This window comes from Bradyrhizobium sp. HKCCYLS3077, assembly GCF_051167555.1.
Lineage (GTDB): Bacteria > Pseudomonadota > Alphaproteobacteria > Rhizobiales > Xanthobacteraceae > Bradyrhizobium.
In genome coordinates this window covers 282419-513104 of the sequence record NZ_JBNPTH010000007.1, presented here as the reverse complement: position 1 = coordinate 513104, position 230686 = coordinate 282419, and the positions used below count along the sequence as shown (strand labels likewise).

Annotated in this window: 197 protein-coding genes and 1 tRNA gene (2 of these 198 cut by a window edge); 108 read left to right on the top strand and 90 right to left on the bottom strand. The window is 62.9% G+C overall.

From position 1 onward, the window contains the following. Window positions 1–186: the 3' end of an N-acyl-D-amino-acid deacylase family protein gene (locus ACQR0Z_RS28285; RefSeq protein ID WP_434920795.1), read on the top strand. Its footprint begins 1278 nt before the window's first position; only the last 186 of its 1464 coding nucleotides appear in the window; its start codon lies beyond the left edge, outside the window; the stop codon is at window positions 184–186. A gap of 7 nt (window positions 187–193) precedes the next feature. Here ACQR0Z_RS28285 and ACQR0Z_RS28280 read toward each other — a convergent pair whose 3' ends face one another. From ACQR0Z_RS28280 to ACQR0Z_RS28270, 3 genes are read right to left on the bottom strand one after another with little or no spacing between them, the layout of a single operon-like run. Continuing rightward, window positions 194–937: a CoA-transferase gene (locus ACQR0Z_RS28280; RefSeq protein ID WP_434920794.1), complete on the bottom strand. Its 744-nt coding sequence runs from the start codon at window positions 935–937 to the stop codon at window positions 194–196. 2 nt (window positions 938–939) lie between these two features. Beyond that, window positions 940–1758 carry a CoA transferase subunit A gene (locus ACQR0Z_RS28275; protein WP_434920793.1) on the bottom strand — a complete coding sequence of 273 codons (819 nt, stop codon included), beginning with the start codon at window positions 1756–1758 and terminating at the stop codon, window positions 940–942. A gap of 58 nt (window positions 1759–1816) precedes the next feature. Then, a complete protein-coding gene (locus tag ACQR0Z_RS28270) occupies window positions 1817–2947 on the bottom strand; it encodes a LacI family DNA-binding transcriptional regulator (protein ID WP_434920792.1) in 1131 nt (376 codons plus the stop codon). A 53-nt stretch (window positions 2948–3000) separates the two neighbouring features. Between ACQR0Z_RS28270 and ACQR0Z_RS28265 the strand changes: the two genes are divergently transcribed. Together ACQR0Z_RS28265 and ACQR0Z_RS28260 are read left to right on the top strand one after the other, a co-directional pair. Continuing rightward, window positions 3001–4302 carry a M24 family metallopeptidase gene (locus tag ACQR0Z_RS28265; protein WP_434920791.1) on the top strand — a complete coding sequence of 434 codons (1302 nt, stop codon included), beginning with the start codon at window positions 3001–3003 and terminating at the stop codon, window positions 4300–4302. 136 nt (window positions 4303–4438) lie between these two features. Continuing rightward, on the top strand, window positions 4439–5404 hold the full coding sequence (locus ACQR0Z_RS28260) for an NAD(P)-dependent oxidoreductase (protein WP_434920790.1): 966 nt from the start codon (window positions 4439–4441) through the stop codon (window positions 5402–5404). Window positions 5405–5584: 180 nt separating this feature from the next. On the opposite strand, the gene ACQR0Z_RS28255 is transcribed toward ACQR0Z_RS28260, so the two are convergent. The 3 genes from ACQR0Z_RS28255 to ACQR0Z_RS28245 form a co-directional block, all read right to left on the bottom strand. Then, window positions 5585–6898, bottom strand: coding sequence for a tetratricopeptide repeat protein (locus tag ACQR0Z_RS28255; RefSeq protein ID WP_434920789.1), 1314 nt, complete (start codon window positions 6896–6898; stop codon window positions 5585–5587). Between the two features lies 1 nt (window position 6899). Beyond that, a complete protein-coding gene (locus tag ACQR0Z_RS28250) occupies window positions 6900–7910 on the bottom strand; it encodes an aldo/keto reductase (protein WP_434920788.1) in 1011 nt (336 codons plus the stop codon). A 188-nt stretch (window positions 7911–8098) separates the two neighbouring features. Beyond that, entirely contained in the window at window positions 8099–8521 is a 423-nt protein-coding gene (locus ACQR0Z_RS28245; protein ID WP_434879443.1) for a PaaI family thioesterase, read from the bottom strand. 82 nt (window positions 8522–8603) lie between these two features. Here ACQR0Z_RS28245 and ACQR0Z_RS28240 point away from each other — a divergent pair, with 82 nt between their 5' ends. Further along, a complete protein-coding gene (locus ACQR0Z_RS28240) occupies window positions 8604–9233 on the top strand; it encodes an NUDIX hydrolase (RefSeq protein ID WP_434879442.1) in 630 nt (209 codons plus the stop codon). Between the two features lie 25 nt (window positions 9234–9258). After that, on the top strand, window positions 9259–10428 hold the full coding sequence (locus ACQR0Z_RS28235) for a hypothetical protein (RefSeq protein WP_434920832.1): 1170 nt from the start codon (window positions 9259–9261) through the stop codon (window positions 10426–10428). Between the two features lie 252 nt (window positions 10429–10680). Here the strand turns inward: ACQR0Z_RS28235 and ACQR0Z_RS28230 are convergent, their stop codons facing one another. After that, entirely contained in the window at window positions 10681–10944 is a 264-nt protein-coding gene (locus ACQR0Z_RS28230) for a hypothetical protein (RefSeq protein WP_434920831.1), read from the bottom strand. 217 nt (window positions 10945–11161) lie between these two features. On the opposite strand from ACQR0Z_RS28230, the gene ACQR0Z_RS28225 reads away from it, so the two are divergent. The 5 genes from ACQR0Z_RS28225 (at window position 11162) to ACQR0Z_RS28205 (ending at window position 16240) form a co-directional block, all read left to right on the top strand. Continuing rightward, window positions 11162–11641 carry a hypothetical protein gene (locus ACQR0Z_RS28225; protein WP_434920787.1) on the top strand — a complete coding sequence of 160 codons (480 nt, stop codon included), beginning with the start codon at window positions 11162–11164 and terminating at the stop codon, window positions 11639–11641. Window positions 11642–11841: 200 nt separating this feature from the next. Continuing rightward, complete coding sequence (locus tag ACQR0Z_RS28220) at window positions 11842–12804, top strand: TAXI family TRAP transporter solute-binding subunit (RefSeq protein ID WP_434859749.1); 963 nt, start codon at window positions 11842–11844, stop codon at window positions 12802–12804. A 154-nt stretch (window positions 12805–12958) separates the two neighbouring features. Next, complete coding sequence (locus ACQR0Z_RS28215) at window positions 12959–15052, top strand: TRAP transporter permease (protein ID WP_434920830.1); 2094 nt, start codon at window positions 12959–12961, stop codon at window positions 15050–15052. Further along, complete coding sequence (locus tag ACQR0Z_RS28210; RefSeq protein ID WP_434920786.1) at window positions 15049–15420, top strand: DUF1850 domain-containing protein; 372 nt, start codon at window positions 15049–15051, stop codon at window positions 15418–15420. The genes ACQR0Z_RS28215 and ACQR0Z_RS28210 overlap by 4 nt, the downstream gene beginning before the upstream one ends. 19 nt (window positions 15421–15439) lie before the next feature. Continuing rightward, on the top strand, window positions 15440–16240 hold the full coding sequence (locus ACQR0Z_RS28205) for an SDR family NAD(P)-dependent oxidoreductase (RefSeq protein WP_434920785.1): 801 nt from the start codon (window positions 15440–15442) through the stop codon (window positions 16238–16240). 118 nt (window positions 16241–16358) lie between these two features. Here ACQR0Z_RS28205 and ACQR0Z_RS28200 read toward each other — a convergent pair whose 3' ends face one another. Beyond that, on the bottom strand, window positions 16359–17129 hold the full coding sequence (locus ACQR0Z_RS28200; protein WP_434920784.1) for a hypothetical protein: 771 nt from the start codon (window positions 17127–17129) through the stop codon (window positions 16359–16361). A gap of 286 nt (window positions 17130–17415) precedes the next feature. Here ACQR0Z_RS28200 and ACQR0Z_RS28195 point away from each other — a divergent pair, with 286 nt between their 5' ends. From ACQR0Z_RS28195 to ACQR0Z_RS28175, 5 genes are all read left to right on the top strand, one after another. Continuing rightward, window positions 17416–18183: a tetratricopeptide repeat protein gene (locus ACQR0Z_RS28195; RefSeq protein WP_434920783.1), complete on the top strand. Its 768-nt coding sequence runs from the start codon at window positions 17416–17418 to the stop codon at window positions 18181–18183. Window positions 18184–18286: 103 nt separating this feature from the next. Next, window positions 18287–19669, top strand: coding sequence for a tetratricopeptide repeat protein (locus ACQR0Z_RS28190; protein WP_434879436.1), 1383 nt, complete (start codon window positions 18287–18289; stop codon window positions 19667–19669). 122 nt (window positions 19670–19791) lie between these two features. Beyond that, on the top strand, window positions 19792–21696 hold the full coding sequence (locus ACQR0Z_RS28185) for a propionyl-CoA synthetase (protein WP_434920782.1): 1905 nt from the start codon (window positions 19792–19794) through the stop codon (window positions 21694–21696). Between the two features lie 275 nt (window positions 21697–21971). Then, a complete protein-coding gene (locus tag ACQR0Z_RS28180; RefSeq protein WP_434859756.1) occupies window positions 21972–22244 on the top strand; it encodes a hypothetical protein in 273 nt (90 codons plus the stop codon). A 183-nt stretch (window positions 22245–22427) separates the two neighbouring features. Continuing rightward, window positions 22428–23162, top strand: a complete 735-nt coding sequence (locus ACQR0Z_RS28175) for an OmpW/AlkL family protein (RefSeq protein ID WP_434859757.1) — start codon at window positions 22428–22430, stop codon at window positions 23160–23162. A gap of 283 nt (window positions 23163–23445) precedes the next feature. On the opposite strand, the gene ACQR0Z_RS28170 is transcribed toward ACQR0Z_RS28175, so the two are convergent. Further along, window positions 23446–24144: a DUF1013 domain-containing protein gene (locus ACQR0Z_RS28170; protein ID WP_434859758.1), complete on the bottom strand. Its 699-nt coding sequence runs from the start codon at window positions 24142–24144 to the stop codon at window positions 23446–23448. Window positions 24145–24428: 284 nt separating this feature from the next. On the opposite strand from ACQR0Z_RS28170, the gene ispH reads away from it, so the two are divergent. From ispH to rnhA, 3 genes are all read left to right on the top strand, one after another. Further along, the gene (gene ispH, locus ACQR0Z_RS28165; RefSeq protein WP_035641886.1) at window positions 24429–25397 is read left to right on the top strand and encodes a 4-hydroxy-3-methylbut-2-enyl diphosphate reductase; all 969 of its coding nucleotides are present in this window, start codon (window positions 24429–24431) and stop codon (window positions 25395–25397) included. Between the two features lie 146 nt (window positions 25398–25543). After that, on the top strand, window positions 25544–26515 hold the full coding sequence (locus ACQR0Z_RS28160) for a homoserine kinase (protein WP_434920781.1): 972 nt from the start codon (window positions 25544–25546) through the stop codon (window positions 26513–26515). Continuing rightward, complete coding sequence (gene rnhA / locus ACQR0Z_RS28155; RefSeq protein WP_434859760.1) at window positions 26512–26976, top strand: ribonuclease HI; 465 nt, start codon at window positions 26512–26514, stop codon at window positions 26974–26976. The genes ACQR0Z_RS28160 and rnhA overlap by 4 nt, the downstream gene beginning before the upstream one ends. Before the next feature lie 187 nt (window positions 26977–27163). Here rnhA and ACQR0Z_RS28150 read toward each other — a convergent pair whose 3' ends face one another. From ACQR0Z_RS28150 to ACQR0Z_RS28130, 5 genes are all read right to left on the bottom strand, one after another. Then, complete coding sequence (locus ACQR0Z_RS28150; protein ID WP_434920780.1) at window positions 27164–27649, bottom strand: peroxiredoxin; 486 nt, start codon at window positions 27647–27649, stop codon at window positions 27164–27166. A 142-nt stretch (window positions 27650–27791) separates the two neighbouring features. After that, window positions 27792–29483, bottom strand: a complete 1692-nt coding sequence (locus tag ACQR0Z_RS28145; RefSeq protein WP_434859762.1) for a long-chain fatty acid--CoA ligase — start codon at window positions 29481–29483, stop codon at window positions 27792–27794. A 198-nt stretch (window positions 29484–29681) separates the two neighbouring features. Continuing rightward, window positions 29682–31109: a D-alanyl-D-alanine carboxypeptidase family protein gene (locus ACQR0Z_RS28140; protein ID WP_434920779.1), complete on the bottom strand. Its 1428-nt coding sequence runs from the start codon at window positions 31107–31109 to the stop codon at window positions 29682–29684. Window positions 31110–31283: 174 nt separating this feature from the next. Continuing rightward, window positions 31284–33074, bottom strand: coding sequence for a glucan ABC transporter ATP-binding protein/ permease (locus tag ACQR0Z_RS28135; RefSeq protein ID WP_434920778.1), 1791 nt, complete (start codon window positions 33072–33074; stop codon window positions 31284–31286). Between the two features lie 88 nt (window positions 33075–33162). Further along, window positions 33163–34215, bottom strand: coding sequence for an ABC transporter substrate-binding protein (locus ACQR0Z_RS28130; RefSeq protein ID WP_434879432.1), 1053 nt, complete (start codon window positions 34213–34215; stop codon window positions 33163–33165). A 278-nt stretch (window positions 34216–34493) separates the two neighbouring features. On the opposite strand from ACQR0Z_RS28130, the gene ACQR0Z_RS28125 reads away from it, so the two are divergent. From ACQR0Z_RS28125 to ACQR0Z_RS28105, 5 genes are all read left to right on the top strand, one after another. Beyond that, a complete protein-coding gene (locus ACQR0Z_RS28125) occupies window positions 34494–34892 on the top strand; it encodes a hypothetical protein (protein WP_434859766.1) in 399 nt (132 codons plus the stop codon). A gap of 106 nt (window positions 34893–34998) precedes the next feature. After that, complete coding sequence (gene hisE, locus ACQR0Z_RS28120) at window positions 34999–35400, top strand: phosphoribosyl-ATP diphosphatase (RefSeq protein WP_434859767.1); 402 nt, start codon at window positions 34999–35001, stop codon at window positions 35398–35400. A gap of 73 nt (window positions 35401–35473) precedes the next feature. Then, window positions 35474–36055, top strand: coding sequence for a YqaA family protein (locus tag ACQR0Z_RS28115; protein WP_434859768.1), 582 nt, complete (start codon window positions 35474–35476; stop codon window positions 36053–36055). Continuing rightward, complete coding sequence (locus ACQR0Z_RS28110) at window positions 36055–36672, top strand: hypothetical protein (RefSeq protein ID WP_434859769.1); 618 nt, start codon at window positions 36055–36057, stop codon at window positions 36670–36672. The genes ACQR0Z_RS28115 and ACQR0Z_RS28110 overlap by 1 nt, the downstream gene beginning before the upstream one ends. Before the next feature lie 144 nt (window positions 36673–36816). Continuing rightward, the gene (locus tag ACQR0Z_RS28105; RefSeq protein WP_434859770.1) at window positions 36817–37785 is read left to right on the top strand and encodes an NAD(P)H-dependent flavin oxidoreductase; all 969 of its coding nucleotides are present in this window, start codon (window positions 36817–36819) and stop codon (window positions 37783–37785) included. Between the two features lie 301 nt (window positions 37786–38086). On the opposite strand, the gene ACQR0Z_RS28100 is transcribed toward ACQR0Z_RS28105, so the two are convergent. The 4 genes from ACQR0Z_RS28100 to ACQR0Z_RS28085 all read right to left on the bottom strand — a co-directional run bounded on the left by ACQR0Z_RS28100 (window position 38087) and on the right by ACQR0Z_RS28085 (window position 43822). Continuing rightward, the gene (locus tag ACQR0Z_RS28100) at window positions 38087–39658 is read right to left on the bottom strand and encodes an ABC transporter substrate-binding protein (RefSeq protein ID WP_434859771.1); all 1572 of its coding nucleotides are present in this window, start codon (window positions 39656–39658) and stop codon (window positions 38087–38089) included. Between the two features lie 213 nt (window positions 39659–39871). Continuing rightward, a complete protein-coding gene (locus ACQR0Z_RS28095; RefSeq protein WP_434879430.1) occupies window positions 39872–41395 on the bottom strand; it encodes an ABC transporter substrate-binding protein in 1524 nt (507 codons plus the stop codon). Between the two features lie 133 nt (window positions 41396–41528). After that, window positions 41529–43145, bottom strand: a complete 1617-nt coding sequence (locus ACQR0Z_RS28090) for an ABC transporter substrate-binding protein (protein WP_434859773.1) — start codon at window positions 43143–43145, stop codon at window positions 41529–41531. Window positions 43146–43186: 41 nt separating this feature from the next. Then, window positions 43187–43822, bottom strand: coding sequence for a hypothetical protein (locus tag ACQR0Z_RS28085; RefSeq protein WP_434859774.1), 636 nt, complete (start codon window positions 43820–43822; stop codon window positions 43187–43189). 523 nt (window positions 43823–44345) lie between these two features. Between ACQR0Z_RS28085 and minC the strand changes: the two genes are divergently transcribed. From minC to ACQR0Z_RS28065, 4 genes are read left to right on the top strand one after another with little or no spacing between them, the layout of a single operon-like run. Then, window positions 44346–45035: a septum site-determining protein MinC gene (gene minC / locus ACQR0Z_RS28080; RefSeq protein WP_434920777.1), complete on the top strand. Its 690-nt coding sequence runs from the start codon at window positions 44346–44348 to the stop codon at window positions 45033–45035. Between the two features lie 20 nt (window positions 45036–45055). Next, entirely contained in the window at window positions 45056–45871 is an 816-nt protein-coding gene (gene minD / locus ACQR0Z_RS28075; RefSeq protein WP_315722251.1) for a septum site-determining protein MinD, read from the top strand. After that, window positions 45868–46143 carry a cell division topological specificity factor MinE gene (minE, locus tag ACQR0Z_RS28070; protein WP_009029981.1) on the top strand — a complete coding sequence of 92 codons (276 nt, stop codon included), beginning with the start codon at window positions 45868–45870 and terminating at the stop codon, window positions 46141–46143. Before minD ends, minE begins: the two co-directional genes overlap by 4 nt. A 21-nt stretch (window positions 46144–46164) precedes the next feature. After that, window positions 46165–46938 carry a thioesterase family protein gene (locus tag ACQR0Z_RS28065; protein WP_434859776.1) on the top strand — a complete coding sequence of 258 codons (774 nt, stop codon included), beginning with the start codon at window positions 46165–46167 and terminating at the stop codon, window positions 46936–46938. Window positions 46939–47225: 287 nt separating this feature from the next. Here ACQR0Z_RS28065 and ACQR0Z_RS28060 read toward each other — a convergent pair whose 3' ends face one another. Further along, a complete protein-coding gene (locus tag ACQR0Z_RS28060; RefSeq protein ID WP_434879427.1) occupies window positions 47226–48917 on the bottom strand; it encodes a methyl-accepting chemotaxis protein in 1692 nt (563 codons plus the stop codon). A 213-nt stretch (window positions 48918–49130) separates the two neighbouring features. Here ACQR0Z_RS28060 and ACQR0Z_RS28055 point away from each other — a divergent pair, with 213 nt between their 5' ends. Further along, a complete protein-coding gene (locus ACQR0Z_RS28055; RefSeq protein WP_434879426.1) occupies window positions 49131–49541 on the top strand; it encodes a DUF1801 domain-containing protein in 411 nt (136 codons plus the stop codon). A 122-nt stretch (window positions 49542–49663) separates the two neighbouring features. Here the strand turns inward: ACQR0Z_RS28055 and ACQR0Z_RS28050 are convergent, their stop codons facing one another. After that, entirely contained in the window at window positions 49664–50065 is a 402-nt protein-coding gene (locus tag ACQR0Z_RS28050; protein WP_434879425.1) for a hypothetical protein, read from the bottom strand. 241 nt (window positions 50066–50306) lie between these two features. On the opposite strand from ACQR0Z_RS28050, the gene ACQR0Z_RS28045 reads away from it, so the two are divergent. Further along, window positions 50307–51437 carry a hypothetical protein gene (locus ACQR0Z_RS28045; protein WP_434879424.1) on the top strand — a complete coding sequence of 377 codons (1131 nt, stop codon included), beginning with the start codon at window positions 50307–50309 and terminating at the stop codon, window positions 51435–51437. A gap of 1193 nt (window positions 51438–52630) precedes the next feature. Here ACQR0Z_RS28045 and ACQR0Z_RS28040 read toward each other — a convergent pair. Beyond that, window positions 52631–54193: an AMP-binding protein gene (locus ACQR0Z_RS28040; RefSeq protein ID WP_434920776.1), complete on the bottom strand. Its 1563-nt coding sequence runs from the start codon at window positions 54191–54193 to the stop codon at window positions 52631–52633. A 154-nt stretch (window positions 54194–54347) separates the two neighbouring features. On the opposite strand from ACQR0Z_RS28040, the gene ACQR0Z_RS28035 reads away from it, so the two are divergent. The 4 genes from ACQR0Z_RS28035 (at window position 54348) to ACQR0Z_RS28020 (ending at window position 57146) form a co-directional block, all read left to right on the top strand. Next, complete coding sequence (locus tag ACQR0Z_RS28035; protein WP_434920775.1) at window positions 54348–54947, top strand: hypothetical protein; 600 nt, start codon at window positions 54348–54350, stop codon at window positions 54945–54947. 56 nt (window positions 54948–55003) lie between these two features. Next, window positions 55004–55972 carry an NAD(P)H-dependent flavin oxidoreductase gene (locus ACQR0Z_RS28030; RefSeq protein WP_434920774.1) on the top strand — a complete coding sequence of 323 codons (969 nt, stop codon included), beginning with the start codon at window positions 55004–55006 and terminating at the stop codon, window positions 55970–55972. 96 nt (window positions 55973–56068) lie between these two features. Next, the gene (locus tag ACQR0Z_RS28025) at window positions 56069–56335 is read left to right on the top strand and encodes a hypothetical protein (RefSeq protein ID WP_434920773.1); all 267 of its coding nucleotides are present in this window, start codon (window positions 56069–56071) and stop codon (window positions 56333–56335) included. Between the two features lie 184 nt (window positions 56336–56519). Continuing rightward, a complete protein-coding gene (locus ACQR0Z_RS28020) occupies window positions 56520–57146 on the top strand; it encodes a hypothetical protein (protein WP_434859892.1) in 627 nt (208 codons plus the stop codon). Window positions 57147–57240: 94 nt separating this feature from the next. Here the strand turns inward: ACQR0Z_RS28020 and ACQR0Z_RS28015 are convergent, their stop codons facing one another. Together ACQR0Z_RS28015 and ACQR0Z_RS28010 are read right to left on the bottom strand one after the other, a co-directional pair. After that, window positions 57241–57720 carry a hypothetical protein gene (locus ACQR0Z_RS28015; protein ID WP_434859786.1) on the bottom strand — a complete coding sequence of 160 codons (480 nt, stop codon included), beginning with the start codon at window positions 57718–57720 and terminating at the stop codon, window positions 57241–57243. A 116-nt stretch (window positions 57721–57836) separates the two neighbouring features. Then, the gene (locus ACQR0Z_RS28010; protein ID WP_434920772.1) at window positions 57837–58769 is read right to left on the bottom strand and encodes an SDR family NAD(P)-dependent oxidoreductase; all 933 of its coding nucleotides are present in this window, start codon (window positions 58767–58769) and stop codon (window positions 57837–57839) included. Between the two features lie 87 nt (window positions 58770–58856). Here ACQR0Z_RS28010 and ACQR0Z_RS28005 point away from each other — a divergent pair, with 87 nt between their 5' ends. Then, on the top strand, window positions 58857–59513 hold the full coding sequence (locus tag ACQR0Z_RS28005) for a TetR/AcrR family transcriptional regulator (RefSeq protein ID WP_434894332.1): 657 nt from the start codon (window positions 58857–58859) through the stop codon (window positions 59511–59513). Between the two features lie 15 nt (window positions 59514–59528). Here the strand turns inward: ACQR0Z_RS28005 and ACQR0Z_RS28000 are convergent, their stop codons facing one another. Continuing rightward, on the bottom strand, window positions 59529–60380 hold the full coding sequence (locus tag ACQR0Z_RS28000; RefSeq protein ID WP_434920771.1) for an SDR family oxidoreductase: 852 nt from the start codon (window positions 60378–60380) through the stop codon (window positions 59529–59531). 180 nt (window positions 60381–60560) lie between these two features. Here ACQR0Z_RS28000 and ACQR0Z_RS27995 point away from each other — a divergent pair, with 180 nt between their 5' ends. The 10 genes from ACQR0Z_RS27995 (at window position 60561) to ACQR0Z_RS27950 (ending at window position 72207) form a co-directional block, all read left to right on the top strand. Further along, the gene (locus ACQR0Z_RS27995) at window positions 60561–62597 is read left to right on the top strand and encodes an NAD(+) synthase (protein ID WP_434920770.1); all 2037 of its coding nucleotides are present in this window, start codon (window positions 60561–60563) and stop codon (window positions 62595–62597) included. A gap of 409 nt (window positions 62598–63006) precedes the next feature. Then, window positions 63007–63696, top strand: a complete 690-nt coding sequence (locus ACQR0Z_RS27990; protein WP_434920769.1) for a substrate-binding domain-containing protein — start codon at window positions 63007–63009, stop codon at window positions 63694–63696. 16 nt (window positions 63697–63712) lie between these two features. Then, window positions 63713–65140, top strand: coding sequence for a DUF6880 family protein (locus tag ACQR0Z_RS27985; protein ID WP_434920768.1), 1428 nt, complete (start codon window positions 63713–63715; stop codon window positions 65138–65140). A 148-nt stretch (window positions 65141–65288) separates the two neighbouring features. Then, on the top strand, window positions 65289–66515 hold the full coding sequence (locus tag ACQR0Z_RS27980) for an MFS transporter (protein ID WP_434920767.1): 1227 nt from the start codon (window positions 65289–65291) through the stop codon (window positions 66513–66515). 163 nt (window positions 66516–66678) lie between these two features. Further along, complete coding sequence (locus tag ACQR0Z_RS27975; RefSeq protein WP_434920766.1) at window positions 66679–66921, top strand: hypothetical protein; 243 nt, start codon at window positions 66679–66681, stop codon at window positions 66919–66921. Between the two features lie 1070 nt (window positions 66922–67991). Then, the gene (locus ACQR0Z_RS27970) at window positions 67992–68534 is read left to right on the top strand and encodes an FkbM family methyltransferase (RefSeq protein ID WP_434920765.1); all 543 of its coding nucleotides are present in this window, start codon (window positions 67992–67994) and stop codon (window positions 68532–68534) included. 400 nt (window positions 68535–68934) lie between these two features. Continuing rightward, entirely contained in the window at window positions 68935–69234 is a 300-nt protein-coding gene (locus tag ACQR0Z_RS27965) for a hypothetical protein (protein ID WP_434920764.1), read from the top strand. Between the two features lie 9 nt (window positions 69235–69243). Continuing rightward, window positions 69244–70155 carry an acyltransferase family protein gene (locus tag ACQR0Z_RS27960; RefSeq protein ID WP_434920763.1) on the top strand — a complete coding sequence of 304 codons (912 nt, stop codon included), beginning with the start codon at window positions 69244–69246 and terminating at the stop codon, window positions 70153–70155. Between the two features lie 118 nt (window positions 70156–70273). After that, window positions 70274–71392 carry an acyltransferase family protein gene (locus ACQR0Z_RS27955; RefSeq protein ID WP_434920762.1) on the top strand — a complete coding sequence of 373 codons (1119 nt, stop codon included), beginning with the start codon at window positions 70274–70276 and terminating at the stop codon, window positions 71390–71392. Between the two features lie 392 nt (window positions 71393–71784). After that, a complete protein-coding gene (locus ACQR0Z_RS27950; RefSeq protein WP_434879712.1) occupies window positions 71785–72207 on the top strand; it encodes a BA14K family protein in 423 nt (140 codons plus the stop codon). 43 nt (window positions 72208–72250) lie between these two features. Here the strand turns inward: ACQR0Z_RS27950 and ACQR0Z_RS27945 are convergent, their stop codons facing one another. Both ACQR0Z_RS27945 and ACQR0Z_RS27940 read right to left on the bottom strand, forming a co-directional pair. Next, on the bottom strand, window positions 72251–72535 hold the full coding sequence (locus ACQR0Z_RS27945; RefSeq protein WP_434920761.1) for a hypothetical protein: 285 nt from the start codon (window positions 72533–72535) through the stop codon (window positions 72251–72253). A gap of 183 nt (window positions 72536–72718) precedes the next feature. Then, window positions 72719–73795, bottom strand: a complete 1077-nt coding sequence (locus tag ACQR0Z_RS27940; protein ID WP_434879700.1) for a glycosyltransferase 61 family protein — start codon at window positions 73793–73795, stop codon at window positions 72719–72721. A 308-nt stretch (window positions 73796–74103) separates the two neighbouring features. Here ACQR0Z_RS27940 and ACQR0Z_RS27935 point away from each other — a divergent pair, with 308 nt between their 5' ends. The 3 genes from ACQR0Z_RS27935 (at window position 74104) to ACQR0Z_RS27925 (ending at window position 79088) form a co-directional block, all read left to right on the top strand. Then, window positions 74104–74343 (top strand): hypothetical protein, encoded by a 240-nt coding sequence (locus ACQR0Z_RS27935; protein ID WP_434879699.1) that lies wholly within the window; start codon window positions 74104–74106, stop codon window positions 74341–74343. A gap of 139 nt (window positions 74344–74482) precedes the next feature. Continuing rightward, entirely contained in the window at window positions 74483–75937 is a 1455-nt protein-coding gene (locus tag ACQR0Z_RS27930) for a hypothetical protein (RefSeq protein ID WP_434920760.1), read from the top strand. A gap of 55 nt (window positions 75938–75992) precedes the next feature. Next, complete coding sequence (locus tag ACQR0Z_RS27925; RefSeq protein WP_434920759.1) at window positions 75993–79088, top strand: hypothetical protein; 3096 nt, start codon at window positions 75993–75995, stop codon at window positions 79086–79088. A gap of 42 nt (window positions 79089–79130) precedes the next feature. Here ACQR0Z_RS27925 and ACQR0Z_RS27920 read toward each other — a convergent pair whose 3' ends face one another. Next, window positions 79131–79661, bottom strand: a complete 531-nt coding sequence (locus tag ACQR0Z_RS27920) for a class I SAM-dependent methyltransferase (protein WP_434879696.1) — start codon at window positions 79659–79661, stop codon at window positions 79131–79133. A 463-nt stretch (window positions 79662–80124) separates the two neighbouring features. Here ACQR0Z_RS27920 and ACQR0Z_RS27915 point away from each other — a divergent pair, with 463 nt between their 5' ends. Together ACQR0Z_RS27915 and ACQR0Z_RS27910 are read left to right on the top strand one after the other, a co-directional pair. After that, window positions 80125–81501, top strand: a complete 1377-nt coding sequence (locus tag ACQR0Z_RS27915; RefSeq protein WP_434879695.1) for an oligosaccharide flippase family protein — start codon at window positions 80125–80127, stop codon at window positions 81499–81501. A gap of 29 nt (window positions 81502–81530) precedes the next feature. After that, on the top strand, window positions 81531–82553 hold the full coding sequence (locus ACQR0Z_RS27910; RefSeq protein WP_434920758.1) for a glycosyltransferase family 4 protein: 1023 nt from the start codon (window positions 81531–81533) through the stop codon (window positions 82551–82553). Between the two features lie 25 nt (window positions 82554–82578). Here the strand turns inward: ACQR0Z_RS27910 and ACQR0Z_RS27905 are convergent, their stop codons facing one another. Next, window positions 82579–83295, bottom strand: a complete 717-nt coding sequence (locus ACQR0Z_RS27905; RefSeq protein WP_434879693.1) for a glycosyltransferase — start codon at window positions 83293–83295, stop codon at window positions 82579–82581. 481 nt (window positions 83296–83776) lie between these two features. Between ACQR0Z_RS27905 and ACQR0Z_RS27900 the strand changes: the two genes are divergently transcribed. Beyond that, on the top strand, window positions 83777–84880 hold the full coding sequence (locus ACQR0Z_RS27900; RefSeq protein ID WP_434920757.1) for a glycosyltransferase 61 family protein: 1104 nt from the start codon (window positions 83777–83779) through the stop codon (window positions 84878–84880). 133 nt (window positions 84881–85013) lie between these two features. Continuing rightward, window positions 85014–85952 carry a hypothetical protein gene (locus ACQR0Z_RS27895; protein WP_434920756.1) on the top strand — a complete coding sequence of 313 codons (939 nt, stop codon included), beginning with the start codon at window positions 85014–85016 and terminating at the stop codon, window positions 85950–85952. On the opposite strand, the gene ACQR0Z_RS27890 is transcribed toward ACQR0Z_RS27895, so the two are convergent. From ACQR0Z_RS27890 to ACQR0Z_RS27855, 8 genes are all read right to left on the bottom strand, one after another. Next, window positions 85942–86868 carry a beta-1,6-N-acetylglucosaminyltransferase gene (locus tag ACQR0Z_RS27890; protein WP_434920755.1) on the bottom strand — a complete coding sequence of 309 codons (927 nt, stop codon included), beginning with the start codon at window positions 86866–86868 and terminating at the stop codon, window positions 85942–85944. The two genes, ACQR0Z_RS27895 and ACQR0Z_RS27890, sit on opposite strands and share 11 nt — an antisense overlap. 30 nt (window positions 86869–86898) lie before the next feature. Beyond that, window positions 86899–87888 (bottom strand): glycosyltransferase 61 family protein, encoded by a 990-nt coding sequence (locus tag ACQR0Z_RS27885; RefSeq protein ID WP_434920754.1) that lies wholly within the window; start codon window positions 87886–87888, stop codon window positions 86899–86901. A 155-nt stretch (window positions 87889–88043) separates the two neighbouring features. Continuing rightward, window positions 88044–89252 carry a glycosyltransferase gene (locus ACQR0Z_RS27880; RefSeq protein WP_434920753.1) on the bottom strand — a complete coding sequence of 403 codons (1209 nt, stop codon included), beginning with the start codon at window positions 89250–89252 and terminating at the stop codon, window positions 88044–88046. A 108-nt stretch (window positions 89253–89360) separates the two neighbouring features. Next, window positions 89361–90587 (bottom strand): glycosyltransferase, encoded by a 1227-nt coding sequence (locus tag ACQR0Z_RS27875; protein WP_434920752.1) that lies wholly within the window; start codon window positions 90585–90587, stop codon window positions 89361–89363. Between the two features lies 1 nt (window position 90588). Continuing rightward, a complete protein-coding gene (locus tag ACQR0Z_RS27870; protein ID WP_434879687.1) occupies window positions 90589–91575 on the bottom strand; it encodes a glycosyltransferase in 987 nt (328 codons plus the stop codon). Further along, complete coding sequence (locus ACQR0Z_RS27865; RefSeq protein ID WP_434879686.1) at window positions 91568–92089, bottom strand: serine O-acetyltransferase; 522 nt, start codon at window positions 92087–92089, stop codon at window positions 91568–91570. The genes ACQR0Z_RS27870 and ACQR0Z_RS27865 overlap by 8 nt, the downstream gene beginning before the upstream one ends. Before the next feature lie 20 nt (window positions 92090–92109). After that, the gene (locus tag ACQR0Z_RS27860; RefSeq protein ID WP_434879710.1) at window positions 92110–93060 is read right to left on the bottom strand and encodes a glycosyltransferase family 2 protein; all 951 of its coding nucleotides are present in this window, start codon (window positions 93058–93060) and stop codon (window positions 92110–92112) included. Window positions 93061–93116: 56 nt separating this feature from the next. Continuing rightward, a complete protein-coding gene (locus ACQR0Z_RS27855) occupies window positions 93117–93677 on the bottom strand; it encodes a serine acetyltransferase (RefSeq protein WP_434879685.1) in 561 nt (186 codons plus the stop codon). Between the two features lie 211 nt (window positions 93678–93888). On the opposite strand from ACQR0Z_RS27855, the gene ACQR0Z_RS27850 reads away from it, so the two are divergent. The 3 genes from ACQR0Z_RS27850 (at window position 93889) to ACQR0Z_RS27840 (ending at window position 98861) form a co-directional block, all read left to right on the top strand. Continuing rightward, a complete protein-coding gene (locus ACQR0Z_RS27850) occupies window positions 93889–95082 on the top strand; it encodes a glycosyltransferase family 2 protein (RefSeq protein WP_434920751.1) in 1194 nt (397 codons plus the stop codon). A 136-nt stretch (window positions 95083–95218) separates the two neighbouring features. Continuing rightward, window positions 95219–96451, top strand: a complete 1233-nt coding sequence (locus tag ACQR0Z_RS27845; protein ID WP_434879683.1) for a WecB/TagA/CpsF family glycosyltransferase — start codon at window positions 95219–95221, stop codon at window positions 96449–96451. 31 nt (window positions 96452–96482) lie between these two features. Next, window positions 96483–98861, top strand: a complete 2379-nt coding sequence (locus ACQR0Z_RS27840; protein ID WP_434879682.1) for a tetratricopeptide repeat protein — start codon at window positions 96483–96485, stop codon at window positions 98859–98861. Between the two features lie 7 nt (window positions 98862–98868). Here ACQR0Z_RS27840 and ACQR0Z_RS27835 read toward each other — a convergent pair whose 3' ends face one another. The 3 genes from ACQR0Z_RS27835 to ACQR0Z_RS27825 form a co-directional block, all read right to left on the bottom strand. Then, complete coding sequence (locus ACQR0Z_RS27835; protein ID WP_434920750.1) at window positions 98869–100023, bottom strand: hypothetical protein; 1155 nt, start codon at window positions 100021–100023, stop codon at window positions 98869–98871. Between the two features lie 107 nt (window positions 100024–100130). After that, on the bottom strand, window positions 100131–100742 hold the full coding sequence (locus tag ACQR0Z_RS27830) for a polysaccharide biosynthesis/export family protein (RefSeq protein ID WP_434879680.1): 612 nt from the start codon (window positions 100740–100742) through the stop codon (window positions 100131–100133). Window positions 100743–100888: 146 nt separating this feature from the next. Continuing rightward, a complete protein-coding gene (locus ACQR0Z_RS27825) occupies window positions 100889–101734 on the bottom strand; it encodes an ExeA family protein (RefSeq protein ID WP_434879679.1) in 846 nt (281 codons plus the stop codon). A gap of 195 nt (window positions 101735–101929) precedes the next feature. On the opposite strand from ACQR0Z_RS27825, the gene ACQR0Z_RS27820 reads away from it, so the two are divergent. Both ACQR0Z_RS27820 and ACQR0Z_RS27815 read left to right on the top strand, forming a co-directional pair. Beyond that, window positions 101930–103240, top strand: a complete 1311-nt coding sequence (locus tag ACQR0Z_RS27820; protein WP_434879678.1) for a sugar transporter — start codon at window positions 101930–101932, stop codon at window positions 103238–103240. A gap of 13 nt (window positions 103241–103253) precedes the next feature. Continuing rightward, window positions 103254–104078 carry a CpsD/CapB family tyrosine-protein kinase gene (locus tag ACQR0Z_RS27815; protein ID WP_434879677.1) on the top strand — a complete coding sequence of 275 codons (825 nt, stop codon included), beginning with the start codon at window positions 103254–103256 and terminating at the stop codon, window positions 104076–104078. 12 nt (window positions 104079–104090) lie between these two features. Here ACQR0Z_RS27815 and ACQR0Z_RS27810 read toward each other — a convergent pair whose 3' ends face one another. Together ACQR0Z_RS27810 and epsI are read right to left on the bottom strand one after the other, a co-directional pair. Next, window positions 104091–104786, bottom strand: a complete 696-nt coding sequence (locus tag ACQR0Z_RS27810; protein ID WP_434920749.1) for a S1 family peptidase — start codon at window positions 104784–104786, stop codon at window positions 104091–104093. An 8-nt stretch (window positions 104787–104794) separates the two neighbouring features. After that, entirely contained in the window at window positions 104795–105487 is a 693-nt protein-coding gene (gene epsI, locus ACQR0Z_RS27805) for an exosortase-associated protein EpsI, V-type (protein WP_434879675.1), read from the bottom strand. Window positions 105488–105721: 234 nt separating this feature from the next. Between epsI and ACQR0Z_RS27800 the strand changes: the two genes are divergently transcribed. The 3 genes from ACQR0Z_RS27800 (at window position 105722) to xrt (ending at window position 107876) form a co-directional block, all read left to right on the top strand. Then, the gene (locus tag ACQR0Z_RS27800; RefSeq protein WP_434920748.1) at window positions 105722–106600 is read left to right on the top strand and encodes a hypothetical protein; all 879 of its coding nucleotides are present in this window, start codon (window positions 105722–105724) and stop codon (window positions 106598–106600) included. A gap of 61 nt (window positions 106601–106661) precedes the next feature. Then, complete coding sequence (locus ACQR0Z_RS27795; protein WP_434879673.1) at window positions 106662–106886, top strand: XrtV sorting system accessory protein; 225 nt, start codon at window positions 106662–106664, stop codon at window positions 106884–106886. A 105-nt stretch (window positions 106887–106991) separates the two neighbouring features. Next, window positions 106992–107876 (top strand): exosortase, encoded by an 885-nt coding sequence (gene xrt, locus ACQR0Z_RS27790; RefSeq protein WP_434920747.1) that lies wholly within the window; start codon window positions 106992–106994, stop codon window positions 107874–107876. A 42-nt stretch (window positions 107877–107918) separates the two neighbouring features. Here the strand turns inward: xrt and ACQR0Z_RS27785 are convergent, their stop codons facing one another. After that, entirely contained in the window at window positions 107919–109160 is a 1242-nt protein-coding gene (locus tag ACQR0Z_RS27785) for a glycosyltransferase family 4 protein (protein ID WP_434879671.1), read from the bottom strand. Between the two features lie 108 nt (window positions 109161–109268). Continuing rightward, complete coding sequence (locus ACQR0Z_RS27780; RefSeq protein ID WP_434920746.1) at window positions 109269–111107, bottom strand: hypothetical protein; 1839 nt, start codon at window positions 111105–111107, stop codon at window positions 109269–109271. Between the two features lie 506 nt (window positions 111108–111613). Between ACQR0Z_RS27780 and ACQR0Z_RS27775 the strand changes: the two genes are divergently transcribed. After that, on the top strand, window positions 111614–112333 hold the full coding sequence (locus tag ACQR0Z_RS27775) for an Npun_F0296 family exosortase-dependent surface protein (RefSeq protein WP_434879669.1): 720 nt from the start codon (window positions 111614–111616) through the stop codon (window positions 112331–112333). A 528-nt stretch (window positions 112334–112861) separates the two neighbouring features. Here the strand turns inward: ACQR0Z_RS27775 and ACQR0Z_RS27770 are convergent. The 4 genes from ACQR0Z_RS27770 to ACQR0Z_RS27755 all read right to left on the bottom strand — a co-directional run bounded on the left by ACQR0Z_RS27770 (window position 112862) and on the right by ACQR0Z_RS27755 (window position 117604). Next, complete coding sequence (locus ACQR0Z_RS27770; RefSeq protein ID WP_434879668.1) at window positions 112862–114148, bottom strand: O-antigen ligase family protein; 1287 nt, start codon at window positions 114146–114148, stop codon at window positions 112862–112864. A 144-nt stretch (window positions 114149–114292) separates the two neighbouring features. Then, a complete protein-coding gene (locus ACQR0Z_RS27765; protein WP_434920745.1) occupies window positions 114293–115366 on the bottom strand; it encodes an acyltransferase family protein in 1074 nt (357 codons plus the stop codon). 36 nt (window positions 115367–115402) lie between these two features. Continuing rightward, window positions 115403–116290, bottom strand: coding sequence for a family 16 glycosylhydrolase (locus tag ACQR0Z_RS27760; RefSeq protein ID WP_434920744.1), 888 nt, complete (start codon window positions 116288–116290; stop codon window positions 115403–115405). A 249-nt stretch (window positions 116291–116539) separates the two neighbouring features. Beyond that, window positions 116540–117604: an acyltransferase family protein gene (locus ACQR0Z_RS27755; RefSeq protein ID WP_434920743.1), complete on the bottom strand. Its 1065-nt coding sequence runs from the start codon at window positions 117602–117604 to the stop codon at window positions 116540–116542. 663 nt (window positions 117605–118267) lie between these two features. Here ACQR0Z_RS27755 and ACQR0Z_RS27750 point away from each other — a divergent pair. Both ACQR0Z_RS27750 and ACQR0Z_RS27745 read left to right on the top strand, forming a co-directional pair. Continuing rightward, on the top strand, window positions 118268–118759 hold the full coding sequence (locus tag ACQR0Z_RS27750; protein WP_434879664.1) for an acyltransferase: 492 nt from the start codon (window positions 118268–118270) through the stop codon (window positions 118757–118759). Between the two features lie 47 nt (window positions 118760–118806). After that, on the top strand, window positions 118807–119850 hold the full coding sequence (locus ACQR0Z_RS27745) for a Gfo/Idh/MocA family protein (RefSeq protein ID WP_434879709.1): 1044 nt from the start codon (window positions 118807–118809) through the stop codon (window positions 119848–119850). Between the two features lie 252 nt (window positions 119851–120102). Here the strand turns inward: ACQR0Z_RS27745 and ACQR0Z_RS27740 are convergent, their stop codons facing one another. Genes ACQR0Z_RS27740 through ACQR0Z_RS27730 form a run of 3 tightly spaced genes read right to left on the bottom strand, consistent with a single transcriptional unit; the run spans window position 120103 to window position 123400 of the window. Beyond that, a complete protein-coding gene (locus ACQR0Z_RS27740; RefSeq protein WP_434920742.1) occupies window positions 120103–121248 on the bottom strand; it encodes a DegT/DnrJ/EryC1/StrS family aminotransferase in 1146 nt (381 codons plus the stop codon). A 31-nt stretch (window positions 121249–121279) separates the two neighbouring features. Next, window positions 121280–122245 (bottom strand): NAD-dependent epimerase/dehydratase family protein, encoded by a 966-nt coding sequence (locus tag ACQR0Z_RS27735; protein ID WP_434879708.1) that lies wholly within the window; start codon window positions 122243–122245, stop codon window positions 121280–121282. A gap of 54 nt (window positions 122246–122299) precedes the next feature. Beyond that, entirely contained in the window at window positions 122300–123400 is a 1101-nt protein-coding gene (locus tag ACQR0Z_RS27730; protein ID WP_434879662.1) for a DegT/DnrJ/EryC1/StrS family aminotransferase, read from the bottom strand. 307 nt (window positions 123401–123707) lie between these two features. Between ACQR0Z_RS27730 and ACQR0Z_RS27725 the strand changes: the two genes are divergently transcribed. After that, window positions 123708–125348, top strand: coding sequence for a glycosyltransferase (locus ACQR0Z_RS27725; protein ID WP_434879661.1), 1641 nt, complete (start codon window positions 123708–123710; stop codon window positions 125346–125348). 146 nt (window positions 125349–125494) lie between these two features. On the opposite strand, the gene ACQR0Z_RS27720 is transcribed toward ACQR0Z_RS27725, so the two are convergent. The 5 genes from ACQR0Z_RS27720 to ACQR0Z_RS27700 form a co-directional block, all read right to left on the bottom strand. Continuing rightward, on the bottom strand, window positions 125495–127039 hold the full coding sequence (locus ACQR0Z_RS27720; protein WP_434879660.1) for a lipopolysaccharide biosynthesis protein: 1545 nt from the start codon (window positions 127037–127039) through the stop codon (window positions 125495–125497). Further along, on the bottom strand, window positions 127036–128004 hold the full coding sequence (locus tag ACQR0Z_RS27715) for a glycosyltransferase family 2 protein (protein WP_434879707.1): 969 nt from the start codon (window positions 128002–128004) through the stop codon (window positions 127036–127038). The genes ACQR0Z_RS27720 and ACQR0Z_RS27715 overlap by 4 nt, the downstream gene beginning before the upstream one ends. Before the next feature lie 2 nt (window positions 128005–128006). After that, the gene (locus tag ACQR0Z_RS27710; protein ID WP_434879659.1) at window positions 128007–128783 is read right to left on the bottom strand and encodes a polysaccharide deacetylase family protein; all 777 of its coding nucleotides are present in this window, start codon (window positions 128781–128783) and stop codon (window positions 128007–128009) included. A gap of 192 nt (window positions 128784–128975) precedes the next feature. Then, on the bottom strand, window positions 128976–130025 hold the full coding sequence (locus tag ACQR0Z_RS27705) for a class I SAM-dependent methyltransferase (RefSeq protein ID WP_434920741.1): 1050 nt from the start codon (window positions 130023–130025) through the stop codon (window positions 128976–128978). A 242-nt stretch (window positions 130026–130267) separates the two neighbouring features. Further along, the gene (locus ACQR0Z_RS27700; RefSeq protein WP_434920740.1) at window positions 130268–131047 is read right to left on the bottom strand and encodes a metallophosphoesterase family protein; all 780 of its coding nucleotides are present in this window, start codon (window positions 131045–131047) and stop codon (window positions 130268–130270) included. A gap of 304 nt (window positions 131048–131351) precedes the next feature. Here ACQR0Z_RS27700 and ACQR0Z_RS27695 point away from each other — a divergent pair, with 304 nt between their 5' ends. The 6 genes from ACQR0Z_RS27695 to ACQR0Z_RS27670 all read left to right on the top strand — a co-directional run bounded on the left by ACQR0Z_RS27695 (window position 131352) and on the right by ACQR0Z_RS27670 (window position 137899). Next, entirely contained in the window at window positions 131352–131981 is a 630-nt protein-coding gene (locus ACQR0Z_RS27695; RefSeq protein WP_434879656.1) for a hypothetical protein, read from the top strand. A gap of 38 nt (window positions 131982–132019) precedes the next feature. Then, entirely contained in the window at window positions 132020–134287 is a 2268-nt protein-coding gene (locus ACQR0Z_RS27690) for a polysaccharide biosynthesis tyrosine autokinase (RefSeq protein ID WP_434879655.1), read from the top strand. Window positions 134288–134294: 7 nt separating this feature from the next. After that, entirely contained in the window at window positions 134295–135014 is a 720-nt protein-coding gene (locus ACQR0Z_RS27685; protein WP_434879654.1) for a hypothetical protein, read from the top strand. Between the two features lie 871 nt (window positions 135015–135885). Beyond that, window positions 135886–136488: a sugar transferase gene (locus ACQR0Z_RS27680; protein WP_434879653.1), complete on the top strand. Its 603-nt coding sequence runs from the start codon at window positions 135886–135888 to the stop codon at window positions 136486–136488. Between the two features lie 230 nt (window positions 136489–136718). Beyond that, entirely contained in the window at window positions 136719–136931 is a 213-nt protein-coding gene (locus tag ACQR0Z_RS27675; RefSeq protein WP_434879652.1) for a hypothetical protein, read from the top strand. Window positions 136932–137257: 326 nt separating this feature from the next. After that, a complete protein-coding gene (locus ACQR0Z_RS27670) occupies window positions 137258–137899 on the top strand; it encodes a transglutaminase-like cysteine peptidase (RefSeq protein WP_434879651.1) in 642 nt (213 codons plus the stop codon). Window positions 137900–138058: 159 nt separating this feature from the next. Here ACQR0Z_RS27670 and ACQR0Z_RS27665 read toward each other — a convergent pair whose 3' ends face one another. Both ACQR0Z_RS27665 and ACQR0Z_RS27660 read right to left on the bottom strand, forming a co-directional pair. Then, window positions 138059–139402, bottom strand: coding sequence for an O-antigen ligase family protein (locus ACQR0Z_RS27665; RefSeq protein ID WP_434920739.1), 1344 nt, complete (start codon window positions 139400–139402; stop codon window positions 138059–138061). Between the two features lie 74 nt (window positions 139403–139476). Then, window positions 139477–140799 carry a polysaccharide biosynthesis/export family protein gene (locus ACQR0Z_RS27660; RefSeq protein WP_434879649.1) on the bottom strand — a complete coding sequence of 441 codons (1323 nt, stop codon included), beginning with the start codon at window positions 140797–140799 and terminating at the stop codon, window positions 139477–139479. 447 nt (window positions 140800–141246) lie between these two features. On the opposite strand from ACQR0Z_RS27660, the gene ACQR0Z_RS27655 reads away from it, so the two are divergent. Continuing rightward, complete coding sequence (locus ACQR0Z_RS27655; RefSeq protein WP_434879648.1) at window positions 141247–141567, top strand: hypothetical protein; 321 nt, start codon at window positions 141247–141249, stop codon at window positions 141565–141567. Window positions 141568–141794: 227 nt separating this feature from the next. Here ACQR0Z_RS27655 and ACQR0Z_RS27650 read toward each other — a convergent pair whose 3' ends face one another. The 3 genes from ACQR0Z_RS27650 to ACQR0Z_RS27640 form a co-directional block, all read right to left on the bottom strand. Continuing rightward, window positions 141795–144017 carry an AAA family ATPase gene (locus ACQR0Z_RS27650; RefSeq protein WP_434920738.1) on the bottom strand — a complete coding sequence of 741 codons (2223 nt, stop codon included), beginning with the start codon at window positions 144015–144017 and terminating at the stop codon, window positions 141795–141797. 416 nt (window positions 144018–144433) lie between these two features. Next, a complete protein-coding gene (locus ACQR0Z_RS27645) occupies window positions 144434–145564 on the bottom strand; it encodes a glycosyltransferase family 4 protein (RefSeq protein ID WP_434920737.1) in 1131 nt (376 codons plus the stop codon). A gap of 478 nt (window positions 145565–146042) precedes the next feature. Beyond that, window positions 146043–147506: an oligosaccharide flippase family protein gene (locus ACQR0Z_RS27640; protein ID WP_434920736.1), complete on the bottom strand. Its 1464-nt coding sequence runs from the start codon at window positions 147504–147506 to the stop codon at window positions 146043–146045. 599 nt (window positions 147507–148105) lie between these two features. Here ACQR0Z_RS27640 and ACQR0Z_RS27635 point away from each other — a divergent pair. The 4 genes from ACQR0Z_RS27635 to ACQR0Z_RS27620 all read left to right on the top strand — a co-directional run bounded on the left by ACQR0Z_RS27635 (window position 148106) and on the right by ACQR0Z_RS27620 (window position 153538). Beyond that, a complete protein-coding gene (locus tag ACQR0Z_RS27635) occupies window positions 148106–149191 on the top strand; it encodes a glycosyl transferase family 1 (RefSeq protein ID WP_434920735.1) in 1086 nt (361 codons plus the stop codon). Between the two features lie 2 nt (window positions 149192–149193). Then, the gene (locus tag ACQR0Z_RS27630; RefSeq protein ID WP_434879643.1) at window positions 149194–150204 is read left to right on the top strand and encodes a glycosyltransferase family 2 protein; all 1011 of its coding nucleotides are present in this window, start codon (window positions 149194–149196) and stop codon (window positions 150202–150204) included. 27 nt (window positions 150205–150231) lie between these two features. Continuing rightward, a complete protein-coding gene (locus ACQR0Z_RS27625) occupies window positions 150232–152463 on the top strand; it encodes a glycosyltransferase (protein WP_434879642.1) in 2232 nt (743 codons plus the stop codon). 112 nt (window positions 152464–152575) lie between these two features. Continuing rightward, window positions 152576–153538, top strand: coding sequence for a glycosyltransferase family 2 protein (locus ACQR0Z_RS27620; RefSeq protein ID WP_434920734.1), 963 nt, complete (start codon window positions 152576–152578; stop codon window positions 153536–153538). 910 nt (window positions 153539–154448) lie between these two features. Here the strand turns inward: ACQR0Z_RS27620 and ACQR0Z_RS27615 are convergent. The 4 genes from ACQR0Z_RS27615 to ACQR0Z_RS27600 form a co-directional block, all read right to left on the bottom strand. Further along, entirely contained in the window at window positions 154449–154721 is a 273-nt protein-coding gene (locus ACQR0Z_RS27615) for a hypothetical protein (RefSeq protein ID WP_434879640.1), read from the bottom strand. Between the two features lie 388 nt (window positions 154722–155109). After that, complete coding sequence (locus ACQR0Z_RS27610; RefSeq protein WP_434879639.1) at window positions 155110–155760, bottom strand: hypothetical protein; 651 nt, start codon at window positions 155758–155760, stop codon at window positions 155110–155112. Window positions 155761–155899: 139 nt separating this feature from the next. Then, window positions 155900–157096: a hypothetical protein gene (locus ACQR0Z_RS27605; RefSeq protein WP_434920733.1), complete on the bottom strand. Its 1197-nt coding sequence runs from the start codon at window positions 157094–157096 to the stop codon at window positions 155900–155902. 1739 nt (window positions 157097–158835) lie between these two features. Then, window positions 158836–160302 carry an undecaprenyl-phosphate glucose phosphotransferase gene (locus tag ACQR0Z_RS27600; RefSeq protein ID WP_434920732.1) on the bottom strand — a complete coding sequence of 489 codons (1467 nt, stop codon included), beginning with the start codon at window positions 160300–160302 and terminating at the stop codon, window positions 158836–158838. A 711-nt stretch (window positions 160303–161013) separates the two neighbouring features. Between ACQR0Z_RS27600 and rfbC the strand changes: the two genes are divergently transcribed. Genes rfbC through rfbA form a run of 4 tightly spaced genes read left to right on the top strand, consistent with a single transcriptional unit; the run spans window position 161014 to window position 164437 of the window. Then, entirely contained in the window at window positions 161014–161589 is a 576-nt protein-coding gene (gene rfbC, locus ACQR0Z_RS27595) for a dTDP-4-dehydrorhamnose 3,5-epimerase (protein ID WP_434879636.1), read from the top strand. After that, window positions 161586–162632: a dTDP-glucose 4,6-dehydratase gene (gene rfbB / locus ACQR0Z_RS27590; RefSeq protein ID WP_434879635.1), complete on the top strand. Its 1047-nt coding sequence runs from the start codon at window positions 161586–161588 to the stop codon at window positions 162630–162632. Before rfbC ends, rfbB begins: the two co-directional genes overlap by 4 nt. Window positions 162633–162635: 3 nt before the next feature. Beyond that, window positions 162636–163538 carry a dTDP-4-dehydrorhamnose reductase gene (gene rfbD / locus ACQR0Z_RS27585; protein WP_434920731.1) on the top strand — a complete coding sequence of 301 codons (903 nt, stop codon included), beginning with the start codon at window positions 162636–162638 and terminating at the stop codon, window positions 163536–163538. A gap of 8 nt (window positions 163539–163546) precedes the next feature. After that, window positions 163547–164437 carry a glucose-1-phosphate thymidylyltransferase RfbA gene (rfbA, locus tag ACQR0Z_RS27580; protein WP_434920730.1) on the top strand — a complete coding sequence of 297 codons (891 nt, stop codon included), beginning with the start codon at window positions 163547–163549 and terminating at the stop codon, window positions 164435–164437. Between the two features lie 78 nt (window positions 164438–164515). On the opposite strand, the gene ACQR0Z_RS27575 is transcribed toward rfbA, so the two are convergent. Then, window positions 164516–165130 (bottom strand): hypothetical protein, encoded by a 615-nt coding sequence (locus ACQR0Z_RS27575; protein ID WP_434920729.1) that lies wholly within the window; start codon window positions 165128–165130, stop codon window positions 164516–164518. A gap of 1185 nt (window positions 165131–166315) precedes the next feature. Here ACQR0Z_RS27575 and ACQR0Z_RS27570 point away from each other — a divergent pair. The 3 genes from ACQR0Z_RS27570 (at window position 166316) to ACQR0Z_RS27560 (ending at window position 168035) form a co-directional block, all read left to right on the top strand. Further along, a complete protein-coding gene (locus ACQR0Z_RS27570; RefSeq protein ID WP_434920728.1) occupies window positions 166316–166588 on the top strand; it encodes a hypothetical protein in 273 nt (90 codons plus the stop codon). Window positions 166589–166787: 199 nt separating this feature from the next. Then, a complete protein-coding gene (locus tag ACQR0Z_RS27565) occupies window positions 166788–167126 on the top strand; it encodes a hypothetical protein (RefSeq protein WP_434861148.1) in 339 nt (112 codons plus the stop codon). A 231-nt stretch (window positions 167127–167357) separates the two neighbouring features. Then, a complete protein-coding gene (locus tag ACQR0Z_RS27560; RefSeq protein WP_006610486.1) occupies window positions 167358–168035 on the top strand; it encodes a ParA family protein in 678 nt (225 codons plus the stop codon). Window positions 168036–168086: 51 nt separating this feature from the next. Here ACQR0Z_RS27560 and ACQR0Z_RS27555 read toward each other — a convergent pair whose 3' ends face one another. The 4 genes from ACQR0Z_RS27555 to trxB form a co-directional block, all read right to left on the bottom strand. Continuing rightward, on the bottom strand, window positions 168087–168221 hold the full coding sequence (locus ACQR0Z_RS27555; protein WP_434861147.1) for a hypothetical protein: 135 nt from the start codon (window positions 168219–168221) through the stop codon (window positions 168087–168089). Between the two features lie 103 nt (window positions 168222–168324). Beyond that, entirely contained in the window at window positions 168325–169230 is a 906-nt protein-coding gene (gene dapA / locus ACQR0Z_RS27550; protein WP_434920727.1) for a 4-hydroxy-tetrahydrodipicolinate synthase, read from the bottom strand. Between the two features lie 434 nt (window positions 169231–169664). Further along, window positions 169665–170588 carry a LysR family transcriptional regulator gene (locus tag ACQR0Z_RS27545; RefSeq protein ID WP_008962929.1) on the bottom strand — a complete coding sequence of 308 codons (924 nt, stop codon included), beginning with the start codon at window positions 170586–170588 and terminating at the stop codon, window positions 169665–169667. 7 nt (window positions 170589–170595) lie between these two features. Further along, on the bottom strand, window positions 170596–171561 hold the full coding sequence (gene trxB / locus ACQR0Z_RS27540; RefSeq protein ID WP_434861145.1) for a thioredoxin-disulfide reductase: 966 nt from the start codon (window positions 171559–171561) through the stop codon (window positions 170596–170598). Window positions 171562–171842: 281 nt separating this feature from the next. Here trxB and ACQR0Z_RS27535 point away from each other — a divergent pair, with 281 nt between their 5' ends. After that, entirely contained in the window at window positions 171843–172322 is a 480-nt protein-coding gene (locus tag ACQR0Z_RS27535) for an Lrp/AsnC family transcriptional regulator (protein ID WP_434861144.1), read from the top strand. Window positions 172323–172440: 118 nt separating this feature from the next. On the opposite strand, the gene ACQR0Z_RS27530 is transcribed toward ACQR0Z_RS27535, so the two are convergent. The 5 genes from ACQR0Z_RS27530 to ACQR0Z_RS27510 form a co-directional block, all read right to left on the bottom strand. Next, window positions 172441–172845 carry a DoxX family protein gene (locus ACQR0Z_RS27530; RefSeq protein WP_434920726.1) on the bottom strand — a complete coding sequence of 135 codons (405 nt, stop codon included), beginning with the start codon at window positions 172843–172845 and terminating at the stop codon, window positions 172441–172443. A 252-nt stretch (window positions 172846–173097) separates the two neighbouring features. Next, entirely contained in the window at window positions 173098–173574 is a 477-nt protein-coding gene (gene greA / locus ACQR0Z_RS27525) for a transcription elongation factor GreA (protein ID WP_434861142.1), read from the bottom strand. Window positions 173575–173785: 211 nt separating this feature from the next. Continuing rightward, window positions 173786–177250 (bottom strand): carbamoyl-phosphate synthase large subunit, encoded by a 3465-nt coding sequence (gene carB / locus ACQR0Z_RS27520; protein WP_434920725.1) that lies wholly within the window; start codon window positions 177248–177250, stop codon window positions 173786–173788. 248 nt (window positions 177251–177498) lie between these two features. Continuing rightward, window positions 177499–177575: transfer RNA gene (locus tag ACQR0Z_RS27515), tRNA-OTHER, on the bottom strand. A gap of 109 nt (window positions 177576–177684) precedes the next feature. After that, a complete protein-coding gene (locus ACQR0Z_RS27510; RefSeq protein WP_434920724.1) occupies window positions 177685–178380 on the bottom strand; it encodes a class I SAM-dependent methyltransferase in 696 nt (231 codons plus the stop codon). 110 nt (window positions 178381–178490) lie between these two features. Between ACQR0Z_RS27510 and ACQR0Z_RS27505 the strand changes: the two genes are divergently transcribed. Next, entirely contained in the window at window positions 178491–179018 is a 528-nt protein-coding gene (locus ACQR0Z_RS27505; RefSeq protein WP_434920723.1) for a Dps family protein, read from the top strand. Window positions 179019–179196: 178 nt separating this feature from the next. Here the strand turns inward: ACQR0Z_RS27505 and ACQR0Z_RS27500 are convergent, their stop codons facing one another. Together ACQR0Z_RS27500 and ACQR0Z_RS27495 are read right to left on the bottom strand one after the other, a co-directional pair. Next, window positions 179197–179649 (bottom strand): DUF6691 family protein, encoded by a 453-nt coding sequence (locus ACQR0Z_RS27500; protein WP_434920722.1) that lies wholly within the window; start codon window positions 179647–179649, stop codon window positions 179197–179199. Window positions 179650–179656: 7 nt separating this feature from the next. Next, window positions 179657–180079 (bottom strand): YeeE/YedE family protein, encoded by a 423-nt coding sequence (locus ACQR0Z_RS27495; protein ID WP_434861137.1) that lies wholly within the window; start codon window positions 180077–180079, stop codon window positions 179657–179659. A gap of 88 nt (window positions 180080–180167) precedes the next feature. Between ACQR0Z_RS27495 and ACQR0Z_RS27490 the strand changes: the two genes are divergently transcribed. From ACQR0Z_RS27490 to ACQR0Z_RS27480, 3 genes are all read left to right on the top strand, one after another. After that, entirely contained in the window at window positions 180168–180509 is a 342-nt protein-coding gene (locus ACQR0Z_RS27490; protein ID WP_434920721.1) for an ArsR/SmtB family transcription factor, read from the top strand. Window positions 180510–180651: 142 nt separating this feature from the next. After that, window positions 180652–181821: an ROK family transcriptional regulator gene (locus tag ACQR0Z_RS27485; RefSeq protein ID WP_434920720.1), complete on the top strand. Its 1170-nt coding sequence runs from the start codon at window positions 180652–180654 to the stop codon at window positions 181819–181821. 35 nt (window positions 181822–181856) lie between these two features. Beyond that, the gene (locus tag ACQR0Z_RS27480) at window positions 181857–183431 is read left to right on the top strand and encodes an ABC transporter substrate-binding protein (RefSeq protein ID WP_434920719.1); all 1575 of its coding nucleotides are present in this window, start codon (window positions 181857–181859) and stop codon (window positions 183429–183431) included. 11 nt (window positions 183432–183442) lie between these two features. On the opposite strand, the gene ACQR0Z_RS27475 is transcribed toward ACQR0Z_RS27480, so the two are convergent. Both ACQR0Z_RS27475 and carA read right to left on the bottom strand, forming a co-directional pair. Next, window positions 183443–183934: a PaaI family thioesterase gene (locus ACQR0Z_RS27475; protein ID WP_434920718.1), complete on the bottom strand. Its 492-nt coding sequence runs from the start codon at window positions 183932–183934 to the stop codon at window positions 183443–183445. A gap of 146 nt (window positions 183935–184080) precedes the next feature. Continuing rightward, on the bottom strand, window positions 184081–185277 hold the full coding sequence (carA, locus tag ACQR0Z_RS27470) for a glutamine-hydrolyzing carbamoyl-phosphate synthase small subunit (RefSeq protein WP_434861132.1): 1197 nt from the start codon (window positions 185275–185277) through the stop codon (window positions 184081–184083). 192 nt (window positions 185278–185469) lie between these two features. Here carA and ACQR0Z_RS27465 point away from each other — a divergent pair, with 192 nt between their 5' ends. The 4 genes from ACQR0Z_RS27465 to ACQR0Z_RS27450 all read left to right on the top strand — a co-directional run bounded on the left by ACQR0Z_RS27465 (window position 185470) and on the right by ACQR0Z_RS27450 (window position 189379). Then, window positions 185470–185925, top strand: coding sequence for a GatB/YqeY domain-containing protein (locus tag ACQR0Z_RS27465; protein ID WP_434875163.1), 456 nt, complete (start codon window positions 185470–185472; stop codon window positions 185923–185925). A 284-nt stretch (window positions 185926–186209) separates the two neighbouring features. Next, a complete protein-coding gene (locus ACQR0Z_RS27460; RefSeq protein WP_434920717.1) occupies window positions 186210–187817 on the top strand; it encodes an acyl-CoA synthetase in 1608 nt (535 codons plus the stop codon). Window positions 187818–188164: 347 nt separating this feature from the next. After that, window positions 188165–188941, top strand: a complete 777-nt coding sequence (locus ACQR0Z_RS27455; RefSeq protein ID WP_434861129.1) for a DUF2189 domain-containing protein — start codon at window positions 188165–188167, stop codon at window positions 188939–188941. Window positions 188942–188956: 15 nt separating this feature from the next. Continuing rightward, window positions 188957–189379: a hypothetical protein gene (locus ACQR0Z_RS27450; protein WP_434875596.1), complete on the top strand. Its 423-nt coding sequence runs from the start codon at window positions 188957–188959 to the stop codon at window positions 189377–189379. Window positions 189380–189386: 7 nt separating this feature from the next. On the opposite strand, the gene ACQR0Z_RS27445 is transcribed toward ACQR0Z_RS27450, so the two are convergent. Beyond that, the gene (locus tag ACQR0Z_RS27445; protein WP_434920716.1) at window positions 189387–189923 is read right to left on the bottom strand and encodes an SRPBCC family protein; all 537 of its coding nucleotides are present in this window, start codon (window positions 189921–189923) and stop codon (window positions 189387–189389) included. Continuing rightward, entirely contained in the window at window positions 189916–190230 is a 315-nt protein-coding gene (locus tag ACQR0Z_RS27440; protein WP_434920715.1) for an ArsR/SmtB family transcription factor, read from the bottom strand. Before ACQR0Z_RS27440 ends, ACQR0Z_RS27445 begins: the two co-directional genes overlap by 8 nt. Before the next feature lie 129 nt (window positions 190231–190359). Here ACQR0Z_RS27440 and ACQR0Z_RS27435 point away from each other — a divergent pair, with 129 nt between their 5' ends. Further along, window positions 190360–190980, top strand: coding sequence for a LysE family translocator (locus tag ACQR0Z_RS27435; protein WP_434920714.1), 621 nt, complete (start codon window positions 190360–190362; stop codon window positions 190978–190980). Window positions 190981–191007: 27 nt separating this feature from the next. Here the strand turns inward: ACQR0Z_RS27435 and ACQR0Z_RS27430 are convergent, their stop codons facing one another. From ACQR0Z_RS27430 to ACQR0Z_RS27420, 3 genes are all read right to left on the bottom strand, one after another. Beyond that, on the bottom strand, window positions 191008–191592 hold the full coding sequence (locus tag ACQR0Z_RS27430; RefSeq protein WP_434920713.1) for a Uma2 family endonuclease: 585 nt from the start codon (window positions 191590–191592) through the stop codon (window positions 191008–191010). A 95-nt stretch (window positions 191593–191687) separates the two neighbouring features. Then, window positions 191688–192524: a PhzF family phenazine biosynthesis protein gene (locus ACQR0Z_RS27425; protein ID WP_434920712.1), complete on the bottom strand. Its 837-nt coding sequence runs from the start codon at window positions 192522–192524 to the stop codon at window positions 191688–191690. Window positions 192525–192549: 25 nt separating this feature from the next. Next, window positions 192550–192693, bottom strand: coding sequence for a hypothetical protein (locus ACQR0Z_RS27420; protein ID WP_434861122.1), 144 nt, complete (start codon window positions 192691–192693; stop codon window positions 192550–192552). A gap of 86 nt (window positions 192694–192779) precedes the next feature. On the opposite strand from ACQR0Z_RS27420, the gene ACQR0Z_RS27415 reads away from it, so the two are divergent. Beyond that, window positions 192780–194189 carry a PLP-dependent aminotransferase family protein gene (locus tag ACQR0Z_RS27415; RefSeq protein ID WP_434920711.1) on the top strand — a complete coding sequence of 470 codons (1410 nt, stop codon included), beginning with the start codon at window positions 192780–192782 and terminating at the stop codon, window positions 194187–194189. 196 nt (window positions 194190–194385) lie between these two features. Here the strand turns inward: ACQR0Z_RS27415 and ACQR0Z_RS27410 are convergent, their stop codons facing one another. Next, window positions 194386–195174, bottom strand: a complete 789-nt coding sequence (locus tag ACQR0Z_RS27410) for an N-formylglutamate amidohydrolase (RefSeq protein WP_434920710.1) — start codon at window positions 195172–195174, stop codon at window positions 194386–194388. A 187-nt stretch (window positions 195175–195361) separates the two neighbouring features. Here ACQR0Z_RS27410 and ACQR0Z_RS27405 point away from each other — a divergent pair, with 187 nt between their 5' ends. The 4 genes from ACQR0Z_RS27405 to rpoD all read left to right on the top strand — a co-directional run bounded on the left by ACQR0Z_RS27405 (window position 195362) and on the right by rpoD (window position 201428). Continuing rightward, entirely contained in the window at window positions 195362–196186 is an 825-nt protein-coding gene (locus ACQR0Z_RS27405; protein WP_434920709.1) for a transglutaminase-like domain-containing protein, read from the top strand. A gap of 36 nt (window positions 196187–196222) precedes the next feature. Further along, window positions 196223–196633 (top strand): gamma-glutamylcyclotransferase family protein, encoded by a 411-nt coding sequence (locus tag ACQR0Z_RS27400; RefSeq protein WP_434920708.1) that lies wholly within the window; start codon window positions 196223–196225, stop codon window positions 196631–196633. 267 nt (window positions 196634–196900) lie between these two features. Next, window positions 196901–198907, top strand: coding sequence for a DNA primase (dnaG, locus tag ACQR0Z_RS27395; protein ID WP_434920707.1), 2007 nt, complete (start codon window positions 196901–196903; stop codon window positions 198905–198907). A gap of 409 nt (window positions 198908–199316) precedes the next feature. Continuing rightward, window positions 199317–201428: an RNA polymerase sigma factor RpoD gene (rpoD, locus tag ACQR0Z_RS27390; protein WP_434861116.1), complete on the top strand. Its 2112-nt coding sequence runs from the start codon at window positions 199317–199319 to the stop codon at window positions 201426–201428. A 115-nt stretch (window positions 201429–201543) separates the two neighbouring features. On the opposite strand, the gene ACQR0Z_RS27385 is transcribed toward rpoD, so the two are convergent. Next, window positions 201544–202773, bottom strand: a complete 1230-nt coding sequence (locus ACQR0Z_RS27385) for a reverse transcriptase domain-containing protein (RefSeq protein ID WP_434920706.1) — start codon at window positions 202771–202773, stop codon at window positions 201544–201546. 773 nt (window positions 202774–203546) lie between these two features. Here ACQR0Z_RS27385 and ACQR0Z_RS27380 point away from each other — a divergent pair. Then, window positions 203547–204470 carry a DUF817 domain-containing protein gene (locus tag ACQR0Z_RS27380; protein ID WP_434920705.1) on the top strand — a complete coding sequence of 308 codons (924 nt, stop codon included), beginning with the start codon at window positions 203547–203549 and terminating at the stop codon, window positions 204468–204470. 148 nt (window positions 204471–204618) lie between these two features. On the opposite strand, the gene ACQR0Z_RS27375 is transcribed toward ACQR0Z_RS27380, so the two are convergent. Then, a complete protein-coding gene (locus ACQR0Z_RS27375; RefSeq protein WP_434861113.1) occupies window positions 204619–204855 on the bottom strand; it encodes a hypothetical protein in 237 nt (78 codons plus the stop codon). A gap of 296 nt (window positions 204856–205151) precedes the next feature. Between ACQR0Z_RS27375 and ACQR0Z_RS27370 the strand changes: the two genes are divergently transcribed. Beyond that, complete coding sequence (locus ACQR0Z_RS27370) at window positions 205152–205526, top strand: thiol-disulfide oxidoreductase DCC family protein (protein WP_434920829.1); 375 nt, start codon at window positions 205152–205154, stop codon at window positions 205524–205526. Between the two features lie 98 nt (window positions 205527–205624). Here the strand turns inward: ACQR0Z_RS27370 and ACQR0Z_RS27365 are convergent, their stop codons facing one another. Further along, window positions 205625–205939 carry a hypothetical protein gene (locus ACQR0Z_RS27365; protein ID WP_434920704.1) on the bottom strand — a complete coding sequence of 105 codons (315 nt, stop codon included), beginning with the start codon at window positions 205937–205939 and terminating at the stop codon, window positions 205625–205627. A 141-nt stretch (window positions 205940–206080) separates the two neighbouring features. Continuing rightward, complete coding sequence (locus ACQR0Z_RS27360; protein WP_434875177.1) at window positions 206081–206599, bottom strand: hypothetical protein; 519 nt, start codon at window positions 206597–206599, stop codon at window positions 206081–206083. Between the two features lie 346 nt (window positions 206600–206945). On the opposite strand from ACQR0Z_RS27360, the gene ACQR0Z_RS27355 reads away from it, so the two are divergent. The 6 genes from ACQR0Z_RS27355 (at window position 206946) to ACQR0Z_RS27330 (ending at window position 217442) form a co-directional block, all read left to right on the top strand. Then, a complete protein-coding gene (locus ACQR0Z_RS27355) occupies window positions 206946–207764 on the top strand; it encodes a lytic murein transglycosylase (RefSeq protein ID WP_434920703.1) in 819 nt (272 codons plus the stop codon). Between the two features lie 63 nt (window positions 207765–207827). Then, window positions 207828–211496: a trifunctional transcriptional regulator/proline dehydrogenase/L-glutamate gamma-semialdehyde dehydrogenase gene (putA, locus tag ACQR0Z_RS27350; protein WP_434920702.1), complete on the top strand. Its 3669-nt coding sequence runs from the start codon at window positions 207828–207830 to the stop codon at window positions 211494–211496. Between the two features lie 150 nt (window positions 211497–211646). Further along, complete coding sequence (locus ACQR0Z_RS27345) at window positions 211647–212894, top strand: amidohydrolase family protein (RefSeq protein ID WP_434920701.1); 1248 nt, start codon at window positions 211647–211649, stop codon at window positions 212892–212894. Between the two features lie 1334 nt (window positions 212895–214228). Then, window positions 214229–214654 (top strand): hypothetical protein, encoded by a 426-nt coding sequence (locus ACQR0Z_RS27340; protein ID WP_434920700.1) that lies wholly within the window; start codon window positions 214229–214231, stop codon window positions 214652–214654. Beyond that, on the top strand, window positions 214654–215994 hold the full coding sequence (locus ACQR0Z_RS27335) for a KGGVGR-motif variant AAA ATPase (protein ID WP_434920699.1): 1341 nt from the start codon (window positions 214654–214656) through the stop codon (window positions 215992–215994). Before ACQR0Z_RS27340 ends, ACQR0Z_RS27335 begins: the two co-directional genes overlap by 1 nt. Further along, window positions 215991–217442, top strand: coding sequence for a hypothetical protein (locus ACQR0Z_RS27330; protein ID WP_434920698.1), 1452 nt, complete (start codon window positions 215991–215993; stop codon window positions 217440–217442). The genes ACQR0Z_RS27335 and ACQR0Z_RS27330 overlap by 4 nt, the downstream gene beginning before the upstream one ends. Window positions 217443–217660: 218 nt before the next feature. Here the strand turns inward: ACQR0Z_RS27330 and ACQR0Z_RS27325 are convergent, their stop codons facing one another. Continuing rightward, window positions 217661–220813 carry an efflux RND transporter permease subunit gene (locus tag ACQR0Z_RS27325; RefSeq protein ID WP_434920697.1) on the bottom strand — a complete coding sequence of 1051 codons (3153 nt, stop codon included), beginning with the start codon at window positions 220811–220813 and terminating at the stop codon, window positions 217661–217663. Continuing rightward, window positions 220806–221810, bottom strand: coding sequence for an efflux RND transporter periplasmic adaptor subunit (locus ACQR0Z_RS27320; RefSeq protein WP_434920696.1), 1005 nt, complete (start codon window positions 221808–221810; stop codon window positions 220806–220808). Before ACQR0Z_RS27320 ends, ACQR0Z_RS27325 begins: the two co-directional genes overlap by 8 nt. Window positions 221811–222575: 765 nt before the next feature. Between ACQR0Z_RS27320 and ACQR0Z_RS27315 the strand changes: the two genes are divergently transcribed. From ACQR0Z_RS27315 to ACQR0Z_RS27300, 4 genes are all read left to right on the top strand, one after another. Beyond that, window positions 222576–227876: an AAA family ATPase gene (locus tag ACQR0Z_RS27315; RefSeq protein WP_434920695.1), complete on the top strand. Its 5301-nt coding sequence runs from the start codon at window positions 222576–222578 to the stop codon at window positions 227874–227876. 34 nt (window positions 227877–227910) lie between these two features. Next, window positions 227911–229371 carry an SUMF1/EgtB/PvdO family nonheme iron enzyme gene (locus ACQR0Z_RS27310; protein WP_434920694.1) on the top strand — a complete coding sequence of 487 codons (1461 nt, stop codon included), beginning with the start codon at window positions 227911–227913 and terminating at the stop codon, window positions 229369–229371. A gap of 9 nt (window positions 229372–229380) precedes the next feature. Continuing rightward, on the top strand, window positions 229381–229992 hold the full coding sequence (locus ACQR0Z_RS27305; protein ID WP_434920693.1) for a DUF4399 domain-containing protein: 612 nt from the start codon (window positions 229381–229383) through the stop codon (window positions 229990–229992). Window positions 229993–230670: 678 nt separating this feature from the next. Continuing rightward, window positions 230671–230686 carry the start of a PepSY domain-containing protein gene (locus ACQR0Z_RS27300; RefSeq protein WP_434861099.1) on the top strand. It continues 263 nt past the right edge of the window, so the window shows 16 of its 279 coding nt (coding positions 1–16); the start codon lies at window positions 230671–230673; its stop codon lies off the right edge, out of view.

Genomic DNA, 230686 nt, shown 5'->3' with positions numbered 1-230686 from the left:
GCGGTCGGTCATCACGCCGACATCACGATCTTCGATGCGGCCAGCGTGCGCGACAGCGCGACCTATGACGACCCCTGCGTGCCCGCCGCCGGCATCGAGGCCGTGATCGTCAATGGCGCGCTGACCTGGTGGCAGGGCGCGCACCAGAACGCGCGCGCCGGGCAGGTCATCGCGCGGGGCGCGTGACCGTGAGCTAGGCGGCTGCGGCCATCGATCGCGCGAACTCCGGATAGCATTCCGCGAGCTCGTCGAGGATCCGGCCGCGGATCAGCTCGACCGTGACGCGATCGGGCGCGGCCGTGGCCGGGACGCTCTCGGGCACCTCGTAGTCGAAGCCGGTCCGGTCGCGCACGTCCTCGGCGCCATAGCCGGGATGCACCGAGCGCAGCCGGAAGCCGCCACGCTCGCGGTTGAAGTCGAACAGCGCGAGATTCGTCAGCAGCGCATGCGGCCCGCCGCGGCGCTTCACCTCCGGCGTGACTGCGGCGGCGCTGACGAAATCCACCTTCGGTACCAGCACGCGCGGCGAATGCTCCTCGCGGAACAGGATGACGCGCGGGACGAGGTGATAGAGATAGGCCGAGCCAAACGAGCCGGGCCAGCGCACGTCCATGCGCGGATAGTCGCCGGTGCCGACCAGGTTGATATTACCTGTGCCGTCGATCTGGCCGCCGCCGAGAAAGAACGCGTCGACGCGGCCCTGCGCGGCGCAGTCGAACAGCTCGACGCCGCCATTGGTGAAGAAGTTGTGCCGGCTCGAACCGAGGATCGAGATCTTGATCGGCGGCTTGCCGCGTTGTTCGTTGCGGGCTCGCAGCAACATCGCGCCGGCTGCGGGAATCGGCGAGGACGCGCCGACAGCGACATGGCGGATGCCGTCGAGCAGGTCGGCGATGACGGTGATCAGCAGCTCCTTGCGCGCACGTTCGTCCTGCATCGTCATGCCACCTGCTTGCTACGGCTCAGGAAAGCCGAGAGATAGGCGCGAAACCCCTCCTCGGTGCGCGCCATCGCGGCGTAGCGCGACAACTCGGCCCCATCGGTCTCGTATTCGTCCCACAGCGGCAGCGGCCAGGCGCCGTTCTCGGCGACCGCGATCGCATCGACATACAGCGCCGGCAACACGCCGGCCGCGGAATCCTCCGTCGCCATCAAATCGCGATCGGTGATGCGCTCGACGGTGACCAGCGTGCGCTTCGCGGCATAGGCCATGGTCGCCAGCTCGCGGTAGCGGCCGATGCGGACATTGCCGAATCGGTCGGCCTCGGGCGCATGAAACAGCGCGACATCGGGCGTGATTGCGGGCACCACGACCACCTTGCCGGGCTCGCCGACCGGGCTGTCGATCACCTTCCAGTCGGGGCGGACCTCCAGCAGGTCGCTGCCGATGATGCCGGCGATCGGCATGAACGGCACGCCCTTCTGCCCGGCCAGGAGACCGGCATGGATCGCAGGGCAGGTGGCATCGCGCAGGCTGATGCTGCCGCTGCGGACGGCCGCCGAAAAGCGCGGCGCGCCGCCGGCTTCCCCCAGCGAGACGGCGCTGGTTTCCACCACCGCCGCGGCGCCGGCGCCGATCAGCAGATCGGCTTGCAGCCCGGAGATCGGCACGCAGATGAGATGCAGCCCGGTGAGACCTGCCTCGATCATCGCGGCAGTGGCTGCCATCGAAACGCCGGCGCGATCGACCGGAATCGCGATCGACTGTCCCGGCGTGATCGATCCGACCAGTGCCTGTAGTCCGGTCCTCTCCGTCATCGGGGGCTCCCTCCTGCTCTTGCTGTTGCCGCGAGTGTAGCTGCCCGGGCCTTCGCTGTCAGCGCTCCAGCGCTGACGTCGATCCGCGGATGATGAGCTGCGGCGGCAAGACGACGTGCTCGTCCACGACGCCGCGACCCGCGATGCGCGCCAGCAGCAGACGTGCCGCCGCTTCGCCCATGTCGCGCTGCGCGATCCGCACGGTGGTGAGCGGCGGCGACACGAGGTCGACGAACGGCATGTCGTTGTGGCCGACCACGGACACATCGCTCGGGCAGGCGAGGTTGCGCGCGGCGAGCGCGTCATAGACGCCGAGCGCGAGCAGATCGTTGGCGGCGACGACCGCCGTCGGCCGCGTCCGGCGCGCGAGGAGGCGCAGCCCGGCTTCGCGACCGGCGTCGCGTGTGTAGGTCTCGGCGATCTCGATCGTCATGTGTCGCGCGGACAGGCCAGCATCTCTCGCGCTGGCCTCGAAACCTGCGCGCCGGCGCACGCCGGTCGAGATGTGCTGCGGGCCGGCGACATGGCCGATGCGCCGGTGCCCGAGCCCGACGAGATGCTCGACGGCCAGCCGCATGCCGGCAGCGTCATCGCTGGCAGCCGAGGGCAGCAGGCCGGCGGCATCGAGGCGGTTGACGAGCACGACCGGCAAGGCTGCGTCGAGGCAATGCTGCACGACATCGTCGCGCAGGGTCACCGTGGCCAGCACCAGCCCATCGACCCCCCTGGCAATCAGGCGGTCGACCAGATCCTGCTCCGAACCCTTGCTGCCGACGTCGACGACGATGGTCGCGTAGCCTTCCGCATTGAGGTGATCGGCGATGCCGGAGAGCACCGGCGGGAAGCCGGGGTCGGCGATATCAGGCGCGAGCACGCCGATCAGCCCGCTGCGGCCGGTGCGCAGACCCTTGGCCGCCATGTTGAGGCGATAGCCGAGCGCGTTGGCGGCGGCCCGAATCCGTTCGGCGACGTCGGTCGCGACCAGGTGCTTCATCGCCGGGCTCAGCGCACGCGACACGGTCGACGGATGTACGCCGCAGCGCGCCGCAACGTCCTTGATCGTCGGGCGCGAGGAGGCAACCTCACGCGAGCCCGACGCAGGTCGCACCATCCGAGTCATGTCCAGCCCCTGGTTCTGCGGCGCAGCAACATTTCGATCCTGTCTTACCTTGACACCCTTAACGTGCATGCAATAAATCGGCTAATGCAATCGATTGCAATAACCGAACGGGAAACGTCCACATGACAGCGAGCGCGCTGAAACCCCATCTGGTCAGCCCCGAGCATCTCGATCCGCATTGGCGCTGGAGCCGGGCGATCCCCTCGCACGGCCATGTCTCGGTCGATTTCGAGCGCCGCGTCGATTTCGATCGTCTCAGGCGGTACCGGCTGGCACGGGCGCGACAGGCCCTCAAGAACTCGGGCTGCGGTGCGCTGCTGCTGTTCGACGTCAACAACATCCGCTACGTCTCCGGCACCAAGATCGGCGAATGGGAGCGCGACAAGCTCTGCCGCTTTGCGCTCTTGGCCGGCGACGGCGAGCCGATCGTGTGGGATTTCGGATCGGCCGCCGTGCACCACCGCATCTTCTGTGATTGGTTGGCGCCGGAGAACTGCCGCGCCGGCATGCTCGGCATGCGCGGCACCGTGCCGCCGGCCGTCGGGCTGATGAAGGCGCATGCCGAGGAGGTGATGAGCCTCTTGCGCGCCGCCGGCGTCGCCGACATGCCGGTCGGTGTCGACCTCGCGGAGACCGCGATGTTCTTCGAGCTGCAGAAGGCCGGCATGAAGGTGGTCGACGGCCAGCAGGTGATGCTGGACGCGCGCGAGATCAAGAACATCGACGAGATCATGCTGCTTAACCAGGCCGCGGCGATGGTCGACGGCGTCTATCATTCGATCTACGAGAACCTGAAGCCGGGCGTGCGCGAGAACGACATCGTCGCGCTCGCCAACAAGATGCTCTACGAGATGGGCTCCGACGACGTCGAGGCCATCAACGCCATCTCCGGCGAGCGCTGCAATCCGCATCCGCACAATTTCACCGACCGCATCCTGCGCCCGGGCGATCAGGCATTCTTCGACATCCTGCAGTCCTACCAGGGCTACCGCACTTGCTACTACCGCACCTTCAATGTCGGCCGCGCGACACCTGCGCAGCACGACGCCTACAAGCGCTGCCGCGAATGGCTCGACAACGCGATCGCGCTGATCAAGCCGGGCGTCTCGACCGACACCGTCGCCAAGGTGTGGCCAGCGGCCGAGGAGTTCGGCTTTCCCTCGGAGATGGCCGCGTTCGGCCTGCAATTCGGCCATGGCCTCGGCCTCGCCCTGCACGAGCGCCCGATCATCTCGCGGCTCGTCTCGCTCGACAATCCGATGGAGATCAAGACCGGCATGGTGTTCGCTCTGGAGACCTATTGCCCGGCCACCGACGGCTTCTCCGCGGCGCGCATCGAGGAAGAGGTCGTCGTCACCGACAAGGGCTGCCAGGTGATCACGCTGTTCCCCGCGGAAGAATTACCAATTGCCAACCGATACTAAGTGAATGCGATTTGAAATTCTTCGTCATTGCGAGCGAAGCGAAGCAATCCAGGGCGGCGAGAGTGACTCTGGATTGCTTCGTCGCTTCGCTCCTCGCAATGACGACGGCTGGGACGAGTAGGACGAGGACACGACAATGACCACGACGCATTCGCTCGGCTGGATCGGCATGGGGCGTATGGGCTATCCGATGGCCGAGCGCCTGCTGAAGGCCGGCCACAAGGTCGCAATCTTCAATCGCACCCGCGCCAAGGCCGAGCCGCTCGCGGCGAAGGGCGGCGTGATCGTCGACCATCCGAGCGACCTCGCGTCATGCGACATCGTTTTCTCGATGGTGTCGACGGGCAAGGATCTGGAGCAGGTCTATTTCGGCGACAATGGCGTCGTCGCGTCGGGCGCGGGTCCACGTCCGAAGATCCTGGTCGACTGCTCCTCGATCGGTGTCGAGCAGTCGGAGGCGATCGATGCCAGGCTGAAGCAGCTCGGTTGCGCGTTCGTGCGCGCGCCGGTGTCCGGCAATGGCAAATGCGTCAAGGCCGGCAAGCTGTCGTCAGTCGTGTCGGGCCCCAAGGCCGCGTTCGACGCGATCGCGCCCTATCTCGCCAAGATCGCCGTCTCCGGCGTGTCCTATGTCGGCGAGGGCGAACGCGCGCGGATCTGTAAGATCGCGCACAACGTGTTCCTCGGCGTCGTGATCCAGAACCTCGCCGAGATCACCATCCTGGCACAGAAGGCGGGCGTGCCGCGCCATGCCTTCCTCGACTTCATGAATGCCAGCGTGATGGGCTCGACCTTCACCAAGTACAAGAGCAACGCGCTGGTCAATCTCGACTGGACCACGACCTTCACGCCGACCTTGCTGCGCAAGGATCTCGATCTCGGTCTGTCGGCGGCGCGTCAGCTCGACGTGGCGATGCCGGTGACCGCGGCGACGCGCGAGGCGCTGCAGGCCCATGTCGGTGCGGCCTCGCTGCAATCGGATCCCGCCGCCTATCTGGAGAAGGATTTTGCCGCGCTGCTGGAGACCGTCGCGCTCGCTGCCGGCCTCAAGCTGCAGCCCGAGGATGTGCCGATGCCGACCGGGTTGGAGACGGAGGGGTAGGGCGGCCTATTCGCCACGACTGTCATTCCGGGGCAAGGCCGCAGGCCTTGAACCCGGAATCTCGAGCTTGTCTTGCGCCTGTTTCCAACAATCTCGGGATTCCGGGTTCAATCGTCAACGCACCGTCGCTCCGCGCCGTCGCATTGACGATTGCCCCGGAATGACGGCGAATGAACCGAACTACTCCGCAGCCAGCGCTCGCCAGCGCGTGTCGCGCGCGGAGGGGCGGCGGTGCAGGCGGGCGTCGAGCAACTCGCGCGCCTTGACGAGATCGCCGCTGCGGATCAGGGCCAGGATGTAGGTATCCTCGATCACCTCGCGCTGCGCGTGGCTGCCGCCGATGCGGGCGAGGTCGCCGATGACGGGCGGGAGCTCGCGCGCGCAGGCGCGCCAATTCTCCTCGGCGAAGGCCCGCAGGGCGCGCAGCATGTTGGGCACGATCGGACCCGCCGGGAGCTTGGCCTCGAGCTGTCGCCGCTCGATTGCGGCAAGGCGCCCCTTGAGGGCCGTGGTGTCATGGGTGGCCGCGCCGATCATCATCAGATGCATCTCGACGAAAGCGAGGGTCGAGCCGGTGAAACGCGGGCTGGCATAGGTAGCGATCTCGGTCCACGCACCATCCGGTACGAGATCGTTCTCCGCTCTCAGCCGCCACAGCAGCGAGGCGCAGTCCGACAGCGTGTTGAGCGGCGGCGCCGTGTCCATCGTCGGCACCAGCACGTCGGTATAGACAGCGAGTGCCCTGGCGGCATCGCCGCGGTCGAGCGCGCCCAGCGCCTGATGCCAGCAGATATGACCGTGCAGCATGCCGGTGCGGTCATAGCCGCCGATCCAGCCGTCGACGAGCCTATCTGCCTCATCATAGGCACCGGCCTCGAACATCGCATGCAGCAGCGCGTGAACGGCATAGGCGTTGTTCCGGCGCAGCGCGAAGCTGCGCTCGGTGATGGCGCGGCCCTGCGTCACGTCGCCGGCCTCGGTCAGCGCCCAGCCGTGGTTCGACATGAACCACCAGTCCTCGCCATAGGCAGCGGCAAAGCGGTCGCAGAGGTCGCGCCGGGCGGCGTCGTGATCCCTCCGGCCGGAGAAGGCGAGCAGACCGAAGGCGCCGAGCGGCAGCGCCATGATCATGGCATCGCGCGGCCATTTCTCCAGATGCGCCAGCGTCGATGTCAGCGCGTCCGCGCTGCGGCCTTCGATGGCCAGTGTCATCGTCGCAACGTGGCTCTGCTCGCGCTCCGTGCCGCGCTTGGCGACGAGGTCGCGGGCGCGCTTGATCGTCTGCAGCGCCGCTTCCCGCTGCATGTAGATCGCGTGGATACGGGCCCGCGCGGCGTGGGCCAGCGCAAAATCCGGATCGAGCATGATGGCGCGTTCGAAGGCGTCCGTCGCGCCCGGCCAGAACGCGAGCAGGAGATCCACGCCTTCGCGATAGGTGGCAGCCGCCTCGGCGGAGGCGGTCGAAAGCGGCAGGCCGTAGCGATCCTGTTCCATCTCAGCCCACCCGCGGCCTGCGGCCTTCGATCGGATAGGCCGGATCGTTGTAGCCGGGTGTCGAGGCATGGCCGGTGACCACGCGACGGTCGATCAGTGCCTCATCGTCGGCCGTGAAGGGATAGTCCAGTGCGCGGATGTAGTCGTCCCACTGCGCCTCGGTGCGGGGACCTGCGATGACCGAGCTGATGAAGGCGGAGTTCAGCACCCAGGCGACCGCGAACTGGCCGGGCGTGAAGCCTTTGGCCTCGGCGTGGCGCTTGATCTCCTGTGCCAGCTTCAACGATTCCGGCCGCCATTCGGTCTGCATCATCCTGGCATCGTTGCGGCCGGCGCGCGTCTCCTTGTCGGGCGGCGCATCGGGACTGTACTTGGCGGTCAGCACGCCGCGCGCCAGCGGGCTGTAGGGCACGACACCCAGGCCGTAATAGCCGCAGGCCGGCAGGTGCTCGACCTCCGGCATGCGGTTCATTGCGTTGTAATAGGGCTGGCTGACGACGGGACGATCGATGCCCATCGCATTACAGAGATTGCAGATCTCGGCGACGCGCCAGGCACGGTAGTTGGAGACGCCGAAATAGCGGATCTTGCCGGCACGCAGCAGGTCCCCGATCGCGCGCACCGTCTCCGCCAGCGGCGTCGCGTGATCTTCCTTGTGCAGATAGTAGATGTCGATGTGGCCGGTGCCGAGCCGTTTCAGGCTCTCGTCGGCCGCCTGCAGCACCCAGCGCCGCGACAGTCCGGCGCGGTTGGGATCATCGCCCATCGGATTGGCAAGCTTGGTGGCGACGATCCAGCGGTCGCGCTCCCGCGCGATGGCGCGGCCGACGACCTCTTCCGAGGCGCCCTTGTTGTAGGCATCGGCGGTGTCGATGAAATTGACGCCGGCGTCACGCGCCTTGGCGATGATGCGCCCTGAGGCCGCCTCGTCGGTCGGGCCGCCGAACATCATCGTGCCCAGGCAGATCGGCGACACTTTCAGGCCGGAACGGCCGAGCTGGCGATAGTTCATTGAGGCCTCATTCCTGCCATGCGCGCAGATGGATTTGATCGAAGATAGCTCGCTCCGCGCGTCATTGCGAGCGCAGCGAAGCAATCCAGGGTGGCGCGCGTAGCCCTCTGGATTGCTTCCGCCTTCGCCCTGCGGGCTTCGGCGGACACGTCGCTGCGCTCGCAATGACGGCTGAGAGAGTGGGGCTCTCACTCGCTCTTCAGGATCTTGAACACGCCCGAGGCCATCGCGATCACGCGCTCGGCGGCCGTGACCTCGGTGGTGATGAACACCAGGCTGCGGGTGATCCGCACCACATGCGGCCGCGATACCAGGGTCTCGCCGATCTTGCCGGACTCGACGAAATGCGTGTCGAACTGGATCGTCGCCATATGCTCCTTGCCGGCGGCATACCGAGCCGTCATGCCGCAGCTCCGGTCGGCGAGGGTCATGATCACGCCGCCCTGGACGAGCCCGCGCCGATTGTGGTGCTTGTCTTCCGTGACGATGGCGTATTCGTGCACGCCCTCGACGACCCGCTGCCACAGAGGGCCGATCAGATGCAGGAAGCCGGAGGTGTCGACGATCTCCCAGCCGTCGGACTTCATTTTCGCCGCGGCTGATTTCGTCATCGCTGAAGACCTTCCTCGTCGCGTCCAATTGCGGTTCTCTCGGTCGTTTCATCCGTCGCCGGCCTGGTGTAGTCAAGCTTGCATGGCCATGCCGTTCGACGATGCCACACGACGGAAAATCGAGACCTGCTGCGCGGGCTTCGTGCGCCTGGACACGATGCCGGAAACGCCGCCGCTCAAGCGCGCGGCCGTCGCCATCGCACTGGCCCCGCATGATGTCACCGGCACCACCACGCTGCTGCTCACCCTGCGGGCATCCGGACTGCGCAGCCATGGCGGCCAATGGGCTCTGCCGGGCGGGCGCTGCGATGCCGGCGAGACGCCAATCGAGGGCGCTCTGCGCGAGCTGGACGAAGAACTCGGGCTGACATTGATGCCGGACGCCGTGCTCGGCCTGCTCGACGACTACCCGACCCGGTCGGGCTATCTGATTACCCCCGTCATCGTCTGGGCGACCAATGGCCGCACGCTGCGGCCAAATCCCGACGAGGTCGCCTCGGTGCATCGAATCGGGCTCGATGCGGTCACCGCGGATGACGCGTTCGATTTCACCGCGATACCCGAAAGCACGCGGCGCGTGATCCGCTTTCACGCCCGCGAAGGCCTGATCCACGCGCCCACCGCCGCTTTGATCTATCAGTTCCGCGAGGTGCTGGCCGGCCGCGACACCCGTGTCCACGACCTGGAACAGCCGGTGTTTGCCTGGAAGTAACCGCCGTTTCGGCTACAAGGGCGGCATGCTGCATCAGCCGATTCGCAAGCTTGCCCTGATTCTCGCCTGCGCTGTCGCGGGCGCGTCGCCGCTGCTCGCCCGGGAACCCGCCCCGCGCGATGCGCTGGCCCAGATGGCCTCCCCGGCCGCAATTGCCGAGTACCAGCGCAAGCTCGCCGAATACCAGCAGGCGCGCGCGGAGTTCGACCAGGAGGCGGGCGCCTATTGGAAGGCGATTTCGGACAAGCGCCGCATTCGCAACGCCAAGCGTCGCGACCGCCAGCCGATCGGGCTCGACGACTATGTGCTGGAGCAGCCGCCGGTCTATACCGGACCGAAGCGGCCGGTGAACCCCGAGCCGGAGCCCGAGGGCGAGCCGCGCGAGCGGAAGTACATTCCGGTCGTCGCCGATCTCCTGAAGGCGGCGCAGGAACATTTCCAATGGTCGCCGCAGCGGCCAACCAATGACATCGACTTCAAGCGTGCCTATGCCCGCTTCGCCGCGGCGTCGGGGCTGACCCGTGAGCAGGCGGTGCGCGTCTATTCCTTCGAGACCGGCGGCAATGGCCGCCACGACTCGCAATCCGGTTTCAAGGGCAACCGCGCGATCTCGACCGCGATCGGCTACAATCAATTGCTGACGGCCAACACAGTCGAACTGCTGGCGGAGCAGGGGCCGCTGTTCATCCGCCTGCTCGGCGAGCGCGTGGCGCAGACCTCGGGTCCCGCGCGGGGCGCGATGGAGCACAAGCTCTCGGTCCTGAAGAAGATGGTCGCCATCGCACGCTCGGTGCCGGACGAGTGGTCGGCCCATGAGAAGATGGGCAACACCCCGCAAGGGTGGGCCATGCATGCGATGGTGCTCGACATGGATGTCGGGCCGATGCTGCAGACCCACAAGCTGCTGACCTCGGTGCTGTTCGCGCGCGCCAAGGGCTACACGCGGCCGCTGTCGGCCGCCGAGCTCGAGATGATGAACCTCACCGGCGACGGCACCGGCTTCGACATGGTGACGATGCCGCAGGAGATGCGCGACCAGGTTCCGACCGCGAACTTCTTCCAGCGCGGCGGCTACGAGCGCAACCCGGTTGCGGTTCGTCACAACACGGTGGCGAAGCTGCTCGCGGTCACCGATTCGCGGATGGACTCGCTGAGCAACCTTCCTGGCGCGAAGGAACTGGCGGCGGCGTTCTGAGAAGTGTCTGCCATCGCAGGAGCGAGCGAAGCGCGCTCGCACCACATCCACCGCCGTCGTCCCGGGCAAGCCTTGGCGTCGCAACGCGACGACAAGGCGCCGACCCGCGACCCATAACCACAGGACGTTGTGACTTGCGGGGAGCGTGGCTCCAGCGTGCTCACCAACGGAGGACGGTGGTTATGGGTCCCGGCTCGGAGGCCGGGACGACACCGTTGATGAGGCGCGATTGGGCCCTATGTCACAGGCGAACTACTCGTCCGCGCCGAACGAGAAGCTGCCGTCGCCTTCGAGATAGGGCGCGGTCCGCATGTAGAGCTGGCCGTTCTGGCCGACGAAGAACAGCGTTCCCTTCGGCACCTTCTTGGCGCCCTTGAGCAGCATGTCGGCATTCCTGGTGCCCATCTTGTAGGCCAGCGTCTTGCCGTCCTTACCGTAGGCGTAGGCCATGTCGGTTCTCAGCTCCCATGGCTCCGGCGGAGCCGCCTGGGCCGCACCCGAAAGCATCAACAGCATTCCGGCGAGAACGAATGCCCGGGTCAACGTCGTCGTCATCATTCCTCTCCAGGTCAGGCTTCTTCGAACAAATCACGAACAACGCAGCATCCCGCGCACGAGCTGGATTACCGCTTGGCCGCAACCGGTTCGGGATTTTCCGTCATCGATTCCGCGACTATCCTGCAGCCATGGTCTAGAAACATGAAGCAAGAAAATCGGGTTGGGGATGATTCGAATGAAGCTCGTCACGAAAATCGGGATCGGTGCGGCGTTTTCGCTGACGACCTTGATGTCCGCCGCGCATGCCGACGAATTCAAGCTCTGGAACGGCCAGCGGATCGCCTGCAGCAGCGGCCGCGCCGCCGGCAAGCTCGATACCCGCGTCTGCCGCTCTTATACCTATCTGTTCAACGTGAAGACCTCGGAGTATTTCCGCTGCCAGATGACCTTGTCGCTGACGCGCGACAACAAGGAGGTCATCAACGTCCAGGTCGACGGCGGCTGCGCCAAGAAGCCGCGGGTCTTCGAGACCGACTCGAAGTACGAGTTCGATGCGACCGAGACCGAGCCGGCCAATACCAACTCCTTCTTCGGCAATGGCGGCTATTCGCTCTGGGTCGCGGACACGACCCAGCAAAAGCTGCGAGGCTGCATCACGATCTCGTCCGGGCTGGGCTCAGACATTTCCAAATGCCTCGACATGAACTTCCAATGAGACGTCCGGCTGGAGTGGTGCGCTCCCGGCCCGAGGTCGAGCGCATCTGTCGATGAAGCCTGAGAGCTCGTCAATGCAGGGTTGAAACCGTCCTCTGCCGGTTCCTGGCTGGATCCGCGTCGCGGCGTGGCCGTCTTTCGGATGGGTTGACCCCGCGCCCGCATCCGTCCAATTTGCCGGCAAAATCAACGGGAGGACCCATGCGCTTCTTGAAATTCTCAGGCACTGCAACCGCTTTGATCATGGCCGCGGCCTGCCTGCTGGCCGCGCCCGCGGCGCAGGCGCAGAGCTTCATCAACGTGCTGACCGGCGGCACCTCCGGCGTGTATTATCCGCTCGGCGTCGCGATCGGGAAGATCTACGGCGACAAGATCCCGAACGTGAAGACCCAGGTACAGGCCACCAAGGCCTCGGTCGAGAACCTGATCCTGCTGCAGCAGGGCCGCGGCGAGCTCGCCTTCGCGCTCGGCGACTCCCTGAAAGCGGCCTGGAACGGCGAGGAGGAGGCCGGCTTCAAGAGCAAGCTGGACAAGCTGCGCACGCTCGGCGCGATCTATCCGAACTACATCCAGATCGTCGCCACCGCCGAGTCCGGCATCAAGACCTTGGCGGACCTGAAGGGCAAGAGCCTGTCGGTCGGCGCGCCGAAATCCGGCACCGAGCTGAACTCGCGCGCGATCCTCGCCGCCGCCGGCATGAGCTACAAGGATCTCGGCAAGGTGGAGTATCTGCCGTTCGCCGAATCGGTCGATCTGATGAAGAACCGCCAGCTCGGCGCGACCCTGCAATCGGCTGGCCTCGGCGTCGCCTCGCTGAAGGACCTGTCGACCTCGTCGCCGATCACCGTGGTCTCGGTGCCGAAGGAGGTCGTCGACAAGATCGGATCGCCGTTCGTGGCAGCGACCATCCCGGCCAACACCTATACCGGCCAGGACAAGGACGTGCCGACCGCGGCCGTCATCAATTATCTCGTCACCAGCTCCGCGGTCTCCGACGATCTCGCCTACCAGATGACGAAGCTGATCTTCGAGTCGCTGCCCGAGCTGGTCAACGCGCACGCCGCCGGCAAGGAGATCAAGCTGGAAACCGCGGCGCAGGACAGCCCGGTGCCGCTGCATCCGGGCGCGATCCGCTACTACAAGGAAAAAGGCGTCCTGAAGTAAGGGCGCTGTTTCTCCGGCCTGCATCGCAGGACCGTTCGCATCCGACTGCGCGGGACCTGCTCCCGCGCAGTCTTATCGTTTCAGGTGGCTGCCGCTGGACGGCAGCATCTGGCAAGGGCGTGCTGGGGGCATCATGACGATCGAAGCCGTGAACATGGAGACGCCGGTCAAGGTCGAGTTCGACAATTTCGAGCACGGCTTTCCCGAAGGTTTTGGCCCCGGCCGCTGGGCCTATCTCGCCTATGGCATCGGTCTCGCTTTCGCGCTGTTCCAGCTCTACGTCGCCGCCTTCAACTATCTGCCGAGCCAGGTCGTGCGCGGCGTCCATGTCGGCTTCCTGCTGCTGCTCACCTTCGGCCTGATCGGCAATTTCACCGCCAAGACGGATGCCGGCCGCATCGCCGGCTGGACCATCGGGGCGATCGGCTTCCTGTGCGGCCTGTATCAGTGGATCTTCTATGCCGACCTGATCGCCCGTGACGGCGATCCCACCCGCACCGACCTCGTCGTCGGAACCTTGCTCGCCGTCCTGATCTTCGAAGGCACGCGCCGCCTGATGGGCCTGGCGCTGCCGCTGATGTGCGGCGCCTGCCTGCTGTACTGGTTCTTCGGCCAGTATCTGCCGGCGCCTCTCAACCATCGCGGCTATGATTTCGACCAGGTGATCACGCATCTGTCGTTCGGCACCGAGGGCTTCTACGGCGTGCCGATCTATGTCTCCGCGACCTACATCTTCCTGTTTATCCTGTTCGGCTCGTTCCTCGAACATGCCGGCATGATCCAGCTCTTCACTGACGTCTCGCTCGGCCTGTTCGGGCGCACCCGCGGCGGCCCGGCCAAGGTCGCGGTGTTCGCCTCGGGCATGATGGGCACGATCTCCGGCTCTGGCGTCGCCAATGTCGTCACCGTCGGCCAGTTCACGATTCCCTTGATGATCCGGTTCGGCTACCGCCGCGCCTTCGCCGCTGGTGTCGAGGCCACGGCCTCGATGGGCGGGCAGATCATGCCGCCGGTGATGGGCGCGGTCGCCTTCATCATGGCCGAGACGCTCGGCGTGGACTACTCGGTGATCGTCAAGGCCGCCGTCATCCCCGCCATTCTCTACTTCGCCTCCGCCTTCTGGATGGTGCACCTGGAAGCCGGCAAGCACGGCCTCACCGGCATGAAGCCGTCGGAGATCCCGAGCGCCTGGAAGGCGCTGGTCGCGCGCTGGTACCTCGTGCTGCCGCTCGCGGCTCTCGTCTACATGCTGTTCGAGGGCTTCACGCCGCTCTATGCCGGCTCGATGGGACTGGCGCTCACCGTGGCGCTGATCCTGGGCACCTCGATCACGATGGGCTTTTCCAACCAGGTGCTGCGCTACGTGTTCTGGATCGGGCTCGCGCTCGTGGTCGGCGCGTTATCGCGCAACGGGCTGCAGATCGTTCCCGTCGCTTCCGTCGTGGTCGCGTTGGTCATCATCACCGGCTTCGTCCGGGGCGGCATGGCGACGCTGCACGCCTGCCGCGACTCGCTGGCCGAAAGCGCCAAGTCGGCGCTCACCGTCGGCATGGCCTGCGCCATCGTCGGCGTCATCATCGGCATGATGACGCAGACCGGCGTCGGCTCGATCTTCGGCAGCTGGGTGATCGGCCTCGGCAAGACCAGCCTGTTCGCGGCGCTGATCATGACCATGCTGCTGTCGATCCTGCTCGGCACGGGCATTCCAACCATCCCGACCTACATCATCACGGCCGCGCTCGCCGCGCCCGCGCTCGCCAAGCTCGGCGTGCCCCTGATCGCGAGCCACATGTTCGCGTTTTACTACGGCATCATGGCCGACCTCTCGCCGCCGGTGGCTCTCGCCGCGCTCGCTGCCGCACCGATCGCCAAGGAGAACCCCGACAAGATCGGCTGGGAGGCAATGCGTATCGCGCTCGCCGGCTATGTCATTCCCTTCTTGTTCGTCTATTCGCCGGCGCTGATGCTGCAGGCGGGCGATCCGATGGAGGCGCAGATCGGCTTCTACGGGGCGGTGGCGTATGCCTTCGTCAAGGCTCTCGTCGCGATCGGCCTGTTCGGCATGGTCGCGATCGGCTTCCTCTATACGCGCATGACGGTGATCGAGCGGCTGCTGGCGTTCGTCGCGTCGGTCTGCCTGCTCGGCGAATTCCCCTATAGCGACGTGCTGGGCTTCGCGCTGGCGGTGGTGATCGTCGGCTGGCAATGGCGGCAGCGACCGCCTTCGCCTGTGGCGGCGTCCGCTTGAGCCTCTGTCTGGCGACGTCGGGTGTGGTGAAAGCGCTGGCGCTGGCCGGCTTCACTTTGGCCTGGACGCATTCGGTCGAGAAGACCGCCTGGCAGGAGGATTGGCGCGTCACGGCCGATGGCCTGCAACTGGTGCAGGCCCGTGTGAAGGGCTCCGGTGCCGGCATGGAGCCGCCGCCGGAGGCGCGGCTGGTCGATGGCTGGTACCAATGGTCCGTCGATCGCGAGCCGCTGTCGCGCATCGTGCTCGCCAATTCCGGCGCCGCCGGCGAATGGCGGATCTGTCACGACGGACAATGCCGGACGATCTCGGAGATTGTCGGCCATGATATCGGCGCCACGATTACGATGAGCGCCTGCAACGAATAACAAACAACGGGAGAGCGCGATGAGACGTCTCGAGGGCAAGGTGGCGCTGGTGGTGGGCGCCGGCTCGATCGGGCCGGGCTGGGGCAACGGCAAGGCGACCGCAGTGACCTTCGCGCGGCAGGGCGCGAAGGTGTTCTGCGTCGACCGCAACAGGGAAGCGGCGGCCGAGACGGCCGCGATCATTTCAGGCGAAGGCGGGCAGGCCGAGGCCTACACCGCCGACGTGTCGAAGGCGGCCGAGGTCGAGGCGATGGTCAAGGCCTGCTTGGCTGCCTATGGCCGCATCGACGTGCTCGACAACAATGTCGGCATCGCCGAGATGGGCAGCGTCGTCGATGTCGAGGAAGCCGAATGGGACCGCGTGTTCGCGGTCAACCTCAAGAGCGCCTATCTCGCGATGAAGCACGTCATTCCCGTCATGATCGGGCAGGGCGGCGGCTCGATCATCAACATCTCGTCGGTCGCCTCGATCCGGCAGGTCGGCATCTCCTATGTCAGCTACGGCGCCAGCAAGGCGGCCATGAACCAGATGACGCGCACGACAGCGGTCGAGTTCGCGCCCAAGCATGTCCGCGTTAACGCGATCCTGCCCGGGCTGATGAAGACGCCGATGGTTGAGCATTCCGCAGGCCTGGCTGCGAGCTACGCCAAGGGCGATGTCGAGGAGATGTGGAAGAAGCGCGATGCGCAGGTGCCGATGGGGCACATGGGCGACGCATTCGACGTCGCCAACGCGGCGCTGTTCCTCGCGTCGGACGAGTCGAAATACGTCACCGGCATCACGCTAGTGGTCGACGGCGGGCTGACCTGCCGGAGTTGACATTCTTGCCGTCATTGCGAGCGAAGCGAAGCAATCCAGGGCATCCGCTGAGCCCCTGGATTGCTTCGTCGCCTTCGGCGCCTCGCAATGACGGCGGTGGGTGACTGAAGAGCAGTGGCTACTGCGCCATCGCCAGGATGCTGCCGCCGATCGCATGCCACGCCGGCGTGATGCTGATCGGCCAGTTCAGGAGCTTCACCGCGATCAGCGCAAGGCCGCCATAGACATAGACCGGATGGACCCGCCCGAACGTGCGGCGGTCGTAGATGATGGCGACGACGAGCAGCAGATAGGCGACGAAGGCCGGCGGGATGGTGACGAACACCGGCGGCGGGCCGAGCGGGCCGGGCGGTGCGAGGAAAGTAAGAAACCAGCGCGCCACGGCGGCGTCGAGCAGCGAGATGCCGGCGAGCAGCATCAGCCGCTTGTGCGTCTCCGGCCGCCGCGCGTACATGACGGCGAGGACAAACACGACGGCGAAGAAGGCGATGCCGCTGAGCGGCACGATCGCGAACGCGATGCCTTCATTGGGCTGGCCGATCGCGGCGGAGCGTTTCATCGCTTCAACCGCCACCAGGAACCCGAAGATCGTCATCGCGGTGGCGAGCGAGACGCCGAAGATGCCGAGCGAGCGGTGCCAGGCGGTCCGGCCTGACGCGGCAAGCCACGTCTGGAGGGTGAAGTACAGCGTCCAGGTGAAGAACAGGAAGCCGTGGAAATGAACCACGGGCGCGCCGGAGAATGAGCCGCGCGCCAGCGGCATCCAGTAGGTCGGCGCAAAGCCGAGGAAGGCGGTGGCCATGCAGGCCAGGGCCATGTTGAAATAAAAATAGCGCGCCGGGGACGCAATGACGCCGCGTGCGCGCGAATGCTCTGTCAGGATCGTCATGGAGGTTGTGTCTGCCGCGACTGCCTGAGGTTCAATTCCCGTGCTATCGCCAAGGCCTCGCTGCATCCACGAGTTCGCGAGCCAGACGCGTCAGATGATCACGCGCATGTCAGTTGCCTGCGGGGACGATTCGGCACGGGCGGCCGCAGCATGTCGGCGCGGAAGGACTTCCGCGGCCGCGCCGCGGCTGTATAGTTGACGGAAAGCACTGCTTTGCCGCCGTTGTCCGGCTTGTCCACGCCTTGAGAGAACCAGCCGCTTGCTGATATCCGCTTTAACGCAGGCCATGAACGTTCGCCGCGGGAATGCGCGGCTGGTCGCGCTCATCACCTCCGGATTGTTGTTCGCGACGGCGGCGCACGCCGTGGGCGCGGCCGAACCGGGCAAGGAGCCCTTGGTCGACGCCGCCGCTTGCATCGCGGCGTCCGAAGCGCGTGACGGCGACAAGGTCCTGACCGAATGCGGGGCGCTGATCGACAATGCCAAGGTTCCCAAGAGCGATCGCATCAATGCGCTGATCGCGCGCGCCTCGATCTACATCATCCGGGGTGAGGCCGATCGCGCGATCGCCGACTATGGCGTCGCCCTGCAGCTCGATCCGACGCTGGCCAACATCTTCAACGCGCGTGGCGAGCTGTATCGGAAGAAGGGCGACCGCCCGAAGGCCCTGGCCGATTTCGCCGCGGCGCTACGGCTCAACCCGGATCACGTCAGCGCGCGCAGCAACTATCATGACCTCGCCGTCGAGCTCGAGCGTCTCGGCGCGCAGATGGCGGTAGCCGGGCGTCCGAGCTTCAACTGTGCCAGCGTGCGGCGCGCGGTCGAGAAGGCGATCTGCGCCGATCCCGAACTCGCCAATCTCGATCGCGAGATCGACGGCTCGCATGCGCGGGTGATGCGCGAGGCCCAGGGGGCGGCGGCGGCGCGGGCCCTGCAGCGCGAGCAGGAGGCCTTCGTTTCGAAGCGAAACGCCTCGTATGGCCGGCCTGGCTACGATCTCAAGAAGGCGATGCAGGATCGCCTGCGGCGGTTGAACGGCGTCGACGGCTATTAACCATCGGCCAGGCGGCTTGAACCCGGTTCCGGGCGCGGACGACAACGGGGGAGACCAGCATCTCCCAGTTGCACCCGTCGGATTCAGAGCCGAGACCACAGCTATGCACACCGTCCGTCATTCGCTTTCATCCCGATCCTCTTACCGCACGCTCCGCCTCGCGGCCGGTTTCGTTCTCGGTCTCGGAGCCCTCCCGGCCTTTGCCGCGGACACGGACTGCACATGGGGCAGCAAGGCGCCGCCGGCGGAGCTGATCACCGCCTGCACCGCCGTGATCGAGCAGGCCTCGAGCTCGCCGAAGGACCAGTCCATGGCGCTCGTCGTCCGCGCCGACATCCGCGCGCGGACGCCCGGTGGAATGACCCAGGCGCTCAAGGATTTCGACCGCGCCATCGCCCTCGACGGCAAGAACGCCCGCGCATACCGGCTGCGCGGCGATTACCTGCGGGTGGCCGGCGGCGACGCCAACAAGGCGGCGGCCGATCTCAGCATGGCGATCTCGCTCGATCCGAACGACGCCGAAGCCTATGAGGAGCGTGGCGTCGTCTATGTCACGCAGCGCCGGCTCGACCGCGCCTTGGCCGATTTCGACCAGGCCATCCGGCTGAAGCCGGATTTCGCGCAGGCCTATGCCGACCGCGGCGTCGCGTTCTATCTGCGCGGCGACAACGAGAAGGCGGTGCGCGACTATGACGAGGCCATCCGGCTCGACCCCGACCGTCCCCGCACCTTCACCAATCGCGGCGCGGCCTACAAGAAGCTCGGCCAGATGGACAAGGCGCTTGCCGATGACAGCGAGGCGATCCGGCGCGATCCGAAGGTGCCGGAATATTACGACAATCGCGGCCTCACCTATGCCGCGATGAAGGACTACGACAAAGCCATCGCCGACTACGACCAGGCGATCAAGATGCAGCCGAAGGCGAATTTCCTGACCAACCGCGGCGACGCCTATCAGTACAAGAACGAGCTCGGCTCGGCCCTCAGCGACTACGATGCCGCGTTGCGCCTCGATCCGGATTTCGCGTCCACCTACAACAACCGCGCCGTTCTGTTCAAGAAGATGGGGGAACGCGCCAAAGCCCTTGCCGACTATGAAGCCGCGCTGCGCCTGAATCCGGGTAACGAGAACGCGGCGGAAGGCCGTCGCGCGATGCTCGCCGAGATCAAGAAGTTCGGTGCCGAGGCGCCGCGTCCGCTGAACGCGCCGTCGGAGCGCAGCGGGCCGTCGTTCGATTGCGCCACCGCCAAGCGCGAGGTCGAGAAGGTCATTTGCGCCGACCCGCAATTGTCGGTGCTCGACCTCGGCATTTCGCAGAGCTATGCCAAGCTCCTGAAATCGTCCCGCGGCCGCGCCGCCGCCGAGCTGCGCAGCACACAGCGCGACTTCCTGACCGAGCGCAACGCCCGGTTCGGCAAGCCCGGCTACGACCTTCGTCTAGCCCTGCAGCGCCGCCTCGACACGCTTCGGGACGCCGCCGATTGATCCATCCGGGAAAATGGCGGGGCCGCAAGGCCTCGCCTGATCCAGATCAATTCATGACGGCTTGAACTGTCGCTTTGTCCCGGACAATAGTCGGGAATAAACACAGATCTTGGGGAAACGTCATGAGCGCTGCCAGCCGCTATCACGAGGTCCATGCCCGGTCGGTGCAGGACCCCGAAGGGTTCTGGGCCGAGGCCGCCCGCGCGATCGACTGGATCGAGCCGGCCAAGAAGGTGTTCGATCCCACGATGGGGGCCTATGGCCGCTGGTTCGCCGGCGCCGTCGTCAACACCTGCTACAACGCGCTCGACCGCCACGTCGCCGCCGGGCGCGGCAACCAGCTGGCGCTGATCCACGACTCGCCGCTCACCAACTCGGTCACCCGGCTGACCTATGCCGAGATGCTGAAGGAGGTGCAGACGCTCGCCGCGATCATGCAGGATTTCGGCGTGCGCAAGGGCGACCGCGTCATCCTGTACATGCCGATGGTCCCGGAGGCCATGGTCGCGATGCTCGCCTGTGCGCGCATAGGCGCGGTGCATTCGGTGGTGTTCGGCGGCTTCGCGGCCAAGGAGCTCGCGACCCGCATCGACGACGCGACGCCGAAGCTGGTGCTGTCGGCGAGCTGCGGCATCGAGCCCGGCCGCATCGTGCAGTACAAGCCGCTGCTCGACCAGGCGATCGAGCTGGCCGACAACCGGCCCAAGGCCTGCATCATCCTGCAGCGGCCCGAGCATGTCTGCGAGCTGAAGCCCGGTCGCGACTACGATTGGGCGGCGCTGCGCAAATCGGCGCTGGCCAACGGCAAGCTCGCGCCTTGCGTGCCCGTGCTCGCGACCGATCCGCTCTACGTCCTCTACACGTCCGGCACCACCGGCAAGCCGAAGGGCGTGGTGCGCGACAATGGCGGCCATCTGGTCGCGCTGAAATGGTCGATGGAGAATCTCTACGGCATCAAGCCGGGCGAGGTGTGGTGGTGCGGCTCGGACATTGGCTGGGTCGTCGGCCACAGCTACATCATCTACGGGCCGCTGATCCATGGTGCGACGTCGGTGATGTATGAGGGCAAGCCGGTCGGCACGCCCGATGCCGGCGCGTTCTGGCGCGTCATCGCCGACCACAAGGCGGTCGCGCTGTTCACCGCGCCGACGGCGTTCCGCGCCATCCGCAAGGAAGATCCGGACGGCACCTTGCTGCGCAAATATGATCTGTCGCAGTTCCGCACGCTATTCCTCGCCGGCGAGCGCGCCGATCCGCCGACGGTGGAATGGGCCGAGCAGCAGCTCAAGGTGCCGGTGATCGATCATTGGTGGCAGACCGAGACCGGCTGGTGCATCGCCGGCAATCCGGTTGGGCTCGGCCTGTTGCCGGTCAAGCACGGCTCGCCGACCGTGCCGATGCCTGGCTATCAGGTCGACATCGTCGACGAGGCGGCCAAGCCCGTGCCCGCCAACACCATGGGCTCCATCGTGATCAAGCTGCCAATGCCGCCGGGCTGTCTGCCGACCTTGTGGCAGCAGGAGGACCGCTTCAAGGAATCCTACCTCAGCGAATTCCCGGGCTACTACAAGACCTCCGACGCCGGCTTCAAGGACGAGGACGGCTACGTCTTCGTCATGGGCCGCACTGACGATATCATCAATGTCGCCGGCCACCGGCTGTCGACCGGCGGCATGGAGGAGATCCTGGCGTCGCATCCGGACGTGGCGGAGTGTGCTGTGCTCGGCATCAAGGATGCGATCAAGGGCGAGGTGCCCTGCGGCTTCATCGTGCTCAAGGCCGGCGTGTCGCGCAGTCCTTCTCAGATCGAAAAGGAGATCGTGGCGCTGGTGCGCGACAAGCTCGGCCCGGTCGCCGCCTTCAAGCTCGCCATCACCGTCGGCCGGCTGCCGAAGACGCGCTCCGGCAAGATCCTGCGCGGCACCATCAAGAAGATCGCCGACGGCGAGCAATGGAGCATGCCGGCCACGATCGAGGACCCCAAGGTGCTCGAGGAAATCGGCGAGGCGCTGAAGAGCCGGGTGTAGTGGTTACCTGCGTGAATACGCTGCTTAATGTGCAGCACCGGTGTCTACGCCAACCCTCATGGTGAGGAGCGTCGCCCTTGCGACGCGTCTCGAACCATGAGGCCCGCGCTGGGGCCTCGCCCTTCGAGACGCCCGCCTTCGGCGTGCTCCTCAGGGTGAGGGGTGGAAGACGTCTTCGTGACACGAGAGGCGATTGCCGCACCGGGCTTGACCCCGGCGTCCATTGCCGTCAAGCAACGGCTTCAAACCGCCGATTGACGAGAATGGACCGCCCGATGCGACAGACCTCCGCCCGCCTGGCCTTGGTGCTGATGGCCGCTCTTTCGCTGACGGCTTGTGCCTCTCGCAATCAGGGTCCTGCGGTCGCGCTCGGCAATGACGACGACGACGCGGTGTGCCAGGCCGGCGGCAAGGTCGCGCAGGGGTCCGCGGAATACGTCGCCTGCCGCAAGGATCGCGACGTGCAGCGGCAGCGCGCCGAGGCGCGGGCCGATCGGCGGCAGCGCGATCTCGGCGAATACATGATGAACCATCCCGACCGGCCCTGACGCGATTGCAAGTACGTCTCATCGCGCGTGACCGCAGCGCAACACTCGCGACCACATTGGCGTCGCTGGCGGGCCGTTTGATCGAGATCAAATTCAACACGGTGTCGTCCCTGCCACACGTGTGACTGCAAGGCGCGGTTTTGCTCGCGCAAATGTAGCTCAAGTGTGGCTATGGGGACCTCGATGAACAGAACATTCCAAATCTCGTCGTCGCTGCTGGTGCTGGCGGCGGTCTGCGGAGCGATGGGCTCCGCGCAAGCAGCCGATCTGCCTGCGGCGGCGCCGGTCTATACCAAGGCGCCGGTGGTCGAGGCCTGGAATCCCTGGATGCTGCGCGTCCGCGCGCTCGGCGTGCTGCCGGATGGCGGCAGCTCCAGCGTGAACGTCGCCGGCGTGCCGGCGCTGTCGTCGCCGAATTCCGGCCTGAAGATTTCCAACCAGGTCGTGCCCGAGCTCGACATCAGCTACTTCTTCACCAAGAACATCGCGGCCGAGCTGATCCTCGGCGTGACGCGGCATTCGATCAGCGGCACCGGCACGCTGGATGGCCTCAACATCGGCAAGGCCTGGCTGCTGCCGCCGACGCTCACGCTGCAATATCACTTCACCGATTTCGGCGCCTTCAAGCCCTATATCGGCGCCGGCGTGAACTACACGGTGTTCTTCAATCAGAGCGCCGCCAATCAGGTCGTGAACGGTCTCGCCGTCACCAACCTGCACATCTCCAACCAGTGGGGCGCGGCGGTTCAGTTCGGCTTCGACTACATGCTCGACAAGCATTGGGGCCTGAACGTCGACGTCAAGAAGCTCTGGCTGCAGCCGAACTACTCGGCGACCGTCAATGGTGCGATCCCGATCACGGGCCGCGCCAACATCGACCCCTGGCTGGTCGGCGCCGGCGTCACCTACAAGTTCTGATCGTCGCGTTCCTCCCAAGACTGCCATGGCGCCGGGTTACCGGCGCCATTTTTTTGGGACTATGCGTGAGTCGCGAGCCGCGGGCCTGTCAAACTGGAGTCGTCCCGGCCTTGAGCCGGGACCCATACGCCGCAGCGGGGGTGAGGAATCAGGCGCTGAGTCACGACCATCTCGCGCCGTCACGCGAGCCGGTGGCTATGGGTCCCGGCGTTCGCCGGGACGACACCGATGATGGAGCAGGCACTCGCGCGGCAACGCGAGAAGGTAAGACGCCCGCAGCGTCCTACTCTTCCTCTTCTTCCTCTTGCTTCTTGCCGCCGAGGGTCTTGAGCTTGGCGAACACGGCGTCGACGTTGAGGTCGTCCTCGTCGCGGCCGGCCGGCTCGTACTCGTCCTTGCGGGTGGTCTCCGAGGCCGGCAGCAGGGTGGCGCCGCTGTAATTGGCGTCGAGCGGCTTCTCCTTGGCGGCGCGCTGCACCTCGAAATCGAGCTCGATCTGCGAGCACAGGCCGAGCGTCACCGGATCCATCGGCGTGAGCGTCTGGGCGTTCCAATGGGTGCGGTCGCGGACGCTGGCGATGGTGGTCTTGGTGGTGCCGACGAGGCGCATGATCTGCGCGTCCTTCAGCTCCGGATGGTTGCGCACCAGCCAGAGGATGGCGCTCGGGCGCTCGTGGCGGCGCGACACCGGGGTGTAGCGCGGGCCCTTGCGCTTCGGCTGCGGCGGCAGCACGACCTTGCTCTCCTGCAGCCTGAGCCGGTAATTCGGGTCACGCTCGGCCTTTTCGATCTCCTCGCGGGTCAACTGCCCGGTCGAGATCGGGTCCATGCCCTTGATGCCCTGGGCCGCATCGCCGTCGGCGATCGCGCGCACCTCGAGCGGGTGCATCTTGGTAAAATCGGCGACCTGGTCGAAGGTCAGCGCGGTATTGTCGACCAGCCACACGGCAGTTGCCTTCGGCATCAGCGGGGCGTTGCTCATGGCAAATCTCCTTTGTGCTCCGCCCCGGCCCGGGGGGCGAAACCTGCGGTCATCGGCGATGACGGGGAATTCGCCCTATATAAGCCGTCCCGGGGGCGGGGCGCAATGGCCTGACGAAAACGGCCTTGACAGGGCTCGAAAGCAGTCCCAAGTCGTACCCAAACGCAATCTAGCTCGAAGCCGTGCCGTCTCGACCGCCCCCGCTTGCCGGCCCGGGGTGCTCCGGTCGCCGCAACCAGCCCGCACAGATCAGGCCAATAGATCAGCCCATGTCAGATCACCCGATGGCAGCCAAACCAGACCTCAAAATCGTGCTTTGTTCGCCGCGCGGCTTCTGCGCCGGCGTGGTCCGCGCCATCGACACCGTGGAGCGGGCGCTCGCCATCTATGGCGCCCCGGTCTATGTCCGCCACGAGATCGTGCACAATAAATACGTCGTCGACAGCCTGAAGACCAAGGGCGCGATCTTCGTCGAGGAACTGGCCGAGATTCCTGACAGTACCAACGCACCGGTGGTGTTCTCGGCACATGGCGTGCCGAAATCGGTTCCCGCCGAGGCCCAGGCGCGCAATTTCTTCTCGCTGGACGCGACCTGTCCGTTGGTCACCAAGGTCCACCGTGAGGCGGCCATCCACTTCAAGCGCGGCCGCGAGATCCTGCTGATCGGTCATTCCCACCATCCGGAAGTGGTCGGCACCGTCGGCCAGCTCCCGCCGGGCGCCGTGACCCTGATCGAGACCGCTGAGGACGCGGCGACCTTCACGCCGAAGGACCCGAACAATCTCGCCTTTGTGACCCAGACCACGCTGTCGATCGACGACACCGCCGATATCGTTGCCGTGCTGAAGGGCCGCTTCCCGAACATCTCGGGCCCGCACAAGGAAGACATCTGCTACGCCACCACCAACCGTCAGCTGGCGGTCAAGAAGGTGGCGCCGGTGGTCGACGCCCTGATCGTGGTCGGCGCGCCGAACTCGTCGAATTCGCAGCGCCTGCGCGAGGTCGCCGAGCGCGAGGGTTGCCCGATCGCGGTGCTTGCGCAGCGCGCCTCGGACATCGACTGGAAGCGCTTCGAGGGCATCAAGAGCCTCGGCATCACCGCCGGCGCCTCGGCCCCCGAGGTGATCGTCGAGGAGATCATGGGCGCGTTCGCCGAGCGCTATGTGCTCCATGTCGAGACCGTCTCGGCGGCCGAGGAGAACGAATTCTTCCCGCTGCCGCGCTCGCTGCGGCCGGAAGCGGCCGCCGAGTAGGCCGGCCGCTTCTTTTCGCCCTTGGCCGCCCATCGGCCTTGAACGCTGCGCCTGCATGCGCGATGAAGGGCGCAACGGGCCTGTCCGGTGACGAAGTTCGCACCTGAGAGGCGGGGGCAGGCGAACTTCGATAACCAGGACATCGCATGGCGGTCTATACCGACGTCGCCGCCGACGAGCTTGCGGACTTCCTCAAGTCCTACGATATCGGCGAGCTGCTCTCCTACAAGGGCATCGCCGAAGGCGTCGAGAACTCCAACTTCCTGCTGCACACCACCAAGGGCTCCTACATCCTCACGCTCTATGAGAAGCGCGTGGCGGCGGATGACCTGCCGTATTTCCTGGGTCTGATGGCGCATCTCGCCGCGCGCGGCGTCAGCTGTCCGCAGCCGGCGCGCAACCGCGACGGTGCGGTCTATTCGAGCCTGTCCGGCCGGCCGGCCGCGATCATCAACTTCCTGGAAGGAATGTGGCCGCGCAAGCCGGCCGTCGTGCATTGCGCGGGGGTCGGCGAGGCGCTGGCGCGGATGCATCTCGCCGGCCGCGACTTCCCGCTGGTGCGCAAGAATCCGCTGTCGGTGTCCGGCTGGCAATCATTGTTCGCCCAGGCCGCCGATCGCGCCGACACAGTGCAGGCCGGCTTGTCGGCGCTGTTGTCGACCGAGCTCGATCACCTCGCACGCGCGTGGCCGACCCATCTGCCCGAAGGCGTCATCCACGCCGACCTGTTTCCGGACAACGTGTTCTTCCTCGGTGACAAGCTGTCCGGGCTGATCGACTTCCCGTTCTCCTGCAACGACATCCTCGCCTATGACGTCGCGATCTGCCTCAATGCCTGGTGCTTCGAAGCCGATCATTCGCTCAACGTCACCAAAGCGCGCGCGTTCTTCCATGCCTATGGCCGCGAGCGGCCGCTGTCGAAAGACGAACTGGAAGCGTTGCCGCTGCTGGCGCGCGGCGCGGCGATCCGCTTCCTGCTGACGCGGCTGGTCGACTGGCTCAACGTGCCAGCGGGCGCGCTGGTGAAGCCGAAGGACCCGCTCGAATATGTCCGCAAGCTGCGCTTCCATCAGGCGGTGACCAGCGCGCGCGACTACGGCCTTGGAGCTGCGGCATGAGCGAGCCTCCGGTCGTCAGCATCTTCACTGATGGCGCCTGCTCCGGGAATCCGGGCCCTGGCGGCTGGGGCGCGATCCTGCGCTTCGGCGACAAGGAAAAAGAGCTGAAGGGCGGCGAGCCGCACACCACCAACAACCGCATGGAGCTGATGGCCGCGATCTCGGCGCTGGAAGCGCTGAAGAAGTCGTGCCAGGTCGAGCTCTACACCGACAGCCAATATGTCCGTCAGGGCATCACCGGCTGGATCCATGGCTGGAAGCGCAACGGCTGGAAGACGGCGGACAAGAAGCCGGTCAAGAACGCCGAGCTGTGGCAGCGCCTGGATGCTGCGCTGAAGCCGCACAAGGTCAACTGGCACTGGGTCAAGGGCCACGCCGGCCACCCCGAGAACGAGCGCGCGGATCAGTTGGCGCGCGACGGCGTGGCGATGGCGCGGATGCAGAAGAACGTGCGGGGCTGACGAGTTAGTTAGCCGGGGTCCTTGCCTCACCTTCACCTGTCATCGCCCGGCTTGACCGGGCGATCCAGTACCCGCCGGCGGTCGTGTTCTGCCGAGAGGCCGCGGCGTACTGGATTCCCCGCTTGCGCGGGGAATGACACTATTTGTGGGGAGGCGGTGTGCCTCAAGTCTCGACAGGTCGAACGACTTACAGCTGCCCGAGCAGCGTGTCGCCGCCGGAGACCTCGACCTTGCCGGGGGCGGCTTCGAGGTTCAGCTTGGTGACCTTGCCGTCCTCGACCAGCATCGAGTAGCGCTTGGAGCGGAGGCCGAGGCCGTGGGCGGTGGCGTCGAGCTCCATGCCGATCGCCTTGGTGAACTCGGCGCTGCCGTCCGCCAGGAACACGGCCTCGTCGCGCTGGTCGGTATCGCGCTTCCAGGCGTTCATCACGAAGGCGTCGTTGACGGAGACGATCGCGATGGTGTCGACGCCCTTGTCCTTCATCGCATAGGCGTTGAGGAAGATGCTCGGCAGATGCATCTTGTGGCAGGTGCCGGTGTAGGCGCCGGGCACGGCGAACAGCGCGACCTTCTTGCCCTTGAAGATGTCGTCGGTGGTCTTCACCTGCGGGCCTTCCTCGGTCATCACGCGGAATTGGGCCGCCGGCAGCTTGTCGCCAACCTGGATCGTCATATCGAAACTCCTTCCCCTGGATATCGCTCTCGCGAACGTGTCTTGCGCGGTGCGCGCTACACTATTCGGCGGGCTGCAAACGGCAACGGCCCGCCGCGTTCACGACTCCGTCATCGCACAACGGTGCTGCGCTGCCAACGGATCAGGCGGCGGCCGCCGGCTTCTTCTTTTCGTCACGCAGCTCGCGGCGCAGGATCTTGCCGACATTGGTCTTCGGCAGCTCGGTCCTGAACTCGATCTGCTTCGGCACCTTGTAGTTCGTCAGCTGCTCGTGGCAGTGCTTGACGATATCCTCGGGGGTGAGGTTCGGGTCCTTCTTCACCACGAAGGCCTTGACGACCTCGCCGGTTTTCTCGTCCGGAAGCCCGATGACGGCGGTCTCCAGCACGCCCGGATGGGCGGCGATGACCTCCTCGACCTCGTTGGGATAGACGTTGAAGCCGGACACCAGGATCATGTCCTTCTTCCGGTCTACGATCTTGATCGAGCCGTCCGCGGCCATCACACCGATGTCGCCGGTGCGGAAGAAGCCGTCCGAGGTCATGACTTTCGCGGTCTCGTCCGGCCTGTTCCAATAGCCGGCCATGACCTGCGGGCCCTTGGCGCAGATCTCGCCGGGCTGGCCGAGCGGCACCTCGTTGCCGTCGTCATCGCGGATCGAGAGCCAGGTCGACGGCAGGGGCAGGCCGATCGTGCCGGTGAAATCGGTCGAGGTCGGCACGTTGCAGGTCAGCACCGGCGCGGTCTCCGACAGGCCATAGCCCTCGGCGATGCTGCAGCCGGTCACCTGCTTCCACTGGTCGGCCACCGGCTTCTGCACGGCCATGCCGCCGCCGTTGGAAACCTTCAGCTTTGAGAAGTCGATCTTCTTGAAATCGGGATGATGCAGCAGGCCGTTGTACAGCGTGTTGACGGCCGGGAACGTGTTGACCTGGTACTTCATCAGTTCCTTGATGAAGCCCGCGATGTCGCGCGGATTGGGGATCAGCAGGTTGGCGCCGCCGGCGCGCACCGCGAGCAGGAAGCAGCAGGTCAGCGCGAAGATGTGGTAGAGCGGCAGTGCGCAGACGATCAGGAGCTGATCGACATGCGGCGGCTTGTCCATCACCGGCTGCAGCCAAGCATCGTTCTGCAGCACGTTAGCGACGACGTTGCGGTGGAGCAGCGTGGCGCCCTTCGAGACGCCGGTGGTGCCGCCGGTATACTGCAGGAAGGCGACGTCATCCGGCCCGATCACGGGCTTCTGGAAGCGCTTGCCGCGGCCGGCGGCGAGCGCGTCGTTGAACGGCACCGCGCCCGGCAGCGAGAACGCCGGCACCATCTTCTTCAAACGGCGGACGACGAGGTTGACGATCACCCCCTTGAAGCCGAGCAGGTCGCCCATGCTGGCGATGACGATGTGCTTGACCTGGGTGTGGCCGACCACCTGCTGCACGGTGTGGGCAAAATTCTCCAGCACGATGATCGCCTCGGCGCCGGAATCCTTGAGCTGGTGCTCGAGCTCGCGCGGCGTGTACAGCGGATTGACGTTCACCACCGCGTAGCCAGCGCGCAGCACCGCCGAGATCGCGACCGGATATTGCAGCACGTTCGGCATCATCAGTGCGACGCGCGCGCCTTTCGCCAGACCCAGGCCCTGCAGATAGGCGCCCATCGCGACCGACATCTCGTCGAGCTCGCGATAGCTGATCGCCTTGTCCATGCAGATGAAGGCGCGGCGGTCGGCAAACTTCTTGAAGCTCTCTTCCAGCAGCTCGACCAGCGATTGGTACTTGCTGGGCTCGATATCGGCGGGAACGCCGGCCGGATAGTGCTTGAGCCAGATGCGCTCCATGAACCTTCCCTCTCCTGATCGTCTTTTATGGTCGCTTGATGTGCCGGCGCGCCGGTCGTCCCGGGGGGCGGCATTCGGCGGCCAAAATCTCACCTCCGGCCGGGCAAGGCAAGCGGTCGGGGCGTAGACGAAAGAGGGACGGGGAGAACGCCGTGCCGGCGCCGTGGCCGGCTGCCAGCGCGGGTGTGCGACGCGGGATCAGCCGTCCTTCGGCGCGGGCTTGCCGTCGGTTTTCGGCTTGGCGGCCGCCTTAGGCTTGGCCGGCTTGGCGGCCGTGTCGGAAGCCGCTGATTTTGGGCTGGATTCGTGCTTGGCGGCGTGCCGGGCGGCGGCCGGCTTGGCGTCGGACGTTTTCGCCTCCGAGGGCTTGGAGCCTGGCTTGGCCGCGGGCTTTGCATCCGCCTCGGACTTGGCGGCGGTGCGGGTGGCTGGCTTCGCCTCTTTGCCGGCGGCGGTGGCATGCGCCTTCTTGCCGCGGCGCTTGGCCGGGGTCTGCGCATCGGCATCGGCCGCGACCGCCGCGATCAGGGCCGCGCCGGTGCGGGTGGGACCGGTATAGACCAGCACGGGCTCGGAGGGGGCGGGGGCTGCGGCCAGCAGCTCGGACGGCTTCATCGTCGGCGCCTGCAGGCCGGCGAGCAGGGTGCCTCCGGTCGATTCGCCCTCGGCGCCGGCAATCGTCTCCTCGCCGTCATCGTCGCTGGCCGGCCGGTGGCGCCTGCCGTTGCACATGTCGTCGCGCAGGTTCGGCGGCGTCGCGTCGACGGGGGCGAGCTGCTCGACATTGCCGAGCGGCGATTTCAGCCAGCTCAGCTGGTTGCCGTTGAAGCCGCGGTCGAGCATCTGGATCGCGCGCACCGCCCGCATTTGGCCCGAGGAGGCGCCGAGCACGACCGCGATCAGGCGCTTGCCGTTGCGCGTCGCCGAGGCCACGAGATTGTAGCCGGAGGCGCAGATGAAGCCGGTCTTGAAGCCGTCGGCGCCGGGATAGCGGCCGATCAGCCGGTTGAAGTTCTGCACCACGCGGCGGCCGTAGCGGATCGAGGGGATGTGCACGAAATATTCGTATTCCGGCAGGTCGCGGATGATCGCCCGCGCCAGGATCGCGAGGTCGCGTGCCGATGTGATCTGTCCATCGGCGGGCAGGCCGTTCGGATTGACGTAGCTCGTCTGCGTCATGCCGAGCTTGCGCGCGGTGTCGTTCATTATCGCCGAGAAGCCGTCGATCGAGCCTCCGACACCTTCCGCCAGCACCACCGCCATGTCGTTGGCGGACTTCACCAGCATCATCTTCAGCGCGTTGTCGACGGTCAGCTGCGTGCCCGGCCGGTAACCCATCTTCGACGGCGACTGCGACGCCGCGGTCGGCGACACCGTGAACAGGGTGTCGAGCGAGATCTTGCCTTCCTTCACCGCCTTGAGCGTCACGTAGGCCGTCATCAGCTTGGTGACGGAGGCGGGGTACCACGGATAGGTCGCGTTCTGTGCCTCCAGCACCTTGCCGGTATCGGCTTCGACGAGCAGCAGCGCTTCGGCCTGGGCCAGGCGCGGCGCGAGCACGAGAGCGGCAGCGAGAGCGAGAACTTTCAGCGGGGAATAGCGGGACAACAGGCGAAGCGTCTGCACTGGTCTGGTCCGGTCCTTTGAGAACCCGCCTCGCATGGCGAGGTGGGCAAGAGGGCTTTCGGGTTTCAAGCGTGTCCGGCGCCGCGTCGGTTGCGGCAGGTCGCGAACCTATACCGGCTCGATCCTGGTTAACAGGGGCCAGCCATTCAATTCCACGATGAAAGCGTCCCGCGATCAGGCCTTGACGGTGTTGCCGTCGCCCTCCGGCGCGGTGAGCGACGCACGCGCATTCTCCTGCACCATGAACTGGGCCTTTGCCAGTTCCGAGAAATGACCGCCCTTGGCCACGAGTTCATCGAACGTTCCGCTTTCGATCACGCGTCCGTTCGCAAACACCAGGATCCTGGTGGCGTTGCGGATGGTGGAGAGCCGATGCGCGATCACAAAGGTCGTGCGTCCCTTCATCACCTCGTCGAGCGCCGCATTGAGCTTGGCCTCGGTGACCGCGTCGAGCGCCGAGGTCGCCTCGTCGAGAATCAGGATCGGCGGGTCCTTCAGCAGCGCGCGGGCGATCGACAGCCGCTGGCGCTCGCCGCCGGACAGCATGCGGCCGCGCTCGCCGGCATTGGTGTCGAAGCCCTGCTCGGCGCGGTCGATGAACTCCAGCGCCTGGGCGCGGGCTGCGGCTGTGCGCAGCTCCTCGTCGGTCGCATCGGGCTTGCCGACCAGCAGGTTCTCGCGGATCGAGCGGTTGAACAGCAGCGCCTCCTGGAACACGACGCCGATGTTCCGTCTGAGCGATGCGAGCTTCAATCCGCGCACGTCCATGCCGTCGATCTTGATGAAGCCGGATTGCGGATCGAAGGCGCGATGCAGCAGCGCGATCGCGGTCGACTTGCCGGCGCCGGTGGGGCCGACCAGCGCGATGGTCTGGCCGGGCAGCGCGGTGAAGCTGAGATCCTCCACCGCCGGCCGCTTGCCGTCATAGGAGAACGACACGTCGTTGAATTCGACGAGGCCGGACAGCCGGCTGACCTCGATCGCATCCGGGCGGTCGCGCACCGCGGGCACGGCGTCGAGCACGGTGAAGAATTCGGCGAGCCGCGGCGCCTCCATGAAAACGTTGTTGATGAAGGACACGACCTGCTCGAGCTTCTGGATCAGCATGGTCGCGAACGACACGAACATCACGATCTCGCCGACCGAGGTGAGCCCGGCCTGGTGCAGGGCGATGCCGAGTGTGAAGATCGCGAGCACGGTGATCGTGGTGGAGGCGCGCGTGATCACCGTCACCAGCGCCCACCAGCCGAGCACGGGCATCTGCACCGAGAGCAACTGGCCCGCCACGCTGCGCAGGCCCTGCACCTCGGCATCGATGCGCACGAAGCTCTGCACCAGCGCGACATTGCCGAGCGCGTCGGAGGCCCGCGCCGAGAGATCGCTGTAGTGCTCCTCGACCTCGCTCTGCATGCCGTAGGTCTTGCGCACCACGAGCGTGGTCAGCACCGTGAACACCACGCAGAGCACGAACAGCAGGATCGCGAGCCGCCAGTTGAGATACAGCGACAGCGGCAGCAGCACGAGCACCGACATGATCGCGGCGAAGTGCTCGCGGAAGAACGACAGCCACAGCTTCCACAGCGCGTCGGTGCCGTTGATCATCACCTTCATCAGCCGTCCCGAATGCGTGCCGGAGTGGAACGTCAGCGGCAGCTGCAGGATGTGCTCGAAATAGCTGGTCAGCACCGCGTGGCGCTGGCGATGCGCGAGGCGGTCGGCCTGCAGGGCGACCCATGCGCTGGCGAGGATCGTGAACAGGCCAAACGCCGCCCAGGCCGCGAGCAGCGGCCAGGCCGTGGCGGTCGAGGCGTTTCCGGACAATGAATCAACGATGCGCCCGAACAGCACCGGCTCGGCGAACTGCGCCACCGCCAGCGCCAGGTTGGCCACGGCGACGATCCAGCCCAGCCGCGCCTCCTTTCCGAGCAATTGGAGCACGCGGAGATAGATGCGGAGCAGGGACATGGCAGGGCGCTTCGTGAGCAGAGGTGGAATCACCGCCAGCCGGCGGTTCACCCGATGTTAGCAAGGGATCGGCAATCGCGGCGAGCGCTCAATTGACGAGGCGGCTGTCGGCCGGCGGCAGAAAGCCGTTGTCGAAGATATCGGCCGGAGCCGGGCGCTTGTGGGTGAATTTGCGATCCTCGGCGATCTGGTCGAGCGCGCGCTCGAACCGGGCGGGATCGATGCCTCCGAGGCCGTCGCGGCGGACGTCCGAGGTCAGCACATTGTCGGCGAGCACGGCCTGCAGCCGCTCCAGTTCCAGCTCGCGCGATGGATCGTCCATCTTGCTCGCCACCTCGGTGATGGCCGCCGCCGGGTCCTTGATCGCGAGCAGCACGCCTGAGGTCAGCGCCCGCAGAAAGCCTTTCACGGCTCCCGGCTGCTTGGCGGCAAAGCCGGGACTGACGATCACCGCGTGGCCATAGGCCTCGCAGCCATAGTCGGCGAAGCGCAGCACGGCGAGATCGGCGGCCGGCACGCCGCGGTCGCGCAGATTGATGGCGGAGAGGTAGGAGAAGCCACTGACGGCGTCGACCTGTCCGGCGGACAGGATCGGCTCGCGCACCGCCGCGCCGACGCGCGACAGCTTGATCGTCTCCGCCTTGAGATGATTGTGCTTCACCACCGCCGGCCACAGCCGGATCGAGAGATCGCCCTCGGCGACGCCGACCGTCTTGCCCTCGATGTCGGCGAGCGCGTTGATGCCGCGACTCTTGCGCGCGATGATCGCATAGGGCGCCTTGTTGAACAGCACGAACACGGCCTTGATCGGCTGGCTGTTGGTGCCGTCGCGATAGCGGATCAGCTCGTTGATGTCGGCCAGCGCCATGTCGGCCTCGCCGGCCGCCACGCGGGCGATCGCCTCGGTCGAGCCCTTGGCCGTGGTCATCGTGACGGTGACGCCCTCGGCGCCGAACAGGCCGCGGCTGCCGGCGAGCACGAACGGCGCCAGGCTGCCATCGAGCGCGCGGTCCAGCGCGAACATCACCGCGACCGGGCGCTTCGGCTCCTCAGCCCTCGCGCGTCCTGAGGACAGCCATCCAGGCGCGACAGCCGCGAGCAGCGCCAGAGCAAGCAGGGTGATGGGTCGTCGCATACGCATCAGGTCACGCGCATCAGGTCACGCCGGTATTGACGAGGCCGCATGGTCTCGGCGCCGGTATTCTAATCAGTTCAGCGGCCGCGACGGCGATCTCGATGTGTCAATTTCGTGACAACGCCGCTCGGGGCCGGCGGTGCCTGATCATGTCCGATGGAATCTGAACGGTCCATGAGCAAGGCCTGCGGCGATTTGCGGCTTCGACTCGCGGTTTCGCCGGGGGAACTGTCACCCCAGTTGAGGAGTTGATTTGGCGAGTTTTGATCACACGGAGGATCCACATGATCGCACAGCGCGGAAGTTTTTCACGCTTTGGCCGTGCTACCGTCCTGGCGACGGTGGCCGCGGTGACGTTGACGACTGTTGCGCCGACCCTCGCCTTCGCCGGCTCCGCGCCGGCTGACAAGGGCACTGTCGCCAAGACGGCCAATGACGGCGGCCTGACCGACGTCAGCGCGCGCCGGCGCCACTATCGCGGCAATGGCGGTGCGGCGGCTGCCGCGGCCTTCGCCGGCATCGTCGGCACGGGTCTCGCCATCGCCGCGGCGCAGAACCGTCGCGCCTACTACGAGGACCACTATTACTACGGTCGTCCGGCCCATTACGGCTACGGCCCCGGCTATAACTATTATGGCGGCGGCGGTCCGTATTACGGCGGTGGCTACTACAATCGCTGGTGATCAACGATCACCCCTCAGAAAATCCGCCGGCCTCGCGCCGGCGGATTTTTTCATGTCTGCCGCACTCGTTAACACCACCGCCATTGATTTTAACTATTGTGGCCGAATGACTGATTCGATCGAGCGGCTCTATCGCGCAGTTCTCGCGGCGAGGGATCTGGATCCCGCGCGCTCGCGCACGGCCAAGCTGATGCAGCAGGGCACCGGCAAGATGGCCAAGAAGCTCGCCGAGGAGGCGATCGAGGTCGCCATCGATGCCGTCGGCGGCGATACGCAGGCGGTGGTGCGCGAAAGCGCCGACCTGATCTACAATCTCGCCGTGCTGTGGGCCGAGCTGGGCATCCAGCCGGAGGACGTCTGGCGCGAGATGGAGCGGCGCGAGCTGATGCTCGGCATCGCGGAGAAACTGCCGAAATCGCCGGTGAAGGTCGCCAAGGCGGCGTCTGCGCGTGTTCCGGGGCGACCGATCGTCGCGGCCGACAACCGGATCATCCGCAAGCGGCATTAGCGTCGCCGAATGGGCACATCGCCCAAAGACAAACGCATGGACAAATGCGGCCCGGTTTGCTTCATCCCCGGCCATGCTCAAACGGATCTACGATTGGTGTATCGACGCCGCCCACAAGCCGCATGCTCTCTGGATCATGGCGGCGATCGCCTTCGCTGAAAGCTCGTTCTTTCCGGTGCCGCCGGATGTGATGCTGATTCCGATGTCGCTGGCGAAGCCGCAACGCGCCTGGCTGTTCGCCGGCGTCTGCACCGCGGCCTCGGTCGCCGGCGGCGTGGTCGGCTATGCCATCGGCGCGCTGCTCTACGACTCGCTCGGCCAATGGCTGATCCATCTCTATGGTCTCGGCGACAAGGTCGACGCCTTCCGCGCCTCCTACGCCGAATGGGGCGCCATCATCATCCTCCTCAAGGGGCTGACGCCGATCCCGTACAAGCTCGTCACGATCACGTCGGGCTTTGCCGGCTACAACCTGTTCCTGTTCGTCATCTGCTCGATCGTAGCCCGTGGCGGCCGCTTCTTCATCGCCGCGATCCTGCTCAATCGCTACGGCGAATGGATCAGGGTGCACATCGAGAAGCATCTCGGCCTGTGGGTGGCGATCGGCGCGGCCGTGCTGGTGGCGGGCTTCGTCATCGCCGTGAAGCTCATCTGATGCGGACGCGGCGCGCCGGGCTGATCGCAGGTTCGGCCTTGATCGCAGCGATGCTGTTCACGGCCGCGGCATGGGCGCAATCGGCCCCTGGCGCTGGCCTGCGCGAGGCACCGCCGCCGCAGCCACCTGCCGCCACGCCGCCTCCGCCGCCCTCCAATCCCGGTCTGGTGGAAGAACTCGGCAAGCTGTTCGACAAGATGTCGATCATCCCGCTGAAGCGCCCCGAGCCCGCCGAGCCGCCTGCGACGGACGATGGCGCGCAGGCCGCGCCGTCGGAGCCGCCGCAGCCGCCACGGCAGGCCGTCCAGCCGCCCGCGCCCAAAGGCGGCGACAACCAGGGCGGCGTCCTGAAGGAGACCGGCGACACGCTCTCGCGGCTCGCCAAACCGTCCACGATGGTGTCCGGCCGCATCGTCTGCCCGATCGCCACCAACGGCACGCCGGACTGCAAGCTCGGCGCCGACAAATTGTGCCAAGGCAAGGGCTACAAGGAAGGCAAGAGCCTCAACACCGATTCCGCCGAGACCTGCTCGGCAAAGGTGCTGATCCCCGGTCGCCAGCGCAAGCCGGACGACTGCCGCACCGATACCTTCGTAACCTCGGCGCTCTGCCAGTAGACCGTCGCGTTCTGGCCAGCGCCTCAACGCAAGACCCTCCACGGGCTTTTCCGGTCCCTCTGCGAGCGAATTGCCATCACGGCATGATGTCGGGCATGCTCGGGATCACGAGCGACCGCATTTCACCAAGAGGAATTCCTGTCCATGTCCATGCCCGCCTTGTTCAAGGGACGCCTGTCGATCCCGGTGATCGGCTCGCCGCTGTTCATCATCTCCGTGCCCGACCTGGTGATCGCGCAATGCAAGGCCGGCATCGTCGGCTCGTTTCCCGCGCTGAACGCGCGCCCGGCCGCGCTGCTCGACGAATGGCTGGCGCGCATCACCGAGGAGCTCGCCGCCTACGACCGCGCGCATCCCGAGCGTCCATCGGCGCCGTTCGCGGTCAACCAGATCGTGCACCGCTCCAACAACCGGCTCGAGCAGGATCTGGCGCTGTGCGAGAAGTACAAGGTGCCGATGATGATCACCTCGCTCGGCGCACGCGAGGAGCTGAACCAGGCGGCGCATGCCTGGGGCGGCATCGTCTTCCACGACGTCATCAATCAGTTCTTCGCCCACAAGGCGATCGAGAAGGGCGCTGACGGCCTGATCCTGGTCGCAGCCGGCGCCGGCGGCCATGCCGGCACGATCTCGCCGTTCGCCTTCGTTGCGGAGACGCGCAGCTGGTTCGACGGTCCGATCGCGCTGTCGGGCGCCATCGCCAACGGCCGCGCGATCCGCGCCGCCCGCATCCTCGGCGCCGACTTCGCCTATATCGGCTCGGCCTTCATCGCCACCAAGGAGGCCAATGCGGTCGAGAACTACAAGGACATGATCACCAAGTCCGGTGCCGACGACATCGTCTATTCGAACCTGTTCACCGGCGTGCATGGCAACTACCTGAAGCCGTCGATCGTCGCCGCCGGCCTCGATCCGGACAATCTGCCGACCTCCGACCCCTCGAAGATGAGCTTCGGCACCGATGCCTCCGGCGAGCGAGCCAAGCCGAAGGCGTGGAAGGAGATCTGGGGCTCCGGCCAGGGCATCGGCGCCATCAAGGAGGTGCTGCCCGCCGCCGAGCTGATCGCCCGCTTCAAGAAGGAATACGACGAGGCCATTGATCCGCCGCTTTGAGCTTGCGGCCTGCGGCCGTGCTCCCATCTCGGTGTCATTCCGGGGCGACGCGCGCCAGCGCGATGAGCCCGGAATCCATCGGGCTGCATGATCTGCCGTGAGATGGATTCCGGGCTCGTGCTGCGCACGCCCCGGAATGACGGAGCAGAGAGCTTCCGCTGCGATTGGAGCAGCCGCGAGCTGCGGGCCGTCGGAATGCTACATGCGCGGCTGCGATGAGCCGCCGCATCACGTCAAACGCAAAAGCGCGGCAGCCGGGGCTGCCGCGTTTCTGTCTCGGGTCCCGCTGGGATCGACGGGGCTATTCGAGCTCGATCGCCTGGAACTTGCCGCGCTCGTCGAGCGCGGTGCCCCAGATCTTGTGCGAGGCCTGGTGTTCGGCGCGGCCGAAGCCGAGCTTGGCGCCGAGGCCGAGATCGATGCTCTGCATGTTCTCCAGCGTGTCGATCAGCGCCTCGGTGTCGAGCTGCGGACCGACCTTGCGCAGCGCCTGGATCAGGACGTTGGCGGCGACATAGCCCTCGAACGAGACGTAGGACGGCGCCTCGCCCGGGAAGTACTTCTCCAGCGCGCCCTTGTATTCGAGGACCGCGCTGGAATAGCCGCCGACCGCCGGCACCACCTGGGTGACGATCACGCCCGAGGCATAGCGCGGGCCGAGCAGCATCAGCTCATCCGACAGCTCGGTCGAGCCGACGAAGGAGACGTTGGTGTAGATCATGCTCGGGTAGAGGTCGCGGGTCTTCTCGATGAACTTCGCGGCCGCCCGGTAGGTCGCCACCATGACGATCGCCTTGGGTGGGGTCTTCATCGCGCGGAGCTGGTTGACCGCCTCGTCGACGTCGACCGTGTTGCGCTTGTAGTTGAAGCGCGTGATCGCGGTGTCGGCCAGGCCGAGCGAGCGGAACGCCTTCGCCACGCCGGAGAAGCCGGCATCGCCATAGGCATCCTGCTGCGCGAACACGGCGATGTCACGCGGCTGCAGGCGGCGCAGCTTCACGAGATAGCGCACGACCGTGTCGGTCTCTTCCGCATAGCTGGCGCGATAGTTGAATACGTAGCGATCCGGCGGATCGTTGCGCAGGATGTTGGCCCCGGTGAACGCCCCGTAGAACAGGGTCCGGCGCTGCAGGGCGTAGGGCATGGCGACGGCCGACGTCGGCGTGCCGACATTGCCGATGAAGCCGAACACCTTGTCCTTTTCGTAGAGCTGCTTCATCGCATCGAGCGTGCGCGACGGCTCGTAACCGTCGTCGGCGGAATAGAGCCGCAGCGATCGGCCGGCGACGCCGCCGGAATCATTGGCGCGGTTGAAGGCGGCCTCGATGCCCATCTTCATCTGCCGTCCGAGCTCTTTCGACGCCCCGGAGAACGGAGCGGCGATGCCGAAGCGGATCTCGTTGGCGTTGACGCCCTGGACATTGCTGGCGGCGGGCGGCGGCAGGGTGGCTGTTGGCGCGGTGGCTGCGACGGCCGCGGACGGCGCGATCACCCCGGCAAGGCTGGTGGCCGTCTGGCTCGGCGCGCTCTGCCCCAATGAGCGCTCGAGTTCGGCCAATTGGCGTCCAGCCGTGTTGCAGTCGGTCTGCGCTGCGCCCACGCGGTTGCGCCCGTCCGCGACATAGCCGTTGAAGACGCGCGTGAGTTCGTCGCGATCCGAGCCGCCCGTGGATGCCTCCCGGATCACCTCGCGAAACTTGTCGACAATGGCCTGAACGCGGCCCTGGTCGATCGCCTGACACGCGGACGCTGCTCCCACGATCGGACCGACCCGGCTCGCGAGATTACGTACGACATCCGCATTGGTGCCCGCCGCGCTGGCGGGAGTTGCGAGCAATGCCGCAACCAGAAACACGCTAGAACGAAAGCTCATTGCCACTATCCCACTATCGACCCCAATCCAGGTCTTCCGCCTGGTGAATTGACGCTCTGTCCGCGACGGATAAGCCATAAGACCGTCACCATGCACAGACCAGCCTTTCCTAAGAGCATGACCATTTCGGTAACCCGGCACGGCTTTCTCGGATCATGCTTTAGAACCTGCTAACGGAGCGAATCCACCACCTCTTCCCCTTCGAAGCTAATTCTACTCAAGTTCGATCGCCTGGTACGTGCCGGTTTCATCGAGGGCAGTGCCCCAGATCTTGTGCGAAGCCTGATGCTCGGCGCGTCCAAACGCGAGCGTCGTGCCGAGGCCGAGATCGAGGCTGCGCATCGATTCGAGCGTGTCGACCAGACGCTCGGTGTCGAGCGGATTGGTCTGCTTCAGCGCCTGAATCAGGATGGTCGCCGCGATGTAGCCCTCCAGAGACGTGTAGTCCGGCGCTTCGCCGGGCGCGTATTTGGCAAGCGCATTCTTGTAGTCGAGCACGAGGCTCGAATAGCCCGAAACCGCCGGCACGCCCTGCGTCACGATGACGCCGTTGGTGAAGCGCGGCCCGAGCAGCTTCAATTCGGTCGCAAGCGACGTCGATCCGACGGCGGAGACGTTGGCGTAGATCAGGCCCGGTATCGCATCGCGTGTCTTCTCGATGAACTTCGCGGCGGCGCGGTCCGTCGCCACCATGATGATGGCCTTCAGCGCGGGCTTGTGCGCCTTGATCTTGTTGATCGCATCGTCGACCTCCATCGTGGCGCGCGGAAAGGTGAAGCGCGCCACGGCGTCGCTGATGTTCAGCTGGCGATAGGCCTTCGCCACGCCGGCGAAGGCATCGTCGCCATAGGCGTCATCCTGCTGGAAGACGCCGATCTGCTTGGGCGGAATGCGCTTCAGCTTGATGAGGTAGTTGACGATCGCGGCCGCCTCCTCGGAATAGCTGGCGCGATAGTTGAACACATAGCGGTCCGGCGGGTCACGGCGGACCACGGCGGCGCCCGAGTTCGGCGCGAAGAACAACGCGCGCCGCTCGAGCGCATAGGGAATGGCGACCTGGGCGTTGGCGGTGCCGATGTTGCCGATGAAGCCGAACACCTGCTCCTTGTCGTAGAGCTGCGTCATCGCCGCGAGGGTGCGGTTTGGGTCGTATCCATCATCCGCCGCGACCAGCCGCAGGGTGCGGCCGTTGATGCCGCCGGAATCATTGGCGCGGGCGAACGCGGCCTCGATCCCCTGCCGCATCTGGCGGCCCGTCTCCTTGCGGATGCCGGTGAAAGGCAACACCATGCCGAAGCGGATCTCGCGGTCGGTGATGCCACGAACGGGCCCGGTGCTGACGGCCCCGATCGTCGCGTCAGCCTTGGCGGGCGGGGTAGCTGCGGCCGGCTGGCCGAGCGAGCGCTCGAGGTCGGTCAGCTGACGTTCGGCGGCCACGCAGGTGGCCTGCGAGGTGCCCGTGCGACTACGGCCCTCGGCGATGTAGCCGTTGAAGGTGCGCGTCAGCAGGTCGCGTTCGGTATCGTTCGTCGTGGCCTGGCGGATCGCTTCGCGAAATTTGTCGACGATGGTCTGAACGCGGCCCTGCGCGATGTCGGGGCAGGCCGAGGCTTGTCCCACGACCGGCCCGACACGGCCCGCAAGCTCCCGGACGACGTCGGGAGCCGCCGCCAGAGCGGGGCCGAAGGGAGCGGCGAGCAGGCCCCCCAGGATCAACGCGGACCAACGAATGGCCATCGAACTATCCACCTTCTCAGTTGCTTCCAACCCTCATTGTTCTGCTATTCGCGGCATTTCGAATTAATGTGGGGTTTCTCTGTCGTCGATTTGTCGTCGTCGTCGTCCAGGCCGTGCTGCCTCCAGCGGTATCCTATTCAAGTTCGACAGGTTGGTAGGTCCCGCTTTCGTTGAGGGCGGTGCCCCAGATCTTGTGCGAGGCCTGATGTTCGGCGCGCCCGAAGCCGAGTTGCGCGCCGAGGCCGAGATCGATGTTGCGCATGTTCTCGAGCGTCTCGACCAGCTGCTCGGTGTCGAAGCTCGGGCCGGCGCGTTTCAATCCCTCGATCAGGATGTTCGCGGAAATGTAGCCTTCGAGCGATGTGTAGTCCGGCGGCTCGCCCGGGAAGTACTTGGCGAGGGCGCTCTTGTAGTCCAGCACCAGGCTGGAATAGCCGGAGACGCCCGGCACCGCCTGGGTGACGATCACGCCATCGGCGTAGCGCGGTCCGAGCAGCAGCAGCTCGCTGGCGAGCGCCGAGCCGCCGACCGCCGAGATGTTGGCGAAGATCGCGCCCGGAAATACGCCATGGGCCTTTTCGATGAACTTGGCGGCCGCGCGGGTGGTCGCCAGCATCACCACGGCCTTGACCGGCGTCTTCAGCAGCTTCAACTGATTGATTGCGTCGTCGACCTCGACGGTGTTGCGCGGATAGTTGACCCGCACGATCGAATTGTCGCTGGCGCCGAGCGCGCGGAACGCCTTGGCGACGCCGGCAAAGCCCGCATCGCCGAACGCGTCGTTCTGCGCGAACACGACGATCTGCCTGGGCTGCAGCCGGCGCATCTTGACGAGATAGCGCACCAGCGCGTCGGTTTCCTCGGCATAGCTCGGCCGGTAGTTGAAGACGTAGCGATCCGGCGGGTCGTGGCGCACCACGTTGGCGCCGGTATAGGGCGCGAAGAACAGCGCGCGGCGCTCGAGCGCGTAGGGGATCGCGACCGCCGCGGTGGCGGAGCCGAGATTGCCGATATAGCCGAACACCTGCTCATTGTCGTAGAGCTGCTTCATCGCATCGAGCGTGCGCGCCGGATCGTAGCCGTCGTCGGCGGTGACCAGCTTCAGCACGCGGCCATTGACGCCGCCGGCCTCGTTGACGCGGTTGAAGGCGGCCTCGATGCCGACCTTGAGCAGCCGCCCGGTCTCCTTCACCGGCCCGGCATAGGGGATCACCATGCCGAGCTTGATCTCGCTCTGCGTCACGCCGCGGACGTTGCCGGCGGGCGGCAGCATTTGGGCCGGCGTCGTCGCAGCCTGCGCCATGGCCGGCCCGAAGCTCACGATCGGCCTGTTCGTGGGCGGCGCCGCGATCGATTGTTCGAGATCGGCGAGCAGGCGCTCGGCGCCGGGGCAATCCATCCGGCCCGACGTGACGAGGCTGCGGCCCTCCGCCACGTAGTTGTCGAGCAGGCGCGTCAATTCGTCCCGATCGGCCTCGCTGCTTGCGGCCTCGCGAATGACGAGCTGGAATTTCTCGAGGATGGCCTGGATGCGCGGACGCGCAATGTCGCGGCAGGCCAGCGCGGCGCCGATGATCGGACCGACGCGGCCGCCGAGCTGGCGCGCCACGCTCACGTTTTCGCCGGGCGCAGCAACGGCTCCGCTCGGCGCGGCTCCGCTCGCGATCAGCGTCGCGAGCAGGGCGGCTGCGATACGGGCGTGAGCCTGCGTTCGGCGTGCTGCCGCTTTCTGCGGTAGGACGTCGGTCATCGTCGCCTGTAAGGTGTTGGAAACGGATCAGTCGTAGAGGGTTAGCGAACCCGCTCCATCTGACCCGTCTTCTGGTTCCACTGCATGAACTGCTGCAGCATCGGCTTTTCGGACGTATCGGCCTCTGCCGCCGGCGCCGGAGCGTCCGCGAGCAGCGACTTGAACTGCGTCAGGGCGGGGGCCGGCGGCTCGACCCGCTCGGGCAGCGCGCTGGTCTGGTCGGCCTTGACGTCCTGCACGTCGGCGGCGACCGGCGGCAGCGACTTCATCGACTGCACGGCGGCGACGAAGGACGAGCTCGCATCGGGCTGGCGCCACACCGGGACGATGTTGACGAAGAACAGCGCGACCACGGCGGCGACGCCGGTGGCGGCGGCGAAACGGCCGGCGATCTTGAACACGACCGAGCGGCGGTCGCGCTCACGCTCGAGATCCGGCGGCTCGCGCATGACCTGCGGATTCAGTGACTGGCGGAGGGATTCGAACACGGCGGTCTCCAGGCGAGCATCGAGTGGACCCTGCTGTCCCGGAGCGGGACGCTCGGCCGCCTCCGCTGCCTTGGCGGTGTCACCGACGAGAGATAGACGTGCTGCTTCCGGGCGTTCCCGCAGCCACCGCGGCGCATAGTGCAGCGGGTCTTGCGGGTTCATCGGATTCTGTTCACTCAACGAACTCATACGCTACTCCTCTGACGCTCGATTCCGGTAAACTGATGCGCTTCTGCCACGGTCGTGAGAGCAGTTTTCGAACCAGGTGCGAGAGCGCGTCTGCCACGTCAGTTCAGCCGGAACCCTTTGCAGAATCGGGCGTTTCGCGTCGATCAGCGATCGCACGCCAAAGGCCTTGTCCTGCCTGGCGCCAGAGTACGGTGAACGTACCGTTAGCGCCTCCCTCGATCCCATGCCCCGCCCCCTGACGAGTGTCAATTGATCGGAACCGCCTAAAGCCATCGGCTCCGAATTATATGTACGTTAAAGTTATCATCATGATGTGATCGAAATGAGGCATGACAGGTCTTGACGCAGATGTTCGGAATTTGCGTCTCAATCGCGCCAAGATTCGGCCTCGATTCGATCATCATCGAAGCATGTCAGGCGTGCGTCTGTCGATTTTCGAGCGACTTAGCCGCGATTTAACCATCCGTTAACCATCTGGCGCCGACAGTTAACCAATCACTAAGAAGGGTTGGGTCGGATGGTCATGAGTGCCAGCGCTGAAGCGGTACGTCCTCTTATTCGTCTGCGCGGGCGCTCCTACGTCGCCTTCGTGTTCTCGCCGGTGGTGCCGATTGCGGACTGGCTCGCCGAGCTCGACGTAACCCTGAAGGGCTCGCCCGGCTTCTTCGTCGGCAAGCCGATCGTGCTCGATCTCTCCGCGGTGGACCTGAGCCCGCTCGCGATCACGCATCTCGTCAAGAGCATCGAGGCGCGCAACATCCGCGTGCTCGGCCTCGAAGGCGTCGAGCCGGGCCGGCTGTCGCCCGGCATGCCGCCGCTCTTGTCCGGCGGCCGCCATTGCGCCGTGCAGGAGATCGAGCCGGAGAAGCCGGCGTTGCAGCCGCCGACCTCGCTGCTGCTCGATCAGCCCGTGCGCTCCGGCCAGTCGATCGTGTTCCCCGACGGCGACGTCACCGTGCTCGGCGCGGTGTCGTCTGGCGCCGAGATCGTCGCCGGCGGCTCCATCCACATCTACGGCGCGCTGCGCGGCCGCGCGATGGCGGGCATCAACGGCAACGGCGCGGCGCGCATCTATTGCCAGAAGATCGAGGCCGAGCTGGTCGCGATCGACGGCTACTACCAGACCGCCGAACAGATCGACGATGCATTGCGCGGCCGGGCCGCCCAGGCGCGGCTCGAAGGTCATTCCATGAAGATCGTTGCATTGAACTGAGTAGCAGGAGGATTCGAAAAATGGCGAAAGTACTTGTTGTGACGTCGGGCAAGGGTGGCGTCGGCAAGACCACCACCACGGCGGCGATGGGCGCGGCGCTGGCGCAGGCCGGCGAGAAGGTCGTGGTGGTCGATTTCGACGTCGGCCTGCGCAACCTCGATCTCGTGCTCGGCGCCGAGCGCCGCGTCGTGTTCGATCTCATCAACGTCGTGCATGGCGTCGCCAAGCTGCCGCAGGCGCTGATCCGCGACAAGCGGCTGGAGAATCTCTGGCTGCTGCCGGCCTCGCAGACCAAGGACAAGGACGCGCTGACCGAGGACGGCGTCGGCCGCGTCATCCACGAGCTGCGCAAGAGCTTCGACTGGGTGATCTGCGACAGTCCCGCCGGCATCGAGCGCGGCGCCATGCTCGCGATGCGCTATGCCGACGAGGCGCTGATCGTCACCAATCCGGAAGTGTCGTCGGTGCGCGATTCCGACCGCATCATCGGCATGCTCGATTCCAAGACCGTGCGCGCCGAGAATGGCGAGCGCGTCGAGAAGCACATCCTCATCACCCGCTACGATGCCGGCCGCGCCGCGCGCGGCGAGATGCTGTCGATCGAGGACGTGCTGGAAATCCTGGCGACGCCGCTGCTCGGCATCGTGCCGGAAAGCCAGGACGTGCTGCGCGCCTCCAATGTCGGCTGCCCGGTGACGCTCAACAGCCCGGCCAGTGCGCCGGCGCGCGCCTATCACGACGCGATGCGCCGCCTGCTCGGCGAGCAGGTCGAGATGCAGATCCCGACCGAGCGCAAGGGCCTGATGAACCTGCTGCTCGGACGGAGGGCTGCATGAGCGTATTGCGGCTCTTTACCGGACGTGCAGCCTCGGCGCCGGTCGCGCGCGAGCGGCTGCAGATCCTGCTCGCGCATGAGCGCAGCCTGCGCGGCCAGCCCGATCTGCTGATGCAGCTGCGCGAGGAAATCCTCGCCGTGGTTTCGCGCCATGTGCTACTCGATCCGGACAAGGTCATCGTCCGCATGGACCGGGGGAAACATGTCTCGACGCTCGAGGTCGACATCGAACTGCCGAACGGCGCCGATCGCGCCTTTGCCAGCGCCGGCTGAGACGTGGCGAGGCGTGCGCTGATGCGGCCGATCTTCCGCGTCGCGGACAACAGCGTCACCGTCAGCCCCGATGCCGCCGGACCCTGGGATCCGACCATGCAGCATGGGTCCGCGCCCTCGGCGCTGGCCGTCTGGGCGGCCGAACGCATCCCGACCAAGTCGCCGATGCGCATCGCCCGCGTCACCATCGATCTGATGCGCCCGGTGCCGCTCGCAGAACTGACGGTCGAGACGGAAGTACTGCGCGAGGGCCGCAAGATCCAGCTCTGCGCGGTGCGCCTGCGCGCCGGCGATACGGTGGTGGTCACGGCGACGGTGCTGAAGATCAGGCAGGATGCGGTGCCGCTGCCGGAGGATGTCCGCGAGCTGCCGGTCGATCTCGTCGGCCCTGATGACGCCCAGCCCGAGCCCGCCGATTTCTCCACCAGCCCCTTCGTCCGCGGCATGACCTTGCGCGCCGCGCGCGGCCGCTTCGGCGTGCGCGGTCCCGGCGCGATCTGGTATCGCGTCGACTGGCCGCTGGTCGAGGGACACGCGGTGTCGCAAGCGATGCGCGCGGTGGTCGCCAGCGATTTCTGCAACGGCACCTCGGCCGCGCTCGACTTCCACAGCTACACGTTCCTCAATGCCGACCTCACCGTCAACATGGCCCGCGAGCCGGTCGGCGAGTGGATTTTGCTGGACGCCGAGAGCTGGATCGGCCCGGACGGCGCAGGGCTGGCGATGGCGCGGTTGGGGGATGTGAGGGGGTATTTCGGGCGCGTGGTGCAGAGCCTGGTGATCGAGAAGCGGTGAGGGGAGTGCACCCGATCGCGTCTCGATCGTGATCTGGCGGCGCTTTGTCCCCGCAAACGGTGCGCTCCCCTCCCCCTTGCGGGCAGGGGTCGGGGGTGGGGGTCTCCGAGTTCCGCTATTAGTCGTAGGGCGCGGAGCGAAGCTCCCACGCGAGGCTACGCGCAGTAAATCTAGCTACTCACGACGTTCATCGCCCGGGGACCCCCACCCCCAACCCCTCCCCGCAAGGGGGAGGGGAGTTCACCGCTGTCGCGGCGAGAGCGGGGCCACTTAGAATGATCTCTCCGTTACGCCGCCCGCACCGTGCTCAGGAACCGTCCCACCTCCAGCTTCAGCTTGTTGCTGTCCTGTGACAGCGACTGCGCCGCTGACAGCACCTGCGTGGAGGCCGAGCCGGTCTCGCTGGCGCCGTGCTGGACGTCGGTGATGTTGGACGACACCTCGTGCGTGCCTTGCGCGGCCTGCTGGATGTTGCGCGAGATCTCCTGCGTGGCGGCGCCCTGTTCCTCGACCGCCGCGGCGATGGTCGATGAGATTTCGGCGAGCTTCTCGATCGTGCCGCTGATCTCCCTGATGGCGCCGACCGACTCTTGCGTCGCCGCCTGAATGCCGGCGATCTGCTGGCCGATCTCGCCCGTCGCCTTCGCCGTCTGCTCGGCGAGCGCCTTGACCTCGGTTGCGACCACCGCGAAGCCGCGGCCGGCATCGCCGGCGCGCGCCGCTTCGATCGTGGCGTTCAGCGCCAGCAGGTTGGTCTGGCCGGCGATGGTGTTGATCAGTTCGACCACATCGCCGATGCGCGCCGCCGCCTTCGACAGCTCGCTGACGCGGTCATTGGTCTTGCGCGCCTGATCCACCGCCTCGTTGGCGATCCGCGCGGAGTCCTGCACCTGCCGGCTGATCTCGGTCACCGACGAGCTCAACTCTTCCGTCGCCGACGCCACCGACTGCACATTGGCGGTCGCCTGCTCGGAGGCCGCGGCCACCGTGGTGGTGCGCTGCTGCGTCCGCTCGGCGGTCGATGTCAAGGTCGTGGCGGAGGCTTCGAGCTCGGTCGACGCCGAGGAGACCGTGTTGATGATCTCGCCGACGGCGCCCTCGAAGCGGTTGGCCAGCTCGTTCATGTCGCGCTTGCGCTGCGCTGCCGCGTGCTTCTCGGCCTCGGCCTGCTCGGCGCGCAGCTTCTCGGTCTCGATCGCGTTGGTCTTGAACACCTGCACGGCGCCGGCCATGTTGCCGATCTCGTCCTTGCGGCCCACGCCGGGGATGTCGGCCCGCATGTCGCCGCCGGCGAGACGGCGCATCGCCTCGGTCATCGCGGTGATCGGCCGCGCCACGCCGGCCACGATCAGATAGCCCATGGTGATGCAGAGCAGCGCGGCCAGCGCGATCACGCCGAAGATCCAGATCCGCGAGGACGTATAGACGGCTGCGCCCCTGTCGGCTTCCTTCTTGCCTTGCTCGACATTGAACGCGAGGTCCTGCTCCAGCGCCTTGCGCACGCCAGCGAAAGTGTCCCGCATGCGGCCGAGGAACAGCGCCCTGGCGGCCTCGATCTGGTTCTTGCCAATCAACTCCTGCAACTGCTTGCCATCGGTGAGATAGGCATCCCACGAGCTCTTGAAGGCCGCGACGATGGCCTTCTCTTCCGGCGTCGTCACCGTCGGCTCGTAGAGACGCCAGTTCTTCTCGAAGTACTGATGGGCGTCCGTCATGTACTTCTCGTATTGGCTTCGTTCCGCCGCCGTGGTCACCATCAGCATCTGGCCCTCGCGGCTGCGATATTGTTCCGTCGCCTTCGCCATGGCGCCGATCCATCCGGTGGCCGGCAGCCAGTTGTCGCGCACTTCCGCCGCCGAGCCGTTCACGCTCGACAGGCGATCGATCGAGAAGCCGCCGAGCCCCATCGCAGTGAGCAGCACCACGCCGAACGCCATGAGAACCTTGTTGCGAATGGACAGGTTGGAAAAGAACGACATGAGCAACTCCAAATCGGGTCGGTCCGGGAGGATCGATGGGGGGATAGGCCCGGGCAGAGCAGCGCGCGGCTCGTCTGCGGATGGTGGCTCGTCGTTGAGTCGCCGTATGGGGCTTGCGGTGATTAGCGCGCGAACAATTAAACTTTGCCCTAAAGTTGTGCAGAGTATGCTGGCCGTAGAACTACGGTTCAACGAGTGCAGGGAGGGGCAAGGATGATGAGAAAGCCGGGTGCGGCCGCGGAACCTCACGAGGCGTCGGCCTCGCAACTGATCGACGCAAGGATCAAGGAACTCGGCGACTGGCGCGGCGCGATGCTGGCGCGCGTCCGCGGCCTGATCAAACAGGCCGATCCCGACGTGGTCGAAGAATGGAAATGGCGCGGCGTTCCCGTGTGGTCGCATGCCGGCATCATCTGCACGGGCGAGAGCTACAAGGCCTATCTCAAGCTGACCTTCGCCAAGGGCGCCTCGCTGCCCGACCCAAAGGGCTTGTTCAACGCCAGCCTCGACGGCAACGCCCGCCGCGCCATCGACATTCACGAAGGCGACGAGATCGACGAGACCGCGTTCAAGGAACTGATCCGCGCCGCGGTGAAGCTGAATGCGACCAAGGGGAAGCGGTAGGCTCCGCGGAGGCATGAGCGTTCAGCTCCCTATGATGCAGCATGGTGTCGAGCGCGCTCTTCTGACTGGTAAGGTGCTCGCACGGCACCCGACCGCGTCCTGATCAATCCATTCATGTCAGATCAATCGATGTCGGACCACGCGACGATCGTTTCGCGGGCCGGCGATACGCCAAAGCGAGCCCGCTTGTATCGAGCACGCGCGCGGTCGGCTTTCAGGCGATCACCGATGGCAATCTTCAGCGCCTCATGTCGTTTCCGGTCGTCAGGCAGGGCAGGATGGGTGTGATGCGGGACCTCGCCTCGCTTGAACGCCGCGTCCCAGCGCAGCCAGATGTCCCAATCTTCGACGATGAGAGCAAAGAGCTGCGGGTCGACCGACGAGACGAAATACGTGTCGCCATAGTCCTCCGTGCTATGGTCGAATTCCGCCTCGTAAATGTGCGGAACGCCGTCGACGTCCGCCAAGCCGAGACGCGGACCGTCGTAGTAGTCGTTGACAGTATAGACGCGATCCCAGGCCATCGGTCCCCTTCACTCACGGTCGAGTGCCCACGCTCAGTTGCGTAGGAACGAGAAGCAGGATAATGAACGCTCACTCAACTTCAACGCAGGAGGCGACGATGTCCAGACTCACGCGCTTCCCGGGCTCGCTGCGCGATCATTGACGCAGGCGCCGGGATGATTGTCCCGGCTACGATTTGACGATTTCACACTTCATCAAAAAGCCCGCGGCCGTCCTGGCCTGCGTTTGAACAGTCGTGTCATGACATCTCATCTATTGCTTGCTCCCCGCCGGGAGCTGGTGCGTTCGTCGCTGTGCGAACGCCGGCTGCGGCGTTATTCGTCTCGCTTTCAATCCCGCGTCCGCGCCTGCGCGATGCGGCACCCGCATCTCGCCGATCTTGCGGTGAGCTTTCCGGCGCTGCTGTTCGCGCTGGCGGTGCCGCGCCGGACGATCGATCCGCAGCCGGCGATCGCCAGCGTCATCGCCGGACGCTCACTCACCATCGCCGCTGCCCTGGCGGCGCTGCCGGTGTGGCTGCGCAAGCTGCCGCCGGAGGCGTTCATCCGTCCGATCGACCCGCTGCCGAACGGCGAACTGTTCCGGCGGCAGATCGGCAATCACTTGCCGCGATCGCCGAAGCTGATGCCGATCTGGCTGCAGCTCGTGGCCGAGATGGCCGCGCTCGCGCATGAGCCGGCCGCGGTGTGGATCGCGCGCGAACTGGTCCGCGTGCCGAAGATGGTGAGGCGGGAGCGCGCGCATCTGCTGGCGCTGTGGATCTGGTTCTCCGGACAGCCTGGCTGCTTCGCTCACGGACTGATCGAGCGGCCGTGGACGCCGGACATCAGGCTCGACGCAGCGCTGACGGCCGCCTTCGATTGGCGCAGGCAGGTCGCGCTGCATCTCAACCTCGGTCAACGGCCGGTCAGCGACATGTGGCTCGATCCTGGCCGCATCGGCGACTACGAGTTCCGGCCGCTCTCGGATGTTTCCGATCTGATCGGGGAGGCGGTCGCCATGCGCAATTGTGTCCGCACCTATGGCGGCGACATTGCTCATGGTCGGGCGCGGCTGTGGAGCGTGCGCCGCCGGGGTGAACGTGTGGCGACGCTCGAGGTCGGCCGTCATTGGCGCGATCCTTTGTTGAACATCTTTCAGCTCACGGGGCCCGGCAATGCGGCCGTGTCTCGTGAGCTGTGGTGGGCGGCGCGACGCTGGCTGCACCTGCACGATCTCGCGCTGATCGACCCACCCATGATCAAACGGGGTGAGGCCCCGTTCGACCTCGCCACCTGGCGCGCGCTGTGGAGACCGTATTGGGTCGCCAAGCGGCGGATTCCGGATTGGCTGCCGCTCGCTCCGTCGCGTGATGCGTTCGGGGCCCTGTGAACTTGCGGATCGGCCCTCCGATGCGCTCGCGCGCATCGTAGCTCGTCCGGGACGACAGCGGCGGGTGAGGCGCGACCCCTGTCAAACAACTCAGTACCGTAGGGTGGGCAAAGGCGCGCCCAGCTACTTGCTTGCGACGCCGAGCTATCGCGCGCCGTGCCCACCATCGTCCACCGATGCGGATGCGCGGTGGGCACGCGACCGCCCTGCGGGCGGCTGCTTTGCCCACCCTACGGCCTGCCATGTCTTGATTTGCCCGACGACCACATTTGGGCTCGAGCTCATCGCTGTTGAAGAACGATCGGGACAACGACAGGCCGTGCGCCGACACGTCGAATTCCCCAATTGGTTCAAGCTGATTTGGCCTGTCCAGACGCCGCGCGAAAAATAATTGTCTTTGTATTTTCCGAAATTCATGTTTTCCTCTCCGCATCCCGCCTCATCCACGAGGGGCGCTTCGCGAACGTCACGACGCGTTGGGGTGGGAGGCGGTGGCCGCGATGAGGCGCAGCGTGCTCTGAGCATGCCGACGTACGTCTCGTCGCGGACGGTGAAGTCGCAGGGTCCTGGCCTCCCGACGCTGAGGTCTGCGCAACGCATGAAACGCGTTGTCGCTACGGTGGCAAACAAGCCCGGTCGCCGGGGAGACTGCGTATAATCCGTCAACCCATCGCGCAGGGAGGGCCGGGTCTGTCCGGCCGAACCTGTGGTTCTGCCGCGTGCTTTGTTTGCTGCACGCGGACCGCAGGCCTCGGTCGAGGCCTGGCCTTCCCTGCACCCTCCGTTCCGATGGAGGGGACGACTGCAGCAAGACTCGGACGCAGATGCGCCGCGAGGCTGCGATGCCGTGTTCGCAACTCGCCCGGCGCACTCCGCTGTCGTCCCGGCGAACGCCGGGACCCATAACCACAGGCCGACGCATGAGGCACGCTTGTCGATCCAGCTTCGCTCACCACATCCTGCTGTGGTTATGGATCCCGGGTCGCGCTGCGCTTGCCCGGGACGACAGGGGAGTGCGGCGCTGGCAGGTGGGGCTGATCAGACATCCGCGCCATCCCGCCGTCGTGACTCGGTCGTTCGTAAGACCCCCGTCATTGCGAGCGAAGCGAAGCAATCCAGGGCCATGCGTGCCGCCCCTGGATTGCTTCGCTTCGCTCGCAATGACGAAGGAATATAGCCGCGTCGCCGCGCCGCTACCCCACCATACGCCCGCGGCCTTCCCAATACCGCGCGCGCAGCACCTTCTTGTCGATCTTGCCGACGCCGGTCACCGGCAGCTCCTTCACGAACTCGATCCGCTTCGGCGCATGCGCCGAGCCCTTGCGCGCCTTGACCAGCTCGATCAGCGCATTTGCGTCAGGCTGCGCGCCCGCCCGCGGCACCACGATCGCGGCGACGGCCTCGCCCCATTTGTCGTCGGGCACGCCGACCACCGCGCACATTGCGACATCGCTGTGCTGAGTCAGCACGTCCTCGATCTCGCGCGGGAAGATGTTGAAGCCGCCGGAGACGATCATGTCCTTCTTGCGGTCGAGGATGTACATGTAGCCGCGCTCGTCGCGGCGGGCGATGTCGCCGGTGTGCAGCCAGCCGTTCTTCAAGGTCTCGGCGGTGATGTCGGGCCGCTTCCAATATTCCGTCATGACATGCGGCGCGCGCACGCAGATCTCGCCGGCCTCGCCCTGCGCGACCTCCTGGTCGTTGTCGTCGAGGATCTTGACCTCGCAGGCTGCGATCGGGAAGCCGCACGACAGGAACAGCTCCGGCTGCTTCGGATCGTGGTCGGCCTTGCGCAGCACCGAGACCGGATAGCATTCGGTCTGGCCATAGAGCTGCGAGAACACCGGGCCGATGCGTTCGATGCCCTCGACGAGGCGCGTCGGCGACATGGCCGAGGCGCCGTAGAGCACGAGCTCGAGCGAGGAGAGATCGGTTTTCGCCAGCGCCGGATGATCGAGCAGCACGTAGATCATGGTCGGCACGAACAGGGTGAAGTTGATGCGCTCGCGTTCGATCGTCTGCAGCACGGCTTCGGGATCGAACCCCTTGAGCATGTGCACGGTGCCGCCGCGCATCAGGGTCGGCAGCACCTTGGTGCCGGCGACATGGCTGATCGGCGCCACCGTCAGATAGCGCGCGCGCTCCGGGATCTCGAAGTCGGCCAGGATCGCGGGGGCGAAGCCGCCATATTCGCGGTGGTGACGCAGCGCGCCTTTCGATTTGCCGGTCGTGCCGCCGGTGTAGTTCAAGGTCGCGACATCGTCCGGCGTGGCGAAATTGCGCGCCGTGGCATGGCCAGCCTGATCGAGGGCCGCCAGCAGGTCCGATCCATATCCGGCCGGTCCGAGCGTGAAGACGTGCCGGACTCCATCGGCGCGTGCGGCCAGCTCGCCGCCGCGGTCGCGGAACGCCGCCGCATCGATCACCAGCACCTGCGATTCGGAATCCGCGAGCTGGAACAGCTGATCCTCGAGCGAGCCCAGCGGATGCAGCCAGGTGATCGCGAGGCGCGACAATTGTGCGGCCATGCCAGCGCACCAGGTGTCGGCGCGGTTCGCGGTGAGGAACGCGACACATGTTCCCGGCCGCAGGCCGAGCCGCATGAACACGCCCTGCATCCGTCCTATCAGGTCGATCGCGCCCTGATAGGACAACGATCCAGCCGGCCAGCTGAAGGCGGTGCGCGTCGGATGCCGCGACAGCGTCAGCAAGGTCTGCTCGCAGACGACCGGAAACGAATGAAGCTGATGGCTCATGGAACGTCCTCCCGAATGCCGCGATCGTTGTTGCGTCGCATGGCTTGTCACGAAAGCTATCAGAATGCGGGTCGCGCTCAAGCGCGTCACGATGCCGTCCGGAACATCGTCGCGCGCGCCGCGTTGCCCGCCCGAACAATCAGGGAGTACGGCCATGCGCAGCTCGACAGCTTTCTTTGCAGGCGCGGGAACGGTTGCGATCGCCGTCGCAGTCGGTCTCGGTGGTGGGCTCGTCATCGCCGAGAAGATGAATCCAAAGACGCCTGTGCTCGAAGCCCGCGCCGAGCGTCCGGCGCCGGAAGCCTCACCGAGCCCGACCGCGTCGTCCTATCTCGCAGCCACCCAGGCGGCTGCGGTCACGCCGGTCAAGGTTGCGCCAGCCGCCGCCGAACCGGCTCCGGTCACGCCGGTGTCGACCGAGCCCGCGGCGCAGCCGTCGGCCTCCCCGGTTACGGCGGCCGCGGCTCAAGCCGCGCCCGGTGCGCAAGACACATCGCAGAGCAGCGGCCCGGAGAAAGTTGCGGACAAGTCGCCGGATGCGGATCAGAAATCGCGCGAGGCCGACCGAAAGCGTACGGCCGAGCAGCGTCGCGCCGAGCGGCACCGGCAATATGTCGAACGCCGCCGTCTGCGTCGCGAGCAGGATCTGCGCGCGGTCGAGCAGGCCGTGCGCGACGATTCCACGCCGCGGACTTATGCGGCGCAGCCGGTCGGCATGGAGGGGCCGCGCTTCAGCTTCTTCGGCGACGATTGATCGCGCGACGCCGCCTCGCTATCCCTTGGTCAAACACGGACCAGGGAGGAGACGCGGTGCAGCAGACGAGATGGGCCAGCCTGCGCGCGCGGCTGCGATTGCCGCTGATCGCGGCGCCGATGTTTCTGGTCTCGGGCGTCGAGCTGGTGAGCGCGGCCTGCGCCAGCGGCATCATCGGCGCGTTCCCCACCGTCAACTGCCGCACGTCAGACGAACTCGACGCGTGGCTGCGCGAGATCCGCGATCGGCTTGCGCGCGCGGGCGAGGTCGGCGGCGCCGCGGCCGCGCCGGCGTGCCCCAACCTGATCGTGCACCGGTCGAATGCGCGGCTGGCGGACGATCTCGCGGTGCTGCTGCGGCACAAGCCCGAGCTCGTCATCACCTCGGTCGGCTCGCCGGCGCCGGTCATCGCGCCGCTGCATGATGTCGGCGCGCTTGTGTTCGCCGACGTCGCCTCGATCCGTCATGCCGAGCGCGCGGTCCAGGCCGGCGCCGATGGACTCGTGCTGCTGACGGCGGGGGCGGGCGGCCAGACCGGCTGGCTCAATCCGTTCGCCTTCGTGCGCGCGGTCCGCAGCTTCTTCGACGGCCCGGTGGTGCTCGCCGGCGGCATCAGCGACGGCGTCGCGCTGCGTGCGGCGCAAGTGCTCGGCTGCGAGCTCGCCTACATGGGCACCAAGTTCATCGCGACGCAGGAGAGCATGGCCGATCCGCGCTACAAGGCGATGCTGGTCGAGAGCTCCGCCGATGACGTGCTGCTGACCTCGGCCTTCACCGGCCTGCCGACCAGCATGCTCAGGCCCTCGATCGTCGCCGCCGGGCTCGATCCCGACGATCTGCCGGCGCGCGGAGCGATCGAGATCGGCAAGGACATCGACATCGGCGCGCGCGAGCGGCGGCCGACGCGCTGGCGCGACATCTGGAGCGCCGGCCATGCGACGTCGGGCGTCACCGACATTCCCGCCGTGGCCGAGCTCGTCGCGCGCACGGCAGATGAATACCGTCATGCCGGCTTGCCGGGATAGAACACCGTGTAGTTCAGTCAGCGAGGGCGGCAACTTAAGTCAGCATTAACCATCCGGTCTCACAATCCACCGAGTTGAATGAGGTGGAAATGCGCAATGGGACTGGCGTGGGTGGATAAGAAGGAGCGGGCGACGCTCGACGAGATCCGGATCCGGGTCGGACACGCCCTGCAGCGGCATCCGCTCTGCCGAAACGTTCAGTTCGACATCATGAGTGTTGCGCGCACCGCCCGTGGCGGGAACTGGACCATCAGCCTGCATTCGGTGGAACCCGAAGCGTTGTGGGAAGCCTCCGACATCGTCGCCGACATCCAGGCGGCCTATGACCTGGACATGCCCGCCGAGCTGTCTTCGGCGGCCTGAGAAAAAAATATCCGCCATGTTCACAGGGCGGAATGGTGGCCCGGGTGTTTCTGTGGCATCGTAAAGCCTTAATTAACTCCCACTTTACGGCAAAGTGCGGCCTGTCGGCCGGGATACGGAGATGTGCGTGACGAAGTCGATCGCTTTTGTCGCTTTGCTGGGCGTGCTGATCGCCGGCGCCGCCGTGACGAGCGTCCTGATGCGGGACAGCGTGCCTTCGGCCGGTGCGATGATGCCGGCTGTGGTGGCCAAGAGCCCGACCTCCAACCGTGAAGCCAAGGGCGATCGCCTCGCGATGGTCACACTTGCGGCTCCCGAGGAGAAGCAGCAGGCGGCCGCCTCGAAGGCGTCGCTGCGCCAGGCCTATGCCTATGCGCCGGCCGAGCCGGAGATGCCGAAGGCGCCGGCGGCTGCCGCCGTCACCGCCGAGCCGATCGTGCCGAAGTCCAAGATCCTCGCCAAGAGCGAGCCGGCGCCGGCGCCGCTGAAGCCGGAGGTGCAGAAGGCCTATTCGCTGCTGTCGGACACGCAGATCGCCGGCATCAAGGAGCGGCTGCGGCTGTCCTCGAGCCAGGAATATTATTGGCCGGCGGTGGAGACCGCTTTGCGTGCGGTCGCCAGGAAGATTCACACCGCGCGGCAGGGCGCCGCCAAGCCGGGCGCGGTGGCGATCGATCCGGATTCGGACGAGGTGCAGCAGCTCAAGTCCGCGGCGATGCCGCTGCTGTGGCAGCTGCGCGAGGACCAGAAGGACGAAGTCCGCCGGCTCGCCCGCACCATCGGCCTCGACAAGGTGGCCTCCGCGATCTGAGGCCGGCGTGACGTCACGCGGCCAGCGTTGCCACATGAAACAAATGAAAAAGGCCGCGCCAAGCGCGGCCTTCATGCGTTTCGGGTGCTTTTTCTCAGCGGGCCGGCGGATTGGCCTCCGGATGACCGCCGCTTTCCGGACCAGCGCCGGTCGGCGACGAGGCGGGAGCGGTGCGCAGGTCCGGATCGGGCCGGGCGGGCTGGGTCATGGTCGGGGCCTGCGGCGGGGTGATCGCCGCGCCGGCGCCCACGGTGGTGCCGCGGTCGGTGTTGGTCGGCGCGGTCGGAACCGCGGTCGGCTTGTCGCCGCCGGCAAAGCGGGTCGCGCCGCCGCTCTGGTAGCCGGCGACCAGCAGGCCGGCGACGACGAGCCCGAGCACGACCATGCCGCCGATCTCGGGCAGTGCGCCTGAGGGCGCTATGCCGCGGCCGCGGCCATCGCCTTCGAGTGCGACCGCCGCGATCTCGCGGTTCTGGCGCGAACGCAGGAACGCGAGGAATGCGCCGGCGGCAATGACGATGCCGGCGGCGAGGGTGAAGAACATCAGCCAACTGATGGGTTGATCGCCTTGCATGTCGAACATCCTTCGTGTGAGGGGGATGCGACGTCCGGTCGCGTCAGCCCCGCATGACAATCTCTGTTCGTGGCAATCGCCGATGGTGCGAAAGGTTTCGTGAGGGGTTCAAAATCTCAGCCGCTGCCGCCGTCCGAACTCAGCGCCGCGCCGGTCGTGTAGGTCAGTTCGGGGGACGCCATCGCGACCGCGAACTCGGCGATTTCCTCGGGCGAGGCCATGCGCTTCAGGCCGGGCATCTTGGCTCGGGCCCATTGCGTCGCCGCGATCTGCCACACCGCATCTGGCATGGCTTCGGTGCCGGCGACGCGGCGGACCAGCGCGGTGTCGGTGGTCCCCGGCAGGATCGCGTTGATGCGGATGTTGTCGTCGGCGTAGTCGAGCGCCGCCGACCTGATCAGCCCGATCAGTCCCGCCTTGGTCGCCGTATAGATGCTCCGGCGCGGCCCCGTGCGATGCGCCACCGAGGACGAGGTGACGAGGATCGTGCCGCCGCCGCGTGCCAGCATCTCGGCGATCTCGTATTTCATCGCGAAGAACACGCCGCGCAGATTGGTGTCGACGATGTCGTTCCAGTCACCGGCCTCGTATTCGTGCAGCGGCTTTTCGATCGTGATGCCGGCGTTGTTGAGAGCGATGTCGAGGCTGCCGAAGCTCGCGATGGTCTGCGCCACGAGGTCGCGCATCTCCGCTTCGACACGGACGTCGGCCCGGATATAGCGCGCGCGGCCGCCCTGGGTCTTGATCTCGGCTTCGAGCTCGCGGCCCAGTTCCTCACGCCGTCCGCAGAACACGACGGCCGCACCCTGGCGGGCGAAAGCGATCGCGGCGGCGCGGCCGATCCCTGACGTGGCGCCGGTGATCAGCACGGTCTTGCCGGCAAACCGCTTCGGCGCTGCGATGATGGTCGGAGCGGGACGTTGGCTTGCCTGCGCCACCGCCGCGGCGCCCGCGATCGCACCCAGTGCGAGCCCTCCGGCGGCGCCGGCCAGGGCGCTCCGCCGGGAGGTCGTGGACGACGACGGCGGAGAGATGTTCGCTTCGGTCATGAATCGGCTCCAGGTCTGGTTTCATCTGGATATGAGCAGTGTTAACATCATCGGACCGAATATGATCACTGTCAACATTGAATTGCGATGACCAAGCCGCCTGCCAGAACGCCGTCCACGACACCGCCCTCCCAGCCCCAGCGCAGGCCCTATCACCACGGCGACTTGAAACGTGCGCTGATCGGGGCGGCGACCGACCTGCTCGAGCAGGAAGGGGCGGAGGCGCTGTCGTTCCGGGCGGTCGCACGCGCGGCCGGAGTGTCGCAATCCGCGCCCTACAATCATTTCGCCGGCAAGGAGGATCTGCTCGCGACCATCGCGGAGGCCGGCTTCGTCGCCCTGGCCGCCGCGCAGACCGAGGCCGCGGCGCGCTGGCCGGCCGGCGAGGATCGGCTCACCGGCCTCGGCCTCGACTACATCCGTTTCGCAGTGAGGCAGCCGCAGCTCTACCGCCTGATGTTCGGCGTCGGGGTGAACGATTGGCACGCTCACCCCGACATCTCCGCCGCGAAGCGGGCTACGTTTGCGCCTTTGCGCCAGGCTCTCGCGGAATTTCTCGGTTCAACTGCTCCGGCGGCAGCGCTCGAACAGGCCGCGGTGGCGGCCTGGGGGCTCGCGCATGGGCTGGCCATGCTCCGGATCGACGGCTCGCTCGCCGGCCATGACGGCGAGGCCGGGCCGGAGGAGGGGGCTTTACGGCTGTTCGGGCGCGGGCTGCGCGCGGCCTGCGCAGCCGTCTCCTGAGCCGTGTTCGCTCGCTCAGCTCCGCCCTTCCCCCGCCGCCCACAGCGCGTCCAGCCCGGCGCGATAGGTCGGATAGGCGAACACCAGGCCAAGGGCCTGCTTGGCCCTGCTGTTCCGGATGCGGCGGTTGCTGGCGTAGAAGCTCTTCGCCATCGGCGACAGGTCGACGGTGTCGAACGGCAGCTCCGGCGGTGGCGCGATGCCCATCAGCTTTGCGGCGTAGGCGATGACGTCCTGCGGCGGCGCCGGCTCGTCGTCGACGATGTTCCAGGCGCCGCCGGTCTCGCGCCGGATCGCGCCCCAAATCGCGCCGGCGATGTCGTCGACGTGGATGCGGTTGAACACCTGGCCCGGCTTGACGATGCGCCGCGCGCGGCCGGCGCGCAGCTCGACCAGCGCGTTGCGGCCGGGACCGTAGATGCCGCCGAGCCGGAGCACCGCCAGCCGGTCGCCGATCCGGCTTTTCCACTGCTGCTCGACGCGGACGCGCGCCTGCACCCGGTCCTGCTCCGGCGCCAGCGGCGTGTCCTCGTCGATCCAGGCGCCCTGATGGTCGCCATAAACGCCGACGGTGGAGAGATAGACGACGCGTGCGCGGCCCGACGTGATCGCATCCCCGAAATGCGTCAGCGCCGGATCATCGCCCGCGCCGGGCGGCGCCGAGATCAGCACGACATCCGCTTCGGCCGCCTTGGTCAGCGTCGCCGCGGCCGGCACCGTGCCGTCGAACAGATCGATGTCATGGGGCGCCAGTTGCGCGCGTGTCTCGGCGCTGCGCACCGTGCCGCCGATCCGTGCGAAGGCGCTGCCATGCATGGCGACGAAGCGCTGGACGCTATAGCCGAAGCCGATGACGAAGAGATTCATGCCTGCGCTGGACCGGAGCTGCTCGAATGGACTCGGACCCGAGTTAGCCGTCCCTGGGCGGCCAGTGCAAATCAAATGACGTGCCGTCTGCGGCTGCGGCGGTGCTGACCTGCCGCCCTTGTCATGGCTCCCGTCATGGAACATGTCGTATGCTTGGACGACAGGAGATAGACTGCCCCGATGAATTTCCATTCGATCTACCGCCACGGCTTTGCCCGCGTCGCCGCCTGCGTCACCGCGTCCAGCGTCGCCAATCCGACCGCCAACGCGGCGGCGATCCTGGCCGCGGCGCGCGCCTGCCATGACCAGGGCACGGCGGTCGCGGTCTTCCCGGAGCTGTGTCTGTCCGGCTACGCCATCGAGGATCTCGTCAAGCAGGACCCGCTGCTCGATGCCGTCCAGCGCGGTCTGCTCACTTTGGTTGAAGCCTCGCACGATCTGATGCCGGTCTTGATCGTTGGCGCGCCGCTGCGCTTTGCGCACCGCGTCTACAATTGTGCCGTCGTGATCCATCGCGGCGAGGTGCTCGGCGTCATTCCGAAGAGCTATCTGCCGACCTATCGCGAGTTCTACGAAGCCCGCCACTTCGCCTCCGGCGCCGGCATCCGCGGCGAGATGATCGAGGTCGCCGAAACCATGGCGCCGTTCGGCACCGACCTGCTGTTCGCCGCCGCCGATGTCGCCGGCCTCGTGGTCGGCGTCGAGATCTGCGAGGACATGTGGGTCCCGGTCACGCCCGCCTCCGAGCTCGCGCTCGCCGGTGCCACCGTGCTCGCCAATCTCTCCGGCAGTCCGATCACTGTCGGCCGCGCCGAGTCACGCTCGCTGCTGTGCCGCTCCACCTCCGCGCGCTGCCTCGCCGCCTACATCTACGCCGCCGCCGGTGTCGGTGAGTCCACCACCGATCTCGCCTGGGACGGCCAGACCTCGATCTTCGAGAACGGCGCGCTGCTCGCCGAGAGCGCGCGCTTCCGCCAGACCGGCCAGACCATCTTCGCTGACGTCGATCTCGACCTGCTGCGGCAGGAGCGCGCGCTGATGGGCACGTTTGACGACAATGCGCGCGCGCAAGACCAGGGCGTGCATTGGCGCCGCATCGGCTTCGAGCTGCAGCCGACGGAGGCCGACATCGGCTTCCGGCGCAGCATCGAGCGCTTTCCGTTCGTGCCGAGCGATCCCGCGCGGCTCGATCAGGACTGCTACGAGGCCTACAACATCCAGGTCGCCGGCCTGACGCAGCGGCTGCGCGCCACCGGCACCAAGCGCATCGTGATCGGCGTCTCCGGCGGCCTCGATTCCACGCATGCGCTGATCGTCGCCGCCAAGGCGATGGACCTGCTCGGCCTGCCGCGCACCAACATCCTCGCTTATACGATGCCGGGCTTCGCCACGGGCGCGCAGAGCAAGTCCTACGCGCATGCGCTGATGACGTCGCTCGAGGTCAGCGCCGCCGAGCTCGACATTCGCCCCGCGGCGACGCAGATGCTGAAGGACATCGGCCATCCCTTCGGCCGCGGCGAGGAGGTCTACGACGTCACCTTCGAGAACGTGCAGGCAGGCCTGCGCACCGATTATCTGTTCCGCCTGGCCAACGACCGCGGCGGGATCGTGCTCGGCACTGGCGATCTCTCCGAGCTGGCGCTCGGATGGTGTACCTATGGCGTCGGCGATCAGATGGCGCATTACAACGTCAATGCCGGCGTGCCGAAGACACTGATCCAGCATCTCATCCGCTGGGTCATCGCCTCGCATCAGTTCTCGGCCGATGTCGACCGCACCTTGGAAGCCGTGCTCTCCGCCGAGATCTCGCCGGAGCTTGTGCCGGTGAAGGAGGGCGAGACGCCGCAGAGCACGCAGGCCGCGATCGGCCCCTATGAGCTGCAGGACTTCAACCTGTTCTACACGCTGCGCTACGGCCTGCGCCCGTCGAAGATCGCCTTCATGGCGCATCACGCCTGGAAGAACGCGCGCGAGGGCGCCTGGCCGCCGCACTTCCCTGATGACAAACGCAACGCCTACGCGCTCGGCGACATCAGGAAGTGGCTCGAGGTGTTCCTCAAGCGCTTCTTCGCCTTCAGCCAGTTCAAGCGCTCGGCGATGCCCAACGGCCCGAAGGTGGTGGCGGGCGGAGCGCTGTCGCCCCGCGGCGACTGGCGCGCGCCGTCCGACGGCAATGCCGTGGCGTGGCTGGAGGATCTGGAGAGCGTCCCGAAATAAGAGCCCTCAGCGGGGCGACATCTTCGCCATGGAGGCGCGAGATGTTTCAGCACGGGCAGCGCGCTCCCTCTCCCCGTTCTTACGGGGAGAGGGTCGGGGTGAGGGGCAGCCCCACGAGCAGACTTAGTTGTCAAACGAGCTTCGCTTCAGCAGGACCGTCTCTGTGATGTAGTCGAACGTCCGCAGCGCGGACTGTCATAAGACCGCGTGTTCAACGAACACCGCCGATGCCGCTGCCCCTCACCCCAACCCTCTCCCCGTGAAGAACGGGGAGAGGGAGCGCAGCGGCACTCGACGCGATGACGTCGCATCCCTCTGCCTTGCCCCGCGGCCCCGCTTGCCATACCGATAAGACGTCGCAGCGCGTCGTCTCGGAGCGCTGCAATTCTCTCGTCCAACGGAGTCTCCCATGAGCGTCACCGCCGCCGGCATTTCCTCGATGGCGACCCGGCAGATCCTCGCCGAGCTTGCGGCCGCCTATGAGGAGGCGACCGGGGAGGTGATCACGATCGAATCCGTCGGCGGCGTCGATGCCGCCAAGCGCATCCGCGCCGGCGAGGCGTTCGACTTCGCGGTGCTCGCGTCAGACGCGCTGCAGAAGCTCGAAGCCGATGGCCATCTGGTCCCCGGCAGCATCATCGAGATCGCGGAATCGCCGATGGCGATGGCGGTGCGCGCAGGGCAGCCAAAACCCGATCCGCTCGACGAGGCCGCCGTGCGCAAGGCGATGGAGAGCGCCAAGGCGATCGGCATCTCCACCGGCCCGAGCGGCACCCATGTCCAGAAGCTCGCCCGCGACTGGGGCCTGGAGGGCGACGGCGCCTCGCGGCTGGTGCAGGCGAAGCCCGGCATTCCCGTCGCCAAGCTGCTGGCCGACGGCGAGGTCGACGTCGGCTTCCAGCAGCTCAGCGAGATGCTCGGTGCCCCCGGCATCGACATCGTCGGGCTGCTGCCGGACGCCCTGCAGCCGGGCACGGTGTTCGCCGCAGCGCTCTGCAAGGCCGGCGCGCATCCCGAAGCAGCCCGCGCCTTCATCGAATATCTCGTCTCCGAGGAGACCGCCGAGACTAAGCGCCAGCACGGCATGACTCCCGTGTGAGCCGGAGAGGACTGCCATGGTCTCCAGCGCGCCGCTGACTGCCAAGGCCCTGGAGCAGCTCGGGGCGCAGCGCCTCGCCGAGCTGCTGCTGGAGGTCGCCGAGCGCGATGCGGCGGTCAAGCGGCGCCTGAAGCTCGAGGTCGCGACGCCGGCCAAGGTCGCAACCGAGCTGCGCAAGCGGATGACGCAGATCGCCCGCGCCACGACCTTCCTCGAGCGTAACAAGCTGCGCCCGCTGGCCGGCGATCTCGAGGCGCTGCGCGGCAGCATCACCAAGCAGGTCGCGGAACACGACGCATCGGCGGCGCTGGAGCTGATGTGGCAGTTCATGGATCTGGCGAACGGCGTCCTCAGCCGCTGTGACGACAGCGACGGCGTGCTTCACGACATCTTCTGCGCGGCCTGCGCCGATCTCGGCCCGCTGGCTGAGGCCGCCAAGGCCGATCCCATCGCCCTGGCCGACCGCGTCTTCATCGCTCTCGACCGCAATGCCTATGCACAATATGGCGATCTGATCGAGACGGTGGCCCCGGCGCTCGGCGAGCGCGGGCTTGCGCATCTCAAACAGCGCTTCGTCGAATTCGCCAAGACACCGGTCGAACGAACCTCGCTAGCCCAACGCAGGGCCGCGGGTTGGGGTAGCAGCGATGCCCGTTATGAGCAGGAGGCGGAGCAGCACCGCCGCAGCAGCAATTGCCGCGCAGCGTTGCTGGCCATCGCGGATGCGACCCATGACGTCGACCTCTACATCGCGCAATTCGACGAGGAGGAGAGCAGGCGGTCGGAGATCGCGGCCTATATCGCCCTGCGGCTGCTCTCGGCCGGGCGGGCCACGGAGGCGCTGCAGGTCCTCGACGCCGCCGAGCTTCGCAATCCGAGCCGTCCCGATCCGGATTGGGAGGATGCGCGCATCGAGGTGCTCGACGGCCTCGGACGTGGCGAGGAGGCGCAGGCCGCGCGCTGGGCCTGCTTTACGCGCAGCCTCGACGCACGGCAGTTGCGCGCTCATCTCAAGCGCCTGCCGGACTTCGACGACGTCGAGGCCGAGCGGCGCGCGCTCGATCACGTCGAACAGTTCCCGCGATTGATATGGGCGCTCGACTTCCTGATCCGCTGGCCGGCGCTGGATCGCGCCGCGAAGCTCGTGCTGGCGCGCAGCCGCGAGCTGAACGGCGAGGCCTATCACGTGCTCGCCCCGGCCGCTGATGCGCTCGCCGGCAAGCATCCGCTTGCCGCCACGCTGCTGCTGCGCGCGATGATCGACGACACGCTGCAGGGCAGCCGCACCAGCCGCTATCGCCATGCCGCCCGCCATCTGCTCGAATGCGGCAGCCTCGCTGCGGTCATCGCGGATTTCGGCCCTGTCGAGCCGCACGCGGCCTATCTCGCGCGCCTGAAGTTCGAGCATGGCCGCAAGGCGAGCTTCTGGGACCTGATGAGTTGACGCGGAACGTTCGATCGCGTGATGTCGCAGCGATTGATCGCGATATCCTGCGGTTCCGCACGGTCGCCCAGAAAAAATGCGGTTCCGTGTCGTCTCGGCGCTAATCCACACGTCTTCCCGAAAGAGCCGGGTAGAACGGAGACGACCGATGAACGCATCTCGCTATCGCTGGGTGATCGTGGCGGCGGGAGGCGTGCTCGGCTGCGTCGCCGTCGGCGGCCTGTTCTCGCTGCCGGTGTTCCTCAAGCCGATGGCCGCCGCGACCGGCTGGTCGGTCGCGGGCATCTCCAGCGCGCTGACGATCGGCTTCCTGGCGATGGCCTGCACCAGCATGGCCTGGGGCACGCTGTCCGACCGCATCGGTCCGCGGCCCGTGCTGCTGATTGGCTCGACCCTGCTCGCGTTGAGTCTTCTGCTGGCCAGCCTGACATCATCGCTGCTGATGTTCCAACTGCTGTTCGGCCTGATCGCGGGCGTCGCGACCGCGGCGATCTTTCCGCCGGTCATGGCGACCGTCACCGGCTGGTTCGACACCCATCGCAGCCTCGCGGTCTCCCTGGTGTCGGCCGGCATGGGCGTGGCGCCGATGACGATGTCGCCGCTCGCGGCCTGGCTCGTCTCGACCTATGACTGGCGCACCGCGATGCAGTGCATCGCGGCCATCGTCGCCGCCATCATGATCCCGACCTCGCTGCTGGTCGGCCGCCCGCCTCTGTCCGCGCCCGGCGCCGTCCTCGCGGCTGGGCCTGACGCCGCGCCGGCCGAGATGACACGATCGGCGGCGCTGCGCTCGCCGCAGTTCCTCATCCTGCTCGCCACCAACTTCTTCTGCTGCGCCACGCATTCCGGCCCGATCATCCACACCGTCAGCTACGCCGTCACCTGCGGCATCCCGCTGATGGCGGCGGTGACGATCTACAGCATCGAGGGCCTTGCCGGCCTCGGCGGCCGCATCGCCTTCGGCCTGCTCGGCGACCGCTTCGGGCCTAAGCGCGTGCTCGTCCTCGGCCTGCTGGCGCAGGCGTTCGGCGCGCTCGCCTATGTGGCTGTGCGCGATCTCGCCGCGTTCTACGCGGTCGCCGCGGCCTTCGGCTTCCTCTATGCCGGCACCATGCCGCTCTACGCATCGATCGCGCGCGACAACTTTCCGCAGAGCATCATGGGCACGGTGATCGGCGGCACCGCGATGGCCGGCAGCCTGGGCATGGCGACCGGCCCGCTCGCCGGCGGCCTGATCTATGACAGCTTTGCCAGCTACACGTGGCTCTATGTCGGCTCCTGGGTGATGGGCCTCGGCGCCGTCCTGATGATGATGACGTTCAGGCCGTTCCCGAAGACGCAGCCGGCGGCGGCGCCGGTGCAGGCCACGGCGTGAGCCTGTTGCGAAGCAGCAATCGCCCGCTGCGCCACGACTAACAGCATTCCGTTCCTCATCAGGCAGATCCAGCGCACACCAACGCTTGATCGGTGATCCGGAACGCGGTCGTCAGCAGCGGGTTGGGCGAGCGTGTCGTTTCAACCCGATGGAGATCGGATCCATGAAGAAGACTCAGCTCGCCCTCGCCACGCTCGTCGCCCTCAGCTTCGCCGCCGCGCCGTTCGCCGCCCAAGCCAAGCACCACAAGAAGCATCAGTCGTCGATGTCGACGAACTCCTCCCAGACCACCGGCGCCAACATGCGGCCCGGCAGCACCAACATGAAGTCCGGCCGTGATTCCACCTCGTCGAGCCAGGGCAATGTCGGCCCGGGCACGAACCAGGCAGGAAGCATGGGGAAGTAGGAGTCAGATTTGTCCTTCCTGAGCGTCGGAAAGCCGCCTTAGCTTTCCGACGCAGTCATCGTAGGTGTCCTTGCAATCTCTTTGCTTAGTCTGTGCCTCTGACCAGATTGCGCACCTCTGAATTCGAGGGCGCCGCGCCTTAGCGAAACTGCGGCAAATCCATTCTTCCATACAAGGCTGGCACTCCCGTCATATCGGTGAGGCACGCCGATTGGGCGGATGAGAGAAGCGTGAGTCTTTGCGACGAGGCGGGACTATTATTTCGCGCTAAGACGCCGTTGTGAGCCGAAGGTCGCGAGGCTCTCGATCGTCGCGGGATCACCGCCAGCATTAGGAACGTATTTGTGACCCACCCGGGCTCGCTTGGCGGGCCGCCATTCGCTACACCAAAAAAGGGAGCCTCCTCTCTGATGAAAGAAGGGGAGCTGCGACAAATTCAGGACGAGGGATGGGTACGGGCCGATGCGACCTATCAACAAGTGGACAAGCTGCCGCCAGAAGCGGCTCAGAATAGTAATATGCTCATCGATGGCGACCAACCGCTCGTCGTCGAAGACCTCTCCAACCTTTCGTCAGATGGAAGGGTCTCCCTGATCTCGATCAAGACGAACGTTTGCCGGGGTCTTTGGGTATTGATATACCGGCGAGCGTCATTGAGATGGTGGTTTATTGCTACTGTGGTTGTGTGCGCCGTCTCAAGAAACTCGCGATTTTATCGCCGTCTCTAAGCTACAGGACAATCCAACGATCAAGCTTCGGTAGGGTGTTGTCTGGTTGTCGTTTCCAAGTAGGTTATGCGGTGCTGCCACCGTTGGTCTGAGTGCGATCGTAGGATAGCCTGCCCTCTATTCAGATGGTGATATAACATGGCGCGATTTGACTCATACAAGTCTGCAGTCAGAAACCTCGGAATGCTTTCAGCCATAAACTTGTTTGTTCAAAAAAAAAGCTCAGTTCTGAAGTCCTGAAAACTTACTTCTAAGTGTTCTAGCCATCCGCTTTTTGCTCGTCGTGGTACGAGCGATCTTTGGGTTTTTAATCAGATCTTCGTTCAGCGCGAATATAGATGCTTGGACAATCTAACTAATCCGTCCCTGATAGTCGATCTGGGTGCAAACGTTGGTTATTCATCTGCCAATTTTCTGTCCCATTTTCCTAAATCCTATGTCATAGCAGTTGAACCTGATCCGGCTAACTTCGAGATTCTTCGGCGTAACCTTCGGCCATATAGCGGTCGGTATAAGGCCGTCCAAGCGGCCGTATGGCCACGCAAAGAGGGGGTGGCTATCGAGGGCAGTTCAATGCGGCGAGGATCTGAGTGGGCTAGAAGGATAGCGCGCAGCGAACAGTCTGAAAGTGTCGAAGTTGTCACTCTTCTGGAGATTCTAGGGCATAGTGGCCACGATCGCATCTCCCTTCTTAAGGTCGACATCGAAGGGTCGGAGATCGAATTGTTTGGCTCAGGTTCCGAAGATTGGATAGATCGTGTGGACAATCTCGTGATCGAGCTCCATGGAGATGTTGCTAAAGACGTGTTCTATTCCGCAATCGAGGGGAGAGGATACTTTATCACTCATTGTGATGAGCTGACTGTTTGTCGGTCTCCTCGATAATTTGTACGTCTTGTTCTGTTTCTTGCGCCCGACGAAGGCGTTCTGGGGGGCAGCTCGACCGGAGCAGTGAAGTGCCAGCCGATCGCGCTGTCGTTGCGACAAGCCGGCATCGCGTTGCTGGTGAGTTCGATTCCTGTCCGCGACGATAGAGTCCTGTTGCCTCACTGCAGCTTCAGCTGACTCTAAGTTGCGCGCCCCGCGCCGTCCCGAAGTCAAGCTGTCGGCCATCGCGCCCAGACACTCCCGCGCGAAGCGGTCAACGACGTTCGGGGTGCGGCGGCATCACCGGCATGCGAACTGATCGGGCACCAGGTCAAGCAACTAAGGCGCATGCGGCCTCGCTTGCTCTGGATCGGCACCCAGGACCGCGGTAGCGCAGATCGTCCGATCCGCCCGACGATTGAGCGAGCTGGCCGTTCCGACAGCCCAGCTTGGCTTCCAGATGCGCCGCCGCGTTGAGCATCTGTTCAGCCAGGAGCCTCCCCGGCCTGGCATTCTTGTCCTCTGCTGCCTTGAGCTGTTTGGCTTCGGGACGTCAAGGCTGGAGAACTGGAACGTTGTTACCAAAAGTCATGCGCTGCTAAATCTCCTCGACGGGGAGAAGCCGGGGGGCAATGAAAAGCCCAAAGATCTGCCAGTGATGGAAATCAATTTGTCAAGCGCTTTTTTGGGCTGGAGGCCCAGCTGGTCGGAGGTGTAGCCTTCTGACGTGGGCGGGAAACTAAAGTTATTGGAGTTTGGGCGCGGTATTGCGGCGTTTGCCGTCGTGATTTGTCATGTCCACTGGTACTTGATCGAAACGCCGGACTATATCCATTTTGTTTGGCCCTGGGGCTCTTGGGCGGTGGACTTCTTCTTTGTCCTAAGTGGGTTCATCATCTACCACGTCAATGGACACGAACTCGGATCCGGCAAGCCGCTCGTCTTCTTGAGGCGTCGCTTCTATCGGATTGTCCCCACTTATTGGCTGATCCTCACCGGTGCGCTGCTGATCCGGCAGTTCCTCGGGAACCCATCACATGTCTTGCATCTCACACCAATGTACCTGCTGACAAACTATCTTTTGCTACCAAGTTCAAATCTGCTGATCAATCCAGCTTGGTCCTTACGGCACGAACTGCTATTTTATGCCGTTTTCTCGATCGCGATATACAGCTTGCGGATCGGGATTCTTCTCGCCGTTGTCTGGCTTGCGGCAATCATATCATCCCGGCTTCTTTCCTACGGAGGTGAACTGCCGCTCGATGTGATCACGAATTCAAGAAATCTGTATTTTGGAATGGGCATGTGCATCGCAATTCTTGTAAGTCGTCTCAACTTGGCGAGCTTGTTGAAGGGCGGGCCACCACTATCGATATGGCTGGGTCAGATCTCCTATTCACTTTATCTCTGCCACATCCCTTCATTTCTCATTGTCCATGGCATCCTCAAGCGTACCGCTCCGCAGCTGGAATGGTATTGGGTTGCAACGCTCGGGATTGCATTCAGCGTCATCGTCGCAGTTCTGATATCGTCCATGTTCGAATCGAAATTCCTTCGATGGGCCAATGGACGGGCCCGTCGCCGGCCTCTCGTGGCTTCATCGTCTCCGACGCGAGGTGCGGGGGCGGATTCGTTCTGAAGCGGCTCGCGCGACGAGTCCGCCCCGATTGCGCCGATGCCCTGGAGCGTGCTGCGGATGGAGCTTGGCGCGCACGGTTAGGGAAACTCCCTGCTATTGTTTTTGATCGATCGTTTTCTTGAGCCTGTCTTCATTTCAGAATGGCGAGGGTATGAGGGTGGAGCGCAGGAGAATCGAGTATCTTGACGGGTTGCGAGGCATAGCGATTCTGGCGGTCGTGGTGTTTCACGGCTACGTGGCCTTCCCGGATGCCTTGCCGTTCGGGGCCAAGTATGAAGTCATTCCAATCCGATTAGGCTGGCAGGGCGTCCAGCTGTTTTTCTTGATCTCTGGCTTCGTCATCTTGATGAGCCTAGAGACGTGCAAGGATCTCATTTCGTTTCTAGTGCGGCGCTGGCTGCGGCTATTTCCTGCGATGTTGATCGGCTCATTGCTGATCTTGGGATTTGAGAGTTTCGTTGGTGCTGGGCCGAACACCCCAAAAACGTGGATCAACCTTGTTCCGGGCCTGACGTTCCTCAACCCGGCTCTCATCCACGCGCTGACGGGCCTCAGTATTGATGGGATGGAAGGATCGTTCTGGTCATTGTACGTTGAGGTCGTATTCTACGTTATCTTCGCCATGGCGTACTTCGCTGGGGGGCGAGCGATCGCTTTATTTTTCATCTTTTCGATATTCGTCTGCTCGCTGGCCCTGCGATTAGTGTTTGGTTTGGATCTTAACTCTCTTCCCAGTCGAGTTGCGGCCGCTGCCGATTGGATCGGCTTCATCCATTTCGGTTGGTTTACAGCCGGTGCGCTGTTCTACATCTTCTACAGAGACAGGCGGCGAATTGTACTTGTTCTCGCATTGGGCGTAGGAATGATCTCCGCAGTAACGGTGCGATTTGCGGTTGCAGAGAGAGTGGGTCTCTGCTTGGTCGTCCTATTGTTCGCGGCGGCGGTCTGCATGCCGATCTGGCAGAGAGTTCTGTCGTCACGGTTACTACTGTTCTTCGGCTTCATTAGCTATCCGTGGTACCTGATCCATTATCCGTTCATCCGAGCTCTGCTTCCATCCTTGGCGTTTCACGCTCCGTTTCTGCCTTCGGTTCTTTTGCCAGTCGTGCCGATTGCTTGTGGTGCGCTGGCGTCCTGGTTGATCGCGAAATACGGAGAGCCCATGATGCGGCGGGCGATACGGTGCGTGGGCGGCCCGGAAGGTGGCCAAAAAGCCGCCGGAGCAATGCAGCCCTGACCACGCCTTCGCAGACCAAGGGACATCGGCGTCATGCGCCACGCTGCAAGAGTCCGCGAAGCAGTCGCAGACGAAAATGAGCTTGCAGGAAACGCAATAGCCGTGAAAAAAAGCTTCTACGCCGCTTATGCCCGGCAGCTTTCAAAATCGGCCTGCCGCGATAGTTTCGCCACAAATACCGTGTTTTCGATGCTGTCGATTTGGTCGACTTCCGGCTCAAAAGTATCGTGTGGGGCACTGACTTGTCTTTCAACAGGCAGATTTTCGTCGGATTATCATGTCAGCTGCTCCTGCTGGTCTCGGGCGCTGCGGCGGCTCAGACGACCGGCGTGATCAAATCAACGGCTGGTGCAGTGGAGACCGCGCCCGACCAGCCGCCGCCGGGAGGGTGTATGCCAATCGGGATCACCGCGGCGGGCGATGTCGTCTTTCCCTTCGCCTGTAAGGATCTCATCGACCTTCATCGCGGAAAGAAAGAGCAGACATCCGCCGCAACCGAGGCGGGGAGGGCTCCCGCTGCCCACGACGGGTCTGCCGAAGGCGCGGCGGATGCCGTAAAGACAACGGGGACTGTGGCCGCCCAAGCGCGGCCACAGGCCTCCGGAGGAGGCGAAAGCAGGACGAATGACGGCGCTTCAGGACAGCCCCAGCCGCTTGCGCAGGAGAAAGATCCATCCGGCGAGAAGCGCACCGAGCCAAAAGTTTCGCGTTCCAGTCCCGGCGATCCCGTGGGCTGCACATCGTTCCGAAGCTATGACCCGAAGACCGAGAGTTACCGGGATTTCGGTGGCCGCCGGCGGCCGTGCCGATCATAGGTTGGACCAGACGGGCCTAGGCCGTCAGGTCGGCGCATGACGTTCAATAGCGAACGGAAATGATGGTCTGTGCCACCGGCACCACGGGGGCCTCCGACCAGACGCAGGTCGGCGTCGGATCGAACCTGTAATAGTGCTTGTGGAAGAAAGGCCGCCAGTCTGGCGCGGGATAGATAAAGGGCAGTGGCCTCGGAGCCACGTTGCAGACGCCCGGCTCATGGGCAATTGCGACTATCCGCCGATGCCGCGCATCCGCCGGACCTGCTGTGACGAAAAGCGCCACAGCCGCGGCCGAAAGCACCAAAGACTCTGTGAAGCGAAACCCCATCTGCGTCTCCTGTGCGATCTTTTCGTCGCCACGGCCGGAATAGCCGTCCCATTCCGGTCTGACCTGCCCGTCCGGTTGACGCGGCAGCGCTGCCCGAGCGTTTGGTTGACGAATATCCTGCGAAACCGCCGTTTCGACAAGAGACCTCGGACTTCCGATATTAACACGGTTTTGCCCGGGTCGTTACGGGACGCGGGTTTCAATGCGACCAAGCATGAGATCGAGCGTCCGCATGATATCCGAGGGTGAAAACAGATACCCGCCCTCCGCCGTTTTTCCCACGACGAAACCAAACCAGACGCCTGCGGCTTCGGTCCAGCCGCGGTGAAAGGCCAGGAAGCGGTCGGGGGGCTGCAGCAGCAACAGGCCGCTGTCTTCGGGCATCGAGAAGATGCCGTGACTGACGTGACTTCCCTCGATCGAAACCACGATCTTTGCCCGTGACAGAGCCGCATGGATCTGCGGGAGGCTCATCATCTCCAGGTCGATCACGACAAAGCCGTTCTGCGTCAGTCTTGCGACGATCTCGTCCTCATTGTGGATCAGACGGCGTCTGCCGGTTTTGCCGCGCTTGAGGTAGATCAAGAGATCTCGTTTGGAGGGTGTGTTGTTCCGCGCCCGCTGCCTCAGCGAGCGTGTCAGTGATCGCCGAAGGCTATTCTGATGAATCCCCCAGTAGAAATCCTGATAGAGCGTGAGGTCTTTCACCACGGCGCGGCTGGTGAGCGAATAGGCTTGGCGCAGATGCGCCGCGTAGAAATCGCGGTGCTCCGAATAGATGGGCAGCGGAAAGCAGAGCGGCTCGCCGAGCTCCTGGGCGAGCTCGTATTGGAGACTATCGTCGGCCAGCCAATGGCCGAAATACCGCCCGGCAAGATGAGACGAAGCGAGGCCAGCTCGTGCCACTCGCCGAACCTCGCGGTCGTGGAAATGCGGGCGTGCCGCGATGAAGGCCTTGAAGCTCCCGCGATAGACGGAGCCATCGACGAGGACGGTGTCCGCGATGCGATACGCGATGGTGGGGCTCGTCTTAAGACTGTCCGCAACGGCGGCGGCGAGCTCAAGGGCGACTGTCGTGCCGTCGGAGGTGCCTGTGACGGCATCGGCCTGTCCCGGGAGCACGATGGCGGGTCTCGCCCGAATTGTCTCTCCCGAGCACAGGACGTCCCGGCGATGGGCAGCTTGATCCAGCCTGATGCCGCCGAAAAGGCTGCGCTGGAGGTAGTTGACATAGGGAACGAAACGGACCGGAACGACCAAAAGACACCGCAGTCTGAATGAAGCAAGGCGACAACTGCTATATGAAAGCGCTCCGGATCGGAATAGCCGCATTCAACAAGAATAACCTGCAACAAACGCGGTCGGAACTCCTGCGTCGCATTGGTTTTTACCGCTGAAAGTCGTTTTTGCGGATTTTCTCCATTTCGGGTGGTGCTGATGTGGCGTTCCACTGAGGCTCGGCAGCCTCAGTTCGCGCGCGGAGCATGGGATGTGGAGCTCTCGCAGAACGGGTAGCCAGCCCCGCCCAAGATGCGGTATTGAGTGGCTTGGTTCGGTCGGAGGATGACATGAGGTTGAGAGCAATCGGTCTCGCAGCGGCGCTGGTTGCAGCCGTGGTGACGACCGCAGCCGGCGCGGCTGTGAAGAGTCCCTGGCGCTTGGCCGAGAGCGGGAATGCCTGTCTCATCAATTGCGCCAGCCAGACCGATGCCTGCAAGCGTGTTTGCCCGACCTCCTATAGCGGCCCCTGCCTCAGCGCTTGCGACAACCAGGCTCAGTTCTGCCAGCAGTCCTGCCAGCGCAAATAGGTCCGGCGATCCGGGCCTGCCGTCGGAGCTGACGTCATAAGTACCGCCGGATCTTCGTTATCCTTGGGGCCAGGCGAACGTCGCGATGCCGAATTCATTCGCCTATGTCACGCTGCTGATCTGGCCGGTCGTCGCCATCGTGCTCTATGCCACGCGGCCGCCGGTGCAGGCGACGTTGTGGACGATGCTGGGAGCGGAGCTTCTGCTTCCAGTCGGGACCTTCTTCAAGATCCCGATGCTCCCGCAATTCGACAAGTTCTCGATTCCGAGCCTATGCGCGCTCGCCGGCTGCATGTTGGCCACGAACCGCGCCGTCAGGCTGTGGCGGAGCTTCGGCCTGGTTGAGGTCTTGATGCTTGTCTTCTTGTTCAGCCCGGTGGTGACGTCGCTGCTGAACAACGATCCGATCTATGTCGGCCGCTCGGTCATTCCCGGCGTCGGCCTGTATGACGGCTTCTCCGCCGCCTTGGCTCAGTTCATCGCCCTGATCCCATTCCTGATCGGGCGGGAGTTCCTGCGGCGAATGGAGGATGTGCAGGCGGTGTTTGTGGCGCTGGTCATTGCGGGCCTCGGCTATTCGCTGCTGCTGCTGTTCGAGATCCGCATGAGCCCGCAGCTCCATTTCTGGTTTTACGGCTACTATCCGAGCGACTTCATCCAGCAGATACGCGACGGCGGCAGCTTCCGGCCGATGGTGTTCATGGGCCACGGCCTGATCGCTGGCTTCTTCGCGATGTCAGTGACGGTCGCGGCGGCCGTGCTGTGGCGGGCCAAGGTGGTGGTGGTGCGCTCCGCGCCGGCGGGCGCCATCACCTTCTATCTCGGCTTCGTCCTGGTGCTTTGCAAATCCGGCGCCGCCCTTGTGTATGGCGCCGTGCTGGTTCCCCTGGTGCGATGGACACAGCCGCGCCTGCAGGCCAAGGTCGCCGTCATCCTGGTCGCGCTGGCCCTGACCTATCCGGCGATGCGGATTGCGGGCGTGTTCCCGACCAATATGCTGTTCGACGTAGCGTCAAGCATCAATCAGGATCGCGCCTTTTCGCTGAAATTCCGGTTCGACCAGGAAGAGCAGTTGCTTCAGCATGCAGCGGATCGACTTGTCTTCGGGTGGGGACGGTTCGGGCGAAACCGAATCCACCTCGAGACGTGGGAAGGACTCGCAGGTGACGCCAGCGTCACCGATGGCCGCTGGATCATCACGCTGGGGCAGTTTGGTCTGATCGGCTTCATCGCCGAGTTCGGGCTGCTCGGCGCGCCGGTCTTCTTTGCCTTGCGTGCGCTGCGCAGGGCCGACTCATTTCGAGATGCAGTGCTGCTGGCCGGTCTGGCTCTGCTGACCGCGGTCAACGTCGTCGAACTGCTGCCGAACTCGACGCTCAGTCCTTGGTCTTGGCTAATAATTGGAACGTTGCTCGGAGCCTCGGAGGCCTGTGCGGCCAAGGTGCGACAGCGGAAGCCGCAAGCGGCGCCGCCTGTTGAGTTGCCTGTGATGGCAGAGGTGAGTGGACAGGTCGTCTTTCCTGACGTGCCAAATCGCAATCGTGATCGGGTCCGCCACATGCCCGCACGGCCCCGCAACCGTCCCGTCGGTTGACGAGGTTAGCAAATCAGATTGGGTGTGATCGATTTTTGATAAAGGATTAATAGCGATGCTTGACCGTCGTCAGTTGCTGTCGGGGGCTGGTGCCCTCGCATTGACCGAATTCCTTCCGTCCGCGGCATCAGCCGCGAATGCGGACTCTGGACGGATCGTCATCAATGCTGTCGCCGGCTACGCGAACCTAGCCAAAGGATTCAGCTTCTCTCCTGACCCGGGGAACCAGGACGCGAATGGCTACCCATTGCGAACGCCCGCACGCAGCCTGGCAGCCAACCCTTCGATGCCCGAGGGGTATTTCGGCGATTTCGTCTGGAAATTTCGTGGACGCGGTTCGATGCAGTTTTCGCCTGGCGCACTGATCCGCAGTGGCGGCCAGAACATCGTTGGTGTTAGCGGTAATACGGGCGAGACGAACTACAACACGACGATCCTTGACAAGACCAATCCAAGGGTCGTCCTGACCTTCGGAGCGAACATTCTCAACATGTCGCCGTCGCCGGTCGAGAACGGCGCCGGCGGCCGGCGCGTGCGCCTGACGTTCAAGCCCGGCTTTGCAAATTCGGCGAGCCCCGTGATCAAGGTCCAGGCGCTGGCTGGGCGCGGCCAAGCCGCCGCGGCCGGCATCTGGAAATGCGTGCGGATCGAGCCAAATAGCTTGGATCTAGTCGCCAATGCGCTCACGGGGGAGCCGGCGGCCTGGGATCCGAACGATCCCTATCGCGGACCGGGCGGTGAAGCGATCTGGCAGGCGACCAACATCGCCGTCTACGTCCTGGCCCAGGGCACGTTTTCGGGATTCAGCAATCTCGTGTTCTGCAAGGCCGAGAACGAGACCCTGGTCGATTCCGGGGCGCTTGTGGATCCGGTCCTGGTACAGCAGATGCGTCATCTCCGGCCATCCTGGCTGCGGTTCATGGACCTCATGGGGGTACAAGCCAGCTACGAGAACGAGTTCGCGCAACGCGTCCCGGCTACGAGCTTGTTCTATCCTGGGTCTGTAGGGAGGTTCGTACCTGAATATTGGGTCGGCAGCATCAAGCGGGGGACCGATGATGCCTACATGTGTGGCAGCCGGACGGGACCATCTGCTGGACGATACCGTGATAACGAGGTCGTTCAAGGGACTCTCGACTTGCCCAACACAGGGATCAATCCGACGTTGAATGTCGACGGCCGAGGCCCGAAGTACATTTATGCGTTCGGCGCGCAGTGCCGGATATTGCGGTTTTCCGGTGCCGTTCCTTCGTCTGGTAGCAAACTAGTCTTTCGCTTCTCCGCTCCCTGGCTCAATGGCGGAACTCCATATGATGCTGCGTATGTCGTCGGATCGGGCAAGCGCTATTCGGACACGACTTTCATAGGGCTCAGAGCAAATCTGATGGATCTCTTCAGCTCTGACGCCGTCCTCAAGGGGAAAGTTAGCGTCTGGAATTCTGGAGATCTGAGTTTTTTTCCGATCACGCCGCAAGCGGGAGGTGTTTCGATCGACTATGTGTCGGGTCCGACTGGTACGTTCTGCCGCATCGGCAGATTCGACCCTTACGGTCTCGCGGCGGGCCAGAACAGAATTCGCATGCGCTTCGGCGGAAATGTTTCAAATGCCGAAATCCTGTCGTTGACTTTCAGCCGAGCCGATTTGCCAGGTGGCGCATATACCCTATCGTACGAGCTCAGGATCGGCTCCGACAAGACGCTCCAGGCTTTGTGCACGAGCCTCCACCAGGCGATCAACAGCGACGCCGTTTTGAAGCAGGCCGGAATCTCCGCTTTTCCGCACGGTCTGCCGCCCAACACGTTGGACATCCAGCAGGCCGACACCTGGGTCGGCGAGGGCTTGTCGCTGTCGCTGCGGAGCACCGGTGCGGTGTCGGCGACCTTCGGCGAGGGAGGCGCCACGGGAACCTTCATCTACAGCTATCTGCTCGACGGCTGGATCTGGCGCCCTGGTGGCCTGCTTCAATCCATTCCCTTCGAATACATGGTGGAGTTGTGTAATGCCACCGGCGCCGGCTGTTGGATCAATTGGCCGATCAACACCAATGCGCAGTTCATCACCGACGTCACCAGTTACTTCCGGGACAATCTCAAGCCAGAGGTGAAGTTTGGCACCGAGGTCGGCAACGAAATGTGGAACTTCGGCCAATCGCCCTGGGGGAGGGCGATGTCAAAGGGCTTCTGTCTGGGGTTCGCATCCGGGAGCAACAATCCGAACTACAGCATCACCGCGTTGCGGACGAAGCAGTATGGCGATCTCACTATCGCTGCCTGGAGCGTAAAGCGACCCCGCGCCCAGCTCTATCTCTTCAATCAGTCGGCGACCTGGGATCTCGGCAACACCAACATGTTCCAGTTCAAAGGTGGCAGTCTCGATGCGGCAGCGAACCGGATCTATGCCGCACATGGCGGACTGGGGGGCGGCCCCGCTCCGTCCTACAACGCGGCGCCAAACCGGCCGATCGATATTTGTGATGCCATCGGCGTTGCGCCATATTGGGGATCGCCCTGGCTTGCGGGTGATGTGAACTACATCAAGGGGGCGGCTTCCGAAAACGCGCCGTTGTTACAGGCCGCAAAAGACCACGCCACTGGCAATGTCGGGGCGGCCTATACGGCGTTATCGGCCCAGATCTATGGAGTGGTCAAACGAAGCACGCCGGGCGCCGGTGGTATCACCTTCGAGCACTACAAGACGAAGGTCTATCCGCAAATTGAGCAGATTGCAGCGTCATTCGATGCTGGCCGATCGCGCAAGATGGCTGTCTTTCACTATGAAGGCGGTCCGCAATTCGGTGTCGGCAATATCAACAACGGCACCAATGATCCTCTCACTGACGTTCCGGGCCTCGCGGCAAGGATTAAATCGCTCGGCTGGAGCGTCTCGATATACACGGTGAGTGGCCGGGACGACGCAACTGAAATGGCGTCGCAGATCGTTGATATGGTCTATCGCTACAAATTCAGTCCGCAATACAAGGCCCTGTACAAACAAGGATTTGCCGACGTGGTGGCTGCACATCCCGGCCGCGAGGCGGCAGGGGCGCAATACGGCTACGAGAGGTCACAATGGGGGCTGTTCCCGCGCGGCTATGGTGCCGAGCATTATTCGAGCTATGACGCCATCCATGAGTTCAACAGCGGAACTTGACGCCGCGTTATGCCGGCACCACACGCGCCATGGCCGTGCGGATCATAGCCACGGTCGGTCGTAAAGCGTCGTTCGGATCCGTCCGCCGAACTCTTCGACATCGCAGAGCACGCGAATGTTGTCGGCCTTCAGATTGAAGGGCGGCTCCGTCAAGACGAGGCCAGATCCGAAGTTGACGCGATGATCCGGCCCGGCTGCCTTGTCAAGGTTAGGCACGAAATCTCTAAAGCCGGGGATATGCTCGGTCACGACCGCGAAACGATAGTTACATAACTTGGGTAGGATCTGCGAGACTTGACGGTTGCTGAGATGCTGAAGGACCTGCCTGATCAGCACGACATCGCCCGGCGGCAACTCGTCGGTGACGGCATCACGCACGAGGAATTCAACGTTGGGATGCTTGCGTCGGTTCTGAGCGATGACAAAGTCGACCACATCGCAACCGATGTATCGTCCAGCGCAATCCACAAGCTGACTGCCGACGTGAAAGTCGCCGCAGCCGACGTCAACGACCGAGGGGCTGCCTAGCTCGCACAGGAATGCGCTCACGGCTTGAGTATAGGGATCGACCACGCGAGGATTGCGACTTCCGCTGCCGGAGTAAGGACCAGTCGAAAGACGGCCACCCCAGAGCTTCCTTCGATATATTTCGGAGAAGATGCTGCGGGAGTCATCTTCAGTGACGGCCGATCCAATTACGTTCGCGTGCGGAAACAGCCTTTGCAGCATTCTGCGGCCAATAGATTTAATGAGCGATTCAGGTTGGTAAAGCTTCACAGCCGGTAGAACACCCCGATGTTTTACACTTTTGATATTCTCGTCATCCTAGGGCAAAGTTCTCGGTTTTGCAAAGTCAGCTCGAGAAAGATGCATCATCGTGCGTGATTTTGGCGGCGCTAGAGTAGGGATTTGCTCCCGCCTGTTGCCGGCAAGTGCTTGATGGAGGGCAGTAACATGCTATGCAGGCAGGCTTCAGGAGGACGGATCTCGTTCGCGCCTCGACTTCCCCGATAACCGGCCTGCCGGAAGGTAAATAATGGCGTTTCTAGCAGCGGGCCACCCGCAGTCCTTGAAGGCCCGCGTGCTTCGCGCAGGAAGCTGGACGCTATTCGGGTATGGTGCCGCGCTCGTCATGAGGTTGTTCGGTAACCTCATCATGGCTCGTCTGCTTGCTCCAGACGCATTCGGCATCATGGCGATCGCAACCACGATCAATGTTCTCGTTGGATTGTTCAGTGACCTCGGTATTCGACAGTCGATCATACAGAGTAGTCGCGGCCAGAACGAGGTTTTTGTCAACACAGCTTGGACGGTCCAGGTCTTAAGGGGGCTATGGATCTGGATCGCCTGCATGGCGGTCGCTGCCGGCCTTTACTCCGCACGCTTGATGGGGCTGATGCCACCGGACAGCGTCTATAGTGATCCGTTGCTGCCGGCGATCATCGCCGTTGGGTCGTTCTCCTCGGTGATCCTCGGCCTGCATTCGATGAAGCTGCACCTTCTGGGCCGAAACCTTGATCTCAGTCGGATTACTCTGATCGAATTGATCCAGATGGTCGTAAGCTATGCCATCGCGATCGGTGTCGGCTGGCTTACCCATTCTGTCTGGTCATTCATCATCAACGGCCTGGTCGGTTCTGTCGTTTACACGGTGCTGACCCATGTCTGGCTCACCGGGCATCGGGATCGGTTCTGTTGGAATCGCGACGCGCTAGCGGAAATTCTGCGATTCGGCAGATGGGTCTTCATCTCGTCGATCATCGGTGTGCTCGCGATGAATGGCGACAGGCTGATGCTCGGCGCATGGATTACGGCAACGACCTTGGGGTTCTATTCGATTGCGTCGGGTCTGAGTTCTATGGTGGACGGCATCGCCGGTCGCTTCTTTTCAAATGTATCGCTTCCCGCTCTCGGAGAGATCGCACGCGAACGGCCTCAACACTTCTCCAAGCGCTACCTGCAAATGCGTTGGGGGGCAGATGCCGTCTATGTTGCTGCGGCGGGCTTTCTGTTCGCGACAGGCGAAAAGATTGTTTCTGTTCTCTACGACCCGCGCTATCTGCCTGCGGGCGAGATGCTTCAAATCCTCTCATTCAGTCTGCTATTCTCTCGCTTTGGACTCGCTCAGAATGCGTACGTAGCGCTCGGAAAGCCAAACTATATCGCTGCCCTCAACGCAGTGCGAGTGATCTCGCTCTTCACGCTGGTTCCTGTCATGTATTTCGTGTTCGATGTGAAGGGCGCATTGATTGGGCTCGCCACATATCTGGCTCCAACTCTACCGCTGATCTTCTGGTTCAATCGCAAGCACGGCTTGAACAATCTTGTTGTCGAGATAGGTTCCCTCGCCATTTGGCCGTGCGGGTGGCTGGCCGGTCAGCTTGTTCTTGGGTTGTTGTCGATCGTGCGGTGATCGCAAGCTTCAAGCGGAGAGGGGCCGCCATGTCCAATACGACTGTTGTTTGCTGCGCCGAGATGACCGATCCGAGTTGGACGTGGATCGCATCGCATTTTCCCGGCGTCGGGCCGAAGTTTGTGTTTGCCATATGTCGACGAAGAAGGATCGATAGCTACGTCAGAGCAGTGAACCTCAGTCGGGTATTGGGAGCTCTCGATGGCGTGATGAAAGCAAAACGGGTCAAGGCGGATGTATTGGTGACGCACGGTCCGGCTTTGGCTGCGTGGTGTGCGTTGTTCTCCTGGCTGTTGAGATCGAGATCTATAGTTCTAGCGCATAGTTTCAATTTTGCGAGTGTTCCGCGAGGTCTGAAGCGAGTTGTTTTCCGAACACTGTTGGCGCGAGTCGACGGGTTTGTCGTGTTTTCCAACGTCGAGAGAGAGATCTATTCGGAAGCTTTCGATATTCCGATCGAGCGTTTTGATTTTGTTCATTGGGGGATGGCGCCCCCCGCGACAACTCCTGCGACTATTCCTGCGGAAGATTATGGATATGTTGCTGCAATCGGCGGAAATGGTCGTGACTATCAAGCTCTGGTGGAGGCCGCGAATGTTCTACCGGACATCAAGTTTGTCTTGGTTGTTAGGCCGGAAAATCTCGATGGCCTGAAGCTGCCCGCGAACGTGTTTGCTCGCGTCGACATTGGCTTCGGTGAAGCGATGGAGATCTTGCGGCTAGCCCGCTTTATGGTTCTTCCACTGAACCCGGGTGAGGTGCCGTGCGGTCATATTACACTTGTCGCGGCTATGCACCTCGGAAAGGCGATCATTGCAACAAGCTCGCCTGGGGTGTCCGATTACGTCCAAAACGAAAAGAATGCGATCAGCGTCAAGGCCGGTGCTGTCGACGAGCTTGCGGACGCAATTAGGCGCCTCTGGGTTGACGGTGCGTTGTGCGAGAAGCTCGGCGAGCAGGGTCGATTGTTCGCGGCGGCGAATTGTACAGAGGCTGGAGTGGCCAGGCAGTTTCGGTCGTTTCTTGCAAGTCGCGGTTTTCTCGACCGGTGAAGATGCTTGCGTTTTTCTGCAGCGTCTATCGTCCCAGTCGAAGGCGGCCCGCGATGCCGATTGGCGGAAGCCCTAGCAGCGATCTCAAGTATGGCGCCCACCGAAGGCCGTCGTAATTGCATATGACTGTGTCGGTAGCTCCCCTTATCTTGTTGGACGGCAGAGCATCTCTGGCGTATTTGTAGGAGAGAAAATCATTGAAGCGCAGAATGTCTTCCCGTTTGCTCTGTTCGAGCATCTGCGCATAAACTCTCTGGGCGAGTTGCGGGCGAAATATGAGGCCCGACGTGTCCAGTTCGCCAACTTGTAGCGAATGAATTGATGCCCCCTTTGGAGGGATAATTGTCGAGTGTCGTCGAACGCCGACAATCAGCAGTTCCGGCATATTGGCCTTTTCGATCTCTCTTGCGATCTGGCCAAGTGCATCCTTCTTGTAGGCATTATCGTCGTCCCAAAACACGACGTAGTCAGATTCGATCCCGCTGTTGGCGAGGTACGTCAGGCCGGCGAGTCGAGGGGTTGCGCCGCAGTCGTTGGCTCGCGAGCTCGTTTCTAGATAAGAAACTCGACCGTCGCGGGTCGTATATCGATGGACGAGCGACCGTATCTCCGCGTTGGGTCCGTCGTGGACGACGAGCAGCCGCCAACCTTCGTAAGCCTGCCGAACCGTGCGACTAAGGTGACGGCTGAGAAGGGTCGGACGATTGAATGTCGGGGTTATGATGGTGAAGGTTATGGTCATCTGTGGTTGCCGCCCGGCGGGGCAATTGGACGATCTGGTGTCAGCGCTAGCGTTGAGGACGGTATACACGAGGGACAGTGAGTTCTGCAAATTGCAGCGCGTTCGCGTGTTTTGGATGGAGTCCACCGTTTAAGACTATTTGAGCAGCGTTCGACCTTTTGCTAAATGTATGGTTGGGACACTATGAATCTTGGTCGTCCGACGTTGTGGGGGATCCGAGGTTGTGCGGTGGACTATGGTTGGACCCGCTATTGAGCGGAGCGGCCCTCGGGTAGTTTGAGTGCCGTCTTCTAACGCCGTGCAGAATGTAAAACGATCCATTGTGCTTGCGTTCGAGCAGGCCTTCTGAGTGCAAGTGTCAACCGCTGTTGCGGCAGAATGCGATAAATTCAATTTTTGGCGGAGGTGTTCATTGTGGGTGCCAGCCTTTTGTCGAGAGCGACAGCCGCATCTTTTCGGTACTATATCAAGAGAGCGTGGCATGGCCCGCAGCCCGCCGCTGGCGGCCCTCGCTAGCAGATCAATTCAGATTTGCCAGGGAGAGAGATTGCAGGCCGTCAGACCATTCTTTCGCGAAGAACACGTCAAGCGTATTTCCGATGGTCCATGGCACACCGCGCAGCGGCTCCGAAACGAGCTAACGACTCAACGTGAACTAGAGTTGCGTCCACTCGTTTTGCACGAATTTCGTGACGCATTCTTGGTCGATGGCTCTATGTATATTGGCTCGCGGGCGCGGATCGAGCTTCGTTCCGGACTAGAACGACGCATGTTTGCCAGAAGGCTGAGTGTGCTGCCGCTCTCTCCTCACCATGAGTTCGCCGCGGCGACGTTGGGGTCTGGAGTGGCAGGGTCAACATGGTTTGGTCACTGGCTCGTTGACGAGTTTCCACTTCAGATGATGGCGAGCCGAATGGGCCCCATCGTTTCACATATGCGACCGGATCATAGAGACGAGCCTGCGTATCGGAGGATCGCAGATGTCGAAGCACCAGAAAGGGTCGGAACAGCATGGATAGAAAGGCTTCGGGTCATTGACGAGTTCGCACAGAATGCGAGCAAGTTCCGAAGATATGCAGCCATCCGACGTCGCTTTTTAGATTGCGAAGAATCGCAGCGGCGCGTTTTTATAAGTCGAGGAAACTGGGGAAGTCCAAGGACTATTGCTAACGAGGCGGAGATTAAGGAGAGACTCCGGTTGGAGGGATTCTCGATCTTGGACATTTCGATCTCTTCTTTCGAGGATATTCGATCCGTCTTGAGCGGAGCGAATCTGGTCGTCAGTGTTGAGGGATCGCACCTCACGCACGCGCTTTTTATGATGGCGCCGTACGGGAATATGATCATCTTAAATCCGCCGGACCGAACATTGACGGTATTGGCAGATTTGGCACCGCTTTTTGGGCTATTCGCAGCTATGTTTGTTGGCAATCCGGCAGGGCGTGGAGCATTTTCGGTGAGCGAGGACGAGTTACTATCGTTCATCGATGCCGCGGTGGCAGACCACAACGTCCGCAGGCTGGAATTGACTAGGTTCTTAGAAGCCGTCGGGCGTATTCCAGTTGCGCTTAGTGAGTTTGCGTGATCTGAAAAGCGCTTGAAAGATGTTGCCGTTCCGAGGTGTCATGCGAGTGTTGCCGAATGCAGCTGCGAATGATATGCGTGCAGCAGCGCAATCGATAGGCGGTGTTGGAGAGCCACGCCCCCGCCGGTTGTTCATGGTGCTGTCGCCTCGGTCGCTGCCCTATGCGCGGTTGGCGCTACGCAGCCTGCTGCGCAACGCCGTGGAGCCGTTCACGCTGACGCTCATCACCGACGGGCCGGACGATGTGCGTCAGCTCCAGGATGAGCTCGATGGCCTGCGCGCCGATCCCGTGCCGCAATTGCGGGCGGCGGCGATTTATGGCGAGGCCGATCTCGCCGATCTGGAGGAGGAGCGGTTCGGCCGCCGTCCGGCGCTGCGGCGGTTCCGCCATGGCCATCCCTGCTGGCGCAAGATCACCGATCCCCTGCTGCTGAGCGCGCCCGGTGACGAGATGGTCGTGCTCGATCCCGATCTGTATTTTCCTAATCGTTTCAGCTTCGAGCCGACCGTCGACCGCGGTGTGATGTTGATGTGGCAGCGTCCATCATGCCTGCTGCCGGACGAGGTAGTCACGACCGCGATCGCGGCCGGCGTTCCCCTGGCGCATCACACTGACATCGGTGTCGCGCAATGGCGGCAGCCGATTGATCTGGATTGGCTGAACTGGCTGATCGAGACGCTCGAGGCGCCCAGCCTGCCGCGCCACATGCACATCGAATCCATCGTCTGGGCCGCCATCGCGATGAAGATCGGCGGTGGCTATCTCGATCCCGGTCAATGGGTCTGCTGGCATCGCACGCAATATAAGCGCCTGCTCCGGCGCTTCGGCGTCCCCGGCGCATCGGTCCTGCAGCGCGAGCGGTTCTCCGGGATCAAATGCTTTCACGCCGGCGGCGAGGCGAAGTGGTGGCTCGTCGACGCGCAGAAAATGGGCCTGCTCGACCGCAACGAGGCCGCCACGGATCCCGCGCCGCTGCTGCCTTTCGAGGTGCTGCATCCCTGGCAGTTCCGCATGCTGAAGGCGCGGCGCAGCTGGCTGAGACGACTCGGCTATTACGATCTCATGGGGTGACCGCGATCTCGCGGTCGATCAGGTCGAGCAGCGCGAGACTGCGCTCGTCGAATTTGCGTGCGAACAACTTGGGTGAGGTCCGCAAGCGCTCGGCATCGTCCATGTCCAGCGTGCGCGGATAGAGCGGATTGGGATTTTCCCAATCGGCATAGCGCAGATCATCGCTGATGATCCTGTCGCGGAATGGCGAGTTCGACAGCAGGCTCTGGAAGAACGATTCGTCGGGAATGAACACCGTCTTGAAATAGCGGACATAGGCGGGGTTCTGCCGGACGAAGCCGTCGATATAGACGATACAGTCCCTGGTCAGGCACCACCACATCGAGCCGCCATGAGGCCGAAACCCGAGCGGAAAGCGCCGCCGCCATTTGATCTGGACGTGCCGGCTGCGGAACGACAACGTCCAATAGAGCACGCGGTTGAGGGCGTTGTGAGCGCCTTTCGCCCGGGTCCACCGATTGGGCTCGTCGGCGGCGAAGGATTCGATGAATTCGACCTCGGGATGCGCATCGAGCTGCGCGCGGATCCGGCGTTGAGACTTGATCGGGTAGTCTTGGCCGGACAGCAGGAAGGCCCGATCGAAAGCCAGATCCCGAGCGACCGCCTCGCGCATGCAGCTCAGCGTTGCCGCCACGATGCCGAAGCGGCCCCAATAGCAGCGGTGGCGATTGGTGCAGAGAAAGACCTGGCTGGGCAGCCGCTCGGAGAAGGTCCGGAGTTCCTGATAGACTTCGGCCGCCGCACGCTTGTCGACATGAACCACGAAGACGTTGCGCTCCTCGCGCAGGCGCTCGATGAGGCGAATAACCTGTCGCGGCGCCTTGTGGCAAAGGATGAAGAAGGCGAGTCGGGTCGCGCCGCCGCGCGGCGGATTCAATGCGGTGTCGTCACCCCCTAGGTCAGGTCGGCTGGTCATTGCCAGAACCCCAATCAAAGCTAGGCGCGGTCAAGCCAGCGCTCGATCAAGCAGATCGATCGTCCGTCGGACCTCGTTCGTATCGAACCGATAGCCTCCGAACTGCCCCGGCATGCCCACGACCATGGCCGACCTGATCCCGAGGCACGCGGTCCATTGCCGTTGATTGGCCGAAAACCGGTCTGGAGGCTGCAGCACCAACAGACCGCCACTGGACGGCATAGCATAGACACAATGTGCAATATGGCTTCCCTCGAGCGAAACAACCATCTGCGCGTCAACCAGCGTATCCAGCATCTCGTCGAACGGTGTCGTCGCAGTATCGAGAACGACAAAGCCGTTGCGCGTGAGACCGTCGATGATCTCTGTTTCGTTCTCGATCCAGCGCTGGGCTCCGTCACGGCCGCGCTTCAGATAAACCAACGTGCGACGGCCCTTGTGCGGAAAGCGCGCTCTTACCACGGCGCGGAGGCGTTCGTAGCGCTCGCGACGCAGACGGTTATGATGGTAGTCGCTGAAGATCACAAGATGTTTGATCCGCGCCCTGAACGTCGGCGCGCAGCTCTGGTCGAACAGCGCCTTGTAGTGCTCGACGTGAAGCCCCGTCGGCCCCGGGAGGCAGATCGGAGGGAGACCGAGATCGTCGGCCAGCAGGCGCAGCGTGCAATCGTCACGCAGCCAATGACCGAAATACTTCACGCCGTAGTAGGATGAAACGAGCGCTGCCTGCTCGATCTCGACAGGCTCAATCTGCTCATCGTATTTGAGCTGACGTACGAAGAAGCGCATCGTGCCGGAATAGACGGAGCCGTCAATAAGGGCGACGTCCTTCAAATGATAGGCAATGGTTGGCGCATGGACGCCGCTCAACCTTGTCGCAGTCTCGAGCTCCTGCGCGAGCGTCGATTCTCCGGGCGCGCCGGTGATCCGCTCGATCTGCCCCTCGAGACATAGCAATGGAGAGAAACTCGCTTGCTCTTCCGGAGCAATCATTTCGCGCCGATAGGCTGCGGCTTCCAACGTCCCAGGACCGGAAAACAGACGTTTTGCATGACGCCGATACTTCAGTAACTGCAGGCTTGGGTTCGATATCATCTAACTAGACATTTGGAAGATGGACGAAACGGGTCAATCGCCGCAGAATAGCAAGTGATGCTCATCCAAGGCGAGATGTTTCAAATCCGCGACACAGTTTTCTTAGTTGCGGCATCATAGTGCCCGGAGTTCAAGCTGTGGCTTGATAGCCACTGTCGCGCAGGGGCGGTATCCTCCAGCCAGGCTGCGACAAAAGCGCTCATGGTGACCGGCAGTTGAATTCGTGTCCAGGCCTCCTCGGAGCGTGCCGAGAGCGTCTGATAGAGAACAGGATCGTCCAGCACTTTGACAATCGACGCGGCCAAATGGTTCAAATCGCCAGCCTTGAAGATCACTGCGCTCTCGCCTTCCGCGAGCGCAGTGCGAAACATTGGATGGTCTGATGCGACGATCGGCGTACGGGCGGAGAGCGCCTCATAGATTGTCAGCGGCAGCCCTTCCGGATAGTCGTGACGCGACGGAATGACGACGAGGTCAGCCTCCTGCATCAGCCGCGGAACGTCCTCATTGGCGACGACGCCGAGGAATCTGACCACGTCCAGGATACCCAAGGAGCGTGCCAGCGCGGCCATGCTGCCGTCGCCATCGCGTCCTGCCAACGACAGTGAGACCGGATAGCCCTGGCCTCGAAGCATCGCGGTTGCGTTCAATAGATCCCCGACGCCTTTCGCATGCGACAGGCTGCCGACGTAGAATATCTTGCCTTCACGATTACCCGCGAGGCTGCGCGAGGGATAATCCGACGGCCGATGCGCCGGTGGCCAGTCCCACGGCACGATCTTGTCGGCATGCACGCCAATACCCGCAAGCGAAAGGCAGGCGCTGATCCCGTGATTGCCGACCCATTCGATCAGCGGATGGTTGAGCTGACGCGCCAGCAGGCGATGGCGAATGGCCGCGCGCAGACCGCCGGCATTGAAGGAGTCCGCCAGCGGCACGATCGTTCGGATCCGGTTTCCGATGGCCCATCGCAGCACGGGCGCCAGGGGTGAGTTGACGGAGAGACGGTTCGGGCTCGTGTTGGCGATGAACGGCACCAGCGATGCGGGATCGAAACCCGGTCGCAAGCCCGCGCCGATCGCCCGAACGCCGTTGGCAAGCATCGTATCGTAGGTGGTGTCACTGACGGCGCAGATCACCGCGACCTGTTCGAGCTGCTTGACCAGAGATCCGACGAAATCCACCGAATGGCGCTGCGCATAATATGTTTCCTTGCCACCCGCTGAGAGCCGCTCGAAAGCCTCCCGATAATCTCCGGCATATTGAACGATCGTGAATCGCAAGCTCATTCGTGCAAATCTCTCAGGATCCCGGTTCAAATGCTCAATCGTTGTCGCCGTCGCGAGAGCTGCAGGCAGCGCTCTGCTGCCCAAAGCCGGCCCAATCGTTACGCGGCATCAGCTGTCTTGGAAAGAACGCGTATCCGGGCCGCCGGCCTCGAACAGTCGTTTGAGCTCTCTCGCTGAGGTCTCGACCTTGTGCTGCGCGCTCACTTGGGCGAAGGCCGCTTGTCCCATTGCCTGCAGCTCTGCCGGAGCGCTGTCGAGGCACCGGCGCATCGCCGAAGCAAGCGCTGCAGCATCACCGGAAGCGACAAGCCAGCCCTGCTCCTGGTCCCTCACGAGTTCAGGAATTCCAGCGACGAAAGTCGAGATGACGGGACGGCGCAAGGCCATGGCCTCCATGATCACGACCGGCAGACCTTCCGCAAAGCTCGGCAGGACTAGCGCGCGGCCGCGCAAGAGGTGTGATCGTACCTCAGACGAGGTGGCCCATCCGGTGATGCGGATGCGGTCGGTAAGCCCGTGCCTGTCGATAAGCGCCGTGATCTCCTGGCGGAGCTCACCATCGCCAACAAGCGTCAAGGTGAAGTCGACGCCCGCCTCGGCAAGTCGCCGTGCGGCCTCGACGAGGATGAGCTGACCCTTCTGCTCGCAGAGCCGGCCTACGCAAACCAGGTTGCGGCTGTCGCCATATGCGGACTCCGTTTCAAAGTCCTTCTGCTCCAGACCGCAGCGGACCACCCGAATCTTGCTCCAATGCGCGTGCTCCACCAGCCGGAATAACTGGCTGCGGCCGAAGGAACTGATCGCGACGACAAAGGCGGCGTGGCGGATCTTCTCCGCGAGCCTCAGAAGCGGTGCCTTGTCGAATTCCTCTGGGCCATGCACTGTAAAGCTGAACGGCGGACCGCCCAGCGCGTGCACCAGCATCGCTACTTCGACGGAATTGGTGCCGAAATGGGCATGAATATGTGCGACGCCGGCCTGGCGCAGCCACTGAAAGATCAGGCAAGCCTCGGCCAGATAGATCAGGTGATAGGGCAGGGGTCGTTCGGCGCGCCGGGCCATGCGGAACGCGAGCCGCAATGCTCGCGCGAACGCACGCGGCCGTGTAAGCGCCGCTGAGGCCGCCGCCACACCGATCGCGAGGGCGCCCGCTTTCAGGACATAGCGAGTTCGCGCGCGTTCCGCGAAATCTGCCTCATCGACCAGGCCATCATTCCAGCCGCGAATGGAGATACGGGTAACCTCCAGCCCCTCACGCTCCAATGCCAGGATTTCCCTGCGGATGAAGCTGTGACTCACCTTCGGATACTGGTTCACGAGATAGGCAATGCGCATGTCACTTGTACTCGATCAGCCGACCAGGACGGCTCAGGAATCGGTTGCGCAAGAAAAGCAGCTGCCCCCAGGCCTCCGGAAATCGCGATAGCTGCTCGAAGAAGGCGAGCTGCAGCCGAGTGCGCCATGTCCCGGACATACTCCGACTTCGGCGAAGAATCTGGGCAGGGTAGATCAGCAGCATCAGCAGCGCCCATGGACCGACCACCAGGCTGCCGGCGATCACGACCGCCGGAATGAGGATTGCCCAGATCAAGGCTCTGCGCGTTTCCCAGACCCAATGCCGTTCGTCGGTCTTGCCGTGCAAATCAGCGCCCTGGGCGAAAGCATAGCCGCTGCGGGCCTGGCGCCGCCACCATTGCGCGAAGCGATGCATGGCGGCGTCATGCAGTGTCATCTCGTGATCGAGACGCCAGACCTTCCAGCCCCCGGCGCGCAGCCGAACGCAGAGCTCCGGCTCCTCGCCGGCAATTAGATCATCCCGATAGCCGCCCACGGCTTCCAACGCATCAACCCGCATCATGACGTCGCCGCCGCAGGCCTTGGCCTCGCCCACCGGCGTATCCCATTCGCGGTCGCACATCAGATTGTAGACCGAACGATCCGGAAAGCGCTCCCGGCGGCGCCCGAATGTGGCGCACACCTGCGGATGATCGATGAGATAAGTGATCGCGACGGCTGGCCAGTCATGCTGCAGCTCGCAGTCGCCATCGACGAACTGAACGAAATCGAGGTCGGGCGCAACCCTGCGCAATCGCTGCATTCCGGCATTCCGTGCGCGTGCTGCCGTGAACGGCAGGCTCATGTCAAGTGCGACAACGTCGATCCCGGTCTGCTCGGCCCAGGTCACAGAGCCGTCCGTAGAGCCCGAATCGACATAGACGATACGGGCGGCGCTACTGATGGAGTTCAGGCATCGCTTCAGCCGCTCTCCTTCATTGCGGCCGATTGCCACGACACCGAACGCGCGAGGAGCACGGTCAGTCATTTGAGGAGGATTGTGTTCGGCGCGGCTTGACGATGGCAGGCACGCCGACCGCAATGGAGTCGTCAGGCACGTCGGAAATCACCACGGCATTGGCGCCGATGACGACGTTGTTCCCGATGTGAATGGGCCCGAGCAGCTTCGCGCCCGCACCGATGTCGACGTTGTCGCCGATGACCGGCGCCGCCTTCTCCTCCACACGGCGGAGACCGATCGTGACGCCATTCCTGATCCGGCAGTTGTCGCCAATGCGCGTATAGCCGCTCACAATGATCCCGCCAAAATGATCGATGACAAAGTTGCGGCCAATCTCGACTTCGCAAGGCAGCTCGATGCCGGTGATGACCTGCATCAGCTTGAAACTTATCTTGTAGAGCGCTGAAAAGAACTTTCGCAGCAAAGCGGGGCGTACCCCGTACCGCCAGCGGCCAAATCGATAGACCAGCATCACCCAAAATCCTTGCGCGCCCCAATCGTGGTCATAGGCTCGCAGGTCCTGTCTGATATTATCGAACATGCAAAGATCGTCTCTCGCGCTTACCGCGTTGGTCTTGTCGCCCAGCCGGTTGGGCCGAGCAGGGAAACGGCAAGCTTCAGTTTCTGAAGTTGAGTGTTTCGCAAGCGACCTTGCACGGGACGGACCACATCCTTCACAAGCTCAAGCGCGGCGCCACAGCCGGTGAGAGCGAGATAGGTCAGCAATCCACTGAGGCCATGGTGTTTACGGAAATACAACATTTCGCTTTCGATCTGCAGCCGCGCAATTTGCCGTCCTGAGGTGGTGAGCTTGTCGTCCGCCCCTGCGCTCTCGCCGCCGATGTGAATGACAGTTGCTTCACCGAAATAGGTGACGCGCCATTCCGCTTGGCGGATCCGTCGACAATGATCGACCTCTTCGTAGTACACGAAGAAGAGGGGGTCGAAGAGGCCGACTTGCTCAATTGCCGATTTCCGCATCAGGTAGAAGCAGCCGGGGACCCAGTCGCAAGATCGCGTCCCGACATGGTCCCAATCCATATCATCGACCATTTGCACTCGAGGGAAGAACCGTCCAAGTCCGTTCTCCGCAAGAAAGACATTCCATGGCGTCGGGAAGTATCGGCAGGATGGTTGGAGCGCCCCGCTCTCACTGACCAGGCGGACGCCGAGCACGCCGCACTGAGGATGTTCGTCCATATAGGCGACTGTCTTCGTCAGCGTATCATCGGCAACGAAGGCGTCAGTATTGAGCAGGAGAATGTAGCGGCCGCGGATGCGTGGCAGGGCCTGATTGTTGGCGCGTCCAAAGCCGACATTGGTTGTATTGGCAATCAACTCGACATCAGGATATCCATGCCTTAAGATCGCGACCGAATTGTCCCGCGAGGCATTGTCCACGACAATGGTCTGCATGGAGAGCGTCTGTCTTGCGGCGAACAAGGCGGCGAAGACGCGCTCTAAAAGGTGCTCGGTATTGTAGTTCACGAGAACCACCGTAACGTCACACATATCGGGACTAGCCGAAGCAGGTTCGCTCGCGATTGTACCCGTGTTCGATATGACGTTCACGGCGCGCGCTCGCCCTGAGATGACCTGCTCTGGTTGATGCCAAACGCCGTGGAACCGGCTTCGACATCCTTGGTGATGACCGCATTGGCGCCAATCCGCGCATGCGAGCCGACGCAGACCGGCCCCAGGATCTTGGCACCAGCACCGACATCGACATGGTCGCCGATCCTAGGTAGTGCGCTGCCGCCCTCGACCGAGCCGATCGTGACTTGCTGAAACAATAAACAGTTGTTTCCGATCCGGGCCCCGGGATGGACGACAATCCCGTTCGGGTGCGGAATCAGGAGGCCCCCTCCGATGCTGCAATTGAGCGGGATATCTGCCGCCGTGACAACGCTCCAGAACCGGTGGCGAAGAACCAGAACCTTGCAGCAGATTGCAGCGAGCGGGCCGCGGCGGCTCTGCCAATATTGATATCTGCGCACGGCGAGCAGCAGTTTACGGCCGGGGTCCCAGAACCTCAGCGGTCGTTCGCGCGACCAGTCGGCGATGGCGGATCCGTCTTGGCCGGTCAAATGGTCGAGCCTCCTGTGCAGCTCATCCGATGGCACCAGCATCGCCTTCGAGGATCTTTCTGTCTGAGCGCGGTCTCGGCGGAGAAACACGTTTCCACTTTCCTGGACCATGCTTTATGAACAATTGCTCTGGCTTACCGTCTGGTAGTCTTCTCGACAAGCCGTGATCGGCCGTCGCAGATGGATCGCGGGGAGCTCTGCCCTGATGTTTTCTAGTTGATCCCGCCGGCGCGGGCATGCTTCGGATCGGACAATGAGTTGGATTTTCTTTCCATTCGAGGTGCTGGCCATTGCATTGGCCTGGTCCGTTCTCGTGTTGTTCGTGGAAATCTTGGCCGCGTATTTTGACAGGAAGCAGCCTGTGCCGATAGGCAGTGAGCGTCCTCGCGTGGTCGTGCTCATCCCCGCTCACAATGAGAGCCAGGGCATCGTGCCCACCATCGCCGATATCCGTTCGCAGCTCGGATCGGGTGATCGCCTGCTGGTCGTGGCGGACAATTGCAGCGACGACACGGCCGAGGTCGCTCTCGCTCATGGAGCTGAGGTGATCCGTCGGGATGATGCGCGCAACCGGGGCAAGGGTTTTGCACTCGACTTTGGCCTTCGCAGCCTGGCTGTTGATGATCCAGAGGTCGTCATTGTCATCGATGCCGATTGCAGGGTCGGCAGCCGGGCCATCGAAATGCTCGCCACCGTTTGCGCCGTCACCCAAAGGCCCGCCCAGGCTCTGTATCTGATGTCGGCACCGGCAGGCGCGTCTGTCAATCATCAGATTGCCGAGTTCGCTTGGCGCATCAAGAACGATCTGCGCCCGCGCGGTCTGCGCGCCCTCGGCCTTCCATGCCAGTTGATGGGAAGCGGCATGGCCTTTCCGCGCCTCGCGCTGGAAAACGTCAATTTCGCGTCAGGGCACCTGACGGAAGATCTCGAACTGGGGCTCCTGCTGGCGTCCACGGGCCACGCGCCCCTGTTTTGTCCTGCCGCGCAAGTCAAAAGCGTATTTCCGTTGACGGCAGCCGCCTCGCGATCTCAGCGGCAGCGTTGGGAGCATGGTCATCTCGCGATCCTGATCACCCGGGTTTGCCCGCTGATAGGCAAGGCGCTGCTCGAGCGTAACCTCAACCTCTTGACCTTGAGCCTCGACGCGGCTGTGCCGCCGACTGTTCTTCTCGCCCTGCTGACGATCATGGCCGCTCTAACCAATGTGGCCGCGGCCTTGTTGGGAGCCGGTCTCCTGGGAATCCTAGTGGGATTTGGAACTCTGGTCGGCCTATGCGCTGCAATTATGCTGGCCTGGAACGTGCGCGGTCGCGATCTCATCACGACGAGCAGCCTACGTGCGATCGGGCCTTATCTCGCAGCCAAGGCAGGAATATACATCCGGGCGTTTGCGCGGGAGAAGATCTGGATCAGGACCACCCGAGGCGGTGGAGTAGATGATTTATAAAAATCAGAAATATCGGTTTCAGCATTTCCGTGCTAAATTTGGCTTTTTAAAGGCGCTTGTATGTGAATTTTGCTTGACCGGCCGTGCTCGTTGTCGTTTTGTCCTGACGATATTCAACTGATAGAAAGCAGTTCCTTTGCAGGCCGGGCATTTAGCAGCACAATTCGACGGCTGTATCGCATCGGACGATCTGGCTCGCGAAGTCTACGGGATCCTGGGAATTCCAATTGACGCGGTCGGACTCGACGAGGTGGCTCACCGCATCGGTGCTGCCCTGCAGAGGAACGAGCCGTACCTTGTATCGACCCCCAATCTGAACTTCCTTGTGACGGCGCAGACGGACGTGGCCTTTCGCGAGTCCCTTCTGATGAGCGATCTGTGCCCCGTCGATGGCGTTCCGATCGTATGGATATCACGTCTCACAGGCCTTCCGATCAAGGGGCGTGTTGCTGGTTCGGATATTTTTGATCGATTGAAGATTGGTCCACAGGGATCGGTGAAGGTCTTTTTGTTCGGCGGGCCGCACGGCGTGGCCGAAACCGCTGGCCGCGTGCTGAATAGCCAGTCGAGCGCGGTTTCCTGTGTCGGCTCACTTTTTCCAGGTTTTGGCTCGGTCGATGAGATGAGCAGTGATGCGATCATGGAAGCCGTAAACGCCTCCGAGGCGCGGTTCCTGGTTGCTTCGCTTGGAGCGCAGAAGGGGCAGTCCTGGTTGATGGCCAACCATCATCGCTTACGGGTTCCTGTTCGCTCCCATCTGGGGGCCGCAATCAACTTTCAGGCGGGGCTTCTCAAGCGGGCACCCCTTTTCGTTCGCAAGTCTGGATTCGAGTGGTTGTGGCGCATCAAGGAGGAGCCGTACCTCTGGCGTCGCTATCTGCATGATGGGGCCGTTCTGGCGCGGCTGATGTTAACCCGAGCGCTGCCGCTTGCCTTGGCAGCGCTGCTGCGCAGGGTTCTGGGGAAACGACAAGCCTGTCTTTCGGTCGTCATGTCCCAGGCGAGCGATCAGGCAAATGTTGTCGCACTGCAGGGTGACGCAGTCGCCGAGACCGTCAAGGAGGCCGTGCCCATCCTGCGCGCCGCGATCGGACAAGGCACCGAGCTGACAATTGATTGTGCCCGACTGCGATCAATCGACGCGCGCTTTGTCGGGCTGCTCTTGATGGTGCGGAAATCGATATTGCAAAAGCAAGGCCGGCTGATTTTAGCCAACAGCTCGCGGCGAATTCGGCGCGCGCTCAGGCTCCACGGTTTCGGTTTTCTGCTGGACTCTGACGCGCACCATGCAGTAGCGAAGGCCCGTCTACTGCCGCCGGAGGCCAACGAGCATGTCGCATCGCCGGCCAATTTTCAGGTAAGTCGGTAGCGTCGTCTGTTTCGGCCAGAGGGTTGTGTTGATGGTCTGCGTACTTGGCATTCGGCGTGTCGGCTGCGTCGTCGCAGCCCTGCTCGTTGCGACGCTGACCGGCTGCGGGTCGCCGGAGAAGCGCTCGCAGGACTATTATGAACGCGGCATCGCACTGCTTGAAAAGAATGACGATCTGAACGCGCGCGTGGCGCTCTCGACCTCCCTTACGTTCAACAGCAACCGTTTGGATGCGCTCCGCGCCCTTGCCGGAATTAACGAGCGATTGAAGGATACCGCTGGCCTCTTCCAGGTGTTGCGGCGGATCGTCGAGCTAGACCCGAAAGACTTCAATGCACGGATCCGGCTGACTAGGATTCTATTCGCCAACAACAGTAACGACGCCGCTCTGAAACTTCTGGATGCCGCAAGTGCGGAGGACAAGGGGCGTGCCGATTATCACGCGCTCCGTGCGGCCATCCTGTTCAAGGCCGGTGATCCGAACAGCGCGGTCCGGGAAGCGGAGCAGACAATCCGCCTTGAGCCGGGGAATTTCGATGCGCTGCTGGTGCTTGCCAGCGCCCAGGTCGCGCGTGGTGAGGCTGACGCGGCCTTGCAGTTGATCGGTCAATTGCCTCCTGCGTCGCAAGATGATCCGCGCGTTCTTGCCCTGAAGGTGGTCGTCTACGGCAGGAAGCGTGACCTTGCGCAAACCGAAGTCACATTGAAGAAGCTGGTCAGCTTCAAGCCTGAATTCCGTGAGCAGCTCGTCAACCTCTATGTCGAAGAGCGCCGGCTCGACGAGGCGGAAAAGGAGCTCCGGTCTGCTGTCGCCGCCAGTCCGGCGGATGTTGCGACCAACCTTCGCCTCGTGCGTTTTCTTGCTAGCTTCCGCAGTCCGGCAGCGGCTCGGGAGCAGCTTGAAGGCCGCATCAAAGCCGCAACTGATGCTTTTCCATACCAGATGGCACTTGCCGATCTGGACTATGTACAAGGCAATCTGGATCAGGCAGCGAGCCTGCTCGACTCCGTGATCAAAACCTCTTCCCCCGAACGGGCCATCTCGGCCAAGAACAAGCTGGCCCAGGTCTACGTCAGGCGCCGCAACCCGGAGATGGCGAATAAGCTGGTCTCCGAGGTGCTGGAGAAAGACCGCCGCAACACCGGTGCGCTGAAATTGCGTGCCGCCATGCGCCTGGATGGGGGGCAGGTCGATGGAGCAATCGCGGATTTGCGCGAGGCTCTCAACAACGAACCCAAATCTCCCGAATTGCTGTTGATGTTCGGCGCTGCCTTTGAGCGTAGCGGTAAGACGGAGCTTGCTGCGCGCCAATATGCCGATGCGGCGAAATATTCGAACTTTGCACCCGCCTTCGTGCTGCCCTACGCGACGTTTCTTCAGGGCCTCCCGGACCTCGCACAGGCCGAAAACGTTCTGCTGGAGGCGATTGCCAGGAACCCGCGGGGCATGTCTCTCCTCCAGGCCTTGGCTCAGGTTCGCATCGCACGCAAGAATTGGACCGGGGCCTTGGCGGTTGCGGATGTGATGCGCAGCGCCGACGACAATGCAGGGCTTGCTGATCAGGTCCGAGCTGCAGCACTGGCGGGCCAGAACAAGCAGGACGCCAGTGTTGCTTCGCTTGAAGCGGCGCACGTGGCGGCTCCGGATGCGTTTCGTCCCGCAGCTTTGCTCGTTGCCGCCTATTTGCGCTCCGGCCGGCCGGAAAAGGCAGAGGTGCTGCTGGCCGACGTTCTCAAGCGTCGCCCGGACGATTCGGGGCTACTGCTTTTGATGGGGCAGACGCAGTCCGCTAAAGGCAGGACCGACGAAGCCAAGGCGCTGTTCAAACGGGTGATCGCCCAGGAGCCCAAAAACGAGGCCGGCTATCGCTTGCTCTCTGAACTGTACGTCAATGAGAAGAGCTTCAACGAGGCCTCCGGTATCTTGAAGGATGGGTTGAGGGAAATTCCCGACAATTTGAACCTTCGGCTTGGCCAAGCTGGCTTGGCCTTGTCGCGTGGCGACAATGATGCGGCGATGACGGCTTATGAAGCAGTCCTGAAGGATGATCCGAATGCGCTTCTTGCGGTCAACAATCTGGCCAGCCTGCTGCTGGACGAGAGAACCGACAAAGCGAGCCTTGACCGCGCCTTCCAGTTGGCTGAGCAGCTGAAAAGCTCAGATCTGCCGCAGTTTCAGGATACCTACGCCTGGGCGCAGATGAAGCGCGGGAATACCGCCGAAGCGATCAAGCTGCTTGAAGGTGTCATCGCGCGGGTACCGGGGTTCTCGGCCGCGCGCTATCATCTGGCGCAGGGGTACTTGTCTACGGGCCGTGCCACGCAGGCCAATGAGCAGCTCAAGCTGGCGTTGGCCTCGGAGCCCGACGGGACGCCCCTCAAGGACAAGATTCGCGCGGCAATCAAATAGGCCGGGATCAATTGTCGAGTGGAATGATCGTCGCGGTCTTCGCCACAGTGACCATCACGCTGTTGGAGCTCGCCGCTCCGCCATTGCTCAGCGGCAGGCCCGTCAACGGATCAAGCAGCACGTTCCCGGCCGTGGCCGTCCGGTGAAGATAGCGATAGGTGAACGACGCATTCCAATCCCGGGCGATTTGATAGGCGTAAGAGACGCTGCCCGACATGAAATCGTTGGTCGCTCCAGATGATGTCTGGCGGGAGACATCGCCTGCTACCGAAATGCTTGACCGCGCATTGATCGCTTGAGTCACGCCTGCGCGCAGTGTGGTTCGCTTGGTCAACGCGCCGGTGATCGCCGGCGATGTGGTCTGCGCCGCGAGGACGTTCAGGGTGGTATTCTTGGTGATCCGGTAAATCGCATGCGCGTTGGCAACGAAGCCAACCGAGGATCCGCCGGTCACGGTCGGCCGTAGCGGGCTTCCAAGCGGGAACGCGGGCGTGCCGGCATCCGCTGTCGCGTAAACCGCACCGGCATTTAACCCGTACGAAAATACCGCAGAGAACGAGGATTCAAACCCAGCCGTGCTCGTCACCAGCACGATGTTGGATCGCGGCGTAGAGTCGTAGTTCAGCCACTGCGCCCGGGAAGACACCGAGACTGTGGTCATCGGATCAACGCGGTGACTCCAGCTCGCCGACGCGCTTGAATCTGTAAACTGCGTCCCGCTGCTTGCGGGATCATAGGCCGTCAGTGCCGATCCGAGCGAAAACGACACCGTGTCGAGCGCCGAAAGGCTCCGCTGGATACCGCCACTCACCGCCGTCCGGTTGACGTCGCCATGAACCGTGGTCGGCAGGCCAAGATCGCCCAGAACGGCCACGACGGCGCTGGAGCGTCGAAAGCTGCCATCAAGGAAGTTCTTATCGCCCGGCACCTTGCCCGAAGTCACATAGCGCGCGGTGACGCCGACCCAGTCGGATTCGGTCTGCGTGGTGCCGTTGGTCCCGCCCCAATACTTTCGGTACCCCACGTCGCTGTCGACGGTTAGGCGTGAGGTCGGAGTCACCGCAACCGCATTCGCGGTGACGGTGGTGTAGGAGCCGAAGGTGCCGCCTGCCAGCATGTTACGCATGAACAGGTTGTCGTTGAACTCGACGGTCTCACTCATGGTCGAACTCAGCGACCAATCCCAGGCGAGAGCTGGGCAGGGCAGCAGCCCCACGCAAGCCGCAACGATAGGCGTAACCCGTTTCACCCGCGCGACCCCGATCATGGTCATTCCAAGAAGCCGCGTTCCGGTACGATGATCACGTCCCCAGCTTGAAGCGCGATATTGGCCTCCGGAGTTCCGCCCGCCTCGTAGCTCTTGTAATCGAACGAAAAGATCACCTCATTGGCGCCGCTGCCGCGGCGCACTTGAATCCGGCGCCGGGCGGCAAATGGTCCAAGCCCTCCGGCGAGCGACAGCGCCTGCACCAATGTGGTGGCCTGCCGAATAGCATAGGGGCCTGGCCGGAGAACCTCACCCGTAATGAAAATCTTGGGCTTCAGGTCCTCTTCGGGCGTATCGGGCTTGGCGGCATTGGTGAGTGCCACCGTCACCTCAAGCTCGCCGGCGTCCTTGTAATTGCGTTGCAGCCTGCTCTTGAGCACCCTTTCGAGGCGTTGGGGGGTCAATCCGCTCACCGTGATGTGACCCGCCAGCGGAAATGCAATCTGCCCGTTAGGATCGACGATCACAGTGCGGTCGAATTTCGGATCCTGCAGCACGGTGATTGACAAGGTGTCGCCCGGCTTGAGCGTAACCGGCGTCACGTCGGAACTCTGGGCAAAGCTCGCGCTCGCCCAAATCAGCACAATTCCGATCCATGCAATCAGTTTACGCATCTTCCGCTCAGTATGCCCGTGCAGACGCAAAGCAATTTTGTGTCAATTCCGCGCCCACTATGGATAGCGAGGCCTCAAGGCGCAAGCCTGAACAGCCTCCGGCAGCGCTGTTCGTTGGGCGGTAATCTTTATGAAAAACATCGTTTTTACTTGTACTTAGCGATTTTGGAGGGTTTGTGAAGTGGCAAAATGCTGAACTGTTGCTTATCTGCAATAACGTCTTCGACGACGTCGCCCGAAATGACGTCGATGCCGTTCGCATATCCGTACACCAGCGCAGTGTCACAAAGGATGTTGATGGTCCGCGGGACGCCGCCGCTGGCGTCCGCGATCTTTGCCGCCGCGTCGAGCGTGAACATGATCCGGTCGGATCCGGCCTCGGTCACCCGGAACGCAATGTAATTTGCGACTTCGCTCGGGCTGAGCGGCTGAAGATGAAAATCGGACGAGATCCGCTGGGCGAACTGGTGCAGCTGGGGATTAAGCAGCAGGTCGCGCAATTGCGGCTGGCCCACGATGATCAGGTGCAGGATCTGATGCTTGTCAACATTGATGTTGGAAAGCATCCGCAGGTGCTCGAGCGCGTCCAGCCCGAGATTCTGCGCTTCGTCGATGATCAGGATGGCCCGCCGACGCCCGGTGTACTGCCGGTAGAGAAACTCCTGCAGCCTCTTGAACAGCGTCGGATAATCGCCATCGAAGGGCTGTCCAAACGACATCAGGATCCACTGCAGCAGCTCATGCCGGCCCTGCGGCGAATTGGATATCAGCCCCATTGTCACGTTGGTGCTGAGCTTCTTCAGGAGATGCCGAAGCAGCGTGGTCTTGCCGCATCCGATTCCTCCCGTGATGACGGTAAAGCCGGCGTTGTTCGTCACACCGAATTCGAGCATGGTGTAGGCCATGCGATGCATGTTGCCCCAGTAGATCAGGTCGGGGTCTGGCAGGATCGTAAAGGGCTTCTCGCGAAACCCGTAATACGCCTCGTACATCGCTGTTCCCTGAAAGGCTGCGCCGTCTTAGATCATCCCTCTTCGCCATCCTTGGCGCCAAGTGATCATGCGGTAATACAGCTTAACAAACTTATTGTGGTTCGGCAGCGCAATGGTCTAAATGTCATCCACTTTTCCATATCTAAATGGTACATTATTTGCAACCGCGCCACTCACCCGTAGGGCCTGATTCGCTTGCCGACGCTTCAGAAGGTTAACTACGAGGACGACGCCGAGACGGGGGACGATCGCCAGAGCAATCTTCTCAGGCCGACCTTCTATTGGGAGATCTTGAAGCGCCGCTTCTTGTATCTTGTGCTGCCGTTAATCGTGATCGTCTCTGCCGGTGCTGCCGTTGCGTGGGTCTTGCCGCCAACTTACCTTTCGGAAGGCAAGATTCTGGTCCAGTCGCAGCTGATCCCGACCGAGCTGGTGCGGCCGACCGTGACCAGCGCCGCTCAGGAGCGTATTCAGGTCATCGAGCAACGTCTGATGACCCGCGACAATCTGATCGCGATCGTCGATAAGTTCCAGCTGTTCCAGGCGCAACGAAACCTGATGTCACCGACGCAGCTCGTCGATCTGGTGAAAGCCAAGACCTCGATCACCGTCATCAATCAAACTCTCTCTTTCTCCCGCCGCACTGAAAACCCCACCATTGTTTTCACAGTGGGATACGAGGATTCGAACCCCAGCCTGGCTGCAGGCGTCGCCAACGAATTGGTGACCCGAATCCTGAATGAGGATATTCGCGACCGCACCAGCCGTGCGTCGGATACGACCAAATTCCTTGGCCGCGAGGTGGAGCGTCTCCAGGCGGAGAGCGCTGCTCTTGAGGCGAAGATCGCCCAGGCGAAGGAAAGTCAGGGCGTCACCAGCGCGGGAGCCACCGATCCCGTGGCTCAGATGAAATCCGAATATGCGCAGAAAGGCGCGATCTATTCGGACAAGCATCCGCTGATGAAAGCTCTTAAGCGTCAGATTGAAGCTGCCGAAAAAGCGGCCGGTCCCACGATCTCCAACGGCGGGACGCTGGATGCGCTGCAGTCGCAGCGCGAGGCGATTCAGAAGAACCTGGAAAATGCCAGTGCCAAATTTGCCACGGCCCAGTTGGGCGAGGCGCTGGAGAAGAACCAGCAGTCGGAAAAATTTGAAGTCCTGGAACAGCCCGCGGTCCCCCAGGAGCCGATCCGTCCCAACCGTCGAAAGATCCTCGGCCTCAGTCTGTTGCTGGGCTTGGGCGTTGGAGGTGGCCTGACCTTGCTCTTGGAAATGATGGACAAGACGATTCGACGGACCGCGGACATTTATGGTGTGTTTGACAGCCACTTCGTCGTGGCGCTGCCCTACATTGTAACCAAGGGCGAAGTCCTACGGAGCAAGCGACGGACCTGGCTGTTGATCGCCGCGGGCATCGGATTGGTGGTCTTCGTTTCTTTGCTCGCCATTGTGCTGCTGCCATGGGACTTGATGATCGCCAAGGCCCGCGTCGGATTGTTTCGGTAACTGGAGAGAGATTTTGGATCCGATAAGGCAGGCGCTTGAGCGAGCCAGGTCGGCGCGTCTGAACGCGAAGGAAGCTTCGTTCGATCCATTCACGCCCGAAGCCTCGGCGGGCGGTGACGCCGCCTACCGCGATGTCAGGCTCAACGCTGCACATCTGGAATCCAAGCGGATTGTCGCTCACGATCCGATGCTGGAAAGCGGTCGCTATTATGACATGCTGCGCACTCAGGTGCTGCAGGCGATGGACGACCAGGGCTGGCAGATCCTCGCCATCACCTCACCGACCGCGGGCTGCGGCAAGACAGTGACCGCATGCAATCTGGCCATGAGCATCGCGCGTTTGCCGGAGCGTTCCGTGCTGCTCATCGATCTGGACATGATGAAGCCGAAGGTTGCTGACTATCTCGGCATTGAAGCCAAGAACGGAATCCTGAGCGTGCTGCAGGTGCGAGCCGGACTTAGCAGCACCATCATCCGCACCTCCATTCAGGCAAACGAAATGCTCGTTCTGCCGGGTGAAATCTGCAGGTCTGGATCGGCCGAGTGGATGGCGTCACAGGCGATGACCGCGTTCGTCGAGACGTTGAAGAGGGATTTCAGGTCTCACGTCATCATTCTCGACCTGCCTCCCGTTCTGATTGGGGATGACGTGCTTGCGATCTTGCCCTGGCTGGAGTCGATTCTGCTTGTCACAGCGGTGGGGACGTCGACGCTTCCCGACATCAAGGAATGCTATAAACACCTGAAGTCGGCGCCGATCGTTCGCGTCCTGGTCAATAAGGTCTCGGAACGCTCAGAGAGCTACTATGGCTACGGCTACCACTATGGTCCAAAGTGAGCACTCGACGGTCTAGGGATCCAAAAGGCCTGCAGGAAGGAAGGCGGCGATCTTGGCTGCCGGGACGAAATACTTCGCGATGTCGAAAATGGCAGGCTGCTGACCGCTGCCTTTTGCCGGCGGAATCACCTGAGAAATCTTACGACTCACGATGCCGAGGAGACACTGGGTCTCTGCGTCGAAGACGCCGGATCCTGAATTGCCGGTGCTCGCGACGTCCTTGATGAGCGTGTCGAATTTGCGCGCGTCCAGCGGGACCCAGACCGGCGAGAGGATTTCGGTAGCGACGACCTGCTCGGGGCTGACGCTCATGACCCGTTCGCCCGGTACCGGAGGAAATGCGCACAGGGCGATGCGTAGCGCCTTGGTCTCCGGCGGCACTTCGTGATCGTCAATTGAAAGCAGCGTCAGATCGGACGTTTCGAACGGTTCCTGCTTTACAATCTTGGCCGGCAGTTGCTTGCCGGCGATCGAAACCCGCGACGCAGGATGCCACCTGCCGACCACGTGCGAGGCCGTCAAAACTAGGCCCCGTCCAAGGTAGATGCCGCTGCCGAGCCGGACCTGCTCAGGCGAATTGACGGCCACCGCGAACGGCGACAAGGATTTCGGGCGATCAGCCGCCTTGACCGTGGAGCAACTCAGGCTGAAGACCAATGAGAGGCACCACCCGAAATGTCCGATCTTGCGGGAGATGACGAAGATCATAGCACGGCTCAGGAAGCCCCGACAAAGAACTTCTCGTTGTTGGGTCCAATGGCCGTGATGAGATCTTGAATGAATCGTGCCTGCAGCCGGTAGGCAGCATCTTCGGAGATGCCGACGGTGGACACACGAAACAGTGCCCCGTCCGGAATGAGCCCCATTAGACCGTACTTCATGCGGGCAAGCTGCCGGTCGAAAACCCCCGTCACAACGTTGTTGCCGATGCGGATCCAGTAGGTTACCGGCTCGAAGCGTCCCTCTTTGGTCGCTGTGACGCGGCTCAGCGGCAGGGGATTGGCTTCGGCGCGGTACGAGACAGAGCCAACCCGCTTCTCGGTCACGCGAAAGCCGGCGGCGCCGTAGCAGACCTCGGGAAGGTGCGCCTTGAGGCGATAATCCTGCGCCGGTCCGTAGGCGACCAGCAGCATGACGATATTGCCAGCCCGGTCCATGTATCCTCGTCCGACCTCTTGGCTGTAGATCTTGACCGAGGCGTCCTCGACGAAACCAGAGGGATCCGGCGTAACTAGGCCGACATTCGGGACCAGCGTCCATTCGCCGAATTTGGTCGGAATGACCTTCTCGAGATTAGGCACGCTTGAGGCATTGGCCATCAGTTCCCGCGGCCGCAGCGTCTCTGCCAGCAGTGCCGAACCCAGAATCGCAAGCGCCGCAAGGATAGCCTGAACCGGATTGACTTTCATCGCGGAGCCTCGGATACGAACTCGCAGGCCGTACAGCCGGACTGCGGCCGGATATCACCATAAGAGGCCATTTTTCTCAAGCGCGGCCAAGGCCCTCGACGCGAGCCGGAGATAGCGATACGAGCGGTTCCGGTGCCATGCTGAGATGAAGGCAGCGGCCGGGCGGTGCGGCAGAACGACCGACCGGCCAACTCGACCTGCGATAAAGGCCATTTTTCGTTTCGGAGCTATTTGATGAGCGTATTCAGGCTCGCACGTCCATGTCGGATTGCTGCATCGATCGTGCTATGCAGCGTCGGTTTGATTGGATGCAGCAAAAAGGTCGAGGAGAAGGCCGAGGCGGCCAAGAGCCAGATCGTCGCCCGTCTCGGTGAGGATGTTGTGACCACGCAAGAGCTCGACAATGAGCTTCGCATCGCTCAGGTACCGACGGACAAGCGTAAGGATCCTGCGGTGGTCAAGCAGGTGCTCGGAGAGCTGGTCTCGCGGAAATATCTTGTGCGCCAGGCTCTGGACGCAAAGCTCGATCGCGAGCCGACCGTTCTGCTCGATCTTCTGCGCGCGCGAGAAACTGTTCTCGCCAAGGCTGCTGCTTCGCGGGATGTCGCCAAGAAGAGCTCGGCGATTGTCGGGAGCGATGTCGAGCTCTATATCAACAACAATCCAATGAAGTTCGCCAACCGTCAGGTTGCCAGGATCGAGCAGATCGTGGTGCCCACAAATGCTGCCTCGCAGGAAGTGTTTGATGCAGCCCGCGAGATGAAGTCGCTCGACGAGGTAGCTCAGAAGCTTACGGCGCTCGGAATTGCCCATTCCCGCTCGACAGGGACGTTGAGCAGCGCAGATATTCCGGCAGATGTCTTTGACCGCATACGGACGCAGCAAGCGGATGATGTCTTCCTGCTTCGCGGCCAACCCAACAGCCTGTTCTTTAAAGTCAACTCGGTGGAGACGAGGCCATTGGAGGGAGAAGCGGCAGCTCGCCAGGCGCGTCAAGCCATGCAGCTCGATCTGGCGAGGTCGGAGGCAAGTCTAGCGTCAATCGAGGCAGTATTGGCCGCCAAGTACGAGGGCGAATACGCCGAAATCATGAAGATGCAGGCCCCCCAATGATCTAAAATTCCCCCGAGTCCGACAAAATCTGAGGCTCTGCCCGTCAGGGGTCGTGGCAACCATGAACGAACCGTTCGATATCCTGACTGTGTTCTGCTTTTTGGCAATGGCGATCGCGTTCTTTGTCTGGTCGGACCGGGAGCCGCGCACCCTGCTGCGGCTGGTGCTCAGCGCTATCGCCTTCGCAGGCGCGAACCAATTGGGTAACAATGGCTGGACGCTGTTTGCGCTTCTGCTGATCGGAGCCGGAGCAGTCCATGCGATTCTCACGCTCCGCGCCGACTGACGGCTAAACGTCGCGCGGCGTCGAAAACCGCGCCTCCGTCGTGCCATTGCACAGTTTTTCGCCCGATGGTACGCCTTGGCCCTTTGGTAAGAGATTTCAGGCGTGATGACCTCATTCGATACCAGCGCAGCGTCCTGGGCACCTGCGTCACGACGTTGGCTTTGGCCCGCTGTGGTCGCCGTCGCGTTCGCAGTCGCGTATACGCCCACCTTCATCACCCTGGCCGAGGGGCCGTGGCGAACAGAGCAGGAGGGGCACGGCCCTCTGATCATAGCCGCTTCGGCGTGGCTCGCTTGGCGCTCACGCCAGCTGATCTGGGATATCCAGCTCCGTCCGGCGCCTTTACCGGGCTGGGTCGCTCTGCTTTCAGGGCTCTGCGTGTTGGTTCTGGCGCGAAATCAGGACGTCTGGTTTCTCGAAGTCCTCTCCGAGCTCCCGGTGATCGCCGGTATCGTATTGTTGCTGGCTGGTTGGCGACTGTTGCGGATTCTGGCCTTCCCGATTGGATTTTTGATCTTCTCGGCACCCGCGCCCGGCTGGATGGTGGACGCTGCCACGATCCCGCTGAAGGTCTTCATATCGGACTCGGTCACCCAGCTGCTCTACACCGCCGGCTATCCGATCGCGCAGAACGGCGTAGTCATATTGATTGGGCCCTATCAGCTGCTCGTTCAGGATGCTTGCTCGGGTCTGAACTCCATCTTCGTTCTCTCGGCTCTGGGAGCATTCTACGTCTACGCGTTCCGGTGGGACGAAAAGATCCGAGCTTTCGCGCTTCTGCTCCTGATCATACCCATCACCGTGTTAGCCAATTTTCTGCGAGTCACCTCGCTGGTGCTGATTGCCTATTATGGCGGCGTCGACAAGATGGAAGGACCGCTTCACGATCTGACGGGAGTTCTGCTCTTCGTCGTCGCTGTGGTCCTGATGTTCCTCTCGGACGGCGTACTCAGCCTTCTGCTCAGGATGTTCCGCCGGCAACGGTCGTGACGGCATATGCCACTGGCGCAGCCACGCTGCGATCGCGTAAAGCTAGCGTTTGATGGCTTGACCTGCAGCGGACCGATACACTTCCAGGATCTGATTGATCTTTCGGTCCCAATCGAACTGCGCACGTGCGCGTTCGTAACCTGCTTCACCAAGGCGGTTGCGCAGCGGAGCCGACAATGCGAGTTCGCGCATGGCCGCGGCAAAGCCGTCGATCAAAGCTTCGCGAGACTCCGGCTTGACCAATATCCCGCAACTCGAGTCGAGATAGTCAACGGGCCCTCCCCAATCTGTCGCGATCACGGGCAGACCCATCGCCATCGCTTCCAAAACCACCGCCCCGCCGCACTCGAAGAGACTAGGTAAGACGAGTGCGGATGATGCGCGCATGCGCTCCGCACATGCCTCCTGGGACAGCCAGCCGGAAAACATCACTTGCGATCCGACACCCTCGCGTTCGGCGAGTGCCTCCCAATCTTTGCGCATCGGGCCGTCTCCGACAATCTCGAGCTGAAGCGAGGAGCGTTCAGAAATCCTTGCCAGCGCCTCGATGACGATATCGACCGCCTTCCAGTCCACCAAACGGCCGACGAAGATGAACTTTCCTGTCGTGCCCTCGCTCTGGCTTTCGCGACGCCAGATCGAGAAATCCACCCCGTTCTCGACGAGCTTTGAGATTGTGCCCGACACGCCGTCGGGCAACGCAAGGCGGGTTCGCTGGTTTGCGACCAGAACGACGTTCGCACGCAGCTTGCCCGGGAAGATGAACTGAACCATTCCGGCAAGTGAACGGCCGAGTCGAAGTGCTGCTCGAGACAGTACATCCTGCTCCCGCCGAAACGCCTCCGGGTATTCCATTCCGCCATTGAGAGGGCCAACCACGACCGCGGTGCCAAGACCGTACATTAACGATGGCGTCTTCGGCGAGACCGGAATTGGCTCATGGACGACATCCACGCGCCCACGATTCATAAGGTCAATGATCAAGCGCCGCTGCGCGAATTGTGTGCTGAGATGGATCGCCAGGCCGCAGGTGATGTCGGCCACCCTTCGGGGAAGGAAGCGGCTCAACCAGATCATGCCGCGGTGGAACGCCGTATCCTTGGCAAAATGCAGCCGCTCGAGATGATCGGGAAACTCTTCGTAGAGTTCTTCGCGATTGCGTGCATGAGCGACCAGGTGAACGTCTTCTCCGCGCGCCAGCAGCAGCCGGAAGTAGTTGAACGGAATGAAAGCTTCGCCACCGAAGCGACGAGATGCATTGCTTGCGACGATGACGATGCGCATGTCCAGTCTTTTGCGATGAATTTGCCGGTTCGGCCCGGGCGGATCCCCGCGTCACATTCTCTGATGAGGTTGGATGCCAGCGGTGAGCGTTTTAGGCCCTGGCTCACGCTATTGCCACCCTGCAATGATCTGTTTGGCCTCAAGCTCGAGACGATGGGCGTTCGCATCGATCTCGGCCTGAACCTGTTTCAGATCTGCGTCGCGATAGAAGAAGTCTGAGCAGCGGGCGTTATAATCGACCACGAGCAGGTTCAGATGCCGAGCCTGCTCTGGTGTCTTGACCCACTGCTTGATGAGCCTCAGACGCTCTTTCTGAAAATGGCAATAGCGGACCGCTTGCAATTCCAGGTGCTGTCCGGTGCCAACTGGAGGCATGGCCTGTGGTGCAAGGGGAGGAGCATCTGCTGTTGCAGTTGTGGCTGGCGCCGCAAGATCCGACGAAGAGCCTCCCAGCCAGCGGATACTGAGGTTGATGGCGGCTCCGCCCAGCATGATCGCCACAAGGCCGGCGGTTCCGAAGGCGAGGGAGCGCAAGAGCCTGCGCTTCAGGCTTCCCCGGGGGCCTGGTGTGCGCTCGGACGTCAATCGCCTTAGCCGCCCGATCAGGCTTTCGACCAGTTTGGGCCGTCGTGAAGATGGCGGAGCGGGCGCCGCAAGCGGCTGTCGGCCGCCTTTGGGGTGCTTTGCTCCGACAAAGGATCGCATGAATTGAAGGCTGTTGCGCATCTCCTTGAGCAACTGCGGCGGCGCGCCGTTGGCCTCGCCATAGGTGATCAACCCCGAAATGAGTGCGATGACGGCTTTTCCTGCGCCGGGTGCATTGCTCAGCCGCAAGGTCAGTTGGTGCGTCTCTTTCCACGCGAGTTCACGCGCTGCCGTATCTGCGATCTTTGCCGCATTGGTGAACGCTGTCCAGAGTGCCTTTGCCGGCCCAGCCGATTGCTCGCCAAATCCCGAGCTTTCGAGCGCCGCAATGATTTCCGACGAATTCGTCTGCGCGCTCTCGATTGCCGCACTCAGTTCCTCGACTTGCGCCGCCATAGATAATCGGGACAACAGCCGCGCGTCCGCGCTGAGTTGGTCCATCGTTGTCGGGACTGCCGCAAAGATCTCACGGGTCGCATCGCTGATCGCCAGCGCGGCCTTGGATGCGCCGGTTTGCGCCAGCTCTTCGAGGAGAGCACGGATCATCCCGAGCGGCGTATCGAGGTCCGTCTCGGAGCCGAGTGTCAGCTGACGCGCCAGCAATGGGCGGCAAAGCGAGGTCCATAGATGGACCGAATCTGTGAGTCGCTCGTGTAGCGCCCGGTGGTTTGGCTGCTCTCGCAACAACAAGCAAACCTGCTCGATGAAGCCTGCGGCCTCTCGCCGTGGCCCGTCGATCGTGGCCTCGTATTTGTCCAGCAGAAGATCGAGGCGGCTCCATGCGTCGCTGGCCTTTGCGGAGAGAATATGGATGGTGCAGTCCAGTACGGCCGGGATCGCGTCCCAGACCGTGCGGTAGCCCCGGAGGGCCGCTGCCATCTGGAGGTCGCACACAAGCGAGACGCCGTCACTGACACTGACCAGGGACGGCGGCGGCAGCTCGGCACTCTGTCGGATGGCCTTGAGCGCCGTATAGACTTCGTTGGTGTCAATGGCGGCTTGCGCCAAGATTAGCTCGATGAGTAGTTCGCCCGGTGCAGGCTGTCGGCTCGCAACCCGCGCTAGGAAATTGGCGCGATCCAGCGGCGATAGCCGCTGCGCAGATAACAACGCCTGGTCGATCGATAGATCATCGCGGAGGGCGATCTGGAATGCCTCCATCTCGTCAGGCGCGCAGGCCAGCGGATACGCCAGCTCATGAACCAGCCGGATATCAAGGTCGGAAAGGGCTTGATGCGCGATCAGGAGCTCGTCGGGTGAGGCCGCTTTTGCGTCTCGGGCAAAAAGCAGTGCATCGTCCAAGACACGCTTCGTCGCCGACGGCGTAACGCGCAGAAGCCGAAACGGCTGGGCCAGGAGGTCAAAATTGCTCGGTCTGCGCGCAGGATCCACGGCCATATCGGCTAAAAATACTCAACAAGAGAAGGAGGTCGCTCAATAGGGCCGCACGTTGACATAAAACACGTGGAGAAACCTTCTCGTAATTAAACCGATCGGGGCGGCTCGCAAACCTAATATCATACCTCTCGAGCGAGGCGGCGTTAGCCCGCCATCGTGCTCTGAGCGATGGGCCTACAGTTTTGTACATAAAATCAATGACATCCTGCCCCCTCGCCTTTTTCCGATGGGCGCATGCGTCAACGATCCCGCCCGTTGAAAGATGTTGCTGCACAAGCACAGCGATCAGTTCGTGTCTTCCCAGTGGCTAGATCGCGGCTAACTGACCTTGCCTTCGCGGCACCAAAGCGATAATCAGGTTACACCGCGTTAAGAATTCATTTATCCAAAATCTAGATGGGGGTCGCGTAATGCGAAAATCATTGGCTCTGCTGGCACTGACTGCCGCATTCATTGCTTCCGTCCCGGCGCAGGCTGCCGTTACGCTGAACCTGCTGAGCTTCGGCACCAATGTTCCTGCAGTTGTCCCGGGCCAGGTTCTCGAAACGTTCGACAGCCGCACTGCCGGAAGCTTTGCGGATTTCACGAATGGCGCCCTGGATTTTTCGTCTAAAGGCGCGAAGGTCGAGAATGGAAGTCTGGCCGGTCAATATGCTGCGCCGTACTTTCAGGGCGGAGCGGACACATCAAATTACCTTAGCGTCTTCGGAAATACGACGGAGACGGTCAAGATCAACAATGGGAGCTTGGGCACCTATTTTGGTCTCTATATCGGATCGCTCGACACCTACAATTCGATCTCGTTCTATAAGAACAACGCCCTTATCGGAACGTTTGGCGGGAACGACATCACGGGTCTGATTGCATCATTGCCGGCAAATCTGACCTCGCCGAGTTCGAACCGCTATGTCGAATTCAACTTCGACGCGGCTTCCTACTTTGACACTGTCGTGTTGAGCAGCGGAAACCAGAACTCGTTCGAGGTTGATAATATCGCCGTCAACTTCAACACGATCACGCCGGGGGTGCCCGAGGCATCGACCTGGGTTATGATGGTCCTCGGCTTCATGAGCGTCGGTCTCATTGGATATCGTCGCCGCAGCGGCGGTCCGGCTTTTCGCCTCGTCTGAGCGAATTGCCTGAGCTATGAACATGAAAAAGCTGCCCCGTTCGGGCAGCTTTTTTTGCTGTCGCCTTACGGAGCCGGCCGCAGGCGTCTTAGGTCGTGCTTTTGCATCGTAGACGGCATGGTCTGTCGTCCATGCCTGATCTCTTGAGCCTTTCGTCAGTGGCTCAGCTGGGGCGCTCTGGAGGCTGCAGTTCGCTGCCGCGTCAGATCGCTTACCTTGCGAGCGAGCAGCGATGATTGGGCGCGCTTAAAGGTTTGAAGACCCTATCCGGCGACGGCGGATTCGACCCGCGATCGGCGCTGCGGGGCCAGGCATCCGCCGGCTGGCTCCAGTCTGGCCCTATGCCTGGTGGCCGTGAATTGAACCATCAGGCACGGGGCCAAGCGTGCATTGAAGCTTCTTCCATGATGGTGTCGACGAGCCAGGAAAGCCGCCTGCCTGGGTTGAGGCACCTGATTCAACTCAGACAAAGCCCAGCGCACCAGGGGGCCGGGTTCGGTCGGAGTGCTCAGGTGACGTGTCGCTTGGTCAGGACTCGGTTCTCAGCTTGACCGCCAACGGCGGCGCCAACGCGCCGTCGGCGAGCATTGGCATGTTTGCATCGGCCGCGAGGAACGAGTGTCTGGCGGCGCGAGCATCGCGCGCTGTCGCGGCATAGTAATAGGCGGCCAGGAAGATCATGGGTGCCATGTAGAACTGGGCTATGAAGAGTTCGACCTCTGCAAACGTCCGGAAGACCGCCAACGCAACGTAGCCAGCAAAGAAGCAACTTTCCGGTTTTGGATCCTCCAATACCCAGCGGAAGGTTTCGAAAACGACGAGCAGCGTCGTCAACACGCCAAGCACGATTCCGGTCAGGCCCAGCTCTGCGCCAAGCTCCAGCCAGAGATTGTGGAAGTGGAATCCGTTGCGCGTATAGATGTAGAAAAACGCCCAGAACCTTTCCGCCCAACGGTCGCCAGGAGCCCAGACCGCCTGGAGGCCCATGCCGCCGAATGGATGCTCGGCAATCACGTCAAGAGCGTGCGACCACAGCAGTGTGCGGCCCGTGAGAGTGGTGTCCTTTCCGACAGAGGCAAGTGCGAGGTCGATAATGTTGTCGTCAATGATATACGCGATCCCGATCGCCATGCAGACGACGAGCGCCGCAACCCCGATCAGCTGATAGCGAACGCTTGCTCGCGCTGAGCGCAGCATATACGGGCCAGCAGAGCAAAGCAGGGCGATAATACCTGCAATCATGGCGCCGGCGGAGTTGGAAGCGACGAAGATGGGAGGCAACGTCACCATCGCCAACAAGGCGACCAGACGCGAGATCTTCGGCTGCTGCCGGTCAACCATAACCCAGAAGCTTGAGAGCAGAGCAAGCGCGGCTGCCAAGGCCAGCTGGTTTTTGGACCCGAACGCTGGCGCAACAAAATGATGGTAAAGGATTGATGCTAGAAACGAGTACATCAGCACGGCGATATACAAGAAGGGCGGAAGCGCCCGAGCGAAAAGCAGCGCCGCGAGGGTTGTGAGGCCAAGCTGCGCGGCTCCGCGCGCCGACAACATCGGAAATGGCGACCACAAGGCCGAGAGGGCCGCAAGGCCGACGATCATCCAGGGAATAGGACTCCAACTGAGAGCGGCGAGCGGGCGGGCCGGAAAGATCACGCAGTAGAGCCCAACGACGAGCACGAATGCCGCGGCCGGCACAGTTGGGACGGTCTGGATCAGGGCGATCGAAATGGCCGCACAAAGCCAGGCCCACCAGCTTACGCGAAGTTTCCATGCCGCTTGATCGGGCGTTGCAGCGAGGGTCGACGAGATCATGGATGTGAGTGGTTCCCAGGTTCAGCTCAAGGATCGCAACCAATCCAAAAGTATCAGATCAGCGACATAAACGGACCATGGATAAGTGAGCCCGCGGCCAGACGCGCCTCTGTCACAGAACACCGCTGTTGCCTCAGTCTTCTTCTAAGACGCCACGGCGATCCGTGCGCCCGCTCGCAATCGCTTGTTGATCCTGCGGCCGGCATCGATGGCAGGCTGCTCGATCCAGCGATGGACCACCGCCGCCCAGGCCAGCGTAAGGACGACAGCAGCTCCCGCAAACGTCAACTGCACGACCCCGCCAGCCCCCGGCGAGAGCCAATCCTCCAGTACGAGCAGAACAATCTCGTGCAGCAGATAGACGGAATAGCTGATCTTTGCCAGCCAGGCCAACAACCGCGTCGTTCCTGTCAGCCGCGCGCGGGCCAAAAGGAAAAGGGCGATGGCCGCGAGATAGCCGGTGAGGAAAGATAGGGGCGTGAACAGCGGATCGGCGCGCTCCGGCGCGCCGAGCACCACGAAGGCTGACACCGGCACCAGCACCAGCGTGGCGAGCCAAACCTGCTGCTCTGCGTCGGCCCTTCCGTTCTCGTCGATATGACGGAGGGCCAGTCCAAAGAACATCAGCGCAAGGTTCAACAGGAGATTGGCGTGTAGATACAGACCCGTGAGGCGTCCAATCAGGCTGAGCGCCACGGCAAGCATCAGAAGCCCTGTCATGCTCATCAGAGCCATGCGTTGCGAATGCAGGCCGTTGCAGAGATAAAGGGCCATGCACAGGCCGTAGAAGGCCAGCTCAATGATCAGCGTCCAATATGGACCCAAGAGGACGGGCACTCCCATTGCCATCTCGAGCATGGTGGCATTGGCGATCAGATGAGAGGGCGGGACGTTGAGGTGCTTGTACCAGGTCAGCACCGCATAGGCGAACAGAACCGAAACCCAATAGGCCGGATACAGGCGGAAGAACCGCCCGACCGCGAAGGTTTGCAGCGCCATGGGGGGGCGGATCGAGAATGGCACGACATAGCCGCTCACAATGAAGAATGCGCCTACGCCAAGCCGTCCGGCGTCGAACAATGAGACGAAGACCGACTGCCATGCTTCGTGTCCGCTGACATTTGCTACGATCAATCGGTCAACGACGTGTTGCAAAAGGACGCACATTGCCGCTGTGCCGCGCAAGGTGTCGATGAAAGCGATCCGTTGGCTCGTCACGGCCGTCCTTTCAGGGCCAAGTGCCCAGCTTGCGCGTCAGCGTGCCGCCGGGCCAGCCGATGACGCCGGGGTAAAACGATAGCCGTTCACGATCATGGTCATGTGCTCGCCGGCGCTGAACCCCTGGAAGCGTCCAGCCCACGTCACCATACCCGGACTGGCAGGATCGACAGACCACATTTCGATGAAAGGGCGCATCGGATGCGAGATGTAGAAATCCATCCTGCTTCGATCCCAGGTATAGACCACCGCGCCATTGATCAGCATCTCGACTTGCCCCGCGGCGCGCTTTGCCCGGATTCCGAAGCACATCCGCTTATGAGAAAAATCGCTGCCGGCGAACAGCCGAATGGTCGTTGTGCGATGCTGCCCGCCGGGCCACGCGTGCATCGAAACGTCCAGTCCGCGACGCCCTGCAAATTCGAAGTCAACCTCGTCCTTGGTATCCCTGTCGTAGATCCACAATGGCGCAACGATCACGCCTTCGCGCAGCTCCGGAAGCGTGACATCGGCCTCCCACAGGCCGTCATCCTGCGCAGCGGTTCCGTCCACTGCCTGCAGCTGCGGTGCGCCGTCAGCGTCGAGCCGAAGGAAGATCTGTCCGCCGCTGGGTTGCACATGATCGTACTTCCAGGCGATGGTACTGCCAGCGTTTGCCCATTCCGAGGCATGCCAGCGGGCCTTGTAGTTGAACTTGCTCATGTCGGAGACGTCGAGCGCGGGCAGGTTGCAGCCTTTGCCGTCGGTGTTGATAATCGCCTGAGGTAGCTGGACCGGAATGCGATCACCGGCGGCAGCAGCCGTCAGCCCTTCGAGAAATCCGGGTCCTGTCGTGGCGTTTGGCCACACCGTCATCGCGGCTGCCCCGCCCACCGCCGCAATCGCCGCGATGCTCAGGGCCCAAGCAGCGACATGTCGCTTCATCAATCGTGTCATCCTGATCGTCCCTGTCACATCACACGCAGCCAGATCGCAACGATCTGGTCTGTGTCAATCGCTCTCCGCAGCCACGCGGCCGGAAAGAGTTCCGCTGCCGACAGCAGGATCGTTCTACGGCCCAGCAGCGCTCGCCAGCAGAGTGGCCCGAACATAGGCGCGGGTGGCCGGCTGATTTTGGCGACACGCGCGGTCGGGCACTTGCGCCGGTAAGAAACCTCGTCAAAGCGGTTCTTCTCACAATGGCTCAACCGATTGCTCGCGATGGGCTCGCTGATCGACCTTCGCTGCGGGCGCTATGGTCGTTGTGGCCGCCGTGCCGGCCGTGTCGCTCGGTTGCGCCATGACCAGACCATGGAAGTTGGAGCGCCGGAGCAGACGGGTGAGCGGCAGTTCAAAAAGGCGATAGCACAAGATCGCCGCAATGCAGCTGACCAGGAGCACGATGACCGCATTCAGAGTGGAATGAAGGGGTGAGAACTTTTCGGCGGCGCTGACGACGAAGCCATGCGTCAAGTAGAGGGAATAGGAGGCATCCCCCAGGATGATCGCCAAAGGCAAACGTGGCCAATGTCCCGCCCTCTCGACGGCTAACGCTCCCGAGACGAGCAGCAGGCTGGGGAGACCAAGAAAGATCAGGCGAGGAACGCCGTCGCCGGGATCAAGGCCCATCGTGCCGATCACAACGAATGCCCCTGCACCGATAATCAGCTGGAGGAAGCCCAACCGGTCTCCGCCCCGCGGGCCGAGTGCACTCAACGCCATGCCGGCAACGAACTCCAGCAGAATCGGATCCGTGTAGGTTCGTGCGAACGCCCCATCCTTTGCGATCACAAAGCCCGCGACTATCAGCAACAGCATGAGCGATGACGAAAACAGTCGAGGACGGCCGAGCATGAGGCCTAGCGTAAAGACAAGGTAGAAGAACATTTCATAGTTGAGCGTCCAGCCGGCAATGACCAGCGGCCAGACATGCCCCGTCTGATCGATATATGGAATAAACAGGATTGACTTGATCAGGCTCTCGGCGTCGAAGGTGAAGTTACGGAAGAAATGTGGGATCAGCGACAAGCCGCACATGATCAGCGTCATGGTCCAGTAGAGCGGCGCGATGCGGATCAGTCGCTGGCGAAAGAAGCCGGCGGGCGTTTCCTGCGTCCCGACGGTGCCCATGATGAACCCGGAGATCACAAAGAAGATGTCGACCCCCGCATAGCCTTGAGCATAGGTCTTGGTATGGAACAGCACCACCATGGTCGCAGCGACCGCCCGCAGCACTTGGATTGACTCGAGCTTCGCCACGCACGCCTCTCTTGTACTCTGACGCTGGGGCAGCGGCCGCCGCAACGCAATTCGGCCCCGCGCAATGTCGCGGAATGTAGCCTTACCTGGGCCGCACGCGGCGGCAGAAAAGCCTATGTCGATGATCCCACAATAGCAATTGTCTCGCCCCGGCAGCGCATCGTCTCCCTCGGCAGCGTTAACGCGCCGGGATTGAACTCTTGCAAGCGACTTATCTGTAGTGCTTACCGGCCTGACGCCAATCGGCAAACCCCGGGGGGTGGCGTGGTGGGGGCGGCCCCGATGCCCCGGGCCGACGCCCGAAGAAGACTGCCGGCACAGAGATGCTGGCCTGGCTTTATGCCTTCCGTGCTCATGTGCTCGCCCGCTTGGGTCCGCTCCGCGGAGATGAACGACGGGCTTGTCTCGTCCGAATTAAGGTATTTAAATACCTCTTACTGATCTGCTCGGGCGAATTTTTTTGGAGCTACTGAGGAGCACGCGACAACAGCTGCATGCGGGGCCCCTCAGCCTACGATGTGAGATGTCAACGGAGGAGCATTAAGCAAGATACCTACAAAACTTCCAAAACATCCGCAGACAAAGTATGTGTGGGGGCGTGCCGATGGGCCTCCGCGTCAACGAACGAAGCCTTAAGTTGCAGCGTGAACAGGGAAAAGCGTAATGCCAATCGCGAGCTCCGTGCGTCTGGGCAAGGACGTGCAGATTTATCACGAAAGCCAAGTCAATCTTTATGGCTGCAGCGTGGGAGATGGGACGCGGATAGGCTCTTTTGTCGAAATTCAGAAAAATGCCGCGATCGGGGCGAGATGCAAGATATCGTCGCACAGCTTCATCTGTGAGGGAGTAACGATCGAGGACGAGGTTTTCATCGGTCACGGCGTGATGTTCACCAACGACCGCTTCCCGCGGGCAACCAATCCCGACGGCAGTCCGCAGACGGAGGCGGACTGGGCGGTCGAGAAGACGCTGGTCCGGCGCCGCGCCTCGATCGGCTCCAACGCAACCATCCTGTGCGGTCTGACGGTGGGGGAAGGCGCGCTGATCGCGGCCGGAGCAGTCGTCACAGTCGATGTTCCTGATTATGCGATCGTCGCAGGGGTGCCCGCTCGCATCGTCGGCAACACACGCAACGAAAAAAATCGAGCAGTTTGAGTCGTACGGCTCCCGTCTATTTCGGCAACCTCGAAGGATTTGAAAAATTGGTTAGCATAGGCCTTGTCGGATACGGATACTGGGGTCCCAACCTGCTCCGCAACTTCGTCGACTTGCCCGGCGTGACGGTGTCGGCCGTTGCGGATGCGAGGCTGTCTCAGCTCGAAGCCGTTTCGCGGCGTTACCCTGCGATCAGAACCACCAAGCATTTTTCCGATCTCGTCGTCGATAAGTCCATCGACGCTATCGTTGTCGCGACGCCCGTTTCGACCCACTTCGAGTTTGGCATGGCCGCTCTCAAGGCCGGGAAGCATCTATGGCTGGAAAAGCCGATGACCGAAACAAGTCATCAAGCGGAGCGGCTTGTCGAGGAAGCGGAAAAACGCTCGCTCGCGCTCTTTGTTGACCACACATTCGTCTATACCAGCGCTGTCCGCAAAATGGCCGAGCTGGTCAAGGCCGGAGAACTAGGAAAGATCCTCTACTACGACTCGACTCGGGTTAATCTCGGTCTGTTTCAGCGCGATGTTAACGTGATCGCCGATCTGGCGGTCCATGATTTTTCCATTCTTGCCTATCTGCTCGGCGAGCATCCCACGGCGGTATCGGCAAGCGGCATTAATCACTTTCCGGGAACGCCGGAAAATCTTGCTTACATTACTTTGTTCTACGATTCAGGTACGATAGCTCACACCAACGTCAGCTGGCTTGCTCCGGTGAAGGTCCGCCAGGTTCTCGTCGGCGGCAGCAAAAAGATGATCACCTATGATGATCTGGAGCCGAGCGAGAAAGTCAAAGTCTACGACAAGGGCGTGAGCTTCACCGACGACCCGAAGCAGATCCAGGAAATGCGGGTTGGCTATCGTATGGGAGACATGTGGGCTCCCAAGCTAGATGGCGGTGAGGCATTGCGGGTTGCAGCCGAGCATTTCATTGACTGTATCGCCAAGGGCGCCATCCCGATGACCGACGGCCGTTTTGGGCTGCGCATCGTCGAGTTGATCGAAGCCGCAACGAGCTCGATGGGAGGTCGGGGCGAAACAGTTCATATTCGGCGCCGGCCGGTCGACGAGGCGCCTGCGGGCACCTGAGGTCCAAGCACGATCTCACCCGCGGACGTCAATTCCAAAGCGGTCAAGAACAAGGACATGGGATCGTGGACGCCGTGAACAGCTTCAACGATCCAGGTGTCGTCGCGGCTTTGGCCCCCCGGCTTCTGAGCAAGTTGGCGACGAGCATCATGGTCGGGCAAGCAGCGGCTGGAGCCCGCGACCGCTCTCGGCGCGGCAGTTGCTCCAATCCTTCCGAGAGGCTTTGGTAGCCCCAGACGCACGTGTGAGAGACTATTTCGAGGGTCGACAGGCCTCGCCCAACGCGCTGACGACACGATCCTGCTCGGCATCCGTCATCTGCGGATACAACGGAAGGATGATGCTTCTGGTTTGCGCGACCTCGGATTCGGTCAGCTTGTGCCGATGTGGCATCTCCGAATAGGCCTTTTCCAAGTGGGCGCACATGATGCCGCGGCGAGTCGCAATTTCGTGGTCCAGCATGGTCTGCATGACCTGTCGCTGATCGCAATGGTTGGGCAACCGTACACAGAAGCTTTGCCAGTTGCTGCGGGCATAAGCGGGCTCGACCGGGACTCCAAGGCCGGGAATTGATGCCAGCAGTGCCATATAGCGCTCAGCCCGCTCGCGCCTCGTCTGGACGATCGTGGGCAGTCGCTTCAGTTGCTCGCGACCGACGGCAGCCTGAATGTCGGTCATACGGTAATTGTAGCCAACGACTGGGTGCTCTTCGAAGATGACCTTTGGCGATCCATGGCGCACCACATCGGGAACGCTCATCCCATGCTGTCTGAGCAGGCGAAACTTCGCAGCCCAATCGGCTCTCGACGTCGTCAGCATGCCGCCATCGCCGGTGCTCATCACCTTACGGGGATGGAACGAGAAACATGCCACGTCGCTGCGCGGGCGACCGATCATTTCCCATTTGCCGTCCACGCGGATTTCACTGGCGATGGCGCAGGCTGCGTCTTCGATCAGCACCAGGCCGTGGCGACGAGCGATGGCGACGATGCGGTCCAGATTACAGGGCATGCCCATCTGATGAACGCAAAGGATGGCCCGGGTCTTCGTCGTGATCGCTGCCTCGATCAGCTCCGGGTTGATGTTGAAGGTCTCCGGCTCGATGTCGACGAAGACAGGAATCGCTCCGCAATAGGCAATCGAGTTGGCGGTGGCAATGTAGGAATGGCTGACCGTGATCACCTCGTCACCGGCAGAAACGCCTGCTGCGAGCAACGCAAGGTGAAGAGCGACCGTGCAATTCGAAACTGCGACCGCATGTTCCGCACCGATGAACGCCGCGAATTCGCGCTCAAATGCTGCGACTTCGGGACCTTGCGTGATCCAGCCGCTCAGGATCACACGGCGTGCGGCATCCGCTTCCCGATCGTCCATGACAGGCTTGATAATCGGTATCATTTCAACAATCCCCAAATACGCGTACTGATGATCAGTTCACGAGCTCACGATTGGCGCGCCACCACGCCACCAGGCGCTCCAGCCCCTCCCTGAGATCCACTTCAGCCCGGAAGCCGAGCAGTTTTTCGGCCTTTGCCGTATCCGCAAGACGTCGAGAGACAGGATTCACCTTTCGCTCTGGACCATACTCTGGCTTGAGGTCCGAATGCATCACCTCGAGCAAGGCCGCGGCAAGCTCGTTCAGGCTTGTCTCGGTTCCGCTCGCGACGTTGAAGACCTCGTCTGAGATGTCGCTCCGCAGCGCAAGGACGTTCGCTCGCGCGATATCCTCGATATAGACAAAGTCCATCGTGGTTGAGCCATCGCCGAGGATCAGCGGCGGCTGACCGTTGGAGATCCGATCCATCCAGCGGATCAGGACTTCCGTGTACTTACCGTGGGTGTCCATGCGTGGGCCGTACACGTTGAAATAGCGCAGCGCGACATAGGGTAGGTCGTACATGTCGTTGAAGGAGCGAAGCAGGCCCTCCAGCATGATCTTGGAGGCGCCATACCACGTTCGATTGTTATAGGGGTGGTGGTCTTCCCGCGTCGGAAACACGTCTGCAAGACCATAGATCGATGCCGAGGACGCGGTGACCACCTTCTGAACACCTGCTGTCTGGGCGGCTTCAAGGACGTTGAAGCTTCCATCACACATGACGCCCAACGCCTCGCGCGGCTCGGCGGCGCAGGCGGTTATTCTCAGCGTCGCCATGTGGATGACTGCATCCATCCCCTTCGTGATCCGGTGCACGGCGGCAACATCACGAATGTCGCCTTCGATCAGCTTGACGCGGGGGTCCTTCAACGCCTCAGTGACATTCCGCGTCGTGCCGCGGCTCAGATTGTCGAAGATGATGATCTGCTCCGGCTTGTGATCGCGCAGCAGCAGGTCGATGGTGGTCGAGCCGATCAGACCGCATCCGCCGGTTACGAGAATTCGGGCGCCGTCGATTTCCATGTCGATTATCCCTGGTTGAATGTTGGACGATCGGCCTCACGGGCCGCATCAATCGCGATAATATTCGAGAAGAGCAGCGGCCACCGTCTCCTGCGCTGACGGCGCAAGCTCCGGATACATCGGAAGCGAGAGAACTTCGGCAGCGGCCTTCTCGGAATGGGGAAACTGACCGGCTTTGTAGCCGAGATCGGCGTAGGCGGGCAGGAGGTGAATGGGGTGCGGGTAGTGGATGCCGGTCTGAACGCCCCTCGCATTCAGTTGGGTCTGTAGCGCCTCGCGATTAGACGTTCTGATGGCGTAGATATGGTAGACGTGCCGGGCGTAGGGGGCTTCCGTTGGCACGCGCACACCCTTGTCCGCAAGCATTGCCGTATAGCGAGATGCTGCGGCACGCCTCTGCTCCGTCCAACCCTCGAGGTAACGCAGCTTGACGCGGAGGACTGCGCCTTGGATGCCCTCCAGTCGATAATTGTATCCCTTCAAGACGTGCTCATATTTTCTTTCGGCACCCCAGTCCCGCAGCATGCGTAAAGAGCGGAGGAAAGTCGTATTGGCCGTGATGGCCATGCCGCCTTCGCCATAGGCGCCGAGATTCTTGCCCGGATAGAAGCTGAAACAGCCGATGTCGCCCAAGCTTCCGGCACGCCGTCCCTTATACTCGGCGCCGTGGGCTTGGCACGCGTCCTCGACCACAGCCAAACCGTGATTTCGCGCAATCGCCAGGATGGGATCCATGTCGGCGGGATGTCCGTAAAGGTGCACCGGTATGATTGCCTTCGTGCGCGGCGTGATGGCTTCTTCGAGCAGCGCAGGGTCCATGCAATAGCTGACGGGATCAATGTCGACGAATACCGGCTTTGCACCGGTGTAGTGAATGGCCGAAGCGGTCGCAACGAAGGTGAAGGGAACAGTGATGACCTCGTCACCAGGGCCAACGCCGGCCGACAAGAGCGCAAGATGCAACGCGCTGGTTCCGGTATTCACACCGACGCCGTGGGGACTTCCCGAAAATGCCGCGAACTCCTTTTCGAATTCGGCGACTTCGGTTCCGAGCGTAAACTGGCAAGAATTCAAGACAGATTGGATGGCCGCATCAACTTCCGGCTTGATGGCCTGATATTGAGCTTTCAAATCAACGAAAGGGATCATCAGCAGTTCTCGCCTGGTTACATTCGCTTATGGGCTCTGCTGTATGACGACAGGGCCATATGAAGACCGCTCCGATAGCCAGTATCGCGCTGAGAAGGAGAGTCCCCGACCCGGCAATAGGTGACCGTTGGAGCGAAAAAGGTTCATCAACCAAAATATTCTAGGTGCCATCGGATAGGCAACGAGCATTTAGAATTAAGTATAACCGACGGGGTAAAGACGGCGGGCGGGTATTCCTGCAGTAGACAATGCACTCGATATGAATATGTTTTTTTTGACCTAGCCGACAGAGAAAGTATGTGACGACGTGACCGGTGGTATTGGCAACAATCAAGCGGGCGAGCAAGCGGGCATGCAGCGATCCGAGGAAGAGGCGCGGATTCTTGCAAACTTCGCCCGTTTCGACGCCGAGGTTCAATTGGCCGAGGCAGCCTACGCGCGGGGCGCGCTCGAGACCGCGGCGTTCTTTGCCGCCACTGCAGCGACCGTTGCAACCCACGCGCATTGCGGCATTTTTGCCAGTCCTCGCCTGGAACATATGCTCAACGCGATTGGACGCCGTATCGCTCCCCGCGACACGGGCCGTGAAGCCGGTCAGGGCGGAATTTGCAAGAAGGTGTTGCACGTCGGTTCAGAGGTCGCGGCGGTCGGCGGCCTTACACGAATGATCAGCCGTTGGATGGATGCCGATACCGAGCGCGTGAACTCACTCGTGCTCACGCAACACAGGGGACAGATTCCCAGCCATCTGACCGACGCCGTGAAACGCAGTGGCGGTCAGCTCACTTTGCTCAACCAGATGCCTGGGAGCCTGTTCGACTGGGCTCGCGCGCTGCGGCGGCTCGCCGCCCAGCATGATGCCATTATCTGCCACATTCATTGTGAGGATGTTCTCCCCCTGCTGGCCTTCGCAGACAAGTCCGGATTGCCGCCGGTGCTGTTTCTCAATCATGCCGATCATCTGTTCTGGCTGGGACCTAGCATTTCGCATCTGGTCATCAATCTCCGCGACGCGGCAGCCGCGATCTCAGTTTCGCGCCGTGGCGTCGAATCTCGACGGAACGTTCTCTTGCCGACCATTGTCGATGCGACCGTCAGACAATGTTCGCGCCGCGACGCCAAGATTCGCTTGGGCCTGGATCCGGACAGCCTCGTGCTGCTCTCGGTCGCACGGCGCCCTAAATATCGCACCTTGGACGGCGTAAGCTTCGCTGACAGGCACGTGGCGCTGCTCAAGGAGCACCCCAATGCCAGCCTTATCGTTGTCGGCGCCGGAGAACCCGAGGACTGGCTGGCGGCCAAAGCCAAGGTCGATGGTCGCATCATCGGGCTACCCGAACAGCCCGATCCGTATCGCTATTTTGAGGCCGCCGACATCTACGTCGACTCCTATCCCTTCGTCTCATCGACCTCCATGATGGAGGCGGGTGGCTACGGGCTGCCCCTGGTCACCATCTTCACTTTGCCGGACGAGGCAGATATTTTCGGCATCAATCACGTCGGTCTGGTCGGTACGTCATTGGTTGCCAGGACGTTCGACGAGTACGAGTCGATTCTCGGACGATTGATCGTCGATCCGACGTACCGGACTCAATGCGGCGAGGCCGTGCGTCGGGCCATGGAGGAATTTCATGTGCCGATCGGTTGGCATCCGCGGTTGGACGTGATCTTCAGCTACGCGATGGACCTTCCTCCTCGCGACGACGATTGGGCTGTCGGCGCCGACATCGAACGCCCGAGGCTCGGTGTGCTGGATGCTGTACATGAGGATATCGTCGGATCGACATACTCGGCTGCGGAAATCGAGATGATCTATATGGGAGCTCTGCCTTTTGGCCAGCGCCTCTCCCATTGGAGAACCATGCGGAAGCGCGGTGATATTCGGGGCGTCGCTGCAAGCGCACGCCTGCTGCTGCCCGAATGGTTAAAGCGACGGCTTAAGCCATAGTGGAATCTTAATCAGGGGCACCGAACCGAGGCACCAAATCCCATCCGCTTCCAGGTCCAACTGCGCTGCGGGTCGCGGCGAGCCTGAACATTCTGGCGATCCGCGCTCCGACAGACTTGTAAATTGATCCGCCATCCAGGACTGCTTCAGCTTGTAGAGCGGTAGCCTGCCTTCTCGGTGATTTTGCCAAGAATGCCGCTCAGCTGGATCGAGATGCGATTGCGCAACGCTGCATAGACATTGGCCCGGGCGATGATGCCTCCCGCCAGAGCGAGATAGACCAGTCCCGACGTCGCTGCACTGACCAGCAATTGCACGAGCACGTGAGTGTCTGGCCGCGTCACGAGCATGCCGGCGAACGCTGCGATGACTCCCGAGGCGGCCAAGGGCAGAATGACCTTGAGAGTGTCACCAAGGCTCACCGGTGTTCCACGCGTCGCGAATGCGAAGCAGGGAATGAGCAAGATGTTCAAGATCAGGGCATAGGCCGCAGCGATCCCCACCGCGCCATAAGGTGCAGCGATCAGAAAGCCGGCGCCGACGAGCGGAACGAAGACGAGGCCCCAGATGAACATCTGTCGTGTTCGCCCCAGTGACATATAGATCCAGCCCGCGGCGTTGATCGGGACGCCAGCAAAAATCGATGCTGCCAGCCATTGGAAGATCGTCACCGATTTTTCCCAGCCGGGACCGTAGACGATCGTGATCAGGGGACCCGATCCAGCAATAAGGCCTGCTGCAACGCCGGCTCCCAGGAACATGACGAGGCCAAGTGCATCCAGCAGCGCCTGGCGCCAGCGTTCTGGCTCATTCTGTAGGCGGCTGAGGGACGGCTCGACACTGGAGCTGAGCGGGCCGTTGAAGAGATTGAGCGGCATAAGCATCAGCTGGTAGCTACGGGAATAATATCCGAGCTCCGAAGCGCCGAAACGCGAGCCAATGATGATGTTGTCCAACTGGCGGTGAAAGAAGTTGACGACACTGAACCCCGTCAAATAGACCCCGAAATGCAGCGCACTTCGTGCACCGCGCCAATCGCCGACAAGGCTCGGTCGCCAGCGGCAGACGATCCAGAGCGTCGAAAGCGTAACGACATTCGCGACCAGGACCGTGACAACGAGCGCCCAGTAGCCGAGATCGGTCTTCCAGGCCACGAGAATGCCTGCGGCTGCACCTGTGGCATGCCCCAATAGTCCCGCTCCTTGCAGGGCCATCCAGCGCATCGAGCGCAGCAGCAATGCGGTATGCTGTGAGCCGAGCGCCGCAAGCGGAAATACGATCGACAGCGCCATGATGACGTCAGCGACCCGGGCGTCGTCGAAGAACAGGGCAGCCAGCGGCGCCAAGCCGCAGACCACCGGGACCAGCAGGCATCCGATGCCGACTGTGATAAAGAACAGGCCGCTGACGGTGTCTTGATCGATCTGGGAACGCTGAACAGTGGCCGAGGTCAAACCGAACTCGGAGAAGATGCCGATGAAGCTGGTCACCGCAGTGGCCATGGCTACCAAGCCGAAATCTCCCGGCACTAGCAACCGAGCCAGGATTGCAGTCGTCGCGAACTGGATGAGCATGCGGATCGGCTGCGCCGCCACCGCAACCACGCCGCCCAGGACCGTGCGGCGACCGAGGTTCTCGGCAAGATGATCGGTGTTCAAGGCGCGCCGATTGCGCTCCCGTTGGCTGGTCATTTGGAACGTCGCGTGAGAGGCTTGTCGGGTCCATTGCCTCGGAAGACGATTGCGATGGCGTCTCGCAGCGGGCTGTCAGACAGCAGCGATCGTGTGGCGCGGGTCGGAAAAATGGCGAAGGCGCGCCAAATGGCCTTCAGCGCCGCCGCGCGCTCGCCATTGCGTGCACGAAACAAGGCGGTCTCGACGAAGTAGTAAAAGAAGTGCTGCATCGTCTCGAAATAGGACCTGGCAAAATCGATAGGCGAGCTCCAGAGTCGCCATTCTGGAACGGCGTGTCGGAAGAAAATTCGTCTTGCAAAGGCCACCCGCTTGGTCTGAAGTTCGTCATAGTGACCGGTGGGTCTCTGACGAAACAGAACACAAGGTTCTGGAACAAATCCGACGCCGAAGCGGCGCGCAATCCTCAGCTGCCAGTCCCAGTCCTGTCCTCCAATCAACCTCTCATCAAACAATCCAATCGCCTCGCGGACGCTGGTTTTGACAACAGTCGCGCCAATCTGAGGGAAATAGCCGCTTAGCATCAGCTTGACGAGCGCTCCGCCCTCGGGGACGTGCGGCGGCCAAGGCCCATAGATCGGCTGCCGTTGCGGATCGGTGTTGATGATCTGTCCAACGACCATGCCCAGTTCAGGCATGCTGGCCAATAGCTGCAGATGGCGCCGGATATGATTCGACGTCCAGAGATCGTCATCGTCTAGAAAGGCGACGTATTCGCTCGTGGCGGCTTTCAAGGCGATATTGCGCGCAGCGGCGGAGCCGTTGACCGATGTGTGCAGATATTTGGCTCCGAACGCCTCGGCGATCTCGCGGGTCTCGGGGGAGGTTCCGTTGTCCCCCACAAGGATCTCGAAGAAAATGTCGTCCTGCTCTACAGCACGAATGCTCGCGAGGGCTTCGCGGAGCAGAGCCGGACGGTTGTTGGTCGGGACAACAACAGAAACTGTTTTTCTCGCAGGGGACACGGTCAATACCACTCTTCCCAGTCGTCAAATGCGCCATCGAGCAGCGCCGCGAAGATCCGATCGTCGTCCATGGAGGTTACGAACGTACGTGGAATGGTTCCAGAAGGCCGGGTGTTTTCAGCCTGGGCATAGATCAGCTCATATCCGGCTGCTTGTGCAGCTTGATGTGCGAACGACGTCCAGTTTCGTGACTGGCCGAACGGAATGGCAAAGCAGTTGACAGGCAAACCCAGCTGCGATTGGAGTCTCGCTCTGGACTGTTGGAGCTCATCGATCGTCCTCTGCTGACCGAGACGCCCGAAGTCAGGATGCGAGACGGAATGACTTCCGATCTCCACTCCCATCCGCGAAAGCTCGCCGAGTTCGTCCCAGGTGAGCATGCGCGGTCGATGCCAGTCCGAAGGGCGATCCATGAAGTCGGTGGCCACGAACAGCGTCCAAGGGATTTGATACTCGCGCAGAATCGGGGCGGCGATCATCAGCGTGCTGCGCCAGCCGTCGTCGAATGTGATCGAAAGGTCTCGCGATTGGTTTTCGCCGCGCGCGATCCGGCTGGCTGGGACGAATCGGTAGCCTTGGCCGAGCGCAAATTCGATCTGACGCCGAAATCGGCCAGGCGAACAATCGTTAACGCCAAGGTCGGGCTGCCCCACGGAATGATAGCACAGCAGGCGCCCGGAGCGCTTTGCTCGGCGGCGTCCAAACATGGCCAAAGCCTTGCGCTCGCAATACAGGCGTACTTTGGCAGCCCGTCGACGCCATCGAACCCTGTCTGTCAATTCTGCTCTCATCTCGATCCGGTGGCGCTGCTGTCCTTCAGATCGGCACCGATCAAAGGGAATTTATCCCGGTCACAATAGCACGGGACGCTTCCAAGATGCACTGCGGCAGTGATCATCTCTTTGCACTAGTCTTAACGCCTCGGCATTATACGGCGGTGCCGGGGCTCATCTGTGGGCGGTCCTGAAGCTTCATCGCCGGCCGACGCGTCGCAAGAGCTTGCTAACCCGAGCCGGTGTCGGCCAGCGTACGCGCCTTGCAACCGACCCGACGGTCAGGGTCGGCGCGACAAGAAGTTCGTAGCCGCTGCGCACGCGATGGGGTAGCGTGTCAGGTTCGACACGCTGATAGCAGCCAAGAAATCCTCCGATGACGTGGCGTCTGACGAAGCCCGCGCGTTTGAGGCGGCGGTCGAGATCGAATTTGTTGTTGTGTAGATGCCATGCGGTCGCCTCATCCGCTGAGCGCGTGTCGAAATTCGCGAATAGCCAGCCGTTCGGCTTGATTGAACGATGTAGTTGAACGGCTGTCGCGTCGAAATCGCGGACATGAACAAGAACATCGAAAGCTGTGACCACATCGAAGCTGTGATCCGGAAGCTGGCTATGGTTGAGGTCGATAATCTTGATCTGGTCTTGATGGCGTTGAAAGCGCCAGGCGGCATACCGCAGCAACGGACGTGAAATATCGGCGATCGTGACATCGAAAGAGCTGCGCCGAAAGAATTGGGCGTTCACTCCAATTCCAGAGCCGAAATCAAGGAGATTTCCGCTCACCTGCAGGTCTTCGAGAAATCTCAGGACGGCAACGGCCTGCGGGAATGCATATCCCGTCGTCTGCAGATAGGCGTACCAAGCGAGGTCATACTTCCAGGACGTCAGCGTGTCATAGAAGTCCTGCAGCCCCTCGGGCGTGGAGCGATCCGCGGAGCTCCATTCATCGACGCTCAGCTGCTCCCAGTTAATACACTTGTCGTAGGCGGCTTCCACGGCTTCGGAATGGAATTCCGCCAATTCGGCCAGAATGGCGGAGCGGCAATCGGAATCGGTGGCGATACAGTCTCGTAACCGCTTTATGTTTCCATTGAGGTAAGCGTCGCGTTGGTCCGCCGACCACGTGTCTGGATCAGGAGCTGGCGCAAGCACCGGATCGATGTGCTGCCCCTGGCTTGTTTGCAGCGGCTGGATCAGCAAGCCGGCAAGCCGAGCACACGCCCCATTTTGCCGGGTGCTCCTGGGCATCCCTTGTTCCTGGCCATCAGAATGGCGTCTCAGCACGCAATCAAAGACGGGACGGCCTGCTGCATTGATGGCCGAATTTTAGCGCGGTATTGCCAAGATTGCAAAGCTCGGCGGTGGCGGTCCGCAACATCGGGAAATCAAAGCCCAAGCGGCCCTGAGGCCAGACAGTCCAAGGATACCACGCCTCAGCTTGGCCAAGGAAGGGTCTAGCGCGATCACCGCGTCCAGAACGTAATTATCGCTCAGCTGGCTGGCGTCAGGGTATCAATCAGAGAGAGGGAACTTTCTTCGAGCACCAGGCAGGTGAGACGTCCCGTCGCAAATGCGCCAGTGTCGATATTGACGCGGTTGGTCCGGACCTCGACCGTCTTGGTCGGCGTATGGCCATGGATGACGATCTTGCCGAACTCGCCCTGCATGTCAAGGAATTCACCTCGGATCCAGAGCAGGTCCTCCTCTGCCTGCTGCGACAGTGCCACGCCAAGCCGGACACCCGCGTGAACGAAAAAAAAGTCGCCGAACGTGCAGCTCGCCTGTAAGTTGCGAAAGAACTGCATGTGCTTGCTGCCGAGAGCAGCATGAAACGTGGCCTGAGCCTCGGGTACGGACCTGGTGGGGCCGCCCCCCAGAAAGCCTGGCATTACGCCATATGAGACGAGCGTCTCGAAACCGCCAAGTCTCATCCAGCGATCGAACGCAATCCGGTCGGTGAGGCTACGAAGGGCGAGCGCTTCGTGGTTGCCCTTGAGGAAGACGCATTCGTAAGACCCGGCATGCTCGACCAGGCGCTCAATGGTCTGCTTTGATGCCGGGCCGCGATCGATATAATCCCCAAGAAATATGAAAATTGGCCGTGCGGCGGGCCGCGCGGCCATATCGCGCTCGACCTGTCCAAGCAGCCCCTCCAGCAGATCAAGGCGGCCATGAATGTCCCCAACGGCATAGACCCTTATTCCGGGCGGTAGCAGAGGACGTCGCCCGGATATGCTGAGCTGGTCGGCAGCGGAAAGGGGATAGGGCACGGGTTCAACTCGTTGCGGCAGATCGCCTTGCTCAGCTTTCCTTGGAAGAGGTACTTTAAAAGGTATATTGTCCGGGTTTATCAATTGGACGGTCCAATTGAGGCGACAGTCTGTTGAAGGTATTCTGGCACCATGTGCTGTTTTAACCTCGGCAATGCTGCATGTTCGATCCGTGTCCTTAAGCCTGCCAAGCTTCCCGAGCCAATCAACCATAGCTGCCGATCCAGGTTGATCTACAGCTATGGCTGCTATAGATTGGAACGAGCTTTTTTTCAAATCCAAACAAGTAGTTGGAGAGCGTTTCATGTCGGTCAATGGGGTGTTGAAGGCAATTTGCGCTCCTGTCTTCGTTCTCGCTGCAAGCCACGCCTGGGCCGGCACATGCGTCGATCCTGCGCTATCGCCTGCTGCGATCGCGCAGTTCAAGTCTGATCCGAAGTCGCTCGTGGCCCCCGAGAACGATACGCGTACGATTGAAAACCTTGTTCGAGACCTCGTCGGAACCGACGCAAAGCTCGGTGCCGACATCATTCAACTGGTTCCCGACACCACACCGCGCTTTCGATCCGCCATCGCCGCTGGTATGGCGCAGGGGGCAATAGCCTGTTCGAACGTGGACCAGGAAGCTGCCTTGTTGATCCAGCAGGCGGTCGCCAGCCTCGAAGATAGTGCGTTCCAAGCATCGTTCGCCGCGGTCGCAGGTGACCTGTCGACGGCTGCCGTTCAAGCAGCGGCCGCATCGGCGACCAGCGCGGTGGGAAGTGTGGTTATTACCAATCCCGGTGGTGCACGCATTCAGACGTCCTCCCCGCGTGGGGGAGGAGGGAGCACTGCCATCGCTCAGATCACATCTGTTGGCACCAGCATTCGCGCCATCAGCGGCACCAACTCGACCTCCACGACTGCAGCATCTCCCGTAAGCGCCAAGCGCTGAATTGCCTGACCAGCGACTGAGCCTGTCGAGGATTATAGATGAACGTCGCCGGCCCGTTTTCGCGCTACTCTGACACTCTCGCCAGTAGCAGCGTCTCTTCGTCCGGATCCGTTTCACTGCTCGACATTCGGGACTTTTTCAGCCGGCAATGGCGGCTGATCTTTCTGCTTACTCTGCTCGCGATCGGAGTCGGAGTTGCCTATCTCGCCGTGGCGCCCAAGCGCTACACGGCGCAGGCGGACATGATCATCGACACCAAGCGGGTGACGTGGAATCAGTCCTCGCTCGAGACGGAGAATCGATCGATCGATGACGCCGCAGTCGAGAGCGAAATCGAAACCACCAAGTCGGAACAGGTCGTTTCGGCTGTCATTCGTAACCTTCGTCTCACGGAAGACCCTGAGTTTATTGGAGCCGGTGAAGGTCTGAAACAGCGGCTGTTTGGTCTGGCGGGCCTGCCGTCTGGACCGGCCAGCGAGCCGACGAAGGAGGAGCTGCAGCAGCGCGCCATTGCCACCGTTAAGTCCAATCTGCGGATCACGCGACTGGGCCGAAGCTATATCGAGCAGATCGCCTACACCTCGCTCGATCCGGGTAAGGCGGCAAGAATCGCGAATGCATTTGCTGATGCCTATATTGAAGACCAGCTTCAGGCAAAGTTCGAGGCGACCCATCGTGCCAGCGTCTGGCTCGAGCAACGCATTGGCGAGCTGAAAAAGCAGGCCAGCGACGCTTTTCGCGACGTCCAGGACTACAAATCCCAGAACAGCATCATCATCGGCGTTGATGGCAAGCTGGCCAGCGACATCGAGCTTGATCAGCTGAGCACGGCCTTGGCAAAGGCGCGTGCCGATACGAGTCAGGCCAGGGCCCGGCTGGATCGAATCGAACGCGTGCTGGAGCAACGTCCCGACCCGAACAAGGAGAGCTTCAACATTCCGGATCCCGTCGTCACCGACGCGCTCAGCAGCCCGGTTATCACGAAGCTCCGGCAGCAATTCCTCGACGACAAGAACAAGGAAGCCGAGTGGAGCGCCCGATATGGCGCGGATCACCAGGCCGCCCGTAATCTGCGCGCCGAGATGGCCGCTTTGCAGCGTGCGATCTGGGATGAAGTCTCGCGCATTGCAGAGAGCTACAAGAGCGAACTTCAGATCGCCAAGAGCCAAGAAGAATCGATCGACAAGCGGATGCTGGATGTGTTTCAGCAATCGTCGTCGACGAGACAGTCGCAAGTCCGCCTTCGCGAACTCGAAACCGCAGCTAACACCTATCGCGGCATCTACGAGAGCTTCTTGTCGCGCTTCACGCAATCGGTCCAGCAGCAGTCTTTCCCGTCAACGGAAGCGCGGCTGGTGTCGTTGGCTACCCCCCCCAGCGCGCCCTCGTCCCCTAAGGCGGCGCTCACGATCGCGCTTGCGACGCTGTGCGGACTTGGATTGGGAGTCATGGCCGCGGTCGCACGCGAGCAGATGACCCGGCAAATCTATACGCGAGCCCAAGTCGAAAGCCTGCTGCGGACCAATTGCCTGGCCGTTCTACCGGCGTTCAGCCAAAGGAAAGTATCGCGGTCCAAACGCGGTACACGGCAGTCCGGCGCCTTTCGGCAGATCAGTGAAGTTGCGCCTTATTCCGCGACGGCAGAGGCCCTGCGCTATATCAAGGTCGCGATCGACTTGAACCCCGCTGGCGGTAAGGTGATTGGGATCGTCTCGGCGTTGCCGGGCGAAGGCAAGACGACAGTTGCTGCGGGTTTTGCCGCGTTCGTAGCTAAGAGTGGCGCCAAGACTCTGCTGATTGACGGCGACCTCCGCAATCCATCGATGACGTCGACGCTGGGCTACGAAGATGTCCCAGGCCTTCTCGACCTCGTTGCGGGCAAATCCAGTCTCGGTGACCTCGTCATCAGCGATATGACGAACAAGTTTGACTTTGTTCCGGCTTCGACCCGCATCAAGCCCTCGAACAGTTCGGATATTCTTACGTCCTCTCAATTCAAGCAGCTGCTGAAGACGGCGAGAAACGATTACGATTATGTTCTGATCGATTTGCCTCCGATTCTGCCCGTGGTCGATGTCAAGGCGGCAGCTCATCTCTTTGATGCATTCGTGATGGTCATTGAATGGGGCAGCACGTCTTCAGATGACATCGTAAAGGCGGCCTCGGCGTCGTCCGTGGTCTCGGAGCGTCTGCTCGGTGCCGTACTGAACAAGGCCAATGAAGCCATCATGCGCCGCTTCGAAGGTTATTCCGACAGGCACTATAATTATTACACGAACGAGAAGCCGGCCGAGGAGACGGTCTAACTTCTTCATGGTGTCGGTGCGCACGAACTTCACCCGAACTGTCCTGAACGCGATCCTTGTGCTGATGGGCTTGTCGGGCTCGGCCTGGGGTCTTCTCTCGGCCAAGGACGCTGCCATCTCCGACGATTTTGCCACCGTCGAAGCACGGCTGCTCCGATTTGAAACGTTCAACCCCGACGCGGCGACCCGCGCGCTTCAGTTGGCCCAGGACAATCGAGTAAGCGCCTGTGACAGCCACGCCCAGCATACTCTGCTGCTGCTCGAGATCCCCCTGTTGGACGCCGCGCTGCGCGCGGGGGCAGGCAAGGAGTTCGATGAGCGAATGGCGTCCATGGAAGCCCGCACCCGGCTGGCATTGAGTTGTGCACCCCGGGACTCGTTTGCCTGGCTGGTCGCGTTTGGACTCGCCATTGGTCACGGCCGTCTGGACGAGGGCGCATTCTCCTTGCTTGTGAGGTCCTACAAGACTGGCCCAAACGAGGCCTGGATTGGGGTGCGACGGATGATCATCGCCGCGCCCGTTCTAACGCAAGCTCCGAAGGCCGCCCAGGCAGAGATTCTGGATGAGTTCGGAACGCTGGTAAGCCGGGGCTTTGTGGACGTAACCGCAAAGGCCTATCTCAGCGCACCAAGTGCCGCCCAAACCCTGTTGAAATCTCGCGTCGCCCAGCTCGATCCCCGGATGCAAACGTTGTTTGCCAAGGCCCTTGAATCGCTGCGAAGGTAGTCATCGTTGAAGCGGGCGCGTCATCGCAAGGAGCTCTATCGGAGCCTCTGGGCAAATGCAGGCCTCCGCGCGCTTGGTGCCTGCGCCCGGCGCGTCTGAGCCAAGTCAGGGAGTTGTCCTTGGATCAAGGCTTCCCGCAGCAGGCATGGCGAAGGCCAAAGTTCTCCACGCCGCGGCCCGGCAGGTTCGATGTGCCAAGCGCTGGCCGGGAGAGCGATCTCCGCTTTTTGAGAACGCGAATGAATCGCAGCTCTTCCAGGGCCGGGTCGTTGCGACGGACAGGGCCCCTTCCTCTGATGGTTGATAGTCTCATCCCGGCGGGGACGGGCGCCGAAAGGCGGCGCTTCCTCCGCTCTGAGCGCGTGCCATTGCTCAAGCGTGGCCGCAGGGCCAGCCGTATCCGGGAAACTACGGGGGGTGTCCTCGATCCTGACTTCGATGCTTTGCGGCCCAGAAACTCACATAGTTAATTTTAACCTTTCTCACCCTGCGGCGACCAATGATAGTGGTACCGGCAGGCGGTCGAAGTTCAGCGAGTGAGGGGTTAGGGATTGTGTTGCCCATACAGCACTGCAGGCGCCATTTCGCGGCGAGAGCCTGGGCGGCATCGCGGACCAGATCATCTTACGCTAATAATTTCATTAGCTTAAAATTTTTAGCTTAACAGAAGGTTGCCTCCGGGAATGCTTCAGCGAAAATTGTGCAGCGCGAATCGATCTGATAAAAAAATCGTTAAAGGAGAGTAACGAAAGTTATTCAACGAGGGCCTACGATATTTTGTTTTCGGAGTACCCATATGAACAGTTTATCAGATACACGCTCGGATTTAAGGTATTCTACAGTTGTAGGTTCGCCTGCTCCGGTTGGAGTAATGTCCAAGCGTATTGTGGATATTGTTCTTGCGCTTAGCGGGATCATTCTACTGGCGCCGTTGCTTTTGATTTGTTACGTCGCGGTCGTTTTGTCTTCTCCGGGGCCCGCGCTATTCCGTCACAAGCGGGTGGGATTTAGCGGTAGGACCTTCGAGTGCTTGAAGTTCCGGACCATGGTGCCGGATGCATCAGAGCGTCTTCAGGAGCTCCTTGAGGCCGATCCCGCCGCTCAGGCCGAATGGGCTGCGACCCGCAAGCTGCAAAATGATCCCCGTGTCACCGCGATCGGCGCGCTCCTGCGCAAGTCGAGCCTCGACGAGCTGCCGCAACTCTACAACGTGCTCAGGGGCGAAATGAGCATCGTGGGGCCTCGTCCCGTGACCGAGGAGGAGCTGGATCGTTACGCAACGTCCCTGGACTCCTATCTGTCATGCCGCCCGGGAATTACCGGGTTGTGGCAGGTGAGTGGCCGCAGCGGCACGAGCTACGAGAAGCGCGTCGCCTGCGACGTCTATTACGCGCACAATTGGTCGATGGTGCTTGATGCCAAGATCATCGTGGTGACAATCCCGGCCTTGCTCTCGACGGATGGGGCATGCTGATCCGTGTCCCGTGCGCCAAGTGAATGCCGAAATCAGTCCCCACAACGGATGGCCTGAGACGGCCACGGTCTTCCAAGGCTGCCGCGGCGCGGGATCAAGCGGCTGCGCCGCCCTCGGAAGCGGGACATAATGAGCCTTCAGAACACCTGCTCTTTACGTTAATTATTTGAAAACATTGCTCGTTTCTCGCTTTGCGCTTATCTCTCCGGGAGCCGCGAAGAATGAGCCGAATGAGCGATTTTCGTTCCGCAGATCGAACCAAAGGGCCGCGCGGTCAGCAGGGGGCGTCTTTGACGTTAAGGCGGAAGCTTTCTATTGCCGCGCTCGTGTTGACGATTCTGCTGGCCATGACGATGTGGCTGGCATTGCTCGGCTGGGGTACCATGGAAGTCGTGTTGACCGCGATGTCAGCAGTCGAGAAGATCTGGACCTCAGCCTTCTGATCACGGATTGACAGCGCTGGACTTGGCCCATCGGTTATCGGCTGCCCTTCGGGGCTGCAGCTCGCGTAAGCGCCCAAGGCATCGGACCGAGCGCTGACGATTTGGCTCTGCGGCGTGTCTGAGGCGACCAACTCAGCACAACGTGCATCGCGGGAGACAGAGCCGCTGCCCACGGCTGGCCGGCCCAACAATTGCTTATCGTAAACAGTTGCTTATCCTAGACAGTTGTCTGCCCCGTCCTAGGCAAAAATTTACACCCTTGCGGGACAATGAACACGGTTGGCGTACGCGTTGGCGGTCGCATGTTGCTCATTGAGGTGTCGCGCATGGCGCAGATCTGCAAGATTTTCATGTCGACGCTTCTGGGAGTGACCCTGTTGAGTGGCGACGCTCTCGCGCGTAACCGGGTGTCGCACGACCCGGTTCAGCAATCCTCGATCCCGGAGGGCGGGGCGACGCTGGCGCCATTCCAGCATGTGAGATTCTGCATTCGCTATCCTGCAGAGTGTAAATCGGACGCGGAAAGCAAAAGTCGAATCGAGCTTGATCCCTCAATCCTCGAGCTGCTCGCGCGAATAAACCGCGACGTCAACGTTGCAATCGCGCCGACGAACAAGAGCTATGATACCAATCTGTCCGACGGCTGGAGGCTCGCGCCCAGTTCGGGTGACTGTAACGACTATGCAGTGACCAAGCGCCACGAACTCGTCCAGATCGGTATTCCTGCGAGGGCGCTCCGTCTCTCCGTGGTCAGGACCTCTTCCGGAGTTGGGCACCTTGTTCTTGTCGTTGCGACGACAAAGGGCGACCTCGTCATGGATAATCTGACAGAGACGATTAGGAACTGGGAGAGTACCAATTACGACTGGATCAAGATCCAGTCGGCGCGTGACGCGCGATTCTGGAGCGAGGTCAAGCCGGACGGCGCAATGTCGCGGGCCCGTCACCTGCGCATAGCAGGCCGCTAACTCCCATCCGGCCGCTTTCTTTGCTCAGACTTTCCCTTGCGCCGCTCCGCCGGAGGGCAGCCGTCGAGAGGCGGAAGCTATAAAGAAGGCTGAGGCATCAGTGCGCGCAAGAATCAGGGCGCCTTTATCCCAAATCCGTGCTGCGCCGCAATTAGAGAATTAGCACGCCAGTGACGCCTCACCATGTTCAGCCGTCGCCCGGGCCAAGCCAGATCCGAGGAGAATCGAGAACGGAATCAGATAGCCTGGTATCTGCAGCGAGAAGTCGATCAGTGAGTGCAAAAAGGTCAGCGCCACGACGCCCAGTACAGCGAATGCAGAACCCTCACTTCGATCCCTTGTTCTCAGTGAATAACGAAACAATATCACGAATGACCCGACGGCGGCCGCCAAAACCATGACGCCGATCGGAAGTCCCATCTCCAATGCGATCTCGATCGGAGTGGAGTGGGCGGATTCCCATACGCCCCAACCGCTCAGATCGGCGCTTCGCACCGAAGGAAAGACGTCTGCAAACGTTCCAGCTCCGTAACCCAGGAGAGGGCGGGCCAAAGTCGCCCCGATACTCGCGACATAGACGCTGAAGCGGCCGTCATCGAATAGCCCGTGACTGCCAATACGGCCGCTTTGTCCGAGCCATAAGACAATGACGCAAATCGCCAGTGCAGCGACCGGAAGTGCATACGACAGGCGAAAGTTGAAAGTCTTTCTAACAAGAAGGAACAGGGCGAGAAAGGCACCTATACTGGTGCAGATGAGGCCTCCCCGCGAGGTTGTGAGGAGCGTGGCGCAAAAGCACAGCAGGGCCGCCGCAAAGAACAGCAGCGACCTGAAGGCGAGGGTCTCGTTCCAGGGCATGAGCAGCAGGAAGCGAATCGTGGGCGCTTCGATAACCCGCAGCGAGAGCACCGCCCTGCATAGCCACAAGATGAAGCCGACCCCCATAAAGGTCGCCGCCGTGTTACGGTTGATGAAGGTTGCCGTCAGCATACCCTGATACGCCTCCTTGGTCTCCCAGAGAACCAGGTTCGGCGTGAGAACCAGAGCCGCGATGCCATAAACGGCATAGGTCAAGATGACATAGCGCGCGACGCGAAACAGCGTATCGGTCCGACGACGCGACACCCCGACGAAAAACCCGTTCAGAACCCCGGCCCCGAGCAGCAAAAGATGCCCAAGGGCCTCACGTGTGATCTGCGCGCGTGCTGAGATCCGCTGCGGCAGCTGGAGGCCGAGCAATTCGTTGGCACTGCTCCAACTCGGATCAGCAAGCCGGCCGAAGAAACCCGGGACAATTTGCAGGCCCATGACACCGGCGTACACCCCGCAGCCCGTCAGAAAAACCAGCAACAGCCGCACCTGATTGGTGCTGAGGGGAATGCTGAGTCCAAGGATCACACCCAGCGACAAAACGACGACCCATATGACGACCGCGAGCTGGTCGACCGAACCGAAAAACAGGGGAGCGAGCGAAAATGCTCCCAGCGTCAACCAGAGCTGCAACGACCTCGCCATCCGCAGCGCAAATCCGGAGCGTTAACTGATCACGACGCCGTAGGGCTCGACAGCCTCTAGGCTTACCACCTGGTCTTGACCGCCGTGTTCACGCTCGTGACGGCGGCTGCCGTATTTCCAGTCGCGTTGGCCGTATTATTGATCAGGGTCAGCAGCTTGTAGTAGTCGACCACCTTCGCGTTCGCGACATACATGACGTCCTTGGTACGCATCTGGAAGCCAGAGGCCAAGAGAAGGCCTGATGGATCACGCAAGTTCACGTGATAGATTGTCGGAATCCGATCGTAGGGGAAACGATTGGTGTCGATTCCGAACTTCTGCAGCAACGGCCGATCCTCATAGCGGTAGATGAACACTTCGGCCGGATCGGACTGGTTATCATTGAGGCCACCCGCCTTGCCTATCGCCTGTGCGAGGGTCAGCGTCTCGGTGTCGAAGGCAATTTCGGAATTGAAACCGAAGACGTTCTGGTTGAGTGCCCCAAGCGCTGTAAAGGTCGGCGACTCGCGGGTGATGAAGATGACGTCATTCGGTCGGATGAAGATATTCTCATTCGGGTCGTGAACGATCCGGCTGAGGAGTACCTTCACCCGCTTCCCATCACGCTGCAACGTAATGTAGCTTTCAATCGCTTCATATTTGGGACCGCCGGCGCGTGCGATCAGCGCGAGCAGACGCTCGCCGACGCTGTTCAATGCTAGGACACCAGGGGTGTTGACGTCGCCCAGCACGCTCACCACGCTCGAATGCTGCTGATTGAGGCTGACGACGACCTGAGGCTCGATGGCGCGGTTGCGCAGGCGGGCAACGATAGCCTGCTGAATTTCCGGGAGCGTCCGGGCCGCCGCTGGAATCTCCCCTGCATAGGGAACGTAGATGTTGCCGTTCTGATCGACGGCCTGCGGGGGCAGATCAACAAAATTGCCGGGACGCGCGCCGGCCGCCGTCGCAGGGGTAAAGAGACCACCGGGCGCGGCCTCGAAGATCGAAATGTTCAGAACGTCGCCTACGCCTGCGACCTGCACCGGCTTAGGGCGCTTGTCTGGAAATGCGCCCTGAAAGCTGATCAGATTCGGCTGCGACAGAAACCCAATGGTATCGGCGCTTACGTCGACCAGAGCGTAGGGCAGCGCGGCGTTGGATCGCAGGCCCGCGGTCGCCGTTGCCTCGATTGCATCGCTCTTAGGACCGGTTCCCGGCAGGAGCGCGCAGCCCTGCAATATCATCACGACGGCTAGGCCGCACGCAGCTCGCGACACAATCTTCAACTTCTTCACGGCCCCGGATGCGTTCAAATGCACGTTGGCTGAGCCTGCAGAGTAGGACGGCTCGAGATTGGCAGGTTTGCCGGTCCCGGTCCTGAAGAGTGAGCTCTCGGATGCCATGCTTTTCTGTCGACTTCATTGGGCCAAACCTGCGCTTGGCCGAGCCAGTCCCCAAGTGGCAGGACCCTACAGGCGGAGGAACTTGACCGAAAGTGCGGGGTGGCAAAAGCGCACCACTTTTGGTCACAAGTTGCAGATGTGCCACAGCACCCTCGAGTTGAAAGTGTCGCGTCGGAGGAACGTCCGGCGCGGATCTCCGCCCATTCGATTCCTGATTGTATTCGCTGAAATTCGACCGTAGGTTGTGTTTCGATTCGTGTGTTCGACCCCAGGACCTCCGCGCACACCACCGGGCCAACTCTCGTTAAGGTTTTCCTAGGAATTTGCGTGGAGGATGGGTCTCGGATGCCTCGTTGGAGCCTCGAAACGAGGTAACACGGCGGTGATTGTACGGTACTTTGAAACCTCCGAATCGTGGTATACTTGAGTTTCGGTTGGGGATCAGCCATGGGATACGCTGCGATTGCGCTTGCCACCCTGGGATTAGGCTTGGGCCTGACGTCCCGTGTCTGGGCTCTATTCCCGGTTGTCATGGTGCTGTTCCTGGCAACGATCACCCTCGCCATTCAGCAGGCGTTGGGCCTGATGGAAGCGACTCTTTATACCGTGCTCGCTCAATTGATCATTCAGGCCTGCTATTTTGTCGGGCTGGTGGTTCGAGTGACATTCGGACCGCCGCGTCAGCCTGCAGTCAAGCTTGCCCGTAAGCCGTCAGTTCAGGCCTTCGGAAATCTGCGGGCACACCGGCTCGGTCGACGTGCGACCTGAATGATTCTGCCACCGGACAGTCTGGGCGGCAGATTTTGTATTGGTCTCGCCGGCGGATTGCCTGACGGGCGTGCACGTTTGGTACTCTCTCGGCCAGAAGGGGGTCTTCTTGAGAAGTAAGCTTTTCAAGTCCTGTCGGCCGGATGAGACCGACCGCCGGAGAGCTGTCATACGGTTGTAGCTTTAGATCGAAGGTGTTTCCTCGACATCGCCAGCATGTTCTGGGCTCATGCTTCGCCGTAATATGTGTAGCTTCGCTTGGGCTGCCCTTCGAGACGGCGCAGGGCTGCTTCATCTACCTTGTTGAGAACCACTCCCACAACCTTATCGGTGACGATGGGCGACTCCGATAAGGCGGCAAGTACGACGGATGCTGGCGTATCGTTCCATTTGATCATGAGGATCAGCGCGTCGAACATCGAGGCTGTCGCCACGACGTCAACAACGGGAAGGATCGGCGGCAGGTCGACCAGAACGTAATCATAACGATCTTGAGCAGCTTTAAGAGCATCCAGCACGCGTGTCGAGTTCAGAATGTCGGCGCCGCTTGCGGGCCGCAGGTGCGCGCTCGCGGGCATGAAATCAAAGCCGTACGCAAGGCTGGAGATAACGATCTGCTCGAGATCAGATTGGCCGGCGGCCAGTTCCAACAGCCCAGGCTGCCTGGTATATTCGAGCATTCTGGTCATCGCTGGATTGCGAAGGTCGCCATCAACCAGCAGCACGCTGTGTTGGTTCTTCGCCAGGAAGGCCGCTAGCCCGGCCAAAGTGGTCGTCTTTCCCTCGCCGGGAACTGCCGAAACCAGCCCGATGATCTTACCGCCTGCCTTCTTCAGATCCAGTGCGAGCTTGATGGCGCGAAGCGCCTCGGCCGTCGCCGAGAACGGGCTCGCGTCGGCGAGCTGCCGGAACGCGGCGGCTTCGGCCTTCATCTTGTTACGTACGCTTAACCTAAGGCGTTTCCTGCGGGCAATTGGCAGCGTCGCGAGGCAGGGCTTCTGTGTGAGACGCTCGAGCTCTTTCCGGGTGCGCAAGCCGCGGCCGGTCCTGTGTCTTACGAGCGAAGCAAGGATCCCGAATCCCAGGCCGTATACAGCCGATAAGATCACGATTTGACTCGATATCGGCGCAACACGAAATCCGGGACCTGCCTCGTGGACGATCCTCGATGAGTTCTGCGGCAGCGGCTGCTGCTGCGCGGTTTGCGCGAACCGAGCCAAAAAAGTCGCATAGTTGGTCTGGTAGACCTTCGCCGTGCTTTCTAGTTCCCGTAGCTTGGCCTGCAATTGCCGGGTTTCCGCCGACTGCTGAAACACTTCCCCCAGCTTCTTGTTCAGTTCGTCCTCATGCGACTTGGCAATCTCAACCTGACTCTTGTACCCCTCGGCGAGGCGTGCAACCTCGTCCCAGATCGCGTGCCGGCGAGCTGCCATTCGGTCCCGCAACTGAACGGCGGCCTGGTGATCTGGCCCATACCGCGAACTCAGTTCGGATTCCTTGTTCTTATCTTGTAGAAAGTCGTCCCTGAGCCCATTGATCACGGGGCTCTTCAGTGCATCCGGCACTGACGGGGCGGCGGCGAGGTCAAGAGCCTGCCCCGTGCTGCGTTGCGCGAGAACGTGCGTAATCTGCTCCAGCTTCGATTGAGCCTGGATGGTCTCTCCGCGCGATTTGGCCAGCTCCTTACTGAGCTTGTCCAACTCGACCTCGCTCGCGAGTCGGCCTTGCGAGCCGAGGATGATCGCATTCTGGAATTTGAAATCCTGCACAGCCTGTAAGGAGTCCAGAACCTGCCGGTGTAGCTCCGCCACGCGCTTTTCGAGCCACCCTCTCGTTCGGACCGCGGTTTCGAAATAGGACTGCAGCTGATCTTCGATATAGGCCTGAGCAACGGCATTGGCGATTTCGCCCGCGAGAATGGGATCTTGCGAGGTGTAGGTAATTTCCTCGATGTAACTTCGTCCTACGCGGACGATGCTAAGGTTGCGGCTGACCGTCGCCACCGCGCAGCGCAGACGCGCTTCGCTCGAACGCAGGATCGAATCAGGCCCGGACAGAAACCTGAGCAGTCCGCGATCGGGGCATTCGAATTCAGGTCTTTGATCAAGATGAAGTCGCGATACGACTGTCGCGATGACTTTTTCAGACACCGTGGTTTCGATCTCGGTCTCGACCGCAGCGTCGTCGACGAGCAAGTTCTCGATGGTAAGGTCTGAGCGGATCCAGACATCCTTCTTGCTGCCAATCATGACGGAGGCTTGCGAGGCGTACTTCGCCGGGGTGAGAGCAATGTTGGCGAATCCGGCCCCGAGAGCCAAGGCCGTAGTCGTTATCATCAGGCGCCAATGGCGACGGAGAAATTCGCGCATTACGAGGAGAGCGCCTCGGGTGGAATCCGATTTATCGGCCGCGGCCGACAAGTTCGACTCCATCGTCTCGATTCCACTCATCGGGCGTACCCTTCTCAACCTCTCTACAGCAAGCATCCTTCAAGATCGCTCGCATATGTCGTTGCTTGCAAATGAGCCCGCCGAGATGCCCATCCGACGATGGGCGCCTCGTTCGCAAACCTCCGAGGTACCCCTTGTCTTCGGCAGATCCAGACACCGGTCAAATCAAATGGCTCGAATATGCCTTCCGCTTTCCTGCATTTCGATTTTTTTCCGAGACCATCGGGGACAAATATTGCCGAATTTTCAAGATGGTGGTAAAAACGTGATCAAGAGAGGCGGCCCGCCCCGATGTCCAGTGCAGAAGGTTGAGCGTCAGACCGTCCTGAGGCCCATCGGACCCGTTGATCAGGCTATTCCGCGAGTCGGAAGGACTAGGCTCACGCAGCGCCGCTCAAGGTGGGCCTGCCGTCAGATCAGGAGGCGAGCGCAGCCTCGTAATACTCGTCCCAGAAGCGTGACGCCTCCTGGCTTCCGAAGTGGATCGCGATCGTTTCGCGTGCCGCCACCCTCATGCGCGCGAGTGAACCTGGCTCTTCATAGGTTTGCATGATTGCCTCGAGCGCCTGCTGTGCCAGCCGTTCGACTTCGTCCGTAAATGTTGCCTCGAAGGCGGGGCTGTCGCGATTTGCCGCGTTCGATGCGACCCACTCTCCGTAGCGGTTGGTAGGCAAGTCGAGCAGAATGCCATTCTGGCGGTCGCAAATGAATTCAGGCAGCGCGCCTTGTCGCGTTGCGATGACCGGGCAGCCCACGGCCATCGCCTCCAGCGCGCTATAGCCGAACGTGTCGCTGAATGTGGTCAGCAGCGAAAAATCCGAGCGGCGAAAGAGGTCCGTGACCGCCGCATTGTCGATTGATCCCAAGAGCGTTATGGCCGGATGTTCAAGCCTGCGACGCCAGTCGTGGAAGTACCCCTCACGTAGCGGATCTGTCCAGATGCCCCGTCCCATGGTGAGTGTGGAGGCAATGGATATGTGCAACGGAACTCCACGCGCTGCACCTAATTCTGCAAGACGTATGGCGACGCAGCCCCCTTTGCGTGCGAAGTGATTGCCGACGAAGCTGACGCGAATCCGATCGGTGATCGGTGGTTCGTTGGACTCGACCCAGTCCGGAAGCGGGAGATTGGGATAACGCACCGTCGTCTTGGCGAGCAACACGTCTCTCTCAGCCGCATCAGCGTGCACGGCCTCGAAAATTCCCCGCGCGTGCTCGGAAATCGCGATGATGCCGCGGCAACGTCGGCTCGCTAATGATCTTCGCAACATCCCGAAATATGCGGTCTGCTCAAGCCCGTAAGCGCGAGGGAGGTGGGATTCAAACCCGATGATGTAAGGCGTTGTCCCGATCGGCAGGCGGTTGAATGCATGAACCAGATCGAAGTGGCGCGGAGGCAGAGGGTTGAAGAGGGTAATTCCCTCGACCTTCGTGCTAAGGTAGTTGAGAGGAAGGAACGTCCGATGCTCAATCCTGTGACGGCTGTGGCGCGGTCCGTTGAAGCGCCACGGATACCGCGTAGGCGTGAGAATAGAGAGCGTCTTCAACTCTGACCTTCCCGCGGCAACTGACGTTCCCGCACTCCATCACCGTCGGGCAGGCGCAACCTTAGTGCCAGGAAAAGAAAGGCCTTCGGGCAGGCGCGCTGCGCGGGCCGCAACGTAATTGATCGATATGGCATAATTTTCGTCTTGCGAACAAGATGGCGCGACCCAGGGCGATCGATTGAAGCCGCGTCGGCGATCAAACAACTTAAGAGGAGTGATCCGACATTATACCTCTGTTGGTTTAATTAGTTCCCTGAAGATACTCAAATCCCTGAGGATACTCAAAATCGGCACGTCGGCGACCCCAGACTGTGCGTAGTCAAGGCTGAAGAGTCCAGTTGCGGTCTGGTCTACGGTTAATTGGCGAGGTGTCTGGTGGCACTGCAATGCGCTGTTTCCTGTCAATTCATATCACGGTTGCAATCGTGAAAACGCGGGACGGCGCTGGAAAAGTTCCTGAAGGCTGAGGCGGCGTTGACTAGCGGCGCGTGAAGATCGACCGTCGGATGACGAGCACGTCCTCTCGAAGCTTCGCTCCAGGGAGGAGCGCCAACACGCCAATATATAAAACGACACCGATCACGACACATACGACGAAATCCAGGGGAGGCGACGTTCGGTCGGCTATCACCGTCCTGAGCGCAATGACGCCCGGAATCATGAACCCGGACGCCAGGAGCGGCTCGAGCGTTTGAGCGGCCGATTCTGCCTTCGGAATTCTACATGTCTCTAGGGCAAGATAGGTACAAATCACGCCACTTACGACGGTCCCTGCCGAGACCCCGGCAGCTATGCCAGCAGAGCCGAAGGCCAAACCGGTCGAAATCCCGATGAGTAGGAATAGCGAACGAACCAAGCTAATCTGAAATTCGACTTCGGTTCGCCCCACGCCGATGACCATAGCCGAGTTCAGAACGAACACCATCTGGACAATACCGAATGGAGTGAGGAGCGCGACCAACCTTCCTGTGCCGCGCCAAGCCTCGGTCAATGCAAGCTCGATGATAAGATCGGACGTCAGGGCGAGCCCGGTCAGAGCAGGGACAATGACCAGTAGTATCATTCGTAGCGAGCCGAAATAAAGCCTCGCGAGCTGCAGTCCATTGCGCTGGTTTTCGGCAACGGCGGGCATAATGGCGTAGTGGATGCCGCCAAGGATCTGACAAGGTATGTTGACCAACTGATAGGCGAGTGCATAGCGACCGAGTTCGCTTGGCCCCAACAGCGTTCCCACAAGGACATTGTCGAGGTTCGTTCCGAGGAATGTGATGACCTGGGAACCGACAAGACCAATGCCGAACCGCGCCCGGGCTGTCGCCGCGGAGAGGTCAAGCCTGAGGATCGGGAAAAACCCGGACGCTATGGCAAATACACCAACCCGCACCAGCCAAAGTGTCCACTGCTGCGCGACGAGTGCAAAGGAGCCCCAATCGCAATAGGCCGTGGCAAGAGCAACGGCGGCTCCGCCGACTGTCGAGAGTATGTCGGCGCAGGCAACGGCTTTGAAGCGCGCGGCTCTTTGAAGACGCGCAGAAGGAACGATGGTGGCCGAGGAAAGCAGGAACAGAGGTGCAAGGGCGAGGAGTATGCCGCCTAGAGCCGGCTGCCCAAGAAGGTCTGCTATCGGGTGGGCGGCAACGGCAAGCAAGCACGCCAGCGCCAGAGCAAGTCCCATGACGATCCAGAATACGCTTGATTCCAGCGTCCGCGTCAGCTCGGGAGCGCGCACCAGCGAGGCTCCCAGGCCGAGGTCGCTGAAGAGCATTAAAAAGAAGAAGAACGGAGTTGCCAGGGCGATACCGCCATAGGATGACGGTCCGAGGATCCGAGCAAGCACGGGGACCAAGACGAGCTGAAGCACGTAGCGGCATGCGTTTCCGACCGCAAGAACGGTTGTTCCTATGAAAACTTTTCTATTGCTCACGAGATGGCGGACACGCATGTGCAAGCGGCAAACTAAGTGCGCCCCTCGTAGCGGCGGGCGCGACCGGAAGTGTTTGCAGACGGAGGGGCCCGGGCGTCTGAAGCAACGGCTGCGTTCCTTGTGAGGATCCATTCATCTCCGAACGGCCTCGGCGCCAAATGGCTCATCGGAGCTGCAGGTTGAGCCGGTGCAGTATGGGCGGAGCGCCTGCCTTGTACCTGGGGCCAAGCCTTGGGCGTCGCGGGCGCGTCGAGCCGGGGCACACCTTCCGAAGTCCCAAAGCAAAACAGATTTAGCGGCTGCTTGACTTGATGGGTCTGAGGCTAATGGTTTCTGGCTCATGGTCGTGGCTGGCTGGTATCTACATTTCGTCCCGACAGCTGCAATGAAAGAGGTTGCGATAGGCGCGCAAGGAAGCAGTCGAAAAGCCGGCGTTTTTGTCCGAACCTTCCGATATTAGCCTTAATGGCAGGATCCGGCTGGTTTTATTTTGATCTGCTGGCCGCGCCCAATAAGTGTAGACCGGCGGGAACAGTGGCCAAGATGGAGAGGGCAAGCTGAAGATCGCCTACCTGGTTCACGATCTCTCGGATCCTGCCGTCCATCGGCGGACCCGAATGCTGAAGGCTGGCGGCGCCGATCTGAAGTTGATCGGCTTCAGGCGCAGCGCAGCTTCGATACGTGAGGTTGAGGGCTGCGAAGTTGTCGATCTCGGCGCGACAATGGATGGGGCCTTTGTTGCGCGCGTTTTGTCCGTCGCCTCGGCTCGTTTCCGCTTGGCCGTCTTGGCAGATGCTGTGCAGGACAGCGAGGTCGTTCTGACAAGAAATCTGGAGATGCTTTACCTCGGCGCAGCGCTCCGCCGCCGCTACGCCAAGCGAGCTGCACTGGTGTTTGAGTGTCTCGATATCCATAGGCTGCTGCTCGGAAGGGGGTTACCAAGCCGGCTGCTGCGGTCACTGGAGTCAAACCTCATGCGCGAGGTGGATCTGATCCTGACGAGTTCGCCGCGTTTCATCTCCGAATATTTCCGGCCAAGGAGGTTCCAGCGCCAGATCCAAGTTGTCGAGAACAAGTTGCTGTTTCCCGACACCGAGACACTCGCGCGTGCCTCGCGGCAACTCCCCGCCGGACCACCTTGGCGGGTGGGGTGGTTCGGAATGCTTCGGTGCCGCCGGAGTTTCGCAATTCTTGCAGCCGTTGCCCGCGAAGCGGCCGGCCTGGTCGAAGTGAGCATCGCCGGCCGGCCGTCGTCCAAGGAGTTTCCTGATTTTGATGACTTGGTCCGCCGCTCACCGCACGTGAGTTTTAGCGGACCCTACCGGTCCGATCAGCTGTCGAACCTCTACGGCGAAGTTCACTTCAGCTGGGCCGTTGATTTCTTCGAGCAGGGGCTCAACTCGTCCTGGCTCTTGCCGAACCGTATCTACGAAAGCTCGTATTTTGGGACCGTGCCGATCGCGCTGGACGGTGTCGAAACTGCACATTGGCTTGAACAAAGAGGTATTGGGGTAATCCTAAGGGGGGACCCGGAGCTTGAGCTGAAGGGGTTGCTGTGCCGATTGGTGCCTGAACGGTATAGAGATCTGGCCGCAGCAGTGGATCGTGTCCCCCCTTCCGATATCGCCGACACGAAGGACAGCTGCCGACAGCTTGTCGCGTCCCTCGCGGTGGCCCGCAACTTGGCACGTGAAGGATCTTGAGCATGTCGACTGCACGAAATACCACTGGCCAGCGGCGCTGCATTGTCGTGATCCCCTGTCTAAATGAGGAGGAGCACATTGAGCAGACGCTAAACCATTTCATCGCGGAGCCCGATGGCATCGTCTGCAAAATCGTCGTTGCGGACGGAGGCAGCACCGATCGAACAGCAGAAATTGTCGAACGATGTGCAGCGCGTGATAATCGTATCGTGGTTCTGCACAACCGTCGCAGGATTCAGAGCTGCGGCGTCAACAGGGCAGTCGAGGATTGGGGTGACAGCGCTCCCTTCCTGGTCAGGGTGGATGCGCATGCTGCCTATCCCGCAGGATTCTGCGCCAGACTGCTCGCGGCGCAGGAGGCAACAGGAGCTGATTCCGTCGTTGTCAGCATGATCGCCAAGGGCACAACCTGCTTTCAAAGGGCGACCGCCGCGGCGCAGAACTCGCTCCTCGGTAATGGCGGCTCTGCCCATCGACGCGCAGCCGACGGTCGCTTCGTGGATCACGGGCATCATGCGCTGATGAGCGTTGCCGCCTTCAGGGCGGTCGGAGGATACGACGAAACGTTCTCTCATAACGAGGACGCGGAGCTAGATTGGAGGTTGAAGCAAGCCGGATTTCGAATCTACCTGTGTGGTGGAGCGGACATCACCTACTATCCCCGAAGTTCGGCGCTTGCCTTGTTTCGCCAATATTGGAATTTCGGGCGCGGTCGTGCGAAGAACGCTCATAGGCATCGCGTTCTACCGAAGCTGCGGCAGATGGCGCCGATCATGGTCGGGCCGGCAGTGGCGCTGGCTCTGCTAGGCTTTTTCGTCCCGCTTTTCGCAGGCCCTGCAATCTTATGGGCGCTGATCTGCATCTTCTATGGATTTTCACTCGGCTTTCGTAAGGGACAGCCTTGCGAATGCGGGGCAGGACTAGCAGCAATGATCATGCATTTGGGATTTTCATTCGGCTTTCTGAATTATGCAGTCGGTGCGCTTCCCAAAGAAATCCGATCGAACAGCTGATTGGCCGCGAGTTGCCTGGAAATAGCAATGGCCCAAACTGAACAGGATGCATCCGGAGATGCAATCGACGTCAGTGTGATCGTCGCAAACTATAATGGCGAACGTTTTGTTGCCGACGCGATTCGTTCGGTATGCCGGCAGAGCCTACGCAATCTTGAAGTCATTGTTTGCGACGATGCCTCCACCGACGGCAGCGTGCAGCTGGTACAGCAGATCGGTGCTGCCGACGACAGGATCCGCCTCGTCCAATTGCAAAGAAACGCCGGTCCGGCGGCCGCGCGTAACCGCGCCCTCGACATTGCGAGGGGACGATGGGTCGCTATCATGGATAGCGACGATCTGGTGCATCCGGATCGATTCGAAGCTCTGATCAAGGCGGCCGAAAGCTGTCACGCTGATATCATTGCCGACGATCTGCTGGCCTTCGAATCCAGCCGGCAAACGCGCCCATATGCGGTGTTGAGAGGAAAATGGGCTAAAGAGGCGCATTGGGTTACAATCGAAGACTATGTGAGATCAAACAATTTTTATGGCCGCGGGCCGGCCTTGGGCTATCTCAAACCGATGTTTCGCCGCTCGCTGATCGAAGCCGGCAGGGTTCGCTACGACGAGCGACTGAGAATAGCCGAGGACTACGACTTCGTCTTTCGCCTCATGCTATCGGGTGCGAAGTTTCGCACCATACCCCGGCTCGGGTACTTCTATCGACGGCACAGCGGATCGATCTCACACCGGCTCAACACGGCGGTGCTGACGAGCATTCTCGATGTTGAGGAGGAACGGAAACAACAACAATCCCTGACCGCTCTGACGCCGGTCCTTCGCGCGCGCGAGCGCTCGGTCAGGCGAGCGCTCGCGTTCGAGAGACTGGTTCAGGCGATTAAGGCGCGGCAAGCGCTTCGGGCCGTGGCAATTGCGGCGAGAAACCCTTTTGCTGCCGCCCTGTTACGCCTTCCCGTGCGCGAGCTTTTCTTACGCCTGCTCGCCAAACCGCAGCCAAAACGCCCGGAGCGACCTCAGATCTGCGTGCTCAGTCGCCAACGGATCGTGGGCCGGACCAATGGCAGCTCACGCTATCTGCTGGATATCGTCGAGTTTCTGCGCGGACAAGCGGTGGACGTGCACTTGATCGTACCCTCGCCTGTTACCTTGGGACGATGGCCCTTCCTGAAGCTGTCGAGCGACATGGCCATGTTCAAATCCATCAAGATCCGGGGGACAATGCGCGTTGGTCGGTACATAATTACTTGCGATCCGCGCGTAGCAATGAAAGGGGTGTTGGGGTTGCTAGACCGCCTGCTCTATCGGGCAGGCCTGATATCGAGGCGGCTCTCGCAGCCCGCTCCCTATGCGGTATCCCAGGGATTGACGCGCGCGGATCAGCTTTTTCTAGCAACGGAAGCGGCCATCTGTGGGGATGTCCAGGTGGCCGATTACTGCTTTCTAACAGAAGCTTTCGCGTTCACACTCCGACCGGACGCGCGGCGGCTGGTGATCATGCACGATCTGTTTTCCAGCCGGTCCGATCCTGCCGCACTGGCGAGACTGTCACTCGACGAAGAGGTGCGGATGCTGGCGCGCGCAGAGACCATCGTTGCGATTCAACGCGATGAGGCCGCAGTGCTACAGCGTGAGTTGCCCTCGCATCAGATCATCGTTGCTCCCATGGCGGCGACCGCGGTGAGTCAGGCTGAGCCGGGTCGATCCGAGACCTTATTGTTCGTCGGGAGCTCGGCCGGGCCGAATGTGGACGGCATCCGTTGGTTCCTTGAGGCGTGTTGGCCCATCATTCGGCAGCGCAGGCCGGATGTGGAGCTTCAGATCGCAGGGAGCGTGTGCAACGCTCTCCCGGCAGCACCCGCCGGTGTCCGACTGCTGAACGTGGTCGACGATCTGGATGGTCTCTATTTGGAGGCTGGTGTCGTCATCTCGCCGCTACGTCTGGGATCGGGACTAAAGATCAAGCTGATCGAAGCGCTATCGAAGGGCAAGGCAGTGGTGGCGACCACGACAACGATGCAGGGGGTGATGGATGTTCTGGGCGAGTGCGCGATTGTTGAAGATGACGCCGCCGGTTTTGCGTCTGGCGTGGTTACCTTGATGGCCGATGTAGAAAAACGCCGTTTACTGGGCACCAAAGGCATCTCGGCGATTGCAGCGCATTTTTCCCCGGAGCGCTGCTATGGGGGCATCGTGTCGGCGCTGGGCGGTCAAGACGCAGTTCAACAGGTGTCGGCGGCGGATGCTCGGCATGATTAATTCACATGACCTGCATCTTGATCGCAGCCTACGCTATGGCCAAATTGATGCTCTGCCTGGATTTGCGTCTTAGGCTAGCGCATTCCCTGGGCGCTGGCGCCGGATGGCCGCAATGATCAATTCAGCCATAGTCGACGTGATCGTCGCCGTCCGCAACAATGCAGGCACGATTGAACGTGCTGTACGCTCCGCGCTTGCCGAGCCGGAGGTCGGACGCGTGATCGTGATTGATGATCAATCGACGGATGGTACGGCTTCGGTCGTGCGGGGACTGTCTTCTGGGCAATTCACCGGCCGAATCCTGCTTGAGCAGATGCCAAGCAATGTCGGGCCGGCAGCAGCGCGCAATCGCGGGTTGGAGCTCTCCGAGGCAGCCTTTGTAGCTATCCTGGATGGGGACGATTATTTCAAGCCGGGTCGGATCCGGGCTCTCCTGGAAAGGTCGGACGGCGCGGACTTCGTGGCAGATGATCACCTGCAGGTCAGAGAGGGAGAACGAGAGGACGCCAGCTCCACCACTTTTCTACTCGGTATCGAGCGGGAGATCATCCTGGATTTTGAGACGTTCGTTGCAGGCAATATCAGCCGTTCGCGACAGTTGCGAAAGGAGTACGGATTTCTGAAGCCTATTATCCGGCGCGCCTTTCTGGATCATCGTCAGTTGCGCTACGATGAGAAGCTGAGGCTGGGTGAGGATTTTGCGCTTTATGCAAGAGCTCTGGCTTCAGGCGCAGTTTTCCGGGTGGTGCCGTCGAAGACATACGTCGCCATCGTCCGGCCGGGATCGATCAGTAGTAACCACACGAAGTTCGACCTTGAGTGTTTGCGGGATAGTGATCGCGAACTTGAGAAGTTTGCATCTCTCACGCACAAACAGAGATTGCTCATTCAGGAACACTCTGCCTCGATCGATTCCCGCGTCCAATGGCTGAACCTGATCGATGCAGTCAAGGCGCGCAACATAGAGGCTTTTGTGTCTGCATTCCTCGTTCGCTGGTCCACATCCTTATATTTGCTTGGACTTTTGCTCGAGCAGGTGTTCCTTCGGTGTAAACGCCTACTGATTGGACGTTAATCCGCCGATCGATCCTGATCGATGTCGGTCAGCGGCTGCGCCGAATCTAGATCGCAGGAGATGCCGACCCTGTCGACGCGGAAGGGACGTTGAGCTGATCGGACGCTCAGAGTGTGCTCTCTCCCTCTTGAGATGACCCCCGCGGGCATCAGTCATCCTGCGAACACGTCACAGTTCACGCCATTGGGCATTGCTGCGGGTGCGAAAGCTTGATGGCACTCACTATCGCAAAGTCTTGATCTTGCGACCGGACATCAGATGTCAACATCTCGATCGCCTTACTAATTGTGTCAACGTCATTCGACGCAGGGGCAAGCGAGCTCGCTACTGGACACGAACGCATCGGTCGTTGCGCTTGACCCAAGTAGCCATAGCGCACTAGCGGGATGTGCGGACGATGCTTCGCTTCATTGCAGCATGAGATCACGGGTCTGCTACGCGGAGCAACGCGTTTCTGTCCTTCCGTGAGTGCTCGTATGATTTGTGGCGACAACAAGACAAGAGTAAGCGTAACGAACGGCGCGGTGTACTAAGCTTGTATACCAGTTTGGCCTTTTCCCGGACGCAAAACGTCCGCAACGGGGCCGCATTTTTGACCGACCCATCAAGCTTGCGGCAGTCCCGTGCACGGGACGATCAGCGGGAGCCGCTCGAAAGCCTTACGGAACATCCTGCACCGCGGGACGTTTGGTCCGAGAGGAGGTCTTGCAATGTCCACCATCGCTATTTGGGTTGGAAGTTGGGTGCTTCTGAATGGATTGGTCGCGGCCGCTCTGATGTCCCGACGCTCCCGCCCAGCAGTAAGGAGGTCACTCATGAATTGGGTCATGACCCGCCGGTCGCGACCCAAACCATTTGCGCGGCAAACACGAGCGCCTTTGGGCCGGTAACTGCAGGTCTCCAGATCAAGTCAACTCTCATCCCCAAGTTCGACCTCCTGTTGCCGGGTGACGACCAGAGCAGAGAGCGCGGCGCCTGAGCGCTCACGGTCCGCTCCGCCATAGCGCACCCCTTTGACGGCCCAGTTAGGGCCGCCTCGTTCCTTTGGCGTGACTTTCTCGACGATAACGGCAACGAAGCGTTCGCATGCGGGGTCACTGTTACGGACACCCTCCGCAAGTTCATTTTCGAGTGCGGACCGCGCCATTGGCTTCCGAGCCGATTTTTCAGTTCGCTTCAACATGTAGTGCTCCTTTACAGGAACGGCTGGCTCCGCCGTTCCCAGGCCGCGGAGCCTCAATGCCGCAGATTGGCATAGCTCGAACGTAGGGCTCAAGCAGGATCATGGCGTACTTCCGGTCTATATGGCACGTCAGCTCGGCCTTCGATCGGACTAACGAATATCGTCGACGGCTTAGAAATGAGACGCTTAGCTGGAAACGAATAGTTCAAACCGGCCAGCGTGAGTGCGGCAATTTAGGAGGCGAACTAGTTCGTAAGCAAAACGTGATGTGACTGTCTTCGGTGTCCGAACGCCGATCATCGGAACGCCAGGAATTCAGCAAGAACGTCCGCAACGCCTCATCCGGTTATGGGAGAAATCAGCTGAGGCTTATCTCTGCGCTAAGTCCTTAGCGGGGATCGGCATAAAAGCGGTCGAGCGCTGCCCGGCAGAGTTGCTCGTCGAAATCGGATCGTTTGCGAAACTCAGCCATACAGCCGTGCATCGCGACGAGCTCGCCGAATTGCTCGATTGCGCTGTAGTCTCTGCCTTCGTAGTCATCCACTAACAGCTTGGTGGTGCGGTCGATCTGTAACAGGCTCTGAAGGGCACAGGCGACGCGAAAGCGGCCGTCTACAAGGACCAGGTCAGGCATATCCTGGAGCACTTTCCACGGTGCTTGCGGCAAGCTTTTCCATCTTGCGATCCTGTTGGCGGTGGGGACGTCGAACACCGGATAGCCCCAGTCGCGCGTCAATCCGATATCTGGCGTAAGGATCGAGATTTTTGCTGTTGTTTCTGGCAGTGCCTTTTTTACGGCTCTGGCGAATACCGGGTCCGGCTCCACGCTGACTAATTGGGAGACATACTTCGCCGCCATAACAGTCGAGCCGCCGCTGCCGTATTCCAGATAAATTCGGCTGGAACGGATTGCTGTCGAAAAGAAACTAAGGCCACCTTCGTCGAAAACCGGCGTCTGACCGACAGAGTAGCCGAGAAGATACTTCTGCGCGACAAAGCAAGCGGCCCGAAAATAGTGGGGAAGCCGGTTCAGATTCATGAATTTTACCTTGAAGCGGCGTCTGTGGCTATCATCGACTACGGACGCCCGCGGACACCAGATGCTATTAGGCTCGAGGTTCTTTGGGCGAGCCCGTCGACGGAGAGGTCTGAGCGCAAACTTACGGCGTTCCCCGCGCTCAGGGCTTGGTGTTGCATTCGGAGTAGAACGATCCGTTAACAGCATCGGTCCGCTCGAGACATTGGGCCAATTCAGTCACGGTCCCGGCTACGGTGAAATCATAGGCTTGCTCTCGGAATGCCAGCACATAGCGCCCAGGCGGAAGCGAGAAATCGACTTTGTCGGATTGGGCGAGAAGCATTTCTGGATTGTTGGCAATTGGGCGCAATCTGAGCTCGTAGAATTTGTTGCGGATATTCCACGCATCGGAAATTGGCGTAACCAACAGTTTTCCCTTAGCATCGAATGACAGCGCGCGACTCACCCGTGCCACGACCCGCACCTCCAAACGTTCCGGCGCATTACCGGCCAGATCGCGCCGGAACAAAACGAAACGGACTTTGCCGTCGGGAAGGGTGGTGCGGCTCGGGTGATTGAGAGGGGTCGAAATCGAAATCCGTTTGTCGGGGACACGTTCGGGAAGCAGTTCCAGCTCCTTCAGCTCGTTCTCCGCAATGGCATAGATGCCGTAATCTCCAGGAACCGGGAAACCAAGTGAGGGTGGAGGAGACGGGGCTTGGCTTGATCCGACGGCGGGTGCCGAGCTAGAGGCCTGCAAGTTCGCAGGCGCGTCCACAGGCGTGCTTATGTGCAACGCAGCGGGCGATTCACGGCGCCCCCAGATGGTATCTCTTTGCAGGATGATGGTCAGGATGCCGGCGATCAGCGCCACGCTGAAGCAGAAGCGTGCCAAATTCGCCAGCAATCCGGCCCGTGGCGCCTGGATGTACGCAATATCTTGCCCCCAATGCGCCCGCGCCGGCAAAATGATGTCCTCAGTCGCAGGAGTCATCGGTGCTGCGACCGATGGGAGGGATCTTTCGGATTCGTCTGGAGGCGTCGCCCGGTGCGACAACCTGGCGGTCGGGGGCGGGGGAGCGAGTCCTTCGCGTTCGACGCGCCTTGCCTCAAACTTCTCAACCCCTTGAATTGCGGTCTCGAGCGCCGCCACAAGCCGCTCCTGATCGGCTGCATCCAGCCAGGGGCCCTGATCCTTGAGTCGGGAGCGGGCAAACTCGTAGACCGTAGAGCGAAGCTCGGCCGGATCCTCGGTAAGACGATGGATCATGCGCTGCAAGGTCAGCGCATATTCGATTTCCTGCGCAAACGGGGAAACGGTCTTGTCCTTGTCGACGCTTGACAATTCCGGATTCATAGCGCCTGTCCCTGCCTCCATGGGGCGAGGATAGCGATAGATTGCGTCTAAGCACAGGGGGGTTAAGGCGTCATATCCCATGCCGACGGTCTGGGGGTGGCTTTACCAGCACTCGCAGAGTCGTATAGGTTGGCAGCCGGAGATGAGGTTTCACTTTGGAGATAATGACGATGATGTACGCCAAGGCAAAGATAGCGATGGCTGCGACGGTCGCGATTGTTGCTATGGCGTCATCGGCTCCCGCAATGGCGCGTCATCGGCTCTATCCGCTGACGCAATGCGGTCCCAACCTCGAGCACTTGTGCCCCCTTCATGGGTCCTTTGAGGGCGCTCCGTTCCACTACAATCTTGCGATCCATCCGGGGTGCATCAGGACCGTTCCAGTTCAAACGGCGTATGGTGTGGATCGTCGCCGGGCAATCGTCTGTGGCGCTCCCGCGCGCGAGATGATCTGGTGGTGACGACACAAAGCCTTGCAGTCGCAGACCCGACTTCTACCTGATGGGCCCCTGCTGGGTTGAGCGGTTTGTCGTCGAAGGTTGAGCAGGCGTGTTCCTGATCGGTCCGTTGTTAATTGGGCCCTGGTTGATACCATGCGCCGAATACGGCGCATGGTCGCGCCGAATATTGCCATTGGCATCTCTTTGAGACGTGACGCCGGATTGGGCCGTGGCGGGACCCAACGAAATTGCCAGCCATAGCGCCGTCAAGCTCCATTTTGTCAGGACACTCAACATCTTTGTCTCCTCCCCTGGCAAGCATTCCCAAAGGTCACTAATCGTACCAGCTTGATGGACACGAGGCGAGGCGATCCTTAGGGTCGAAACGTACGAGTCGTGGAAGCTGACGTGGGGTGCCGCGAGAGCTGAAGGCTAGGCTTGCGACCGATCAGGGAGCTTTCGATGGAGTGGGTTTTGCTGGTTTCGTTACAGTGGGTCGTGTTTGGAAGCCCAACACAACCGACGACACAGGTGATCGACTCTTTCCCATCCGAGCAACTCTGCAACAAGGCTGCCGAGGCCATAAGGGCTGAGATCAACACTCCCATCAGCGGCCAACAACGGCTTCAGACAATTGGACGGGTGATCTGCTTCATGCGGAAAGACGGCGCGCAGCCTGCCCGCTGAACTGGAACCGATAGCTCCAATAGATCGCCGGTGGTCCCCTCCGCTGAGGATCAATCCCGTGGATAAGCTCGTTGGAGCACATGTCCGGCTGTCAAAAGGACCAATACAGCCAAGCACATCATCAAGGCTGCCGACCGGATCTCCTCCCGCGAGAAGCCAGCGTAGACGTGAGCTGTGTGCCTGAAGAAGGCCGCGCTCGCGATTGCCGCGCCGAGCGCCAGCGTCACATGCTTGAAGCGGGAGTTGAGGGCAGCGATCATTGGTCGACACTTCAGGTTGTTGCGTCTCAGAAGCTCAGTTAACCATGTCAAAATCGGCGCAGATATGGCAGTCGCGCCATGTTGATCGCCTGTTGCGGCCACCAAAGTGGCCTCTGGTGGGCCAATTCGGGCGAAACGGAGCGAAACCAAGCTTAACCTGACGAAATCTCGCTGTTCAATACAATTAATGGATGGCCTCTGTGACCTGGATCGCCTTCTGGTATCGAAGCTCTGCGCTGGGCACAGAGCTGGAGCCGCTGAGACGGCGTCAGGTCCTTCATGAGACTAGATTTCAGAACAGCCTTCTCTGCGACGAGTCCATCTGCATCAGCGATTGGAGCTGCGGGCCGGCTCAGAACGCATTTCTTTTGCGTAGCACTTCAAAAAACGTCTTCATGATGATCTGTACATCGAGCCAAAGGCTCCAGTTGTTGATATACCAGAGATCCATCTCGACCCGCCGTGAAATGAGCTCGAGCGAGGGGGTAGCGCCGCGAAGGCCATTTACCTGTGCCCAACCGGTCATGCCCGGCTTGACGTGATGACGAAATGCATAGTCCTGCAGTAGGCGCTCGAATTGATTGTCGTGGGCAATCGCGTGAGGGCGGGGGCCGACGAGCGACATGTCCCCGCGTAGCACGTTGACGAGTTGAGGGAGCTCATCAATGCTAGCGCTTCGAAGATATGCGCCGATACGTGTCACCCGCGGATCGTTACGCGTAGCCTGGGTGACCGTATCGCCGTTTTCCAGGACGGTCATTGTCCGGAATTTGAACATGACGAACTGGCGGCCATTAAACCCCTTTCTGTTCTGAAGAAAGAAGATCGGGCCTTTGCCGTCGAGTTTGATCGCAAGGGCTGTTAAAGCGATGATGGGACTTAATAAGATCAGGGCCATCAGGCCTATCACTATGTCCATCATGCGTTTGACGGTGCGCTCGACACCACTCAGCGGAGCTCTTTGGATTTCCAGCGAAACGACCCGCTGCTGGGCAGATGGAGCATAGTCGCTCAAGGCGCGGATCTGCCTGTCAGGCAGCAGCCGGACTGACACGGGAAAAGCCTTCATCTGCTGTCGCAAATACTCTAGCCGCTCTGGCGAGTTCCAGGGAATCACGAGCAGGACCTCTGAAACCTCGTGCTCCTGCATGAACTTGGCAGCCGTTGCGACAGCCTTCAGGTCTCCCGCCGTCTGATTTTCGGCGTCCAGCGCCGGGCTGAGCGCTACGCGATGCACTTCGGCGGCGCCGAACAAAACGAGAAGATCTCTCGGTTCGAGCGCATCCAATTCCAGGGGAGTACCAAGCAGAATGAGATCGCGTCGGCCGATCACGCCACGGCCGACTGCGTCTTCAAGGATGCTCTTGGCCAGCTTCCTGCCAGTCAGGAGGCCGGCGGGTGCGGTCGCCAAGAACAGCAGGAAAGCGCCTCTCGAGAATGAGGTGCCGACTTTGAACAGGAAAGCAAAAAAGGCCAGCATCAGCGCAGTTGTGAGCCATGAGAAGTTTATCTCAAGGAACTCAACCGACGGCTTCGCAGCGCTTTCAAGATCGTAGTAGCCGTGCCCGCTGAGCCGCACGATGTGGAGAAAGCTCGCAGCGAGGCCAAGCGCGAAATAGGCCGACAGGTCGGGGATTGGAGTATCTGTAAGCCAATGATAGGTAAAGCAGGCCGACAGACTCGCGATCAGAATGATAGTCGCGTCTGCCGTCGCCAGAACATAAGTAACTGCCTGGCTCGGAAGCGGAGCTTGGATCGGGGCGACCGCGGAGTCGCCAACCTCCTGCTCGGCATCGCGAACCTCTGACCGCATAGACATCAAAGAACCGTTCCGCATTCAAAAGGTGAGCAGCCAGTCTGATCTCAACTTGCAGAAGTAATTTTCCACCAATACGGGCAGACTAGTCTTGAGGGCAGTGCAATGCAACCTCATGTCCGGCGCAGAACGGTATTGGGAGTGGGCTAATCGCAATCTCGGACCGTTTGTTCCTCATTCGACACAGTTCGCCGCTCTCCTCAAACGAGCTCGCGATGGCCGGATCTAGTCACCGAGCGAGTCCGATCGCTCCGATCGCGCGTCGTTTCGGAGGCATAAAAGCTGGACGGCGCTGCAGGCCCGCGAAGTGATTCGTTGATGTCTGCACCGGGTTGGGCTGACAACAATGAGACCTCGTGTCGTCTTCGCCCGTGTTGAAGCCCGGCGATCTCGATTGATCCGCCACGCCGCCATCATGCCGAGACTGGGATCGGGGCTGGGCAGTCGTTTTCCCAATTCGCGTTGAGGCAGGTGAAAACACGGGACTTCAATACGTCGCCAGGATTGTTGTATTTTTATCACAAGAGGAGTGGAAGCCGGAATTCGACGCGCGGGCGCGTGAGACAGCACTCTGGGTCCTGTTTTGAAGGGATCCGACTGCACTAGGCAAAGGCCGATGACGAGGGCTGGTCTGATTTTCAGCTCTTGGTATAAGTTGGCCTCAACCTTCAGCGGCCTTGTCGAGTCCTTTGATCACCTGATTGCGAGACTGGAATGCATATTGAGCGCCATGGACTATTAGGCATTCTGTCTCTTACCCCCGTGAAACATGGCGATTCCCGGGGGTTCTTTTCGGAAGTGTATCGCCGCGACCTTCTCTCGGAAGCCGGTCTGCCGAGCGATCTCGTCCAGGAAAACCACGTTTACTCCGCCCAACGCGGCGTGCTCCGCGGTCTGCATTTTCAGCGTCCACCCCGCGCACAAGGCAAGCTCGTACGATGTATTCGCGGTGCCATTTTGGATGTGGCCGTCGACATCAGGATCGGGTCCCCGACCTTCGGGCGGCATGTTGCGGTTGAGCTGTCCGCGACCAACTGGAGACAGTTGTGGATCCCGGAAGGCTTTGCCCACGGCTATGCGGTATTGGAGGCGCCTTGCGAGGTCCTCTACAAGGTTAGCGATTACTGGGATCCGGGAGCCGAGCACGGTCTCGCGTGGGACGATCCAGATCTTGGGATCGATTGGAGGCTCGGCAATCACGAAGTGATCCTATCTGAAAAAGACCGTACTCACCCCCGCCTCTGCAACCTTGCGCCCGTTTTCCAGCTCGCCGAGAAATCTTGCTCATGAAGATCATCGTCACCGGTGGAGCCGGTTTCATCGGATCGGCAGTTTGCCGGCATCTTGTATCCGATCTCGGACACACCATCCTGGTCCTCGATAAGCTGACCTATGCCGGAAACATGGCGTCGTTAGCGCCAGTGATCTCGAACCCGAACCTGTCGTTCGAGAGGGTCGATATCTGCGAGAGAGAGAAAGTACAGCAAGCCTTTTCGACCTTCGCTCCAGACGCAATTGTCCATCTCGCGGCGGAAACACATGTGGATCGCTCCATCGATGGTCCGGATCACTTCATCGAGACTAATCTCATTGGCACCTTCACATTGCTGGAGGCTGCGCGGGGGTATCTGAAGGGAAAGGGGCGTCCGAAGGCAGATCGCTTTCGGTTTGTCCATGTCTCGACAGACGAGGTCTTCGGCTCGCTTGGGGAAGAGGGGCTTTTCACGGAAACGACGGCATACGATCCAAGCTCGCCCTATTCGGCAAGCAAGGCCGGATCCGATCATTTGGCCCGAGCTTGGCACCGAACCTATGGTTTGCCGGTCATTGTCTCGAACTGCTCCAACAATTATGGACCGTATCAGTTTCCGGAGAAGCTCATTCCGCTAATGATACTGAACGCTATGGAAGCGAAGCCACTCCCCATTTATGGCGACGGTGGCAACATTCGCGACTGGCTGTTTGTCGATGATCACGCCCGTGCGCTGGCTGTTCTGCTTGAACGAGGTGCGCCAGGCGCGACCTATAACATCGGTGGACGGACGGAGCGCCGTAACATCGATGTCGTCAGACAAATCTGTCAGTGTCTGGATCGGCTGCGCCCCGCTGGCAGTCCGTATGAGCAGCAAATGGTCTTTGTGGCGGATCGGCCCGGTCACGATCGCCGCTATGCACTTGACTGCAGCAAGTTGGAGCGCGAACTCGGCTGGAAGGCCCAGGAGACGTTCGAGACAGGCATCGAGAAAACCGTTCGCTGGTATCTCGACCGTTCGGATTGGTGGGAGCCGCTACGCGAGGTCTATCGTGGCGAGCGCATCGGCGCGTCGAGGTAGCTCTTGAAGACAACCCGAATATATATTCTCGGGCGGCAGGGGCAGGTTGCCAGAGCCCTTCAGGAGGTTTCCGAGAAACGCACTGACGTGGTTGTCGGCTTCGGCGGTCGCAATGACTTCGACATTGCGGATGCCGAGGCCGTCCTGGGAGCATTGCGTAGCTTCAGCCCGGACGTCGTGGTTAACCCCGCCGCCTATACCGCAGTCGATCGTGCGGAAGAAGAATCGGCCGCCGCATTTTACGTCAATCGCGATGGGGCGAGAGCGGTTGCAGAGGCAAGCGCACGGCTGGAGATCCCAACGATCCATCTGTCAACGGATTATGTTTTCGACGGCGCAAAGCCGACTCCTTACGTGGAGAACGACGCGACCGCCCCGATCAACGTTTATGGCGCCTCGAAGCTCGCGGGCGAGCATGCGGTGGCTGTCGCGAACGATCGGCACGTCATCCTACGAACTGCCTGGGTGTATTCACCGTTCGGGCAAAACTTCGTTCGTACGATGCTTCGGCTCGCAGCTACTCGCGACACGTTGCGAGTGGTGGATGATCAGGTCGGATGCCCAACCTCCGCTCACGACATTGCGCGGGCCATCCTAGCAATCGCGGGCAGGATTGATCGGTCTGGATGGTCGACGGAATTCGGCGGTGTCACGCACATTGCCGGTCCCGATGTTGTCACATGGTGCGATTTCGCCCGCCAGATCATGCGCATTGCGGCGGCGCGCGGTGCACGGTCGGCAAATGTTGAGCCGATCACGACGCGCGATTATCCGACCCCTGCCAGACGTCCTGCGAACTCTCGTCTGTCTTGCAACCGCCTGATGGCGGTCTTCGGAGTTTACATGCCGCCGCTCGAGCAATCGCTTTCGGAGTGCGTCTCGCGCCTTATCATCGACGAAGTCTGACGAGGGGGATGAAGGTGAAGGGAATTATTCTGGCGGGTGGCAGCGGAACGCGCCTGTACCCGATGACACTGGCGATCTCTAAGCAGTTGCTTCCGGTCTATGACAAGCCCATGATCTATTACCCGCTGACAACGCTGATGCTTGCAGGCATTCGTGAGATCCTGATCATATCGACGCCTGAGGATCTGCCACGGTTCGAATCGCTGCTCGGTAGCGGGGAGACGTTGGGTTTGGAGCTGTCATACGCCGTCCAGCAGCGCCCGGCGGGCTTGGCCGAAGCCTATATCATTGGCGCCGACTTTGTGGATGGGGCTTCATCGGCGCTCATTCTTGGAGACAACATTTTCTACGGTCACGGGCTTCCCGAGATGCTCTCCCGTGCCGCCAAGCGGACCCAGGGCGCCACCGTCTTTGCATACCGTGTTGCGGATCCCCAGCGCTATGGAGTCGTCGGCTTCGACGAGACCGGTCGGGCGAACTCGATCGAAGAAAAACCCGCCACTCCCAGGTCGAACTTCGCTGTCACCGGCCTGTACTTCTATGATGGCGACGCGGTCCGCATCGCATCGGGGCTCCGGCCCTCGGCGCGCGGCGAGCTGGAGATTACAGATCTGAATCGAGTCTACCTGGAGCGTGGCCTGCTTCAAGTCGAACAGATGGGGCGCGGCTTCGCATGGCTTGATACTGGGACGCCGGACAGTCTGCTGGCGGCGTCTGATTTCGTTGCCTCGCTAGAACGCCGCCAGGGCTTGCGCATTGCGTGTCCGGAAGAAATTGCGTTCAATCGAGGCTTTATCGATCGTGGTCAGCTTGAGCGCCTTGGCGAGCGTCTTGGAAAGTGCGACTACGGGCAATACTTGCTCTCGGTCGCAAGGTCTGAGCAGCACGGTGGAAACTAGGGCTTGGATCAGCGTTGCAGCATTGTTCGGGACATGCGCGTCACCCCTTCGAGGTGACTTGCAGTGTAAAGGCGGGCATCAGGCTGTGCTGCGGTGCGCAGCCGGTCGCCACCAGCCCTTGATCAAGTTCTCCCGGGCTTCTGCTTGAGCGAGCAGATCCGGACGATACTTGCTTGGGATTGCAGCCTCCACCTTGCTTAAGGAGCGGGACGCATCTCGGGCATCGTCGATGTCGACGAAACGATGGGCTGCAATAATCCGCGTATTCGGCATCATGTGCTGAAACCCCAGATTGGCGAGTCCTCCGAGCTGCAGCAGCTCGGTTGGTGAGAGGTCGACTCTGATCTGACCTTCAGTGGGAGCCTTGCGGCGGACCCCAGCGCCGTGTCCTGTGCGCCAGCACTCCTCGGCGAGCGCCGCGCCCAAAACCCAAAGTAGCGAAGGAGTGGGGTCGGATCTTTTTTGTCTCGGATCGGAGAACTGCGCCAGATTGCTGTTGAGGTTCTTTAAAGCTGCCTGAATGTCCGGGCCGGGGTTCTTAGCAAGATGGGGCGCCATGCCGACAATGAGCTCGCGCACCGCGTCCTCAATTCCATTGTTTCGCCCCCTTGCGAAATATGAGCGGCCGCACGACCAGGCAAAGTAGAACGATGCAACCAGTAGTCCGAGCATCCCGTACAGTACGATATCCACGATGGCCCCCGTGAACTTCCCCGCATTCGGAAAAATTAGCCGATTGTTGTTAAGGTTTTTCTTAAATGAGGATGCTGCGCCTGAGATAAGGATTTTACGTCGCGTTTACTATCCGGCCTGGCAACCTCAGGTGTTAATATGATACTAATGTATTTCTCTTCATTCTAATGAAGGGGGTAAGTTATGGGCATTGACAACCTTGGTCACAGGCACTGTAAAGCCATCTGCGATGAGATAGGCGACAGATTGCGTTTTTATCTAGATCGGAGCTCTTCTGATTTGCCGTCGCGGCTTCTGGAATTACTAGGAAGATTGGAGGATCAGGAGAAGGTGGCATCGCCCTCGATCGTCCATGACCTCGAGGTAGCCGAGGTTGATAGTGATCTAGTCGTAGAGGCGTAGCATTACGTTCGCGCGGTCACTGCGTTCGCCGGCGCGCCGTCGTTCAACAGGCGCCTATTGCTCGTCTAGTAATTTATTATATCAGTATGGATTGCCTTAGCCGCTAAGGTCCGAATGTTCGTTGCTATGGCCGAACGGCGTCAGACCTGTCAGGTGCCCGTCATGTCGAGAGGCGATAATCTTCTTGTTTCATTTCTCGAGAAACGGGTTGGGCTGCCGCTTGCGCGGGTGGGCTTGTTGCCGTGCGCGGTTACCAAATCCGGACGCGGCGACGGCCTGTGCGTGGGTGCTAGTGACCCGAGAATAGAGTAGGAGGAAAATCCCGAATAGCGGCGATGCGCATTTTGCGGCATAGTGGCGTTGACCGCGCGATCTTGAGAGCCTTTCGCATCGTATGGGCCCAGCAGTCGAGGCTAAGGCAATCGCCGGTTTCTAGTCTGCTTTCATTCCATCGGGATCGTTGTCGGCGGAGCGAGACACGCTGTTCGCCGAGCGCAGGTGATCGCAGTGGCTTTGCTTCATTGACATGAAGCGCAAGCCGCGGAGGTGGCCCAAGGTGGCAAGCGATCAGCCGATCCCGCACATGACTTGCACGACCGCGTTGCAGCAGCAGCGGGCGTATTTCGGATGCGTGGTGCGCCCGACACGAGGCTGCGCCAGTACCCGGCGTTTCGGTGACGTCCTGCCAATCAAACGAAGAGTATCGCCGGGACTGCCGCAGACCCGGTCTTTCACGTCGAACAGTGAGGATCGACTGAAGGAGCTCTGGAGATAGCATGGGGAGTGGATTGGCAGAAGCCGCTGGAGCATCGTCACTCGCGGCGGCATCACGCTTCATGGGTCGTCAGACAGAACATCGCTTCTCTCGAAATCAATGGCGCGAGCATCGGGCGTGTCCCCGGGGGCATCGTCGTCACGCTCTCGGTCATGGTTGATCGGCCCGACGATGCAATTGCGGCTGGAGGGACACGGGAGCGCGGCGCGGTGATTTCTGGCAAGACTATCCATACGATCGAACAGCGCTGCCGGAAGCAATCGGGCGCGAGGATGAACTGATGGTGTCTCGGCCGGTTTGCGTGCCCTGCCGTCACACATCGGCCGGAGGAGCAGCAGCATCGAGGACGCGCTGGAGATCAATCCTTCAGCGGTCCAACCGGGCGTCGCCGGTTCGGTGTCAGGGGCGTGAAGCCGCACGCGCGCGGCTTGCGAATCCGTGGGTGTTGCAACTAGTGTCGCTGAACCGGAGGAGGGCACGATGAGGGGCGTCCTGTTGGCACTGCTGGGAGCGGCGCTGCCGGTCCTGACGATGGTTCCAGTTTCCGCGTATGCGTATACCGCCGAGCAGGAGCAGGCGTGCACGGGCGACGCCTTCCGGCTGTGTAGTTCCGACATTCCCGATGTCGATCGCGTCACCGCTTGCATGGTCCGGCGCAAGGCCGAGCTGTCGCCGCCGTGTCGCGCCCAGTTCGGTCCGCCGCCGCGCCAGGCGGCATCGCGCGCCGACAAGCCGATGAGCATTCGCCCGGCGGCAACCAGGAAGCCGGTCAATGCGCGCGCGGGCAAGACGAAGAAGTCGCGGCCGGATGAAACCTGACGCGCCGATGCGCACCACGCCGTGCAGCTTCAGCATGCAAGCACACGCGGTGAACACCGGATGTTGCCGGAGAAAGCGACATCATCGGCTGCATTTTCTGCTGACGGTGTGACTCAAAAACCAATCCGTTTCAGCAATCAGGAGTTACGCCATATCAAACGCTAAATTTATCTTCCGCGAATCAGTCCGCTGATTCATTTTCGCCGCCGGGGTCAATCTGGAGGCCAAGGTATGAACGTTATTGTTTTCGCATCGCGTAAGGGCGGTTCAGGCAAGAGCACCCTGGCCGCTCATCTCGCTGCGCAGATCAAGGCGAGCAAGTCCTGTCTGCTCATCGATGCCGACCCCCAGGGGTCGCTGACGCTCTGGCACAAGCTGCGCGGTACCAACGAGCCGCCGATCAAGACCGCCGTGAACTCGGTGAGCGCGATCGTCTCCGCCGCCCGCCGCGACGGTGTCGAGTGGGTGCTGATCGATACGCCGCCGACCATCTCGGCCGTGGTCGAGGATGCGATCAAGAACGCGACCATGGTGATCATCCCGGCGCGTCCGGGCGTGTTCGACGTCAACGCGGTGCAGGAGACGATCCAGACCTGCCGCGCCGCGCGCAAGCCCTATGCGGTCGTGCTCAACGGCGCGCCGGCGCGCCGCGACGATGCCGAGAGCCCGATCGTGACCATCGCCCGCGAGGCGCTCGCCAAGTTCAAGGCGCCGGTGTGGGGCGGCCAGATCACCAACCGCGCCGACCTGCTGATGGCGCTCGGGCAGGGCGAAGGCGTGCGTGAATATTATGCGGAAGGCCGCGCGGCGGCCGAGATCGCCCGCCTGTGGGCTGCGATCGAGCGCTCGGTGAAGGCGATCCGCGGCACGGTGTCGGCCAACGGCGCGATGCACAAGCAGGCGGCTTGATCGGGACATGTGAGTTGAACGCGCGGGGGACCGCGCGTTTTGGCAGCGAGATCAGGCGACCATCAGCAGATAGAACGCGATCGCCGGCGTGAGCGTCAGGATCACCGACCAGATCCCGATCGCCCAAAGAATGTCTTCGGTGCTGAATCCCTGACGCTCAGGGAATGGATGATCCTGAAAAGCCACGACGCCCCCGCGCTCGTTTTGAGGTTTTCAACATCGATAGCGGATCATCTTTAAACATCGCGTTTCGGACTAGGCCGCATTTGCCGACCTTTGTTAGCTCCGATTAACCACCGCCGCGCCGCCGCTCGATCTCCTGGTCGAGCCGGGCCGCGAGCGCGGCGCCGACCTCGACCATCGGGAGCCGCACCTCGGGGCTGGCGATCAGTCCGGTCCGCGCCAGCCAATACTTGGCCGGGGCGGGGCTCGGCTCGGTGAACAGCAGCCGCGTGAGATCCTCGACCTCAGCCCAGCACGCCGCGGCGGCCTCGGTCTCACCGGCCTTCACGTGGCGCAGGATGGCGGCGAAGGTCGCGGTCTCCAGATGCGCCGACAGCAGGATAGCGCCGTCGGCGCCGGCCTGCAGCGCGTCGAAGCTCTGGGCGTCCTCGCCCGTGAGGATCCGGAAGTCCGGCGGCCGGCGTGCGATCAGGTCGCGCGTCTGCATCCGGTTGGCGCAGCAATCCTTGAGGCCCGCGATGGCGGGATGCGCCGCGAGTTGCAGCAAGGTCTCGTTGTCGAGCCCGACGGCGGATCGATATGGAATGTTGTAGAGCACGATCGGATGGACGGTCCGATCAGCCAGCGCCGTGAAATGCGCCAGCAGCCCGCGCTGCGAGGGACGGACGTAGGGCGGGCTGGAGATCAGATAGAAGTCGATGGGCCATGATGCGGTTCGATCGAGTGCCTCGATCAGATCGGACGTCGCGACGCCGCCGAGGCCGAGACAGATCGGGAGGGGGCGCCCGATGCCGTCGCATTCCGCGCGGACCACCTCGACGAGGCGGGCGCGCTCGTCCCACGACAGCGACAATCCCTCGCCGGAGGTCGCGCCGAGCACCAGGCCGTCGATCGGCTTGGCCGCGTAGTGGCGGACCAGATGCCGCAGCGAGGCTTCGTCGAGCCCGCCGTCCCGGAACGGCGTGATCAGGGGAAGCCAGAGGCCGTGGAGGTGTGTGCTGCATGTCGTCATGGTCGTCTCTCAATGCTGGATGGCCGGAGACGGGACATGAAAAAACCCCGTCCTTGCGGCGGGGCTTGGTGATGCGGCGTCTGCTCGAACGAGAGTCTAGCGCGCGCGTCCACATGTCCCCAGAAGGGGAGCTTTTTTCGACGACAGTGCAATGCGCGAAATCGTGGACATAAAATTTAGATGCGCCGTGCACGACGCGCTGTCAACGACGTGAGCTCAGACGACGGCACAAAAAAATAGCCGGGCCCAATGAGCCCGGCTGGAGGTTTTGGCCAATGAGGCCGACACAATCACCTTCCAAGAGGGATTCCCGAGCGCTCACGCCACTGGAGGAGGGGGACAATGCGCAGCGCCAACGCTCAGTACTCAAGCAGTATGATCCTTCATGCGGCCCTGCAGCAACTAGGCAGGCCGCATGTCAGACATGCACAATCTCAAGCCGGCCAGCGCTGCGCTTTGCTCACGACAAAGTCACGGAACACTTGCACGCGTGCGACCGTCTTCAATTCCTCGGGATAGACGAAGTAGGTGTCGAGCTGGATCGAATCGGACTCGCCGAACAGCTGCACGAGACGGCTGTTCTCTTCAACGAGATAGTCGGGCAGCGCGGCGATGCCGAGCCCCTGCTGGCAGGCGCGGACGAGACCGAGAATGTTGTTGACCTTGAAATAGGCCTCGCGCGGACCGGAGCCGTTGCGGCCGGCATCGACCAGCCAGTTGCGGTTCTGCAGATGCGGCGCGACCTGGCCGTCGGCGAGCATGATGATGCGGTGGTCGTCGAGCTCGTCGAGGGTGCGCGGCGTGCCGAAGCGCTTCACATATTCTGGCGAGCAGTACGCATGGAAGCTGATCGCGAACAGCTTGCGCTGGATCAGGTCGGGCTGAGTCGGCTTGCGGGTGCGGATCGCGACGTCGGCCTCGCGCATCGACAGGTCGAGCTCTTCGTCGGTGACGATCAGCGAGATCCGGATCTCCGGGTACATCGCGGTGAACTCGCCGAGCCGCGGGATCAGCCAGTTGATGCCGACGCCGGGCGTGGTCGTGATCTTGAGGTCGCCGCTCGGACGCTCGCGGCTGTCGGTCAGCTTGGCCCGTGCCGCCTGCAGCTGCATGAAGACGTCATGCGCGGTCCGGAACAGCAGATCGCCTTGCTCGGTGAGGATCAGGCCGCGCGCATGACGATGAAACAGCGAGACCGCCAGCTCCTGCTCGAGCGCGCTGACCTGGCGCGAGACTGCCGATTGCGACAGTCCGAGTTGCTCCCCGGCATGCGTGAAGCTGCCAGCTTCCGCCGCTGCGTGAAACACCTTCAGCTTGTCCCAATCCATATCCGTAAATCCATCCCGTGATCGTGGCATCGTCAGTTCATTCCGCAGCGGCGCGTTCGCTCGCCGCGTGGGCGATGAAGCGTTCGGCCTCGAGGGCTGCCATGCAGCCCATGCCGGCGGCGGTGATCGCCTGCCGATAGGTTTCGTCGGCGACGTCGCCGGCGGCGAACACGCCGGGGACGGAGGTCGCGGTCGAGCCGGGCACCACCTCGACATAGCCGGACGGCTTCAGCTTGAGCTGTCCCGCGACGAGCTCGGTGGCCGGCGCATGGCCGATCGCGACGAACACGCCATCGGCCGGCATCTCGGAGACCGCGCCGGTCTTGATGTTCTTGAGGCGGACATGCGTGACCTTGGACGGCGAGCTGGCGCCGCAGATCTCGTCGAGCACGCTGTCCCAGACCACCTTGATCTTGGGGTGTTTGAACAGCCGCTCCTGCAGGATGCGCTCGGCGCGGAAATGATCGCGCCGGTGCACGACCGTGACGGTGGAGGCAAAATTGGTCAGGAAAAGCGCTTCCTCGACCGCGGTATTGCCGCCGCCGACCACGACGACCTCCTTGCCGCGATAGAAGAAGCCGTCGCAGGTGGCGCAGGCCGAGACGCCGAAGCCCTTGAACGTTTCTTCGGACGGCAGGCCCAGCCAGCGCGCCTGGGCGCCAGTGGCCAGGATCACGGTCTCGGCGAGATAGACGTCACCGGAATCGCAGGTGAGCCGGAACGGACGCTGGCCAAGCTCGAGCTTGGTCACCAGATCGGTCCGGATCTTGGCGCCGACATGGGTGGCCTGCTTCTCCATCTGCTCCATCAGCCAGGGGCCCTGGATCACGTCGGCGAAGCCCGGGTAGTTCTCGACGTCGGTGGTGATGGTGAGCTGGCCGCCGGGCTGGATGCCCTGGATCAGCACCGGCTCAAGCATGGCCCGTGCCGCGTAAATCGCCGCCGTATAGCCGGCGGGGCCGGAACCGATGATGACGACTTTGGCATGGATCGGAGCTTGCATGGCGACGAGAACTCGCTGGAAAGGGGGAGATTGACGACGCAGCGAGCGGAATGCGTGGACGAAACGCCCCGAGGCCCCATCGAAAATGTCAAATCCAAGTCTAAGCCATCTGGCAAGCTATGCAAGAATTGCAACGCATCTCGGCGAATTTTCCCTTCACGACCCGGTCAACAGGGGAAATCTAGAGTAATAAAATTGCGCAAATTGACCGGCTTGCGCTAAGAGATTGCGATCCACCCGGGGGCCCGCCTCCCGTTTGTTCCCGCCAGCCCCCAATCCCCGTGACCAAGAATCTCGACGATATCGATCTCAAAATCCTGAGCGAAATTCAGGCCGACGGCAGGATCACGAATGTGGAACTGGCCAAGCGGGTCGGGATTTCGCCGCCGCCCTGCCTGCGGCGCGTCAGGACGCTGGAGGAGGAAGGTTACATCACCGGCTACCGGGGCCTGCTCGATCCGCGCAAGCTCGGCTTCGACGTCACCGTGTTCGCCGCGGTTCATCTCTCGAGCCAGGCCGATGCCGACCTGAAGGCGTTCGAGGAGTTCGTGCGGTCGGAGCCGCTGGTGCGGGAGTGCTGGATGCTGTCCGGCGAGGTCGACTTCATCCTGAAATGCGTGGCGCCTGACATGGCGACCTTCCAGGAGTTCGTGACGCATCTCACGGCGGCACCGCATGTGCGCAACGTGCGGACGTCGCTGGTGCTGCACAATTCCAAATACGACGCGGCCGTGCCGCTCGAGGTGAAGGGCCGCAATTGAACGTGGCCGTCATTCCGGGGCAGCCCCGAAGGGCTGAACCCGGAATCTCGAGGTGGCGTCGGTAGTCTCTGGATTCCGGGTTCGATGCTGCGCATCGCCCCGGAATGACGACGTTAGATTAGGCCTTCTTGCGCAGCAACGCGTCGAGGCTGATCGGGCCGCCGCCCGCCGTCGCCAAGTAGAGGCACGAGAAGCAGAAGGCGATCGCCGCCGTGCCGTTGTTCAGGAGCGGCAGCCAGACCGGCTCACCGGTCTTGAACATGTGGCCGAGGAAATAGGCGAACGCCATCTGGCCCGAAAGGATGAACGCCACGGGCCGGGTCAGCAGGCCGACCATCAGCAGTGCGCCGAGCACCAGCTCGACCATGCCGGCGGTGTAGATCAGCGGCGGAATGTTCGCGAAGTACGGAATCACCGGAAACTTGAAGATCTTCGCCACGCCGTATTGAAACAGCAGCAGGCCGGTGATGAAGCGAAACAGGCTGAGCGCAGCCGGTTGCCATTTCGAGAGCATCTGCTCCATGTGTGATCGTCCCCCAATCCAAGAATCGTTCGATACGACGGGCCCGGATCTCGACGTCCGGCGTAGCTCGCCGATCTTGACCTAGCCCATTCCTGCAACCCCGTCACCGCGTCTGTCTTCCCGGCCCGATGAATTGACCGTGTACTGCCGAACTGGTGGGCGGATCAGGCGTCCAAACGAGAAAGGGCTGCGTCTTCGCGCAGCCCTCGTTCAGTCCAGACGTCAATGGAGCTCGTGCTCGGTGAGGTCGCCTCAGCGCCACTCGACCTTCTCGATCTCATAGGACTTGGCGCCGCCCGGAGCCATGACTTCGACCGTCGTTCCCATCTTCTTGCCGATCAGGGCACGGGCCAGGGGTGAGGTGATCGAGATCTTGCCCTTCTTGGCATCGGCCTCGACCTCGCCGACGATCTGCCAGACCGTCTTCTTCTCGGTGTCCTCATCGATCAGGGTGACGGTCGCACCGAACTTGATGGTATCGCCCGACAGCTTCGTCACATCGATGATGTCGGCGCGCGCGAGCTTGTCCTCGAGCTCGGCGATGCGGCCCTCATTGTGCGACTGCTCTTCCTTGGCGGCGTGATATTCTGCGTTCTCCGACAGGTCGCCATGGGACCGCGCTTCGGCGATGTGCTCGATGATGCGCGGGCGGTCCACCGACTGGCGCTGCTTGAGCTCGGTCTCCAACGCGGCGTAGCCGCCGGCGGTCATCGGAACCTTTTCCACCATCTCTTCTCGTCCTTCAGCCGTGCGGGCAGAGGCGCGCACGATCAGCATCTTCAGAATAGGCCATTGCGGCTCAAAGCAAAGCCTGAAAGCTCGGCCGCGCCGGTCCCGTCAAAGGCGGGACCAACATCGAACCGGGCAGCGAGTTCCTGCCGGAGGGCGTCATTTCCAATGATTGCCAATCGCTTAGCGGGCTCTCGCCCGCGCCACGCGATTAGTTTTCGGAAAAATAACTCTGCAAGGTGCGGACCTCAAGGTCTCCCCCGAGATAGGCACGGATGCCTTGCGCAGCCGCCACGGCACCCGAAAGAGTGGTGTAATACGGCACTTTATGCAAGAGGGCAGCGCGCCGCAGCGAGCGGCTGTCTGCGAGCGCCTGCGGACCTTCGGTGGTGTTGAAGACCAGCTGGATGTCGCCATTGGTGATGGCGTCCACGATGTGTGGCCGGCCTTCCAGCACCTTGTTGATCTTCTCCGTCGGCACGCCCTGATCGACCAGGAAGCGCTGGGTACCCGAGGTGGCGACGACCTTGAAGCCGTGCTCGTGCAGCATGCGCACGACCTCGGTGATCCGGCCCTTGTCGCTCTCACGCACCGAGACGAACACCGTGCCCTTGCGCGGCACGCGGGTGCCGCCGCCGAGCTGGCTCTTGGCGAAGGCCACCGCGAAGGAGCGGTCGATGCCCATCACCTCGCCGGTCGAGCGCATCTCCGGGCCCAGCACCGTGTCGACGCCGGGGAAGCGGGCGAACGGGAAGACCGATTCCTTGACGCCGACATGCTTCAGCGCGCGCTTCTTCAGGCCGAAATCGGCGAGCTTCTCGCCGGCCATGATTCGGGCCGCGATCTTGGCGACGGGTGTGCCGACCACCTTGGCGACGAACGGCACCGTGCGCGATGCGCGCGGATTGACTTCGAGCACGTAGATCGTGCCGTCCTTGATCGCATACTGGACGTTCATCAGGCCGACCACGTCGAGGCCGAGCGCCAGCTCGCGGGTCTGCCGCTCCAGCTCGGCGATGGTGGCTTCGTCCAGGGAGTGCGGCGGGAGCGAGCAGGCGGAGTCGCCGGAATGGATGCCGGCTTCCTCGATGTGCTCCATGATGCCGACGACGAAGGTGTCCTTGCCGTCGGAGAGGCAGTCGACGTCGACTTCGGTGGCGTCAGAGAGATAGCGGTCGAACAGCAGCGGGTTCTTGCCGAGCACCGTGTTGATCTGGCCGGTCTTGTCGTTGGGATAGCGCGCCTTGACGTCGGCCGGCACCAGCTCGGGCAGGGTGCCGAGCAGGTAGTCGCTGAGCTGGTTGTCCTCGCGGATGATCTGCATCGCCCGGCCGCCGAGCACGTAGGACGGACGCACCACCAACGGCAGGCCGAGATCCGCTGCGACGAGCCGCGCCTGCTCGACCGAATAGGCGATGCCGTTCTTCGGCTGCTTCAGATGCAGCTTGTCGAGGACGCGCTTGAACCGGTCGCGGTCCTCGGCCAGATCGATCGCCTCCGGCGAGGTGCCGAGGATCGGCACGTCGGCCGCTTCCAGCGCACGGGCCAGCTTCAGCGGCGTCTGGCCGCCGAATTGCACGATCACGCCATGCACGGTGCCGTTCTGCCGCTCGGTCGCGATGATCTCGAGCACGTCCTCGGCCGTCAGCGGCTCGAAGTACAGCCGGTCGGCGGTGTCGTAGTCGGTCGACACCGTCTCCGGATTGCAGTTGACCATGATGGTCTCGTAGCCAGCATCCGCCAGCGCGAAACAGGCATGGCAGCAGCAATAGTCGAACTCGATGCCCTGGCCGATCCGGTTCGGGCCGCCGCCGAGGATGATGACCTTCTTCCTGTCCGACGGCGCGCTTTCGTCGCCGAGCTTGCCCGCGAAAGGCGTCTCGTAGCTCGAATACATGTAGGCCGTCGGCGAGGCGAACTCCGCCGCGCAAGTGTCGATGCGCTTGAACGCCGGACGGACGCCAAGCGCCTGCCGCTTGGCGGCGACCTCGGCTTCGGTGGTGTTGGCGAGCACCGCGAGCCGCGCGTCCGAGAAGCCCATCGCCTTCAAGCTGCGCATGCCATTCGCGTTCGGCGGCAGGCCGTGACGGCGGACCTTGTCCTCCATCTCGACGATGCCGCGCATCTGCGCCAGGAACCACGGATCGATCTTGCAGGAGTTGAAGATCTCTTCATCCGACCAGCCGAGGCGCATCGCCTGCGCAACTTGCAGGATACGGTTTGGCGTCGGCGTGCCCAGCGCGGCGCGGATTGCGTTCTTGTCGTCGCCGCGGCCGAGGCCCTCGATGTCGATCTCGTCGAGGCCGGTGAGCCCGGTCTCCAGCCCGCGCAGCGCCTTCTGCAGGCTCTCCTGGAAGGTGCGGCCGATCGCCATGACCTCGCCGACCGACTTCATCGAGGTGGTCAGCGTGGTCGAGGCACCCGGGAATTTCTCGAAGGCGAAGCGCGGAATCTTGGTGACGACGTAGTCGATGGTCGGTTCGAACGACGCCGGCGTCGCGCCGCCGGTGATGTCGTTGGCGATCTCGTCGAGCGTGTAGCCGACCGCGAGCTTGGCCGCGACCTTGGCAATCGGGAAGCCCGTCGCCTTCGATGCCAGCGCCGAGGACCGCGACACGCGCGGATTCATCTCGATCACGACCATGCGGCCGTCGGCCGGATTGACGCCGAACTGCACGTTGGAGCCGCCGGTCTCGACGCCGATCTCGCGCAGCACCGCCAGCGAGGCGTCGCGCATGATCTGGTATTCCTTGTCGGTCAGCGTCAGCGCCGGCGCGACGGTGATGGAATCGCCGGTGTGCACGCCCATCGGATCGAGGTTCTCGATCGAGCAGACGATGATGCAGTTGTCCTTTTTGTCGCGGACGACCTCCATCTCGTACTCCTTCCACCCGAGCACCGATTCTTCGATCAGCACTTCGTTGGTGGGGGAGGCGTCGAGCCCGCGCTCGATGATGTCGAGGAATTCTTCCTTGTTGTAGGCAATGCCGCCGCCAGTGCCGCCCATGGTGAAGGACGGACGGATGATCGCGGGCAGGCCGATCTCGGACAGCGCCATGAGCGCCTCGCCAAGCGCATATTCCTGGTAGCGCTTGCGGCGGTCGTTTTCGCCAAGAGTCCATTGCCGGTCGAGTTCGTCGCGCGCGGCGCCGGTGAGCTTCTCGCGCTCGGCGAGGTATTTGTCGCGGTACTGCTTCTTCAGCGCGGAGGCGTTGGCAAGACGCGACTTCGGCGTCTGCAGCCCGATCTTCTCCATCGCGTTGCGGAACAGCTGGCGGTCCTCGGCCTTGTCGATCGCGTCAGCCGTGGCGCCGATCATCTCGACGTCGAACTTCTCCAGCGTGCCCTGCCGGCGCAGCGACAGCGCGCAGTTCAGCGCGGTCTGGCCGCCCATGGTCGGCAGCAACGCGAAGCCGCCGGAAATGACGTGTCGTTCCTTCTCGATGATCTTGGCGACGATCTCGGGCGTGATCGGCTCGATATAGGTCGCGTCCGCCAATTCCGGATCGGTCATGATCGTGGCCGGATTGGAATTGACGAGGACGACGCGATAGCCCTCCTCCTTCAGCGCCTTCACCGCCTGCGTGCCAGAATAGTCGAATTCGCAGGCCTGGCCGATCACGATCGGACCGGCGCCAATGATCAGGATGGTCGAGATGTCGGTTCGTTTCGGCATTCAAGCTCACGGGCAAGAAACGGCAGAGATTTGGGCACAAAAAAAGGGCGCGCGTGCCGCGCGTCCCCCACAGGCCCAGGGAAGGCCAAGGCGCGACCGGTGCTCGCGCGCGAGCGGTCTTTAGACCAGTTTCCTCTGAGCGAAAAGGGTTTTGGGCCGAAATCAACGGCCAAATTGGCGAGGGCAGGGCGCAAGGACGGCCGATCTTGGCTGGCTTGCCGAGCCGAAGCTGCAAAAGCAGCGAAGGCTGGAGGCCCGGCCTGGACTTGAACCAGGTTCAAGAGCGTTGCACCGCTCTTCGCGTCGTAGCTTCCGCCACCGGGCCGAGACCGATCTTACCTTTCACGGAGCCGTGAGCCAGCCCGTGTTTCAGTTAACCCTAACCCTGTTGCAGGATGTGGCGAGATGAAGGCAGCCGAAGATCAGCCTGCGGTTCAGGGCGCGGGTCTCGCCACGAAGGTCATGCGCCAGGGATTGTGGCCGATGTTCTTGGGTGCCCGGACCGCGCTGAAGCCGGCCGTCTTGAGCCGGGCCAGCATATCGGCCTCGCTGTAGCGCTGCAGGCCGACCTTGGTCCGCAGCTGCCGGTAATCGGACAGGGCGGTCGCCACCAGGCCCACCATGGCATCCTTCAGGAAGCCATCGCGGGCGGCGAAGCGTAAGAGGGCCAGCACGTCCCGCCCCATGCCGACCTCGGGCCGCAGGATGTCGCCGAGCACGAATTGTCCCGACGGCTTCAGCAGCCGGCGGATCACCGCCAATGCGGCAGCGAATTCGGTCTCGCTCATGTACTGCGCCACTGAATTCATGACGACGAGGTCGATCGAGGCTTCCTGCATGTTGCGCAGCTCGTCGAGCGAGCGGACGCGGATCTTGGTGTTGGGCGCGAAGCGCGCGATCAGTCGGCCGCGTACGCCTGGTGCCGGCTCGGCCAGGATGAGGGTCATGCACGCATCGGCGACCTTGGCCGCCGACAGGGCCTCGCCGCAGGAATAGTCGAGCACGACGGCATCGGGCGAAGGGATGTAGCCGACGATATCGCGCGCGATCGTCTCGAAGTGCAGGTCGCGGTGCAGCTTGCTCGCATAGATCGTGTGCGTGGAATCGTAGTAATCGATCCAATCGTCCATGGCGGGTTCCGGCAAACACACAGTTCCTTGATCGGAACCGGAGGGGTCAGCGAGCGTTAACGGGTCCGATTACCCGTGTCCATCGCTGCTTCTAACAGGAAGGTTAGGCCGTGAGTAAAGCAAAGACCGATAAGACTGCCCCCGAGCTCGATACCCCGACCGATCTGTCGCCGGACGCCGTGAACAAGATCTCGACCGCTCTGAACACGCTCCTGGCAGACGCCTTTGCCCTCTATCTGAAGACCAAGAACTTCCATTGGCACGTCAGTGGACGGCATTTTCATGACTATCATGAGATGCTCGACCAGCAGTCGGATGCGATCTTTGCCACCACGGACCAGCTGGCGGAGCGCGTGCGCAAGATTGGCGGCACCACGATCAAATCGATCAGCCAGATCAGCAAGCTGCAGACCATCAAGGACAACAACGAGGAGTATGTGCCGCCGCGCGAGATGCTGCGGGAGTTGATGGAGGACAACAAGCACGTCGCCGCGGCCATGCGCAAGGCGCATGAGGTGTGCGACGACAATGACGATCCGGCGACCGCGGGTCTGCTGGAGAACTTCATCGACGAGACCGAGCGCCGCACCTGGTTCCTGTTCGAGGCCAGCCGCCAGGAAGGCAGCAACGCGGCGTAAGCCGATCGCGCGATGCGATTTGAGGGACGTGCCGCGATGACGTGGCGCGTCCCTTATGTTTTGTGGCATCGAGCAAGTGGAGAGGCAGAGCGGCGCATGTCCGGTGCGCCGGGAGTGCGTGCTCAGAGCGCGTTGAGCGGTACGAGTGCAAGCGGCGCCTCTGTCGGGCGCAGCTGGCTCATTCTGCGAGAGCGGCGGAGAGCTGCGGCCGGCGGTTCGCGAGCATGCGTGCGGCTGCCATGCCGATGAACATGGCCACCACGAACAGCGCGATCGCGGGCGAGCCGTAGCCGAGCGCGACGAAGGCCGGACCCGGACAGATCCCGGCCAGTCCCCAGCCGATGCCGAAGATGGCGGGCCCGGTCCCCATCCGCCAGTCCAGGATCTGCGAGGGCGGCAGATGAAAGCGGTCGTCGAGAACGGGGCGTTGACGCCGCAGCACCAGCCGGAAGCCGACGAAGGTGACGCCGACCGCGCCGGCCATCACCAGCATCAGGCTGGGGTCCCAACCGCCGGAGCGGATCGCTGCGAGATCCAGGAAGCTCAGCACCTTCTCCGGATTGGACATGCCGGAGAGCAGCAGTCCGAGCCCGAAGACAAGGCCGACGATGAACTGAGCGAAAATGGCCATGACCGCCTCACATCACGTGGCGCACGAGAAAGGTGGTCGCGACGGCCGTCGCCATGAACACCAGCGTCGCGACCATCGAGCGCGGCGACAGGCTGGCGATGCCGCAGACGCCGTGACCCGAGGTGCAGCCGTTGCCCCACACCGCACCGAACCCGACCAGCAGTCCCGCTGCCGCCAGGGCCAACGGGCCGACCGAGAGGATCAACGGCGGCAGGCTGCCCGTGGTGAGTCGGACCGCCAGCGTCGCGGCGACGAGGCCGGCGACGAATGCGAACCGGCCGGCGAGCGCGCCGTCCCATGGCGGCAGCAGCCGGGCGGCAATGCCGCTGACGCCGGCGATCCGACCGGTCAGGCCCATCATCATCACGGCGGCGATCCCGATCAGCGCGCCGCCCGCGAGTGCGGTGAAGATTGTCGTCCCGCTGATCATGCTGCTTGGTTGTCTCCGGCGAAGTACGCGTTGCAATCCAATATCATGTGCAATATTTCCTATATGCGAAAATAAGGAAGTAACAATCATGACAGCGCGGGTCGCACGGAAAGCCAAGGCTCCCTCGATGGCCGCCTCCGTAGCCGCAGGTCTCGAGGACAAGGCGGAGGAGGCCGCGCGCCTGCTGTCGGCCATGGCCAACCCGAAGCGGCTCATGGTGCTGTGCAACCTGATCGACGGCGAGCGCGCGGTCGGTGAGCTGGCCGAGCAGGTCGGCCTCCGGCAGGCCGCGCTGTCGCAGCACCTCGCGATGATGCGCGCGCTGGATCTGGTCGCCACGCGCCGCGAGGGCCAGACCATCTATTACCGGCTGGCGAGCCACGAGGTTCGCGCGATCCTGAAGACGCTCTACGGGCTGTACTGCGCCTGATCCAAGGCCCTGAGGTTTCGTCATCGGGCCGGGGATCGCTGCCGCGCGCCGGTGTCCGCTCGGGTCGGGCGCGGCAATTGACACCCTCGGGCGGGCTGGCTAGCATTCTTACAATAAGTAAGAATGAGGCTGGGAGGAGAACGTGCGGCTCATTCGCAGTCGGCACGATACGAGATCTGCAATCCTTGGATACCTCTGGTGCTCGGGCGGCTCGTTCCGTCCCGACCTCGCCGAGGGCGTGGCGCTGACCGAGGCCTCCATCTCGCGTATCATCAGCGAGCTGAAGGCCGAGGGCGTCATCGAGGAGACGCGGCGCGCGGCGCCGTATCGTGGCGGCCCCAGTCAGTTCATCACCTTGAGCCGCGAGATCGCCGTCGCAGCCATCGAGATCTCCAACAACCGGCTCTATTCCGCGGTGGGAACGCTGGCCGGCGAGACGCTGTCTTCGGAGCACTACGATCTGGCGGACGGACTCGGCGCCGCCCAGGTCGAGGCGACGGTGACCCGCGCGGTCCGCGATCTCGCGGCCTGGGCCATGCGGCGCGGCATCACGCTCGAGCAGTTGGCCGTGTCGATCCCGGGCTATGACCCCGATCTGCGGGCGAGCCCGATCGTTGCTGTCGATGTCGACAAGCTCGATGCGCTCTGTCAGCGGGAGATGCCGCAGACGCCGCTGCGGATGACCAATTCGATGGTGGCCCGCGCCGTCGCTCACCGCCTGCAGATGGGGACGGGCGTTCTCGGCGGATCCTATTTCTTCGTCTTCGTCGGCCATGGCGTCGGCGCGGCGATCGTCGACGAGCTTGCCGAAAGCGGCGATGTCGAGACCTGCGAGATCGGCCATGTGGTGGTCGACCCCGGCGGTGGCCCATGCCGGTGCGGGCATGTGGGCTGTCTGGAGACCTTGGTATCGACGGTTGCCCTCGCGGATATTCTCAATGTCGAGGAAAGCGATTTGCTGGGGCGCGGCGACCGCTGGCCGGATGACTTCCGCATCCCCAAAACGGCCCGCGCGGATATCAAGACGCGCTTGGACCGGCTCGGCCTTGCGATCGGCAACGCGCTCAATCTCACCCGCCAGCGCAACGTCGTCATCGCGGGATGGCCGAGCGCTCTGCCTGCGGAAGAGCGCAACGCCGTGCTGGACGCCATCGGCCGGTCACGGCTCGGCGGCGTGCAGGGCATCGCGCTCACCTTCTCCGATGCGAGCCTCGGGCGCGAGCCGAGGTCAGGACTGGCGCTCGCCGCCTTCTCGTTCATCCGGCGCAGCGGCGAGCGACGTGCGCAAGGCAAGCAACTGATTTCGAGCTGACACGTCGGCATTCACGTCCGACGAGCATGGAGGGAATGATGAAGTTACGTCAAATCGTGGCGGGTGTTCTGGTCTGCCTCGCCGCCGCGCTGCCCGCGCCGGGCGCGCGCGCCGAGACCGTGCTGAAGGTGAAGCCGTCGGGAGATCTCAAGGTTCTGGACCCGACCATCGCCGCGGATTCGATCGCGCGCAACTTCGGCTACATGATCTACGACACGCTGTTCACGGTCGACGACAAGCTCCAGGTCAAGCCGCAGATGGTGGACAGCTGGACGACCTCCGCGGACCACAAGGTATGGACCTTCAAGCTGCGCGACGGCTTGAAGTTCGGCGACGGCGCGAGCGTGACGTCGGAGGACGTGGTGGCCTCGCTGAAGCGCTGGAGCCAGGCCGATGCGATGGGCCAGATGCTCAATGCCCATGGCGCGGCGTGGGAGGCTGTCGACGCCAGGAGCTTCACGCTGACGCTGAAGGAGCCCTGGGGTTTCGTGCTCGATGCGCTCGCCAAGCCGGGCGCGCCGGTGCCCTTCATCGTCCCCGCCAGGATCATCGCCGGCACCGCTGCGGGACAGCCGCTCGCGGACCAGACCGGCTCGGGCCCCTTCATCTTCAAGAAGGATGAATGGGTGCCGGGCTCGAAGCTCGTCTTCGTCAAGAACCCGCACTATGTGCCGCGCGCCGAGCCGCCGACGGGCCTCGCGGGCGGCAAGGTGGTCAAGGTCGACCGCGTCGAATGGCTGATCATTCCGGACCAGCAGACCGCGCTAGACGCGCTGAAGAAGGGCGAACTGGATATTGCCGAGGACATTCCGGCCGATCTCGTTCCGGTGGCGAAGGCCGGCAAGAATGTGGTCGTCTCCAATCAGGACGAGATCGGCGTGGCGCAGCAGATCCGCCTGAACGCGATCCAGCCGCCGTTCGACAATCCCGCCATCCGCCGGGCCGCGCTGCTCGCGGTCAATCCGCAGGACTACATCGAGGCCTGGGGCGGCGGCGAGGGCGGCGCCATCAAGGCCTGCAAGTCGTTCTACATCTGCGCCTCGCCCTACTACACGGAGGCCGGCTTCCCGTCCTTCGATCTGGAGAAGGCCAAGACGCTGCTGCGCGAGAGCGGCTATGACGGCACACCCGTCGTGATCCTCGACGCCTCCGAGAATGCGCAGATCCATCCCGCGAGCCTGGTCGCCGAGCAGCAGCTCAAGGCCGCCGGCTTCAATGTCGACGTCCAGGCGATGGACTGGGCGACGGTCGTGAGCCGCCGCACCAAGAAGGAGCCGGTCGGGCAGGGCGGCTGGTCGATCTTCATCTCCGGCCCCGGCGGCCTCGACATGATGCTGCCGATCAGCCATCTCGGCCTGCGCTCGAACTGCGACAAGGCCTGGTTCGGTTGGCCGTGCGATGCCGAGATCGAGAAGCTGCGCGCCGCGTTCGGCGACTCCGCCGACACGGCCGAGCGCAAGACGCTGGCCGAACAGATCCAGCTGCGCGCCGTGCAGACCGTGCCCTACATCCCGATCGCCGTGGCCTATCAGTTCCGCGCGGCGCGCGCCGAGCTGACGGGTCTGCTCAATCCGCCGGCGCCGGTGTACTGGAGCGTCTCGCGCAAGTGAGGCGGCGCGGGCTAGCCCTTGGGCAGCTCGAACACCAGGCAGGTGGTGGTCGCATGCGCGAGCAGCCGTCCCTGTGAATCGGTGATCCGCGCTTCGGCCGTCGCGGCACGGCGGCCGAAGGACAGCGTCGTGCCTTCGGTGCGTACGGCGCCCGTCGCCTCGGTCATCGCCTTGACGAAGGAAATCTTGAACTCGAGAGTGGTGTAGCCGCTGCCCTGCGGACACCGCGTATGGACGGCAAGTCCCATCGCCGAGTCCAGGAGGATCGCGGCATAGCCGCCGTGGACGGCGCCGATCGGATTGTAGTGCCGCAAGCCCGGCACGCTATGCATCACGACGTGGCCGGGCTCCGCCCTGCAGTCGAACGGCATGACGCCCTGCATGATCGGCGGCTGCGGCAAGGTGCCTGCGAAGATGCCGCGCACGAAATCCAATCCAGGCATCGAGGCCAGCACCGACACCGGTACCACGCCGTAATCATCACGTCCGACCGTCTCGCCCATCTCTGCTGCTCTCCATTGGATGAGAACCATCATATAAAGAAAGCGGCGACGGCGCGAGCGCAAAGCTGCGGCGGCGTCATCGCGAAACCGGATGCAAAAATGCCCGGGAGCGACCCGGGCATTCGATTGTCGTCCGAGGCTCGGCCTTACGCCGCGCTGCGCTTCTTCTCGCGCATGAGCTCGGCGAAGCGCTGGAACAGATAGTGCGAGTCCTGCGGGCCGGGCGAGGCCTCCGGGTGGTACTGCACCGAGAACACCGGCTTGCCGTCCAGCGCGATGCCACAGTTCGAGCCGTCGAACAGCGAGATATGGGTCTGCGTCGCGCCGGCCGGCAGCGTGTCCTGGTCGACCGCGAAACCATGGTTCATCGAGGTGATCTCGACCTTGCCGGTGGTCTCGTCCTTGACCGGATGATTGGCGCCGTGATGGCCCTGGTGCATCTTCTTGGTCTTGGCGCCGACGGCGAGGCCGAGCATCTGATGACCCAGGCAGATGCCGAAGGTCGGCGTGCCCGAGGCGATCACCTGCTGGATGACCGGCACGGCATATTTGCCTGTCGCCGCGGGGTCGCCTGGGCCGTTGGACAGGAACACGCCGTCCGGCTTCATCGCCATGATGTCCTCGGCGGAGGTCGTCGCCGGCACCACCGTCACCTTGCAGCCGACGCCGGCGAGCAGGCGGAGGATGTTGCGCTTGATGCCGTAGTCGATCGCGACGACGTTGAACTCCGGTTGGGTCTGCTGGCCGAAGCCTTCGTTCCACACCCAGGGCGTCTCGTCCCAACTGAAGCGCTGCGCCGAGGTGACCATCGGCACGAGGTCCATGCCCTCGAGCCCCGGCCACTCCCGCGCTTCCTTCTTCAGGGCGTCGAGGTCGAATTTGCCGTCCTTCGCATGGGCGATGACCGCATTCGGCATACCCTTGGAGCGGATCAGCGCCGTCAAGGCACGGGTGTCGATGCCCGATAGGCCGATGATGCCGCGGGCGCGCAGCCACTGGTCGAGATGGCGTGTCGCGCGGTAGTTCGAGGGATCGGTAATGGCGGTGCGCAGGATCACGCCGCGCGCGCCTGGCGTCGCCGCCATGTTCACCGTCTCGATATCCTCGTCGTTGGTGCCGACATTGCCGATATGCGGGAAGGTGAAGGTGATGAGCTGGCCGGCGTAGGACGGATCCGTCAGGATCTCCTCGTAGCCGGTCATTGCGGTGTTGAAGCAGACCTCGCCCACGGCGTGGCCTTCGGCGCCGAGGCCGTAGCCTTCCAGCACCGTTCCATCGGCGAGCACGAGGAGCGCGGTCGGTTTATGGTCCGGCCAGGCGGCGTCAGTATCGATGTGTGTCATGAGGCCCCTACATAGTGGGGCGCGGGCCCGGCGTCAAAGCGGGAAGCGGCCGATTCACACGCGATTTAGGTCAATTTGCGCGGAGAATGGCCCGGTTTCCGTCCCGCAGGCCAGAACGGATGCGGAACCGAGTTGTTTCGGGAGAACGAACCGCCTAGACCAGCCGGCAACCGAATTCGAGAGGGTGAGAGCATGCTGCGCGACGACATCAACAACGCGGTCAAGGAGGCGATGAAGGCCAAGGACGAGCGTAAGCTCTCCACCCTTCGCATGATCAACTCGACCCTGAAGAACGCCGACATCGCCGCGCGCGGCGAGGGGAAGCCGCCGCTCACCGACGCCGACGTGCTCGCGGTGCTGCAGAAGATGATCAAGCAGCGCCAGGAATCGGTCGAGCTGTACGAAAAGGGCGGCCGCGCCGAGCTCGCCGCCGGCGAGCGCGAGGAGATCGCGGTCATCTCGGCCTATCTGCCGAAGCAGATGAGCGACGACGAGGTGAAGTCGGCCATCTCGGCCGCGGTGGCCGAGACGGGTGCCGCCGGCATGAAGGACATGGGCAAGGTGATCGCAGTGCTGAAGGCGAAGTACACGGGCCAGATGGATTTTGCCAAGGCGAGCGGCCTGGTGAAGGCCGCGCTGACGGGCTGAGCTGCTGCAAGCTGTTATGCGACGAGCGCCCCGCAACCGCGGTGCGCTCCCTCTCCCCGTTCTTCACGGGGCCGCGACGAGCTTCGCTCGCGCTGAGAGGGGGGGGGTGAGGGGCAGCCACGCGCACCGACCGTGCGGAGAGCCCCCTCACCCGGATTGCATCTGACGATGCAATCCGACCTCTTCTCGCACGCGAGGCGAGGTTGAGGACCGAGCAAGCGTCCGGGCATTCGCCACCTCGTGGGTACGCTTGAACCAACAACCGAGAGGGAAACGCCTCCGCCATGCTCCAGGAAACGTCCGACTACGACCAGCTCTACCGCGACTTCCGCTGGGACATCCCGGCGCAGTTCAACATCGCGGCCGCGACCTGTGATCGCCACGCCGACGGCTCAGGCCGCCTCGCGCTGATCGTCGTCGAGGAGGACGGCGCTGCGCGCCGCGTGTCGTTCGACGAGCTGCGTGACGCCTCCTGCCGCTTCGCCAACGTGCTGAAGGCCGACGGCCTTGCGCAGGGCGATCGCGTCGCCGTGTTCCTGTCGCAATCCCTCGAACTGCCGATCGTCCATTTCGCTGCGTTCCGCGCCGGCCTCGTCTCGGTGCCGCTGTTCACTCTGTTCGGCGAGGACGCGCTGCAATTCCGGCTGCAGAACTCCGGCGCCAAGGTCGTGGTGACCGACGCCACGGGCCTTGCCAAGCTGGCGCGCATTCGCGACCAGTTGCCGGAGCTCAAGACGATCTATGTCATCGACGGCGAGGGCAGCGGCGCCCGGCCGTTCTGGCCGACGCTGGAGCGCGCCTCCGCCCAGTTTCCGACGGTCGCGACGTCGAGCGACGATCCGGCGATCATCATCTACACCTCGGGCACCACAGGAAATCCCAAGGGCGCGCTGCACGCGCATCGCGTGCTGCTCGGCCATCTGCCGAATGTCGAGATGGTGCACGGCTTTCTGCCGAAGCCCGGCGACGTGATGTGGACGCCGGCGGACTGGGCCTGGATCGGCGGGCTGTTCGATGCACTGTTTCCGGCCTGGTACCACGCGGTGCCCGTCGTTGGCTATCGTGCGAAAAAGTTCGTGCCGCAGGCGGCGATGCAGCTGATGGCGGACTATCAAATCCGCAACGTGTTCCTGCCGCCGACTGCGCTGAAGCTGATGCGCCAGGCGAACGTCAAGCATGACGGCGTCAAGCTGCGCAGCATCCTGACCGGCGGCGAGTCGCTCGGCGCCGAGCTGCTCGACTGGGTGCGCGCGACCTTCGGCATCGACGCGCATGAGATCTACGGCCAGACCGAGTGCAATCTCGTCGTCGGCAACAATGCGAAGCTGTTTCCGATCCGGCCGGGCTCGATGGGCAAGGCGACACCGGGCTTCGAGGTGCTGATCGTGAACGACAAGGGCGAAGAGCTGCCGCGGGGGACGCGCGGCATCATCGGCGTGCGCCAGCCCAATCCCTGCACCATGATCGAATATTGGCGCAATCCCGAGGCGACGCAGAAGAAGTTCGCCGGCGACGTGCTGCTGACCGGCGATCTCGGCACCCAGGATGAGGACGGCTATTTCTGGTATGCGAGCCGCGAGGACGATGTCATCACCTCCGCCGGCTACCGCATCGGCCCGGCGGAGATCGAGGACACGCTGCTCAAGCACCCCGCAGTCGCGCTGGCCGCCGTGGTCGGCATTCCCGATCCCGTCCGCACCGAGGCGGTCAAGGCCTGGATCGTGCTGCGGCCCGGCTTCGTTGCAAATGACACGCTGTCGCGAGAGATCCAGGACTTCGTCAAGGTGAAGCTCGCCGCGCATGAATATCCGCGCCATGTGGAGTTCACGGACAGTCTACCGATGACGGCGACTGGCAAGGTGCTGCGGCGAGAATTGAGGGCGCGGGGGTAGGGACGCTTTTGTTTGAGGCACGATCGTGCGGCTTGCGACCTTCCCCGTCAGAGCGAAGCGAAGCATTGCTAGAGCGGGGAGAGGTCGCATTGCATCGCCAGATGCAAGCCGGGTGAGGGGATACAGGTCTAATCACGGATACTTCTCGTGCGGCTGCCCCTCACCCCACCCCTCTCCCCGCAAGTGCGGGGCGAGGGAGCCGACCGTCTGTTCGGCGAGAGCCTTCATCTCGCGACAGGCAGGGCATGAGATCACTCCCTTCACCTTTGCCCACAAGTTGAAATTGAAATCCCCGCCCTCCCGCTGTTAGCATCCCCTGCAACAAGAACATGCAGGAGGGACCGCCGATGACCGCATCCGTCTCGGGACGTGCCGACCCCGTGGTGCGCCGCATCACCACGGCCGATATTGCCGAGGCCTTGACGCAAGGCCTGCGCGATTTCCAGGCGCAGCCGCTGTTCGGGCTCGCCTTCGGCCTGATCTACGTGCTCGGCGGCATCAGCATCGTGCTGTGCGCGACGGCCTTCGGCATGGTCTATCTGGCCTATCCGCTGGCCGCGGGTTTTGCGCTGATCGGCCCGTTTGTCGCCATCGGTCTCTACGAGGTCAGCCGCCGCCGCGAACTCGGACAGCCGATCTCCTATGGCGCGATCCTGCGTACCGTCACCTCGCGCGGCGAGATCGGCTGGATGGCGTTCGTCACCTTGTTCTTCTTCGTCATCTGGATGTACCAGGTGCGGCTGCTGATCGCGCTGCTGCTTGGGCTCAATGCCTCGTTCTCCAGCATCAGGGAATTCATGACCGTCGTGCTGACCACCAACGAGGGCCTGCTGTTCCTCGCGATCGGCAATCTCGACGGTGCGGCGCTGTCACTGGTGCTGTTCTCGCTCACCGTGGTGTCGTTTCCGCTGCTGCTGGATCGCGATGTCGACTTCGTCACCGCGATGATCACCAGCGTGCGCGCAGTCGTCGCCAGTCCCGGGCCGATGATCGGCTGGGCATGCGTCATCACCGTGCTGCTGATCGTCTCGGCCTTGCCGTACTTCCTCGGCCTGCTCGTCACTGTGCCGGTGCTGGGCCATTCGACGTGGCATCTCTATCGGCGGATCGTCGCGCCGAGCTGAGCAGCGAGAATGATGATGCCCGACAACATCGCCCTGTTCGCCACCATCATCCTGCTGCTGCCGATGTTCTATCTGCTGCTGGCGGCACCCGCGTTCCTGCTGGTGCGCCTCGACATCGTTCCGGTGACACGGCTGCTGCGCGGCATGTTCGATTCCTATTTCGTCGCGCTGGCCATCGCCGGCGGCATCGGCACGCTTGCGGTGCTGGCCGATGGGCGTCCCGGCCTGGCGCTCGGCATCGGCCTGATCGCCGGCTTCGCGCTGCTGTCGCGCCGCTGGTTCCTGGAGCAGATGGATGCGCGCATCCGTGACCGTGACGCCGGCGATGCGAAGGCCGTCCGCCGTCTGCGCTGGCTGCATTGGGGCGGCATGCTGAGCAACGCCGTGCAGGTCGGTGGCGTGCTCGCGTGCATTCCGCAGATCGCTGCGGTGTCCTAGCGGCGAGCTAGCCGGGCACCTGAATCCCCATCGCCTCGAGTGCAGCCAGCATGCGCGCCGGCGGCGACATCTTCACGGCGAGCGGCTGTCCGGTCTCGAGCAGGCTTTTCAGGCTCGACAGAATCGCCGGCCAGCCCGCGCGTCCGCCGGACAGGATGTCGTCCGACAACGGCCGCTCATGCGCTTCGGTCATGGTGAGCCGCACCGCGTCGCCGGCCGCTTCGATCTCATAGGTCACCAGCGTTCGTCCAAGCGCCTCGACGAGGCCCGGCCAGTTGACGTCCCAGGTGATGGTCAGAAGCTGCGGCGGCTCGCAGGCGATTACCTTGCCGCTGATATGCTCCGAGCCGTCCGGCGCGCGCACGATGAACGCGCCGCCCTCGCGCAACTCCGCCTCGACGGCGAAGCCGAAGAAATAGTGACGGCTGAACTCGGCCGAGGTCAGCGCCTGCCAGACCTTCTCCGGACTTGCGGCGATGTAGATGGTGTAGACGGTCTCCGGCTTGAATGTGGAGATGTCGAGCGCGCGTCCCGGTTCAGTCATCGCCGTCCTCCAGTCGTTTTTTCAATTCGCCGAGCGCCACGAGCCTGGCGCGCTCGAATTTCCTGATCCAGCGCTCGCCGATCTGGTGAATCGGCACCGGATTGAGAAAGTGCAGCTTCTCGCGGCCTTGCCGGCGCGTAGTCACCAGATTGGCCGCTTCGAGGATCGCAAGGTGCTTGGTCACGGCCTGCCGCGTCATCGCGAGGCCGTCGCACAGTTCGGTCAGCGTCTGCCCGTTGCGGGCATGGAGCCTGTCCAGCAGCGCCCGCCGCGATGCATCCGCCAGCGCCTTGAAGACTTCGTCCATGGACAGGAAAATATGCAACTAAAAGGTTGCATGTCAATCATCTTTTGCGCGTCTCTCGGATCAGACCCCGCTTCCATCGGCAAACATGTCATGCATTAGTCGTGCTCCTCACTCGCACCGGGGCGCTTCATGTCATTGCAAGTCTATCTCGCCTTCATCGCCGCCTGCGTCGCGCTGGCGCTGCTGCCCGGACCCGTCGTGACGCTGTTGATCGCCAATGGGTTGCGTCATGGAACCCGTGCCGCGCTGATCAATATTGCGGGCGTGCAGACCGGGCTTGCCATCGCAATCGGCGTCGTCGCGATGGGCCTGACGACGCTGATGGCCACCATGGGCTACTGGTTCGAATGGGTACGCCTGATCGGCGCCGCCTATCTGGTGTGGCTCGGCATCCAATTGATCCGCTCGCCGGTCGAAGGCATCGCCGAAGGCGAGGCGCCGCCTCCGCCGCCACGCGGCGGCTTCTTCCTGCAGGGGCTGCTGGTGCTGCTGTCAAACCCGAAGGTGATGGTGTTCTTCGGCGCCTTCCTGCCGCAGTTCATGGACATGAGCCGGGATCACGTGCCGCAAGTGGCGCTGCTCGGCGTCACCTTCATGGTGGTCGCGGGCCTCACCGACGCCGTCTATGCGCTGCTCGCCGGCCGTGCCCGCAAGATGTTCTCGGCGAAGCGGACGCGCCTCGTCTCGCGCATCTCCGGCGGCTTCATGATCGGCGGCGGCCTGTGGCTCGCGTTGACGCGGGCGCGGTGAGGATGCAATCGAGGGCCGATGCCGCGCTTACTCGACGAGGCGCGGCTTCGGCCGGAAGTCCAGGCCGGCATAGACGTCGCGAAGCTCGAGCGAGACGTTCAGCTTCTTCAGCTGAATAACCGCCTCGATCCCCTTGAGCACGACATCGTTCCAGGCGCCGTTTGCAGCGCGCGAATAGAGATGGACGTTGGGGCTGTCGGTATCGACGAACAGAATGTAGTCGAGGGAAGGCAAGGCCTGATATTCGGCCAGCTTGACCGTCACGTCGAAGCCGCCGGTCGTGGGCGACAGCACCTCGACCAGTAGCGCCGGCCGGTCCGCCACCAGCGAGTCCTCATCCGGCTTGCCGCAATCCACCCCCAGATCTGGCATGCGGCGGGTCGACGGCGACGTGATCACATAGGTGTCGCCCGTGAAGGTCTGGCACGGACCGCCCCTGGTCTGGGCGTGAAGCGCCGCCGTCAGGTTGACGACGATGGCATCGTGGCGACGGCCGGCGCCGGCCATCATCACCACTTCGCCGTCGACGAGCTCGTAGCGCTCGTCCTGTGTCGTCACCCAGGAAAAGAATTGCTCGGGCGTGACCGCGGCCGGATCGACCTTGATGTTCATGCACGTTCGCCTGTTTGGCCGAAGTATAGGCGACGCCTTCGGCGGGCGGAAGCAGCGGCGCCATGGCTGTGGTGCCGGTCCTGCCCGTCACGGCCCTACAGGCTGATCGAACCTTTCACCACCGGCGCGACGTCGCCGCCGATCCAGATGGTCTCGCCCTCCTGGGCGACGTGAACGCGGCCGGCGCGGCCGAGCGCGGTGCCCTGCGACGCGACATATTGCTTCGGAGCAATTCCGGCGCCGATCAGCCATTGCGCCAGACTTGCATTCAGGCTGCCCGTCACCGGGTCTTCGGCGCCGCTCCAGGTGAAGGCGCGGACTTCGTAGTCTGCATCGCGACCGTCCGTCGCGGGATCCCATGGCGCGACGACGCCGACCGGCTGCTGCGACAGTGCGAGCACGTTGAACTTGATGTTGAGCAGATCCTGGCGCGAGTCCATCAACACGCCGATCCAGCCCGGGCCGTTGTCGGCCCACTGCACCGCGCGCATGGACTGAGCCTTGATGCCAAGCGCGGCGGCAATCCTGGCCGTGAGCTCGGCATCGACAGCGCCGGTCCGGCGCAGCGGTGGCGCCACGAAGGCGAGCCGGTCGCCGTCACGCTTGATGCGCACGAGGCCCGCGCCGCATTCCTGCACCACGTGCTCACCCTTCGGCCGACCGCCGAGCGCAAGCCACACATGCGCTGAGCCGAGCGTCGGATGGCCTGCAAAAGGCAGCTCGCGCTGCGGCGTGAAGATGCGCACGCGATAGTCAGCGCCTGGATCCTGGGCAGACGACAGGAACGTCGTCTCCGACAAATTGGTCCAGTTGGCGATCGCCTGCATCGTTGCGTCGTCGAGGCCGTCGGCCTCGGCGATCACCGCAAGCGGGTTGCCCTTGAAAGCAACCTTGGAGAACACGTCGACTTGGTGAAACGGAAGCGTCGGCATGGCTGTGTTCTCCCTGAATGCCGTGTCAGTCGCGCCAGAACGGCTTGTTGGCCTCTTCCTGAACCAAGGTCGGATCAAGCCCGCAGTCGCGCATCTGCTCGGCGTCGAGCATCGCGAGTTCGGAGCGCCAGAACAGGCGCTGTAGCCACAGTTGCGGGACCTGGAGCAAATTGCTCTTTCCGTGAGCAACTTGCGGAGTTGCCCAACGCTGCGCCAGGGAATATGCCATGAGTCACCTATTGGTCTTCGATTGCGTTGTTCGAAGAGCAATCGCGCAGTACATATCTCGGTGCAATTGAAACATTGCTCTCGGTGCAATATAGCATGAATGCTTCGTATACGACCCTGGTGGACGACATCGCCGAGGACATCGCGCAGGGCCGGCTGAAGGCCGGTGACCGGCTGCCGCCGCAGCGCCAGTTCGCCTATGAGCGGGGAATTGCCGCATCCACGGCAGCGCGCGTCTATGCCGAATTATTGCGCAGGGGCCTCGTGGTCGGCGAAGTCGGTCGCGGCACCTTCGTCGCTGGTGAGCCGGTCCCGGTCCCGCCGTCGCTGCGGCTGGAGGCGTTCGACGGCCGCATCGATCTCGAGTTCAATTTTCCGACACTGCCCGATCAGGCGGCCCTGATCGCAAAATCGCTGGCCGCCTGGCAGCGGCCGGAGAAGCTTGCGCCGGTGCTGGCGCCGATCACCCAGCGCCGGCTCGTCGAGGCCGGCCGCACGGCCGCGGCCTTCTTCGCCGGGGAGCGCTGGCGGCCGCGCGCGGAGAACTTCGTCTTCGCCGGCAGTGGCCGGCAGTCGCTGGCGGCGGCGATCTCTGCGCTGGTGCCGGTCGGCGGCCGGCTCGGCGTCGAGGCCGTGACCTATCCGATGATCAAGGGCATCGCGGCGCGGCTCGGCGTCACGCTGGTGCCGCTCGCGATGGACGGCGAAGGCGTCCGCGGCGATGCGCTGACCAAGGCGCACCGCGCGCATGCGCTGAATGCGATCTACATCCAGCCGGTGATGCAGAACCCGCTCGGGCTGACCATGAGCGAGGCGCGGCGCGAGGAGATCGTTCGGCTCGTGCGCAAGCACGAGCTGATGATCATCGAGGATCTCGTCTACGGCTTTCTCAGCGATCAGGTGTCGCTGGCGGCGCAGGCCGAGGAGCGCGTCATCGTCGTCGACAGCCTCGCCAAGCGGCTCGCGCCGGGCATTGCGGTCGGCTTCCTCTATGTGCCCTCGGCGTTGCGCGAAAAGTTCGCCGCAACGGTGCGCACCGGCGCGTGGTCGGTGACCTCGCTGGCGTTGGCGGCGGGCATGGGCCTGCTCGCCGATGGCACCGCCGCCGAGATCACCCGGCGCAAGCGCGCCGATGCCGTCGTCCGCCAGGCGATCGTCGCCGAGTGCCTCGCCGGCCATCGCATCGACGCCGATCCGCGCTCCTATCACGTCTGGCTGCATCTGCCGGAAGGCTGGCGTGCCGAGGCCCTGACCGCCGCGGCGGCCCGCGCCGGGATCGCGATCACGCCGGCGAGCGCCTTCGCGATCGCGCATGGCCATTCACCCAACGCGGTGCGGCTGGCGCTGGGCCTGCCGAGCCATGACGATCTGCGCACCGCGCTGTGGCGGCTCGCCGGCCTCTTGTCGCATCACGACGCATCCGACATGACGGAGTAGGGCTCCGGGCCTCATGGTTCGAGACGCGCGCCAAGCGGCGCGCTCCTCACCATGAGGGTTGAATCGCGCTGCGACAAAGCAACGCCACACATTCCGCCCTCGTCCTGAGGAGCCCGCCGGAGGCGGGCGTCTCGAAGGACGGTGGAGGGCAGGTGAGCTTCTCCAGGCAAATGTCGCCTGCGATGCTCCAAGCTCTTTATGCGAGCCCCCGGCCGCGCAGCTCGCTCTCGATCTCGCCGAGGATGCGGGTCAGCCGCTCGGCCCAGAGCTTCTGCCCCTCGGGCTCGGCGATCTCGTTCTGCCGGATCTCGATGCCGGATGTGATGAGCCCACGGCCCTCGCCATGCACGGGAATGGTGTAGTCGGTGTTGTCGCCGACGGCATAAGGCTGGTTGTCGCCGACGACGAGATCGGGCTCGGCCCGCAGCGCTTTCAGCAGCAATGGCGGCAAAACCTTGTCGTGCTGATACAGCGTGCCGATGTGCCATGGCCGCGCGATGCCCGCGTAGACCGGCGTGAAGCTGTGCAGCGAGACCAGGATCGTCGGCCGCCCCGCCGCCTTGCGCGCATCCAGCACGGCGGTGATGCGGTCATGATACGGATCGAAGATCGCCCGGCGCCTGAGCTCGGCATCCTGATGCGTCAGGCCTTCATTGCCCGGGATGGTGGTGCGCTCGCTGATCATCGGGATCGCGTTGGGCGCCGTCGGCCAGCGGTTGCAGTCGATCACGAGCCGCGAATAGCGCTGCGCCACGAGATGCGCATCGAGCGCGTGCGACACGGCCTCCGCGACGGCGGCGATGCCGATGTCCCAGGCGATGTGCCGCTCCAGCTCGCTTTCATCAAGTCCGAGATCGCCAAGCGCGCGCGGCAGCAGCCGGCCGTAATGATCGCAGGTGAACATGAGCGACGATGCGCCGTTGACGTTCTGCTCATAGACCGGCGGAACTTCATCGCTTTGAAGGAGTCGTTTTGGATCGGTCACGTGCAAGGCTCAGTCATGGTCACGTTCGTTGCTCATTCAGGCGGCATGACGAACGACGATTGAGCAGAGGTCAACCTGGATTGGATCGTCGAAACCCGCGATGATGATTCGATGACGATGCCGATCCCGGCGGTCGATCACAAGGCCTGATATCGCCGAGCCTGTGCACAGGCGGAGGAGGGGACGGATGCAGATCAAGGTCGGGTTCGAGATCGCCTATGCGGCGCCAGCCGCGACGCCGATGGTGATCATGCTGTCGATCCATCCCTCGCGCCGACAGGACATCATCGGCACGGAGACCATCGTCGCCGAGCCGGCGGTGCCGATCAGCTTCTATCACGACAGCTTCGGCAACATCTGCGGCCGCCTGGTGGCGCCGAGCGGCGGCGTCACCTTTCATGGCAGCGCGATCGTGCGCGATTCCGGCCTGCCGGATGCGGTCAATCCGGAGGCGCAGCAGCTGCCGATCGATCAGCTGCCGGACGATCTCCTGCTCTATCTGATGCCGAGCCGCTATTGCGAGACCGACAAGCTGACCGACGTCGCCTGGTCGCTGTTCGCCCAGGTGTCGGCGGGCTGGGCGCGGGTGCAGGCGATCTGCGACTTTGTCCATCAGCATGTCAGCTTCGGCTATGAGCACGCCCATCACATGAAGTCGGCGCACGATGTCTATCAGTCGCGCACCGGCGTCTGCCGCGACTTCGCGCATCTGGCGCTGACCTTGTGCCGCTGCATGGGCATCCCGGCGCGCTACTGCACCGGCTACATGGGCGACATCGGGATTCCGCCGGAGCCTTATCCGATGGATTTCTCCGGCTGGTTTCAGGCCTATCTCTCCGGCCAGTGGTACACGTTCGATGCCCGCCACAACGTGCCGCGCATGGGGCGCATCCTGATGGCCACCGGCCGCGATGCCGCCGACGTCGCGCTGTCGACCTCGTTCGGCCGGATGACTCTGACCAAATTCCACGTCGTCAGCGACGAGATCCTCCCCGCCCGAGGCGCGGCGTAAGCTGGCCTTGCCGCGCCGGGGCGGCTATGCAGGGCCATGAGCTCCGACACGACCTCCGATCTCCTGTTCGTCTACGGCACCTTGATGCGCGGCTTCGACCATCCGATGGCGCGGCTGCTGTCGGCCAATGCCGATTTCGTCGCCGAGGCCAGCTGCCGCGGCCGGCTCTACCGCATCCAGCACTATCCCGGCCTCGTGCTGTCGGAGGACGCGGCCGATATCGTCCATGGCGAACTGTTCCGGCTGCACCAGCCCGCGCCGATGCTGCGCGAGTTCGACATGTATGAGGCCTGCGGCGAGGGATTCGAGCAGCCCACCGAATATCTCCGCCAGCGCCTCAGCGTGACGCTCCCCGACGGCTCGGCCCGCGAGGCCTGGACCTACGTCTACAACTGGCCCGTCGACGAGGCCGCCCGCATCGCCTCGGGGCGCTTCCTGGCGCCGTAGGCCTCTCCGCCGTCATTCCGGGACATCGCGCAGCGATGGGCCCGGAATCCATAACCACGAACCGCGCGGGGCACGCAGGTGACGTGGCCGTCACGCCCTCACTGCCGCTCGTGGTTATGGATTCCGGGCTCGCCCTGCGGGCGCCCCGGAATGACGGGCGGAGAGAGCGGGGGCTGTGAATAGCCCTGATAAGGCCGAGGAAGTTCACATTTCGTACACGGCTGCCTATATGCGTAAGTTCACCCACACAGGACCGTAACGCCGCCCATGGCCCGCTTCACCCCCGAATTCCTCGATGAGCTGCGCGCCCGGCTTCCGGTCTCGGATGTCGTCGGCAAGCGCGTGAAGCTCAAGAAGGCCGGGCGGGAGTGGAAGGGGCTGTCGCCGTTCCAGCAGGAGAAGACGCCGTCCTTCTACGTCAACGACCAGAAGGGGTTTTACCACGATTTCTCCTCCGGCAAGCACGGCAACATCTTCGACTTCGTGATGGAGACCGAGGGCTGCTCGTTCCCGGAGGCCGTGGAGCGGCTGGCGGGGATTGCCGGCCTCGCGCTCCCTGTGGCGACGCCGGATGCGGCGCGGCAGGAGCGCCAGCGCAAGACGCTGTATGACGTGATGGAGCTGGCGGCGAAATTCTTCGCCGACACGCTGGCCTCGCGCCATGGCGCAAGAGCGCGAGGCTATCTCGCCGACCGCGCGATCCTGCCGCAGACGCAGCTTCAGTTCCGCCTCGGCTACGCGCCGCCGGACCGCTTCGCGCTGAAGGAATATCTCGGCGCACAGGGGGTGCCGGTGAACGACATGGTCGAGGCCGGTTTGCTGGTCGGCGGCGACGACATCCCGGTGCCGTACGATCGCTTCCGCGACCGGGTGATGTTCCCGATCACCGACCTGCGAGGCCGCGTCATCGCCTTCGGCGGGCGCGCGATGCAGAAGGACGTGCCGGCAAAATATCTCAACTCGCCGGAGACACCGCTCTTCCACAAGGGCGACAACCTCTACAATCTCGCGAGCGCCCGCCAGGCGGCCCACAACGGCGCGCCGATGATCGTGGTCGAGGGCTATGTCGACGTCATCGCGCTGGTCGCGGCCGGCTTCGCCGGCGCCGTGGCGCCGCTCGGCACCGCGCTGACCGAGAGCCAGCTCGCGCTGATCTGGAAGATGGTCGACGAGCCGATCCTCTGCTTCGACGGCGACCGCGCCGGCCAGAAGGCCGCGTATCGGGCCGCTGATATCGCCCTGCCGCACCTCAAGCCCGGAAAAAGCCTGCGCTTCGCGCTGCTGCCGGAAGGCCAGGACCCGGACGATCTCGTCCGCTCCGGCGGCCGCGGCGCGGTCGAGGAGGTGCTCAAGGTCGCCAAGCCGCTGGCCGAGGTGATCTGGTCGCGCGAGATCGAGGGCGGCAGTTTCAATACCCCGGAGCGCCGCGCCGCGCTGGAGGCGCGGATCGGCCAGCTCACCGGCGGCATCGCCGACGAAGTGGTGCGAAAATACTACAAGCAGGACCTCAGCGACCGGCTGTACCGGGCCTTCGCGCCGGACGGCGGCAGAGGTTTTGGCCGCGGCTTCGGTGCCGAATCAGGACGCCGGTTTGCCCCTCGCGGTCCCGGTTCCGGGCAACAGGGGCGGTTATCCACAGGGGGCGGCCGCCGTGGCGGCGCGCCGTCCACAGGCCCGTCAATGGCTCGCGGACCCTACATGGCGGCGAGCCCGCAACTCGCGATGAGCCCCATCATGCGCGGCCAGCGCTCGGCGATCTCGCGCCGCGAGGCGCTGATCCTGCAATGCCTGATCAACCATCCCTGGATTCTGCACGACCACCTCGAGGAGGTCGCGGCCCTGGAACTCGCCCACCCCGAGGCGCACAAGCTGCGCGCCGCGATCATCGCCGCCTTCGCCCACGACCACCACCATTCGCCGGATCCGGACGAGCAGGCCGAGAAGATGCGCACCGACCTGGAGAAGGGAGGCTTTTCCGAGCTTCTTCAACGGGTTGAGCGGGCGATCACGACCGCGGCGGTGTGGGCCGCCAAGCCCGGGGCGGCGCGCGATGACGTTCTTGCGACCTGGCACCAGCTCGTTGCCTTGCATCGGCAATGGCACTCCTTACTTAGGGAATTGAAGGATGCCGAGCTTGCCTTGGGCGAGGAGCCGAGCGAGCCGAACATGGGCTGGTTGAGGGACGTGAAGGCCAGGATGGCCGAGATGGACGGCACCGAAGCGCTGATCGAAGGCTTCGGGGAACTGTCCGGGCGTACCAATCGCAACGTGTGAAAATCGGGCCCGGCGCCCTGTCATGGACGAGCACATTTCGGCTCGGTCCCGCCGAGCGGGATCAGGTCCGCGCGAAAAGACTCGCCAAATCCATGGTTTGGCTGCAAAAACAGGGTTAATCGAAGTTTAAGAGGTCCGGGGCATTTTCTGCAAGTGATGGGTTGGTTTCGCTGTCGGATACCACGCCGGTAATTGGGCGCCGGATTCGATTGCAAAACCGGTATCGCTTTTGCAAGAAACGCGCGCCGGTCCAAAACGGGACGACACCAGCGACAGACCTTTGGGGGTGGCGACTTCAGATGTGCGCCGCCCTTTCCGCGTCGAGAACAGTTTGAGTAGAGCAGGCGGGCGCCGCGATGCCAAGGGCTACGATGCCACGGGCGAAGCGGGCGCGTTTCGGGAGCAATGAATGGCCACGAAGGCAAAGACGCTGCAGGTGAAGGACAAGGAAAAGGACGACAAGGCCGCCGACGCTCCGGAAAAGGACGCCGCCGACGCCCCTTCGCCGTTGCTCGACCTGTCGGACGCCGCCGTCAAGAAGATGATCAAGCAGGCCAAGAAGCGCGGCTTCGTGACCTTTGATCAGCTCAACGAAGTGCTGCCTTCCGACACCACCTCGCCGGAACAGATCGAAGACATCATGTCGATGCTGTCCGACATGGGCATCAACGTGACCGAGGCCGAGGAGGCCGACGAGTCCGAGGAGAAGGACGACGGCGAGGACGAGACCGACAACGAGCTCGTCGAGATCACGCAGAAGGCCGTCACCGAGGTCAAGAAGTCGGAGCCCGGCGAGCGCACTGACGATCCCGTGCGCATGTATCTGCGCGAAATGGGCACCGTCGAGCTGTTGTCGCGCGAGGGCGAAATCGCGATCGCCAAGCGCATCGAGGCTGGCCGCGAGGCGATGATCGCGGGCCTCTGCGAGAGCCCGCTGACCTTCCAGGCCATCATCATCTGGCGCGACGAACTCAACGAAGGCAAGATCTTCCTTCGCGACATCATCGATCTTGAAGCCACCTATGCCGGCCCCGAGTCCAAGGGCGGCATGAACCCGCAGATCGCAGCGCCCGCGGCCGGCGATGGCGAGGCGGCCGAAGGCGGCGAGATTCAAGCGGCGGTTGCGCCGCCGGCGGCGCCGCAGCAGGCGACGCCGTTCCGTGCCGCGCCGAACGGCGGCGCGCCGGCCGAGGAGAAGGATCCCGGCGAGGCGGCGGCCGAAGCCGACATGGACGACGACGAGTTCGAGAACCAGATGTCGCTCGCCGCCATCGAGGCCGAGCTGAAGCCGAAGGTGGTCGAGACCTTCGACAAGATCGCGTCCGAATACAAGAAGCTGCGCCGCCTGCAGGAGCAGGACATCGCCAACCAGCTGCAGAGCGAGTCGCTGTCGCCGTCGCAGGAGCGCAAGTACAAGAAGCTCAAGGACGAGATCATCGTCGAGGTGAAGTCGCTGCGCCTCAACCAGGCCCGTATCGACTCACTCGTCGAGCAGCTCTACGACATCAACAAGAAGCTGGTCTCGTTCGAGAGCCGGCTGATGCGTCTCGCCGACTCCCACGGCGTTGCGCGTGAGGATTTCCTGCGCAACTACCAGGGCTCGGAGCTCGACCCGCGCTGGCTCAACCGTGTCTCAAAGCTCTCGGCCAAGGGCTGGAAGAACTTCGTCCATTACGAGAAGGACCGCATCAAGGATCTGCGCCAGGAGGTGCAATCACTGGCCGCGCTGACCGGTCTCGAGATCGGCGAATTCCGCAAGATCGTGCACTCCGTGCAGAAGGGCGAGCGCGAGGCCCGTCAGGCCAAGAAGGAGATGGTGGAAGCCAACCTCCGGCTCGTGATCTCGATCGCCAAGAAGTACACCAACCGCGGCCTGCAGTTCCTCGACCTGATCCAGGAAGGCAACATCGGCCTGATGAAGGCGGTCGACAAGTTCGAGTATCGCCGCGGCTACAAGTTCTCGACCTACGCCACGTGGTGGATCCGGCAGGCGATCACCCGCTCGATCGCCGACCAGGCCCGCACCATCCGCATCCCCGTGCACATGATCGAGACGATCAACAAGATCGTCCGCACCTCGCGCCAGATGCTGAACGAGATCGGCCGCGAGCCGACGCCCGAGGAGCTCGCCGAAAAGCTCGGCATGCCCCTGGAGAAGGTGCGCAAGGTCCTGAAGATCGCAAAGGAGCCGCTCTCGCTCGAAACCCCCGTGGGTGACGAGGAGGATTCACATCTCGGCGACTTCATCGAGGACAAGAACGCGATCCTGCCGATCGACGCCGCGATTCAGTCGAACCTGCGCGAAACCACGACGCGGGTGCTCGCCTCGCTGACCCCGCGCGAAGAACGCGTGCTGCGCATGCGCTTCGGCATCGGCATGAACACCGACCACACCCTGGAAGAAGTCGGCCAGCAGTTCTCGGTGACGCGCGAGCGTATTCGTCAGATCGAGGCGAAGGCGCTGCGCAAGCTGAAGCATCCGTCGCGGTCGCGGAAGCTGCGGTCATTCTTGGATAACTAAATGTCGATCGGTTCGGCGCGTCTCGGACGTCCTGGCTGTTCAATCGGAAAGCACGGTGGGCAGCAGCCCGCCGTGCTTTCCGGACCATGCGGGGGCTCTGAGTCCCATATGGAGATTAATCCATAACTTCTGCCTCATGCAGATCAAGGCGACCTAGGCCTAAAAATTTCTGTTGCTCGGGTGTGATTCTGGCGAGGGCTTCTTCGCCGAATAGGTCAATGAAGATGTAGCGAATGATTCTTCGGTTCACTCCCTGAAGCTCGGCGTCTAACGATGGGAAGTTGTTCGCGCCCTTGTAAATTGAGAAGTATGCAGTAATTGAATTCCTTAGGTCGACGATTGTCTCTTGAAAATTACTTTTTTCCTTTAGTCTAGCTTCAAGCGTATATTCGTTCTCGAGACGCCTCACAATTTTGGCTATTTGCTTTCTGGAAACACGCCATACAGACTGCTTTTCGAGACCCACCCGGACGATTTCCCGACCAAGAAAATCTATCGGATCGTGTGGCCCGAGGATTTGTGTTTTAGTGTTGGCGGCCAAACCGGGGATCGAGAGCTCAATATCCTTCAGCAGCCTGTCGATCGGTGCGTGCGCGTTCTTCGCTTCCTCCTTCGTATCAGTAAAAACAACTATATCGTCCGCATAGCGGACCATTCTCAGACCATGTTTCTCTATTCTTTTGTCAAAGGAAGACAGTACCAAGTTTGCTAGTATCGGCGACAAAGGCATGCCTTGCCGGATGCCAACTCCCACCTTGATGCCTTGTTTGTGAAATTTCGGTCGATCACGATCTGAAAGCCTGACTTCGCAGTCAATCGTCCGATTAATAATTGGGACCAAACTATGCTTGCCCAAGGCCTTTGCCACGCAACCTTTCAGATATTGTCGCGGTATTCTATCAAAGAACGATTCAATGTCAGTCTTTAGACACCAATCAAAGGATTGGCGATAGTTTACAGCGACTTCGACGGCCGCATTTGTTTCGCGTTGAGGTAAAAAGCCAAACGACGAAGAGTGATAGATAGGTAATTTCTTTGTTCGGCTGAGATAGGCGACAATAGCGCGCTGAACGAGGCGGTCACGCACGGTCGGAATGCAGATCATCCGCTCGTTGTCTGAATTTGTCTTTGGTATAAAAATGGCCTTGAGAGGAGCTGGGCCGTAAAGGTTCTTTTTGAGCTGCTCGGCCAACACCGCAAGATTATAGTCTAGATTGGCTGCAAATCTTGCAGCTGTAATTCCATCAAATCCCGCACGGCCAGCATTGTTAGAGGAGTCGCGCGAAGCGATCCAAGCTGCGCGCAACTTCGATTTAGCTAGTATCCTCGTTGGCCTTGAACTCATTCCGTTCGCACAAGCTTAGGATCGAGATTTGCGGTGCACCTAAGCTTGATAGAACTGGCGCCACCAGATGGTCAAAGACGCATCCGCTGGCTCTTTGAGCTTTGCATCTGCCACGCTTGCGCGCGACACTCTCGGCTCGTGACAGATCACCACCGACAAGGCAAGCGCGCCGGTGGATTGGCTTAGCGAACCTCCTACGATGATCCCTGTCCAGATAGCATTCGCGGCGAGCGCGAGAACATATCGTGAACACGCCCTGTCGGCCCGCCGCCCCCGCCCCTTGGGCGCTCCGTCACAAATGCCATTAGTCCGTCTCTTAGTATTATGCACCACGGACATCGACACCTCCGTTGTCCTGCCGCGCCACCAGATGGTCAAAGACGCATCCGCTGGCTGTTTGAGCTTTGCATCTGCCACGCTTGCGCGCGACACTCTCGGCTCCTGACAGATCACCGTCGTGAGGTCGCTTTCGGAAAAGAAGCGATTGCCAACATCTTCTACTTAGGTGTGACCAGGGGGGCGCGCAACCGTCAATGCGCAATTATCAAGAGAAAATCCGTTCAGCGCCGAGTAGAGGGAAGCGGACAGCGTCAATTCTTCCTCGGTATACGATCGGCGCTCCTATGCAGGCTGCCTCAGCGCCAATGGATTGGCTTAATAGCTGGACGCTGTCCGCAATTGTCCGGACCGCAACTGTACGAGGCCGATTTTTCCGCTGCCGTCGCGCGGGAAGTTGCTGCTAGGCATCGGTGTCGCACCGGACCCGCCTTCTTATGCAGAACCACAAATCTTCAGCCACCAGCGCAGCCGCCATCTGGCCACCCCTGCGTCCGTTCATCGCCGCCGAAGTCCGCCTCGCGGCCCGCGCGGCTAAATCACCCAGCACCGCCTTCCTCTACGAATTCCTCCGCTTCGGCGTGAAGCAGGCTTGGGCCTGCCTGTTCGGCGGCATCGCGGTGGCCCTGATGCTGGTGACGTGGCGGTTCTATCCGGCGCAGGCGCCGCTGGCGCGCTATGATTTCCTGCTGCTCTGCATGCTCGGCGTCCAGGTCGCGCTGCTCGCGCTCGGGCTCGAGACGTGGGAGGAGGCCAAGGTCATCCTCATCTATCATCTCGTCGGCACCGCGATGGAGCTGTTCAAGACCGCGACCGGCTCGTGGATCTATCCCGAGCCGAGCCTGATCCGGCTCGGCGGGGTGCCGCTGTTCTCCGGCTTCATGTATTCCTGCATCGGCAGCTATCTCTGCCGGGTCTGGCGGCTGTTTGATTTCCGCTTCACCGGCCATCCGTCACGGCGCTGGCTGATCGCCTTGAGCGCTGCGATCTATCTCAACTTCTTCACCGACCATTATGGCCTCGATCTCAGGCTGGTGCTGTTCGGCTGGGCCGCGCTGCTGTTCGCGCCTGCGACCGTGCACTTCAAGGTCTGGCGCGTGCACCGCTCGATGCCGCTGATGCTCGGGCTCATCCTGGTGTCGCTGTTCATCTGGCTGTCGGAGAACATCGGCACCTTGTCGCGGACCTGGATCTATCCGGCGCAGGCGCATGGCTGGGCGATGGTGTCGCCCGCCAAGCTCGGCTCGTGGTTCCTGCTGCTGATCATCAGCTACACGCTGGTCAGCCTGATCAACCGGCCGAGGGCGATGGACGTCAAGGAGAACGCGTTGTCGCGGGAGTGCGAGCAGCAGGCCGCCTAGCGCGCAGCCGTAGGGTGGGCAAAGGCGCTCGCACGATGGTCAGGCTTGAGACGGTCTTGCGCGCCGTGCCCACCGCGCCTCGCGGCAGTCAGCTGATGGTGGGCACGCGCTGACGCGCTTTGCCCACCCCTACGGTAGCTCAGCTTTGCTACTTCTTCTTCGCCCCGACCCGCTCCAGCGACTTGATCGCCAGTGGCGGGCGGCCGGATTTTTCGGCGATGTCGCGGTCCTGCTCCATGATGAAGCCGCGCGCGGGTTCGTCACCGTCGAGGCCGCCGAGCAGCTCGGCCGGGACGCGGCGGTTGGAGCGCTGCGAGCCGTCCTCATAAATGACGTTGAAGAAGGCGAATTCGCCTTTAGGATTGGAGCCGGGTTTCTTTGCCATGGGGGGCTTTTCCAGGATCACGACCGCCGCGTCAACGAGCACGGACGCCGGTCTGCACATCGATTTTGCTGAGGAAAATGGTTAAGGGGGCAGCCGGGCAGGAAAGCCGCGATGGGCTCGCGGCGCGTGCTGGCTGTCAAGGCCGATATGGTGATCACGCCGCGGTTTGCCTACCCTTGCTTGAGCCGCCGCTGTGGCTGCATTCGGACTCCTCGATTTTGCCGGATCGCTGTGTTCCCCATGCGCCCGATTCCCATGTCAGCTTGATGAATGTCAGCCCGCGAGCCCCGATGTCGATGCCGCAACTCACCATCTGGTACAACACCCGCTGTCCGGTCTGCGACGCCGGCATCGACGGGCAACGCAACAAGCTGCTGGCGCTGGTCAAGTCGGGCCGCGTCGCGTTCAAGGACATCAACGAAGAGCCGGAGGCGCTGGCTGCGTTCGGTGCCGATATCGACGTCGTCCGCCGCCGCCTGCATGCGACCGACGAGGACGGACAACTGATCACCGGCGCCGACGTCGCGCTCTTGCTGTGGAAGCTGACGCCGGGCGAGGGGTGGCTGGCGACGCTGCTCGGCAACCGCGTGATGCGGCCGCTGACGCGGTTTGGCTACGACCGGTTTGCCGACGGGCTGTTCGCGTGGAACAGGTGGAAGGGGCATTGGTGAGCATGCGTGCTTGAGGCATGCTCTCGCCGCGAGGGCGGTGGACTCCCCTCCCCGCAAGGGGGAGGGGAGCGCATCGTCGGTGTCGCGAGAGCTTGGCTCTAACGCCGGCGCACCTTCACCCGGGCGTGTACCCGCGTGCCGCCGCGCGGGCCGTCATCATCATCGCTGCTGCCGAGTGCCATGATGGCGGTGCCCATGGCGGTCGAGCCGAAGGTGACGAAGAACGAACCGAGCAGCAGGCCGATGGCGACGCCGGGGGAATGATCGGCGAAGATCAGGTGGCGGAGGTCCCAGGGGTTCAGCGCCAGCAGGCCGCCGACCAGCACCACGGCCATGACCAGCCCGAGCGCGAGGTTGATCGCGAGCAGGCGGAACAAGGGAGACTGCAGCAGTCGGCGCTGGCGGGGCGGCATCGGCGATCTCCTCAAGATCGTGAACGACGGCGGAATCGTAGCACTGATCGCGGCCCGCTCAAGGCCGGAGCCGCCCGGTCCGCGCATGACCGCCGGCCGGCCCGTGCATCGTTTTGGGACAGGCCTGGCAAATCGCGCAGTCTACGCCGCCTCGCCCTCGGCGACGCCGTGCTGCTTGGCAATGACCGTCTGCCAGACGCTGGCGATCGCGCGCTGGGTCTCCGGCGCGATCAGGCAATGGCCTTCATGATCGAAGCCGCAGAACCGCGCGGACGGATCATGCCTGGTCTCGATCAGCGCCTTGTTGATCATCTCCAGCGACGCCATGACCTGGCCGATGTTCTGCAGCCGCGTGTGGTGCAGGATGTCGATCAGGCGGAAGATCATCACCGGCGGCTGTCCCAGCGCGATGCCCGGGCGGCCGAATTCGAAGAACACGTTGACCGCCGGCAGCACGCCCTGGATGTGCGCCAGGATGTTGGTTGCATCGTCAGTCGTGCAGGCGACGAGATGGGCGCCTTGCACCGGCAGAGCGGGCGGCGCCGCTGGGGCCTCCTCCGGGCCGAGCCCAAGCCCTGAGAGCACCTGATGCTCGATCCAGCGCCGCACCTCCGGTGGCGCCGAGCGGATCTGGTCGGCGGTCAGCGTAATCCCGATCATGGCGTGGTCTCCGTTTGCGGGGCAGATTAGGAAGGGGAGGCGGGCTGGATGTTGATGAGGATCAAGCGGCACCAGGCATTGTGATCGCGCAGTCTCACTGCTTGCGCGGTCTGTGCCTCCCCCGCGTGTGGGGGAGGTCGTATCGCATCGAAGATGCGATGCGGGTTGGGGAATTCTCTCCACGCGCACCGCCGTCGCGGCGGCCCCCACCCCAGCCCTCCCCCGCAAGCGGGAGAGGGTGCGCACCGTTCGCGGGATTGGCAGATGCGGTCACATCGCCGCAGTTTTGACGATGCGCTTCCCGCCATGCCATGATCCCCTAATCAGGAATCACCAGGGAATCCGCATGCTTCTACGTCGTCTGGCCGTGCTGCTCGCGGCTTCGCTCTCGGCCCTCACGGCGGCAAGCTCCGCGCAGGCTGCGCGCTGCGGTGGTGACTTCAATACCTTCATCGCCAACATCTCCACGGAGGCGCAGAGCGCCGGCATCTCCGGCGGCACGATCAGCCAGGCGCTGTCGGGCGTGACGCTCGATCCGGCCGTGCTCGCCTTCGACCGCCGCCAGCGCTACACCTTCAACAAGAGCTTCGAGCAGTACGTCTCGACCCGCGTCGGCGCCGGGCGCATCAATGGCGGGCGCGCGATGCTGCAGCGGCATGCGGCGCTGCTGTCGAAGATCGAGAGCCAGTATGGCGTGCCGCGCCAGATCCTGGTCGCGATCTGGGGGCTGGAGACCGATTTCGGCAAGGGCGACATGGGCAAGCTGCCGGTGATCCGCACGCTCGCGACCTTGGCGCATGATTGCCGCCGCACCGAGCTGTTCCAGGGCGAGCTGCTGGCGGCGCTCAAGATCCTGCAGCGTGGCGACCTCACGCAGCGCGATCTCGTCGGCGCTTTCGCCGGCGAGATCGGCCAGACCCAGTTCCTGCCGTCGTCCTACATCAAATACGGCGTCGATTTCGACGGCGATGGCCGTGTCGATTTGCGCCACTCCACCGCCGACGTGCTGGCCTCGACCGCCAATCTGCTCAAGACCAGCGGCTTCAAGATGGGCCAGCCTTATGACGAGGGCAGTGCGAATTTCGACGCGATGCGCGAGTGGAACAGGGCGGTGATCTACCGCAAGACCATCGGCTACTACGCCGACCAGCTGATGGGGCGCTAGCGCTGCGGGTTGTTGCTGCCTAGCTAGAGCTCGACACGCGGGAATCGCTTCAGGAGACGGGTGATGTCGCAAGCACAGAGCCGGTCCGATCCCGCGCCTCCCTTCGCCGCTTTCGCCGCGCAGGTTCAGCTGCAGAGCGGGCTGCGCGCCGCGATCACCTCCGCCACTCGCCGCGCCGAGCCCGACTGTGTCGGGCCGCTGCTCGACCTCGCGGCGCTGACGCCGGAGCAGTCCGCGCGCAGCGCCGATCTCGCACGCGATCTCGTCCTGCGGTTGCGCGGCAAGGCCGGCGCGGGCGGCGTCGAAGGGCTGATCCAGGAATATTCGCTGTCGAGCCAGGAGGGCGTCGCGCTGATGTGCCTCGCCGAGGCGCTGCTGCGCATTCCCGACACGGCGACGCGCGATGCGCTGATCCGCGACAAGATCGCGACCGGCGACTGGCAGGCGCATATCGGCCACAGCCCGTCGCTGCTGGTGAACGCCGCCACCTGGGGCCTGATTGTCACTGGAAAGCTGACGGCGGCGGCGAGCGAGGAGAGTCTCGCATCCTCGATCACGCGGCTGATCGCGCGCGGCGGCGAGCCGATCATCCGCAAGGGCGTCACGCTGGCGATGCGGCTGATGGGCGAGCAGTTCGTCGCCGGGCAGACCATCGACGAGGCGCTCGCGAATGGGCGGCGATGGGAGGCGCAGGGTTTCCGCTATTCCTACGACATGCTCGGCGAGGCCGCGACTACGGCCGAGGACGCCGCGCGCTACTTCGCCGCCTATGAGAGCGCGATCCATGCCATCGGCCGCCACGCGGCCGGCGCCGGCATCTACGAAGGGCCGGGCATCTCGATCAAGCTTTCGGCGCTGCATCCGCGCTATCAGCGCATCAAGCGCGAGCGCGTCATGGCCGAACTGCTGCCGCGGCTGAAGCAGCTCGTGCTTTTGGCCCGGCGCTACGACATCGGCCTCAACATCGACGCCGAGGAGGCCGATCGTCTCGATCTGTCGCTCGATCTGCTGGAGGCGCTGTGCCTCGATCCTGATCTCGCCGGCTGGAACGGCATCGGCTTCGTCATCCAGGCCTATCAGAAGCGCTGCGCTGTCGTCGTCGACTGGATCATTGATCTCGCGCGGCGCTCGCAGCGCCGGCTGATGGTGCGGCTGGTGAAGGGCGCCTATTGGGACAGCGAGATCAAGCGCGCCCAGGTCGACGGCCTGCCAGACTTTCCGGTGTTCACGCGCAAGAGCCACACCGACGTGTCCTACCTCGCCTGCGCCCGCAAGCTGCTCGCCGCGCCGGACGCGGTGTTCCCGCAATTCGCCACGCATAACGCGCGCACCTTGGCGTCGATCGTCGAGATGGCGGGCCCGGACTACACGCCCGGCCAGTATGAATTCCAGTGCCTGCACGGCATGGGCGAGCCGCTGTATGAGGAGGTCGTCGGTTCCGAGCGGCTCGGCCGCCCGTGCCGCATCTATGCGCCCGTCGGCTCGCATGAGACCTTGCTGGCTTATCTCGTCCGCCGGCTGCTGGAGAACGGCGCCAACACCTCCTTCGTGAACCGCATCGCCGATCCCAACGTGTCGCTCGACGAACTGATCACGGATCCTGTCGAGATCGTGCGCACCGCGGAGCATTCCGGCGCGCCGCATGACAAGATCAGGCGCCCGCGCGAGCTGTTCGGCAGGGCCCGCGTCAACTCGGCCGGTCTCGACCTCTCCGACGAAAATGCGCTGGCGCAGCTCGCCGAAGGACTGGCGGCGAGCGTGACCTGCGGCTGGACGGCGCGTCCGCCCGGCGCCGCGGAGGGACAAGGCGCGCGATTGATCCGCAATCCGGCCGACCACGACGATATCGTCGGCAAGGTCGCGGATGCGAACCCGTCCGACATTGAGGCGGCGCTTGCGCGCGCGGCCGCAGCAGCACCGGGCTGGGCGGCGACACCTGCAAGCACCCGCGCCGCGTGCCTGCGTCGCGCGGCCGATGCGCTGGAGGCGCGCAGCACCGTCCTGATCGGACTGATCGTGCGCGAGGCGGGAAAGACCTACGCGAACGCGATCGGCGAAGTGCGCGAGGCCGTCGACTTCCTGCGCTATTATGCGCATGAGATCGAAGCGCTCGCCGCGAATGACCCTCTCATTCCGCTCGGCCCCATCGTCTGCATCAGCCCGTGGAATTTCCCGCTCGCGATCTTCACCGGCCAGATCGCGGCGGCGCTCGCGGCCGGCAATCCGGTGCTGGCGAAGCCGGCCGAGGAAACGCCGCTGATCGCCGCCGAGTCGGTGCGCATCCTCCGTGAGGCCGGTGTGCCCACGGATGTCCTGCAGCTGCTGCCGGGCGACGGCCGCGTCGGCGCGGCGCTGGTCGGTGATCCCCGTGTGCAGGGCGTGATGTTCACGGGATCGACCGACGTCGCGCGGCTGATCCAGACACAGCTCGCCGAACGCCTGACCGCGCATGGACAGCCGGTGCCGCTGATCGCCGAGACCGGCGGCCAGAACGCGCTGGTCGTGGATTCCTCGGCGTTGGCCGAGCAGGTCGTCGCCGACGTCATCGCCTCGGCGTTCGACTCTGCCGGCCAGCGCTGCTCGGCGCTGCGCATTCTCTGCCTGCAGGAGGACGTCGCCGATCGCATCCTGTCGATGCTGCGCGGCGCGCTGCGTGAGCTCGAACTTGGCAATCCCGCGTCGCTGTCGGTCGATGTCGGCCCGGTCATCAGCGCGGAGGCGCGCAGCACGCTCGAGGCGCATGTCGCCACGATGCAGGCGCGCGGTCACGCCGTGGAGCGGCTGCCGCTGCCGCCGCAGGCGGCGCAAGGCACGTTCGTCGCGCCGGCTATCATCGAGATCGCCAACGTCTTCGATGTCGAGCGCGAGGTGTTCGGCCCCGTGCTCCACGTCCTGCGCTATCGTCGAGAACAGCTCGCCGACCTCATCGACGCGATCAATCTCACCGGCTATGGCCTGACCTTCGGCGTCCATTCGCGCATCACGGAAACCATCGCGCGTGCGTCGAGCCGCAGCGCGGCCGGCAACATCTATGTCAACCGCAACGTCATCGGCGCGGTCGTCGGCGTGCAGCCGTTCGGCGGCTCCGGGTTGTCGGGGACAGGGCCGAAGGCCGGCGGCCCGCTGTATCTGCGCCGGCTGTTGGCCGTGCCGCCGGGCCCGGTTCCCGAATTGGTCGGCGTGCCCGACACGGCGACAGCCTATCTCGACTGGCTGCGCGCGAACGGGCATGCCGATGCCGCGCGGGCGTGTGAGGTGCTTCCGTCGTGCGCGTTGGCCGGCGCCGAGATCGAGCTGCCCGGGCCGGTCGGCGAGCAGAACATCTATCGCATCAAGCCGCGTGGCGCGGTGGCCGCGCTGGCGCGGACAGAGCAGGCATTGCTGATCCAGCTTGGCGCCATCCTGGCCACCGGCAACCAGGCAATCGTCGAACGATCGAACCCGGCGCTCGTGGCTCTCGGCGGTCTCACCGCTAAGGCGCGCGAGCGCATCGTCACCGTGGAGAACTGGCGGACGGTCGAGGCCCTTGCTGCCGTCCTCTCCGATGGCGATGCGCGGGAGCTCATCGGGCTCGGACGGGAGTTGGCCGCGCGCGCCGGACCGATCGTCCCGCTCGTCGCGCGGCGCAGCCTGGACGGCGGCTACGATCTCGACCGGCTCGTGGAGGAGATCAGCCTCTCGACCAACACGGCGGCGGCCGGCGGCAACGCCAGTCTCATGTCGATTGGGTGAGCGGCGATCGGATCGGCGGATGCAGGTATTCCGGCTTGAGCTGGCTCGCCGCGCCAGGACGCGATAGGGGATGACTTCGTTGCTGCCTGCTGTCGCTTGCGGCCGCTGCGCCAAGCCGACTGACTTCCCGCTCCGATCGAGGACACCTTGATGCCGACCATCCTGTTCCAGAATGCCGCTCTGCTCGACCCGCTGCAGTCTGATCTGCTCGAAGGGCAGCACGTCCTGGTCGAAGGCAATTTGATCAAGGAGGTCTCGGACAAGCCGCTGCAGGCGAGCGCCGACCAGACCATCGATCTCAAGGGCAAGACCCTGATGCCCGGCCTGATCGACCTGCATGTCCACGCCATCGCGGTCGAGCTCAATCTCGCCCAGCAGGTGCAGATGCCGAACGTGCTGGTGACCCTGCGCTCGGCGATTCTGCTGAAGGGCATGCTGCGCCGTGGCTTCACCACGGTGCGCGACGCCGGCGGCGCCGGCTATCCGCTGAAGCAGGCGGTCGACACCGGCCTCACCGAAGGCCCGCGGCTGTTCGTGTCCGGCCGCGCGCTCAGCCAGACCGGCGGCCATGGCGACATGCGGGCGCGCACCGATTTCCTCTCCGACAACGCGCCGTGTCCCTGCTGCGTGCGCGTCGGCGCGCTCGCCCGTGTCGCCGACGGCGTCGATGCCGTGCGCAAGGCGGTGCGCGAGGAATTGCAGATGGGCGCCGACCAGATCAAGATCATGGCCTCCGGCGGCGTCGCCTCGCCGACCGATCCGGTCGGCGCGTTCGGCTATTCCGAGGACGAGATCCGCGCCATCGTCGCCGAGGCGCGCGGGCGGCAGACCTATGTGCTCGCACATGCCTACACCGCGGAAGCGATCGCCCGCGCCGTCAATTGCGGCGTGCGCACCATCGAGCACGGCAATCTGGTCGACCTGCCGACCGCGCGGCTGATAGCCGAGAAGGGCGCCTACGTCATTCCGACGCTTGTCACCTACGAGGCGCTCGCCAACGAGGGCGCGCAATATGGCCTGCCGCCGGAGAGCGTCGCCAAGATCGCCGACGTCCGCGACGCCGGCCTGCGCTCGCTGTCGATCTATCAGGAGGCCGGCGTCAAGATGGGTTTTGGCAGCGACCTGCTCGGTCCGTCGCAGCGGCTGCAGAGCGACGAGTTCAGGATCCGCGCCGAGATCCTCGGTCCCCGAGAGGCGATCGCCAGCGCCACCGTGATCGGCGCCGAGGTGCTCGGCATGGAGGGCAAGCTTGGCCGCATCCTGCCCGGCGCCATCGCCGATCTGCTCGTGGTCGACGGCAACCCGCTGCGCGACGTCTCCTGCCTGCTCGGCCAGGGCGACCACATTCCGCTGGTGATGAAGGCCGGCAAGGTGCACATCGACCGGCTGAACGGCTGAGGCCATTCGGCCCGCGCGGAGCTTCGAGATCGGCCCCGCTGTCACCCTCCCCTGGAGGGCAGGGCAATCGCATGTGGCGATCGCTGTTTTGTGCTCGTCTCTCTCCACGTCGTCATGGCCGGGCTTGTCCCGGCCATCCACGTCGACCGGCATGCTGAGAACGACGTGGATGCCCGGGACAAGCCCGGGCATGACGGAGTAACTAACTTGCAGGATCGTTCGTCGCGACGGCCTGGAATTTCCACATGCGATTGCCCTGCCCTGGAGGGGGAGGGTCGGCTCATAGGCGCGAAGCGCGTAGGAGCCGGGGTGGGGTGATCTCTCCATTTGCACCGGCTTTCGCGGCTTCACCCCGCCCCGCTCGCCCGCTTCGCGTGCGACCGACCCTCCCCCTCCAGGGGAGGGTGAGACTGAAATCGCGGCGCATGCCGTGTCGTCATCGCAAACTGGCGATGAGCATCGTGCCTTTCCACGTATTCGCATCATGCTCTAGAACGCAATCAATCGGCCTCGCGGCGCTTCGTGCGCCCGAGTTGTACCGTTCGTTTCGCCCTCATCGAAGCAGAGGGCGCAGGGAATGCCGGGAGCTGGCCGCCCCCATGGCCCGCCAGCGAGAAAAAATGCTGGCGGCAGGTACCACAGGTTCAGCCGAGACATCCCGGCATTCCCCGCGCGATGGTTGGGCGGCTTATACGTCCTCTCCCCGGGGACCGGCTGTCTTGCCCCCGTCACGGACGGATCATCACCGTCCGCTTGGCCTCAGCACCGGGAGGCCAGGACCCTACGATTTCGCCGGCGCATCGGGCTCGTTCGTCCGCACGATTGCTCGCGCTGCGATCCAATGCACCCACCGCATCCCGCACCCACGTCTCGTGACGATCGCGAAGCGCCCCTCTTGGCGGGACGGGATGCGCAGAGTCAATCATGATTTTCTGAAAAACGAAAGTTGAATATTTTTCGTGGGAGGACTGGACAAGGGGGATGTGCTTGAGGCGGTGAATGAAATTAGATTTTTGGCGCAAGCAACAGAGGTCTTGTTGTCAGTCGTTCGCGGCTCGCTTCGGGGGGGCCGCGCGACAACCAGATCAGATCAAGCCCAGCAGGCCGACATCTCTGGCGGCGGCCGGAAGGTCCGAGAAGGGCGAATTGCGGACGTGACTAGGCAGCCGCTGAAGTTGGGCAGATTGGCACTCTTGCCGCCAATCTGCTATCTGGTTCCGGCCCTTTAAGCAGAGCCGAATGATGCGTGGACGATCGCGAGACTGGTGATGGTCTGAGCGATCGCCGAATTGACGGCTCGCAGCCGAAACTGCCAGATGCCACCGGGAGGCAACATGACGTATCGGCAGGATCTATCAAACTCGGCAAGGCGGCATCTGCGGGCGGCCATCGAGCTTTACGGATTGGCGTCCGCCGGAGCTCAGCCTGGATGCCGCGCCGTTGCGGGATATCTGTTCGGGCTTTGCGGAGAACTCGCAGTCAAGGCAATGATGCGAGATAGCGGAATGCCGGTGTTGCCGGCAGATCGCCGCCATGACGATCCATTCTACAAGCATTTTCCCAAGCTCAAAACCTTTCTCTTGGACAGCGCTAAGGGGCGGCGGTCCGGCGAACTCCGGAAAATCGCCGAAACAGCGGCGCTATTCCAGAATTGGGACACCGATATGCGTTATGCGCCGACTGTGGATATTCGGGACGAATGGATTGAGTCGTGGAAAACGAGCGCTGCTGAACTAGTCAACCGGATGGATTCGTTCTGATGGGTCTGCCACTATTCGATCAATCGCTACCTCAACTTGTAGTGACGCTGGTGAATCTCGCCGGCCGAGAATTCGTCGAGACTGGAACGGCGCTACGCGACGCTTCCGGCCGTCTCACCTTTATCGCGGATCGTGCGCCGAAGGATGACAATGAGCGGGATATACTTGGGCAGGCGTTAATCGCCAGCCTTGGCCCCTATGCGCGAACCGACCGGCCAATCAGCTTTAAGGGCGACAGCGGGACCGAACAGATCCGGACGTCTCCCGAGCGCTTGCCAGTGCAGATTGGCGACGACTTCTGCTATCTAGTCGATCGTCGAATCGTAGGCGCGGGATGGCTCGATGCACCCACGGCTGCGCAAACGCAGCCTCCGAGGGTGGTCTTTGCCACGCTAAAAGGCGGGGTCGGTCGATCGACGGCCCTAGCAATCGCTGCGGCCGATTTCGCGCGCCGGAATCGCAATGTGCTGGTCGTTGACCTTGACTTGGAAGCGCCGGGTCTAGGTGACTTGCTCTTGGACGGCGATCGTACGCCCGAGTTTGGCGTGATCGACTATCTGGTGGAGAATGGGATTGGCGGCGTACCCGACGCCAGTCTTCATGCCTACATTGGGGCGAGCGCCCTTACGACTGCAGGTGGCGGCCGGGTTGATGTGTTGCCGGCGCTCGGCCGCCGTTCGCTCGCCCATCCTTGGAATATCCTGCCCAAACTTTCGCGAGCGATGATTGAGGACGTTGTAGAAGATCGCGCCATACCGCTCGTCGAGCAGATATCATTAATGATCTCGCGCATTACGGAACGCGATCAATATGATGTCGTGTTTATTGACAGTCGTGCCGGACTGTCGGAGCTCGCGGCACCCGCGGTTCTTGGTCTGGGCGCTACCGTATTGCTGTTCGGTACCGCACAGAAGCAGACGATCGAGGGCTATCGGGCGCTGTTCGCTGCCCTGCAGCTGCTCGCCCAGCGGGACAAGGCACAGGGGCGCGATACCGAATGGCGAACGATGCTTCGACCAGTCTATGCTAAGGCAAGCCTCGACGCGGCCGTGTCCGCGCGGTTCGTCGATGATATGTATGAAATTTATTCGGCGCACATTTATGACGCGGAAGATAGCGGAGAGGACGCGCCTGACTCGCTGAGGTTTGCGCGGAGCGACGAGTCCGCTCCACACTGGCCCCTGATCATTCCGTTTAACCAGAGCTTCATCGATTTCGATCCTAGTCGAATTCCGGACCAGCTTACCGAAGCTTTCTATGAGCAGACCTACCGAACCTTCCTTTCGGGGCTCGAGACTGCAATGTCGTTCGGCGGCACAGCCAACGGACTTAAAGCATGAGTGCATCCGAACCGGATCTCTCGAAAATCCGTGCGGCCATGGCAGCGTTCGATCCGTCGCCCCGCGTCGAACCGAATGCGATGATCTCGGTCGAGCAGGCCTTTCTTCCGGAGGGGCATCGTGGTGTTCTCGACCTGCGGCGGCAGTTGGTCGTTGGCAACCGTGGCATGGGCAAAAGTTTCTGGACCCATGCGCTGCTTAGCAAGCCGCTGCGCGAGCGGCTTGCTAAAGCGTATGGACAACGGCTGCTATCCACGGCCGAAGTAGTCGTCGGGTTCAACGGCTCAGACAAGGTCAGCGAAAGCGCACCCACGATCGACGAAATCACGAATTTGTTTGCACAAGGCAAGAGTCCGGATCTGATCTGGCGGGCGGTCCTTATCAGGATCGCATGCAAGCAAGTCCCGGGCAGCACAGATGAACTGCTTGGCGATGTCATCGATGGTCTCAAAACCGATCCGAACCGCTATTCAGTGGTGCTATCCGTGGCGGACGACGAATTGGTCCGGTCTAAAAAGACCCTGCTGGTGGTGTTCGACGCGCTCGACCGTTTCGGTCGCGATTGGGACAGCATTCGCAGCCTGACGCGAGCCCTGCTGTCACTAGCGGTCGGCCTGCAATCGTTTCGCTCCATTCGCGCCAAGATATTCATGCGTGCGGACCAGTTTGCCGATCAAGAGCTCTTCCGCTTTCCGGACAGCTCCAAGATTAAGAATGATTACGTGGAGCTACTCTGGCGGCCAATCGATCTCTATGGCCTGCTGCTGTTTGAGTTGCTCCGCAACGACGCTGCGCGAGAACCGCTTAAGGCGTTGGCGCGGCGCGAACGCGCGAGTGATGTGCTCCCCGTGGCCGGTATCGATACTAGAGCCGACCCCGAGGCGCAGGCACGGGTGATCAACGGTATCGCTGGCGAGTTTATGGGAACCAACAAGAAGCGCGGCCGGGTTTATACTTGGTTGCCGCTCCATCTGAGCGATGCCGCGCACACCTGCTCGCCACGCAGCTTCCTGACCGCGTGGAAGAAGGCAGCCGAGCATCACCCGACCTCTGCAGGTAGAGCCATCGACCATCTGGGCCTTCTTGAGGGCGTGCGCTTGGCCTCGAGAAATCGTTTGGAAGAACTTTACGAGGACTATCCCTGGATTAAGCCAGCGCTGGAAGCTCTTCGGCGACAATTCGTTCCGATGGAACGCGAGCAGTTGCTTGAAATCTGGAAGAATCAACACGTGATTGAGGCGATTGAAAGCAATGCCGCTACCGAGCCCAGATACACGCCGGTAAAGTTCACTTCCGGAAACGAACCGTCCGCACTGCTATCTTCTATGCGCGACGTGGGTGTCATGGAAGAACGTGCGAACGGCAAGATCAACGTCCCCGACATCTTTCGTGTCGAGGCTGAAATCTTGCGCAAGGGCGGCGTTGCAGTGCCTAAGCGCACCAATTGAGCGCAGCCACCAGAAAAGAGGCCACTGGTCAGGCAGATTTTAGCCGCCTGAAGTCCGCAATGGGCTGAATGCGACGCCGGTCACTCGGCCGCCGAGGTCCGCCGTTGGCCAGTGGATAAGCTTGTCAAAACGGGTAGGACGTTGCCTTCATCCGGCCCGCGCGTTGACCCGTCGAGCAGCGACCTGCGGCGAACGTTGCGGACGTCTCACGCCTACGATCAGCTCGCCGTGACATCTCCGCGGGCCTGCACGCCGCGTGTGAACCGTCCGAAGCGCAGCGCCAGGGTCGGCAGGACCAGCAGGTTCAGCGCCATCGAGGTCAGGAGGCCGCCGAGGATGACGATGGCCATCGGTCCCTCGATCTCGCGGCCGGGCTCGCCGGCGCCGAGCGCGAGCGGCAGCAGGCCGAGGCCGGTGACGAGCGAGGTCATCAGGATCGGCACCAGGCGGTCGGCGGCGCCGGCGATTGCCGTGTCCAGGCTCCAGGGGCGGCCTTCGACCACGACCAGGTGCTCGTAATGCGAGATCATCAGGATCGAGTTGCGCAGCGCGATCCCGAACAGCGTGACGAAGCCGATCATCGAGCCCAGCGACAGCACGCCGCCGGTCACGGCGACCGCGATGACGCCGCCGACGAAGGCGAAGGGCAGGTTCAGCAGCACCAGCACGAGGTTGCGCCAATGGCCGGTGACGAACGACAGCAGCAGCACGATGCCGATCGTCGCCAGCAGCGAGTTCATCAAGAGATCGCGGCGTGATCTGGCCTGCGCCTCGGCCGCGCCGGTGAACTCGACATGCGCGCCCGGCGGCAGCTTGACCTCCTTGGCGAGCTTGCGCTTGGCCGCAGCGACGAAGGATTCGAGATCGCGCTCGGCGACGTTGGCGGTGACGGTCTGCACGCGCTGGCCGTTGCGATGGAGCACGACGTAGCGGCCGGCGGTGCCGTAGACGTCGGCGACCTGCTTGAGCAGGATGTAGGCGCCGCTGGAGGTGCGGATCGGCATGTTGCCGATCTCGGTCGGCCGCGCGCTGGCATCGGGATCGAGCTTGACGATCACGTTGAACACGACATTGCCTTCATAGGCCTGACCGACCACGTCACCCTGATAGGCGGTGCGGATCAGCTCCAGCACCTCGACGGCGTCGAGCCCCCACGACTGCAGATCCGTCGGGCGCAGGGTGACGTTGACCTGCGGCATGCCCGGCGGCGATTGCTGCTGGATGTCGACCGCGCCCCAGACCTCGCCGAGCTCGCGCGCGATGTCGCGCGCCGCGCGCTCGAGGTCGTCGAGATCCGGACCGTAGACGTTGATGACGACGGCGGCGTTGAAGCCGGACAGCGTCTCCTCGATGCGCTCCGTCAAATAGGTCTTGATCGAGACATTGATGCCGGCGAAATCGGCCAGCGCGGCGCGGATGCGCCGCTCGGCGCGCTCCTGGTCGTCGCCCGAGAGGCCGGGCTTGAGGTCGACCTCGATCTCGCTGGAATGCGTGCCGGCGGTATCGACGCCGGCTTCGGCCCGCCCCGCATGCTGGGCGACGCTGCGGACCTCCGGCACGGCACGCAGCGCGTCTGAGATCAGGCCGCCGAGCCGCAGCGTTTCGTCCAGCGATGTGCCCGGCAAGGTCGCGACGTGAACGATCAGATGGCCTTCCCGGAGCTCCGGCAGGAAGGTGCCGCCGAAGAAGGGCACCAGGCCGGCGCCGCCGAGCGTCACCAGCAGGGCCGCCGCGATCACCAGTTTTGGAAAAGCGCTGAGGCGCCGCAGCAGCCGCTCGTAGTGACGGCGCGACCAGCGCACCAGCGGCGGCTCGCGGATGTCGCGCGTGGCACGGCCGGCGAGCAGCAACATCGACAGCGCCGGCGTGACGGTGAGCGCGATGATCAGCGAGGCCAGCACGGCGAGGATGTAGGCAATGCCGAGCGGCCCGAACAGCCGGCCGGCGAGGCCCGGCAGCGCCAGGATGGGGACGAAGACGAGGAGCACGGCGAAGGTCGCGTAGGCGACCGCGCTGCGGACTTCGAGCATGGCGTCGTAGACCACGCGCGCTTCGCTGCGCGGCGATGGCAGGACGCGGTTCTCGCGCAGCCGGCGCACCACGTTCTCGACTCCGATCACGGCGTCGTCGACCACCTCGCCGATCGCGATCGCGAGGCCGCCCAGGGTCATCGTGTCGAGGCTCTGCCCCAGCCATTGCAGGGCGAGCACGGCCGAGAACAGCGACAGCGGAATCGCCGTGCAGCTGATCAGCGACGTGCGCCAGTCGTAGAGAAACAGCAGCAGCACCACGATCACCAGCGCGCCGCCGATCAAGAGCGCGACCAGCACGTTCCTCGTCGCGGAATCGATGAACGTCGCCGGGCGGAACAGGTCGGCGTGCAGCTTGACCTGTTCGCTCTCCAGCGCGGGGCGCAACTCCTGCAGCGCCGCCTCCACGCGCGCGGCGACGTTGCGTGTGTTGGCGCCGTATTGCTGGCTGATCATCATCATGATGCCGGGCTGGCCATTGATCAGCGCCCCGCCGATCGGCGGCTCCGGCGCATTGACGATCGTGGCGACGTCGCCGAGCACGACGCTGGCGCCGCCCTGGTGCAGCAGCACCGTGCGCGCCAACTGCTCGGGCGTCAGCGACTGCCCCTGGGTCTGCAGGATGACGCGCTGATTGGCGGTGTCGACGAAGCCGGCGCCGCGCACCCCGGTCGCCTTGCGGGCCGCCGCCACCACATCGTTCATGCCGACGCCGAAGCGCACGAGATCGTCGGCGCGGACTTGCACCTGCAAGGATCTGACATCGCGGCCATAGGTCGTGACCTGCGCGACGCCGGGCACGGCAAGCAGCCGCCGGCTCACGGTCCAGTCGGCGATGGTGCGCAGATCCATCAGCGAGCGCTGCTCGGAGGTGAGGCCGATCACCAGCACGGTGCCGGCCGCCGGCACCAACGGCGTCATCGCTGGCGCGCGCACGCCCTGCGGCAAGCCGTTCGTGACCACGGTGAGCCGCTCGGTCACCAATTGCCGCGCCTTGAAGACATCCGTGCCGGGCTGGAAGATCACGGAGACGACGGACAGGCCCTGGATCGATGACGAGCGCATGCTCTCGACGCCGGCGAGGCCGTTGATCGAGGTCTCGATCGGCTGGGTGACGAGCACCTCGACCTGTTCGGGACTGAGCCCGGGCGCCTCGGTCTGGATCGACACCTGCGGTGGCGCGAACTCCGGGAAGACCGCGTATTTGGCGCTGCCCAGCGAGAAGATGCCGTGAATGAGGATGGTGCAGGCGAGCGCCAGCATCATGCCGCGAAAGCGGATCGCGAACGAGACCAGCGCGGCCTGCGGCCCCGTGGCGGCCGCACGGATGCCGTCAATCATCGTCGCCGCCGCCGCGCAGCTCGCTCTTGGCTTCCTCCGACAGCAGCACCTGCGCGCCGCGCATCACGATTTCCGAGCCGGGCGGAATGTCCTGCACGACGTAGTCATCGTCCGAGATCGGCTGGTCGGTGCGGATCGGATGGCGCCGGAAGGTCTCGGGACCTGCGCGCAGATAGACCCAGGCGCGTCCCTGCCATTGCACGATCGCGGTGTCCTCGACGAATACGCCCTGATAGGCCTTGCCGGAGGGAACATAGGCCGTCGTGTTCATGCCGGGCAGCAACCCGCTGTCGCCGGCCGCGACGAAGTAATAGCTCACGCCCTGGATGCGCGGATCGGTGCGCGGCGCGGGCGAAAGGTAGCGCAACTCGATGTTGGCGTTGCGCGTCGACGCCTGGGCCAGCGCCAGGCGCGGCGGCTCGGATAGGGTCACGCCGGGCGGCAGCGTGACCTGCACCAGCAATTGCTCGCGCTCGATCAGTTGCACCACCTGGGGCGAGCGCTCGATGATGCCCTTTCCGATCACGGCGCCCCATTCCTGCCGCGCCGTCGCCACCAATGTCTTCACTTGCGAGTCCGCGGCGGCAACCGCAGCCTGGTCGGTGCGGAACGTGCCCTCCGCCGCTTCCGCATCCTTGCGCGGCATCGCCGCCGACTGCACGAGGTCGCGGGCGCGCTCGAAGGCGAGCCTGGCGACGTCGAGCCTGGCCTGGGCGGTCTGCAGTTGCGCCTGGGCGTTGGCGTAGTTGTTGGTCAGGTCGGTCAGCCTGGCGACGTCCAGAACGGTGCCATAGGCCCGGAACTGCTCGGGGTGGGATTCCCTGGCCAGCACCGCCGTCTGGAGGCCGATCTGCTTCTGTTGCGTCGGGGACAGCTTGACCGTTGCGGGCTCACGCGCCGTGCCCGACGACTGCGCCCGGGCATCCGGCTGCGCTGACAGCAGCGTCAGAAATGCTGCACTGCATGCGGCGGCCGTTCTCATCCGTTGCCAAATCATGCAGTCCCGGCCCATCGATCGGGGACGTCTGAACGACGTTGATGTCTTTGCAATGACTGCTACTTCAGCTTTCGGGACGTTTCAAGCAGGGCCCTGCTGTCCAGGGCTCGGCTTTCGCGGCCACGCGTGCGGTCCGTGACGGCCGGATGTCCTTCCCGACGCGCTCCTTCGGGAAGGCCGCTCGCCCGACTGGGCCGCGTTGCTTTCACCCGGTGCCAAGCTGAAGACGCGATGCGCTCGCGTTTGTGGCGCTGTACTTGACGCGAGAGTCGCATGCGCGACGGCGCGATGGCTGAACCTTGGCGACGGCCGCGCGGCGGCGTGGACATCGTGCCTTGGTCAAGCGTCACGTCGCCTCGTCTTGAGCGTTAGAAGTATTCTTAGACACATTCTAGCGTATTCGCGCGCAACCTGAGCTTGCCGCTGCGATTGCATGTCGCCCCCGACAAAAACTGCAGACTAACAGGGTTGTTAGAAGAGATTTTCCGCAGCAAACGACCCGGGATTTTTTCCCGAGATCCCCGCAAGAACGAGAATCGTCACATTCATCTACCTGTCGGGTCATTGATGTGACCTACCTTCGCCATACGCCTCCGCAACGAGTCGGGAGTTCCATCGACGTTGCAGCGAGGAAAGCTTGTCCAGTCTGAACCCACTCTCCGATCGCCCGGCGCGCCGTGATCACGGGCGGGGCCATCCGTGTCGGTCAGCCGCTCGCCGACCTCAGGCCACTGCCGCAGCCGAGTTCAGAAAAGGATCTGCACGATGAGCCAGCTGGTGAATATGCGGCCGAATGAGGCCAAGGCGAGCGAGTCCGCCGCGCAGGCCACGATCGGCGATCACGGCATGCGGCTGCTTGGTGCTCTCGGTGCAAGTGCAGCGTCGTCCCTGGACAACCCGGCGGCGGCCGACGCCTGGCAAGATTCTTGGCAAGGCTCGACGAATGACACGCGGACGGCCGGCGAGCCGCTGCAGGAGGTCCTGGGCGGTCTGACGGAGATGATCCGGGCGGAGACATCCCCGCTCGAGCGGCAGCCGGATCACCCGTTTGCCGATGATCACGGCTTGGCCCTGGACCAGGGTGAGATGGAGCACCTGCCCGGCGTGGTGCTCAACACCTTCGATGTCGACGGGCCGGTGTGGCTCGCCGTCGAGGCGCTTGCGGCGACCGAGCCGCCGGCGATCGATGCCGATCTCGACGCCTGGGTCGAACTGTCCTCGGATCCGGATCGCCGTCCATCGCCGCGCGACAGCATCCTGGTGAAGGTCGACGAGATCGAGAAGAACCGCCTCACCTTCGCCCGTCACGCCCGTCCCGAGGATTTCTCGCCGGCCGCAGCTCTCGGCGTATGGACCGGACGGCTGCGTCTCGAGCAGCGCCCCGATCTCTTGCAGCGGATCGAGCGCTACGTCTCCGGTCCCTGGACCGCATGGGCCGACACCGAGCGCATGCGCCGCCGGACCATGGCCATTCATCAGCGCCTGCGCGAGCTGGCGGCGGCATCGGCTTCCGATCCTGCGCTCGAAATCATCTGGGGCATCGGCTTGTCGTCATGGCGGCAAAGCGGCCGCGACTACGAACTGCCGCTGTTCGAGCGCGCCGTGGAGATTGAGGTCATTGCGCGCCCCGATGCCGAGGTCCGGGTGCGGCCGCGTTTCGTCGGCGCCACCGTCAACCGCAAGGCGCTGGAGGCGGTGGTGCCCGACGCAGCGCTTGCGTTGGCCGATAGGTCCGACCGACTGGTCGAGGCGCTCGAGCAGCGCGGCGAGCTGTCGCCGTTCACGCCGCTTGATCTCGAGCAGATCATCGGCGCGGTCGGCGTCCAGACCGGCCACAAGCCGTCGCGCGCGGCGGACAGCCCGATGGCGGACGCCTCGGACGCGGCCATCGCCAGCGGCCGCTGGACCATCTCGGCGCGCCGGCGGCCGGACGTCCGCGCGCTGCGCGACATCGAGAGCCTCAAGACGGCGGTTGCGCACGCGCCGCAGAGCGAATGCTGCTTGACCGGCGCCGTCGGCGCCCTGCTGATGCAGTCCGATGGACGAGGCCACGCCGCGGCACGCCGGCATCTGTCGGGCATCGTCGGCGGTCCGATCGACATTGCGCCGCCGCCGAAGCCCGTGGTCGTGGAGCAGGGTGATCTGTTCTTTCCGTTGCCGGCCGCTCCCGAGGACGTCGAGATCGTACGCGAGCTGTCCGGCTCGGACGGCCTCGTGCTGCAGGCCGCCGCAGATGATGACCGCATCGCCGCTCTCGTCAACGTCGTCTGCCATCACCTCGCGCTCGGATCGCGCGTGCTCGTGGTCTCCAGAGACGAGACCGCGCTCGGCTTGCTGCATGAGAAGCTGCCGCCGCCGGTCCGCGAGCTGACCGTCAGCTCGACGGGCTCCGACAAGGACGTGCTCAGAAAAGCCGAGGCGCTGGCGGGCCGGCTGCAGTCGATCCTCGATGCCGCGAACCTGCGGGATCAGGTCGCGCAGATCGGCCGGCTGGAGCGCGACATCATCTCGAAGCGCTCCCAGATCACATCGCTCGACGACGAGATCGCGGAGATCGTCAGGCGCAACCTGCGGCTCACCGGCGGCTTGCCGGAGCTGCCATTCGATCTGTTCAAGGGACTGGTCGGCGAGCCGCATGCCTATGGCTGGTTCAAGGATCGGCCCAAGCGTCTCATCTCGGGGACGGACGCGCTGGTCGCCGCGGTCGACAAGGCGCGCGAGGCGCGACAGCGTCTTGGCGATCGTCTCAAGCATATCGACGACGAGTTGCCGGAGACCGCGGCGCTTCCGGATACGGCGGCGATCTTGCGCCTGCATGAGGAGCTGCGTCATCAGGCAACGATCACGTCCGACAACGGGCGCGACGAGGATCTCGCGCTGGATGCGATCGCGACCTTCGGGCTCGACGCGACCGGCCGGCTCGCGACAGACCTCGATGCGCTCGCCGCCGGCCATCGCGCCATTGCCGCGGAAGCCTGGCTCGGCCGGCTGTCACCGCTCGCGACGTCAAAGACCGACGGGCCCGAGGGGCTCGACAAGGTGGTGGGCTGGGCGCGTGATGCCTCGTTCCAGCTGTCACGAAGTGCCGAATTCGCGCGGCGCCAGGTGCAGGCGCCGGTCGAGGCCTTCACCAAGAAGGACGCCATTCGCGTGGTCGAACGGCTCGCGGCCGGCGAGAAGCCGTTCGCGCGGTTCACGCCGTCGCGCCGTGCGCTCAAGACCGCGGTCGATGCCATCACGCTGGACGGAGCCGCGCCATCGACGCCGGCCGATTGGAGCTACGTCGCCCGCTTCCTGCTATGGCGCCACGACCTGCATGCGCTGCGCGCGCGCTGGACGTCGATCGCGATGAAGATCGATGCGCCGGCGCTGCAGCTGGAATCGGCGCGCGCCTTCGATGATCTCGAGCAGATCGTCAAGAGCGTCGAGGTCGCCGTGGTGACGGCGGCGCTTGCGGTCCGCAACGTCGTCGATGCCTGCCGCAAGCTGTCGATGACCGACAGCGAGGTTGCCGCGATGGTGGCGGATGTGCAGCGGCCGGCCGCCTTCGGCGCGGCCATTCGCACCGTCATGACGCGGGTGTCCGGGCCGTTGGTCGAGCTCGCGCGGCTCGGTGAATTGTTCGCCGGAGCCGGCGAACTCGCGGCGACCGTCCAGGCCGACGTGCTGTCGCTGGTCGGCGATGCCGAAACGGACGCGCAGGACCTGGCGGCGCGGTGGTCGGGAATCCTCGCCGCGGTGGAGACGATCCGCGGCAACGAGACCGACTACGAACTGGTCAGGACGGCGTGCCGGATGGCCATCGCGGCGGGCGCACCGAGCCTCGCGCAGCGATTGCGGTCCGTGCCGGCCGAGGCGGACACCAAGGACACGACGAAGGCTGCTGCGAAGCATGCTCTCAAGGAAGAAGCGTCACTCGCGGACTGGGTGAGCGCGTGGAATCTGGCGGTCCTCAAGCGGATCGAGAATCCCGAGGAGCGCCAGCTTCTCCATGATCTCGCGGCGCAGCGACTGCGGCTCGAGAAGCGATCCCTGGCGCTGTTCGAGGTGGTGATCGGCGCGCGCATGTCGCTCGGCATCGCGCAGAATGCCAGCGGCGCCGTCCGGCAATCGCTGAAGCGCTTCCGCGACACGATGCAGAAGATGGCCTCGGCCTGCTCCGGCCCGACCGCGCGCCGCCTGCGGATCGCCGCCCGCAACTCCTTCGAAGGCTGGCTGGAGGAGATCCCCTGCCACATCATGCCGGCCTGGCGCGTCGCCGAACTGCTGCCGGCGCGGATCGGTACCTTCGATCTGCTGGTCGTCGACAGCGCCTCGCGCTCGGATGTGCGCGAGCTCGCCGCGATGCTGCGCGCCCGCAAGGTCCTGATCAGCGACGAGCGCCGTGATGCGGCCGCGATCGCAGCCCGCAGCGATCGGCTGGCCCGGCGCGGCCATGCGAAGGCGCTGCGCGGCATGCCTCCGGCCTTGCGCCGGCTGCTGATGCCCGGGGCCTCGCTGCGCGATCTTGCCGAGATTCTGTTCCCGGAGCGGATGATCGAGCTGCGCGCGCGGCCGATTCTCGTCGAGGCGGCTGCCGCGCCGACGCCGCTCCTGATCGACGAGCCGGCGGAGGCTCCGGTGGCCGAGCGGCCGCGGCCGGTGCGCGCGCCGGCGCCGGCGCCGGCACCGAAGCGGCGCATGGCGCCGCGGCCGATCAGCACGACGCATACGCTCGAAGAGGAGATCGCGACCGTCGCGAAATATCTCTCGATGGCCCGTCGCGGCGGCTCCGACAGCGCCGCGCCGCCAAGCCCTGCGCGCGACCGTGCGGCCCCGCAACCGAACGAGGCTCGCGCGACAACCGCGAAGCCGTCTCCGGAGCTGCGCGTGTTGCGCCAGCGTCCGCGGCGTCCGTCGGCGGAGGAGATCAAGTGCGCGCCTGCGACGCCGCCGGCGTTGCCCGAGCTATCGATCGCCGTGAAGCCGGCAGCGAGCGAGCAGCGCGCGATGCCAGCGGCCGAGGCGCCGATCGTGGAAGCCGCCCGCCCGTCGGAGCCCGCGCCGCGCGAGGTTGCGCCGGTGGTGATCGCTGCAGAGGGCGCAGTGAAGCCCGCGGCCGCCGAGCCGGCGGAGCCCGTCAATGCAGGCAATGCGAGCGTCGCCAAGCCCATTGCCGTTGCTGTCGTGCCGGAGACCAAACAGCCCGAGGCGACAGCTCCCGCGGCGCCGCCCGAGGAGATCAAGATCCATCCCTCGCTGCTCGAGACGGCCTTCAAGTCGGAGCAGAGCGCCGCGGTCACGCGCCGTCGTCTGCCCAGCCGGCGTGTGCTGGCCGTGGCTGCGGCGGGGCTGCTCGCGATCGTCGGTGCAGCGGTTTCCTGGGAGCGCGCGTCGGAATGGGTTCAGGTGTCGCTGAGCGGCGCGACGGCGGCTCTGCCCAACGAGCCCGGTCCGCGCAAGGTCAATGCCGAGCGGATCATGCCGGACGGCAAGCCTGTGGTCGCTGCGGCGGCCGAGGAGCCGACCACGGTCGGCATGAGCGTGCCGGTCAGCATGCCCGGTCAGGCATTCCTCTATCACGAGGATCCGCAGGATCCGAAAGGCAAGCGTTTCCCCGGCAAGGTGACCTGGTCCATCGAACCCAGCAGGGGGCCGCGGCTCGATGCGGCGCCTGCGATCAAGGGAGAAATCGAGATCGAGAACGGCACCAAGGTCACGCTCTCGCTGCGGCGGAACGCCGACATGGAGATGCCGGCCAGCCACATCATGGAGCTCAAATTCGACGGGCTGGATCAGTCGGTGAGCGGCCTGACGAGCCTGCGGGGCATCGGCCTCAAGGGTGAGGAGTCCGAGCGCGGCACGGCGCTGGTGACGCAGACCGCCCGGGTCACGCCGAAATTCTTCATGGTCGCGCTGTCCGCCAACGACGTCGACACCAAGCGCAATCTGATGCTGCTCAAGGCCAAGCAGTGGTTCGACATCCCGATCGTCTACGAGGGCGGCAATCGGGCGCTGCTGTCGATCGAGAAGGGAGCCGACGGCGACCGCGTGTTCAAGGACGCGTTCGCGAGTTGGGGTCAGTAAAGGGGCTGGGGGCCTCCACCAAGGCGAGGACAGCATGAGCGAGAGTTCAGCGTTGCAATGGCTGCGGGCTCCCAGGCTCGCCGAGGATGCGCTCCCGCCGGATTCGCGCGCGGTCGCCTGCCGGCGCTGCGGCCGCACCGTGGAGGTCTCGCTCAGCCCGATGCGTCCGCCGAGCTTCCAGCGCGTCGAGGATCAGGTCGAGTGCCCCGAGGTGCAGGAACGCTGGACCGGTAACAGCCAGGGCGGGCTGTTGCTGATGATGTGCGGCGCGCTCGAGCAGTCGCTCGACGCCGAGTGGGGCGCCGGTGAGCCGGAGCGCGTTGTTCACGCCGAACCGCCGCCCGAGCTTGCGCCGGTGCGATCGCGCAGCCTGCCAGTGCCGGCGCCGTCTGTGAGCGATGGATGGGACGATGATCAGGACGACGCGGCCAGCGGCGGCTGGTGGCGGGCGCTGTTCGCACCGTTTGCGGGCACGCGCAAGAAGCTGGTCCGCGGCGCGATCGGCATCGTGGTTCTCGCCATCGTGTTTCTCGGCGGCGTGATGCTGCCGCTGCGTCAGATCAAGCTGCTGATCCAGCCGCCGCTGGGACTGACGGGATCGTCCACCGCGCCGCGCGAGGCGCAGTCGGCGGCGCCGCCGCCGTCCCCGCGTCGAATCCTGGTCGAGACCGCGCCGCAGGACTCCACGCGCTCGGCATCGAACTCATTCGCGCCGTCGCGGCAGGCTGCGACGGGCATGGAAACGGCGCCGGCGCAGCCGCCCGAGACGCTCGCCGCTCCGCGCGCGCTGCCGCTCTCCGAACCCGAGCCGAAGCTACGCGTGCCCGAACTCGTGACTGTGGCCGGCGGAAGCTTTGCGATGGGCGGTGACGACGAGTCCGAACAGCCCGTCCATCAGGTGAGCGTGCGGCCGTTCTCGCTCGGCAAGCACCCGGTGACGGTCGGTGGATGGAAGCAGTGCGTGGCGGCTGCGAGCTGTCCGGACATCGCCACCGGTGCGGATGATCGTCCCGTGACCAATGTGAGCTACGACGATACGCAGGCCTATCTCGCCTGGCTATCGAGGGCGACCGGCAAGTCGTTCCGGCTGCCGACCGAGGCCGAGTGGGAATATGCCGCGCGCGGCGGCCAGCGCACCCGCTACTGGTGGGGCGATCGCATGCGCCAGGGCATGGCGAGCTGCAAGGGCTGCAACGGCCCGAGCGAGACCGATCAGGATCAGCCGCCGAAGATCGGCAGCGTCCCGGCCAATCCTTACGGCCTGTTCGACATGGGCGGTGGTGTCGGCCAGTGGGTCGCGGACGCCTGGCACAAGAACTACAAGGGCGCGCCGAATGATGGATCAGCCTGGATGGAGGAGGGCAGCTATGCCCGCGTCATTCGCTCCGGCTCGTGGAAGAACGGCGCGTCCGACGCGCGCGCCGGGAGCCGCGACCGCTACGACGGGCGCATCCGGCACCCCACCCTCGGCTTTCGTGTTGCGCTGTCACCATAGGAGATCCGCATGCTGCCCACGATGCCCGCGCGCCTCTGCCTGATCATGACGCTCGCGGCCGCGCTCGCGCCGCCGCTGGTGGCAGCCAAGGGCACCAAATCCCCGAAGGATGCCCGCGTCTATCTGATTTCGCCGGCGGATGGCGAGACCGTCACCGGGCCGTTCATCGCCCGCTTCGGGCTGCGCAACATGGGCATCACCCACGCCGGCGACGAGTTCGCCGGCAGCGGCCATCATCATCTGCTGATCGACGTCGACGACACGATGCAGGCCGGCGAGGAGATCCCGCGCGACAAGAAGCACATCCACTACGCGGCGGGCGAGACCGAGGCCCGGATCGAACTATCGCCCGGCAAGCACACGCTGCAGCTCGTGATCGGCGATTCCAAGCATCTCAACTTCGATCCTCCCGTGGTCTCCGAGAAGATCATGATCACGGTGGCGCGCCCAAACGGTGAGCAGGAGGCGCGCGCGACCCGCAGCGTCAACCCGCGCAGCCGCCTGCAGAGCCGTGCGGCGGCCCCGCTGGAGCTGCAGTCTGCGCCGGAGCCGACCGCGGACATGACCAAATCTCCGGAGAGCTCCGACTTCATCAGCCGCGTGCTGACCGGAGCGAAGTGACGGCGCCCGCGACCGGCTGTTTTCTCCCACGATGCGCGGCCGTCTGCCGGCCGCCTGATCGACGTCCCGCGATGTGCAGCGCACATCGCTCTCGGGCGTGCTTCGATATGTGATCTGCGTCGCGTGCGCACATCCGTGCGGCGATTGACGGATGGCGCGCGTGCGCATCGCGAACGTGAGCATCGTCTCCTCAGCCCGAGAGATCGCCGGCTGATCAGCTCTCAGAAAAAAAAGTTCGAGGCTTAACGTCGCAGCTTTGCGGCGTGCAGCGCCCTTTTCGCCGCACCGTCGACACAGCTGCAATCCGGCAGCAGTGTGGTGCCGTCGGCGCCGCCGGACACGTCGTCGGTGCGCGTCGTGTGCACGCCTCCCGCGCGGCTCCTGATAGAGCCTTGCGATTCAATGTCAGTTGCAAGGCGCGGAGATTCGGACGGAGTGGTGCGGTCGGAACGATTGGCAATTCCCGATCATATCTCGAACTCAACTGCAGCATAGTTGGGTCCGCCGGCCAGCGACAATGCGGCCGCATGCGGACCGATTGCGGCCCGGCTCACGTCTTCGGCGTCAGCCGCGGCCGATCGCGACGTCCAAGTTTCGTTGAAATCTCCCTTCCTTTGTAGGGCCGCGCATTGAGCGCTCCAAGGCGCCGATGGCGCAGACTTCGAGGAGGATTTGATAATGAAGCTCATCAAGA

Excerpts from the sequence above, each read along its gene's own strand:
- ACQR0Z_RS28270 (WP_434920792.1), bottom strand. The coding sequence starts at position 2,947 with ATGCACGTTAAGGGTGTCAAGGTAAGACAGGATCGAAATGTTGCTGCG.
- ACQR0Z_RS28160 (WP_434920781.1), top strand. The coding sequence starts at position 25,544 with ATGGCGGTCTATACCGACGTCGCCGCCGACGAGCTTGCGGACTTCCTC.
- ACQR0Z_RS27865 (WP_434879686.1), bottom strand. The coding sequence starts at position 92,089 with ATGTTCGATAATATCAGACAGGACCTGCGAGCCTATGACCACGATTGG.
- ACQR0Z_RS28245 (WP_434879443.1), bottom strand. The coding sequence starts at position 8,521 with ATGACGAAATCAGCCGCGGCGAAAATGAAGTCCGACGGCTGGGAGATC.
- ACQR0Z_RS27660 (WP_434879649.1), bottom strand. The coding sequence starts at position 140,799 with ATGGCATCCGAGAGCTCACTCTTCAGGACCGGGACCGGCAAACCTGCC.
- ACQR0Z_RS27340 (WP_434920700.1), top strand. The coding sequence starts at position 214,229 with ATGACGTATCGGCAGGATCTATCAAACTCGGCAAGGCGGCATCTGCGG.
- ACQR0Z_RS27915 (WP_434879695.1), top strand. The coding sequence starts at position 80,125 with ATGGCGTTTCTAGCAGCGGGCCACCCGCAGTCCTTGAAGGCCCGCGTG.
- rfbC (WP_434879636.1), top strand. The coding sequence starts at position 161,014 with ATGCATATTGAGCGCCATGGACTATTAGGCATTCTGTCTCTTACCCCC.
- ACQR0Z_RS27365 (WP_434920704.1), bottom strand. The coding sequence starts at position 205,939 with ATGCCGCCCCGCCAGCGCCGACTGCTGCAGTCTCCCTTGTTCCGCCTG.
- ACQR0Z_RS27480 (WP_434920719.1), top strand. The coding sequence starts at position 181,857 with ATGATGAAGTTACGTCAAATCGTGGCGGGTGTTCTGGTCTGCCTCGCC.
- ACQR0Z_RS27730 (WP_434879662.1), bottom strand. The coding sequence starts at position 123,400 with ATGATCCCTTTCGTTGATTTGAAAGCTCAATATCAGGCCATCAAGCCG.
- minE (WP_009029981.1), top strand. The coding sequence starts at position 45,868 with ATGAGCGTATTGCGGCTCTTTACCGGACGTGCAGCCTCGGCGCCGGTC.
- ACQR0Z_RS28100 (WP_434859771.1), bottom strand. The coding sequence starts at position 39,658 with ATGAGCTTTCGTTCTAGCGTGTTTCTGGTTGCGGCATTGCTCGCAACT.
- ACQR0Z_RS27760 (WP_434920744.1), bottom strand. The coding sequence starts at position 116,290 with ATGAAGCGACATGTCGCTGCTTGGGCCCTGAGCATCGCGGCGATTGCG.
- ACQR0Z_RS27560 (WP_006610486.1), top strand. The coding sequence starts at position 167,358 with ATGAACGTTATTGTTTTCGCATCGCGTAAGGGCGGTTCAGGCAAGAGC.
- ACQR0Z_RS28215 (WP_434920830.1), top strand. The coding sequence starts at position 12,959 with ATGGAGACGCCGGTCAAGGTCGAGTTCGACAATTTCGAGCACGGCTTT.
- ACQR0Z_RS28230 (WP_434920831.1), bottom strand. The coding sequence starts at position 10,944 with ATGCTGTTGATGCTTTCGGGTGCGGCCCAGGCGGCTCCGCCGGAGCCA.
- dnaG (WP_434920707.1), top strand. The coding sequence starts at position 196,901 with ATGGCCCGCTTCACCCCCGAATTCCTCGATGAGCTGCGCGCCCGGCTT.
- ACQR0Z_RS27655 (WP_434879648.1), top strand. The coding sequence starts at position 141,247 with ATGGGATACGCTGCGATTGCGCTTGCCACCCTGGGATTAGGCTTGGGC.
- ACQR0Z_RS27775 (WP_434879669.1), top strand. The coding sequence starts at position 111,614 with ATGCGAAAATCATTGGCTCTGCTGGCACTGACTGCCGCATTCATTGCT.
- ACQR0Z_RS28130 (WP_434879432.1), bottom strand. The coding sequence starts at position 34,215 with ATGCGTATGCGACGACCCATCACCCTGCTTGCTCTGGCGCTGCTCGCG.
- ACQR0Z_RS27305 (WP_434920693.1), top strand. The coding sequence starts at position 229,381 with ATGCTGCCCACGATGCCCGCGCGCCTCTGCCTGATCATGACGCTCGCG.
- ACQR0Z_RS27615 (WP_434879640.1), bottom strand. The coding sequence starts at position 154,721 with ATGTTGAAGCGAACTGAAAAATCGGCTCGGAAGCCAATGGCGCGGTCC.
- ACQR0Z_RS27840 (WP_434879682.1), top strand. The coding sequence starts at position 96,483 with ATGGTCTGCGTACTTGGCATTCGGCGTGTCGGCTGCGTCGTCGCAGCC.
- ACQR0Z_RS28135 (WP_434920778.1), bottom strand. The coding sequence starts at position 33,074 with ATGTCCCTGCTCCGCATCTATCTCCGCGTGCTCCAATTGCTCGGAAAG.
- ACQR0Z_RS27890 (WP_434920755.1), bottom strand. The coding sequence starts at position 86,868 with ATGACCAGCCGACCTGACCTAGGGGGTGACGACACCGCATTGAATCCG.
- ACQR0Z_RS27690 (WP_434879655.1), top strand. The coding sequence starts at position 132,020 with ATGAACGTCGCCGGCCCGTTTTCGCGCTACTCTGACACTCTCGCCAGT.
- ACQR0Z_RS27545 (WP_008962929.1), bottom strand. The coding sequence starts at position 170,588 with ATGCCACGATCACGGGATGGATTTACGGATATGGATTGGGACAAGCTG.
- trxB (WP_434861145.1), bottom strand. The coding sequence starts at position 171,561 with ATGCAAGCTCCGATCCATGCCAAAGTCGTCATCATCGGTTCCGGCCCC.
- ACQR0Z_RS28035 (WP_434920775.1), top strand. The coding sequence starts at position 54,348 with ATGCGCAGCTCGACAGCTTTCTTTGCAGGCGCGGGAACGGTTGCGATC.
- ACQR0Z_RS28255 (WP_434920789.1), bottom strand. The coding sequence starts at position 6,898 with ATGGAACAGGATCGCTACGGCCTGCCGCTTTCGACCGCCTCCGCCGAG.
- ACQR0Z_RS28005 (WP_434894332.1), top strand. The coding sequence starts at position 58,857 with ATGACCAAGCCGCCTGCCAGAACGCCGTCCACGACACCGCCCTCCCAG.
- ACQR0Z_RS28095 (WP_434879430.1), bottom strand. The coding sequence starts at position 41,395 with ATGGCCATTCGTTGGTCCGCGTTGATCCTGGGGGGCCTGCTCGCCGCT.
- ACQR0Z_RS27945 (WP_434920761.1), bottom strand. The coding sequence starts at position 72,535 with ATGGGGTTTCGCTTCACAGAGTCTTTGGTGCTTTCGGCCGCGGCTGTG.
- minC (WP_434920777.1), top strand. The coding sequence starts at position 44,346 with ATGAGTGCCAGCGCTGAAGCGGTACGTCCTCTTATTCGTCTGCGCGGG.
- ACQR0Z_RS27385 (WP_434920706.1), bottom strand. The coding sequence starts at position 202,773 with ATGAGTTCAAGGCCAACGAGGATACTAGCTAAATCGAAGTTGCGCGCA.
- rfbB (WP_434879635.1), top strand. The coding sequence starts at position 161,586 with ATGAAGATCATCGTCACCGGTGGAGCCGGTTTCATCGGATCGGCAGTT.
- ACQR0Z_RS27490 (WP_434920721.1), top strand. The coding sequence starts at position 180,168 with ATGACAGCGCGGGTCGCACGGAAAGCCAAGGCTCCCTCGATGGCCGCC.
- ACQR0Z_RS27500 (WP_434920722.1), bottom strand. The coding sequence starts at position 179,649 with ATGGCCATTTTCGCTCAGTTCATCGTCGGCCTTGTCTTCGGGCTCGGA.
- ACQR0Z_RS28105 (WP_434859770.1), top strand. The coding sequence starts at position 36,817 with ATGTCCATGCCCGCCTTGTTCAAGGGACGCCTGTCGATCCCGGTGATC.
- ACQR0Z_RS27650 (WP_434920738.1), bottom strand. The coding sequence starts at position 144,017 with ATGAGTGGAATCGAGACGATGGAGTCGAACTTGTCGGCCGCGGCCGAT.
- ACQR0Z_RS27810 (WP_434920749.1), bottom strand. The coding sequence starts at position 104,786 with ATGATCTTCGTCATCTCCCGCAAGATCGGACATTTCGGGTGGTGCCTC.
- ACQR0Z_RS28015 (WP_434859786.1), bottom strand. The coding sequence starts at position 57,720 with ATGCAAGGCGATCAACCCATCAGTTGGCTGATGTTCTTCACCCTCGCC.
- greA (WP_434861142.1), bottom strand. The coding sequence starts at position 173,574 with ATGGTGGAAAAGGTTCCGATGACCGCCGGCGGCTACGCCGCGTTGGAG.
- ACQR0Z_RS27495 (WP_434861137.1), bottom strand. The coding sequence starts at position 180,079 with ATGATCAGCGGGACGACAATCTTCACCGCACTCGCGGGCGGCGCGCTG.
- ACQR0Z_RS27935 (WP_434879699.1), top strand. The coding sequence starts at position 74,104 with ATGAGGTTGAGAGCAATCGGTCTCGCAGCGGCGCTGGTTGCAGCCGTG.
- ACQR0Z_RS27830 (WP_434879680.1), bottom strand. The coding sequence starts at position 100,742 with ATGCGTAAACTGATTGCATGGATCGGAATTGTGCTGATTTGGGCGAGC.
- ACQR0Z_RS27950 (WP_434879712.1), top strand. The coding sequence starts at position 71,785 with ATGCCAATCGGGATCACCGCGGCGGGCGATGTCGTCTTTCCCTTCGCC.
- ACQR0Z_RS27355 (WP_434920703.1), top strand. The coding sequence starts at position 206,946 with ATGCTTCTACGTCGTCTGGCCGTGCTGCTCGCGGCTTCGCTCTCGGCC.
- ACQR0Z_RS27465 (WP_434875163.1), top strand. The coding sequence starts at position 185,470 with ATGCTGCGCGACGACATCAACAACGCGGTCAAGGAGGCGATGAAGGCC.
- ACQR0Z_RS27600 (WP_434920732.1), bottom strand. The coding sequence starts at position 160,302 with ATGTCTATGCGGTCAGAGGTTCGCGATGCCGAGCAGGAGGTTGGCGAC.
- ACQR0Z_RS27675 (WP_434879652.1), top strand. The coding sequence starts at position 136,719 with ATGAGCGATTTTCGTTCCGCAGATCGAACCAAAGGGCCGCGCGGTCAG.
- ACQR0Z_RS27750 (WP_434879664.1), top strand. The coding sequence starts at position 118,268 with ATGCCAATCGCGAGCTCCGTGCGTCTGGGCAAGGACGTGCAGATTTAT.
- ACQR0Z_RS27835 (WP_434920750.1), bottom strand. The coding sequence starts at position 100,023 with ATGAGTGAGACCGTCGAGTTCAACGACAACCTGTTCATGCGTAACATG.
- xrt (WP_434920747.1), top strand. The coding sequence starts at position 106,992 with ATGACCTCATTCGATACCAGCGCAGCGTCCTGGGCACCTGCGTCACGA.
- carA (WP_434861132.1), bottom strand. The coding sequence starts at position 185,277 with ATGACACACATCGATACTGACGCCGCCTGGCCGGACCATAAACCGACC.
- ACQR0Z_RS27325 (WP_434920697.1), bottom strand. The coding sequence starts at position 220,813 with ATGATTGACGGCATCCGTGCGGCCGCCACGGGGCCGCAGGCCGCGCTG.
- ACQR0Z_RS27440 (WP_434920715.1), bottom strand. The coding sequence starts at position 190,230 with ATGGACGAAGTCTTCAAGGCGCTGGCGGATGCATCGCGGCGGGCGCTG.
- ACQR0Z_RS27770 (WP_434879668.1), bottom strand. The coding sequence starts at position 114,148 with ATGATCTCGTCGACCCTCGCTGCAACGCCCGATCAAGCGGCATGGAAA.
- hisE (WP_434859767.1), top strand. The coding sequence starts at position 34,999 with ATGACTGATTCGATCGAGCGGCTCTATCGCGCAGTTCTCGCGGCGAGG.
- ACQR0Z_RS28115 (WP_434859768.1), top strand. The coding sequence starts at position 35,474 with ATGCTCAAACGGATCTACGATTGGTGTATCGACGCCGCCCACAAGCCG.
- ACQR0Z_RS27685 (WP_434879654.1), top strand. The coding sequence starts at position 134,295 with ATGGTGTCGGTGCGCACGAACTTCACCCGAACTGTCCTGAACGCGATC.
- ACQR0Z_RS28180 (WP_434859756.1), top strand. The coding sequence starts at position 21,972 with ATGCGACAGACCTCCGCCCGCCTGGCCTTGGTGCTGATGGCCGCTCTT.
- ACQR0Z_RS27860 (WP_434879710.1), bottom strand. The coding sequence starts at position 93,060 with ATGTGTGACGTTACGGTGGTTCTCGTGAACTACAATACCGAGCACCTT.
- ACQR0Z_RS27635 (WP_434920735.1), top strand. The coding sequence starts at position 148,106 with ATGCTGAAGGCTGGCGGCGCCGATCTGAAGTTGATCGGCTTCAGGCGC.
- ACQR0Z_RS27530 (WP_434920726.1), bottom strand. The coding sequence starts at position 172,845 with ATGGAGCAGATGCTCTCGAAATGGCAACCGGCTGCGCTCAGCCTGTTT.
- ACQR0Z_RS27900 (WP_434920757.1), top strand. The coding sequence starts at position 83,777 with ATGGCCCGCAGCCCGCCGCTGGCGGCCCTCGCTAGCAGATCAATTCAG.
- ACQR0Z_RS28280 (WP_434920794.1), bottom strand. The coding sequence starts at position 937 with ATGCAGGACGAACGTGCGCGCAAGGAGCTGCTGATCACCGTCATCGCC.
- ACQR0Z_RS27825 (WP_434879679.1), bottom strand. The coding sequence starts at position 101,734 with ATGTACGAGGCGTATTACGGGTTTCGCGAGAAGCCCTTTACGATCCTG.
- ACQR0Z_RS28065 (WP_434859776.1), top strand. The coding sequence starts at position 46,165 with ATGCGGCCGATCTTCCGCGTCGCGGACAACAGCGTCACCGTCAGCCCC.
- ACQR0Z_RS28200 (WP_434920784.1), bottom strand. The coding sequence starts at position 17,129 with ATGACGATCCTGACAGAGCATTCGCGCGCACGCGGCGTCATTGCGTCC.
- ACQR0Z_RS28190 (WP_434879436.1), top strand. The coding sequence starts at position 18,287 with ATGCACACCGTCCGTCATTCGCTTTCATCCCGATCCTCTTACCGCACG.
- ACQR0Z_RS28085 (WP_434859774.1), bottom strand. The coding sequence starts at position 43,822 with ATGAGTTCGTTGAGTGAACAGAATCCGATGAACCCGCAAGACCCGCTG.
- rfbA (WP_434920730.1), top strand. The coding sequence starts at position 163,547 with ATGAAGGTGAAGGGAATTATTCTGGCGGGTGGCAGCGGAACGCGCCTG.
- ACQR0Z_RS27380 (WP_434920705.1), top strand. The coding sequence starts at position 203,547 with ATGCAGAACCACAAATCTTCAGCCACCAGCGCAGCCGCCATCTGGCCA.
- ACQR0Z_RS28060 (WP_434879427.1), bottom strand. The coding sequence starts at position 48,917 with ATGTCGTTCTTTTCCAACCTGTCCATTCGCAACAAGGTTCTCATGGCG.
- ACQR0Z_RS27995 (WP_434920770.1), top strand. The coding sequence starts at position 60,561 with ATGAATTTCCATTCGATCTACCGCCACGGCTTTGCCCGCGTCGCCGCC.
- minD (WP_315722251.1), top strand. The coding sequence starts at position 45,056 with ATGGCGAAAGTACTTGTTGTGACGTCGGGCAAGGGTGGCGTCGGCAAG.
- ACQR0Z_RS27315 (WP_434920695.1), top strand. The coding sequence starts at position 222,576 with ATGAGCCAGCTGGTGAATATGCGGCCGAATGAGGCCAAGGCGAGCGAG.
- ACQR0Z_RS28185 (WP_434920782.1), top strand. The coding sequence starts at position 19,792 with ATGAGCGCTGCCAGCCGCTATCACGAGGTCCATGCCCGGTCGGTGCAG.
- ACQR0Z_RS28220 (WP_434859749.1), top strand. The coding sequence starts at position 11,842 with ATGCGCTTCTTGAAATTCTCAGGCACTGCAACCGCTTTGATCATGGCC.
- ACQR0Z_RS27455 (WP_434861129.1), top strand. The coding sequence starts at position 188,165 with ATGACCGCATCCGTCTCGGGACGTGCCGACCCCGTGGTGCGCCGCATC.
- ACQR0Z_RS27985 (WP_434920768.1), top strand. The coding sequence starts at position 63,713 with ATGGTCTCCAGCGCGCCGCTGACTGCCAAGGCCCTGGAGCAGCTCGGG.
- ACQR0Z_RS27875 (WP_434920752.1), bottom strand. The coding sequence starts at position 90,587 with ATGCGCATTGCCTATCTCGTGAACCAGTATCCGAAGGTGAGTCACAGC.
- ACQR0Z_RS28150 (WP_434920780.1), bottom strand. The coding sequence starts at position 27,649 with ATGACGATCCAGGTTGGCGACAAGCTGCCGGCGGCCCAATTCCGCGTG.
- ACQR0Z_RS28275 (WP_434920793.1), bottom strand. The coding sequence starts at position 1,758 with ATGACGGAGAGGACCGGACTACAGGCACTGGTCGGATCGATCACGCCG.
- ACQR0Z_RS28170 (WP_434859758.1), bottom strand. The coding sequence starts at position 24,144 with ATGAGCAACGCCCCGCTGATGCCGAAGGCAACTGCCGTGTGGCTGGTC.
- ACQR0Z_RS27910 (WP_434920758.1), top strand. The coding sequence starts at position 81,531 with ATGTCCAATACGACTGTTGTTTGCTGCGCCGAGATGACCGATCCGAGT.
- ACQR0Z_RS27630 (WP_434879643.1), top strand. The coding sequence starts at position 149,194 with ATGTCGACTGCACGAAATACCACTGGCCAGCGGCGCTGCATTGTCGTG.
- ACQR0Z_RS28040 (WP_434920776.1), bottom strand. The coding sequence starts at position 54,193 with ATGAGCCATCAGCTTCATTCGTTTCCGGTCGTCTGCGAGCAGACCTTG.
- ACQR0Z_RS27680 (WP_434879653.1), top strand. The coding sequence starts at position 135,886 with ATGTCCAAGCGTATTGTGGATATTGTTCTTGCGCTTAGCGGGATCATT.
- ACQR0Z_RS27785 (WP_434879671.1), bottom strand. The coding sequence starts at position 109,160 with ATGCGCATCGTCATCGTCGCAAGCAATGCATCTCGTCGCTTCGGTGGC.
- ACQR0Z_RS27795 (WP_434879673.1), top strand. The coding sequence starts at position 106,662 with ATGAACGAACCGTTCGATATCCTGACTGTGTTCTGCTTTTTGGCAATG.
- ACQR0Z_RS27450 (WP_434875596.1), top strand. The coding sequence starts at position 188,957 with ATGCCCGACAACATCGCCCTGTTCGCCACCATCATCCTGCTGCTGCCG.
- ACQR0Z_RS28025 (WP_434920773.1), top strand. The coding sequence starts at position 56,069 with ATGGGACTGGCGTGGGTGGATAAGAAGGAGCGGGCGACGCTCGACGAG.
- ACQR0Z_RS27850 (WP_434920751.1), top strand. The coding sequence starts at position 93,889 with ATGAGTTGGATTTTCTTTCCATTCGAGGTGCTGGCCATTGCATTGGCC.
- ACQR0Z_RS27335 (WP_434920699.1), top strand. The coding sequence starts at position 214,654 with ATGGGTCTGCCACTATTCGATCAATCGCTACCTCAACTTGTAGTGACG.
- ACQR0Z_RS27880 (WP_434920753.1), bottom strand. The coding sequence starts at position 89,252 with ATGAGCTTGCGATTCACGATCGTTCAATATGCCGGAGATTATCGGGAG.
- ACQR0Z_RS28225 (WP_434920787.1), top strand. The coding sequence starts at position 11,162 with ATGAAGCTCGTCACGAAAATCGGGATCGGTGCGGCGTTTTCGCTGACG.
- ACQR0Z_RS27510 (WP_434920724.1), bottom strand. The coding sequence starts at position 178,380 with ATGGACGATTGGATCGATTACTACGATTCCACGCACACGATCTATGCG.
- ACQR0Z_RS27430 (WP_434920713.1), bottom strand. The coding sequence starts at position 191,592 with ATGAACATCAAGGTCGATCCGGCCGCGGTCACGCCCGAGCAATTCTTT.
- ACQR0Z_RS27620 (WP_434920734.1), top strand. The coding sequence starts at position 152,576 with ATGATCAATTCAGCCATAGTCGACGTGATCGTCGCCGTCCGCAACAAT.
- ACQR0Z_RS27475 (WP_434920718.1), bottom strand. The coding sequence starts at position 183,934 with ATGGGCGAGACGGTCGGACGTGATGATTACGGCGTGGTACCGGTGTCG.
- ACQR0Z_RS27310 (WP_434920694.1), top strand. The coding sequence starts at position 227,911 with ATGAGCGAGAGTTCAGCGTTGCAATGGCTGCGGGCTCCCAGGCTCGCC.
- ACQR0Z_RS27460 (WP_434920717.1), top strand. The coding sequence starts at position 186,210 with ATGCTCCAGGAAACGTCCGACTACGACCAGCTCTACCGCGACTTCCGC.
- putA (WP_434920702.1), top strand. The coding sequence starts at position 207,828 with ATGTCGCAAGCACAGAGCCGGTCCGATCCCGCGCCTCCCTTCGCCGCT.
- ACQR0Z_RS28260 (WP_434920790.1), top strand. The coding sequence starts at position 4,439 with ATGACCACGACGCATTCGCTCGGCTGGATCGGCATGGGGCGTATGGGC.
- ACQR0Z_RS27330 (WP_434920698.1), top strand. The coding sequence starts at position 215,991 with ATGAGTGCATCCGAACCGGATCTCTCGAAAATCCGTGCGGCCATGGCA.
- ACQR0Z_RS28050 (WP_434879425.1), bottom strand. The coding sequence starts at position 50,065 with ATGGCCTGGGATCGCGTCTATACTGTCAACGACTACTACGACGGTCCG.
- ACQR0Z_RS27610 (WP_434879639.1), bottom strand. The coding sequence starts at position 155,760 with ATGAATCTGAACCGGCTTCCCCACTATTTTCGGGCCGCTTGCTTTGTC.
- ACQR0Z_RS27320 (WP_434920696.1), bottom strand. The coding sequence starts at position 221,810 with ATGATTTGGCAACGGATGAGAACGGCCGCCGCATGCAGTGCAGCATTT.
- ACQR0Z_RS27740 (WP_434920742.1), bottom strand. The coding sequence starts at position 121,248 with ATGATACCGATTATCAAGCCTGTCATGGACGATCGGGAAGCGGATGCC.
- ACQR0Z_RS27640 (WP_434920736.1), bottom strand. The coding sequence starts at position 147,506 with ATGCGTGTCCGCCATCTCGTGAGCAATAGAAAAGTTTTCATAGGAACA.
- ACQR0Z_RS28090 (WP_434859773.1), bottom strand. The coding sequence starts at position 43,145 with ATGACCGACGTCCTACCGCAGAAAGCGGCAGCACGCCGAACGCAGGCT.
- ACQR0Z_RS28145 (WP_434859762.1), bottom strand. The coding sequence starts at position 29,483 with ATGGAGCGCATCTGGCTCAAGCACTATCCGGCCGGCGTTCCCGCCGAT.
- ACQR0Z_RS28125 (WP_434859766.1), top strand. The coding sequence starts at position 34,494 with ATGATCGCACAGCGCGGAAGTTTTTCACGCTTTGGCCGTGCTACCGTC.
- ACQR0Z_RS28195 (WP_434920783.1), top strand. The coding sequence starts at position 17,416 with ATGAACGTTCGCCGCGGGAATGCGCGGCTGGTCGCGCTCATCACCTCC.
- epsI (WP_434879675.1), bottom strand. The coding sequence starts at position 105,487 with ATGAAAGTCAATCCGGTTCAGGCTATCCTTGCGGCGCTTGCGATTCTG.
- ACQR0Z_RS28240 (WP_434879442.1), top strand. The coding sequence starts at position 8,604 with ATGGCCATGCCGTTCGACGATGCCACACGACGGAAAATCGAGACCTGC.
- ispH (WP_035641886.1), top strand. The coding sequence starts at position 24,429 with ATGGCAGCCAAACCAGACCTCAAAATCGTGCTTTGTTCGCCGCGCGGC.
- ACQR0Z_RS27425 (WP_434920712.1), bottom strand. The coding sequence starts at position 192,524 with ATGCCGACGCTTCCGTTTCACCAAGTCGACGTGTTCTCCAAGGTTGCT.
- ACQR0Z_RS28265 (WP_434920791.1), top strand. The coding sequence starts at position 3,001 with ATGACAGCGAGCGCGCTGAAACCCCATCTGGTCAGCCCCGAGCATCTC.
- ACQR0Z_RS27375 (WP_434861113.1), bottom strand. The coding sequence starts at position 204,855 with ATGGCAAAGAAACCCGGCTCCAATCCTAAAGGCGAATTCGCCTTCTTC.
- ACQR0Z_RS27990 (WP_434920769.1), top strand. The coding sequence starts at position 63,007 with ATGAGCGTCACCGCCGCCGGCATTTCCTCGATGGCGACCCGGCAGATC.
- ACQR0Z_RS27855 (WP_434879685.1), bottom strand. The coding sequence starts at position 93,677 with ATGCTGGTGCCATCGGATGAGCTGCACAGGAGGCTCGACCATTTGACC.
- ACQR0Z_RS27360 (WP_434875177.1), bottom strand. The coding sequence starts at position 206,599 with ATGATCGGGATTACGCTGACCGCCGACCAGATCCGCTCGGCGCCACCG.
- dapA (WP_434920727.1), bottom strand. The coding sequence starts at position 169,230 with ATGACGACATGCAGCACACACCTCCACGGCCTCTGGCTTCCCCTGATC.
- ACQR0Z_RS27565 (WP_434861148.1), top strand. The coding sequence starts at position 166,788 with ATGAGGGGCGTCCTGTTGGCACTGCTGGGAGCGGCGCTGCCGGTCCTG.
- rnhA (WP_434859760.1), top strand. The coding sequence starts at position 26,512 with ATGAGCGAGCCTCCGGTCGTCAGCATCTTCACTGATGGCGCCTGCTCC.
- ACQR0Z_RS27345 (WP_434920701.1), top strand. The coding sequence starts at position 211,647 with ATGCCGACCATCCTGTTCCAGAATGCCGCTCTGCTCGACCCGCTGCAG.
- ACQR0Z_RS27670 (WP_434879651.1), top strand. The coding sequence starts at position 137,258 with ATGGCGCAGATCTGCAAGATTTTCATGTCGACGCTTCTGGGAGTGACC.
- ACQR0Z_RS27720 (WP_434879660.1), bottom strand. The coding sequence starts at position 127,039 with ATGACCAGCCAACGGGAGCGCAATCGGCGCGCCTTGAACACCGATCAT.
- ACQR0Z_RS27925 (WP_434920759.1), top strand. The coding sequence starts at position 75,993 with ATGCTTGACCGTCGTCAGTTGCTGTCGGGGGCTGGTGCCCTCGCATTG.
- ACQR0Z_RS27980 (WP_434920767.1), top strand. The coding sequence starts at position 65,289 with ATGAACGCATCTCGCTATCGCTGGGTGATCGTGGCGGCGGGAGGCGTG.
- carB (WP_434920725.1), bottom strand. The coding sequence starts at position 177,250 with ATGCCGAAACGAACCGACATCTCGACCATCCTGATCATTGGCGCCGGT.
- ACQR0Z_RS28250 (WP_434920788.1), bottom strand. The coding sequence starts at position 7,910 with ATGAACTATCGCCAGCTCGGCCGTTCCGGCCTGAAAGTGTCGCCGATC.
- ACQR0Z_RS28175 (WP_434859757.1), top strand. The coding sequence starts at position 22,428 with ATGAACAGAACATTCCAAATCTCGTCGTCGCTGCTGGTGCTGGCGGCG.
- ACQR0Z_RS28110 (WP_434859769.1), top strand. The coding sequence starts at position 36,055 with ATGCGGACGCGGCGCGCCGGGCTGATCGCAGGTTCGGCCTTGATCGCA.
- ACQR0Z_RS28000 (WP_434920771.1), bottom strand. The coding sequence starts at position 60,380 with ATGAATCTCTTCGTCATCGGCTTCGGCTATAGCGTCCAGCGCTTCGTC.
- ACQR0Z_RS27895 (WP_434920756.1), top strand. The coding sequence starts at position 85,014 with ATGGTGCTGTCGCCTCGGTCGCTGCCCTATGCGCGGTTGGCGCTACGC.
- ACQR0Z_RS28055 (WP_434879426.1), top strand. The coding sequence starts at position 49,131 with ATGATGAGAAAGCCGGGTGCGGCCGCGGAACCTCACGAGGCGTCGGCC.
- ACQR0Z_RS27975 (WP_434920766.1), top strand. The coding sequence starts at position 66,679 with ATGAAGAAGACTCAGCTCGCCCTCGCCACGCTCGTCGCCCTCAGCTTC.
- ACQR0Z_RS28010 (WP_434920772.1), bottom strand. The coding sequence starts at position 58,769 with ATGACCGAAGCGAACATCTCTCCGCCGTCGTCGTCCACGACCTCCCGG.
- ACQR0Z_RS28045 (WP_434879424.1), top strand. The coding sequence starts at position 50,307 with ATGACATCTCATCTATTGCTTGCTCCCCGCCGGGAGCTGGTGCGTTCG.
- ACQR0Z_RS27445 (WP_434920716.1), bottom strand. The coding sequence starts at position 189,923 with ATGACTGAACCGGGACGCGCGCTCGACATCTCCACATTCAAGCCGGAG.
- ACQR0Z_RS27370 (WP_434920829.1), top strand. The coding sequence starts at position 205,152 with ATGCCGCAACTCACCATCTGGTACAACACCCGCTGTCCGGTCTGCGAC.
- ACQR0Z_RS28205 (WP_434920785.1), top strand. The coding sequence starts at position 15,440 with ATGAGACGTCTCGAGGGCAAGGTGGCGCTGGTGGTGGGCGCCGGCTCG.
- ACQR0Z_RS27435 (WP_434920714.1), top strand. The coding sequence starts at position 190,360 with ATGTCATTGCAAGTCTATCTCGCCTTCATCGCCGCCTGCGTCGCGCTG.
- ACQR0Z_RS27625 (WP_434879642.1), top strand. The coding sequence starts at position 150,232 with ATGGCCCAAACTGAACAGGATGCATCCGGAGATGCAATCGACGTCAGT.
- ACQR0Z_RS27705 (WP_434920741.1), bottom strand. The coding sequence starts at position 130,025 with ATGCCCAGGAGCACCCGGCAAAATGGGGCGTGTGCTCGGCTTGCCGGC.
- ACQR0Z_RS27800 (WP_434920748.1), top strand. The coding sequence starts at position 105,722 with ATGAGCGTATTCAGGCTCGCACGTCCATGTCGGATTGCTGCATCGATC.
- rpoD (WP_434861116.1), top strand. The coding sequence starts at position 199,317 with ATGGCCACGAAGGCAAAGACGCTGCAGGTGAAGGACAAGGAAAAGGAC.
- ACQR0Z_RS28235 (WP_434920832.1), top strand. The coding sequence starts at position 9,259 with ATGCTGCATCAGCCGATTCGCAAGCTTGCCCTGATTCTCGCCTGCGCT.
- ACQR0Z_RS27870 (WP_434879687.1), bottom strand. The coding sequence starts at position 91,575 with ATGACTGACCGTGCTCCTCGCGCGTTCGGTGTCGTGGCAATCGGCCGC.
- ACQR0Z_RS27905 (WP_434879693.1), bottom strand. The coding sequence starts at position 83,295 with ATGACCATAACCTTCACCATCATAACCCCGACATTCAATCGTCCGACC.
- ACQR0Z_RS27605 (WP_434920733.1), bottom strand. The coding sequence starts at position 157,096 with ATGAATCCGGAATTGTCAAGCGTCGACAAGGACAAGACCGTTTCCCCG.
- ACQR0Z_RS27695 (WP_434879656.1), top strand. The coding sequence starts at position 131,352 with ATGTCGGTCAATGGGGTGTTGAAGGCAATTTGCGCTCCTGTCTTCGTT.
- ACQR0Z_RS27405 (WP_434920709.1), top strand. The coding sequence starts at position 195,362 with ATGCAGATCAAGGTCGGGTTCGAGATCGCCTATGCGGCGCCAGCCGCG.
- ACQR0Z_RS27400 (WP_434920708.1), top strand. The coding sequence starts at position 196,223 with ATGAGCTCCGACACGACCTCCGATCTCCTGTTCGTCTACGGCACCTTG.